This is a genomic window from Tranquillimonas rosea (assembly GCF_900111315.1).
Lineage (GTDB): Bacteria > Pseudomonadota > Alphaproteobacteria > Rhodobacterales > Rhodobacteraceae > Tranquillimonas > Tranquillimonas rosea.
This window is the reverse complement of sequence record NZ_FOGU01000004.1, coordinates 166047-385736: the sequence shown is the minus strand read 5'-3', so window position 1 is coordinate 385736 and position 219690 is coordinate 166047. Positions and strand designations below refer to the sequence as shown.

Below are 219690 nucleotides of genomic sequence, written 5' to 3'. Positions count from 1 at the left end.
GCGTTCTGCTTTCCCGGCTACGACGCGAAGGGGTCCGACCTGCCGCCGCCCAAGGTCTGCGCCGAGACCTGGCGCGATCCGATCCTCAAGGAGCTGGACACGATCCGGCTGACGATCCTGATCGGCGGCTATGCGCAGAAATGGCACCTGGGCACCAGGGGCGGCGTGACCGAGACCGTCGCCAGTTGGCGCGATCACGCGCCCGAGGTCTTTCCCTTGCCTCATCCGTCGTGGCGCAATACGGCGTGGCTGAAGAAGAACCCCTGGTTCGAAGCCGAACTCCTGCCCGTGCTGCGGGCCCGCGTCGCCGAGGTGCTGTCATGAGCGAAACCCCGATCGACACCGCGCATGCCGCGATGGAGGCCGACCGGTCGGACGAGACGGCGCGGCTGCGCTTCTACGAGCGGCTGGTGGACGCCGAACTGTTCCTTTTGCTGGCCGCCGAACCCGAGGGCGAGACGCTGGACCCCGAGACGTTCGACGTGGACGGTCAGTCCTTCGTCGCCGTGTTCGACATGCCGGACCGCCTGGCGGCCTTCGCCGAACGACCCGTGCCCTATGCCGCCCTGTCGGGCCGCGCTGTCGTGGAGATGCTGGCGGGGCAGGGCGCCGGTCTGGCGCTGAACCCCGACGCCGCGCCCTCGGCGATGCTGCTGGGACCGGACGCGGTGAGCTGGATGGCCGAGATGGTGGGAACGGGGCCGGAGCGCGTGGAGGCGCGGGTGTCGGAACTGACGCCGCCGGGCAACCTTCCCGAGGCGCTGTTCGGCTCGCTCGATACCAAGCTCTCCACCGCTGCCGGCCGCGCCCGGAGCGCCTACCTCGTCGGGGTGCGCTACGACGACGGCGGCAAGGGGCACCTGCTGGCCTTCATCGATGCGCTGCCCGGCGCCGGCCCGGCGCTTGCGCGGGCGGTCAACGAGGCGCTGGTCTTCTCGGGGCTCGAGGCCGGCGCTCTTGACGTGGCCTTCTTCGAGGGCACAGACGCGATCGCCGCGCGGCTCGCGCGGGTCGGACTGCGCTACGACCTGCCGCAGCCCGAGGCCGCCGCGTCGCCCGCGGCGCCGGGCAGCGATCCCGACGCGCCGCCGCGCCTGCGCTGAGCGCGCGCCTGGCGGCGCACATGATGTTTGCGCCGCCCTCCGGGCGCCGCGGTGCCTCCGGCGGGGATATTTCCGGACAGAAGAAGCGGTGTCAGTATCCCGCGTCGCGGTCCACGACATGATGGAGTGGCTCACCGCGTTCGGCGCGCGCGATATTTGCTGCGATGGCCCGGCTGGCGCTGGCGGGGCGGGTCTCGGACGCGATGTGGGGGGTGACGGTCACCTTCGGGTGCGCCCAGAACTGGTGCTCGGGCGGCAGGGGCTCGGTGCGGAAGACATCGAGCGTCGCGTGGGCGAGGCGTCCGCCGTCGAGCGCGTCGATCAGGGCCGCGTCGTCAATCAGCTGCCCACGGCCCGGATTGACGAGGACGGCCCCCTGCGGCAGGCGCGACAGGCGCGCCGCGTTCATCAGGCTGTCGGTCTCGTCGGTGAGCGGCAGGAGCAGGACGAGGATCTCGGACCGGGCGAGGACGGCGTCGAGCCCGCTGTCGCCGTGATGGCATGCGATCCCGTCGATGGTCTTGGGGCTGCGGCTCCATCCGGCGACGTCGAAGTTCAGCCCGGCGAGCGCACGGGCGCAGGCCGCGCCGAGTTGCCCGAGGCCGAGGACGCCGACCGCGCGGTCGCGGGCGAGCGGCGGGACGGACTTGGACCACGTGCCGTCCTGCGCGGCGAGGTTGGCGTCGATCCCGAGGTGGTGGCGCAGAACGTGGCCCGTCACCCATTCGACCATGCCCTCGGTCAGGCCGCTGTCGACCATCCGCGTGAGCGGGACGGTCAGCGTCTCGTTCCCGACAACGCCCTCGACGCCGGCCCAGAGGTTCAGCACGGCCTTGAGGTTGGGGAAGACGGAGAAATCCTTCACGTCGGAATTCGGCGCGTAGATGATGTAGTCGACCGCCTCGGGTTCGGCCTCGGTGACGAGCGCGGCGTCGCCGAGCCCGGCCTCGTCCAGGGCGCGGCGAAGGGGGGCCTCGTAGGCGGGCCAGAGCGGCGGGGATGCGAAGAGCAGGGTTGTGGTCATCGGCCTCTCGGTCTGTGGACATGTGCCGATTGTGCGAGCCCGAACGCGCCCATCAGCACGATCATCGCCGAACCGCCGTAACTGACCAGCGGCAGCGGCACGCCCACGACCGGGGCGAGGCCCATCACCATCGACATGTTGACGGCGAAGAAGAGAAAGAAGGTGGCACCGATCCCCAGCGTCAGCAGCGACCCGAAGCGGTCGCGGTTGTTGACCGCCGAGACGATGCAGAAGATCACGATCAGTGCGTAGAGCGACAGGAGCGAGACGGCGCCGACGAAGCCGAATTCCTCGGCCAGCGTGGTGAAGATGAAGTCGGTGTGCTTTTCGGGCAGGAAGTTTAGACGGCTCTGGGTGCCCTGCATGAAGCCGCGGCCCGTCCAGCCGCCCGAGCCGAGCGCGATCTTGGACTGGGTGATGTGATAGCCCGCGCCGAGCGGATCGGAGGCGGGGTCGAGGAAGGTGTCGATGCGGCGGAACTGGTAGTCCTTGAGAAGCTGCCAGTCGGTCCCGCGCGAGCTGAAGACCGCGCTGACGAGGCCGATGCCGCCGGCGATCACCACCGCGAAGTACCACAGCGAGACGCCGGCGAGGAACATCATCGCGCCGCCGCCGGCGACCAGCAGGATCGCGGTGCCGAGGTCGGGCTGGTTCAGCACGAGGAACGTCGGCATCATGATCAGGATCAGCGGCACCAGCACCCAAAGCGGGCGCGAGGTCTTCTTGACGTCGAGCCAGTCGTAGTAGGCGGCGAGGATCATCACCAGCGTGATCTTCATCAGCTCGGAGGGCTGCAGGCGCATGAAGCCAAGGTCGATCCAGCGCTGAGCGCCCATGCCCGTGACGCCGAAGAACTCGACATATACGAGCAGCAGCAGCGAGATCGTGTAGGCCAGGCCGGCCATGTTGCGCCAGAACCAGATCGGCACCATCGCCACGGCGAACATCAGCGCCAGGCCCAGGGCGAAGCGCTTCATCTGCGGTTCGGCCCATTGCGATATGTCGCCGCCGGCCACCGAGTAGAGCATCAGGAAACCGACCGACGCCACCGCCGTCAGCAGGATCACGAGCGGCCAGTTGAGATAGAGGACCTTGCGAAAGCCGGCCGGGACCGTCTTGACGTTGTATTCGAGGTAGCTCATGCGCGCGAGCGCTCCGGGCCGGCCATCTCGCGGCGGAGCGGCAGCTTGTCGTGCAGTTCCTTGATCATCTGGCGCTGCGAGGACGGGTAGGATTCGAGCGGGGGCAGCCCGCCGTGCAGGGCATAGAGCAGGATGTCGCGGGCCACCGGGGCCGCCGCCGACGAGCCGCCGCCGCCGTGTTCCACGACGACGCCCACGGCGACCTCGGGGGCCTCGTACGGGGCGTAGCAGACGAAGAGGGCGTGGTCGCGCTCTTCCCAGGGGACGTCCTCGTTGCGGACGACGACGCTGCGGACCTGGCTGGTACCGCTCTTGCCCGCCATGAGCTTGCCGTCGACATCGATCCGCGAGCGGTAGCCGGTGCCCCGGAGCGTGTTCGAGACGGCGTACATGCCGCCGCGCACGAGATCGAGGTTGGCCTGGTCGAAGCCCAGCGGTTCGCCGCCGCGGATCTCGGTCTCGACCCCGTCGACGGACTTGATCAGGCGCGGCTCGATCGCGGTGCCGGTGGACAGGCGGGCGCACATGACGGCCAATTGCAGCGGCGTGGCCAGCACGTAGCCCTGGCCGATGGCGGCGTTGAGCGAGTCGCCCACCCGCCACGACTGGCCATAGCTTTCCATCTTCCAATTCTTGTCGGGCATCACGCCCGAGGACACCGCCGACATCGGCAGGTCGAAGTGCTGGCCGAAGCCGAACTTTCGCGCGGTCTCGGCGATCCTGTCGATGCCCACCCGCTGCGCGAGTTCGTAATAGTAGACGTCGCAGCTCTGCTGCAGGCTTTCCTTGAGGTTGACGTGGCCGTGCCCGCCGCGTTTCCAGCAATGAAAGCGACGGCGCCCGAGCTTGGTGTAGCCGCCGCACCAGATCGTCTCGTCGGGGCGGATTTCGCCGGCTTCGAGTGCGGCCATCGTGACCATCATCTTGAAGGTGGAGCCCGGCGGATACGCGCCCTGGACCGCCTTGTTGGCGAGCGGCCGGTACTTGTTGCCGGTCAGCTCGCCGTAATCGGCGCTGGAGATGCCGCGCACGAACTTGTTCGGATCGAAGGAGGGCGCCGAGCCGATGGCCAGCAGGTCGCCGTTCTGCGGGTTCATCACTACCGCCGACGCCGAGAGACCAAGCTCCAGGCGGGCCTGGACGAAGTTCTGCAGCCCCTGGTCGACGGTCAGCTGCAGGTCGGCGCCGGGGATGCCCTCGTCGCGGCCGAGCTCGCGCATGACGCGGCCGGCGGCGTTCACCTCGATCCGCTTGCTGCCGGCCTCGCCGCGCAAGCGGTGTTCCTGCTTGGCCTCGACGCCGGTCTTGCCGATCTGGAACTTCGGGATCTGCAAGAGGGGGTCGGGATCGGGGTTCTTCTCGAGGTCATAGTCGCTGACGGGGCCGACATAGCCGACCACGTGGGCGAAGTCGGGGCCCAGGGGATAGTTGCGCGTCAGGCCGACATCGGGCGTGATGCCGGGCAGGGCGGGGGCGTTGACCGCGACGGTCGCGATGTCGTCCCAGGCGCGCTGGTCCGAAAGCGTCACCGGCACGAAGGGGCTGCGCCGCTCCATCTCACGCAGGGCGCGCTCGAGCTCGCCCTCGTCGAGATAGATCAGCTGCTTGAGCTTGGCGATGGTCTGGTCGACGTCGCCGGCATCCTCGCGGACGATCACGATGCGGTAGTTCTGCGCGTTCTCCGCCAAGATGCGACCGTTGCGGTCGTAGATGAGCCCGCGGGCAGGGGCGATGAGCCGCATGTTGATGCGGTTCTCTTCGGCGAGCAGGCGGAACTGGTCGGCCTGTTCCACCTGCATCTGCCGCATGCGCCAGCCCAGCATGCCGACCACACCGGCCTGAAGGCCGCCCACGACAAGCGCGCGGCGGCCGATGCGGCGGGCCGAGGTGGCGGTATCCTTTGGCGAGCGCTTCATAGGCGGTGTCCCAACGCGTCGACTTCACCCGGTGCGACCTTTCCCACGCCAAGCACGTGGCGCGAGACGAGCACCGCGATGGGGTAGCTGAGGATCGAGACGGTCATCTGCATGACATACAGCATGATTGGCGGCTGATCGAGAAAGGCTATGGCCATCAACAGACTGCGGGCAAGCGTCATCGCGGCGAGCACGCCGGCGACCATCGCCCATTCCAGGAGAAACGGAAGGTCCCTCGAGAACTGCTCGCGCGAGCGCAGGAATTCAAGGCCCAGCACCGTCAGCGCAGCCCATAGCCCCGGCGGACGCAGCAGCAGCAGGTCGGCGGCAAAGACGACGGCGGCGACCAGCAGCATCGGCACGTAGTCGGGGCGGCGCAGCACCCAGGCGAAACACAGCAGAACGATCAGGTCGGGGCCGGGCACGTTGCGCGCGCCGATGCGGAAGGGAAGAATCTGCACGAAGATCAGTAGCGCCGCGACCGCGGCGAACAGGCACTGGTAGACCAGGCGCTGGGTCGAGACGGCGTCACCCATCGGTGCCCTCCTCGGCCGCCATCTCGGCGGGACCGGGGGGCATGGTCGGGGCCACGAGCCCGCCGGCATCCTCGATCCGCTCCTTCTCGGGCGAGCGCAGCACGCGCAGGAACTCCAGCCGCTCGTAATCCGCGGCAAGGCGGACGCGCGGTCGGCGGTCGGGACCGATCACCACCTGTCCGACCAGCAGCCCGGCGGGAAACACCTTGCCGTCGCCCGAGCTGACGACCCTGTCGCCGGGGCGCAGCGCCTCGGGGGATTCCAGGAAGTCGAGTGGCGGCTGCGGGGAATTGTCGCCGGCCAGGATCGCACGCTGTCCCGAGGGCTGGATCATCACGGGGATCCGGCTGTTGCTGTCGGTCAGCAGGATCACCCGCGAGGAATTGCGTCCCACGCCCGAGATCCGGCCCACGAGACCCAGCCCGTCGGTCGTGGCCCAGCCGTCGCGGATGCCGTCGCGGCTGCCGACGTTGAGCAGGACCGACTGCCGGAAGGGCGAGCCCGAGTCGGCCAGGACCACGCCGGTCACGTAGGTGAGCGAAGGGTCGAGACGCACGTTGTTGAGGTCCAGGAGCTTGGCGTTCTCCTGTTCGAGCTGGAGCGCGGCTTCCTTCCACGCCTTCATCTGCTGAAGTTCGCGCCGCAGCTCCTGGTTCTGCTCGTAGATGCGGGCATAGCTCTGGAAGTCGCCGACCATGTCCGCGACCTTGGTGACCGGCATCAGCGCCCAGTCGAACGAGGGCACGACGCGGTCGATGATCGCGGCGCGGACACGCTCGGCCCGCGGGCTGTCGATCCGCCAGAGCACGAAGATCGCGAGCAGGCAGATCACGACCGTGCCCACCAGGACGCGCCTGACGGGACGGACATAGGTCTCGGTGGTGTTCCTGTCTCGTGCCATGCTGCCTCGCATCGCGCATTCCGGCCGCGAGGTCCGGCGGCGGTCAGCTGTCGTAGTCTATAACGTGGCGCAGCTGCTTTTCATACTCCAGCGCCTTGCCGGTCCCCAGAGCCACACAATTGAGCGACTCGTCGGCCACCGAAACGGCCAGGCCGGTCTGTTCGCGCAGGGCCAGGTCCAGATCGCCCAGAAGCGCGCCGCCGCCCGTCAGCATCACGCCGCGGTCGACGATGTCGGCGGCCAGATCCGGTGGCGTCGCCTCGAGCGCGATCATCACCGCCTCGCAGATCGCCTGCACCGGTTCCGAGAGCGCCTCGGCCACCTGGGCCTGGTTGATCTCGGTCTCCTTGGGCACGCCGTTGAGCAGGTCACGCCCCCGGATCTGCAGCGCCGCGCCGCGCCCGTCGTCGGGCATACGGCTGGTGCCTATCGAGGTCTTTATGCGCTCGGCTGTGGATTCGCCGATCAGCAGGTTCTGCTGGCGGCGCAGGTAGCTGACGATGGCCTCGTCCATCCGGTCGCCGCCGACCCGGACGCTGCGGGCATAGACGATGTCGCCCAGCGATAGGACCGCGACCTCGGTGGTGCCGCCGCCGATGTCGACGACCATGTTGCCGGTCGGATCGGTGATCGGCATGCCCGCCCCGATGGCGGCCGCGATCGGCTCGGCGATCAGGCCGGCGCGGCGGGCGCCGGCGGACAGCACGGACTGGCGGATGGCACGCTTTTCAACTGGGGTCGCGCCGTGGGGGACGCAGACGATGATCTTCGGCTTCGAAAAGGTGGTCCGCTTGTGCACTTTCCGGATGAAGTGCTTGATCATCTCCTCGGCCACGTCGAAGTCGGCGATCACGCCTTCGCGCATCGGCCGGATCGCCATGATCGAGCCGGGCGTCCGCCCCAGCATCAGCTTGGCGTCCTCACCCACGGCGAGCACCTGCTTGCGACCGTCCTTGACGTGGTATGCGACCACCGAGGGCTCATTGAGTATAATGCCCCGGCCCTTGACGTAGACAAGCGTGTTCGCCGTACCGAGGTCGATCGCCATGTCGGACGAAAACAGGCCTGCTAAACTCGCCATTGCGTAAATCCCCAATTCCCCTTTCGGGCGCCAGGCGACTCCATCCCCGCGACCGTGCGTCCTTATAGGGGCCTGCCCGAGCCGTTAAAAGGGCCGGAGCGGTGCAAAATCAGCGGTCTGCCGCTTTCCGGAGCGAGAAAAGGCAGGCGTGGCGCGGTGCTGTGCATCATCCGGGCCGGAGCGTTCGGGGTGATGCACGCCAAGGGTACGGCGCGGCGCGGTCCAGGCCCCGGGCGCGGCCTCGTGCCGGTGGATGAGTCGCCGTCAGAGCCGGCAGACGCCGCGCCGAGACTACGCCCAAAGGCGTATATGGCGCAGGAGTGTGGACAACGCGCGACGCCACGGAAAGCGGGTGGTGAAATGCGAGGCCCGGCGCAATATCCGGGCGAGGCGCGGCGAGCGGCGGGGGGACCGGCGGCGACCGATGTCAACGTGCGTCGCCTGTCGGAGCGGATTGGCCAAACTCAGTATTTGCAGCCTGCCGGATCAGCCGCATCGCACGTGCCCGTCTCGGGCCGGTCGGTCCGCAAGGTGAGGGCAGGGCGGGCACACCGACGCAACACCGTGCAGGCCGGAATGTCGCCGGCCTGTGGATAAGTCTCGGTAAAACTCAGATGTTGTCCGGTTGGGGCATACCCAAAACGTGGTAGCCGCCGTCGACGTGGATGATCTCGCCCGTCGTGCAGTTGCCGTGGTCCGAGGCAAGGTAGACAGCCGTGCCGCCAACCGACGCGAGCGTCGCGTTGTGGCGCATCGGTGCGTTGAGGTCGGTGTGCTTGAACGTCTTGCGGGCGCCCCCGATCGCGGCGCCGGCAAGGGTCTTCATCGGGCCGGGCGAGATGGCGTTCACCCGGATGCCGTCTGGGCCGAGATCGTTCGCGAGATAGCGCACCGAGCTTTCCAGCGCCGCCTTGGCCACGCCCATGACATTGTAGAACGGCGTGACCTTGTTCGACCCCTGGTAGGTCAGCGTCAGCAGCGTGCCGCCCTCGGGCATCAGCTCCGATGCACGGCGGGCGACGTCGATGAAGCTGTAGCAGCTGATCGACAGCGAATGTCGGAAGTTCGCCCGCGTCGTGTTGATGAAACGCCCCGTAAGCTCGGACCGGTCGGAATAGGCGATGGCGTGGACGACGAAGTCGAGCCTGCCCCATTCCTCGCCGAGCTTGGCAAAGGCCGCGTCCATCGACGCGTCATCGCTCACGTCGCACTCGACGAGAAGGTCGGAGCCAACGCTTTCGGCCAGCGGCTTGACCCGCTTCAGCAGTGACTCGTTCTGATAGGTGAAGGCCAGTTCCGCACCTTCCGCGGCCATCGCGCTGGCGATGCCCCAGGCGATCGAGCGGTCGTTCGCGACCCCCATGATCAGTCCGCGTTTTCCGGTCAGAAGGTCAGCCATCGGAACTCATCCATGATACCTGCTCAGCAGCATCGAGCCGTTCGTGCCGCCGAAGCCGAAGGAATTGGTCATCACCGTGTCGAGGCCGGCATCGTCGACCCGCTGGGTGGCGATTTCCTCTGGCACGAGCTCTGGGTCGAGCGTCTCCACGTTGATCGACGGCGCGATGAAATCGTCGCGCAGCATCAGCAGGCAGTAGATCGCCTCCTGCGCCCCGGCGGCGCCCTGGCTGTGACCGGTCATCGACTTGGTCGAGCTGACGGGGGGCGTGGTGCCCTCACCGAAGACGCGGCGCACGGCCTCGACCTCGCCCACGTCGCCGACGGGCGTCGACGTGCCGTGTGCGTTGATATACCCGACCTTTCGGTCGGTGGGTAGAGTCTGCAGGGCAAGATTCATCGCCCGCTCGCCACCTTCCCCTGACGGCGCCACCATGTCATGCCCGTCGGACGTCGCGGCATATCCCGTGACCTCGGCATAGATCGTGGCGCCGCGGGCCTTCGCGCGCTCGAGCTCTTCGAGAACCACCATCCCGCCGCCGCCCGAGATGACGAACCCGTCGCGGCCGGCGTCGAACGCACGGGACGCCTTCTCGGGGCTGTCGTTGTACTTCGAGGACATCGCGCCCATCGCGTCGAACAGGCACGACAACGTCCAGTCGAGCTCTTCTCCGCCGCCGGCGAACATCACGTCCTGCTTGCCCATCTGGATCTGCTCGGCCGCGTTGCCGATGCAGTGCAGCGAGGTAGAGCAGGCCGAGGTGATCGAGTAGTTGATTCCCTTGATCCGGAACGCGGTCGAGAGGTTCGCGCTGACGGTCGAGGACATGCCCCGCGGCACCATCAGCGGACCGACGCGCTTGGGCGAGCCCTTTTCCAGCACGATCTGGTGCGCGGCCAGCAGGTTCGAGGTGGACGGCCCGCCCGACCCCGCGACAAGCCCGGTGCGCGGGTGCGAGATCTCGGCCTCGTCGAGGCCGGAATCCGCGATCGCCTGCTGCATCGCGATATGGGCATAGGCGGCGCCCGGACCCATGAAGCGCAGGGCGCGCTTGTCGATATGCTCGGTCACGTCGATGTCGAGCGCGCCGCTGACCCGGCTGCGGAAGCCGTGTTCCGCCATCTCCTCGGATGCGGAGATGCCAGACTGGCCAGCCTTCAGCGCGGCCGTGACCTCTTGGGCGTTGTTTCCGATGGACGAGACGATTCCCAGTCCGGTGACGACGACGCGGCGCATATGCGCAGTCCCCCTTGCGACGCTCAAATCAGCCGGCGGTTGCGAGGCCGACTTTCATGTCCTTGATCTGGCAGACGGTCTCGCCGTCGGCCTCGACCCGCCCGTCGGCGACGCCCATCTTCAGGCGGCGCTCGATGACGCGGGTGAAATCCACGTGGTAGGTGACGCGGGTGCGGTCGGGACGCACCATGCCCGAGAGTTTCACCTCTCCGGCCCCCAAGGCGAAACCCTGGCCCTGCCAGCCGCGCCAGCCGAGGTTGAACCCGGTCAGCTGCCACAGCCCGTCTACCATCAGGCAGCCGGGCATCACCGGGTTGCCGGGGAAGTGGCAGGCGAAGAACCACAACTCGGGGTCGATATCGAGCTCGGCTACTATGTGGCCCTTGCCGTTTGCGCCCCGGTCACCGCTGACATCGGTGATCCGGTCCATCATCAGCATCGGCGGTTCGGGCAGCTGCGCATTGCCGGGTCCGAACAGTTCGCCCCGTGCACAGGCGAGAAGCGCGTCCTTGTCGAAGTGCGTCGGATAATCGGCCATCTGCGCGTTGTCGATCCTTCCTGAACCTAATCCGGGCGATCCCTAGCACCGGCGCGCGCCGACTGGCAAGTGCGGCTGTCGGCGATCGGCGGGGAAGAGATTGAAAACCGGGCCTCTTCGTATTTATATCAGGGACAGCGGCAAGAAGGCGAGCGATGACACCGGAAGCGATCGAACGTGGGACCGAATGGCTGGCGCGGGCCGAACTGCGCCCGACACGACAGCGCGTGTCGCTGGCGGCGCTGCTGGTCGGCGACGGACAGAACCGCCACGTGACGGCAGAGAGCCTCCACGTGGCCAGCCGCTCGGCGGGCGAAACCGTGTCGCTGGCGACGGTCTACAACACGCTCAGGGCGTTCTGCGACGCGGGTCTGATGCAGGAAGTGACCGTCGACGGGTCGAAGAGCTATTTCGACACCCGCATGGACGACCACCCACACTTCTTCTGGGAAGACACCGCGACCCTGACCGACGCGCCGGCGGACGAGCTGGAGATCAGCCGGCTGCCCGAGGCGCCGGAGGGGGCCGAGATCTCGGCCGTCGATGTCGTGATCCGGCTGCGCCGGCGCTGAACGCGCGGAGGGCAGGGGCACTGCCCGGCCGTTAGTTGCGGTCCTTTCGAGGCCGGTTTCAGAGGGTGTTGCAGACGTCTCCTCGGCGCGACGCCGATCCCGCCCGTTCCTGCGTCCGAGACGCGTGATCCGTAGCGACCATTCCACCGAATCCGGCTGATTGCGCCGGCACCGCGGGCGACGTGCGCTGGGGCCGCCTGCGGATTTTTCTGCGTCCCGGTCTCACCTGGCGCGCACCTGTGGAGAGGCGGGGGCCCGTCCGGCCGCCACTATCGTTCCTCTTGCAATGTAAAACGAACGTTTTACATCTCTGGTCGAGACCGCAGGAGACCGCGCCCATGGACACGACGACCAAACTGACCGCTGCTGCCGAGCAGCTCTTCGACCGGCACGGCTACATGGCCACCGGAATGGATCGACTGACCGAGGCCGCGGGCATGTCGAGCCGAACACTCTACAAGCACGCGGGCAGCAAGGCGCAACTCATGGCGCGGGTGCTGACCGAGCGTGACCGCCGCTTCATGGCCCGGATCGAGGTGCAGAGCGTCGACGCGCTCTTCGCCGCCCTGGAGGACTGGGTGCGGGTGGAGGGCACGCGCGGCTGTCTTTTCCTTCGCTCCAACGCCGAGACGGGCGGCGATACGCCCGAGATCGCCGAGGCCGTCGCGACCCACAAGGCGGCGTTCCACCGTCGGCTGGGTGATGTCATCGCCGCCGATCTGGGTCATGCCGATCCGGCACTGACCGAACAGGTGCTGGTCCTGTTCGAGGGCGCGACCCATGCCGCGGTCTACCGGGGCGCCGAGGCCGTGTCCGCAGCGCGCACGGCGGCAGCCATCCTGGTCGAGAGGGCGCGATCATGAGTCCCGCCCTTCGCATCGGGACCGTGGGCTTCTGCCTGATCGCGATCTGCTACGGGTTCGCGCGCTTCGCCTTCGGATTGTTCCTGCCGCAGATCGATGGCGATCTGGACCTCGGTCCATCGCTCAGCGGTATCATCTCTGGCGGTTCCTTCGCCGGATACTGCATCGCGATCGTCGCCTCGGCCGCATTGACCGAGCGGTTCGGCGCACGGGCGGTCACCGTCGGGGCCGCCGTCGTCGCTGGGGTCGGGATGGCGGGGATCGCGCTCGCGCCGTCGCCGCTTATCCTGGCCGCCGCCGTGGTGGTCGCCGGGTCGAGCACGGGGCTTGCCTCCCCGCCCATGGCCGCCGCAGTGGCAGCCGCGGTTCGCAAGAGTCGTCAGGATCTCACGAACACCGTCATCAATTCCGGGACGAGCGCGGGCGTGGCCCTCTCGGGACCGATCGCGCTGGCCATTGCCGGGCAGTGGCGGCTGGCCTTCGGCGCGTTCGCCGCCGTCGCGGTGGTGCTTGCGATCGCCGCGGCAGTTTCGCTGCCCGCTTCCCGCGGCGGCGAAGGGGCGGGCGGCCTGCCTCCCATGTCCGGGCCGGTGATGCGCCTGATTTCGGCGTCGTTCCTTATGGGGGCGGCGAGTACGGCGCTGTGGTCCTTCGGCGGTCAGCTCGTGTCGCAGCACCTGGGCTGGGGGCCGACCGGAACCGGTATCCTGTGGACCTGCATCGGCGCTGGCGGCATTGCCGGAGCCTGGGCCGGCACGCTTGTGACCCGGCTTGGTCTCGACCGCGTCCACCGGGCGTTCCTGGGGCTGATGGCCGCCAGCATCGTCGCGCTCGGCTCCGGCATCGCATCGCCGGCCCTCGCCCTTGTCAGCGGCGCGCTCTTCGGTGCGGCCTACGTGATGTTGACCGGGGTTTATCTCGTCTGGGGCATCCACGCGCTGCCGGCCCGTCCCGCAACCGGGCTCATGGTCGGTTTCCTCACGATCGCCGTGGGGCAGACCGCAGGCGCTCCGGTCTTCGGGCTTCTGATGGCAGGCCCCGGTGCAGAGCCGGCCGCGCTATGCTTTGCCGCCCTTGCGCTTTTGGCCGCGGGCTTCCGGGCACGGAGCGTGGTCACCGCGGCACCGGCGTAGAATCTCGGTGAACAACGTTCTTTCCCAAGGTCTATGGCTTACTGACGACCGGTGGCCACAATCTTGGAGAAGATACCGGCGTGATGGTTTCGAGGTCGGCCGAGCAGGACCTTCGTGCCATTCGCTGCCCTTGCGCGGTCTTCGTTGCGTCAGCGCAGCAGGGCGTCCATCGACATGGTGGTCCAGACCATGCGTCACGAGGCGTAGTCCAAGACGACGCAACTTGACGCCCCATGTTCTGCAGGGCTTCGTAAGGCAAGGATTTCGGGCGCCACCTTCCGCTGATCGTTCTTGAAGGCGGGTAAAGTTTACTTTGGTGACACGAGCGCCGACAGGAGAAGGATGCGCCGGTGACTGGCAAGCTCTCTACCGGCCGCTGGTCCGGTGCCCTGATGGTCCTCGTGATCTGCCTGATAGGGCTGTCATCTCCGGCTCAGGAGGTTCTGGACGACACTTCTGATTGGAGGCGCACGGCGGACCAGGCCGAGGAGCTACTCGGTCAGGAGGCCGCCGAAATTGCCCGTCTCGAAGAACTGCGCGACGCGCTCGCCGAGCAGAGGGCGGCCGCGCTGGAGCAGGCCGAGCGTGGATCGGTCCGGGCGCTCACGCTCGAGGCACAGCTCGACGAGCTGGGGCCACCACCGGAAGCGGGGAAGCGCGAGCCTGAGCCCCTGGCCGACCGGAGAGCCGAACTGCAGGCGGCTCTTTCAGAGGCCAACGCCCCGGTCATCGACGCCAGGGCCGCCTACAGGCGGGCGGATCTGCTCATCGACGAACTGGATGCGCGCCTGCGGGAGCAGAGCGCGGAGCGCCTGCTGACGCGGAGCCCATCACCGCTGCTGCCGAGCTCCTGGGAAAGCCTGAGGGCGGACATCGGGACGCTGCAAGACTCGCCGGTTGCCCCACGCGCCGCGCCGAGTTCGGGAGTGACTGGGGCCGCCTGGCCGCTGGGAGTGGCGATCTTCGGTGCCGCTGTTCTGATCATCTTCGCGGCGGAGCCGCTTGTGACGGGGGTGCTCGTGCGGGCGCGGCGCAAGGCCGGCAGCCGCCTGCGCCGCCGCCTCCTCGCGGCGCTGACGCTGGTGCTGCGACTGCTCATCCCGGCGACGGGGCTGCTGCTGATCTCCCTCGCGCCGACGTTCCTCATACTACGGTTTCCAGAGTCCCTTCCGATGGTCAGCGGCGTGGCCGGAGCGGTCTTCAGCCTCGCAGCGGCCCATGTGCTCGGTCATGTCCTCTTCGCCCCGCTGCGTCCGGACCTGCGGACGTTCAGCATCGGGGACGCGCTCGCGCGGCGCGGCTATGTCCTCAGCCTGCTTCTGGGCCTGCATCTCGCGCTCGAAGCGCTCCTGGAAGGAGCGGAAGAGCAGTATTCACTGTCCTCTGCGGGCGGCTCGGTCCTCGCGCTAATGGTTGTCCTGACCGGACTCTTTCCGATGGTCTGGCTGGGGACATTCCTGCGCGATCTTGGCGGGGAGGATTCGGACGGAGAGGTCGGCGCTGACCTCCGGATGCTCTTCGCCCGGCTCCTCCAGGCGACAGCCGTGCTGGCCGGGCTCTTCGCAGTCGCCGGGTACGTCGATCTGGCGCGCTACGCGCTCGAGCCCAGCGTTCAGACCGTGGCGCTGGTGGGAATCATGCTGTTTCTTCGGGCGCTCGTCACGGGCGTGCTGGCCGACCTTTTCGGTCCCGTGGCGCCGAACGAGGAAGAGGCGGCCGTCCTGATCCCGTTCTTCGTGAGCCTTTTGCTCATCCTCGCGGCCCTGCCGCTGTTGGCACTGATCTGGGGCGCCCGTAGGAGCGATCTGAGCGAGGCCTGGCGCCTCGTCTCGGCGGGAATCCAGATCGGTGAGGCGCAGCTCTCGCTGACGTCCGTGGCCCTGCTCGCGGGGGTGTTCTTCATCGGACTTCTGGTGACCCGCTGGCTCCAGCGCGTGCTGGGTCAGTCCATTCTGCGCCGCTCGCACATGGACCGTGGGGTGCGATCCTCGATCGTGACCGGCGTGGGCTACCTCGGCATCACGCTTGCTGCGGTGATCGCCCTGTCCACGGCGGGCATCAGCCTGGCGAGCCTCGCCGTGGTGTTCGGAGCCCTCTCGGTGGGCATCGGCTTCGGCTTGCAGAACATCGTCTCCAACTTCGTCTCCGGGATCATCCTGCTCATCGAACGGCCGGTGAAGGAAGGCGACTGGATCGAGGTCTCTGGCTACTCCGGCTACGTGCGCAAGATCGCCGTCCGGTCCACGCGGATCGAGACCTTCGACCGCTTCGACGTGATCGTGCCCAACTCCGACCTGATCGCCGGGGTGGTCAAGAACATGACGCTCACCTCGCACGAAGGGCGGCTGATCCTGCCGATCGGCGTCGCCTACGGCAGCGACGTGCAGCAGGTTCGCAAGATCCTTACCGAGGCGGCCGCACGGCGTCCCGAGGTTCTGCACCACCCGGAGCCGGTCGTGCTCTTCACCGGGCTCGGCGACAGCCAGCTCGAGTTCGAGCTGCGGTGCTTCCTGCGCGACATCGAGACGGTCCTCACAGTCCGCTCGGACCTGCTCTTCGACATCTACGCAAGCCTGACCGAAGCCGGGATCGAGATCCCCTTTCCGCAGCGCGGTGTCTCGCTCAAGGGGCTGGAAGAACTCACCGAAGCGGTCGGACAACTTGCGACACGGCCGCGACCAGCTAACGGGTCCTCTCGAGGGTAGTCGTTTCGGGAGCCCCCCGCGGGCGACCGGCCTCCGGTCGCGCCGACAGGCCGGTGCCGGAAGACCACGACGCGCCGGAAGGGCGGATCCTCGAGCTGGCGGTGATGCGCCTCGCACCGCGCTGACCACGGCCAAGATCCAGGAGCACTACGACACGATCTTCTGCGAATGCGCGGCGGATGGCTTCTGCGGGGCGGCCTTCCCGAACCTGCGACAGCGGTTCATCGACCTGCTGGAGGCCCTGACCGAAGAGCCGCTGGTCTTTGATCCGCCGCTGGTCGCGAACGACGCGTTGCGGGCGCGCTTCGGCCTGGTGGAGCGGATCGATCCGGCATTCTTCGCGAGCTTCGGCCTCTTCAACAACGCCGCGGCACGGGGCGGCCATGCGGCGGCCCTGCCGCAGGTCATCGAGGCCGCCGAGGCCCGCGATACCGATCGGCTGCCCGATCTGCTCCGGCGAGGTCCGGCGGAGCCGGAGGCGTAGATCGTCGCACCCGTCACGGCTGAGGATGTCATCGCCGCCGCCGACATGTTCCTCGCGCCGGCAATCGACCTGTTGCTCGCACGGGCCGCCCCGGCGGAGGAAGAGCGGGAGGCCCCGTCGACCCTCAGCGAGGATTGGGTCGATCTCGTGATCGGCGAGCTAGAGGCCAGTCTGGGTGCGGGCGACCCTCCAGGCCGAGGTGATCCGGGATCTCGTCCAGCTCACCCTCGTGCCACTGGCGGGAACCGATCGGGTGGCGCTCGAAATCTATGCCGACGAGTGCTTCTCCGAGAACCTGGCGCCGCGCGCAGCTTCGACCGCTGCGCCGGGGACATCGCCGCGGCCTTCCTAGATGCGCCCGGCACTGCGCCGGACATCGGCTGGTCCCGCGCGCCGTATTACACGATTCCCTTCGAGGAGACCGCCGACGCCCTCGCGCAGCCACCGGCGGAGGCGGATGCCGCGACGACGCCGGAGGCGGCAGAGTAGCGGGACGGGTGACACCCTCGATGGTCCTTCGCGCCGCGCGCCTCGACAGGGCAGGTCAGCGACCGGAGCAGCGACGAGGTGCTCGCGGGCGGGGCAGGGGGTGGTGGTCGCGACGACCACAGGCAAGCCTTCCGTCTATTTCACCCTCACGCCCGCCGGTGTGCCCACCGCCATCCACATCGGCTCGGTCGAGTGAAACCTCTCCGACGATGTCCTTCCGGCCACGGGCGGTTGGGATGTTCGGGTCCACCTGACGCGCAACGCCGCCCGCCGGGGCGAAAGCGCGGCGGTCACACTCTCTATCGGGATCGGCGGGGGCGCCCAGCCCTTTGCCGAACCTCTTCGACGGAGAGGCGGGCGGTCCGGATTGGTGGCATGTCGCGGGTCTGGCGCCGGACGGGCCACTCAATGTCCGCAGCGGTCCCTCCCCGTCGAGAGCCGCGTCTCTTGCCGGGTCCGGGGAAGCTACCTTCAGGTGTCCGGCGAGACCTTGCCCGAACGGGCCGTCGCCCGGAAGGTGGCCGTGAGCCCGGATTGCGTCTGGGTCGCCCCTCGCGGATAACCCACCGGAAGAACGTGACAATCAACGGCTGGGAAAGGGGCGCTGCCCCCTCCTGCGGCTGCGCCGCAATTCACCCCCGGGAAATTTGGACGGCAGAAGAAGGGGGGGTCAGAACCACTGGCCCGGCTCCATCAGGCCGAGGTCCATGAGCTGTTGCGATCGCCATTCGAAGGGCACGGAATTGTGCCAGGTGAAGCGATGGGCGGCGGCGCGGCTGCCGGGGTTGAGCCGCAGGGCCTTGGCCGTACGGAACGAGCAGATCGCCGCCGTGAGGTTGTGGTGCCATGGACAGGAATAGGTGTTGTATTCCGGCTCGTTGAAGGTGTGGTCCGATCCCAGCCGCAGGCCACGCCGTGTCCGGAAGAGGCCGATGCGGTCGATCTTGCGCTTGCGGCGGGGGATGTGCTCTTCGAAGCGCCAGCGCAGGCCGCCGAAGAAGTCGAGCTGGCGCTCGGCCGGGTGGCCGGGAGTGGCAGGATCGGGGCGGGCGAGGGCGTAGTATCCCGACCGGTCGAGATACGCATCCTCGAGCGAGACGGCGTCGGGCGCGGCGGCGAGGTCGCCGGCATAGAGGTCGATCACGTAGGTCAGCATCGCGTCCCGGCGTTCCTCGGCATGAAAGGCCAGCATCTCGCCCACGCTGCGGTTCTCGGCGAAGGGATGGAAGAGATACTCGGCATTGTAGCAGTAGTACATCCAGAGGCCGGGCAGCGCGTCCGAGACGGTCGCGACTGCGTGTTCCACGCTGCCGGGCGTCGTGGTGTCGTGGTCGATCCGGTGGACGTTCTCTTCCAGGGGACGCGGCAGGTCGAAGGCGGGGGGCGCGAAGAGCAGGATCGCGGCAAAGCCGATGGCAGCGTGGTGGCGCACTGTGCTGTCGATCTCGACCGGATCCTCGGCGAAGATCAGGGCCACGGGACCGCGCACCGTCCGTGCCCGGGGCGCGCGCAGGAAGTCGTCGAGAGAGGCGTGGCGCATGGGGCGGTCTCCGGGGTCGGGCGCGGCTCGGCCGGCAAGGTCCGGCAAATGCGGCGCGGCCGCAAGCGTTGCGGAACGGGCGCGCGCACGGTAGAAGCCGCGCTCGTTCCCACCCGGATGCGAGAGGCGCCGACATGGCCGAGGCGAAGAAGCTCTACATCAAGACCTATGGCTGTCAGATGAACGTCTATGACAGCGAGCGCATGGCCGAGGCCATGGGCGGGCAGGGCTACGTGCAGACGGACAGCCCCGACGATGCGGACATGATCCTGCTGAACACCTGCCACATCCGCGAGAAGGCGGCCGAGAAGGTCTATTCCGAGCTGGGGCGATTCAAGGGGCTGAAGGCCGCCAAGCCGGACCTCAAGATCGGCGTGGCCGGATGCGTCGCCCAGGCCGAGGGCGAGGAGATCGTGCGCCGTCAGCCGATGGTCGACATGGTGGTGGGACCGCAGAGCTATCACCGGCTGCCCGCGCTGGCCGAAGCCTCGGGCGGCGGGACCAAGGCGCTCGACACAGACTTTCCCGAGGAGGACAAGTTCGCCGCGCTGAAGTCGCGCCCCAAGACCGCGCGGGGGCCTACGGCCTTCCTGACGGTGCAGGAGGGCTGTGACAAGTTCTGCGCGTTCTGCGTCGTTCCCTATACCCGCGGTGCCGAGGTCAGCCGCCCGGCGGCGCAGGTGATGACCGAGGCGCGCGACCTCGTCGAGCGCGGCGTGCGCGAGATCACGCTGCTCGGGCAGAACGTGAACGCCTATCACGGACATGACGGCGGGTTGGCCGGGCTGATCCGGGATCTGGCCGGGATCGACGGGCTGGACCGCATCCGGTTCACCACCTCGCATCCCAACGACATGGACGACGACCTGATCGCCGCGCATGGCGAGGTCGAGAAGCTGATGCCCTATCTGCACCTCCCCGTGCAGGCGGGCAGCGACCGTGTGCTGAAGGCGATGAACCGCAAGCATACCGCCGAGAGCTATGTCCGCCTGATCGAGCGGCTGAGGGCCGCGCGGCCGGACCTGTTGCTGTCTGGGGATTTCATCGTCGGCTTTCCCGGCGAGACCGAAGAGGATTTCGCCGCGACCATGGCCCTGGTCGAGGAGGTCCGGTACGGACAATGCTATTCCTTCAAGTACTCGGCCCGGCCGGGCACGCCGGCGGCTGAGCGGGCGACGGTCCCCGCCGCCGAGGCGGACGACCGGCTGCAGCGGCTGCAGGCCCTGCTGAACCGGCAGCAGCGCGAGATCCAGGACGCGATGGTGGGGCAGGAGGTGAAGGTCCTGTTCGAGCGGGCGGGGCGGATGCCCGGCCAGATGACCGGCAAGTCCGAGTATCTCCACGCCGTGCACGTCACCGACCCAGAGATCGCCAAGGGTGACCTTCGCCGCGTGAGAATCGTCGAGAGCGCGCCGAACTCGCTGGCCGGCGAACTGGTCTGAGCCGCGGACTGCACCGCCGTTTCCGAACAACGTGACGGACCGGTCGGGATTGTTTCCGGCCGGCCCGCCTTTTTCGGCCGTTCGTTGTCAATTCAGGGACCGGCCGACACTCCCCGCCCCGCCGAGAGGCGTTTTGTGGAGAGTCGTAAGGAGCAGGCAGTGATACGCAGGATTTCGCAGGCGGTGCGGGCCATGCTGAGCGGCGGCGCCGCTGCCGCCGCGTTTTCGGTCCTCGCAGGTTCGGCGACAGCGCAGGAGACCGCCATTCCAGGTATTTGGGTATCGCCCGACGGGTGCGAGTACTGGGTCGCGGACGACGGCTGGGAGGGCTACATGAGTCCGCATCTCACCCGCGACGGCAAGCCGGTCTGCCGGCAACTCGACACCTGCGCGGTGATGGAGGGCGACCAACTGTTCGCCACCGACAGCGCCCGCGTGGGAGCGGAGGGGCGCCGGCGTCTGCAGCAATTCTTCCGTCAGGACGGGTCGGCCTCGTATGTCGTGGTGGGCCACACCGACAGTCGGGCGAGCGATGCCTACAACATGCGCCTGTCCCATGCGCGGGCGGCGGCGGTGGCCGAGATCGGACGGTCCGTCGGGGCTCGGATCACCGATGTCCGGGGCTACGGCGAACGGCAGCCGCGCGCCACGAATCAGACCGCGGCCGGGATGCAGCAGAACCGCCGCGTCGAAATCATCTGCGCGCGCTGAGGAGCCTGCCATGACACTCATCAAGTTCGGCGCCGCACTGGCGCTTGCGGGCGCTCTCGCGGCCTGCGACGGCACCAAGGTCGACCAGTCCATCGACCGGGGCCTCGATTCCAAGGACCTCAGCCAGCTCAAGGGCGGCATCTGGATCGATCCGAACGGCTGCGACCACTGGCGCATCGACGACGGGATCGAGGGGTATCAGGGCGTTCGCCTCGACCGCGACGGCAAGCCGGTCTGTTCGGGCGCCGGCGCGCCGAATACCGTCGTGGGGCCGTATCACAGCGGATCGCCCGTCGCGGACCCGATGTAGGACCGTTCCGCACGAGACATTGACGGGCCGGCCGGAACCACCGGGCCGGCCCTTCTCTTTAGGGGGCAAGGCACGTGATAATTCGGTGACGTGGCGCAGCAAACGCTTGCGCGCCTCGGGGCGAGTTGGCACGATCTTGTATCAGGCACTCTGGCAAGGAGCATTTCTTGGGCATAAGCGCTCTGACTCCCGCGACCCCTTCGGATGAGGTCCACGAGACCCTTCTGGAATTTCCCGACAACCGCTTGCTGATCGACCTATGTGGAGAATTCGATCGCAACCTGGCCCAGATCGAACATCAGCTGGCCGTGCAGATCATCCGTCGGGGCAACCTGTTGGCGGTGATCGGGGACGAGGCGAGCCGCGCGCAGGCCGCCAGCGTGCTTCAGCAACTCTATGCAAGGCTGGAATCCGGCCGGGACGTCGAATCCGGCGATATCGACGGCGAGATTCGGATGGGCGGCGCACCGGACAACACGGGCCTGCGCGACGGGGACCAGATGGAACTGTTCCAGGGCGGACGCATCGAGATCAAGACCCGCAAGAAGCCGGTCGAGCCGCGGACCGAGGCGCAGAAGGCCTATGTCCAGTCGCTCTTCCGCAACGAGATGGCCTTCGGCATCGGCCCGGCGGGGACCGGCAAGACCTATCTCGCGGTGGCTGTGGGCGTGTCGATGTTCCTGTCGGGGCAGGTCGAGAAGATCCTCCTGTCGCGCCCCGCCGTCGAGGCGGGCGAGCGGCTGGGCTTCCTGCCCGGTGACATGAAGGAGAAAGTCGATCCCTACATGCAGCCGCTCTACGACTCGCTGCATGATTTCCTTCCCGGCAAGCAGCTCGGCAAGCTGATGGAGGAAAAGAAGATCGAGATCGCGCCGCTCGCCTTCATGCGGGGGCGGACACTGTCGAACGCGTTCGTCGTGCTCGACGAGGCGCAGAACGCCAGCGCGATGCAGATGAAGATGTTCCTGACGCGCTTAGGCGAGGGCAGCCGCATGGTCGTCACCGGCGACCGCAGCCAGGTCGACCTGCCGCGCGGGATGCAGAGCGGTCTGTCCGACGCGGAACGGCTGCTGCGCGGGATCGACGCGATCTCGTTCAACTACTTCACGGCTCGTGACGTGGTCCGCCATCCGCTCGTCGCCAAAATCATCGAGGCATATGATTCGAACCAGTCCTGATCCAGTGTCCGACGCGCCCTTCGTCGACTGCGTGATCGAGGACGAGCGCTGGGAGGGTATCGACCTGCCGGCGCTTGCCTGCGAGGCGGCGGCGGCGGCATTCGCGCATCTGGACCTGCCGGGCGCGTGGGAGATCAGCGTGCTGGGCTGCGACGACGCCCGCATCGCGTCGCTCAACGAGACGTTCCGGGGCAAGGGAAAGGCCACCAACGTGCTGTCGTGGCCGTCGGAAGAGCGCGCGCCCGAGACCGCCGGCGCCGTGCCCGAGCCGCCCGAGCAAGATGGCGATCCGGAGCTGGGCGATATCGCGATCTCGTACGACACCTGCCTTGCCGAGGCGGACGCCGTTTGTATGCCGGTGGCGGATCACGTTAGACATCTTCTCGTGCACGCGATGCTCCATCTGCTCGGATATGACCACGAAACCGATGCGGATGCCGATCTCATGGAAAGATTGGAGGTCGAGGTACTTGCCACCCTCGGCCTTCCGGACCCATATTCGAAATGATGTGCCCGTGCGGGCGCGAAACTGATGGAAAGGTGCAATGACCGACGCCGAAGCGGGCGTGTCCCGTGGAACCGATGACGTCGAGGACGAGAGTAGCGACGACCCTTCGCAAAATCGCGGCTTCTTCGGTCGCATATTCGAAGCGTTTTCGCCGAACGATCCCAGCCAGCCGTTGATCTTTACAAACGGGCGCGATGCCGCGGCCTCGGGGATGCCCGGCCTGGCCAATCTGCGCAACATGCGGGTCGAGGACGTCGCGATCCCCCGGATCGAGATTGTCTCGGTGCCCGAAGAGATCGAGCGGGATGAACTCGTCCAGGTATTCCGTGACAGCGGTCTGACCCGCCTGCCGGTGTATCGCGAATCCCTCGACCACCCGATCGGGATGGTGCACCTCAAGGATTTCGCCCTGCAGCATGGCTTCAACGGCCATACTGCCGAGCTCGATCTTCCGACGATGCTGCGCCCGCTGATCTACGCCCCGCCGTCGATGCCGATCGGTGTTCTGATGCAGAAGATGCAGAACGACCGTATGCACATGGCGCTGGTGATCGACGAATACGGCGGTGTCGACGGGCTGGTCACGATCGAGGACCTGATCGAGCAGGTCGTGGGCGAGATCGAGGACGAGCACGATACCGACGAGGACAAGCACTTCACCGAGGAAAGCCCCGGCTGCTACCTGGCGTCGGCGCGGACCCCGCTGGAAGAGTTCGAGACCGAGATCGGCCTTCGCCTGGTGGATGCCGAGGACGAGGAAGAGATCGACACGCTCGGCGGGGCCGTCGTCATGCTGACGGGACGTCTTCCTGCCCGCGGCGAGGTGATCCCGCATCCCTCGGGCGCCGAGTTCGAGATCGTCGACGCCGATCCGCGCCGGATCAAGCGCGTCCGGGTGCGGTTGCCGAAGCCCGCGGATGAGTGACACGGCCGCTGTGCGGCCGGCACGCCGACTGGCGGGAGCGCGCTTCGCGGTCGCCATCGCGTGCGGGGCGGTCGCCGGGCTGGGGCAGGCGCCGTTCGGGTTGATCCCCTTGGCCATCGCGGCCTTCGCGGTGGCGCTCGGGCTTCTGCACCGGGCGGGCACCGTGCGCCGGGCGGCGTGGGTCGGGTTCGCCATCGGGACCGGCTATTTCGCCACCACCCTGCACTGGATCGTCGAGCCCTTCCTGGTGGACGTGCAGCGCCACGGCTGGATGGCGCCGTTCGGGCTGTTCTTTTCGGCCACCGGTTTCGCCCTGTTCTGGACGGCCGCCTTTGCCGCCGCGCGGGCGCTGGCACGCGGGGGCTGGCGTCTTTCGGCGGCGTGGGTCGTGGCCATGACGCTGGCCGAGGTCGCAAGGGCCAAGGTGCTGACCGGTTTTCCCTGGGCGATGCCCGGCTATGTCTGGAGCGACAGCGGCGCCCTGCCGCTGGCCGGGTGGATCGGGCCGTTCGGCGTGACGCTGATGACGCTGGTGCTGGCCGCGATCGTTCATGCCGCGGTCAACCGCGCGCCGTCGCCGGCTGTCGCCGCGGGTGCCGGCGCCGTCGCACTGGCCGCCGCATGGACCGCGCCGGTGGGATTAAGCCGCCTGGTCGCACCGGTGCCGCCTCAGCCCGCCGCCGACGCCCCGCTGATCCGTCTCGTGCAGCCCAACGCGCCGCAGGATGAGAAATGGGACCGAGAGCGCGCGCCGGTCTTCTTCCGGCGGCAGCTGGACTTCACCGCACAGCCGGGGAACCCCGAGCTTGTGATCTGGCCCGAGACGGCGATCCCGTATCTCGCCGAGGCCGGGCATCCCGCCTTCGAGCGTATCGCCGAGGCGGCCGGCGACCGGCCGGTCATCCTCGGTGCGCAGCGGACCGACGGGCGGCGCTATTTCAACAGCGCGTTCGTCCTGGGTCCGTCGGGGCGGATCACGGCGCGGTACGACAAGCATCACCTCGTCCCGTTCGGAGAATACGTGCCGCTCGGTTCGCTCGGCAGCTGGATCGGCCTGCCGAGCTTTGCCGCCGATGACGGGTTCGGCTTCTCGCCGGGGCCGGGCCCGCAGGTCCTGGACCTCGGCGGCGGGCTCGGCGACGTGCTGCCGCTGATCTGCTACGAGGCGATCTTTCCGCGCGACGTCGCGGGGGCGCCGCGCCGGGCGGACTGGATGCTGCAACTGACGAACGACGCGTGGTTCGGCACCTTTGCCGGCCCGCAGCAGCACTTGGCGCAGGCGCGCTTCCGTGCGGCCGAGCAGGGGCTGCCGATGCTGCGGGTGGCGAATACCGGCATTTCCGCCGTAATCGACGCCACCGGCGCGGTGTCCGACCAAATCCCGCTGGGAGAGGCCGGATACCGCGACGTGCGCCTGCCGCAGCCGCTGCCGCCCACGCCCTACGCCCGCAGCGGGGATTGGCCGCTCATCGCGCTGCTCCTGCTGGCGGCGGGCGGGCTGGCGCTGGTGCGCCGCCGCGCATGAGGGCGCTTGACCCCCGGCGCGTCGGGCGGCATGTCCCGCCTCCATGACCGAGGGCAGACACAACGACGGCGCGCCGTGGCGCAACTTCTACGGACGGCGCAAGGGCAAGGGGCTGCGGCCCGGCCAGAAGGAGGCGCTGGACACCGAGCTTCTGGATCTGTCTCCGGGGCCCGTGGACTGGGACGAGAACCCCGCGCGGACACCGCTGGACCTGCACGCGCTGTTCGGCGGAAAGCCCGTCTGGCTCGAGATCGGCTTTGGCGGGGGCGAGCACATGGTGCACCAGGCGGCGGCCAATCCCGACGCCGGCATCATCGGGTGCGAGCCCTACATCAACGGCGTCGCGATGCTGCTGTCCAAGATCCGCAAGGCCGACGTGGGCAACGTGGCGATCCATCCGGGCGATGTGCGGGACCTGTTCGACGTCCTGCCCGAGGGCTCGATCGACCGGGCGTTCCTGCTCTATCCCGATCCGTGGCCCAAGAAGAAGCACCACCGCCGCCGCTTCGTGACGCCCGAGCACCTCGAACCGCTGAGCCGCGTGCTGCGGCCCGGCGCCGAGCTGCGCGTGGCGACCGACATTCCCGACTATGTCCGACAGACCCTCGAACAGGTGCCGCGCCACGGATTCCGGTGGCTGGCCGAGGGCCCGGACGACTGGCGGCATCCCTGGGACGACTGGCTGTCCACTCGCTATGAACAGAAGGCGCTGCGCGAGGGCAGGGTGCCGCATTATCTTACGTTCCGTCGGATCTGAGCCTGCCAAATAGGCGAAAGGGTGCCCAAGGCGGCGCCGGTCACGTTTTCCAGACTGGCGCGCCGCAAGAACACGGTGCAAGCTCGTGTCATTGCTGCCAAAACCCTTTTTGATCCAGGTGTCACATGTCGACGCAACTCAGACGATTCCTGCCCTTGCTAGTGTTCGTCTTCTTCCTGCTTCCGATCGTCTCGGTTCTCTGAGACGGGATCGGATTGCCGCTTGCGCCGCGACGGCGCACGGCTAGTATCCGCCGGCATTTTTCTGACGGCGGAAAGGGATACAATGTCCGGCCACGGCACCCCCACACCGATGACCGCACATCCCGGAAAAGGCCTGTCGGGCACCGCAGAGGTGCCCGGCGACAAGTCGATCAGTCATCGTGCGCTGATCCTGGGCGCGCTGTCGGTGGGCGAGACGCGTATCACCGGCCTGCTCGAAGGCCAGGACGTCCTGGACACCGCCAAGGCGATGCGCGCCTTCGGGGCCGAGGTCGCCCAGACGGGCGAGGGCGCCTGGTCGGTGCACGGTGTCGGCGTCGGCGGCTTTGCGGAACCGGACGACGTGATCGATTGCGGAAACTCAGGCACCGGCGTGCGCCTGATCATGGGGGCGATGGCCACCAGCCCTGTCTCGGCCACCTTCACCGGCGACGCCTCGCTGCGCAGCCGGCCTATGGGACGCATCACCGATCCGTTGGCGCTGTTCGGGGCGCAATCCGCCGGTCGCTCCGGTGGTCGCCTGCCGCTCACGCTGACCGGCGCCGCCGATCCCGTTCCGGTGCGCTATGCCACGCCCGTCGCCTCGGCGCAGATCAAGTCGGCCGTGCTGCTGGCCGGGCTCAACGCGCCGGGCGAGACGGTGGTGACCGAGTGCGAGGCGACGCGCGATCATACCGAGCGGATGCTGGCGGGCTTCGGCGCCGAGGTGCGTGTGCGCGACACCGAAGAGGGCCGCGAGATCACGCTGGTCGGCCGGCCGGAGCTTGCCGCGCAGACGATCACCGTGCCACGCGACCCGTCCTCTGCCGCTTTTCCGGTCTGTGCCGCGCTGATCGTGCCGGGATCGGACGTGATGGTGCCGAATATCGGCCTGAACCCGACGCGCGCGGGGCTCTACGAGACGCTGCGCGAGATGGGCGCTCAGCTGGACTACGTGAACCCCCGCGAAGAGGGCGGCGAGCCGGTGGCGGACCTGCGCGCCCGCTATTCCCCCGATCTCCGGGGCATCGAGGTGCCGCCCGAGCGGGCCGCGAGCATGATCGACGAATACCCGATCCTCTCTGTCGTCGCGGCCTGTGCCGAGGGCGTGACCGAGATGCGCGGCGTCGCCGAGCTGCGCGTGAAAGAGAGCGACCGGATCGACGCGATGGCCGAGGGGTTGCGCGCCTGCGGCGTCACCGTCGAGGACGGCGCCGACTGGTGGCGCGTGACCGGCCGCGGAGCCGGGGGCGTGCCCGGCGGCGCGACCGTCGCGGCCCGGCTCGATCACCGGATCGCCATGTCGTTCCTCTGTCTCGGCATGGCCGCACGGCAGCCGGTGACAGTGGATGATGCGGGCCCGATCGCCACGTCGTTCCCGATCTTCGAGCCGCTGATGACCGGGCTGGGCGCCGCGCTGCACCGCGGGGAGGGCTGAGACGGGTTGCGCCGGGCGCGCGGGGCGGGCACGGTGCCGCCTCTGCAGCGCCGGACGAGGGTAACGACATGGGATTCACTGTTGCGATCGACGGGCCGGCTGCGGCGGGCAAAGGGACCATCTCCAAGGCCGTCGCGGCGCATTTCGGCTTTGCCCATCTCGATACGGGCCTGCTCTACCGTGCCACCGGACGGCGGATGCTCGACGGGCTGGAAGCGGTCGAGGCGGCCGAGGCGCTGACGGCCGAGGATCTCGAACGCGACGGGCTGCGCAGCGCCGAGGCCGCCCGCGCCGCCAGCCAGGTCGCCGCGATCCCCGAGGTCCGCAAGGCGCTGCTGGATTTCCAGCGGGCCTTCGCGCGGCGCTATGGCGGCGCGGTTCTGGACGGGCGCGACATCGGCACGGTGATCTGCCCCGAGGCCGAGGTGAAGCTGTTCGTCACCGCCTCGGACCCGGTGCGGGCGCAACGGCGCTTTGACGAACTGATCGCGAGCGGCGTCGAGACGACGTTCGACGAGGTGCTGGCCGATCTCAAGGATCGCGACCGGCGCGACTCTGCGCGGGCCTCTGCCCCGCTGAAGCCCGCCGAAGATGCACACTTGCTCGACACGACGGATCTCGGTATAGAGGCAGCCGTCGAAGCGGCGGTTACAGTCGTGAAGCAGAGACTTGAGCAGGGTCGGTGAATTCCGGCCCTGATTGCTTTGCATCTCAGCCGTCCCGAATGACCAACCCAAGACCGGCGGACACAACCGCCCGGCCAGTATAGCGACGAAAAAGGAAACGACACCTATATGTCCGCGAACGCATCCATGGAGGAGTTCGAAGCCCTCCTGAACGAAAGCTTCGAAATCGACACGCCGCAGGAAGGCACTGTCGTAAAAGGCCGGGTCCTCAACGTAGAGGCGGGCCAGGCCATCATCGACGTCGGCTACAAGATGGAAGGCCGCGTCGATCTCAAGGAATTCTCCAATCCCGGCGAGACGCCCGAGCTGCAGCCCGGCGACGAGGTCGAGGTCTATCTTCGGCAGGTCGAGAACGCCAAGGGCGAAGCCGTCATCAGCCGTGAGATGGCCCGCCGCGAAGAGGCGTGGGACCGCCTCGAGAAGGCCTATGCCGACGAGAACCGCGTCGAGGGCGCGATCTTCGGCCGCGTCAAGGGCGGCTTCACCGTCGATCTCGGCGGCGCCGTTGCGTTCCTGCCCGGCTCCCAGGTCGACGTGCGCCCCGTGCGCGACGCCGGTCCGCTCATGGGCCTCAAGCAGCCGTTCCAGATCCTCAAGATGGACCGCCGCCGCGGCAACATCGTCGTCTCGCGCCGTGCGATCCTGGAAGAGAGCCGCGCCGAACAGCGCGCCGAGGTCATCGCGAATCTCAGCGAAGGCCAGGCGGTCGACGGCGTCGTCAAGAACATCACCGAATACGGTGCGTTCGTCGACCTCGGCGGTGTGGACGGCCTGCTGCACGTCACCGACATGGCGTGGCGCCGCGTGAACCACCCCTCGGAGATCCTGTCGATCGGTGAGACCGTCAAGGTCCAGGTCATCAAGATCAACAAGGAGACCCACCGCATCAGCCTCGGCATGAAGCAGCTGCAGGCCGACCCGTGGGATACGGTCGAGCAGAAGTTCCCGATCGAGAGCGTGCACACCGGCCGCGTGACCAACATCACCGACTACGGCGCGTTCGTCGAGCTGGAGCCGGGCGTCGAGGGTCTGGTCCACGTCAGCGAGATGAGCTGGACCAAGAAGAACGTTCATCCGGGCAAGATCGTGTCGACCAGCCAGGAGGTCGAGGTCATGGTGCTCGAGATCGACACCGCGAAGCGTCGCGTGTCGCTCGGCCTCAAGCAGACCATGCGCAACCCTTGGGAGCAGTTCGCCGAATCCCATCCCGCGGGCACGCCCGTCGAGGGCGAGGTCAAGAACATCACCGAGTTCGGTCTGTTCATCGGTCTCGACCACGACATCGACGGCATGGTCCACCTCAGCGACATCAGCTGGGACCGCCGCGGCGAGGAAGCGATCCAGGACTTCCGCAAGGGCGACGTCGTGCAGGCGGTCGTGACCGAGGTCGACGTCGAGAAGGAGCGTATCTCGCTCTCGATCAAGGCGCTGGACGACAGCTTCACCGAGGCCGTTGGCGGCGTGAAGCGCGGCTCGATCATCACCGTCGAGGTGACGGCGATCGAGGACGGCGGCATCGAGGTGGATTACGAGGGCGCCAAGTCCTTCATCCGCCGCTCGGACCTGTCGCGCGACCGTGCCGAACAGCGCCCCGAGCGCTTCCAGGTGGGTGACAAGCTCGACGTGCGCGTCACCAACGTCGACCAGAAGACCCGTCGCCTGGGCCTGTCGATCAAGGCGCGCGAGATCGCCGAAGAGAAGGAAGCCGTCCAACAGTATGGCTCGTCCGACTCCGGTGCGTCGCTCGGCGACATCCTTGGCGCGGCGCTGAAGGGCGAGGAATAAGCCCCACGCGTAAAGCTGCGCCTTTGCCATCCGGCCCCCGCGGCATCCGCTGCGGGGGCTTTTTCATGGGCGCGGGGCCGCGAATCGACCCCGACCGGCGTGTCGCTGCGTGCGTGCGGCGGTGCGGCAATGCGCGGACCGGTGCCCAATCCCGGCCCATCGGGGCGCCCGCATGGCGGTTTCCCGCCCTGCACGCCGTCTAAGTGCCTCGCTCTTTGGGAAAAAACACGATAGTATCCTGTTTCAAGCGGCCGGGACGACGGCCGTGTGAGAACGTTTTAAGGGGGTGCCGTCGCATGATCCGGTCGGAACTGATCCAGAAGATCTCCGAAGAGAACCCCCATCTCTACCAACGCGATGTCGAGCGGATCGTGAACACGATCTTCGAAGAGATCATCTCGGCCATGGCGCGCGGCGACCGTGTCGAGCTGCGCGGCTTCGGCGCCTTTTCGGTCAAGAAACGCGACCCGCGCCTGGGGCGCAATCCCCGCACCGGAGAAGCGGTTCAGGTTGACGAGAAGCACGTTCCGTTCTTCAAGACGGGGAAACTCCTTCGCGACCGCCTGAACGAGGAATAAGACCCCATGCGTTATCTCCGTTATGCCTTCCTGGCCATCATTGCGATCGTGCTGATCACGGTTGCGCTGGCAAACCGCGGGCTGGTGACGCTTCGTGTCCTGCCGGAAAGCATGTCCGGCTTTCTGGGCTGGTCGTGGGAAATCTCCCTGCCGCTGTTCGTAGTCATCGTCGGCGGCATCATCGCGGGCCTGCTCATCGGCTTCGTGTGGGAATGGTTCCGCGAGCACAAGCATCGCGCGCTGGCCCGCCGCGAGCACCGCGAGAACGTCGAACTCAAGCGCGAGGTGAACCGCCTGAAGCAGCCGGGGGAATCCCGGCGCCGGGACGATGTCCTGGCGCTGCTTGAGGATGGCTCGACCCCGCATTAAGTCAGCGGGATGCTGACCGAGACGCGTATCAAGATCTGCGGGATCACCGAGACCCCGGACATTCCCGCCGCCATCCTTGCGGGGGCGTCGTACCTGGGGTTCGTCTTCTTCGAGAAGTCGCCGCGCAACCTCGCGCTGAACGACGCCGCCTTCATGGCCACCTCGGTGCCGGTCGGCATCGCCAAGGTGGGCCTGACGGTAGATGCCGACGACGCGCGGCTCGACGAGATCCTGGCCGAGGTGCCGCTGGACATGCTGCAGCTTCACGGCTCGGAAACTCCCGAACGGGTCGCGGCGGTGCGCGAGCGGTTCGGCCTGCCGGTGATGAAGGCGGTGGGCATCGCCCACGAGGACGACCTGTCGCGGCTGGACGAACATGCGCGCGCCGCCGACCAGCTTCTGATCGACGCGAAGGCGCCGAAGGATGCACCGCTGCCGGGCGGCAACGGTCTGAGCTTCGACTGGCGCCTGATCGCCGGACGCCGCTGGTCCGTGCCGTGGATGCTGGCTGGCGGGCTCAATGCCGATAACGTGGCCGAGGCGGTGCGCCTGACCGGGGCGACCCAGGTCGATGTCTCCTCTGGCGTCGAGAGCGCGCCGGGCGTAAAGGACGCCGACAGGATGACGGCGTTTTGTCGCGCGGCACGCGGCTGATTCAGGCGAAGGGCAAGGGCAATGGCGGACGATCTTCTCAACAGTTTCATGACCGGCCCCGACGAAAAGGGGCGGTTCGGCGATTTCGGCGGGCGCTTCGTCTCTGAGACACTGATGCCGCTGATCCTCGAGCTCGAGGAGCGCTATGAGTACGCCAAGACCGACCAGAGTTTCTGGGACGAGATGCACGATCTCTGGACGCACTATGTCGGCCGTCCGAGCCCTCTCTATCACTGTGCGCGCCTGACCGAGGAACTCGGCGGCGCCAAGATCTACATGAAGCGCGACGAACTGAACCACACCGGCGCGCACAAGATCAACAACGTGCTGGGACAGATCATCCTGGCCCGCCGCATGGGCAAGGACCGCATCATCGCCGAGACCGGGGCAGGGCAGCACGGCGTCGCCACGGCCACCGTCTGTGCCAAGTTCGGCCTGAAATGCGTGATCTACATGGGCGCGCATGACGTCGAACGGCAAAAGCCCAACGTCTTCCGCATGCGGCTTCTCGGAGCCGAGGTCGTGCCCGTCACCTCCGGCCGCGGCACGCTGAAGGACGCGATGAACGACGCGCTGCGCGACTGGGTGACGAATGTGCGCGACACGTTCTACTGCATCGGCACGGTCGCCGGGCCGCATCCGTATCCCGCGATGGTGCGCGACTTTCAGTCGATCATCGGCAAGGAAGCCAAGGAGCAGATGCACGAGGCCGAGGGGCGCCTGCCGGACACGATCATCGCCGCGATCGGGGGCGGCTCGAACGCGATGGGCCTGTTCTATCCCTTCCTCGACGACAAGGAGGTGCGCATCATCGGCGTCGAGGCCGGCGGCAAGGGCGTGAACGAGAAGATGGAGCACTGCGCCTCGTTGACGGGCGGCCGGCCGGGCGTGCTGCACGGCAACCGGACCTACCTGCTGCAGGACGACGACGGCCAGATCCTCGAAGGCTTCTCGATCTCGGCGGGGCTCGACTATCCGGGCATCGGACCGGAACATGCGTGGCTGCACGAGAGCAAGCGCGCCGAATACGTCTCGATCACCGATGCCGAGGCGCTTGAGGCGTTCAAGCTCTGCTGCGCGACCGAGGGCATCATCCCTGCGCTCGAACCGAGCCACGCGCTGGCCCATGTGATGAAGATCGCGCCCGAGCTGCCGTCGGACCACATCATCTGCATGAACATGTGCGGCCGGGGTGACAAGGACATCTTCACCGTCGCCGAGGCGCTTGGCGTGGACATCTCTGCGCCAGGCTGACGCACCCCGGGAACTCTCTGCGTTGCGGCACGGTTGCCTGCCCTACACTCAGTCGAATTGTAGGAGCAACCGATGACCCGCAGCCTTCCGATCGCCCTCGCAGCCCTTGCCGCCCTGGCCGCCTGTGACCAGGGCATGAACACGATGCAGCCTGCGCCGATGACCAGCGACGCCGAGCTTCAGCAGGGTGCCGACGTGGCCAGCAACCCGACCGGCGTTCTCGAAGACGAGGACGACGACGCGATCTGAGCGGGGCCTGCGCGGTGCCGTTCCGATTTTTTCAGGAACGATGCCGCGCAGTCTGTGTTCACGTTTCCGTAAAGCGTGTTCACCTGGAGGAAGTCATGATCCGTACCTTTGCCATCGCATCCGCTGCCGCGCTGTTCAGCACTGCCGCGATCGCGGCGCCGCTCGACAACCCGACCGCCACCGTCCCGGCGGAGATCGACGGCCTGCAACTGGCCTCGGCCCATGAGACCTCCGCCGAAGACTGCGAGGGCGCCGTCATCGATGGCGAGTGCACCGGCACGGCGACCGAGCCGATGGACGATGGCGCCGCCTCGCAGGGCGACATGAGCGGATCGGATGTCGATTCGACGGTCGATCCGGCAGTGCCGGACGACGTGGCCGGGGACGACACCGACGATGACGCGGGCGCCAACGTGGCCGACTCGCCGTCGGAAAACCTCGAGGAAGAGGACAACGGCGCGGATTGATCCGCCCTTGATGTCCTTGAGAGATGCAGGGCGGCCCGGTTCGGGTCGCCCTTTTTCGTGGTCAGCCGTCCGACGCGGCGCCGTCGCTTGCGGCGTAGTCGCGCAGGATGTCCATTGGCACGACCTCGGCCGCGCGGGCATGGGTGGCTTCCAGGTGCACGTTCGGCGCCACGCCCTCGTGGTGGGCCTGCAGGAAGCGCCCCGCGCACAGGCACCAGCGGTCGCCGGGCCGCAGGCCGGGGAAGCGGAATTCGGGCCGCGGCGTCGAGAGATCGTTCCCGAGATACTTGGAATAGGCGAGGAATTCGGCCGTCATGACCGCGCAGACGGTGTGGCTGCCCCGATCCTCGCTGCAGGTGTTGCAGTGGCCGTCCCGGAAGAAGCCGGTGACGGGCTCGTCCGAGCAGGGGGCGAGTTCCTCGCCCAATACGTTCAGCGATGCGTCCTTTTCCATGGCAGGTCTCCCTTCGTCTCACAGGCTAGGGGACGGCGGCCCGCGATCAACCGGTCCACTCGATCCATCGCCCGTGAAAATCGGCCCGGCCGAGCGAAACGATCTCTTCGCCGGGCCATGTGGTGAGGGTCATCGCGGCGCCCCGGCCGCCGTCGGCCTCCATGCCGAAACGGACGATCGGGCTGTCGCGGCTGGCGGTCGCCCCGGCTGCGTCCAGCGCCGCTGCGCAGGCGGCCTTGGTGGCCTCGGGAAAGTACTGCCAGGCGATCGTGTGAAAGACGAAGCGGCAGCGGCCTTCGGCGGAGCGGTCCAGCACGTCCGCCAGCCACGCCCCGGCGTCGCCGCGCGTGATCTCGGCGGGGTGCTCTGCCGCCGTGGCGATGGCGGCCTCGGTCAGCTTCAACCGGTGCGCTTGGTCGGGCCAGAGATACGCCAGAAGGCGCAGGCGGTCGGCGTCCGACGCCGGGTCCAGCGGATTGAGGTCGACGCCCGCCCGCCGCACGATGTGCGGCGCGGCGTCCGGCGGGTAGGGACCGCTCCAGTCCGGGGTCAGGATCGTCCGCGCATCGGCAGGGCCGAACTGCGCGCCGGGCAGGTCCAGCCGATAGCGATCGGCGCGCAGGTTCAGGCCACCGGACGTGCCCAGTTCGAACATCTCGATCGGTCGTCCGAACCGCTGCGCCACGAGATGCAGGGCCGGGATCACTGCTGCACTGCGCCGCACCTCGTTCGTCTGGGGCGGGCTTTCGAGCCAGGCGAGGATGACATCCGCCTCGTCCGCCATCGTCGACTCGACCGCGTGCCACAGCGCCGCGTCGTCCACGTTCGACGGGGGATAGACGGCGACCAGTTCGGACCGGCCGGACAGCTTCAGCGCGTGCAGCGCGCCGGCAAGGCGCAGTGCGACGCTGTCGGCGCGGTGGGATGGGTCTCCGCGCCAGTTCAGTACCCGGTCGGCGACCGCTCCGCCCGGCGTCAGGTGGGCGGCACAGAGGGCCAGCAGACGGCCATGGAAGGGAGAGCCCAGCTCCTCGCACGCCCGCGCCTGTTCCTCGAAGGCGGCGCGGACCCCGGTCACTTGAACCGGTCCACGAGTTTCTGCAACGGCGTGCGCTCGTCCTCTGCCTTTGGCTCCGGTTGTGGGTCAGGCTTGGCTGCCGGATCGGGCTTCGCGGCAGCGTCGGGCTTCGGGGAGTCCGCGGGCTTCTTCGTGCCGGTCGAGGGGCGCGGGGGCGCCATCCGCTGCGCGACGGCGTTCAGGAAGCGGCCGGTATCGCCCCGCGCGAGCTCGGGCGCGCCGTCGGCCACGCCGCGCAGCATGTCGTCCAGCCACTCTTCGTCGGCCTTGGCGAAATCGCGCAGCACATAGCCCGACACCGCGTCCTTGTGTCCGGGATGTCCGACGCCCATCCGCACCCGGTGATACTCGGCCCCGAGATGGGAATGGAGCGAGCGCAGGCCGTTGTGACCAGCGTGACCGCCGCCCGTCTTGCACTTGATCTTGCCGGGCGCGAGGTCGATTTCGTCGTGAAAGACGACCACGTCCGCCGGCGTCAGCTTGAAGAAGCGCATCGCCTCGCCGACGGATTGCCCCGACAGGTTCATGTAGGTGGACGGCTTCAGCAGCGTCACCTTCTCGTCGCCCAGGCGGCCTTCTGTCAGCTCGCCCTGGAACTTGCCCCGCCACGGCGCGAAGCCGTGGCTGTCGGCGATCGCGTCCACGGCCATGAAGCCGATGTTGTGCCGGTTGCGGGCGTATTTCCCGCCCGGATTGCCGAGACCGACGAATAGCCGCATGACATCTCCTTCGGCTTGAGATCGGCAACGTGATGCCGCACTCAGGGTGTGATTGCAAACTTGTGCGAGGGCAACAGGATGTATCTGACGATGAACCGCTTCAAGGTGCGGCTGGGCTGCGAGGAAGAGTTCGAGCAGGTCTGGGCGTCGCGCGACAGCCAGTTGAAATCGGTGCCGGGTTTCGTGGCCTTCCACCTTCTCAAGGGGCCCGAGGCCGAGGATCACCGGCTCTATGCCTCGCACACCGTCTGGACGAGCGAGGAGGCGTTTCGCGACTGGACCAAGTCCGAGGCGTTCCGCGCGGCCCATCGCGGGGCGGGCGACCATTCGCATATCTATCTCGGGCCGCCGGACCTCGAGATCTTCGAGAGCGTGCAGAAGCTCGAGGCCTGAGCGGCGTGGGACCGGCGCCGTGTCGGTCGCCTGAAACGAAAAGCGGGGCCCGAGGGCCCCGCGATGTTCCGTCACCTGAGTGCGGCAGCGATCACTCTTCGTGCTGCTCGCCGTCCGGGGGATACATCTCCTGGGTCGGCACCTCGTCGGGCGCGACCTCTTCACCGTCCTCATCGTCGTCGTCCTTCTGCGAGGCGAGACCCGAGGGCGCGGTGATGTTCGCGATCACGAAATCGCGGTCGATCGTTGGGCGCGTGCCGCTCGGCAGGGTGATTTGCGAGATGGTCAGCGTGTCACCGATCTGCATGTGGGCCACCGATGCCACCAGCTTGTCGGGGATGTCGCCGGCGGTGCAGCGCAGCTCGACCTCGGGGCGGACCATCGTCAGCACGCCGCCCTTCTTGATGCCGGGGGCTTCTTCTTCGCCCTCGACCTCGACGGGGATGTAGAGGCTGACACGGCTGGTGCGGCGCAGGCGCATGAAGTCGACATGCGTGGGCAGGTCGCGGACGACATCGCGCTGCACGTTGCGGCAGATGACGCGCACGTCGTCCTGGCCGTCGACCTTGAGGTTGAACAGGGTCGACAGGAAGCGGCCCGCCTTCAGGCGCTTGATCAGATCGTTGTAGGGCAGGTTGATCGGCTGCGGGTCGGTGCCGCCGCCGTACACGATGCCCGGAACGAGGTTTTCACGGCGTGCTTGACGGGCGGCCCCCTTGCCTGTCCCCGAGCGAGCCGTGGCGTGGATATCTGGAATCTCACCAGCCATGGTCGGTTACTCCTTGAAAATGACGGGCAGCCTCCAAGGGTGTCTGCCCATAGGCGGGCGCGGATATATCAGATTCCCGCGCTTGGAAAGGGACAATCGGCTCTTTCGCCGCGCGGGCGGCGCCCTCAGGGCGTCGTGGGCCGCAGCCAGAGCCGGCCATAGGCGGGCAGGGCGGTGCCGGGCTCGGCCACGGGCACGATCTCTTGGCTCAGGCAATCCTCGTAGGCACCGTGGGGGTGCAGCCCCAGTTCCTCGAACGGCAGGGGCTGCGGCGTCTCGGAAAAGTTGAAGATTGCGGTCAACGTCCGGTCGTCTGCGGGGCGGCGGACGGCGAACAGCGCCCGGTTCGACAGGTGCAGGACATGGGTCGGCACCGATCCGGCCAGCTGCGGGGTCGCCTTGCGGCGGGCCATGATGTGCCGCGTCCCGGCCAGGATGCGCCCGGCGGGCTCGTGCGCGGTCTCAGCCGCCTGGGCCAGCGCCCAGTCCATCGGCGGGCGCTGCATCCAGCGCCCGTCGCCGACGAGAAAGGGGTCGTCCTCGTAGCCGTGATCGTTCAGCAGCCCCAGCTCGTCGCCCATGTAGATCAGCGGCATCCCCCCGAAGGACGCGATCAGAGCGTGCCCCATCAGGATCCGGTTCACGGCCAGGTCGATCTGGTGGGGCGCCCCGCTTTCGAGCGCCGTCTCGAGCCCCGCGAGAGAAGCGAAGGTCCCGTTGGTGCGCCGGTCGCCAGTTTCCTCGTTGACCTGGAAATCGGCCCCGCGGGCAAAGCTGCCGGGGAAGGAGCCGTTGTAGAAGTCGGCGAGAAAGCGGCGATGGCCGGGGCCGGTCATGCCGCCGACGGCGTCGGTGTCGTCTTCGGTGATGGCCCAGCCGATATCGTCGTGGCAGCGGATATAGGTGGCCCAGGTCGCGTTCTTCACGCCCGCCGGAAAGTGCGTCGCCAGCACGTGCTGCATCAGCCGCGTGTCCCGCGCCGCGAGGGACGACCAGAACTGAACCATCAGGTTGTTGTGGTACGCGAGGTTCGATTCGCGCCCCGCGTGGCGGCCGGAGCCGAGATAGGGCACAAGGTCGGTCGGCCCCACGATCGCTTCGGCCTTGTGGATCATCGCCGGCGCCGCGACGCGGGTGGCCTGCACGATGGCCTGCAGGATGTCGTGCACCTCGGGCAGGTTCTGGCAGACCGTGCCGATCCGCTTCCACATGAAGGCGACGGCGTCCAGGCGCATGACCTCGGCGCCCTTGTTGGCAAGGTCGAGGATCACGTCGAGGATGGCGAGGAAGACCTCGGGATTTTCCCAGTTCAGGTCCCACTGGAACTCGTTGAACGTGGTCCAGACCCAGCGGTCCATGTCGGGATAGTAGGTGAAATTGCCGGGGGCCTGGTTGGGAAAGACCTCGACCAGCGTCTCCTCGTACTGGCGGGGCAGGGTGTCGGTCTCGAAGATGCGGTAGAAACCGCGGTAGAACGGGTCGCCCTCGCGCGCCTTGCGGGCCCATTCGTGCTCTTTCGCGGTGTGGTTCAGCACCATGTCGATGCAGGGCGAGATGCCGGCCTCGCGCAGGGCCCGCGTGGCGGTCTCGAACTGCGCCATGGTGCCGAGCGCGGGGTTGATCGCGCGATAGTCCCGCACTGCGTAGCCGCCGTCGCTGTCGCCGGGGCGCGGCTCGAGACACGGCATGAAGTGGGCGTAGGTCACGCCCAGATCCCTGAGATAGGGGATCTTCGCCGGCACGTCCTTCAGCGTCCCGGCGAAGCGGTCGATGTAGAAGACGTAGCCCACCATGTCCTGGCTCAGGAACCAGCCGGGGGTCAGGTCGCGCGACAGGTCCAGCGCGCGCAGGTCGGTGGGGCGGTCCTCCCACTTGTCCCAGAGAAGCGCGCGCAGCCGGTCCCTCAGCGCGGCGATGTCGGTGACCTCGCCGTAGAGCCGCGTCAGCGGCTCCATCAGGTCGGCCTCGGCCCGGCGCCAGCGCAGCTCGAACAGCGTGTCGTCGTCGACCGCGGCCTTGCGGGGCTTGCGCGTGTCTGACTGCGTTCGCGGGCTGGTCATGCTGTGTGGCTCCTGCGCTGGCGGGCCGAGGGCAGGCGCCTCAGCGCGCGGGCTTGTAGCTGTAGAAGGCGTCGTCGACCATCAGGATCGAGGGGTCGACCTCTTCGATGTGGCGTCGGCCGCAGAGCGCCATGCTGACGTCGAGCTCGTGGCGCAGGATCTCGAGCGCCTTGGTGACGCCGGCTTCGCCCATCGCGCCCAGCCCGTAGGTCCAGGCCCGGCCGCTCCACGTGGCATGGGCGCCGAGCGCCAGCGCCTTGAGCACGTCCTGTCCCGAGCGGATGCCGCCGTCGAAATGCACCTCCAGCCGATCGCCCACGGCCTTCACAACCTCGGGCAGCGCTCGGATCGAGCTGAGCGCGTGGTCGAGCTGCCGTCCGCCGTGGTTCGACACGACGATCGCGTCGACACCGGCATCGGCGGCGCGGCGGGCGTCCTCGGGGTCCATGATACCCTTCACGATGACCTTGCCGCCCCACATCTCCTTGAACTGCTTGATCCGCTCCCAGTCGAGGGACGGATCGAACGCCTCGGCCGTCCAGGACGACAGCGACGAGGGGTCGCTGACGCCCGAGGCATGTCCCACGATGTTGCCGAAGAAGCGCCGCTTGGTCTGCAGCATCTCAAGCCCCCAGGGCACCTTGGTCATCATGTTGGCGATCGACGAGGGCGTCAGTTTCGGCGGCGCGGACATGCCGTTCTTGATGTCCTTGTGCCGCTGGCCCTGAACCTGAAGGTCCACGGTGATCACGATGGCGGTGCAGCCGGCCTTGCGCGCCCGGTCGAACAGCCGCTGCATGAAGTCGTCGTCCTTCAGCGTGTAGACTTGGAACCAGAAGGGACGGGTGGTGTGGGCGGCCACGTCCTCGATCGAGCAGATCGACATGGTGGACAGCACGAAGGGCACGCCAAAGCGCTCGGCGGCGCGGGCGGCCTTGATCTCGCCGTCCGCACTCTGCATGCCGGTCAGGCCGACGGGGCCCAGTCCGACTGGCATCTCGACCTCTTCGCCGATCATCTTGGTGCGGGTCGAGCGTCCGGCCATGTCGACGGCGACGCGCTGGCGGAACCGGATCAGGTCGAAATCGGTGGTGTTCTCTCGAAAGGTCGTCTCGGACCAGCTGCCCGTCTCGGCGTAGTCGTAGAACATCTTCGGGACCCGGCGCTTGTACAGGCGGCGAAGGTCCTCGATCTCGGTAATGACGGGCATGAAAGGTCTCGTTTATTGCGAATTGGTCAAGTCATGTAACCAATCTGCCGCCGCGGCGGCAAGCGGGCCTCAGGCGCGGTGGGCGCCGTCGGCGAGACCCCGGACGAAGGCCAGCACCTCTTCCACCGGCTTGCCGGCCGCCAACTCGGCGACGATGGCACTGCCGACGACGCAGCCGTCCGCGACCCCGGCGATGGCGGCGCTCGAGTCGGGCGTGCGGATGCCGAAGCCAACAATCACGGGCAGGTCGGTCTGCGCCTTGATCCGCGCGACCTCCGGCGCGACGTCCTCCGCTTCGGCCGCGGCGGCGCCGGTGATGCCGGTGATCGAGACGTAGTAGACGAAGCCCGACGTGTTCTGCAGCACCTTCGGCAGGCGCTTGTCGTCGGTCGTCGGCGTGGCCAGGCGGATGAAGTCGATGCCCGCCCGCTGCGCGGGGATGCAGAGTTCGTCGTCCTCCTCGGGCGGCAGGTCGACGACGATCAGGCCGTCGATCCCGGCATCGCGCGCATCCGAAAGGAAACGCTCGACCCCGCGCGAGTAGATCGGGTTGTAGTAGCCCATCAGCACGATCGGCGTCTCGTCGTCGCCCTTGCGGAACTCGCGCACCATCTCGAGCGTGCGCTCCAGCGTCTGACCGGCGGCGAGCGCGCGCTGGCCGGCCTTCTGGATCGTCGGTCCGTCGGCCATCGGGTCGGTGAAGGGCTGGCCCAGCTCGATGATGTCGACGCCCGCCTCGGGCAGGCCCTTCATCACCGACAGCGCAGTTTCATAGTCGGGGTCGCCCGCCATGATGTACGAGACGAAGGCCTTGCGGCCCTCGGTCCTCAAAGTCTCGAAGCGGTCCTCGATGCGGCCCATCTCGCTCTCCTCGGTCGTTTCGTCCGTGATGCGTCACCGGGCGGGGATGTGCAACGCCGGAGCGCTCCCTATATCCCGTTGCATGAACTATGTGCTTGCCCTTTTCCTGCCGCCGCTGTCGATCCTGCTGACGGGTCGCATCTTCACGTCCATCATCGTCTTCCTGATCTGGATCCCGGCAATCCTGATCTCGGGCGGGCTGACCCACCCGATGTTCATCGTGCTGGCATGGATCCTGATCTACCAGACCCATGCCGACCGGCGCGAGCCCTAGGGACGCGCACCCTTGCCAAAGGGCCCCGCGGGGCATAGACCCCGCGCGGATCTGAAAGAGGGGACGTCATGGGCTTCAAGATGGGGATCGTCGGACTGCCGAACGTGGGCAAGTCGACGCTGTTCAACGCGCTGACCCGCACCGCAGCGGCGCAGGCCGCGAACTTTCCCTTCTGCACGATCGAGCCGAACGTGGGCGAAGTCGCCGTTCCGGACCCGCGGCTCGACACGCTGGCCGGGATCGCCAAGTCGAAACAGGTCATCCCGACACGGATGACCTTCGTCGACATTGCGGGCCTCGTGAAGGGCGCGAGCAAGGGTGAGGGGTTGGGCAACCAGTTCCTGGCGAACATCCGCGAATGCGACGCCATCGCCCACGTGCTGCGCTGCTTCGAGAACGAGGACGTCACCCATGTCGACGGCCGCGTCGATCCGGTGGCCGACGCCGAGACCATCGAGACCGAGCTGATGCTCGCCGACCTGGAGTCGATCGAGCGCCGCCTGCAGAACATCGGCCGCAAGGTGCGCGGCGGCGACCCCGAGGCGGTGCAGCAGAAGCGGCTGCTGAAGGACGCGCAGGTCGCGCTGGAAGCCGGCAAGCCGGCGCGCGTGGTCGAGGTGACCGAGGATGACGCCAAGGCCTGGCGCATGCTGCAGCTGATGACCTCCAAGCCGATCCTCTATGTCTGCAATGTCGGCGAGGGCGAGGCCGCGACCGGCAACGCCCAGACCGAGGCCGTCCGCGAGATGGCCGAGACGCAGGGCGCGGGCACCATCGTGATCTCGGCCCAGATCGAGGAGGAGATCTCGCAGCTCGATTCCGACGAGGCCGAGTTGTTCCTGGACGAAATGGGGCTGGAGGAGCCGGGGCTCGACCGGCTGATCAAGGCGGGCTACGCGCTTCTGGGCCTGCAGACCTATTTCACCGTCGGCCCGAAGGAGGCCCGCGCCTGGACGATTCCCGAGGGCACGCTGGCGCCGCAGGCCGCCGGTGTGATTCACGGCGATTTCGAGCGCGGCTTCATCCGCGCCGAGACGATCGCCTACGACGATTTCGTCACGCTCGGCGGCGAGCAGGGGGCGAAGGACGCGGGCAAGATGCGCTCGGAAGGGAAATCCTACGAGGTGAAGGAGGGCGACGTCCTCCACTTCCTGTTCAACGCCTGACGGCAGAGCGCGAACGCGGAGCGCCTGCGGCGCACGCGATGTGTCCGGCCCGCCCTACGGGCCGGCCGGACCGGCTGGGGCTCTGCCCCAGACCCCGGGATATTTCAGGACAGAAGAAGGCCGGTCGGGCTAGGCGCCGAGATGGGCCAGCTGGGCGCGGGCCGTTTCGAGGTCGGCCCTGAAGCGAGCTTCTTCGGTTGGGTGCTGGTCCTCGGGGCAGCGCAGCAGATACGAGGGATGCACGGTCAGGAGGACCGGGGTGCCGTCCGCGGTCTGTTCGAGGGTGCCGCGACGGGCGGTGATGTCGCGGCCCGTGCCGGTGAGCGCGGCGGCGGCCGTGGCGCCCATCGCCACGATGAGCTTCGGGCGGAGCAGGGCGCGCTCGTGCTCGAGCCACCATCGGCAGGCCTGCACCTCGCCCGCGTCGGGGCGCTGGTGGATGCGGCGCTTGCCGCGCGCCTGGAATTTGAAGTGCTTGACGGCGTTGGTCACGTAGGCCGTCGAACGGTCGAGTCCCGCGGCGCCGGCGATCCGGTCGAAGAGCCGGCCGGCGGGACCGGTGAAGGGGCGGCCTTCGAGATCCTCGCGGTCACCGGGCTGCTCTCCCACGATCATCAGCGGTGCGTCGGCCGGGCCCTCGCCGGGCACGGCGCGGGTGGCGGAGGCATGGAGCGGGCAGCGGGTGCAGGCGTCGAGCGCGTGGCTCAGGCCCGCGAGTGTGTCGGGGCGGTCTGGCGCGGGCGGGTCGGGCTGCCGGGTGGTTTGCAGGCGCGCGGCGCGGGCGGGTGGCGCGGTCGGCGCGGCGGCCTGCATCTCGCGCGCGCGGGCCGGGGCGCCGGCGACCAGGTCGGGGATGGCGGCGGCCTCGGGGAGGTTCTTCCAGTATTTCTTCGGCATCTCGGAGGTCATCGCCCGGATCTTGAGCCGCGCGGGGTTGAAGATGCTGCGGAAATAGGTGGTCCAGAGCGCCTCGGTCGCGTCGTCGGACAGGTTTGGACGGGGCTGTCCGTCGGTGATGCGCAGGGTGCCGTCCTCGAAACGGGCGGTGCAATGGGGCGTGGCGATGATCCAGTCCATGTCGCCGAAGCGCCGGGCGAAGAAGGGTGCGACGGGTTCGGTGGCGTGATGGGTCGGTTCGAACCAGGCGGCGAAGCGGCGGCGCGGCCCGTCCGGGTCGCCGATCTCGCGGAAGCGTACGAAAGCCTTCATCTTGTGCATGTCCCGGCGGACGGCCTTTTCCATGCGCCGGAGCGCGGTCACCTCGGGGTCGCCGCCATCCGCGATCAGGCCGGGCGTGGCGCGCAGGCGCCAGAGCAGGGTGTAGAGGCGCGCGAACCGCTGCGGGTCGGCGTGCCAGCACACGGTGTCGGCGAGGGTGACGAAGGCGCGCGGGACGGTCAGCGGGGCTGCGTCCGGCGGCGGTGCGGCAGGCGCGTCGGCGAAGAGGTCGGGCGCGTGGTCGCCGTGCTGCCACAGGATGTCCTCGGGCGGGATACCGACGGCAGCGAGGCGGCGGGCCGCGTCCCGCCAGGCGCGGGCTGTACCGTGGCGGGGCAGGGGGATTGTCGGCATCAGAAGAGCGACAGCTGTTCGGGCGGCGGGGCGAAGCGGGCGCGCAGGTCCGCGCTGTCGGTCAGGGCGCGCGGGGTCCAGTCGAGCGCGGTGACGAAGGCGCGGGCCCTGGCCATGGCGGCGCCCATCCGCAGCAGGTCGTCGTAGCGCAAGCTCCGGTGGCGCCGCGTCGAGAGGATGCGCTTGACCGTCCGGGTGCCGAAGCCGGGCACCCGGAGAAGCTCGGCGCGGCCCGCGCGGTTCACGTCGAGGGGGAAGTGTCCGCGATGGGCCAGCGCCCAGGCGAGCTTGGGGTCGAGCTCGAGATCCAGGTTGCCGTCCGGGCGGGCGGCGGTGATTTCGTCCAGGCCGAAGCCGTAGAACCGCAGGAGCCAGTCGGCCTGGTAGAGCCGGTGCTCGCGGGCGAGGGGCGGGCGGATCAGCGGCAGCTTGGCGGTGGCATCGGGGATCGGCGAGAAGGCGGAATAGTAGACTCGCTTGAGGTGATAGGCGCTGTAGAGGTTGGTCGCGTTGCCGAGGATCGTGGCGTCGGTGGCGCCATCGGCGCCCACGATCATCTGCGTGGACTGGCCGGCGGGGGCGAAGCGCGGCGGGCGACGACCGGTATGGGAGCGCTCGGTGCTGGCCTCCTTTGCCAGGCGCACGTCCGCCATCGCCCGGCGGATGCGGCCGGGATCCTTTTCCGGGGCGTAGGTCCGGACGCTGGAATCGGTGGGCAACTCCACGTTGATCGACAGGCGGTCGGCGTGGAGCCCCGCCTCTTCGATGAGTTCGGGGGCGGCGTCGGGAATCGTCTTGAGATGGATGTAGCCGCGGAAGCCGTGGGTGACCCGCAGCTCGCGCGCGATGCGGGCCATGTCGGCCATCGTGGCGTCCGGCGAGCGGATGATGCCGGAGGACAGGAACAATCCCTCGATATAATTGCGGCGATAGAACTCGAGCGTCAGGCGGACGACCTCGTCGACGCTGAACCGGGCGCGGGGGACGTTGGAACTGACCCGGTTCACGCAATAGGCGCAGTCGTAGATGCAGAAATTGGTCATCAGGATCTTGAGGAGGCTGATGCACCGCCCGTCGGGAGCGTAGGCATGGCAGACGCCGCTGCCTTCGGTCGAGCCGAGCCCCGCGCCATCGCGCGACGACCGTCGCGTGGTGCCAGAGGAGGCGCAGGACGCGTCGTATTTCGCCGCGTCGGAGAGGATCGCCAGTTTCTTGTCGAGGGACATCGGGGCCATGCGTTCTTGATATGTTCCTGCGTGTGCCCGTGCAAGATCGGACGGGGGGCCGCGACGATTGTGCGCAGGTGGGCGGAGGGGCGCTGCCCCTCTGGCGCCTGACGGCGCCATTCACCCCGAGATATTTTTTGGCAGAAGAAGTCGGGGTGGGGCGCAACCATTGCGGGCGGAGAGCGTTTGCCGGCGAGAGACGGAGGATGCGCCATGGCTGCACGGGCGATCTGGAAGGGGCAGATTCGGCTGTCGCTGGTATCGATACCGGTTGAGATCTACTCGGCGACGAAATCGGGCGCGCGGGTGAGCTTTCGCCAGATCCACGAGCCGAGCGGCAAGCGGGTGCGCTACGAGAAGACGGTTCCCGGAATCGGGCCGGTGGATGCGGACGAGATCGTCAAGGGCTACGAGACCGACGACGGATATGTCCTGATCGACCCCGACGAGATCGACGATATCAAGCTGGAGACAAAGAAGACGCTCGAGCTGGTGCAGTTCGTCGGGCAGGCCGAGATCCCGCCGCTTTATTACGACAAGCCGTATTACGTGGTCGCCTTGGACGACCTGGCCGAGGAGGCCTACCGCGTGGTGCGGGATGCGCTGCGTCGCGAGGGCAAGGTCGGCCTCGGCCAGCTGACGATGCGGGGCAAGGAATACCTCGCGGCGATCCGGCCCTGCGGCGACGGCCTGCTTCTGGAGACGCTGCGCTATGCCGACGAGATCCGGGACGCGGCGCCGATGTTCGCCGAGATCTCGGAAGAGGAGAGCGAGGGCGAGCTTCTGGACGTGGCCACCGACCTGATCGAGCGGAAGACCAAGCCGTTCGATGCCACGGCCTTTCACGATGCCTATGCCGACGCCTTGCGGGACCTGCTGGAGGCGAAGCGAAAGGATCGCAGTACCCGGACCGTGGAGCAGGACGAGGGCCCGACCGAGGGCGAGAACGTCGTCGACCTTATGGGCGCGCTGAAGAAGAGCCTCGACAGGACAGGAGGGGGCGACAAGGGCGGCAAGGCCAAGTCCAAGGGTGGCGGCAAGAGCGCGAAGGGCAAGAGCACCGGTGGGAAGAGCGGCGGGAAGAAAGCGTCGTGATGCCGGATCCGCTGGCGCTTTATACCGCAAAGCGGGATTTCGAGCGGACCTCGGAGCCGCAGGTCGACGCGGCGCCCGCGGTGGGGGCGGGGCTGACCTTCTGCGTCCAGAAGCATGACGCCTCGACGCTGCATTACGACCTGCGGCTGGAATGGGACGGCGTGCTGTGGTCCTGGGCGGTGACCAAGGGGCCGAGCGCCGATCCCTCGGACAAGCGGCTGGCGGTGCGGACCGAGGACCATCCGCTCGACTACGCCACGTTCGAGGGGACGATCCCTAAAAAGGAATACGGCGGCGGGACGGTCATGTTGTGGGACTTCGGCACGTGGGAGCCGCTGCATGACCCGGCAGAGGGGATCGCGTCGGGCAAGCTGCACCTCCGCCTTCACGGGGGCAAGATGACCGGGGGCTGGGCCCTGGTGCGGATGCGGGAGCAGGAGAAGAACTGGCTGTTGATCAAGGAGAAGGACGCCGCGGCCGGCGCGGCGGACAGTCTGACCAAGGGCACGGCGCGCAGCGTGAAGACCGGACGGAGCATGAAGGCCATCGCCGCCGGAGAGACGGCGGAGGATGTGCTGGAGCGGCCGGGAGAGGCGGGGCAGTCGGGGGCGCGACCGGCGTTCCGCGATGCGCAGCTTGCCACGCTGGTCGATGCGGCGCCCGAGGGGGATGGCTGGTGGCACGAGACGAAGCTCGACGGGTATCGCTGCCTTGTGGCGCTGGGGCGCGGCGGGCCGGCCTTCTATACCCGGAACGGCAAGGACTGGTCCGACCGCTTTGCCGATCTTGCGCCGGCGATGGGCGCGCTGAGTTGCGCGGATGCGCTCATCGACGGAGAGGTGATGGCGGCGGGGGCCGGGCGCTCGGCGTTCTCGGCGCTGCAGCGGGCGCTGTCCGAGGGCGGCGCGCTGGAATTCTTCGCCTTCGACCTGCTGGCGCTTGACGGTGTCGACCTGACCGGTGAGCCGCTGGTGGCGCGGCGGGCACAGCTGGAGAAGCTGTTCGCCGGGGCGCCGGAGGCCTTGCGGCTCACCGATTATGTCCGGGGGCAGGGCGCGGAGGTCCATGATGCGGCCTGCCGTGCCGGGGCCGAGGGGATCGTGTCGAAGAAGGTCGATGCGCCCTACAGGGGCGGGCGCGGGCGGACGTGGCGCAAGGTGAAGTGCACCCGCCGGCAGGAATTCGTCGTCGGGGGCTACACGCCGTCCGACAAGGCCGGGCGCCCCTTCGCCTCGCTCCTGATGGGGGCGTGGGAGGGTGACGACCTTGTCTATCGGGGCAGGGTCGGCACAGGGTTCGGGATGCGCGACTTCGAGGAACTGCCGGACCGGTGGTCCGAGCGCAAGACGCCGCCCTTCGCCGACGTGCCCGGCGAGATCGCGCGGGACGCGGTGTGGCTGACGCCCGCGCTGGTGGCGGAGGTCGAGTTCACCGAGCTGACCGCGGACGGCCATATCCGCCACGGCAGCTTCCAGGGGGTGCGGTCCGACAAGGCGGCCAAGGAGGTGCGGATGGAGACGCCGGAAAGCGCTACGGTCGAGGTGGCGGGGGTGGAGATCACCCATGCCGACCGTGTGATCTATCCCGACGCCGGGGTGACGAAGGCCGATCTGGCCCGATACGTGGCGTCGGCAGGTCCCCGCATGATCGAGATCGTCGGGCACAGGCCGCTGGCGCTGTTGCGGCATCCGCAGGGGATCGGCGAGGACGGGTTCTTTCAGAAGCACCCGGGCCGGGGATGGCCCGACGCGATGCAGCGTATCGAGATCGAGGAGAGCGACGGTGATACGGGCACCTACCTGTACGCCACCCGGACCGAGGCGCTGGTCGAGGCGGTGCAGATGGGCACGGTGGAGGTCCACATGTGGGGCGCGCGCACCGACCGGCTAGAGCGGCCGGATCGGCTGGTCTTCGACCTGGACCCCGACGAGGGGCTGGGCTGGGCCGACGTGCGGGCCACCGCCACGGACGTGCGCGACCGGCTGGACCGGCTGGGCCTGACGTCGGGCGCGCTGGTGACCGGCGGCAAGGGCGTCCATGTCTGGGTGCCGCTGCGGCGCGACAACGGGTGGGAGACGGTCAAGCTGTTCGCCAAGACGCTGGCGCACGTGATGGCCGAGGCCGCGCCCGACCGCTACACCGCGACGATGTCCAAGGCCAAGCGCAAGGGCCGCGTGTTCATCGACTGGCTGCGCAACGAGAGGGGCGCGACCGCGATCTGCCCCTATTCGCCGCGGGCAAGGGAGGGGGCGCCGGTCGCGGTGCCGGTGACCTGGGACCAGCTTGAAAAGCTGGATGCGCCGGGCGGGTTCACGCTTTCCGACGCCTCGGACTGGTGGCCCGAACGCTGCCCGTATCTCGATCTCCTGGACAGCAAGCAGGCGATCACCGACGCCACCGTCGAGAAGCTGGAGAAGATGCGCTAGCCGCGGCCGCGATAGGGCGGGACGCCCTGATCGGGAATCCAGACATCCGCGGGCATCGGCCCGGTCTGGTAGAACACGTCGATCGGAATTCCGCCGCGCGGATACCAGTAGCCGCCGATCCGCAGCCATGCCGGGTCCAGCGTGTCCACCAGGCGGCGGGCGATGCCGATGGTGCAATCCTCGTGAAAGGCGCCGTGGTTGCGGAACGAGGTCAGGTACAGCTTGAGCGACTTGCTTTCGACCAGCCAGTCGCCAGGCACGTAGTCGATCACCAGATGGGCGAAGTCCGGCTGCCCGGTCATCGGGCAGAGCGACGTGAATTCCGGCGCCGTGAAGCGCACGTTGTACCGATGGCCCGCCTGCGGGTTCGCAACGCGCTCGAGCACGGCCTCCTCGGGGCTCGCCGGAAGTCCGACGGACTGGCCGAGCTGGGTCAGGCCGTGGGTGGGAGTGTCGCCATGTGCCATGCGGTGCGCATAGCAGCCTCTCGCAAGGCGGTAAATCGCGGGCCGGCGCTCCCGGTGACGCTGCGTGTCGGGGGCAGTCGAACTTGGACAGGCCGGGTCGGTGCATGTCATAGACTTGGGACGCATATTTTTGGCGTTTCATACTCAAAGCTGCTTCGGCGGCGCGCGGCCCGGCGGACCCACCGGCGTTGCCGTCAGCGGGAGGCACAATGGGTGTTCAATCCGACAGTCATGCATTCGAGCGGCTCGCGCTGCTCGACACGAAAGAGGATCCGCGCTTCGACAACATCACCTCGCTCGCCGCGCGGCTGATGGATGTTCCGATCTCGCTCATCTCGATCATCGACGACGCCGGAGAGCGCCAGTTCTTCCGCTCGGCGAGGGGGTTGCCGGACTCGTTCGAGGGCCGCCGCGAGACGCCCCTGCGCTATTCCTTCTGCCGCCACGTGCGCGACAGTGACGTGCCGCTCGTGGCCGGGGACACGCGCGAAGCGCCGGAGCTGAAGGGCAACCCGGCAATCGAACAGCTCGGGCTCTACTCCTATCTCGGCGTGCCGATCCACGGCAGCGCAGGGGGGGCCATCGGCGCGCTCTGCTGCATCGGTCACGAGACCCGGACCTGGCGGGCGGACGAGGTGCAGACGATGCGGCAGCTTGGCGCCTGCGTCGACGATCTCGTCGCGCTGCGGATCGCGCTGGTCGACCGGCGCGCCGCGCAGGAGGCGGCCGAGGAGGCATCGCGCCGGCGGGCTACCTTCTTTTCCCATGTAAGCCACGAGATGAGGACGCCGCTGACGGGGATTCTCGGCGCGGCGCAGTTGCTTCCGACGGCCGCGGACAACCGCAAGACAGAGCTGACGGATGTCATCGTACGTTCGTCGCAGCGGCTGAGGTCGCTGCTCAACGATCTGCTGGACCTCGCCAAGATCGAAGCCGGGGGCATGGGCGTGCATGCCGAGGCCTTGGACATTGCCGCGCTCGCGCGAGAGGCGGTCGGGCTGCACCAGGCGGCGGCCGAGGGCAAGGGGCTGGATCTCGTGGTCGAGACCGCGCCGGCGGCGGAGCGTCCGATCCTGCTGGACCGCAAGCTTGCCGAGTCGATCCTGCACAACCTTCTGTCTAATGCGGTGAAGTTCACCGACGCGGGCAGCATCGTCGTCAATGTGGGCGTGGCGCCGGACGGGCGCCTGCGGCTGGTGGTCCGGGACACCGGCATCGGCATCGCTGCCGAGCACCAGGGCGCGATCTTCGAGGAATTCGAACAGGCCGACCCCGTCCGGGCGAGATCGCACGGGGGCACCGGGCTTGGAATGGCCCTCGTCAAGCGGTTCGCCGAGCTGATGGGTGGCGCGGTCCACCTCGAAAGCGCGCCGGACGCGGGCACCACTGTGACCGTTTTCCTGCCGCGCCAGGAGGCGTGAGCGGCGGCTGCCGCGACGTCATTTTCCGACCTAAGTAGTTAAGCACTCGCGAAAGTTCTGCGTAAAAGGGTTCAAGGTAGGGAGAACCAGCACTGGACCTTTCCATCGGAGGCCGCGTATTCGGAACGCTGTCGTAGAAGAACCACACTTGAGCCCGTTTGCCCGAGCATGACCGACCTGATCCAGAAGACTGTGCTGATCGTCGAGGACGACGTTCTGATTTCTCTTGACCTGACACAGATCGCGGAAGGTGCGGGCTGCCGGGTGATGGGGCCGTATACGAGCGCGGCGAAAGCGTATGAGGCGCTCAACGGCTCCAGCCCCGACATGGCGCTTGTCGACTTCGACCTCGGCGACCACACCAGCGCCGATCTTCTGGGCACGCTGCTCGATCGCGCTGTGCCCGTCACGATCCTCAGCGGCCATCCGCGCGAAGAGCTGCCCGCGCCGCTGCGGGGGCTCGACATCATGCAGAAGCCCGTCGTCCAGCGCGACCTGGAGCGGCGCCTGGCCGACGACGAGGCCGAGTAGACCGAGGCCGGCCGGGCTTCAGGCTTACCGCTTCTTGCGTTTCACGTTTCCACCGCGCTGCCCGCCGCGCCCGGCGGTCGAGCGGCCCTTGCTCTTGGTCGCCTCCTCGGTCGCCTTCTCGACGGCCTGCTGGCGGGCCAGAGGATCGTCCGCCACGGCAAGGTCGACCGCCTCGAGACGCTTCACCTCGTCGCGCAGCCGGGCGGCTTCCTCGAACTCGAGGTTTTCCGCCGCCTTGCGCATGTCTTCGCGCAGGCCTTCCAGCACGGCCTGCATGTTCGCGCCCGCCTGCGGCTTGTCGACGGTGGCGGTGACGCGGTTCATGTCCACGTCGCCCCGGTAGAGCCCGGCGAGGATGTCGTCGACGTTCTTCTTGATCGTCTCCGGCGTGATGCCGTGTTCCTCGTTGTAGGCGACCTGCTTTTCGCGGCGCCGGTTGGTCTCGGCCAGGGCGCGCTCCATCGAGCCCGTCATGCGGTCGGCATAGAGGATCACCTTGCCTTCGGAGTTCCGGGCCGCGCGGCCGATCGTCTGGATCAGCGAGGTCTCGGAGCGCAGGAACCCTTCCTTGTCGGCATCCAGGATCGCCACGAGCCCGCATTCGGGAATGTCGAGTCCCTCACGCAGCAGGTTGATCCCGACCAGCATGTCGAACGCGCCGAGGCGCAGGTCGCGCAGGATCTCGATCCGCTCGATCGTGTCGATATCCGAGTGCATGTAGCGCACGCGGATGCCCTGTTCGTGCATGTACTCGGTCAGGTCCTCGGCCATCCGCTTGGTCAGCGTGGTGACGAGGGTGCGGAAGCCCTTTTCGGCCATGCGCCGCGCCTCGTCTAGCAGGTCGTCGACCTGCATCTCGACGGGCCGGATCTCGACCTCGGGGTCCAGAAGGCCGGTCGGGCGAATGACCTGTTCGGTAAAGACGCCGCCGGTCTGTTCCAGCTCCCACGCGGCGGGCGTGGCCGAGACGAACACAGATTGCGGCCGCATCGCGTCCCATTCCTCGAACTTCAGCGGGCGGTTGTCCATGCACGAGGGCAGGCGGAAGCCGTGCTCGGCCAAGGTGAACTTGCGCCGGTAGTCGCCGCGGTACATGCCGCCGATCTGCGGCACGCTCACGTGGCTTTCGTCGGCAAAGACGATGGCGTTGTCGGGGATGAATTCGAACAGGGTCGGCGGCGGCTCGCCCGGCGCCCGGCCGGTGAGATAGCGCGAATAGTTCTCGATCCCGTTGCACGAGCCGGTGGCCTCCAGCATCTCGAGGTCGAAATTCGTCCGCTGCTCCAGCCGCTGCGCCTCCAGCAGCTTGCCCTCGTTCACCAGCTGGTCGAGCCGCTGGCGCAACTCCTTCTTGATCTGGTTGGCCGCCTGGTTGAGCGTCGGCCGCGGCGTGACGTAGTGCGAGTTGGCGTAGATCCGGATGCGCTCGAACGTGTCGGTCTTCTCGCCGGTCAGGGGGTCGAACTCCATGATCGCCTCCAGCTCCTCGCCGAAGAACGAAAGCCGCCACGCCCGGTCTTCGAGGTGCGCGGGCCAGACCTCGATCACGTCGCCCCTCACCCGGAAGGTGCCGCGCTGGAACGCCTGGTCGTTGCGGCGGTACTGCTGGGCGACGAGGTCGGCCATGACCTTGCGCTGCTCGTATTCGTGCCCGGCATGAAGATCGACCGTCATCGCCGAATACGTCTCGACCGATCCGATGCCGTAGATGCACGACACCGACGCCACGATGATCACGTCGTCGCGTTCGAGCAGGGCGCGGGTGGCCGAGTGGCGCATCCGGTCGATCTGCTCGTTGATCTGGGATTCCTTCTCGATATACGTGTCCGACCGCGGCACGTAGGCCTCGGGCTGGTAGTAGTCGTAGTAGCTGACGAAATACTCGACCGCATTCTCCGGAAAGAACTGCTTGAACTCGCCATAGAGCTGCGCCGCCAGCGTCTTGTTCGGCGCCAGGATGATGGCGGGGCGCTGGGTCTCTTCGATCACCTTGGCCATGGTGAAGGTCTTGCCGGTGCCCGTGGCGCCAAGCAGGACCTGGTCGCGGTCGCCGTCCTGCACACCCTGGCTCAGTTCGGCGATCGCGGTGGGCTGATCGCCCGCCGCGCCGTACTCGGTGTGCATCTTGAACCGGATACCGCCTTCCAGCTTGTCGCGCCCCTCCGCCTCGGGAGCGGGGGAGTGCAGAAGCTCGGGCATGTGTTCGGGAGAGTTGTTGTGCATCGGGCGCCTCCGTCAGCCGAGATGGACCTTACCGTGCCGGCTTCAAGAGTGCGAGGGCAGGCAGTACGGATTGTCGCGGCGCCCCTCCCGTCAGGCGAGAGCGTCCGACAACTCTGAGTTTATTTTTCCCTTGCAATCGGCCGTGAAATCGTGAGTTGATACGTGTGCACGACCCGTTCGCTGCCGGCCGTGTCGCAAGACCCCGATCCCCCCTCTCACCCGTGAAAACGGCCGGCAGCGTTCGCGGTCGCGCACTGCTTGCCACGCGGCCTCCGATCACCGATATAGGGCGGTGACCGTCCAAGGAGGTAGCCGATGCCAGCCCGTATCTATCGCCCCGCCAAGACCGCCATGTCCTCGGGCACCGCCAAGACCAAGAAGTGGGTGCTCGAGTTCGTTTCGGAAGAAGCGCGCGAGGTCGATCCTCTGATGGGCTGGACAAGTTCCAACGACACCCAGGCCCAGGTCCACATGACGTTCGAGACCAAGGAAGAGGCGCTGGAATACGCCGCCGAACACGGGATCGACGCCACGGTGATGGAACCCAAGTCGCGCAAGACTAACGTTCGCCCCCGCGGCTACGCCGAGAACTTCGCCCACAACCGCCGCGCCGCCTGGACGCATTGAGGCGGTAGGGCCCCCGCGCCCGCAAGGGGAGCATCTCCACGACATCCGATGCCGGTGCGGAACCGGGCCGCGTGACGGCCCGGCTGCGGGTCAAGGGCGTCAATCGCCGAGCAGGTCGTCTATCCGGATCGGAAATCGGCGGACGCGCTTGCCCGTGGCGTGCCAGATCGCGTTGCCGATGGCGCCGACGGTTCCGGTGATGCCGATCTCTCCGACACCTTTCACGCCGAGGGCGTTCACGTAGGGATCGTCCTCGTGGACCGAGATCACGTCCAGCCCGTGCACGTCGGCATTGACCGGGACGTGATACCCCGCGAGGTCCGCGTTCACGATGTGCCCCCGCGCGGGGTCGTGCCTGGCCTCTTCGTGAAGGGCGAAGGAAAGGCCCCAGATCATCCCGCCGTAGAGCTGGCTCTCGGCCAGCCGCGGGTTGATGATCCGGCCCGCCGCAAAGGCACCGACCAGCCGCGTCACCCGCATCTGGCACAGGTCGGGATCGACCTTCACCTCGGCGAACACCGCCCCGTGGGCGTTCATTGCATGCGCCTCGGCCGCCTCCGGCGCGCGCGAGGCCGAGCCGGCGCCGGAGACCTCGGCCCCGCCCGCGCGGGCGAGGATGTCGGCGAAAGCGTCGCTGCGGCTGTCGTCGCCCGCGACGTAGAGGCGGCCGTCACGGGCGGTGAAGCCGGCATTGCCCGCGCCGTGGAGGGGCGAGTCCGGGTCGGCCGCGGCGATCTCGCCCAGTTGCCGGATCACGTCGCCGCCTGCGGCATGCAGCGCGCTGCCCGCCGTAGCGGTGTGTCCCGAACCGCCCGCGACGCCGGCGTCGGGCAGGCCTGAGTGACCCGCGCGGAACTCTACTTGATCCAGCGGCAGGCCCAGGCTGTCGGCGGCGATCTGGGCGAGGGCGGTCCAGGCTCCCTGGCCCATGTCGGCGGCCGAGGTCTCGACCATTGCGGTGCCGTCGGCGCGGAGGGTGGCGTTCGCCTCGGCCATGAACATCGGGCAGGGGAAGAACGCCGTGCCCATGCCCCAGCCGACGCGCAGGCCGTCGGCATCGCGCATCTGTCCGGGCTGAAGCGGGCGGTCGGCCCAGCCGAACCGCTCGGCCCCTTGGGCGTAGCATTCGCGCAGCGCCTTCGACGAGAACGGCTTGCCGGTGCCGGGCTCGGTCTCGGCGTAGTTCCTCAGCCGGAACTCCAGCGGGTCCATCCCCAGCGTCTCGGCCATCTCGTCCATCGCACATTCCAGCGCGGCCGAGCCCGACGCCTCACCGGGCGCGCGCATCGGGCCCGGCGTGCCGACGTCGAGCCGCACCGCGCTGTGCGTCGAGCGGAGGGCACCCGCTGCATAGAGCCCCTGCGAGGCGTTCGCCGCCGGTTCGATGAAATCGTCGAAGGTCGAGGTTGCGGACAGCCCCGCGTGATCCAGCACCGTCAGGCGGCCCTCGGCGTCCGTCCCGAGGCGCAAGCGCTGGCGCGTCTGGCCGCGATGGCCTACGGGGCCGAACATCTGCTGGCGGGTCAGCATCATCTTGACCGGCCGCCCGGTCATCCGCGCGGCGAGGACGGCCAAGACGTAGGGTCCGGTCGGGATCGCCTTGGACCCGAAGCCGCCGCCAAGATAGGGGCTGCGCAAGGTCACGTTCTCGGCGGGGATGCCGAAGTAGTAGGCGATGCCGGCGCAGGTCATCGACAGGGCCTGGCTGGGCATGTCGAGCGACAGGCGGTCGCCGTCCCACGATGCGACGACGGCGTGCGTCTCCATCGCGTTGTGATATTGCGGCGCGGTCTCGTAGGTCACGTCGACGCTGTGTGCCGCCGCAGCGTGACCGGCCTCCGGATCGCCGTGCACGGTGTCGGCGGGCTTGCCGAAGGCGTCGGGGTCGAAGGTGTAGTGCGCGGCCTCGTCCAGCCCGGTGCGCGGCGTCGCGATCTCGTAGCGCGGGTTCAGCAGCCGCGCGCCCTCGGTCGCCGCTTCGAGCGTCTCGCCCAGGATCAGCGCGATGGGCTGGCCGGCATAGCGGACGGTGTCGTCCTGCAGCGCCTCGAAGCGGAACGAGAACATCGTCGGCTTGTCCGAAGGGTCGCCCTGCAGCGGCGGCCGGTTCTGCGGCGTAACCACATGGGTCACACCGGGATGCGCCTCGGCCGCGGCGGTGTCGAGCGCGGTGACCCGCCCCCGCGCGATGGTGGCCGGCACGTAGACGGCATGCAGCACGCTGTCGGGGCTGTTGTCCGCGGCGAAGGTCGCACCGCCGGTCACCTTTGCACGGCCGTCGCGGCGGGTGATGGGCTGCCCGGAGTTCGAGCCGAAGCGGACATGGGTATCGAGCGTGTCAGGCATGGGCGTGGTCCTCGGCTGAGTGTCCGAACGGAGAGGCGGGCAGGGCGGGCATCTCGGCCGGCGTGCCGGCGGCGGCCATACGCAGGCTCCGCGCGGTGGTGCGGCGGGCGAGATCGATCTTCCAGGCGTTGCCGCCCGAGGGCGCGGCCCCGGCAAGCGCGGCCTCGGCGGCCCGGTCGAACAGCGCGTCGTCCGGTGCCTGGCCTGCCAGCAGCGCCTCGGCCTCGGTTGCGCGCCACGGTTTCGCGGCGACGGCGCCGAGCGCCAGCCGCGCCTCTGCGATGCGACCGTCCTCCAGCCGCAGGGCGGCGGCGGCCGAGGTCATGGCAAAGGCATAGGAGGTCCGGTCCCGAACCTTCAGGTACCGCGCGTTGGCGGCAAAGCCGGTCGCCTCGGCCGGCAGACGCACGCCGATGATCAGCTCGCCCGGCGCCAGATCCGTCTCGCGATCGGGCGTGTCGCCGGGCAGCAGATGGAACGCCGCGACCGGGATCTCGCGGGCCCCCTCGGGCCCCTGCACCTCGACCACCGCGTCGAGCGCGGCGAGGGGGACGCAGAAATCTGACGGGTTCGTGGCGATACAGGCCTCGCTCCACCCCAGGATGGCCATGCCGTCGCCGGCCTGGGCGGCATCGCATCCGGTACCCGGAGCGCGGCGGTTGCAGGCGGCGGTCGGGTCCTGGAAATAGGCGCAGCGGGTCCGCTGCATCAGGTTGCCGCCCACCGTCGCCGCATTGCGCAACTGCCCCGAGGCCCCGGCCAGCAGCGCTTCGGCCACCATCGGGGCGTGGCGCGCGATCTGGGGATGGTCGGCAAGGTCGGAATTGCGGACCAGCGACCCGATGCGGATGGCGCCGTCGGGCAGCGTCTCGATCTCGGACAGGCCCGGCAGGCGGGTGATGTCGATGACCTTGTCCGGCTGCATCGCGCCGGTCTTCATCAGGTCGACGATGTTGGTGCCGCCGCCGAGCCAGACAGCGCCCGGTTCCCACGCCGCAAGCGCGTCCTCGATCGTGGCGGGCTGTATGAAGTCGAACCGTTTCATGCCGCGTCCTCCTTCTTCAGGGGCGTCATGCTGCGCGTCGCGTCCTGCACGGCGAGGGTGATGCCGTGGTAGGCGACGCAGCGGCAGATGTTGCCGCTCATGCCCTCGCGGATGCGCTCGGGGTCGTCGCCGGCGCGGCCCTCGGCGATCAGGCCGACCGCGCTCATGATCTGGCCGGGCGTGCAGTAGCCGCACTGAAAGGCATCGTTCTCGATGAAGGCCTCCTGCACGGGATGCAGGGTGCCGTCGGCGGCCAGCCCTTCGATCGTGGTGATCTCGGCGCCGTCCAGGGTGAGCGCGAGGGTCAGGCAGGAATTGACGCGCCGCCCGTTCACCAGGACGGTGCACGCACCGCACTGGCCGCGGTCGCAGCCCTTCTTGGTTCCGGGCAGGGCGAGCCTCTCGCGCAGGAGGTCGAGGAGCGTCACGCGCGGATCGTCGAGCGCGATGTCCCGGGCCTCGCCGTTGAGGGTCAGGCTGATGGAGGGTGACATGCGGTCCTCCCGTCCTTTGGCAATGTTTGGATTGGCGGGCACTCGCGCCCGGGCGGAGACGTCTCTACAGTCGTGACGGGCACCGGAGACGCCCGCAGAGTTAATATACGGAGGCATCCTCCGTTTAGCAAGAGAGGTAGTTGGTCCCGGTGGAAACCCGCAAGCGCAAGACCCGTTCCGACGCCCTGAAGAATCGCGAACGGCTGATCGAGGCTGCAAAGGACGTGCTGGGATCGGGCGGGCCGGATGCCAGCCTGGAGGCGGTCGCGCGCCGGGCCGGGGTGGGGATCGGCACGCTCTACCGGCACTTCCCGGATCGCGAGGCGCTGTTCCACGCGGTGTTCAGCCGCGAGCTGGAGCAGCTGGCGGACATGGCCGAGGCGCTGGACGATCGCGACGATCCGGTCGAAACGCTGCGCGGCTGGCTGCATGCCAACGTCGCGCTGGTCGAGACCAAGCGCGGCATGCTCGGGGCGCTGTCGGTGGTGATGACCGAAGAGTCGAAGCAGGCCTATGCCGAACTCTCGAACCGCATCAACGCGGCGCTGAACCGGCTGCTCTCGCGCGGTGTGCAACGTGGCCAGGTGCGCGACGGCGTCAGCGCCGAGGACGTGCTGCAGACGATGTATGCGCTCTGCTACGCGCGTCCTCCGGGGCAGGCGTGGCGGAGCAACGTGCTGCGGCTGCTCGACATCTTCGTCGACGGTCTGCGCTGCGACCGGGAGCCCCCACAGGCCGGGCGCGGCTAGTTCGTTTCCGGCGGCTTGGTGAGCGGGGTCGTCGTCCGTCCAGCAGGATCGCGTGCCTTGCCGCTGCCCGGCACCTCGTGGCGGAACGTGCCGAGCTGCTCGATCCGGTACCCTTGCGGATAACTCGGCCGCGGCATCTGCGTCAGCAGGCGCGGATGGCGACGCGGCGGCAGGCGGCGAAGCAGGGCGGCCCGCAGCCGCAACGCGGCCGGGACGGATCGTTGCAGCCAGCGTGGCGCCGCCGGGAAGCCCATGCTGCGCAAGAGCGGCGCGTCGAGCAGCGCGTGCACCACGGGCCGCCCGAGGGGGACGAGCCGGCGTGGCAGGTAGAAGCCGAGAAGCAGGTCGCGGGTGCGTTCCCCGATGCGGCGGTTGGTGTCGTCGAAACGAAAGCGCTCGGCCTCGTAGGCGGCGTTGAACCGCATCATCTCGTCGAGGTCCTCGCAGATGTCCCGGATGCCCATGCGCGCCCCGAGCCCCCGGTAGTAGAGGAACCACGCCCGGCGCTCGGTCCCGGTCATCGGGCGATGGCCGAACCGGTCGAGCCAGCGGATCGGCTCGCACACGAACGTCGAAAGGACATAGCGCATGTCGTCGTTCGCGATCCTGAACCGTCCGTGCATCGCGTTCATCCGGGCGATGGCCTGCGTGCCGCGGTCGCTGTCGAGGCCGTGCTCGATCGCTTCGGCGAGGATCAGCTCGGTGTCGTCGTAGCGCTTGCGCGTCCGCGTCTCGAACTCGCCGGTCCGGGCGAGCAGGCCGGAGATCGCGGGCACGGCATAGGTGCGGAACAGCGCGAATTCCAGCGCGCGTTCAATGTCCCAGGCGAAGACGTAGGCATAGAGCAGGCGCGCGATCTCTTCGTAATCCGCCTCGGGGTCCAGCGTCGCGAGCCTCTCCGCGACCGTGTCGCCGGGTGAGGGTTTCCATATCTGGGGCGGCGCGGGGGACATTCGGGCAGGGCTCCGGGCGTGGGACGGAGACAGGGTAGCACGGCGCCGGTGCTGTCCGGCGCCGAATTGTCGTGCGGGTATGTCAGTGCCGCTCGCGCCGGACCGACCGGATCTCCGACCGTGTAAGGCCGATGTCGTCGAGCAGGTAGTCCGGTAGGTCCTCGAGATGCCGGCAGTCGCGCCGGGTCCGGGCGAAGCGGCGGGCCCACGCCAAGGGGTCGCAGGAGGCCCGCGGCGCGGCGCCGCGGCGCATCAGGCCGTCGAAGAAGAGTGTCGTCATCATGTCCTTGTCCTCCTCTCAGGCGCGGCGGGCCTGGCGCGGGACGCTGTGCCAGACGTCCGACACCATTTCGGGCCCGATCTCGACGGTGACGCCGCCGGGGCCGGCGCGAAGGGTCGACAGGCGTGCGAGCGCGGTGCGCCGGTCGGGGTCGATGTCGAGCAGGTGGTTGAAGCTGACCCGGCGCAGATAGGCCTCCAGCCGGTCGCCGGTCGCGATGCGGAAGGGGCGCCGCCCACCACGCATCAGGTACGCGGCCACCACGACGGCACGCACGCCCCCGCGCGAGATGACGCAGCTGTCGGCGAGTTCGACCAGCAGCTTGCTCTGCCCCGCGCGCACCTGTTCGACCAGAAGGTCGCAGAGGTCTCCGGCGGCGCCGGGGCCGACATAGCCGTCGACGCTGAGGATGCCGACGTCACCGAGTTTTTCGATGTGGGTCTTCATGGGTCTTAGCCCTCCTCCGGGCCGAATTGATCTGGCCCGCCCGCGGGATGGCGGGACGGGCCTCGTCACTATTTCTTCGAGACTTCGCCCCGTGGGACGGTCACCGGCATGTCCCGCCGACGCGCTACGTATCGACGAGCTTCGTTGCGGCCACCGTTGTCGCCACAGTTGTATCGCCGGCCGGACGACGTTGTTTTTCGCGTGTCGCGCAGCACGTGGAGATTGCCTTCGTGCCCGGCGCTCCGCATGATTTCGTCATGTCCGGAACGGACGACCTGAGGATTTCAGTGCTGGGAGAGCTCAGTGTGTCGGACGCGTGCGGCGAGGTACCGCTGCCCGCGTCACGAAAGGCGCGCGCGTTGCTCGCCTTTCTCGTGACGACGGGCCGGCCGCACCGCCGCGAGCGCCTGTGCGAGATGTTCTGGGACATGCCCGACGATCCGAAGGCTGCGCTGCGGTGGGCCCTGAGCAAGCTGCGCAAGGTGGTGGACCGCGACGACCGGCCCCGCCTGATCGCGGACCGCGAGAGGGTGGGGGTCTACGGGGCCGGTCTGTCGGTCGACCTGCACGCCCTTCGCGCCCGGCTCAGGGAGGATCCCGACGCCATGGCGCTGGCCGAGCTCGAGGACGCGGCGGAGCGGCTGGGGGCGGTCGTGCTCGACGGTCTCGACACCGCGGGCGACAGCGCGTTCCGCTCGTGGCTGATGGCCGAGCGCGAGGATGTCGCCGCAGACCGCATCGAGGTGCTGCGTCGCCTTGCACGGCATCCCGGCGCCTCGCGCACGGCGGCCGAGAAATGGCGCCGGCTGCTGGACGAGGCCGATCCCGAGGGCGAGACGGCGCCGGATGCCCCTCCGGCAGCCCGGCCGGCATTCGAGGCGGCCGATCTGCGGGCGCACCTGCGCAACCAGCGGATCGGGTTCTGCACCACCGCCGACGGGACGAACATCGCCTACGCCACGGTCGGTCAGGGGGCGCCGCTGGTGAAGGCGGCGAACTGGTTGACCCATATCGAGCACGACTGGAAGACCCCGATCTGGGGCGCCTGCTTTGCCGAAATCGCCCGCGACCGGACCTTCGTGCGCTATGATGAGCGGGGCTGCGGCCTGTCGGACTGGCATGTCGACCGGCTGGATTTCGCGTCCTTCGTGGACGACCTCGAGGCCGTGGTCGACAAGCTGGGGCTTAAGCGTTTCCCGCTACTGGGTATCTCGCAGGGGGCCGCCGTCTGCATCGAATACGCGGTGCGGCATCCCGAGCGCGTGTCGGGCCTGATCCTGATCGGCGCCTATGCGGCCGGGTGGAGGCTGCACGCCACCGTCGAAGAGATCGCCCGGCGCGAGGCCGTGCGCCAGCTGACCGAACTTGGCTGGGGCACCGACAACGCCGCCTACCGGCACATCTTCTCGCAGACCTTCATGCCCGACGCTGCGCCCGACGACCTGTCCTGGTTCGATGCCTTCCAGCGGCTGACGACCTCGGCCTCGAACGCGGCGCGGTTCCAGGACGCGTTCGGAGACATCGACGTGCGGCACCGCCTGGCCGAGGTGCGCGCGCCGACGATCGTGCTGCACGCCGTGCGCGACCAACGCATCCCCGTCGACCAGGGCCGCACCATCGCCGCCGCGATCCCCGACGCGCGGTTCGTGCCGCTCGACAGCGCGAACCACGTCCTCGTGGACTACGAGCCGGCCTGGGCCGATTGCATGGCGCGGCTCCGCGATTTCCTGACCGAGGTGGCCATCTGACCTGGCCGGGCCGTGGCAGGGCGAGGGTCCGGGCATACCGGGCACCCAGGCCCAGACGCGGGGCGACAAGACATTCGGAGATCGCGAAGGGCAGGGCGCGGTCGGCGAGGGAAGCCGCGCCCCGCGCGTCAGTGTGTGAGAACCCGCGACAGGAAGCTGCGGGTCCGTTCGCGCTGGGGAGTGTCGAACACCTCTTTCGGCGCCCCCTGCTCGACGATTTCGCCCTCGTGGATGTAGATCACCCGGTCGGCGACCTCGCGGGCGAAGGTCATCTCGTGGGTCACGATCACCATCGTCATGCCCTCGCGGGCCAGTTCGCGCATCGCATCCAGCACTTCGCCGATCATCTCGGGGTCCAGCGCTGACGTCGGTTCGTCAAACAGCATCAGCCGCGGCTCCATCGCCAGGGCGCGGGCCAGGGCGACGCGCTGCTGCTGGCCGCCGGACAGCTGGCTGGGATACTTGTCCGCCTGGTCGGCGATGCCCACGCGGTCCAGAAGGCGCTGGGCGGTCTCGCCCGCCTCGTCGCGGCTGGCGTGTCGCACCTTGCGCGGGGCGAGGGTGATGTTGTCGCGCACGCTGAGATGCGGGAACAGATTGAACTGCTGGAACACCATCCCGACCTCGGTGCGGATCTGCTGGAGCGCTTTGCTGGCCTTGCCGTAGGGCTCCAGCACCTTGCCGTCGACTTCCAGCTTGCCGCTCTGGAACTCTTCCAGGCCGTTGATGCAGCGGATCAGGGTGGATTTGCCCGATCCGCTGGCCCCGATGATGACCACGACCTCGCCGGGGATGACCGACAGGTCGACATCCTTCAGGACGTGTAGCGAGCCGAAATGCTTGTTCAGCTTTTCCATGCGCACGATGGGTGCGGCGTCGTCCGGTTTCCGTTCGCTCATTGTCCAACCAGTCCCTTGCGTTCCAGCAGTCTCAGCAGCAGCGACAGCGTCAGCGTGATCGCCAGGTACAGCACGGCGACCATCAGGTAGACCTCGAGCGCGCGGAACGTGGTCGCAATGTAGATCTGGCCCTGCCGGACGAGTTCTCCGACGCCGATCACGGCGAAGAGCGACGTGTCCTTGATGCTGATGATGCCCTGGTTGCCCAGGGCCGGGATCATCCGCCGAAAGCCCTGCGGCCAGATCACGTAGCGGAATGTCTGCGACCGCGACAGGCCAAGCGACAGCCCCGCCTCGCGCTGGCCGCGCTCGATCGACTGCACGCCGCCGCGCACGATCTCCGAGATATAGGCGCCAGAGTTCACCGCGATGGCCGCGATGCCGGCGGTGAGGGCGTTGATCGGGCCGCCCAGAAGCTGCGGCAGGCCGTAGAAGATGAAGAGCACCTGCACCAGCACCGGCGTGCCGCGGAAGATCTCGATATAGGCGACGGCGGGCCAGCGGAACCACGGCGCCGGGCTGAGCCGGAGCAGGCCGAAGATCATGCCGATGACAAAACCGATGGCCAGCCCGCCGAACGAGATCAGCAGCGTGTAGGGGATCCCGGCCAGCAGGTGCGGGATGGACTGGAAGGCGGCCTGCCAGTCGAATTCGAAGGATGAGTTCAAGACAGGTCTCCGTCTCGGGTCGAAGCGTCTGACGAAAGACCTCCCCGAAGAGTTAACTCCGGGGAGGCAGGCTCATGCGGCGGCGACGGTCACGGGCGTGACCGTCCGCGGGGTCACCCGCTCACTCCGCGGCGCTTTCGGCGCTGTCGCTGCTGCTGCTGTCGCTGCTGCTGCCGAACCACTCGCTGTAGATCTCGTCGTAGGTTCCGTCCTCGCGCATGGCGGCCAGCGCCTCGTTCACAGGCTCGACCAGGTCGCTGCCCTTGGCGAAGGCGATGCCGTACTGCTGGCCCTCGTAGAGCGGACCCACGACCTTGACCTGGCCTTCGCCGCGGGTCTTGGCGAAGTAGCCGACATTCGGCGCGTCGTAGAACACGGCGTCGACGCTGCCGCCCATCAGGGCCAGGTACATGTCGCCCGAGCCCGGATAGGGCGTGATCGTGGCATCGTCGCCGAACTTCTCGGTCAGGAAGTCGAAGCTGGTCGAGCCGATCTTGGTCCCGATCGTCATGCCTTCGAGATCCTCGATCGTCTCGACCTCTTCGTTGTTGGCGCCGACGAGGATCTGCAGGCCGCTGTCATAGTACGGGTCCGAGAAATCGACGATCTCGGCGCGTTCGTCGGTGATGGTGATGCCGGCGATGGCGATGTCCATGTTGCCGGTCTGGACGGCCGGAATGATGCCGTTGAAGTCCATGGTGTTGATGTTCACCTCGAACCCGGCGCGGTCGGCCAGCTCACGGATCATGTCCATGTCGAAGCCGGTCATCTCGCCGGTTTCCTCGTCCATCATCTCGAACGGGACGAAGCTGGGGTCGGTGGCCACTTGCGCGGTCTCGGTCTGGGCGTGGGCCGCGCCGGCGAGTGCGACGCTTGCGCCGATCCATCCGGCGAGCGCGAGTTTTTGGAGCGGATAGGACATGGTTCCTCCCATTTTTCTGTAAAAACAGTATCTTAGAAGATTTGATTGGTTCTTAACGGTGACGCCCCGCTTGTCGAAGGTCAAGGCGAAAACCGGACAGCGCCCGCATCGTAGGCTCCGACGGCCGTTCAGGCGGGGCCGGAGACCGGGTGGACCGCCGTCTTTCGCACCGGCGGAGAGGCCGTCTCGGCGGCATGGATTCCAAGCAGCAGCAATCCCGGCCAGAGCATGTAGGCCTCGATCTCGAGGTTTTCTCCGAAGGACAGCAGGACGATCGTCATCATCACGCTCAGCGGCAGGCGCCCGCGCGGTCCGCGGGCCGCGTCGATCAGCGCCAACCCGGTCTGCCACACCAGCGGGACCAACAGCGCGAGCAGGCCGACCATGCCCTTCACGAACAGAAGGCCCCACCAGGTGTGATGGCTGCCGATCGGCATGTACTCGACCACGTGGGCGCCGGGATGGACCGTGCCGTGCCCGAACCAATAGGCCTCGTTCTCCCACCGCTCGCCCGCGATCCGCTGCAGCGTCGCCCGGACGCGCGTGCTGTCGGCGCGGGCGCCCTTGAAGGCGGAGATGCCGTCCCGGACGGCCTGCAGCAGGAACGGCCCGGCCATTGCCAACGACGCCGTCAGCGCGGCGACGGCCTGCCACGCCCATCCGCGCAGGATCAGCGGCATCATCCGCGGTCCGGCGGTGCAGGCGACGAGCCCCACCAGCCCCATACGCGACTTCGACAGCAGGATCATCGTCACCCCAGCCGCGACACCGATGCTGCGCCAGCGGATGTTGCGCTCTTCCAGCGCGAAGCAGACCTGCAGCACGCCCAGCAGTGCGGCGAAGGGCGACCAAGGCGCGTAGAACTGCCAGCGCGGCGTCCAGCTGGCCGGATCCCAGGTGAACAGGAAGACCGAGAAGTACTCGGGCCCCGGCCCGCCGATCGCCTTGAGCGGCGAGGTGAAGATCCGCTCGGGCAGGCCGGCATAGGGCGCGGCGAAAAGGATCGGCGTCAGGATCAACGTCCAGAGCCCGACGACGCATTGCCCGCGCACGAGGACCTCGCGCCGGATCGGAAGTACCGCGCCGGCCAGCGGAAACAGTGCCAGCAGCGCCCAGCCCTTGGCCCAGCCGATCGAGGACTTGATCGACTGTTTCAGCCCGAGCCCCCAGTCGACATGGCCCACCCACAGCGCCACCAGCATCACCGCCATGCCGGCGATCCAGGCCCAGACCACCGGCGGGACGGGGCCCACCGCGCGCAGGTCGGCCCGGATCGCGGGGCCGAGATAGAGCGACAGGATCGCCAGCCCGCCCAGCAGCCACGCCAGCACGGGGCCGACGACATAGAGGGCGCCGAAGGCGTAGAAGACCCAGGTGTAGCGCAGCGCGCGCGAGATCAGCGCCTCGGCGGGGTTCAGGTCATGTGTCATTCCGCGGGCACTCCGAAGGCGTCGGGCAGGATGTCGTCGGTGGCGGGCCGCTCGGCCAGCAGCCGGCCGATCAGAGGGCGCCGCATCCAGCCGAGCGTGAGCCCGATCAGAAGGAAGATCGTGGCCGCCGCTCCCGCCGCGATCGCCAGCTTGTCCTTCGGCGACGTGGGGATTTCAGGGTGCGAGGGGGTCTCCAGCACCTGAACCAGCGGGTAGGAGGCATAGAGATCGGTCTTCGAGGTCTGCGTGCGCGCCATGGCCGAGGCGAACACGGCCTCGGCGACGGAGAAGTCGCGTTGCAGATCCTCAAGCCGCGCGGCCGGTTCGATCAGCGCGACGTTGCGCGCCTCGACCGTTTTCAGCCGCGCCGCGAAGGCCGCGTGCTCTGCGGCAAGGCCGCTGCGCTCGACATCGAGCGTCACGAGTTCGCTCAGCAGCCCGGCGCGGCTGCCGACATGGCTGATGTCCAAGGTCTCGATCTCGGCGGGGGAGAGGCCGGTCAGGCGCTGTGCGCGGGCGGTCGCCTCGCTGCGCGCGGCGGCATGGGCGGCCGCGGCGGCCTGGACGGTGGGGTGCCGCTCGCCGAACTGTCCGCGCGCCTGGGCAAGAGCGGCGGCCTGGCGCGACATCTCGGCCGCCAGCGCCGCGAACTCGGCGTCGGCGTGCAGCTTGAGCGATGCCGCCGCGCGCTGCGCGTCGACCCGCAGCGACACTTCGAGCGCGCGGACCGCCTCGGTCGTCTCGTCGAGTTTCGCGGCCAGGTCCTGCACCTGCCGCGACAGGGCGTCGGCCTCGGCCACGAACTCGGTGTACTGAGCGGCCGAGATCAGGCCCGTCTCGCGTTGCAGGCGCGAGATCTCGGCGCGCGTGGCCAGCACCGACTCGCGGTATTCCTCGATCGCCGCGCGCCCGCCGTTCTCGCGCTGGGTCACCTCGTCGTCGCGCAGGGATTCGACCTCCTCGAAGAAGGCGGTGAGCAGCGCCTCGCCGCGGTTCCGGGCCTCCTCAGGCGAGCCGCCGGTCACCGAGACATGTATCAGCCCGGTCTGGTCGACGAGTTCGACGCGCGGGCTGCCGAAGGCCGACATCGGCACGTCGAGGCTGTCGGCCGCCCGCGCGCGGATACGGTCGGCGGCGATGAGCCGCTTGTAGGTCTCGGTGGGGCTGACCGAGCTGCTGGAGAAGGGCGAGTTGGCAAAGGACGACGCCTGTCCGATCCGGTCGAGATTGACCGAGGCCGACGCGCCCGAACCGGGCAGGATCAGCGACAGCGACGAGGTGTACCGCAGCGGCGCGGTGGCGAGGTAGCTGGCGATGGGCGTCCAGATGCAGACGGCGCCGAGCGCGAAGAGCCCGGCATAGCGCGGCAGGCGCCCCAGGTCGGACGGCCGGCCGCCTTTGAGCAGGCGCATGGCCGAGAGCTGGCGGAACGGGGTGCGGACAAGGGCCGGGACCGGCGGCACGGGAAGGCGGAACGGGATACGGGGCATGGGCGAAATCTCCTCGCCCCGTGTCTATCGCCTTGGCCCCGTCGCGGCGCGCGCGTGGCCGGGTAGGGCGCGCGTTCCGGAGGATCGGCCCGCTATCCGTTCGGATGGGTCAGAACAGGCCCTGCTCCTTGGCGATCATCGCGGCCTGCGTCCGGTTCGCCGCGCCGATCTTGCGGTACAGCGTCTTGACGTGAAGCTTAACCGTCGGCTCCCGGATGTCGAGATCGCGGGCGATCTCCTTGTTCGACTTGCCGAATGTCAGGCCTTCGAGCACCTGAAGCTCGCGTTGCGACAGCTTCTCGGTCAGCGGATGGGCGTCGTCGCCGCCGCGCAGGAAGTCGAGGGGCGCGTATTGCTCGCCCATCGCCATGAACCGCACGGCGTTGACCATCGAGCGGGCCGACAGCGTCTTGGGCAGGAACCCCGCGGCCCCGGCCGCCAGCGCCTGTTCCGCGACGTCGCGGTTCGCGGTGCCCGAGATGATCGCCACCGGCGGTGCGTCCGACCGCTCCAGCAGCCGGCTCAGGCCGTTCAGCCCGTCCATTCCCGGCATCGAGAAGTCCAGCAGCACCAGGTCGTAGGAGGTCAGCCCGAGCATGCGCTCGGCCTGTGCGAAGTCGGCGGCGGTGTCGGTCGTGAAGCCGCCTTCGCCGTCGAGATACAGAACGATCATGTCGCGGAGCAGATCGTGATCGTCGGCGATGAGAATACGCATGGCGTCTCCGTTTTCGCTCCGGGCACTGTTCCGTTCCGATGGCGTCGGGGCAATCCGTGCAAGCGCTTCTCGTGACATTTTTCTTTCCTGATCGGTCTTCTACCGACGGGCGACTCGTCGGCGCCCGGCAGATGAAGAGAACATTAACTTCGTGACGAAAACAGGGCGAAGCCGGCGAGGTGAGCTATCCGATGGGATAGAATGTGCGCCGAATGTCACGGCGGGAACACCCCGAGGGGCGGAGGGCGGCCTCGCCGGGATACGAAACGCGCTCCGTTCGCGTCCCGCCGCTCTCCGACCGCTGCGTTGAGCGGGGCGGTGCCGTGGCGCAAGTCTCTGGAAATTCCACGTTATTCCAGGACACACTCCATGACCATCGCCGCCGATCCCACGAGCTTCCGCGCCTTGCAGGCCGTTTCCCAGCCCCATGCCCAGCCCGAGACCGGGGGCCTCTCGTCGCATCCCCTTTTCGGGCTGCGGGTCGTCGACGGCACCGCCCGGCAGATGATCGACCGGCTGCTGACACCCGGTGCGCGGCGTCGCGTCGCGTTTCTCAACGCGCATTGCGTGAACGTGCTGGCCCGCGACGGGGCCTATGCCGATGCGCTAGCCACCGCCGACGCGGTCCTGCCCGACGGGATCGGCATCGAGCTGGCCGCGCGGATGACGGGGCGGCGCTTTGCCGAGAACCTCAACGGCACGGACTTCGTGCCCGAGCTGCTGCGCGACGCGGCGCGGCGCGGCCTGTCGGTGTTCCTGCTGGGCGGGCGCCCCGGCGTGGCGTCCGCTGCGGCGGACCGTCTGTGCCTGTCCATCCCCGGCCTGCGGGTTGCCGGCACGCGGGACGGCTATGACGGGATGGCGGACGAGGACGCCGCCATCGCCACGATCAACGCCTCCGGGGCGGACATCCTGCTGGTGGCGCTCGGCGTGCCGCAGCAGGACACGTGGCTGGCCCGTACCGCGCCGCGGCTCTGCCCGCGGCTGACGCTGGGGGTCGGCGCGTTGTTCGACTTCCTCGCCGGCCGTGTCCGCCGGGCGCCGGCACCGATCCGCGCCGCGCGCTGCGAATGGGCCTGGCGCCTGGCGATGGAGCCGCGCCGTATGGCGGGGCGGTACCTGTGGGGCAACCCGGTCTTCATGCTGCGCGCGGCATGTCACGCCTGGGCCGAGCGGGACGAGGTCGCGCTGGCGCGGCGTGGCATCGACGTGGCGCTGGCGGGGGGCGCGTTGCTGCTCCTGTCGCCGATCGTCCTGCTGCTCGTCGCGGCGATCCGGCTGGACAGTGCCGGGCCGGTCCTGTTCCGCCAGACCCGGATCGGGCGCGGCGGGCGTCCGTTCACCATGTTCAAGTTCCGTTCGATGCATGTCGACGCCGAGGCCCGCCGCGCCGCTCTTCTGGCGCAGTCGGACCGCGCGGGCGTGTGCTTCAAGTCCCGCAACGATCCGCGCGTCACGCGGGTGGGGCGCGTGTTGCGGCGGTTCTCGATCGACGAGCTGCCGCAGATCCTCAACGTGCTGCGCGGCGAGATGTCCATCGTCGGCCCGCGCCCTGCGCTGCCCGAAGAGGTCGCTGCTTATCCCGCGCGGGCGCATGGGCGGTTGTCGGTCAAGCCGGGCCTGACCGGTGTGTGGCAGGTATCGGGCCGGGCCGAGATCGGGTTCGACAAGATGATCGACATGGATATCGCCTATGCGCGCTCGCGCAGCATCTGGCTGGACCTGATGCTGATCGCCTGCACGTTTCGGGCCGTGCTGGGCGGGCGCGGTGCCTACTGAACAACGGCGGGCCGACCTATCCGTCCGGATAGGTCGGCTGCTCCGATGCCCCCCTGACGCGCGCGATGGCGGCGTGGCAAGGAAGGCGGGTCGAAACTTGCGAGGTGACATCATGTTCGCTGCACATCTCCTGCGCTCTGCCCTGGCCCTGGCGGCCTTCGCGGCAGGTCCCGTGGCTGCCCAGGACCTGCCCGCCCCCGAGGGTGAGCCGATCCTCACCGTGACCGGCGCCATCGGCGTCACCAACGACGGCGATGCCGCGGTGTTCGACCGCGCGATGCTGGAGGGGCTGGACCCCGTGCAGATCGTGACCGAAACCATCTGGACCGACGGCGTGCAGACCTTCACCGGCGTTCCGCTTGCGCGGCTGATAGAGGCGGTCGATGCCGAGGGCGCCATGCTGTCGGCCAAGGCGATCAACGACTACGCGGTCGAGATCCCCCGAAGCGACTGGGTCGAGGACGGGCCGATCTTGGCCTACCTGAACAACGGCACGCCGATGTCCGTACGGGACAAGGGGCCGCTCTGGGTGATCTACCCCTACGACGACAATCCCGATTATCAGACCGAGGTCGTCTATTCCCGCAGCATCTGGCAATTGAATCGGATCGAGGTCACGGATTAACCTTCGGCCCCCCGAGGGCGAGGAGGATCGATTGCCACCGTTGCACGCGTTTCGCGCGAAACTGCGCCGGCCCGCGCGGCCGGCCCTCTTGGTGGCCGGCATCGCGCTGGTCGCGGCGCTGGTGGCCTGGATGGCCGTTCTCGCCCTGCGCGAGATCGACGATCTGGGCACGGCGAACTCGGACAATGTCCAGTGGAGCCTCGCGCAGATGGATGTCGAGTATCTGCGCTTCCGCCTCGCCGTGGCGGATGCGCAGACCGGCACGGCCGACCTCGACACGGTGCGCCGCCGGTTCGATGTCTTCTACAGCCGCATGTCGACGCTCGCCGCCGGCGAGGTGTTCCTGCCGCTGCGGGGGCGGGCCGAGTTCGAGAGTGCGCGGCAGGACATCGCCGGCTTCCTCGAGGCCACGGTGTCGCTGATCGACGGCCCCGACGCCGAGCTGCGCGCGGCGCTGCCGGACATCGCCACCCAGGCGGCCGGGCATGCCGAGGACGTGCGCGACCTGTCGCTCGCCGGTCTGGCCGCCTTTGCCGAGCTGTCGGACGAGCGCCGGGGCGAGGTCATGGCGACCCTGGCGCGGATGGCGCTTCTGCTGGTCGTGCTGTTCTCGGGGCTGGCGCTGCTGGCGATCTGGCTGTTGCGTCTCAACCGGCTCAGCGAGAGACGGGCGCGTCAGGTCGAAGAAACCGGAAACCGGATGCGCTTGATCGTCGAGACCTCTCTTGACGGCATCATCGTTTCCGACGCCGACGGCCGCATCCTTGACCTCAACCAGTCGGCCCGACGCATCTTCGGCTATTCCGACGCCGAGGCGCGCGGAGCCGAGGCGCTGTCGCTGTTCTTCCCCGACGAGGATCCCGAGCGGGCGCGGGAAGGCGCCTTGCGCTTCATCGGGGCGCAGCGCCGCCCGAACCCCCACGAGCGCCAGTTCGAACTGGTGGGCCGGTCGCGGGACGGCCGCACCTTTCCGGTGGAGATCTCGGTCGACCGCGCCGAGGGGCCGGACGGGCCGATCTACGTGTCGTTCCTGCGGGACATCTCGCGCCGCAAGGCGGCCGAAGAGGGGCTGACCGAGGCGCGCGACCGTGCGCTGGCCGGCGAGAAGGCCAAGGCCGAGTTCCTCGCGGTGATGAGCCACGAGATGCGGACGCCGCTCAACGGTCTTCTCGGGTCGATCCAGATCCTGCGCGACACCGAGCTCGACGATCGGCAGAGCGGGTTGCTCGACACGATGCACTCGTCGGGCGACCTGCTGCTGGGCCTGGTGAACGATGTGCTGGACCTGTCGAAATACGAGGCGGGCAAGATGCGGCCCGAGGCGCGGGTCTTCGACCTGCAGCAGCTGTTCGACAGCGCCGTCGAGACGACCGCGCCCCTGGCCGCGGCCAACGACAACGTCGTCTCGGTCGAGTGGATCGGACCGCCGGCGGGCGATGTCGAGGGCGATCCGCGCAAGCTGCGGCAGATCCTTCTGAACCTGTTGGGCAACGCGTTGAAGTTCACCCATGGCGGGCGCGTCGACATCGAGGCCGAGATGCTGGGCCGGGACCGGCTGGAAATTCGGGTGATCGACACCGGCATCGGCATCGCCGAGGCGGATCTAGACCGGGTCTTCCAGGATTTCGAGCGGGCCGATTCCTCGTATGTGCGCCAGGCTGGCGGCACGGGGCTGGGACTCGGGATCGCCCGGCGGCTCGTCGGCATCCTCGGGGGAGAGATCGGGGCCGAGAGCGAGCCGGGCGAGGGGAGCCTGTTCTGGGTGCGCGTGCCGATCTCGCTCGCGGGGGCCGGGACCGCGGGCGTTCCGGCGGCCCGGACCGACGCGCCGCGCCCGGCCGTGCCGCTCTCGGTGCTGGTGGTCGAGGACAACGAGATCAATCGCCTCGTCGCGCGTGAGATGTTGCAGGCCGACGGCCACACGGTGACCGAGGCGGTGAACGGTCGGGCGGGCGTCGAATGGGCCGAGAGGCAGCGCTTCGACGTGATCCTGATGGACATATCGATGCCCGAGATGGACGGGCAGGAGGCCGCGCGCCGCATCCGCGCGGGCGGAGGGCCGTCGTCGCGAATCCCGATCGTCGCCGTGACGGCCCACGCGCTGCCAGAAGAGTTGGCGCGCTTCCGCGAGGCGGGGATGGAACTTTGCGTCTCCAAGCCGATCGACCGCACCGTTCTGTCCCGCGTCCTGGCCACGATCGGCGGCGGCGACGCAGACCCTGGCGCCGGTCCCGCGTCCGAGGCGGGCGGGCTGATCGACACGGAGGTCCTGTCGCAATTGCGGCAGGCGATGGGCGACGCGACCTTCCTGACCCTCAAGGAGAAGTTCCTGGCCGAGACCGAGGAGACGCTCGCAGGCTTCGGCGCCGGGATCGAGCCGGACGTGCTGGCGCGCGAGGCGCATAAATGCGCCGGCTCCTGCGCGGCGTTCGGCGTGGTCGAGATGCGGCAGGCGCTGCAGCGGATCGAGGCCGAGGCGAAGGCGAACCGGTGGCCCGAGGCAGAGCTTCGGGGCCTGCCCGCGCTCTGGGCTCGCAGCCGCGCGGCGCTGGAGGCCGTGGCACGCGATCCACAGGTCTGACACGTCGCAGCTTCGTGCACGAAAAGGGCCGCCGTGCAGCGACGCGCCGGCGGCCCTTCTTTGCGCCCTTGAAGGATCAGGGGATCAGGAACCCCGCGGTGACCACGCCCACGACCCGGCCGACTTCGGCGATGTTGGTCACGCCGCTGTCGTAGCAGGCGATCGAGTCGCCCGGCAGCAGGTAGGGGTCGTAATCGTCCCGGTCGGCGCGAGCGCGCATGTCCTCGATGCTGCGCTCGATCACCACCGAGATGCCGGTCACCGGATTGCGCGAGAACAGCGCCGCCGACCGCTTGGCGCTGGTGGCGCGGGCGCCGCCCACGCAGTTGGCGTCCACGACCGCCTGCATGAACCGGGTGCCATAGGGCACCTCGCGCACCGTCTGGCCGATGGCCGAGATCGCGTTGCCCGTGGCCGGCTGTGTCAGGTTCGACAGGTAGAGCGAAATCCCCGCCGGGCTGATCGGGCTGGGACGCATCAGCGCGTCCTGGAAGCAGTGGCGCGTCGGCACGTGGATCTCGTCCCCCGTCAGCAGCATCACGTCGTCGGCGGCGCGGCCCTGGATCATGCCCCGCAGGTCGAGCACGTAGTTCGTGCCGCCGCGGGTCAGGCGCACGCGGGCGAGGTCGGCGTCGGGCCGGACGCCGCCGGCATTGCGCACCGCGACCGACAGGTTGCGGCCCTCGGTCGAGGCCCCGAGCGCGGCCTGCCGCAGCGTGTCGATGCTGTCGCCGGGCACGCCGCCGATATCCACCGGCTGCGGCTCGAACACCGCGCCGGACACCGCCACGCGGGCGGGTGCGAAATCGGCCACCAGCAGCGACACCGCCGGGGTCACGCCGTAATAGCCGTCGGCGACCAGCGCGCGCCGGACATCCGCCGCGACCTGCGCGGTGGTGCGGCCCTGGGCCGGGATCGGCGCGAGGAAGGGCAGCTTGAGTGTCCCGTCGCGCGAGACGACGAACGATCCGGTGAACGTGTCGTCCTGCGGCACGCGCAGGTCCAGAAGGTCGCCCCGCGACAGAAGCTCGCCCCTGAGAGAGGCCGGCACCGCGCCCGACAGCTTGCCGCCCGCCGCGCCATCCTCGCCGCTGAGATAGCCCGCGTCCTGGGTACAGCGGGACAGGTTCATCGTGGCCGAGACCAGCGTCGGCGCAGCGGCGCCGCGGCCCTCGGGCGCGCGGTACTGGGCCTGGTAGGCGGCGCCGCGCGTCGCGGGTTCGATGTTCTGGGGATGCGGGGCGCGGGCGCAGCCGGCGCCGAGCAGGAGGGCGAGGGCGCTCACGGCGGAGGTCAGCTTGGACAGGGTCATGGCAGCGGATCTTTCGGGTGAAGGGGCAAACACTGGTCATCCTGATACCCGCCGGAGGTTGAGCCGGTCACGTCCGCGGCCGGATAACGCGTGTATCCGGAGGGATAGGTCCGGGCTCGAACGCGCCTCTCCGCTCGCCCTCGGCGCGCGCGACGGAAGCCGCCACGACGGGCTAGACCGATGCCACGCCACGTTCCGGCGTCACCAACGGATCGGACCATGACACTCACCCGCCGCCTCGGCCCCTTCACGCGAAACCTGCTGGCCTATGGCCTGTCCGAAGCCGCCGCCAAGGCGTCGCGCCTGGCCGTCGTCGTCGCCGTGGCGCGGACGATGGACGCCGGCGCGATCGGCGTCGCCGCGGCGGCGCTGGCGGCATCGGACATCCTCAAGGCGCTGACCGAGAACGGGGTCGGACAGCGGATCATCGTGGCCGCCGACCGCGACCTCGCCGCGGTCTGCCGCACCGCCCGTCGCATCTTCCATGCCTGGTGCCTCGGCCTTGTCGCGATCCAGCTCGGGCTTGGGGCGGCGCTGTGGTGGGCGAGCGGCGAGGCCGCGCTGTTCCTGCTGGTGGCGCTGCTGGCCGGCGAGTACCTGTTCATGCCCGGCGGGCTCGTGAACTGCGCGCTGGCGATGCGCGCGGGCAAGCTGCGCCAGACCGCCGCCATCGCCGCTGGTCAGGTCGTGGGCGCCAATGCGCTGACCGCGCTGCTCGCCGTGGTGATGCCGGGGCCGCTGGCGCTGGTGCTGCCTCGCCTTCTGGCCGCGCCGATCTGGCTGATCGCGATGCGGCGGCTGCACCCCTGGCAGCCCGACACCGCTGTCGCGCCCGCGCCGCTGACACCCTTCGTGCGCTACGGCGCCGCCGTGCTCGGGACCGAAGTGGTCAAGGCGCTGCGGTTGCAGGCCGACAAGCTGCTGGTCGGCGCCCTGCTGGGGGCCGAGGCGCTGGGGCTCTATTTCCTGGCGTTCAACGCGGGCCTCGGGCTGGCGACCTCGTTCTCGCAGGCTTTCGCGACCGCGCTGTTCCCGCATCTGTGCACCGCGACCGACCGCGCCGCCGCGCTGCGCCAGGCCATCCTCGTCAGCCTTGGCGTGCTGGTGCCCGCGGTGCTGCTCCAGGCGCTGATGGTGCCGCTCTATGTGCCGGTCCTGTTCGGCGACGCCTGGGAGGGGCTTACCCCCGTCGTCCGCATCCTGTGCCTGTCGGCGATCCCCGCGATCGTCTGGTCCGCCGCGGCCCAGTGGCTGCGGGCGCAGGACCGGCCGCAGGTCGAGTTCTCGGTCACCGTCGCGATGACCCTCGCGCTGCTGGCCAACACCGTCATCCTTGCCCCGCACGGCCTCGTGGCCATCGCCTGGGGATACCTCGCGATTTCCGCCGTGGCGCAGATCGGCGCCGCCCTTCCAACCCTGACACGTGCCTTTGCGCCGCTGCGCCCGAGGATTGCCTGACATGCCCCGCTACTCGATCATCGTCCCCTGCCGGAACGCCGAAGACACGCTGCCGCTGACGCTGCAGAGCCTCTGCGACCAGACATTCACCGACTGGGAGGCGCTTCTCGTCGACGACGGCTCGACCGACGCCACCCGCCTTCTGCTGGACGCGGCTGCTACGACCGACCCCCGCTTTCGCGTCATCGCCGGTCTCGGCGCGGGTCCGGCCGTCGCGCGGAACATGGCGATGACCGTCGCCCGCGGCGAGATCCTCGCGTTCTGCGACGCCGACGACATGTGGGCGCCGGAAAAGCTGGCCCGGCTCGACGTCGGTTTCGCTGACGGCGGCATCGCGGCGCTGTACTCACGGATCGCGTTCTTCGACGAGGGCGCCGTGCGCACCCTGTCGCGCATCCCGGAGGGGCCACTGACGGTGCCGCAGCTGCTGGGAGAGAACCCGGTCTGCACCATGTCCAACATCGCCGTCCGCACCGACGTGTTCGCCGAGACCGGCGGCTTCGACGAGACGATGGTCCACAATGAGGATCTCGAATGGCTGATCCGCCTGGTGGCAGCCGGTCACCGGACCGTCGGGGTGGGCGAGGTGCTGACCTTCTACCGCACCAGCCCAACGGGCCTGTCGGCCGATCTGGCCAGCATGCGGCGGGGGCGCGAGGCGGCGCTCGCCACCGCGCGGGCGCTGGGATACCGCCCCGCCCGCCGGCACGAGGCGATCCACCTGCGCTATCTCGCCCGTCGCGCGCTGCGGGTCGACGCGCCCGGGGCCGAGGCGCTGCGCTTCGTGCTCGCAGGGCTGCGTCACAGCCCCTCTGCCTATTTCTCCTGCCCCCGACGGGGCGTGCTCACCCTGGCCGGCGCCATAGCCGCGCCGTTTCTCCCCCGGCGGCTTCGCCGCTTCCTCTTCGCCTCCTGAAGGACCGGACCCATGCCCCAGGCAACCATCGTCGTCCCCGCCTACAACGTCGAACGGACGCTGCCCGCAACGCTCGCCAGCCTGCGCGCCCAGACCCACCGCGATTTCGAGATCGTCGTCGTCGACGACGGCTCGACCGACAGAACCGCCGCAATCGCCCGCGCGACGGGCGACCGCCGCGTCCGCCTTGTCCAGCAGCCGAACCGTGGGCTGGCCGGGGCGCGAAACACCGGCATCCAGAACGCCCGCGGAGTCTACGTCGGGTTCTGCGACGCCGACGACCTGTGGCGGCCGGGCAAGCTGGCAGCGCACGTGGCGCATCTCGAGGCCGCACCCCATGTCGGGCTGAGCTATTGCGGCTCGGAGTTGATCGACGAGGCGGGGCAGCCCCTGGGCCTGTCCCAGACTCCGCGCCTGCGCGACGTGACCGCGGCGCATGTCTTCAAGCGCAATCCGGTCGGCAACGGCTCGGCTCCTGTGATGCGCCGCGCCGCGCTGGACGCCATCGCCTGGCGGCCCGTGGCCGAGCCGCACCGCGATTGGTGGTTTGACGAGACCTTCCGGCAGTCCGAGGACATCGAGTGCTGGCTGCGGCTGGCGCTGACGACCGACTGGGAGATCGAGGGCGTGCCCGGTCTGCTCACCCGTTACCGTATCGCCGGCGGGGGGCTGTCGGCCGGGATCGCCGCGCAATTCGCCGCGTGGGAGCGGATGGTCGACAAGCTGCGTCCTGTGGCGCCCGGCTTCATGGAGCGCCACGAACCCGCCGCACGAGCCTATCAGCTGCGCTACCTCGCCCGACGGGCCGTCAGCGCGGGGCAGGGGCGCCAGGCGCTCGACCTCGGTCTGCGGTCGATGGCGCTGTCGCGCCGGCCGCTGATCGAAGAGCCGGTCAAGACCGGCACCACCCTCGCTGCCGCCGCCGCGCTGCACCTGTTCCGCAAACTGCCCCTCCGCGCCGCGACCCTGTCGCGGGCCGGCGCCTGATCCGAAGGACTTTCACCATGATCCGCATCGCTCATCTCGTCGACGACACCGGGGCCGGTGGCGTCACGCGCTATCTCGACTTTCTCGCCGCCGATCCCGTCATGGCCCGGAGGATGACGCATCGCATCGTCCCCGTCTCGCGCACGCGTCCTGCCGCCACCGCGATCAAGGCCGACCTGATCGTCTCGCACCTTACCGTCACGTGGCGCGGATTGCCGGGGCTGATGGCGCTGCGCGCGCGCCATGCCGGCACGCCGATCGTGCATGTCGAGCACAGCTATTGCGCCGGTTTCGTCGCGGCCAATGTCCGTGCCCGGCGGCGTTTCCACACGCTGCTGCGCACCGCCTACGCCCTGTTCGATCGGGTGGTCGCGGTGAGCGAGGCCCAGGCCGAGTGGCTGCGCCTGCGCGGGCTCGTCTCCGACGCCGCGCTGTCGGTGATCCCGCCCTGCGTCGAGCTGAAAGCGTTCCACGCGCTGCCGGCGCCCGAGGGATGCCGCACGATCGGCGCGATCGGCCGGTTCGACCGGCAGAAGGGCTTCGACCTGTTGATCCGAGCCTTCCGTGCGCTGCCCGAACCGACGCTCGTGCTGCGGATGATCGGCGACGGGGAAGAGCGGGCCCGGCTCGAGGCGCTGGCCGAGGGCGATCCTCGGATCCGGTTCGAGGGCTTCGCGTCCGATCCGGTCGCCGCGATGGCCGGATGCGACGCCGTCGCGATGCCCTCGCGCTGGGAGCCCTACGGTCTTGTCGCGCTCGAGGCCCGCGCCGCCGGCCGCCGCCTGCTGGTCAGCGGCGCCGACGGGTTGGCCGACCATGTGGGCTACGGGGCCACGCCGGTGCAGGGCGGCACGGTCGAGGCCTGGACCGAGGCGCTGCAGGCGGTGCGCCGCGGCGAGGCGGAGGTGACGTTCGGGGCCGTCGCGGATGGCGGGCGGCAGTGCCGGTCGGGTTGGGATGCGCTGGTGTCGACAACGCTGGGTGCGGTGTCCGAACCGGACGTCCTGCCCGGCGCGCTGCCGGCCTGACGGGGCGGTGATTGCGGGGAGCGCGCGGTCTGGCGTATGCTCGGTCAAAATGATGTCGTCGAGCAGCAGGACGGATCGCGCATGACCCCTCTCACCCCGGCCCCGCGGGTCGCCTTGGCGCTTGTCGCCCTCACCGTCCTGGCAGGCTGCGGCATGTCCGAACCTCAACAGGCCCCGCGGCACAGCGATGTCGAGTGCCTGCAGCGGGCGATGTATTTCGAATCCATCCGGTCGAGCCGGGACGGCATGGTCGCCGTGGGCAGCGTGGTGATGAACCGCGTCGGTTCGGACGAGTTTCCGGGGACCGTCTGCGGCGTGGTCAGCCAGGACCGGCAGTTCGCGCCCGGCGTGATGTCGCGCCGCATGACCAGCCGTGCGACCCCGCTGGTGCGGCAGACCGCCGTCGCCGTGCTGCGCGGCGAGCGGCACCCGATGGTGTCGGACGCGCGGTTCTTCCACGCAGCGACCTACCGGGCGCCCTATGACAACATGCACTACGTCGCCACGGCGGGCGGCAACGCCTTCTACGAAAAGCGCCCGTCCGAGCTGGTGACCCAGCCCTCGCCGGTTGCCCCGATGGAAGGCCTCACCGGCGGGTAGGTGCGTGGCGCCTACTGCTCGGCCGAGAGAAGCTCGGCCTGCTTCTGCCGGGGAAGGTGCAGACCCTGGGCTATGGCATCCGCGATCCGCTTGGCGGCGTGGCCGTCACCATAGACCTTGCGGGCCGCGGGGCTTGGGGGTGACCGGGACTGCGCCAGCGCCGTGGCCTCGCGCAGGATCCGGTCGGGATCGGTGCCCACGAGCTTGCAGATCCCGGCCTTCACGGCCTCGGGACGCTCGGTGACCTCGCGCATGACGAGGACCGGCTTGCCGAGCGCGGTCGCCTCTTCCTGGATGCCGCCGGAGTCGGAAATGATGAAGTCCGCCTGTCTCATCAGGTGGACGAATGGCACGTAGTCCATCGGATCGAGCAGATGGATGTTGTCGATGTCGCCCAGCATCCCGAGGACGGTGTCGCGCACGTTCGGGTTCAGGTGTACGGGATAGATGATCTGGTGCGTGGGGCAGGTCTCGGCAATCGCCCTCAGGCCCCGGCAGATGTTGCGGAACCCCTCGCCGAAGCTTTCCCGCCGGTGCCCGGTGACGAGAATCCACGGCGCCTCGGCGGGGATCCGGCGCGTCACGGACGACAGGTCCGCCTGCGCGTGTTCCAGCACCCAGAACAGGGCGTCGATGACGGTATTGCCCGTCACCACCATGCTGTCCGCGCCCACGCCCTCGCGCGCCAGGTTGGCGGCGGCGTGCCGGGTCGGCGGAAAGTGCAGGTCGGCGATGGATGAGATCAGGCGGCGATTCCCCTCTTCGGGGAAGGGGGCGCGCTTGTCATAGGTGCGCAGGCCGGCCTCGACATGGGCCACGGGGATCTGCAGGTGAAAGGCGGCCATCGCCCCGGCGAAGGCCGAGGACGTGTCGCCCTGGACCAAAGCGAGGTCCGGCGCGGCCTCTTCGAACACCGTGCCGAGCCCGCGCATCACGTCCGGCACGAGGCCATTGAGCGTCTGGCCCGGCCGCATCGCGTCGAGGTCGAACCGCGGGACGATGTCGAACACGCGGAGCACCTGGTCGAGCATCTGCCGATGCTGTGCGGTGGCGCAGACGCTGACGTCGAACTCGTCCGGCCTCGCGGCCATCTCCAGATAGACGGGCGCCATCTTGATCGCCTCGGGCCGGGTTCCGACGATGAGCAGGACGGATGTCATGGTGTGCCTCCGGAGGTGTCGAGCGTGTGGCGTTCCTCGAGGCTGGCATCGAGGAGGTACTTGAGACCCCAGTTGTTGACGCAGAACGGCAGGTATCCCCCGTCGATCGGATAGGCGGAGGGAAGCCCCCCGACCCATTCGGCGTCGTCGAGCGAGGACGCGCAGCACGCTCGCAACCGGTGCATCAACCGCCGGGAGATGCCCGAGTATCGCCCCGCGCCGTCCATCCGGTCGGCCTTGAAGCCCACATCGGCGAGCTGGGCGATCGCCGTCAGCGCGGTGAAGCCGGTCGAGGTGGTCAGGTCCGCGTTCACGAAGGCGCCCGGCACGCGGTCCGTGCGCCGGATTTCATCGTGCAGGGCGTCGACCGCGGGGCGCACCGCGTCGAGATAGCCGTGGCCGGGGGCGATCTCCTCGGCCTTCAGGAACCCTTCGATCGTGTAGACGAAGGGGTGAAGGAAGGCGACGCCGGGCCGCACGCCAGGGAACTCGCAGCCCTCGATATACCCGTCGGGGCGAAGCCGGGGCCGCAGCGCGGCGAGGCAGCGGTGCCCCGCATCGCGGATGGCGGGGGCGTCGAGCGTCACGCCGGCCTCCAGCAGGGCATACCCCACAAGCGCGTTGTGGCTGCCGAAGGCCGGGAAGGCGAGATGTCGGTCCCATGTGCCCGAGGCCGCCTGGGTCGCGACGAGGAACTCCGCGAGGCGGCGGGCCGGGGCCTCGTAGGGCACCTTGCGCCGTGCCATCGCGGTGAGGCCCTGGAGGATCGCGCCGCAATCGAAGATCACGATCTCTTCGGGCGCCGGGGCGGTGGTGCCGGGTGGCTCGATGTTGCAGCGGATCGCGCCGTTTCCGAGTTGCCGAGACACCAGCCACTCCGCCGCGCGGGAGGCGCGCCGGTCCTGTCCCAGCGCCAGTAGCGTTGGGATGCTGTAACCGGTGGTCTCGGGGTAGGGGCCGTCGTAGCGCCGCGTCCGGGCATTGTAGCTGGCCGGTATCCCGCCACAGCGCCAATAATCCTGCCCGCGCGCGATCCAGCCGATTCCGTTCCGTATGGTGGCGTCTACGCTCGCGGGGTCGGTGGTGGTCAGTATTTCGCCCAGCCGCAGGGGCCAGGCGCGGCGCTCGGCCAGCGTGCGCGCCGCAAGGTCGACGCGGCCGGAACTGGTGATGCGCCACAGCGTGCGCGCCAGCGATCCGTCTGCCGGGGTGCGCATTCGTCGCGTCGGGGCGTGGGGACGGATTTCGGCGTCGTGCATTCGGGTCTCTCCAGTTTCCCGCATCCGCGAGCGGTCAGGCGGCGGCCCGCACTTCGATGTTCTCGACAAGACGGTTGGCCAGGACCGACCACGAGGCCTTCGCCGCGACCTCGCTTCGCCCGCGCCGGCCCATGGCGCGTCGGGTCTCGGCGTCGGCGGCCAGCCGGGCGAGCGCGGTGGCCAGGGCGTCGATGTCCCGCGGCGGGACGAGCAGCCCGGTCTCGCCATGGCGCACGACCTCGCGCACCGAGGGGCGGTCCGCCCCCACGGCGGGAAGCGCGGCGGCGGCGTATTCCGTCAATTTCATCGGATTGCCGTAATCCAGCGTGTCCGGCAGCACGCCCACGTCGAAGGCGGCGAGGTAGGCCGGGATCTCGTCGGGCTGCACTGACCCGACCGAGGTGACGCGGTTGGCGATGCCCAGCTGGCCGGCGCGGTCGAGAACGGCGGACAGGTTCGGCCCCGTGCCGACCAGAAGCAGATGGGCATCCGCGCCGGTGGGCATGCGGCCGAGCGCCTCCACCAGCAGGTCGACGCGGTGCCAGTCCAGGAACGAACCGGCGAACCCGATCACACACCGCCCGCCCAGGCCGAGCCGGGCGCGGATGGCCGAGCCGTCGGCCCTGTCGAAGCGCGCCAGGTCGACGCCGTTGCGCACGATGCACAGCTTCTGCTCGGGCACGCCCTCTCCGACGAGGCGATCCCGCACGGAGCTTGAGGTCGCGATGACCCGCACGGCGCCGCTGGCCTGGGCCATCAGGATGCGGTGGGCGAGGGTTGGAAGGCCTGAGCCGATCTCTTCCTCTTCCGAACTTGGCGAGCAATCGTCGACGATCAGCGGCAGGCCGGACAGGCGGGCCGCGACTGCGCCCGAGGCGGCGCAGTTCATCTGCGTCTCGACGATCAGGTCCGCCCCGTGCCGCCGCGCTTCCGCCGCGACGCGCCGCCCGAACGTGCGGGAGTTCGAGTAGCGGCTCATATCGCGCAGAGTGAGGGCGAGGGGGCGCGGCATCAGCCGGCGCAGCACGCCGCGGTATCCCGCGACCATGAGGCCGGTGCCGGTCATGGCGGTGCCGGTGTCCGAACTGCTGGTGCGTTCGACCACGTGCACCTTGTGGCCGTTGGAGCGGAGGGCGCCGATGAGGTGCCGTGCGCGGACGATGTCGCCGCGCGTCGAGTCGAGCGACTCGCCCCATACCGGAATGCTCCAGGTAATTTTCATCCTCCCTTGCCCCCAAGAAAACGGGTGCCGGGACCGGGACGTCCGCGTGCCCATTTGCCGCAGCGCGTCCCTCCGGCGTCCTCCCACACCAAAGAAAAGCTGCTTGGAAATCGCACTCTGAAACTCGTTCGGAGAGCGTAGGTCGGCCGTGCCGCCACCAGCAATCTGCCACTTCGGAGGGGCGGCGCCATCGAAGGGAGAGGTGAGTCGGGTCTTAGGGGGAGCGGTCGGGGCGGCCTGTCGTCCTTTGGTCTACCCCGTGAGGCTTAACGTATCTTGCCAGGGCATCTCTGGGTGCGCTTGGAGGCGACCAAGGCGACGCAGAGTTTCGGGATCGACCGCCATCTTTCGGGCGTCGACGCGCCCACGCCCTTAGGCGACCGATGATCACCGAACCCCAGGCGCATTGTGGACGTGGCGGGCGCCCGCCACGTTAGCGCGAACCACGCTCGCAGCCTTGCGCTCCCTCTCCAGCCCAGGAGAGGGCCGTCACGATGGAGCGGGAGCGGGAGCGGTGCTCGGCGTGATCCATAGGGCGCGCAGGGCGTTGAGAATGACGGCAACGTCGATCGCCTCCTGCAGGAGCGCGCCCTGCACCGGCGTCAGGTATCCCAGCGCGGCGGCGATCATGCCCGCCACCGACAGGCCAAGCCCGGCCGCCACGCTCTGCAGGGCGATCCGCCGGCACCCCCGCGCGATCTCGAGCCCGGGGACGAGGCGGTGCAGATCGTCGACCAGCAGCACCACGTCCGCCGCCTCGGCCGATGCCGCCGCGCCGCGCGCACCCATGGCGACGCCGACATCGGCAGCGGCGAGGGCAGGGGCGTCGTTCACCCCGTCGCCGACCATCATCACCGGGCCGCGCGTGCGCTCGGTCAGGATCAGCAGGACCTTGCGGTCGGGCGTCAGCTCGGCGTGCACGGCGTCGAGGGCCAGGCCTTCGGTGATCTCGCGGGCCACCTCGCGCCGGTCGCCGGTGGCCAGCACGATCCGCGGAATGCCAAGCCGCCGGATGTTGGCCAGGAACTGCGCCGTCCCGCTGCGCAGGGTGTCGGCCATCACCAGCCGCCCGGCGAGGCGCCCGTCGACTGCCACGGCGACCACCGCGGTCCCGACCGCGGGCGGCGCCGGCGGGGAGTCCGGGGCCTGCGTCAGCCGGCGGGTCACGTAGGCGGTGCCGCCGATACTGACACTGCGCCCCGCGACCGTGCCACTCACCCCTTCGCCCGGCGAGTCGACCACGTCTTCGGGTGCGGGCAGCGGCAACCCCCGCTCTTGCGCGGCCGCGACGATGGCCTGCGCGACGGGGTGCTTAGACGCCTGATCCAGCGCGGCGGCGTGGTGCAGCAGGTCGTCCTCTGCCATGCCGCCGAAGCTCTCGATGGTCACGATCCGGGGCGTGCCGCCGGTCAGGGTGCCGGTCTTGTCCAGCACGAGCGTCGCGATCCCGGCCAGCGACTCGAGCGGTCGCGCGCCCTTGATCAGCACCCCGAAATGCGCCGCCCGCGACAGCCCGGCGGCCCAGGTCACCGGCACGGCGAGGATCAGCGGGCAGGGCGTCGCCACCACCAGCACCGCGACGGCGCGGATGGGGTCGCCCGCGCCCCACCACGCCAGCCCCGCGAGGAACAGTGTCGCCGCGAGGAAGAGAAGAGAGAAGCGATCGGCGAGGCGCGACATGGACGCCTTCGAGCGCTGGGCATCCTCGACGAGCCGGACGATTCCGGCATAGGTGCTCTCGCGCGCCGGCCGCGACGCACACAGGTCGAACATCTCGCCCGCGTTTGTCGCGCCGCTCATCACCTCGTCGCCCCGGTCGCGCCGGACGGGCATCGACTCGCCGGTCAGGGCCGACTGGTCGAGCAGTGCCGTGTCCGAGCCGAGCGTCCCGTCCACCGGCGCGACATCGCCCCGCCGGATCAGCAGGCGGTCGCCCGGCGCGATGTCGTCGAGCGGCACCTCTTCGAGCGCCCCGTTCCGGTGCCGTGTCGCGGTCCGGGGCACGCGCGACAGCAGCGCCCGCATCTCGCGTCGCGCCCGTCCCTCGGCGAAGGCTTCGAGGAAGGTTCCCCCCGAATACATCACGGCGACCACGGCCGCCGCGAGCGCCTCTCCGAAGGCGAGCGCCGCGGTCATCGACAGCGCCGCGACGATGTCCAGCCCGACCTCGCCGCGCCTGATGCTGCGGGCGATCTCGACCATGAGCGCGGCCAGCACCGGCAGGACGCCCACCCAGTAGCCGACCGGCGCCGCCGAGTCCTGCCCCGCGAAACGCAGACCGAGCCCGAGGCCGAGGCCGGCGAGCGCGATGGACAGCAGGGCGATGTTCACACCGTATCTCAAAGGACGCCCCCTGCCATCCCGACCCGGCCCGCGCCCGCCGGCCGGGTCCGTCGGGCAGTATAGCCGTGTCCGGGCGGGCTTTGGTATACGCCGCGATTGTCGTCCTGTCCGGCCCGGGCCGGAGCCGCAGGTGAGAGACAGTGCCGATCCGGGCACATGACCCCAACTGTCGCCCGATCAGTCTTTCGGAGCCCTGATGCAACGCTTCAATACTGTCGCGTATGAATCTGAAATGAATAAGTTTCAGTCTGGGCTGTTCAAACAGAAAAGGGGCGCCGACGGGCGCCCCTCCTTGTGCCACTGTCTGCGGTTGGGCGTTACATCTCCGTCTGTTCGAAGACGCCGCAGCCGATGCGGTCGCCGGCATCGCCGGCCGGCTGGCTCATGTAGTCGTCCTCGCCGTCATGCATGATGAAGGCGGCGCCGTCGTCGTCGAGGATGTGGTCGTCGAGATCGAGGCGCATGTTGAAATATTCGACATCGACGATGCCGTTTTCGCCGACCACGACATTCGGCAGATCGCCCGGATGCGGGCCGTTGGCCGACATCACGCCGTGCTCGGCATCGCCGGCAACGTGACCGCCGGCCGAGGTGAAGTCGTCCGCGCTGCAATCGCCGGTCTCGTGCAGGTGAACGCCATGGGTGCCGCTCGGCACGTTTTCCAGCGCCAGTTGGACGGTCACGGCGCCCGACGCGGTCTCGTGCAGCGACGCGGTGCCCAGCATGTTGCCGTCACGATCGCTGACCGAGGCCTCGACCGAGCGCATCTCCTGCTCGGCGGTTTCGGTGGAGGCGCCGTCGTCCTGGGCGATGGCGCCGGTCGCGGCCAGCCCGAAGCCGAGAGCTGCGGTGGCGAGAGGCTTGAACATGGTAGTGCTCCTTGCTCTGTGGATTGTCCCGAAAACACGTCCCGCCGATCCGTTGTTCCGCGCACCTTGCCTTTCGCGGCCGTGCGCGCGACAACGTGACCGCGGCGCAAGGCCCGGTCCCATAGCTCAACCGGATAGAGCAGCTGACTTCTAATCAGCAGGTTGGGGGTTCGAGTCCTCCTGGGATCGCCACGCTTGCCGCGCTTGCCAAGGGGGCATATGAGTGCGCAAAATGGCGGTTTTTCGTGCGCACCCGTGTCAAGAGAATTTTCTCAGACTCGCAAGAATTCGTTTACGTTATTGATATTACGTATTTTTCATCTGATTGCCGTTGCCAGCGGAATTATGGAGTCATCGGAGTGATGATCGAACCTTCGCTGACCGGATCGTCGGAGAGGCGCTACCCAAGCGCCGCGATCGCCTCGGCACGCAAGAAGACCGGCCCGAAATCCTGATCGCCTGGGGCGAAGCGGGCGACTTGGGATGCCTTGAGCAGGCTCTTCAGGGTGTTGCGATGGTGGCCCGTCTCATCGGACAGCGTCGTCAGCGTCACGAACCGTTCATGGAAGACCGCAATATCTCGGGCCGACAGCCAGTATTGCTGCCGTCCTGTCTTGGGGTTCGTTTGCTGAGCGGCCGGAGTGTGGCCCGCTTCGATCAATGAGATGAAATTTCCATGATCGCGCAGCCCGACGGAGCGGCCGAATTCTGCGGCGATCATCATCCCGGGCGGCCCTTTTTCGACGACGGTCTTTTGTCGGGACTGCGAGGCGCGAAGACTATCAACATCAGATTTTCTGACGACAAGTCCATGCAGGCCGCGCACCCCGGCCCGCGTCCCGAGGGCAAGGCGTTTGCTGTGAATGGCGTCGACCTGGTACCGCAAGCTCAGGCCGGTCCGATTGCGGGCGAGCAGAAGGGTCTCCCAGCGGTTGTCGTTTTTCGTAACCGGCAACGCCTCCTGGTAAAGGTCCGCGACAAATTTGGCTCCATCAGGAATTCGCCACGGACTCTTCACCTTGGCAACCCGCGTGCGCGGAACCAGGATATTTTCCCTTTCGAAGGCTTCCAGTTCCATTTTGGTCGCGCCGATGGCCTCGCGCATGGTGATCGACCCGACAAGGGTCGGGATTTCTGATAGAAGATCGGCGTATGTCCTTGCATCGAACAAGCGGCGACGCTGGGGGCGGTCATCATCGTCGGAAAGCGCACCGGCCTCGACCAGGAAGTGTTCAAGGACCCCGGGGCCAATGCCCGTCTCTTGTGATGCTGTGGTAAGTGAGTGCAGGCGGCGCTCTTCGACAACTTCCCCGAGAAGGTCTTTTCCACCAGCGATCGGCCAGTGATCAAGTATCAGGTCCCGTAGAAGACGCCTGTAGGGGCCGAACCCTTTTTCTTCGACGTATTCATGATTGAGACGCGAAAACAGCGCCCCGTAGGCTTTCCTGGGTTCGGCTTCACAGGCGCGCGCAATCCTTGCCAAGGTTTCACGCACGGCATGCTCACCCTGTTTGGCGATCTCGAAGCCTGCGGCATGGTGCGCGCCGGCAGGCAGATCATCCTCGGCAGCTTTGTCGTGAAGAATGGTCTGGCCCAGAAGGCGGCAGAACGTGGTTGCGGCAAACAGCGAACGCCCGGAGAACCAGGTGTCGTCCCGGCCATCCTGAAGACGACCGTCGAGCCAGATGTCATAGGGCGTGGGCGCCACCTCTGGCAGGTCATGCCTGCCTGCAAGGATCGCGCTTCCGATCTCGGACAGGCGCGATGCGATATCGTATCGCTCCCTCGGGTTATCGGACGTCCAGAGCTTTACCAGCAGGTGGTTGTGCCGCAGGCAGACGTTGGCCTCCCGCATCTGCCAATCGCCGCGCATCACCATGGCTGCGGTTGTCGGACCGTCCGATTGCATTGCGTCTTCACGCAGGCAGACGGGACACGCTCGCACCACCGGATTGCGAAGCGCGCGGGACACGAAGATCTCTCCGCAAAACATCAACCGCACGTTCCCTGCCCGAACTCCGGTCCAGGAAAGCATGTTTTCCAACTGTGTTGGATCGAGGTCGGCCCACACTGCGAGGGCGTCGAACGCCTCTGGGTCCTGGGCGAGGAGCCGCTTGAACGATGTCCCCATGTCGTTTGTGATCTCGACGACGTCTGTGTCCCAGGTCGCGGCGAGGCGGGAAAGATAAGAGAATACCGTCTCTCGCGGCGCTGGCGGAGGATTGGAAATCGGTAAAAGGGTCATGTTCCGAAAGATCGGTTCGGTGAATTCCGGGATGGCTTGCCTTGATGGGCGTCGGGAGTCTTCTGACTGAAATAGATACCAGCCGCACACGCCATCGCATAGCCCGTCTGCCGCCCCGGAAAGACGATACGTCGTCGGTTCAAGTCAGCAGCGTCTTGTATTGGCCCCAAGGGTAGCAAGGGGGCTTCACGAGCAGGTGCCATTCCCGATGCATCAATTCGGGTATGGCCGTCGACCACCAGTGTCGAGGCGGTCAACGGCTGTCTGTCACTCCGGCGCCGCCGCCGCCTTGATGGCTGATTCAATCCGCCCGTATGCGCGCAGTGCCTCATGCCTCGAATGATGGCCATCACAGTGCTGGTGACCGTAAATATCTGCGCGCGTATCTTCGATCGTGTAGCCGAGCGCGAGGAACGCCCGATGCGCCGCCTCGGACAGCTGCGCCGGGTGCCTTGGCGCGGTCATGACAGTGACACCGGCCATTTCCCGACCGACATGGATGTAGTGCCGATCGACGTAAACGCGGACACCAGACAGGCCATACTTTTCGACGAGCCAGAGCGTTACGTCGCAGATGTCCTGCTCCATCCCGAACCGATCGGGATAGACGCTCAGGCGGCGCTTGCGCGCCGCCTGAAGGGCACAGCGTGCCGCGGCTTCGGTCGGCATGACGGAACCGCACGAGGAACTCGCTGACGCGCGCGTCATGCCAGCGCGTCATGTCGGAAGCCGGCAGACCGCGTTCATGACCGATCCGATCGAGCGACGATGGCGTCTGGTCGGCCAGGACGCGCTGGATGTCCTGCAGCGCGCCCTCGACGGCATCGGCATCCGGTATCGGCTGCCCGAAGGCGCCGTGCAGGTCGCAGAGCGCGGCGAACCCGCTTGGATCGTCGAGCGCGTCGAGCAGGTCGCAGAGACTCGCGCCGTGACGGCGGAGGTGCTGCTCCGCCGCGTAGGCGGCGCCGAGACGCGCCTCCGCGGTGTCGAGGGTGTTCGTGTTGAGCATGATGATCTCCCTTTCATGCAGTGGCGGAAACGGTGCTGTGGTGCCTATTCTTCGGCTTCATGGTCCGTGCATCGCGGGAGATGGGTCGGGGGCAGCAGGGTTCTTTCGGATGAGCGCGGATTAGCGCAAAGGCTGGTCTTCGGTGCCGGCAACAACGAAATTGGTCGTTCTTCTGGACGAGGAAGAAGAAATCTGCCGGTCACGTGATTTTCTTTTCCGTTTCTTGCCCGCACCGCCGGGCGCAATTCGCGGCGGTGCGGTGGGCGATCTTATGCTGCGCGCTCGTCTGAGACTGGGACGACCCCCGCCGCGCTCAGTGCATCGTCCAGACCATCGGCGAGCAGGCAGATCTCCGGCACGATGGGATCGTTCGGCTCCAGCATCGCGAAGCAGCCAGCGTCGTTCCATTCCTCATCGTGAACATGATCCAGGAACAGCACACTACGCAGCTCGGCGAGCAGGCGTTGCACACGGCGCGTCATCCGACCAGGCTGGTCGAGGCCCTCGCGAATGGCATTGACCAGCCGCGCACCGCGCCGCCCCGCCAGCAGGACGGCCGCATGGCTGAGCGCTTCGTCGTGCCCGGATAGAAACGCCCGCAGCGCCATTTATCCGGTCGGAATGACGCGACTCTCCGCGCCTTGATTTAATTTCGTGTGAAACATGGATCCTCCTTTGGTTTCGTGGTCCCGGGTTTCGTCCCGGGGGTCAGGATGGGTCGGAGGTCCGTGTTCATTGCCCGCTGCGGTGTCTGGCGCCTGTTCAGAGAGAGGGCGCGAGACAGAGGCCGGGGGAATATGCGTTTCCTTTCGTCGGGTTGCCGCGCTGTCTGCGCCTTCGGATGCAAGGGACATTGGCCGAAGCTGTCGAGGGCGAAGCCTATTCCGCAAGATTTCCTGAGAAAGATACGTTCAGTCCGGCCGCCCGGTCCCGCGGAACAGGACCAGGCGCGCCATTAGACGCTTCCGAGGATATCGACTGACGACTCGAGACTACGCGGTTTTCCGCAGCTTCGCCTTGGCCATGTACCGAGTTGAAAAAAGGCATGGGACGCGCTGTGACAACGCTACTCTAAGCATCGAAAGGTATCAAAACTTTGAGGGAGCGATCGGCCCACAGCCGACATTGAGCGCAATCCAAAATGCTGCGCTCGCGTCCTGCACTGCGGACCTCCGCTCGGCTAAGCGCCAACTACATGCGCGCAGATGCTTGAAGAACCTCGATCAAACGCCGGAATTCGACGTCATCAGATGCGCCCTTCCAGAAATTTGCGAAACGGCAGACAACCTGAAGATTGCCGGGCTCATAGTGTCCGCTGCTATCGATGCGGTCCAAGGAAGCGAACATCGCAGAATCGCCGTTTGCTTCGTCCAACTCCAGCGTAAGGCCCGTCAGTTCGCAGCAGTATTCCTGCGCTTCCATGAGTTCCTTGATGTAGTCCTGAAGAGCTACTGCCGAGGCGAACCGGAGGTCCTTCTTCTTCAAGACACGTTCGACCTTTTGACCGTTTGCTGAATTCGCCGTGTTAACCGCAGTGTGGGCCATACGCTCGGCAGCGCCAGCAGCATCGAAGATTTCCGAAGCCCGTTGGTATGCGATCTTGTCTGCCTGCGACCCATACTTGATCGGGGCATAGCCCTTCTTGGCGCTTTCGTTGCGTTTCGACCAAAGGGGACTGGAGTGCCATCCGCTAAGGTCGTCTCCGCCGATCAGCGCCAATGTGTAGTCACGATACGAGGGGCTGAGAGATTGTAGCGTCGCTTCGGTAGACAAGAAGTCTTTCGCCTTGGGGTGAAGTTCATTCCACTTCAGTGGAATGCCTTTCTTCGACTGGTTCGACCAAGGCTCACAGGGCTTGTGGCAAATCACGACTTCGCGCCCGCGTGCGATGGGTTCTTTCTTCGATTCGAAGGAAGGCGCGTCATTCTTGGATGTAGTCCACCAAAGTTCGTCTCCGTCCTTGTGAACCCAAACATCGCCCGAAGTCTCTGCGACAGTGGTCATCAAGTTGAACCAGCGTGAGGCTGTCGCCTTCGTCGGTTTCTTTCCTGTCGCAGTGGTATCGTTAGCCATCCGGCTTGACACATAACCCTCGCGGTCATTCGCTTGCCAATACCTCTGGGCGTCGAGAGCATTCATGGTTGCGACTGTTCCACGCTCCCGACATACCGGCCACTCGTAGTTCTGACGACCGAAATTTGCGATGTAGACCTTCATCGAAACCTATTTTGCTCCATTGATTTTCTCCCTTAGTCTTACAGACTTGGATAGCCATCGCGAGAATGGCTCCAAGAGTATGACGGTATCACACTACCTGTGGCACCACTATCCTAAAGGGAAAGGCGGCCCACAGCCGACATTGTGGTGGCTCTCGGATGCTGCAACGCGGCTTTGTCGGAGCGGCCGTATGTGTTCAGCTTCTCAAATGGAAGAAACTTGGTGAGCCGGGTCAAGCATCGCGCCTCTGGGTGGTTGCATACGCGGCAAAACGCATGCCATGATAGAAATGCTGGACTTATTTCAGGAGGAGACGCAATAGAACAACAGCTTCGAGAACTTTTGGATCGGTTCCTTGAGATCCATGGGGTGCATGGGGTCGTGCCTGCGCCAATTCCACTTCAATTCAAAGCTGCCCCACATACGCGACCAGGCCCCTTACGACATGAACGCGGAGTGTACCTGTTCTTTCGAGATCAGGAGTGGCTAAGAATTGGTCAAACCGGGTACTCTCCACGGTTTACCAGTCAACACTACGGCACGAGGCGAGCAGGAAGCACTTTTGCGAGGGATATCTGGACTAATAGAAACGATTTTGGGTTCGATGGCGCTGAAGAGCAAGTAGGTGATTGGATATTTCAGAACATCGGGCGAGCGAACATTCGAATTCCGGATCAACATGGCGATGCCATGACCCTATTGCTCGAAGCGTTTCTACACGTCCACCTCAACCCACGTTTCGAGGGGCGCCGCTGAAGGTCGAGGGTTTAGGCCGGCTCGGCCCACTCCGGACGTTACCCAGACTCCCATCGCTGCCGGCTGGCTTCACCAGACCGGCCGTTCTCCCACGACGTTGCATTACTCGCGGGCGAGTGCCCGCAGTGCGGTGTCCCGGCCGTTCGCTGCGCGGGTTTACGCAAGATCCAAGCTGGCCATCGCGGCGACTGTTTCATCGTCAGCCGGATAGAATGCCTCGATCGTCACTTCAGACAAGGTGACATCGACAGCGGTCCCGAAGACTGTCGAAGTGCTGATGAATGACAGTGGTCCGTTGGTGCTCTTCAGTCGAAGGGGAACCGCGATACTGTGAGTTCTTACCGCCGTGCGCTTCTGCTTCGCGGGAGCGGGACACGGCATCGCGGCCAGTTCGGCCCCCAGAGCGGCAAGGCGAGCGTCAGCCGTCATCTTGAACCGCCCCGGGTTTGCCGGAGGCTCCAACTCTTGAGTAGACTGGAGCCATCATGAGCAAGACGACGAACAAGTTTTCCCCTGAGGTCCGCGAGCGAGCGGTTCGTGGAAGTCACCCCGACCGATGAAGGCGTCCGTGTGTTCCAAGGAGTTTGGTTCAACTCCGATGAACTTCAGGAGCTGCGAGAGAAACATGCTATCCGGGGCAAGGTGAGGGTCTTTGTCGATCCAGATGACATGAACCTCGCAACGGTCATCCTGCCCATGGTCAAGGAGCCCGTTGAAGTCCGACTTCAGATTACGGCCTTCGCCGATATGACTTTGCCGGAAATTCTGCGGCTCATGGCGGATATGCGACGCGAAGATCCTTCGACCACAGAGTTTCATGAAGACCAGGTCATGCGAACGCGATTGCACCGGCAAGAACGAAGTAGGGCGATCGGCGTCGAGCATAATCTCTCGCGGAGTTATTCGACCATCGATGAATGCAAGGCGATGGGGCGAGCAGCGTTCGCCGGGTCCCTGACCATTCGGCAGGAAACTGGACGGCTCCGAAAACCTCGCGCTGAACGTCGGATCGTGATTCACTGCGCCCGAGGGCGTAGGAGGCAGGCGATGACGGGACAGATGGGATTCTGGTCTATCACGGATCGGCTGGCGGAGATCTCGGCGCAGGGTGATCCGCTAGAGACACTCGCGGCGACAGTGGACTTCGAGATCTTCCGACCGGTCCTGGAGAAGGCCCTCGGCCGCCCGCCAAGCTGGAAGGGTGGCCGTCCGTCCTTCGATCCCGTTCTGAAGTTCCGGATGCTGGTCCTGCAATCGCTGCACGGGCTCTCGCTGGAGCAGACCGAATACCTGACGCGCGACCGGCTGTCCTGGATGCGGTTCTGCCAGCTCGGGCCGGAGAGCCGTGTGCCCGACGCCAATACGCTCTGGGACTTCCGAGAAGCACTGATCGCGGCTGGCGCGCTGGACGAATTGTTCGCACGCCTCGACCGCGCGATCACGGCGGCGGGCTACCTGCCGCGCGGGGGTCAGATCATCGATGCCAGCCTCATCGCGGCGCCGCGGCAGCGGAATACGGACGGCGAGAAGGCCCAGATCAAGGCGGGCAAGACGGCGGACGACATCTGGCCGGACAAGCCTGCGAAAGCGCGGCAGAAGGACGTCGATGGCCGTTGGACCGTCAAGTATTCCAAGGCGAAAGCACGCGCCGACGGCACGAAGCCAGTCGATATCGCGATCCCGGTCTACGGCTACAAGAGCCATATCTCCATCGACCGGATGCACGGGCTGATCCGCTGCCAGACGGTGACCGATGCTGCCTGCCACGATGGCGGACAACTCCGCGAGGGGCTGATCGCGCAGACCAACACGTCGAGGTCGGTCTGGGCCGACAGCGCCTACCGCTCGGCGGAGAATGAGGAGTGGCTGGAGGCGCGGGGCATGCTCAGCCGCATCCATCGCCGCAAGCCGAGAGGCCGGCCGATGCCGAAGCGCACCTGCCGTGTCAATGCCGCGAAATCCGCGGTCCGATCCAAGGTCGAGCACGTCTTCGCCCACCAGAAGGCGCGCATGGGCATGACCATAAGGACCATCGGGCTGGCCCGTGCGCGGGCGGCGATCACCATGGCGAACCTCGCCTACAACATGACCCGCTGGCGGTGGCTCAACAGCCGACCTGCGTCCGCCTGACGCGAATTACCCTCTGAGCCGCCGAAACGGGCCCTGGAACCGGCACATGGCCGTTCGTCAGGTCGGCATTCTGGCTATGGGCGGCTCGAACCGCCGCTGCGAGCCGGTATTCGGAGGTGTCCACGCTTTTAGTCGCAGTGCGCACGCTTTTGCCCTTGCCGACCGAGGTGGTTCCGATTTACCTCATATTTACAATGCCATACGAGAGGCGCGCCTTGCGCGAATCAGTCCGGTGCGCATTCATATGCCCCGTTGGCAGCGCTGCGACGGAGCCGCGGCCCGAGCAACGTGGGGCTGTCCCCCGATGCCGGCAGTCCGGGATGTCCAGACAAGCCAGCGCGGCTCGGCTGGCGGCGCCTTGCATGCACAGCTTCACAACAGTACAAGAAATCGTTTCGTTTTATACTTTGAAGGCAGCGAGTGATGGAGCGGAAGGCGACCGCGGTCTTTTTTGAAAGCCCCGAGTCTCGGGAAAACCCGAAGAAAACCGTGCACATCTTCGGCGTCATGCGCGGCGGTACCACGTCGGTTGCAGGTGTGGTCAACATGCTCGGCGTGCATCTTGGCGATACCGTGGGGAACAACCTGGAGGACCGTCGTTTCTACGGCCCCGAAAACCTACCGCTCATGCCGGGGCACATCGAAGAGAGCAATTCCGCGAGGGACGTGTGGGGCTGGAAATTCCCCCATTCTATCGAATACTTAGAAGACATACTTCCGCTGCTGCGAAACCCGCGCCTGATCCTCGTGACCCGAGACGCGGGCGCCGTGTATCTGGGGATGCAGCGGCGGAACGACTGGCCGCCGGAGCGTGCCGTCTTCATGTCCTTCAACCGGGCCAAGCGCAATTTCGAGTTCTTCAAGAGGCACCGGCTGCCGACCCTCATCGTCAGCTATGAAAAGCTGCTGCTCCATCCTCGCAGCACCGTTTGCGAGATCGCCGACTACCTGGCGGTCGACGTCGACGAGGAGACGATGAAGCATTGTCTCGAATGGGTCGAACCGGAGAGCTACAAGAAGACGGCGACCCATGCCGATCTGGCGAGGCTCGTCGGGCAGAAGCTCGACAAGTGATCGCCCTACCGCGCGGATCCGTCGGTCCCGTTCGCCGCTGACCTCCTGCGGCCCGTCTGCGCTCTCGTCCCGGTGGCGTCTGTCTGTGCACCCCGCCCACGAAGTCGCGCAATCGCGAGGCACCCCCGGTCCGGGCCGTCCGCGGGGATGCCGGGAACGGGGAGATGCGTTGCAGTTCGGGGCGGGGCCGAGTATCCGAGCGCCGATCGCAAGGACCCGGGTGCGATTCCCGGGTGGCTCTTCCGGCCGCCGATCCGCCGGACAACCGATAAGACCTGAGACGATAGCCGGTGCGCTGGAAATGACGCGGGCCGGAGAGGGACGAACAGTTCAATGACAATCAACGACTATCGGGCCCAATGGCTCGGCAATATCCGTGGCGACCTTCTGTCGGGGCTCGTGGTGGCCCTGGCGCTGATCCCCGAGGCCATCGCGTTCTCGATCATCGCAGGCGTCGATCCCAAGGTCGGGCTCTATGCCTCGTTCTCGATCGCGGTGATCACCGCCATCGCGGGCGGGCGGCCCGGCATGATTTCGGCCGCGACGGCGGCGACCGCCGTGCTGATGGTGACGCTCGTGCGGGATTACGGGCTGGAATACCTGCTGGCGACGACGGTTCTGGCCGGTCTGCTGCAGATCGCCGCCGGTTTCGCGCGGCTGGGGCAGCTGATGCGGTTCGTGTCGCGCTCGGTGATGACCGGGTTCGTGAACGCGCTGGCGATCCTGATCTTCATGGCGCAGATCCCCGAACTGGTGGGCGTGCCGTGGCTGACCTATCCGCTGGTCGCGGTGGCGCTGGGGATCATCTATCTCTTTCCCTACCTGACCCGAACGGTGCCGTCGCCTCTGGTGACGATCGTCGTGCTCACGGCCGTCGTGTCGCTGATGGGCTGGGAGGTGCGAACCGTGGGCGACATGGGCGCGCTGCCCGACTCGCTGCCGGTCTTCCTGATCCCGGACATTCCGCTGAACCTCGAGACGCTGACGATCATCCTGCCCTATTCGGTGGCGGTGGCGGTGGTCGGCCTGCTCGAAAGCCTGATGACCGAGAACATCGTCGACGACCTGACGGACACGCCCTCGGACCGGAACCAGGAGTGCATCGGCCAGGGCATCGCCAATACCGCCACCGGCTTCATCGGCGGCATGGCGGGCTGCGCCATGATCGGCCAGTCGATGATCAACGTGAAATCCGGCGGGCGTGGGCGGCTGTCGTGCTTTGCGGCCGGGGTGTTCCTGCTGTTCCTCGTGGTGGTGCTGGGTGACCTGGTGGCGCAGATCCCGATGGCGGCGCTCGTCGCGGTGATGATCATGGTGTCGATCGGCACGTTCTCGTGGTCGTCGATCAAGGATCTCAGGACGCATCCCCGGTCGTCCTCGGTGGTGATGCTCGCGACTGTCGTGGTGGTGGTCTACACCCACAACCTCGCCATCGGCGTGCTCGTCGGCGTGTTGCTGTCGGGGCTGTTCTTTGCGGCCAAGATCGCACAGCTCTTCCGCGTCACCTCGACCCTGTCCGACGACGGACGCGTGCGCACCTACCACGTCGAGGGGCAGCTCTTCTTCGCCTCGGCCGAGGACTTCATGGCGGCGTTCGACTTCAAGGAAGCGGCCGACCGCGTGGTCATCGACGTGAGCCGCGCGCATATCTGGGACATCTCTTCGGTTGCCGCGCTCGACATGGCCGTGCTCAAGTTCCGCAGAGACGGGTCAGAGGTCGAGATCGTCGGCATGAACGAGGCGTCCGAAACCATCGTCGACAGGCTTGCCGAGCATGACAAGCCTGGTGCGATGGACAAGCTGATGGCGCATTGAGGGAGGAGACGCCATGACCGAGAAACTCATCGCGCTGGTGGACGGCTCCACCTATTCGAAAAGCGTCTGCGACCATGCCGCGTGGATCGCTGAACGCACCGGCCTGTCGGTCGAGCTGATGCACGTGCTGGGCCGGCGCGAGGGCGGGGCGGGGTCGGACCTGTCCGGCTCCATCGCGCTCGGGGCGCGCAGTTCGCTCCTGCAGGAATTGTCGAGCCTGGACGAGCAGCGGGCCAAGCTGGTCGTCCACCGGGGCCGGGCGATCCTGGAGGACGCCAAGGTGCTGCTCGACGAGGCCGGGGTGAAGGCGACCGAACATCTCCGGCACGGCGATCTCGTCGAGGCCATCTCCGAGAAGGAGGCGGGCGCCGAGATGATCCTGATCGGCAAGCGCGGCGAGGCCGTCGATTTTGCCAAGGGGCATCTCGGCTCCAACCTCGAGCGGGTGATGCGCGTCGCGCGCAAGCCGCTGTTCGTCGCCTCGCGCGCCTTCCGCTCGATCAACCGTGTGCTCGTCGCCTATGACGGCAGCGCCAGTGCCATGCGCGCGGTCGACTATGTCGCGCGCAGCCGGATCTATGCGGGTCTGTCGGTCACGGTCGTGACGGCAGGCTCCGAGACCGAGAGCGTGAAGAAGGGGCTGGCCGACGCCAAGGCCATGCTGTCTGCAGCGGGGCTCGAGACCGAGACGCAGATCCTGTCCGGTCAGCCCGAAGAGGCGCTCGGCAAGCTCATCGAGGATGCCGGATTCGATCACATGGTGATGGGCGCCTCGGGCCACTCGCGGCTCCGGTCGCTGTTCGTGGGCTCGACCAGCCTCGAGATGATCCGGACCTGCAAGGTGCCGATCCTGCTGGTGCGCTAGGCGCCGGCCCGCGCCGCGCGAGATGACCCGCGCGGCGCCTGACGCCGGTGTCCCCTTTCGGGCGTCCGTCGGCTATCATCACGAACGAGGCGGGGTGGCACGCATAGGGGCGGGGCCGATGAGCACGGTGACGGAGAACTGGATCGATCGGTTCGAGGGGCTCAAGCGCCTGCCGCCAGACCTTCGCGCTGCGCTGGTGCAGGGCAGCGACATCGTCAGCGTGCCAGCGGGGACGCAAATATTCGCGCCCGGCCAGTCGGCGGACAACCTGCTGCTTCTGCTCGACGGCACCGTCCGGGTTCAGCAGCGCTCCAGCACCGGGCGCGAGGTCTTTCTATACCGCGTCCATGCGGGCGAGAGCTGCGTTCTGACCACCGCCTGCATGCTGGCCTTCGAGGAGTACGCCGCCGACGGCATCGCCGAGACCGACGTGCGCGCGGTGGCCATCCCCCGCGCAACCTTCGACGATCTGGCCGGTCGCTCGCCCGTGTTCCGCGCGTTCGTGTTCAAGGCCTATTCCCGCCGCATCACCGATCTCTTCACCCTGATCGACGACATCGTGTTTCAGCGCATGGACGTGCGCCTGGCCGCGCGCCTGCTGGAACTGGCGGATTCGGGCGGCGTCGTACACGCCACCCACCAGATGCTCGCGAGCGAACTGGGAACCGCGCGCGAGGTCGTCTCGCGCACCCTGTCCGAGTTCCATCGCCGGGGCTGGATCGAGCAGGCGCGCGGCGAGGTCCACCTGACGGGCCGCGAGGGGCTGGAGCGTCTGGCGAGATCTTCCGGCGCAGTGTGACGATGTCACCGTCCCGCCACGCCATCTCGTGAGAGAAGAGGTCATCGCAAATTCTCCATCGAGGAGTGAGAGAGATGACCGTGAACATGGGTAAGGTGGACCGGGGCGTGAGAGTGCTCGTGGCCGTCTTGTTGGTCGCGCTGGCCTTTGCCGTGCCGGCGCTGATGGCGGGGTAGCTGCACTGGCTCTTGCTTGTCGTGGCGGCAGTGCTGCTGGTGACGTCCCTACTCGGCAATTGCCCGGCCTATTCTGTCCTGGGCATCCGCACCTGCCGAACGCGCGTATGACGGCCCGGAGGCGGCGACATCCTCGCGCGGACCGCTGCCGCGGGCTATGACGGGAACGGAGGCGCCCGCCGTCTCGACAAGGATGGCCGGACCTGATCGGCCGGCTGCGCCCGTCCGTGATCGAACGAAGTAAAGGTTTCAGATGTCCGCACGTCTTGCCCGTTATCTGCCGATCCTCGACTGGGGTCGCGGGTACGGCCGGCATGCCCTGACGAACGATCTGATCGCGGCGGTGATCGTGACGATCATGCTGATCCCGCAATCGCTTGCCTACGCGCTCTTGGCGGGGTTGCCGCCGCAGGCGGGGCTCTATGCCTCGATCGTGCCGATCCTGCTCTACGCCGTTTTCGGGACGAGCCGCGCGCTGGCCGTGGGGCCGGTGGCGGTGGTCTCGTTGCTGACGGCGTCCGCGGTGGGGCAGGTGGCCGAGCAGGGAACGGCGGGTTATGCCGTGGCGGCGCTGACGCTGGCGCTGCTCTCGGGCGGGTTCCTGCTGCTGCTGGGTGTGCTGCGGCTGGGCTTCCTCGCCAACTTCCTCAGCCACCCGGTGATCGCGGGCTTCATCACCGCCTCGGGCGTGCTGATCGCCACGAGCCAGTTCAAGCACCTGCTTGGGGTTGATGCCGGGGGGCACACACTTATCGAGATGGTGCGCGAACTCGCCACGCATCTGGATGACACCAGCGGCCTCACGCTGCTGATCGGTGCCGGGGCGACCGCGTTCCTGTTCTGGGTTCGCAAGGGCCTGAAGCCGTTGCTGCGGCGGTTGGGGGCGGGGCCGTTGGTCGCTGACATCGCCACCAAGGCAGGGCCGGTCGCCGCGGTCGTCGTCACCACGCTGGCGGTGTTCGGTTTCGGGCTGGCCGATCAGGGGGTCGCCATCGTGGGCGATGTGCCTCAGAGCCTGCCGCCGCTGACGATGCCGGGGTTGGCGCCGGACCTGCTCCGGCAGCTGGTGCTGCCGGCGATCCTGATCTCGATCATCGGCTTCGTGGAGTCGATCTCGGTCGCGCAGACGCTGGCGGCCAAGAAGCGGCAGCGGATCGATCCGGACCAGGAACTGATCGGTCTCGGCGCCGCCAACCTCGGCGCCGCCTTCACCGGCGGCTATCCGGTCACGGGCGGCTTCGCGCGGTCCGTCGTCAACTTCGACGCGGGCGCCGAGACGCCAGCCGCGGGGGCCTTCACCGCCATCGGGCTGGCGATCGCGGCGCTGGCGCTGACGCCGCTGGTCTATTTCCTGCCGAAGGCGACGCTGGCGGCGACGATCATCGTGGCGGTGCTGAGCCTCATCGACCTGTCGATTCTGAAGAACACGTGGCGCTACTCGCGGTCGGACTTCGCGGCGGTGGCGGCGACGATCACGCTGACGCTGGCGCTCGGCGTCGAGATCGGCGTCGCCTCGGGTGTGATCCTTTCGATCGTGCTGCACCTCTACAAGACGTCGCAGCCGCACGTCGCCGAGGTCGGGCTGGTGCCCGGAACGCATCATTTCCGCAACATCCACCGCCACGACGTGACCACCGACCCGCGCATGCTGACCCTGCGGGTCGACGAGAGCCTCTATTTCGTCAACGCGCGCTTCCTCGAGGATCTGATCCAGCGCCGGGTCAGCGAGACGCGCGAGCTGCGCCATGTCGTCCTGATGTGCTCGGCGGTGAACGAGATCGACTATTCCGCGCTCGAAAGCCTCGAGGCGGTGAACCAGCGGCTGCGCGAGGTCGGGATCGGCCTGCACCTGTCCGAGGTGAAGGGCCCGGTGATGGACCGGCTGAAGACCACGCATTTCCTGAAGGACCTGAACGGCGAGGTGTTCCTCGCGCAGTACGATGCCTGGTGCCGGCTGACGGGAAAGGGCGAGGATGATCGTGCGTCGGCCGCCGAATGACACGGAACGCGGCGGCGTCCTCGAAGGTTCGCCCCGTGACAGACACCACCTTGCAAGGAGCCCAACATGGCCGAAGTCGAGAACTGGACTCCCGAGACGGTCAAGGCCGCGCTCGACGCCGGCGAAATCGTCCTGATCGACGTGCGGACGCCCCCTGAATACATGATGGAGCATATCGACGGCGCCTTCCTGATGCCGATGGCGTTCTTCCGCGCGCACGCGCTGCCGACCCAGGACGGCAAGCGCATCGTGCTGCATTGCGGCTCGGGCGCCCGGTCTGGAAAGGTGGCCGCCGCCGCGCTGGACGCCGGGGTCACGCCGCTGGCGCATATGGAGGGCGGCTTCGGCGCCTGGAAACAGGCGGGCCTGCCCTATACCGGCACCGAGATGGCCACCGGCGCGCCCGTCGCCGTGAACCGCGGCTAGGCATGGACTGGGACGCACGCTTTTCCAGTCCGGACTTCGTGTTCGGGACCGAGCCGGCGGCCTTTCTCCGTCGCCATGCGGGACGCTTCGCGGCGCCGTCGCGAATCCTCGCGGTCGCGGACGGCGAGGGGCGCAATTCCGTGTGGCTGGCCGAGCAGGGGCACGACGTCACCGCGTGGGACGGGTCGGCCAACGCCATCGCCAAGGCGTGCGGCCTTGCCGAGGCGCGTGGCGTGACGGTCGATTTCCACGTCGCCGACGCCGAGAGCTATCCGTGGCCCGAGGCGGCGTTCGACGCGGTCGTGGGGGTCTTCATCCAGTTCGCAGGGCCCGACCCGCGAGACGCGATGTTCGCGGGCATGATCCACGCCACCCGGCCCGGCGGCCACGTACTGCTGCACGGCTACACGCCGAAACAGCTGGAGTTCGGTACCGGCGGTCCGCCCCGTGTCGAGAACCTCTATACCGAGGAGATGCTGCGCGCAGCCTTCGCCCCGTATGGTGAGATCGAGGTGCTCGACAGCTACGAGGCCGACATTCGCGAAGGCGCAGGGCATGCGGGGCGTTCGGCCCTGATCGACCTCGTGCTGCGGCGCGAGGCGACGTGACGCGCTTCTTTAAACCTTAAGGTCGGGTTAAGCTCGGCCGACGAAATCCTGCCACAGAGCAGGACCGACACAAGGAGCAGGCAATGAGCAGACGGCTTTCGCGCCGCAACGTGCTGACGGCTGGGATCGGGGCGGCGGCCGGGCTGGCCGTGCCGACGCTGGCGGGCGCGGCCGAGGACGACCGGCGCAACGCGTCGAGCTTCCGGATGCACGACTGGCAGGACCACTTCGACAACCTCGGGGTTGCGACGATCGTGGCCGACACGACCTCGCGCGCGCTGCATTTCTGGAACGCCGACGGATCTGACTATCGCATCTATCCCACCTCGGTGCCGCGGTCCGACCAACTGACCAAGCGCGGCTATACCGAGATCGTGCGCAAGAAGGTCGGGCCGGACTGGACGCCGACGCAGTCGCAGAAGGAACGGTTCGGCTGGGAATACATGCCGCCGGGGCCGGACAATCCGCTGGGCACCCACGCGATGTATCTCGGCTGGCCGGCCTACCTGATCCACGGCACCCACGACACGCGCAAGATCGGGCGGCGGTCCTCGGACGGCTGCATCGGTCTCTACAACTTCGCCATCGAAGAGCTGTTCGGGCTCTGTCCCGTCGGCACGCAGGTCCGCGTGATCTGACCGGACCGCCTGCCGGTCGGCGCGCGAGGGTGCCGACCGCGCAGGAGCGTTCAACCGTCGCCGCAGAACGTGTCGTATAGCGCGGCCATGATCGCCCGGACCTCGGGGTCCTCGATGCGGTAATAGACCGTCTGGCCGGAGCGGCGCGTGCTCACCATGCCGGCGGCCCGCAGTTTCGCAAGATGCTGGCTCAGCGCCGATTGCCCCAGATCCAGCGTCTCCTGCAGCTTGCCGACCGAGCTTTCGCCCTCGGCCAGCCGGCAAAGGATCAGCAGGCGTCGCGGGTTGGCCAGCATGCCCAGCCGTTCGGCGACGTGATGGGCCTTTTCCTCCAGCGCTTCGATATTCCGCTCCGCCACGGGTGATGTCCTTGTATTAGCATTGACTAATTAAGTTGCGTCTAATATATGCCCCATGAACGCGGCATGTGCAACCCCGCCGGGGTCTGGAGAGGAAGATGGAGCTGTCCACCGTCACGCAATTCACGCCCTGGCTCTCGCTCGGCGGCGGCATCCTGATCGGCCTCAGCGCCGTGATGGTCATGGTCCTGTTCGGCCGGATTGCCGGCATTGCCGGGATCTCGAACGGCGTCATCGGCGCCGTCGTCCCGATGAGCGGGGCGCCGGGCGACCGGGGGTGGCGCGTCGCCTTCGTCGCGGGCCTCGTCGCCGCGCCGTTGGCGCTGTGGCTGATCTCGGGCACGCCGCCCGAGCAGACGGTGTCCGGCGCCCTGCCGCCGATGGCGCTGGCCGGCCTGCTGGTCGGACTTGGCACGGCGCTGGGGTCGGGGTGCACCTCCGGCCACGGTGTCTGCGGCCTGGCGCGGCTGTCGCCCCGGTCGCTGGCCGCCGTCGCAACCTTCATGGTCGCCGCGGGTCTCACCGTCTTCGTCCTGCGCCACATCGTCTGAAAGGTGACGTCAATGCGCCCTCTGTTCGGATTTCTCTCGGGCCTCGTGTTCGGTGTGGGATTGGTGGTCTCGGGCATGTCGAACCCGGCGAAGGTCCTGAACTTTCTCGACATTGCCGGGACATGGGACCCCAGCCTCGCCTTCGTCATGGCGGGGGCGGCGCTGACCACCTATGCCGGCTATCGCCTGGCCTGGCGGCGGTCCGCGCCGCTGCTGCACGTCGATTTCCAGCTGCCGACCGCACGCCAGATCGACGCCCCGCTTCTGACCGGCGCCGCGATCTTCGGCGTCGGCTGGGGCCTCGGGGGTTTCTGCCCCGGACCGGCCTGGACCGCGCTGCCTCTCATGGCGCCCGGCACGCTGGTCTTTCTGCCCGCGATGCTGATCGGCCTGTGGCTGGGATCGCACCTGCGCGGCGCCGGCTTTCCGACATTGAAAGGAGCGACACGATGACCGACAAGACCGCCCCGATCCGCCACTCGCCCTCGACCGGGCCGAACAGCCCGGACGTGTGGGGCATCTACGAACCCGACACGGGCTCGATCCAGTATGTCTGCGCCGATCTGGCGACAAGGCAGGCGGCGCTGATCGACGTGGTCTGGAATTTCGACCCGCAGAGCTATGCCACCAGCGAGGAGAGTCTCGAACAGGTGCTCGACCTCGTGACGCGCGAGGGGCTGGAGGTCGCGTGGATCCTCGACACACACCCCCACGCCGATCACTTCATGGCCTCGGCCCGCCTGAAGAACCGGCTGGGCGCGCCCACGGCCATCGGCGAAAAGGTCCGCGATATCGCGGGCCTGTGGCGCGACATCTATCACGCGCCCGATGCCTTCGATCCCGACCGGGACTTCGACCGGCTCTTCGCCGATGGCGAGACGTTCCGGCTGGGAGAGATGGATGTGCGGGTGATGCTCTCGCCTGGGCACACGCTGGGCTCGATCACCTATGTCTGCGGCGACGCGGCGTTCGTCCATGACACGCTGATGCATGTCGACGTGGGCACCGCGCGCTGCGACTTTCCCGGCGGGACGGCGGCGCAGCTGTGGCGGTCGATCGAGGACATCCTCGCGCTGCCGGCCGAGACGCGGTTGTTCGTCGGCCACGATTACGGCGCCGACGGGCGCGACGCGCCGGCCTGGGAGGCGGCCGTCGCGGAACATCGCGCGTCCAACCCGCATGTGAAGGAGGGCACGCGACGCGAAGACTGGATCGCCCTGCGCGAAGAACGGGACGCGACGCTGCCCTTGCCGGACCGGATGCTTGCCGCGCTACAGGTGAACCTCCGTGGCGGACGTCTGCCCGCGGCCGAGGCCGACGGACACCATTACCTCAAGCTGCCGGTCAACAAGTTCTGAGCCGCTCAGGACGCCTTCAGCAGGGCGTTCTGATCGACCAGGAAGCGCTCGGACAGCGGCAGGCTCGCCGCACCGAGCGCCCGCGCCTCCGGGCCGAGGGTGCCCGCCCGCAGCTCGGGCGGCGCCAGGCCCGAGGTGTCGAGCCGCGCCAGAACCTCTTGCGCCCGTTCGATCAGGCGGGCCCGCACGGCGATCGGCAGCCACCCGTCGATCAGCGCTGTGTCGAAGTCGATGACCGAGGCGGCGGCGACCGTGGCATGGGCCAGGCCGACGGCGGCGTCGTCCAGCCAGCGTGACACGACCGGGTTGTCGGCCTCCCACCCGTCGGGGGACTGCCACAGCGCGTTCGTCGACATCCCGGCGCGCAGCATGGCTTTCTCGAGCCCCGACAGCGACGCCACGTCGATCAGCTGCGCGAAGCCGCCCGTGCCGTCTGGCACCAGCATCGAGCCCACTGCGCCGGCGTTGCCCGTGGGGCCGGTATAGAGGCTGCCGTTCAGCACCACGCCGCCGCCGACGAAGAAGCCGATGTAGAAATACAGGAAATCACGTGGCTTCCTGCCGGAGCCGAAGATCAGCTCGGCCCCGCAGGCCGACGAGGCGTCGTTCTGAAGAAAGACCGGGAGGTCGCAGCGCGCGGCGATCTCGGACCGCACGTCGCTGTCGCGCCACGAGGCCATCGCGTCTTCGGGCACGCCGATGGCGCGGGCCCAGCTCCACAGATTGAACGGCATCGCGATGCCCAGCCCCGCCGCGCGCGCGCGCAGCGGCGGATCGAGAGAGGCGAGCAGCCGCTGCAGGGCGTCTTCGGCGAAGGCGACGGTGGCATCGGGTGTCGGGTAGGCGTGGATGCGATGCACCCGGCCCAGGATCTGCCCCAGGAAGTCGATCATCACCATCTCGACGCTGCGGCGACCGACCTTGAGCCCGAACGAGATCGCGCCCCGCGGCGCCAGGCGCATCGGGACCGAGGGCTGGCCGACCTTGCCGCGCAGGGGCGCGCACCGCTCGATCAGGCCCTCGCCCTCGAGCTTGCGCATGATGACCGAGACGGTCTGAGCCGACAGCCCGGTCATCCGGGCCAGCTCGGCCTTCGATTCCGGTCCGGCGGCACGGAGAATCGTCAGCACCAGGCGTTCGTTGTAAGCGCGCATCCCGGTCTGGTTCGACCCGCGGACGATGGCCTCGGTCGTGTGTCCGTCTGGGTCCGTCGAGTGCTGCACCACGATCTCCTCCGTGACGGAACTATGCGTCAGCGTGGGAGGTCGATCAATAATAATTCACTGAGATTTATTTATTGACAGAACGACCCGCTTTCGGCTTCGTTCTGGAAGAGAGGAGGCCCGCCGCGCCTTGCGGCCGGAACGCGACTGCGGGGCAAGGCGGCCTGCTTCTTGCACAATACGGGAGGAGTTAACGTGACTACCAAAGCCATTCTTCGCACGACGCTGGCCTGCGCCACGGCACTGGGGGCCTTCGCCGCGATGCCGGCGGCGGCGCAGGACGACGAGGTCAGCGCCTGTCTCATTACCAAGACCGACATCAACCCCTTCTTCGTCAAGATGAAGGAAGGCGCCACTGCCAAGGCCGAAGAGCTGGGCATCGACCTTTCGACCTTCGCCGGCCGCGTCGACGGCGACCACGAGACGCAGCAGCAGGCGATGGAAAGCTGCATCGCCTCGGGCGTCGACGGCATCCTGATCACCGCGTCCGACACCAAGGCGATCGTGCCGCTGGTCCGCCAGGCGCGTGACCAGGGCATCCTCGTCATCGCACTCGACACGCCGCTGCAACCCGCGGACGCCGCCGACGCGACATTCGCTACCGACAACTTCGAGGCCGGACGCCTGATCGGCGCCTGGGCGAAGGCCAAGCTGGGCGACGAGGCCGAGAATGCGAAGATCGCGTTCCTCGACCTCAACGAAAGCCAGCCGTCGGTCGGCGTACTGCGTGACCAGGGCTTCATGGAGGGCTTCGGCATCGACACCGCCGACGAGAACCAGTGGGGCGACGAGGACGACGACCGCATCGTCGGCCACGAGGCCACGCAGGGCAACGAAGAGGGTGGCCGCCGGGCGATGGAGAACCTTCTTCAGGTGAACCCGAACATCAACGTCGTCTACACCATCAACGAACCCGCCGCCGCCGGCGCCTACGAGGCGCTGAACGCCTTCGGCATGGCCGACCAGGTGATGATCACCTCGATCGATGGCGGTTGCCCCGGCGTCGAGAACGTCGAGCAGGGCATCATCGGCGCGACGGCGCAGCAGTATCCGCTGCAGATGGCGTCGCTAGGGATCGAGGCGATCGCGCAGTTCGCCGAGGACGGCAGCGTCCCCGAGCCGAGCGAGGGGCTGGATTTCTTCAACACCGGCGTGAACCTGGTGACCGACGACCCGGCCGAGGGCGTGCCCTCGATTTCGGTCGAAGAGGGGCTCGAGCGCTGCTGGGGCTGATCGCCCGCGATCGCACCTGTCCGGAGGCGGCGCCGCGCGCGCCGTCTCTGCCAAAGCCAGGAGGCTGACATGACTGATACGACCGGCGACGAGGGCCTGCCGCAGGACGACGACGGCGAGGTCGCCAAGTTCGAATACACCTCACGCGGACCCGTCGCGGTGGCGCAGCGGTTCTTGCACTCCTACCCGACGATGGTTCCGTTCATCGTCCTGCTGCTGTCCACGCTGGTGTTCGGCGTCATCGCCGACAACTTCTTCTCGGCGTTCAACCTGTCGCTCATCATGCAGCAGGTGGCCATCGTCGGCACGCTTGCGGCGGCCCAGAGCCTGATCATCCTGACCGCCGGCATCGACCTGTCGGTCGCCGCGGTGATGGTGATGATCTCGGTCATCATGGGCCAGCTGAGCGTCAATTTCGGAATCCCCACACCCATCGCGATCCTGCTAGGCATGGCCTGCGGTCTTGCCACCGGGGCGGTGAACGGCGCGCTCGTGACGCGCCTGCGCCTGCCGCCGTTCATCACCACGCTGGGCACCTGGAACGTCTTCCTGGCGCTGAACTACTACTTCTCGGGGCGCGAGACGATCCGCTCGCAGACGCTCGACGCCGAGGCGCCGCTGCTGAAACTCTTCGGCGTGCGGTTCGAGCTGGGCGGCGCTGTGCTGACCTGGGGCGTGGTGCTGATGATCGTGATCTTCGCCGTGCTCTGGTACCTGCTGCAGCACACCGCCTGGGGCCGCAAGGTCTATGCCGTGGGTGACGACAAGGAGGCCGCGGAACTGGCCGGGATCCAGGTGAACCGCATCCTGATGTCGGTCTATATGGTGGGCGGGTTCATCTGCGCGCTGGCCGCGTGGTCGTCCATCGGCCGGGTCGGGTCGGTGTCGCCCACGTCGTTCTTCGAGGCGAACCTGCAATCCATCACCGCGGTCGTGATCGGGGGTATCTCCCTGTTCGGCGGGCGCGGGTCGATCCTCGGGCCGCTTCTCGGGGCGATCATCGTCGGCGTGTTCAATTCGGGCCTTCGGCTCGCCGGGGTGGATGTGCTCTGGCAGCTGTTCGCGACCGGCTGGCTCATCATCATCGCGGTCGCCATCGACCAATGGATCAGAAAGGTGTCGGCATGACCCAGGAGCCCATCCTCACCGCGCGGGGCATCGTCAAGCGCTACGGCAGCGTCACCGCCCTGAACAACGCGGATTTCGACCTCTATCCAGGCGAGATCCTCGCCGTGATCGGGGACAACGGGGCCGGCAAGTCATCTCTGATCAAGGCGCTCTCGGGCGCCGTTCAGATCGACGACGGAGAGATGCGGCTGAACGGCGAGATCATCCGGTTCAACTCGCCGCTGGATGCACGGGATTCAGGGATCGAGACGGTCTATCAGACGCTCGCCCTGTCGCCGGCGCTGTCCATTGCGGACAACATGTTCGTCGGCCGCGAGATCCGGAAGAAGAACTTCATGGGCAAGTACTTCGGGATGCTCGACCACAAGGAAATGGAGCGTGTCGCCCGCCAGAAGCTGACCGAACTGGGCCTGATGACGGTGCAGAGCATCAACCAGGCGGTCGAGACCCTGTCGGGTGGCCAGCGGCAGGGCGTGGCCGTGGCGCGGGCCGCCGCGTTCGGCTCCAAGGTGGTGATCCTCGACGAGCCGACCGCAGCGCTCGGCGTGAAGGAGAGCCGTCGCGTGCTCGACCTCATCAAGCAGCTGCGCTCGCGCGGCATCCCGATCGTCCTGATCAGCCACAACATGCCCCACGTGTTCGAAGTGGCCGACCGTATCCACGTGCACCGGCTGGGCCGGCGGCTTTGCGTGATCGACCCCAAGACGAACACGATGAACGATGCCGTGGCGCTGATGACCGGAGCGAAGGAGCCCGAGTCGCAGGCCGCCTGAGCGGCGGACACATGGCCGACAAGGCCCGCGGCCGCCGGTCGCGGGCCTTTTTTTGTTCGCTGGCAGAGAGGGCGGCGTCACGTCGCAGCATGGCATCGCTTGAAATGGCGGGATGCCGCCTAGGTCGAGCGGTGCGGCGCCGGCGCGAGACGGGGCCACAACCTCCGGGCGAATGGCAGCCGATGGGGGGCAAGGTTTGGCGCGGCTTGTCGCGCAGTTCCCGGCCCCCGCGCGACTGGCCGTTTTCCCGCCCGTGGGGCTGCTAATGTTCATTCACCGCCATCGGACGACCGGTCCGATTTAATGTGCATGAATGAACAGAGGTTGTTACATGACAATCAAGTACGGCGTACTTGCCGTCCCGCTCGTGATGGTCGCGTTGACCGCGGGGGCGTCTGCCGCGGACATCGACACCAACGATGACGGCCTGTACTCCTTTCCCGAGATGGAGGCCGCGTTCCCCGATATGGGCGTAAATGCCTTCCTCGAAATCGATTCAGACGCCGATGGGCGGGTAGATGACGCCGAACTGGCGCAGGCGCTGGACTCCGGCCTTCTCGACCCGCCGCCCGAACGGACCGCCGCGAACTGAGACGCGGCGCCCTGTGGCAGGGGACGGTCGCCGGCGACTTACATTTTCGTGAATGATTTTCTGGAACGTTTTTTGACGTCTCGTTTTGGGTCGGCGAACGACGCAGCAATGCGTCTGACGCACGAAAGGAGCTTAACGATGAAACGCTTTGCCATTGTGACGGCCACCGCCGCGCTTACCGCGACCACCGCCCTCGCGCAGGTGCCGTTTTCCGCCGTCGACACCGACGACGACAACATGCTGAGCTTCGAGGAAGTCACCGCCGTCTACACCGATGTCAGCTCGGAGGACTTCGGCGAGATGGACGAGAACGGCGACGACATGATCGATCCGGTCGAAGCCAACACGCCTGTCTCGAACAACATCCTTTCGCAGGCCGAGGCGACCACGACGGGCATGAACGTCGACATCAACGCCGAAGGCAACCAGACGATGTACTACGACTTTGACGAGGCAACGGCGCGTTATCCCGATCTGTCGTCGGAGGATTTCCAAGAAATCGACCAGAACGGCGATGACCTGATCGACGCGACCGAAATCCGGACGCCCGAGGCGGCCGCGATCCTTAACCAGTAATCCGGTCTCGAGTAACGCGAAGGGGCCGCCGGTTTCCGGCGGCCCTTTTTTTCTTGCCTATACGCTGCCGCGCGACAGAGCGGCGACGCCCGTTCGAGCCACTTCGATCAGGCCGAGGGGGCGCATCAGATCGGCGAAGGCGTCGATCTTTTCCGGCGTGCCGGTAATCTCGAACACGAAGGACGACAGCGTCGAGTCGACCACGTTCGCGCGGAAGATCTCGGCCAGCCGCAGCGCCTCGATCCGCTTGTCGCCGTCACCCGCCACCTTGAACATCGCCAGCTCGCGCTCGACGCTCGGGCCTTCGACCGTCAGGTCGTGAACCTCGTGCACCGGCACGATCCGGCCGAGTTGCGCCTTGATCTGGTCGATCACGGCCGGGGTCCCGGTGGTGACGATGGTGATCCGGCTGAGATGGCCGGTGTGATCGACCTCGGCCACGGTCAGGCTGTCGATGTTGTAGCCGCGGCCCGAGAACAGGCCGATGACGCGCGCCAGGACGCCGGCCTCGTTGTCGACGGTCACGGCCAGGGTGTGCCGCTCGATCGCCTCGGCGTTGGGGTCTCGAAGGTCGTAGGCCGAATGCTTGCTCGACCCTTTCTTGATGTTGAGGGCTGACACTGTCCTCGCCTTTCCGGTTCCTTGATCTTCGTTCGATGCGGACGGGCCGGGGCCCGCCCGGCTAGACCAGCACCGCGCCGCCGGACTTGATCGAGTCCTGGGTCTGCGCGTTCTCGCCCAGCAGCATCTTGTTGTGCGGCTCGCCCGACGGGATCATCGGGAAGCAGTTCTCGTGCTTCTCGACCAGGCAGTCGAAGATCACCGGACCGTCGTGCTCGATCATCTCCATGATCGCGTCGTCCAGGTCGGCGGGATCGTCGCACAGGATGCCCTTGGCGCCGAAGGCCTCGGCCAGCTTGACGAAGTCGGGCAGGGCTTCGGACCACGAGTGCGAATAGCGCTCGCCATGCAGCAGCTCTTGCCACTGTCGGACCATGCCCAACCGTTCATTATTCATAATGAACTGTTTCACGGGCAGGCGGAACTGCACCGCGGTGCCCATCTCCTGCATGTTCATCAGCCACGAGGCCTCGCCGGCGACGTTGATCACCAGGCTGTCCGGATGCGCCATCTGCACGCCGATCGAGGCGGGGAAGCCGTAGCCCATCGTGCCCAGGCCGCCGCTCGTCATCCAGCGGTTCGGATCCTCGAAGCCCATGTACTGCGCCGCCCACATCTGGTGCTGGCCGACCTCTGTGGTGACGTAGCGATCACGATCCTTGGTCAGCGCCTCGAGCCGGGACAGGGCGTATTGCGGCCGAATGACCTTGCCCTCCTGCTTGAAGGCGAGGCAGTCGATCCCGCGCCACTCGTTGATGCGGTTCCACCATTTCGCCAGCGCTTCGGTGTTGGTCTTGCGACCCTGCGCCTTCCAGACGCGCAGCAGGTCCTCGAGGACATGGGCGACATCGCCGATGATCGGGATGTCGACATGGATCACCTTGTTGATCGACGAGGGGTCCACGTCGATATGCGCCTTGGTCGATCCCGGCGAGAAATCCTGCACGCGGCCGGTGATGCGGTCGTCGAAGCGGGCACCGATGTTGATCATCAGGTCGCAGTCATGCATCGCCATGTTGGCCTCGTAGAGACCGTGCATGCCCAGCATCCCCAGCCAGTTCTCTCCCGACGCGGGGTAGGCGCCCAGGCCCATCAGGGTCGAGGTGACGGGAAAGTTCGTCGCCTGCACCAGTTCGCGCAGCAGCTGGCTGGCCGCGGTGCCCGAGTTGATGACGCCGCCGCCGGTATAGAGGATCGGACGCTCGGCCTGCGAGATCGCCTCGGCCAGCTTGGCGATCTGGTCCATGTCGCCCTTGACCCTGGGGCTGTAATGCTGCGTCCGGGCCTTCTGCTTGGCGGTGTAGCTGCCGGTGGCGAACTGAACGTCCTTGGGGATGTCGACCAGCACCGGGCCGGGGCGGCCGTTGGTGGCGACGTGGAAGGCCTGGTGGATCGTGTCGCTCAGGGCCTCCGTGTCCTTCACCAGCCAGTTGTGCTTGGTGCACGGGCGCGTGATGCCCACGGTGTCCGCCTCCTGGAAGCCGTCGGTGCCGATCAGGAAGGTCGGCACCTGTCCGGTCAGGACGACGATCGGGATCGAATCCATCAGTGCGTCGGTGATGCCGGTGACGGCATTGGTCGCGCCGGGGCCCGACGTGACCAGCACGACGCCCGGCTTGCCGGTCGAGCGGGCATAGCCCTCGGCGGCGTGCACCGCCCCCTGTTCGTGCCGGACGAGCACGTGACGGATCTCGTTCTGCTGGAAGATCTCGTCATAGATCGGAAGCACGGCGCCGCCCGGATACCCGAACACCACCTCGACGCCCTGGTCCTTCAGCGCCTGCACCACCATCTTCGCGCCGGTCATCGCCTGGCTCATCACGTTTCTCCGCCTTGTCGTTCAGCGCACAAAAAAGCCCCCGAGGATCGATCCGGGGGCGCATGGACTACCAATATGGTTCCGTTACCGGTCCATGCGCCAATGTCCTACGAGTACGGGAAGGATCGTCATCAGAGGGCTCCGTGTCATGCCCCTGTCAATATGATCGGAGCGGCGGAGCGTCAACCACCTTCAAAGAGAAATGTGTCGCCACGCGGTGTTTGTTTGCAAGATTATTTCCGCATTTAGGGATCCGCCCCGGCGCGGGGCGGGTCCATGCTCATGCGGCCAGGACCGCGACTGACTCCCACGGTGCCATCCGGATGCGGTCCGACAGCGCCCCGCGCGGGCCGTGCGTGGCGATCAGGTCCTGCCCCGTGACGCGAAGGGCCGGCGGGAGGTCCGCCTCGACCGACGCGCCGGACATGTTCACGATCACCGCCAGCGTGGTGCCGTTGAGGCTACGGGTATAGGCCCAGAGCTTTTCGTGATCGGCCAGTTGCGCGTCGTAGCGGCCGTGGACGATCACCGGGTGGGCACGTCGCGCGGCGATGAGGCGCTTGTAATGGGCCAGCACGCCGTCCTCCGTCTCGCGCTCCTGCGCGACGTTCAGGTGGCGGTGGTTGGGATGCACCTCGATCCAGGGCGTGCCCGAGGTGAAGCCCGCCCGCGGCCCCGAGGTCCATTGCATCGGCGTCCGCGCGTTGTCGCGCGCATTCGCGTTGGCCCCACGGATGAAGTCGGCGTCCGTCATGCCCTGGCCGGTCCATTCGTGGAACAGGTTCAGCGTCTCGAGGTCGCGGAACTGGTCGATATGCGTGAAGGCGGCATTGGTCATGCCGATCTCTTCGCCCTGGTAGACGAAGGGCATGCCCTTCATGAAATGCAGCGCCGTCGCGATGGCCTTGGCCGAATTCACGCGGTGTTCGTCGTCGTCGCCATAGCGCGAGACGGCGCGCGGCAGGTCGTGGTTGTTCAGGAACAGGGCGTTCCAGCCGTCCTCGGCCAGCGTCTCCTGCCAGCGTGCGAAGACGGACTTGAACTCGGGCAGATGGAACGGCTTCGGCGCCCATTTGCCGTGCACGGCGTCCCAGCCCTGCACGATGTGTTCGAACTGGAACACCATGTCGAGCTCGCCCCGGTCGCGCCCGGTATAGAGCAGGGCGGTGTCGGTGGTGACGTTCCAGCTTTCACCGATGGTCAGCAGGTGCTCGCCCGCCAACGCCTCGCGCCGCATCTCCTGGATGTACTCGTGGAGGTAGGGGCCTTCCTCGATCTCGCCGGTGGTCAGGTCCTTGCCGATCAGGTCGATCACGTCCATCCGGAAGCCGGCGATGCCCTTGTCGACCCACCAGCGCATCATCCGGTAGACCTCGGCCCGCATCTCTGGGTTGCGCCAGTTCAGGTCGGGCTGGCCGGGCGAGAACAGGTGAAAATAGTACTGCCCGGTCTCGGGCGACAGGCTCCAGGCCGGGCCACCGAAAAAGGCCTGCCGGTCGTCGGGCGGTCCGCCGCCGGGCGCGGGATCGCGCCAGATGTAGAACTCGCGCAGCGGCGCGTCGGTCGACTTCGCCGCATTCAGGAACCAGTTGTGCTGGTCCGAGGTGTGGTTGACGACAAGGTCCATCACGATGCCGATGTCCCGCGCCTTGGCCTCGGCCAGCAGGCGGTCGAAATCCTCCATCGTGCCGAAGGTCGGCTCGATCCCGTAGTAATCCGCGATGTCGTAGCCGTTGTCGGCCATCGGAGACGTATAGACCGGCGACAGCCACAGCACCCCGATGCCGAGATCGGCGAGATGGTCGAGCTTGTCGATGATGCCGGGGATGTCGCCGATGCCGTCGCCGTCGCTGTCGGCGAAGCTACGGGGGTAGATCTGATACCCCACGCGATCGGTCCACCAGGGAGCGTCGGCCGTGCTGGTCGTCATCGTTGTGCCTCTTGGTCCGTGGTCCGGGGCACAATTTGCAGCGGTCCGGCGCGATGACAACCGCCCCGGCGGAGGTCGGGCTCAGCGCGTGCCGCGACTGTCGGGAAGGCTGATGCGCGCGACCTGTTCGGCGATCGGGTCGGTCGAGAGGGGGTGCGTCTCGCTGGAATAGGCGGCGGGGTCGCCCATCTCCTGCCAGCGGCCCCTGAAATAGACTTCGACCGGATCGAACTTGGCCTTGTAGCCCATCTTCGGGCTGCCCGGCACCCAGTAGCCCAGGTAGACATAGGGCAGGCCGGCCTCGCGCGCGATCTCGACGTGGTCGAGGATGACATGGGTGCCCAGGCTGTCGCCCGCGCGGGCGGGATCGTAGAACGAGTAGACCATGCTCAGCCCGTCATCGAGCACGTCGGTCAGACACACGGCGGCAAGGTCGTGGGTGCCGTCCTCATCCTCGGCCAGGTATTCGACCACGCGGCTGCGGATCGGCGTCTCCTCGATCATCGCGGCGAACTCGAAGATGTCCATGTCGGCCATCCCGCCATCCGCGTGGCGGCTGTCGAGGTATCGGCGGAAGAGCGCGTATTGCTCTTCGGTCGCCCAGGGTGCGGTGGCGTTGCGACGCAGGTGCGCGTTGCGGCGCAGCACCTTGCGCTGGGTGCGAGACGGCTTGAAGTCGGCCACCCGGATCCGCGCCGACAGGCAGGCCGAACATTCGGCGCACGAGGGGCGGTAGAGCACGTTCTGACTGCGCCGAAATCCCTGTTTCGACAGGGAATCGTTCAGCGTCTCGGCCGAGTCCCCCTGCAGGGCGGTGAAGAGCTTCCGCTCCATCCGACCCTCGAGATAGGGACAGGGCTGCGGGGCCGTCACATAGAACTGTGGCGCGATCGGTAGTGTGTGGCGCATGGGGCGCAGAACCTCTGAGTCCGTATGAGCGTAGCAACGGCCCCTCGTGTCGCCAAGCCCCGATGCGCACGGTCGGTCCCGCTCAGTGTGCGGCTGCGCGATTTAGGGCGGCGGTGCCGAGAACATGGTCGACGAGACCCTGCGCACGGGGCGTCGCGACCATCAGGCCCATCGAGATCAGCTGCAGCGGAAACACCGTCATCGCGATCGTGTAGCCCGCGGTGTGAAAGAACGCCGTGGACAGGTCGAAGCGCTTGCCGTCGCGGTCCCGCAGCTCGATCGCGGTCAGCCGCATCCCCGGAGTCGCCGAGCCGCGCGCGATCGTCAGCGTGCGATAGGCGAAGCCCACCACGAGGTAGAGCGCCGGGAAGTAGAACAGCGCGGTGAACAGCGTGAACGGCACCAGCACGAGGCTGATGAGCGCGATCAGGACCACGTCCACGACCCAGGCGAGAAACCGCTTGGTCGGCACGTCGGCATAGAAATCGGCCTGGGTGTCGGGGTCCGGAAGGCCCCAGTAGGTATCGGTCATCATGGTCATGGGCAGATGTCCCTCGGATGGCTCGGAATCAAGAGGCGGCGCGCCCGCCGGCGGGGCCGGGGGCGCGCTGCGTCGCGCTCGGTCAGGCGCCGGCGGGGTGATCCACCGCGTCACCGTTGCCGGACCGCTTGCCACGCTCGTCCATGAACTGGTCGAACTCGGCCTTGTCCTTGGCGGCCCTCAGACGTTCGAGGAAGGACTGGAACGCTTCCTGTTCTTCCTCGAGCCGGCGCAGCGTCTCGGTGCGGTAGGCGTCGAAGGCGGCGTTTCCGGTGGGCGTGAATGCCCGCGAGACATGGGTGCGGTGACGGGCCTTGCGGCAGCTTCCGGTGAACATGCGCTTGCTCCAGATCATGTAGGCGAGAAGGGCGAGGCCGATCGGCCAGAAGGCGATGAAGCCGAGGACCATCAGGGCGATCCAGGCGCCCTTGCCCCTGTCGTCCAGCCAGGCTTCGGACTTGGCCAGCCAATTCTGGCGCGTGAGATGCGGTACGTCGGCGGTCGTGCTCATTGTCGGTCGGTCCTCTATCCAATGTGTCGGGTCTATGTGAATGTCTTTCACATCCCATAGATCGGGACCGACCGGGCCGCCTTCAAGGGGTAATGTGAATGATTTTCACATACCCCGCGCCGCGGTGAACAGGGCCAGTTCCGCGCCGGTCAGCCGCAGCAGGTCGCCGGCCGGGATCGGGAACACGTGGCGCGGCGTGCCGGCCGCCGCCCAGACCACGTCGAACGTCGTCAGGAGAGGGTCGCAGAAGGTGCGGACCGGCGCCGTGTGGCCCAGGGGCGCGACGCCGCCGATGGCGAAGCCGGTCTGCGCGCGCACCAGCGTCGCGTCAGCCTTGCCCAGCGGTTCGCCGGCCGCCTGCGCAGCGAGCGTGTCGTCGACGCGGTTGCCGCCGGCGGTGAGGAACAGGATCGCCCGTTCGCTCTCTTCGCCGCGATAGATGATCGACTTGACGATCTGGTCCAGCCCGCAGTCGACCGCGTCGGCGGCCTGCTGCGCGGTGCGCGTCTCGCCCATCTCGACGATCTCGGCGTCGAGGCCCGCTTCGTCCAGCGCCGCGCGGACCCGCTTCAGGCTCTTGCTCATCACTGCCTCCTGCACGTTTCGGCAGAGCGTCGCGCGACGGCGGGCAGGGCGCAAGCGCTTGACCCGCGTGCGCCGCCGCCGCATCCCTGTCCCATGAGCTTTGCCGACCGCCTGACCCGCTGCCCCGCCGCCTACGACCCGCAGAAGGGCCGCGAGGCCGCCGATGCGTTCCGCGACCTCCCCGAGACGATGCAGGACCTGGTGGCCGGCGCCGCGGGCTCGTCGCCCTATCTCGCCAACGTCATAGGACAGGAGAGCGACTGGCTCGCCCCCGAGCTGGAGCGCGCGCCCGAGGACGCCGCACGGGCGCTGATCGACAGCCTGGCCACGTTGCCGGACCGCACGCTGGGCGACGAGCTGCGACGCGCCAAGCGCCGGCTCGCCGTGCTGGTGGCGCTGGCCGACCTGGGCGGGGTCTGGCCGCTGGAAGACGTGACGGGCACGCTGACCCGCTTTGCCGACGCGGCGGTGGACGCCGCCCTGAAATCCTGCGTCGCGGCCGAAATCGCCCGCGGCAAGCTGCCCGGCATGACCGAGGCCGACCGCGACCGCGCCGCCGGCATGACGGTGCTTGCGATGGGAAAGATGGGCGCCGGAGAGCTGAACTATTCCTCGGACATCGACCTGATCTGCCTGTTCGACGAAGAGGTCTACGACGAGGACGCCTATCTCGACGCCCGCAGCGCGCTGATCCGGGCGACGCGCAAGATGACCGCCCTGCTGTCCGAGACGACGGGCGAGGGCTATGTCTTTCGCACCGACCTGCGCCTGCGCCCCGATCCGGGCGTCACGCCGGTCTGCCTGTCGATGGACGCGGCCGAACGCTACTACGAAAGCCTCGGCCGCACGTGGGAGCGCGCCGCCTACGTCAAGGCGCGCGCCTGTGCGGGCGATATCGCGGCCGGGGAGCGGTTCCTCGAGGCGCTGACGCCGTTCGTCTGGCGCAAGCATCTGGATTTCTGGGCGATCCGCGACGCCCACGACATGCGGCTGAAGATCCGCTCGCACAAGGGGCTGGGCGGCCCCATCACCCTGCCGGGACACGACATGAAGCTGGGCCGGGGCGGTATCCGCGAGATCGAGTTCTTCACCCAGACCCGGCAGATCATCGCGGGCGGTCGCGACCCGTCGCTGCGCGTGCGCGGCACGGTCGAGGGGCTGTCGCGGCTGGCCGACGCGGGGTGGGTGCCCCGCGACGTGACCGACACGCTCAGCGCCGAGTACCGCGCGCACCGCGAAGTCGAGCACCGCCTGCAGATGGTGAACGACGCGCAGACCCACGACCTGCCGCAGGACGACGCGGGCTTCGACCGGCTGGCGGCGTTGATGGGGCGCGACGTGTCCGAGCTGAAGGCGGACCTGGCCGACCGGCTGGAGCGGGTGCGACAACTGACCGAGGATTTCTTCGACCCCGGCGCCCGGCCCGAGGACGAGCCCGACCTGACCGAGGGGCAGGCCGAGATCGTGGCGCGGTGGCGCAGCTATCCGGCGCTGCGCAGCGAGCGGGCTCAGGCGATCTTCGAGCGGGTGAAGCCCGTGCTCCTGGAAAAGCTCGACCAGACGGCCGATCCGGACCGGACGCTGGTGCATCTCGACGGGTTCCTCTCGGGCCTGCCCGCGGGGGTGCAGCTGTTCGCGCTTCTGGACGCGAATCCGACGCTGATCGACCTGCTGATCGACATTGCCGGGACCTCGCCTGCACTGGCGAGCTATCTCAGCCGAAATTCCGGCGTGTTCGACGCGGTGATCGGCGGGGCGTTCTTCGAGGAATGGCCGGGGCGCGAGGCGCTGACGGACGATCTCGCCCGGGCGCTCGCCGCGTCCCACGATTACGAGGCGCAGCTGGACGCCGCGCGCCGCTGGGCGAAGGAATGGCACTTCCGCATCGGCGTCCATCACCTGCGCGGGCTGATCGACGCCGCGACGGCGCGCACGCAATACGCCGACCTGGCCGAGGCGGTGCTGAACGGCGTATGGCCGGCGGTGGTCGACTCGTTCGCCGAGCGGCATGGGCCGCCGCCGGGCGATGGTGCGGCGGTGCTGGGCATGGGCTCGCTCGGGGCCGGGCGGCTGAACGCGACCTCGGACCTCGACCTGATCGTGATCTACGAGGAGGCCGGGGTCGAGTCGTCGGACGGGCCGAAGCCGCTGAACACCCGCGCCTATTACGCCCGTCTCACGCAGGCGCTGGTGACCGCGCTGTCGGCGCCGATGCCCGCGGGCAAGCTCTACGAGGTGGACATGCGGCTCAGGCCCTCGGGCAAGCAGGGGCCGGTGGCGACGGCGTTCTCGGCCTTCCGCCGCTACCAGGCGGAAGAGGCCTGGACGTGGGAGCACCTGGCCCTGACGCGGGCGCGGCCCGTCGCGGGGGCCGAAAAGCTGGGAGCCGAGATCGCGGCCTTCCGGCAGGAGCTCCTGGACCGTCCGCGCGACACCGCGCGGGTCATGGGCAACGTCGAGACGATGCGGACGCGGCTGGCCGAGGCGCAGCGCGGCGCGCCGGGGCCGCTGGAGGCCAAGGCGGGGCCGGGGCGGCTGCAGGACATCGAGCTGCTGTCCTCGGCCCTGGCGCTGCTGGCGCCGAGTCCCGAGGCCGCGCCGCCCGATCAGATCGCGGCCGGAGAGGCGGCAGGCCTCGTCACCGCGGACGAGGCCGCCACCCTGGCCGCCACGCACCGGCTGCTGAGCGCGGTACAGGCCGGCGCCAGGCTGTTGACCGGCGAGGGGATCGATCCCGATGCGCTGGTCGCGGGGGGCGAGGCGCTGCTTCTGCGCGAGACGGGGACGGACAGCGTCGGCGACCTGATCGCGCGGGTCGCCGAGGCTTCGGACGAGGCCGCCGGCATCATCGAGACCGTGCTTTCGAGGCACGGGGGCATGGAGGCACGCGATGCGGGGTGATCCCAACGACCACGACGACCCGAAGGGACTGATCCGCGACGCCTATGGCATCGAGGGGATCTCGGCGCCGGAATGTCGCTCGATCTTCCTGGACTGGGCGCTGTCGCTGCCGGACGACCGACCCCAGGGAGAGGCGATCGCCAAGCTGGTGGAGCGGTACGGCGCGCAGGCGCCCGACCACCCGATGACCGCGGTGCTGAGCGAGGGGCAGGAGGGCATCGCCGCCTCCGGTCGCCGGGGCGGCCGCGCGGGCCGCACCCGGCATTGAGGCGTCAGAGCGCCGCGGCCTCGCGGGCGAGTTCCTCGATCGCGGCCCAGTCGCGGGCGGCGACCTTGTCCTTCGGGGCCACCCACGAGCCGCCGACGCAGAGCACGTTCGGCAGGTCGAGATAGCTGCGGGCGTTCGCCAGGCTGACGCCGCCCGTGGGGCAGAAGCTGACCTGCGGGATCGGGGCGCCGATCGCCTTGAGCGCCGCCGCGCCGCCCGACGCCTCGGCCGGGAAGAACTTCTGCGTGGTATAGCCGCGATCCATCAGCGCCATCGCCTCGGTCGCGGTGGCCGCGCCGGGCAGGAGCGGCAGGTCGGCATCCTCGCAGGCGTCGACCAGCCGCGGGGTCGCGCCGGGCGAGACGCCGAAGGTCGCGCCGGCCTCCTTCGCGCGCGCGACGTCGTCGGGCGTCAGGAGCGTGCCGGCGCCGACCATGCCGCCCGCGACCCCGGACATCTCGCGGATCGCGTCGAGCGCGGCGTCGGTGCGCAGCGTCACCTCGAGCGCGGGCAGGCCGCCGGCGACCAGCGCCTCGGCCAGGGGGCGGGCGATCGAGGCGTCCTCGATCACCAGGACCGGGATCACCGGCGCGCGGCGGCAGAGGTCGGCGGTGCGGGCGGCGGCGTCTTGGGGCGTCATGTCGGTGTCCTGTCGTTGCGCGGGCCGCAGGCCGGGGCCTCCGGCGGGAGTATTTTCGCGAAGATGAAGCAGATGCGGTCAGACCACAACGCCGGCACCGTGGGTGGCGAGGCCGACATTGTTGCGGAACACCTCGAACAGCTCGCGCCCGACGCCGTGGCCGTTGTCCGACAGGTCGGCGGCGGCGGGAGTGCGGGCGGCGAGGTCGACATCCAGCACGTCGATCGTGCCCTGCGTGGCGTCGACACGCACCACGTCGCCGTCGCGAAGCCGAGAGAGCGGGCCGCCGTCGGCGGCCTCGGGCGAGACGTGGATCGCCGCGGGCACCTTGCCCGAGGCGCCGGACATCCGGCCGTCGGTGACCAGCGCCACCTTCAGGCCGCGGTCCTGCAGCACCGCGAGGGTCGGGGTCAGCGAGTGGAGTTCCGGCATGCCGTTGGCCCTGGGGCCCTGAAAGCGGACGACGACCACCGTGTCCTCGGTGAATTCGCCCGCCTTGAAGGCGTCCTTGACCTGCTGCTGGTCGGAGAAGACCCGCACCGGGGCCTCGATCACGTGTCGTTCGGCCGCGACGGCCGAGACCTTCATCACGCCGCGCCCGAGGTTGCCCTGCAGGTCGGCGAGGCCGCCGGTCTTCTGGAACGGGTCGGAGACCGGGCGGAGGATGCGGTCGTTCAGGGTCTCGCCCGCGCCCGGCTCCCAGACGATCTCGCCGTCGCGGAGCCGGGGCTCGCGGGTGTAGAGCGACAGGCCATCGCCGGCGACGGTCTTGACGTCGTCGTGCAGGAGCCCCGCCTCGAGCAGCTCGCCGATCATGTAGCCGAGCCCGCCGGCGGCGTGGAAATGGTTCACGTCGGCGAGCCCGTTGGGATAGACCTTGGCCATCTGCGGCGTGATCGCGGAGATGTCCGCGAAATCCTGGATGTCGAGCTGCACGCCGGCGGCGCGCGCCATCGCGGGCAGGTGGATGATCAGATTGGTCGAGCCACCGGTCGCCATCAACCCGACGATGCCGTTCACGAAGGCCTTTTCGTCGAGGACGTGACCCACGGGGCGGTAGTCGTTGCCGAGGGCCGTGATCTCGAGCGCGCGTTTGGCGCCGGCCTCGGTCAGGGCGTCGCGGAGCGGGGTGCCCGGGTTGACGAAGGAGGCGCCGGGCAGGTGCAGGCCCATGAACTCCATCAGCATCTGGTTGGAGTTCGCGGTGCCGTAGAAGGTGCAGGTGCCGGGGCCGTGATAGCTTTCCATCTCGGCGCGCATCAGGGCGTCGCGCCCGACCTCGCCGGCGGCGAATTGCTGGCGGACCTTGGATTTCTCGTCGTTCGGCAGGCCGCTGGTCATCGGGCCGGCGGGCAGGAAAACGCCGGGGATGTAGCCGAAGGTGGCCGCGGCGATCACGAGGCCGGGGACGATCTTGTCGCAGACGCCGAGATAGACGGCGCTGTCGAAGACGTTGTGGCTGAGCGCCACACCCGTCGCCAGCGCGATCACGTCGCGCGAGAACAGCGACAGTTCCATGCCGACCTGGCCCTGGGTGACGCCGTCGCACATCGCGGGGACGCCGCCGGCGACCTGGGCCGTGGCGCCGGTGGCGCGGGCGGCGGCGCGGATGCGGTCGGGGAAGCTCTCGAACGGCTGGTGGGCGCTGAGCATGTCGTTGTAGGCGGTGACGATGCCCAGGTTGGGTGTCTTCTCGGCGGCGAGCGCGTCCTTGTCGGCGCCCATCGCGGCATAGGCGTGGGCCTGGTTGCCGCAGGTGAGGTGCGCCCGGCGCGGGCCCTCGTCCGCGGCGCGGGCCATCCGGTCGAGATAGGTCGCGCGGCTGTCGCGCGAGCGTTCCCTGATGCGTTCGGTGACGTCGGTGAGCGTGGGGTGAACCGCCATGAAGGGTGCCTTCGCCTGCGTTTCGGTCCTGCGCATCGTAGCGTCGTTAGCGCTAACTGTCCAGTCCCGTGCGCGGCACGTCTCGGGGGGCGATTCCGGCGCCAGGCGCGGCCGCCGCGGCTTTTCAAGGGCGTCACTCCCCGCTAGGAGACCGGCATGACAGTCGCAGAACGCCCCGTGCTCCGCCTCAAGCCCAAGACCGATTCCCGCGCGATCCGCCACGGCGCGCCGTGGGTCTTCGCCGACGAGGTCGTGCTCGACCGCCGGACCCGCGCGCTGCCCGCGGGCACCATCGTCACGCTCGAGGACGCCGAACGCCGGGCGCTGGGGGTCGTCGCGATCAACACCGGCTCGAAGATCGTCGCGCGGATGCTCGACCGGGACCCGGATGCCGAGATCGGCCGCGACTGGATCGCGGTGCGGCTGGGGGCGGCGCTGGCGCTACGTGAGGCGCTCTACGATGCACCGTTCTACCGCCTCGTCCATGCCGAGGGGGACGGCCTGCCGGGGCTGGTGATCGACCGGTTCGGGGCGGCCGCGGTGATCCAGCCGAACGCCGCCTGGGCGGAATTGCTCCTGGATGACATCGTGGCGGTGCTGTCGGATCTGACGGGCGTGTCCTGCGTGGTCAAGAACGCCGCGGGCCGGGCGCGGGGGCTGGAAGGGCTGGACGACGTCTCGTCGGTGCTGACCGGAGAGGTTTCTGCGCCCGTTCCGGTGCCGATGAACGGGGCGACCTACATGGCCGACCTGACCGGGGGCCAGAAGACCGGCCTGTTCTACGACCAGCGGCCGAACCAGGCCTTTGCCGCGCGGCTGGCGCGGGGCGGGCGGATGCTGGACGTGTTCTCGCATGTGGGCGGGTTCGCGCTGGCGGCGCTGGCCGGCGGGGCCGAGAGTGCCCTGGCGGTGGATTCGTCGGCGCCGGCGCTCGCGCTCGCGCGGAAGGGGGCGGAGGCCGGCGGCGTGGGCGCGCGGTTCGAGACGCGGCAGGAGGATGCCTTTGCCGCGCTGGAGGCGATGGGGCGCGACGGAGAGCGGTTCGACCTCGTGGTCTGCGATCCGCCGGCCTTCGCGCCGTCGAAGCAGGCGCTGGACGCGGGGCTGCGCGCCTATGAGCGGGTTGCGCGGCTTGCAGCGCCACTGGTCGCGCCGGGCGGGTTCCTGATGCTGTGCTCATGCTCTCACGCCGCGGACCTGGGGCGGTTCCGCACCGCGTCGGTCCGGGGCATCGGCCGGGCCGGACGTCGGGGGCAGCTGATCCGCACGGGCTTTGCCGGGCCCGACCATCCGCAGCACCCGCAGCTGGCGGAGACGGGATATCTCAAGGCGCTGGCGTTCCGGCTGATGCCGTGAAGGTCCTGATCGATGCCAATGTCATGTTCCCGACGGTGCTGCGCGAGATCGTGCTGGGCGTCGCCGGGGAGGGGCTGTTCACGCCGCTCTGGTCGGCGCGGATCCTCGAGGAATGGGCGCGGGCGGCGGTGAAGCTGGGGCCCGGCGCGGAGGAGGTCGCGCGGGGCGAGATCGCTCTGTTGCGGGCGGCGTGGCCGCGGGCAGAGATCGTGCCGCGCGCGGGCGACGGCGCGCGGCTGTGGCTGCCGGACCCGGCGGACGTGCATGTCCTGGCCGCGGCGATCGCCGGGTCGGCGGACCTGATCCTGACGCTGAACGCGAAGGACTTCCCGCGCGGCGAGCTGGCCGCCGAGGGCATCGGGCGGCGCGATCCCGACGGGCTTCTGATGGAGCTGTGGCTCGTGGACGGGTCGGCGGTGGAGCGGGCGGTGATGCGGGTCCACGGCGAGGCGGAGCGGCTGTCGGGCGAGGCCGTCCCACTGCGCGCGCTGCTCAAGCGGGCGCGGCTGCCGCGGCTGGGCAAGGCGCTGGCGCGGGGCTAGGGGAGGCGCTTTGCCTTTTTGCGCTACCGCGCGGGGGGAGGGGGACGCTGTCCCCCTCTTGCGCTGACGCGCAATTCACCCCCTGGGATATTTCAGGACAGAAGAAGGGCGGTCAGCCGGTGGCGTCGAGTTTGTCCTGGGTCCTGGTGTCGAAGTCGGCCGCGTCGTGCCGCTCGCGCAGCTGCGTGGCCGGGTCGCCCTTGACGCGGTTGACCATGCGCCCGCGCTGCACTGCCGGGCGGGCGTCGATCGCGCGCGACCAGCGCTGGAGATGGGTGTAGGAGGCCACGTCGAGGAACTCGGCGGCCTCGTACTGGCGGCCGAGCGCCAGCTGGCCGTACCAGGCCCAGATCGCCATGTCGGCGATGGAATAGGGGCCGGCCATGAACTCCTTGTCGGCGAGATGGCGATCCAGCACATCGAGCTGGCGCTTTGTCTCCATCGCGAAGCGGTTGATCGGGTATTCCATCGGCTCGGGGGCATAGGCGTAGAAATGGCCGAAGCCGCCGCCGAGATAGGGTGCGCTGCCCATCTGCCAGAACAGCCAGCTGAGCTGCTCGGTCCGGGTCGCGGGGTCGGTGGCGAGGAAGGCGCCGAAGCGCTCGGCCAGGTAGAGCAGGATCGCGCCGGATTCGAAGACGCGCTGCGGCTCGGCGCCGGAGCGGTCGACGAGGGCGGGGATCTTGGAATTGGGGTTGATCTCGACGAAGCCCGAGCCGAACTGGTCGCCCTCGCCGATGTCGATGAGCCAGGCGTCGTAGTCCGCGCCCGCATGGCCGGCGGCGAGGAGTTCCTCGAACATCACTGTCACCTTCACGCCGTTGGGCGTGCCGAGCGAGTAGAGCTGGAACGGATGCTTGCCCACGGGCAGCTCGGCGTCGTGGGTCGGTCCCGCGATGGGGCGGTTGGTCTTGGAGAAGCGGCCGCCGCTGTCGGCCTCCCAGGTCCAGACGCGTGGCGGCGTATAGCTTTGGGCCATCGGTAAAACCTTCTCGATTGGGGTGTCGGGCGCAGGAAACAGGGCGCGGCGGGGAATGGCAATGGCCCTCAGGTCACCTGCCAGCGCGCCTCGCGTGCTTCGATGGCGGCGATGCGCTCGTCCGACTTGGGATGGCTCATCAGCCAGGCGGGCATGGCCCCGCCGCGGGCCCCCGTCAGGCGCTCGAGCTTGGAGAACAGGGATTTCTGCGGATCGGTGCCGATCCCTGCCTTGGTCAGCAGCGCCGAGGCGTAGGCGTCAGCCTCGTATTCGTCGTTGCGCGAGAGCCGGGCGGACACCAGCGACATCAGGCCATTGGCGATCATCACGCCGATCCCCGGCAGAAGCCGCGACAGCACCATCGCCAGCGCGGTGCGCATCGCGTTCTGGCCCGAGAAGTCGATCATCCGCCGCCGCGCGTGACCCAGGGCGACATGGCCCATCTCGTGCGCGATCACGCTCGCCATCTCCTCGGCGGTGACCTCGCCCGCGCGGTAGCGGTCGTAGAAGCCGCGGGTGATGAAGATCCGGCCGTCCGGCGCCGCCAGCCCGTTGACCGGCGCAACCTCGTAGATGTGCACGCGGATGCGGTCGATCTCGAGCGCGGCGGCCATCCTGTCGCACAGCGTCCGCAGCCGCATGTCCGCCAGCTCGGTCGACTTGGCGTCGAGCTCGCGCCGGGTGCGCCAGGCCGAGAAGTGGTACAGCGCGACGGCGTAGAGAGCGGCCAGAAGGATCGGGGTCAGCTTCAGCATGCCTCATGATATGGCACCGGCGGGGGCCGAGGCCAGCGATTCACCGAGGCGGCTTTGCCTTGGAAACGGCGACAATCACGGGAATGTGCGACGACCGTGTCCGAAATGCATCACCTGGGGGCGTTTCGCGAAGGATTTTTGAAACCCTCGCCGTGTTCGGGTGTTAGGATGCCAGCAAGAGGGATCGAAGATGTACGACAGGCCGACAAACAGTCCGCTCATCCAGAGTGCATTGAAGCGTGCGTTCCGTGCCGACACGTCGAAGGATACCGGTAGCTGGGACGACCGTTTCGACGAGCTTCTGGGCAAGCTGGACGCGGCGTACAGCGCCCCGCGGGCCGAGCGGAAGGAGGCTTGAGCCGCCTCAGCGGCCCAGTTCGCGCATCCCCCTCTGGACGCCCTCGAGCGTCATCGGAACCATCCTGTCCGGACCGACGATCTTCTGGATCATGCCGATCGAGGGCGTGAGCCGCCAGTACCGTTCGGGCACCGGGTTGATCCACAGCACCTCCGGCCATTGCGTGACGGCCCGGCGCAACCAAGTTTCCCCCGATTCCGGGTTCCAGTGTTCGTTTGCGCCGCCGGGCATGGCGATCTCGTAGGGTGACATCGACGCGTCGCCGACGAAGATGCACTTGTAGTCGCCACCGTAGGTATTGAGCAGCTCTCGGGTCGAGGTCTGCTCCGTCCAGCGCCGGCGATTGTCGGTCCACACGCCTTCGTAGAGGCAGTTGTGGAAGTAGTATGTCTCGAGATGCTTGAATTCGGCGCGGGCGGCGCTGAACAGCTCTTCGACCACACGGACATGCGGATCCATCGAGCCGCCGATATCGACGAACAGCAGGACCTTCACGGTGTTGCGCCGCTCGGGCCGTGTCTTGACGTCGAGATAGCCGTGCTCGGCCGTGGAGCGGATCGTGCTGTCGAGGTCCAGTTCCTCGTCGGCGCCGTCCCGCGCCCATTTGCGCAGCCGCTTCATCGCGACCTTGATATTGCGCGTGCCCAGTTCGACCTGGTCGTCGAGGTTGCGGAACTCGCGCCTGTCCCACACCTTGACCGCCCGGCGGTGGCGGCTTTCGTCCTGGCCGATGCGCACGCCCTCGGGGTTGTAGCCATGGGCGCCGAAGGGCGAGGTGCCGGCGGTGCCGATCCACTTGCTGCCGCCCTGATGGCGGGCCTCCTGTTCGTTCAGGCGCTCGCGCAGGGTCTCCATCAGCGCCTCGAAGCCGCCCATCGACTCGATCTCGGCCTTCTCGGCGTCGCTCAGGTGCTTTTCGGCCATCTTGCGCAGCCAGTCCTCGGGCAGATCCATCGCCTCGACCACCTGGTCGACGGTGATCTGCTCGAGCCCCGAGAATGCCTTGGCGAAGGCCTGGTCGAACCGGTCGATGTGGCGTTCGTCCTTCACCATCGCGCTGCGGGCGAGGTAGTAGAACCCCTCGACGTCGTAGGTCACGAGATCGGCGCGCATCGCCTCGAGAAAGGTGAGGTATTCCCGGATCGAGACCGGCACGCCGTGCCGACGCAGGGTGTCGAAGAAGGGCAGGAACACGGTCAGAGCACGCGCGAGGCCACGACGGTCAGGATCAGGCCGACGAGGAACCCCGCGATCCCGAAGGCCGCGGCATATTGCGCGATGTCGAGCCGGCTTCCCTTGCGCCGGCGCGCAAGAAATCCGCCCCAGAGAGCCGAGGCGAGACCGAGCAGAATAGCAATCATAGGGCAGGCGTTCCTTTACGGACTGGATTGAGGCCGGCGATCTCGCCGGCGCGGCGGCGGACCTCGTCGTCGCTGCCGAAACCGTAGCGCGCCAGCGCCAGGCTTTCGCGGCGCACCTCCTGGGCCTCGGCCGGGCGGCCGAGCATTTCGAGGCCCTCGACCTTGACCAGCATCAGCGACGCCAGGAGCGCGGCATTGCCGGCTTCGGCGACGGGGGTGCTGTTGGTGTCGACCAGGTCGATGGCGGCTTCCGGCTGGCCCGACGACAGGGCGAAGGCGGCAAGCTGCATCGCCACATGCGCCTGGTGCAGCCGCGTCTCGGGGCTTTGGGCATAGATCGTGCCGGCCTTGAGGAACGAGGACAGCGCGAGTTCCGGGTCGTCGGCGAGCGATAGCCGGCCCAGGGCGAACAGGCTGAAGGCCATCCGATTGTCGTTCCAGCCGTTCTGACGGGCGAGCGACACCGCCCGGCCGGCGGCGGCACGCCGCTTGCCCATGGTGGTGTCGGGACCGAGCGCTGTCTCGATCGCGCCGACCCAGTCGCGCGGTGTCTCGAGGTCCCGGCGCCCGGTCGGGCGGCGGTTCCCGGCGGGATTGATCCGGGCAAGGATGCCCGGCAGCCGCGCACGGACCTGCGAAGGGGACATGCCGGAGTGCAGTTCGGACGAATAGGTCGCCCGCAGGATCGTCATGTCGAAGCCGGTCAGCACGGTGTGGAAGTTGTCGTCGTTGAAGACGCTGTCGGTCAGCCGGTAGAGGTCATTCAGTGGCCCGAGAGCCTGGGCGACCTCTTCGTGCAGGCAGTCGCGCACCTCCTGCGGCGAGACGTCCCGCGGAATGAAGACGGCCATCCGCTCGCGCGTCTTCAGCGTGGTCCAATCCAGCTGGGGGCTGCGGCGGTTGTTCACGAACTCCTCCCAGCTCGACAGGCGGGGCACGACGAAGCAGGCGGCCTGGGGCACCGCGCGCTGAAGCTCGGCCCGCGACACGGACTGCACGGTGATCGAGGCCTGCCGCGAGGCCGGCACGCGGCGGATGTCGATCCCGGCCTCGCGCCGGAAACGGGTGACGAGGCGGTCGAGGTCGCCCGACAGGCTGGGTTGCGCGCGCCCGACCGCGCGGATCGTCACGGGCCCCTCGAAGCGGGTGAACACCGGCAGCTTGCGCCCGCTTTCGAGGGTAAAGCTGAGTTCCATGAAGTCCTGCACGATCTCGTGATTGCTCGCCGCGGGGCGGTGGGGCGCGCCCACCGTCGGCACCTTCATGGGCGGCAGGTCGCCGGTGAAGACCATCCGCCGCTCGGCGACGGGCGGCGCGGAACTGGGCGCACAGGCGGCGATGGCGCCTGCGACCAGAAGCGACAGGAGGATGCGGCGGGTCATGCCCGCGTATACTTCACGAAAGGCGTCAGCTTGCCAACACGGTCATAGAGCAGCCGCGCGGTGGTGTTGAAGTCCTGCGTCAGCCAGTAGACGCCGTCGGCACCGTAGGCGTCGGCGGCGCCGTAGACCGCCTCGATCAGCGCGCGGCCGACGCCCAACCCGCGATGCTCCGGCGCGGCGTAGAGATCCTGCAGGTAACAGGTCTCGGCGAGCTTCCACATGTGGCGGTGAAACAGGAAATGGGTCAGCCCGATGAGTTCGCCGTCGGTCTCGGCCACGAGGCCGTGGAAGTCGTGCGTATCGTCGCCGACGAGCCGCGAAAAGGCGGCGTCGTAGACGTCGGGCGAGACCTCGGTCTCGTAAAAGTGAAGATAGCCGCGCCAGAGCGCCTCCCATTCGGGGCGGTCCTCGGGGCGGACGGGTCGGATCGTCAGGCTCATGGCGGCCCCTTCGGGCAGTGTCTGGTTTCCTATCTGTCGCGCCGGGCCATGAAGGCGAGGCGCTCGAACAGGTGCACGTCCTGTTCGTTCTTCAGGAGAGCCCCGTGCAGGCGGGGCAGGGCAGAGGTGCCGTCGCCGCGCAGGTCCTCGGCGGTCAGGTCCTCGGCCAGCAGCAGCTTGAGCCAGTCGAGCACCTCCGAGGTCGAGGGTTTCTTCTTGAGGCCCTGCTGCTCGCGCAGCTCGTAGAACTGGGTCAGCGCCGTGGTCAGCAGCGCGTCCTTGATTCCCGGATGGTGCACCTCGACGATCCGCTTCATCGTCTCCATGTCCGGAAACCGGATGTAATGGAAGAAACAGCGACGCAGGAACGCGTCCGGCAGCTCTTTTTCGTTGTTTGACGTGATGATGACGATCGGGCGTTGCTGCGCGGTGACGGTCTCTCCGGTCTCGTAGACGTGGAATTCCATCCGGTCGAGTTCCTGCAGCAGGTCGTTGGGGAACTCGATATCCGCCTTGTCGATCTCGTCGATCAGCAGGACGGTCCGCTCCCCGGCCTCGAAGGCCTGCCACAGCTTGCCCTTGCGGATGTAGTTGCGCACGTCGTTGACGCGCTCGTCGCCCAGCTGGCTGTCGCGAAGCCGGCTGACTGCGTCGTATTCGTACAAGCCCTGCTGTGCCCGTGTGGTGGATTTCACATGCCACTCGAGCATCGGCAGTCCGAGCCCGGCGGCCACCTGGCGGGCCAGTTCCGTCTTGCCCGTGCCCGGCTCGCCCTTGACCAGAAGGGGCCGTTGCAGCGTCACCGCCGCGTTGACCGCGACCGTGAGGTCGTCGGTCGATACATACGACTCGGTTCCCGTGAATTTCATGGGAAAATCAACCCCCTGTCAAAAGACATTCATGCGGCGGGATCTGGCCCCTCCGCGCACCTAACCCGCCCTATTGCCTAGTGACAACAGCTATCCCTTGGGATAATGGAAGCGCGCGAGGGGAGATGTCCATGACTGATCACACGTCCGACACACTCGGAGGACGGGGAGAGGGGAAGAAGATGAAAGCCGAGATTTTTCTGCCCGATGATTACCGTCCCGCCGAGGACGAGCCGTTCATGAACGAACGGCAGGTCGAGTACTTTCGCCGCAAATTGATCGCCTGGCGAAACGACCTTCTCGACGAAAGCAAGACCACGATCGAGGGGTTGCAGGATGGCACCCGCAACATTCCCGACGTGGCCGACCGCGCGAGCGAAGAGACCGACCGCGCGCTTGAACTGCGCACCCGTGACCGTCAGCGCAAGCTCGTCGCCAAGATCGAGCAGGCGCTGCGCCGGATCGAAGAGGGCGAGTACGGCTATTGCGAAGCGACCGGAGAGCCGATCTCGCTGAAGCGGCTCGACGCGCGGCCCATCGCCACGCTGAGCCTCGAGGCGCAGGAAAAGCACGAGCGCCGCGAGAAGGTGCATCGCGACGACTGATCGCGTGCGCCGGCGCAGGATATCGGGGCATCGGGGTGCGCGGCATCCCGGTGCCCCGTTTTGTTTGGAGAGGGCATGCTGCAGGGTCGTGAAATAGCCGTCCTCGGGGCCGGTATCGGGGGGCTGGCGGTGGCGCAGGCGCTGGCGCAGCGCGGCGCCCGCGTGACGCTGTTGGAACAGGCGCCCGCGCTGACCGAGGTGGGCGCGGGGATCCAGATATCGCCCAACGGGGTGGCGGTTCTGGACGGGCTGGGTCTGGGCGCCGCGGCCCGCCGCGCCGGGGTCGAGAGCCGGGCGGTCGTCCTTCGTCACGGGCCCTCGGGGCGCTCCGTCGCGCGGATGGAGTTCGCCAAGCATCCCCAGCCGCGTCCCTACCTTATGATGCACCGCGCCGACCTGATCGGCGTGCTCGAACAGGGCGCGCGGCAGGCGGGCGTGGACATCTGCCTGGACCAGCGCATCAGGTCGGTCGAGGCCGCCGGTCCCGGTGTGCGGCTGACCCAGCAGGACGGCAAGATGACCGTGCCGTTCCTCGTCGGGGCGGACGGGCTGCGGTCGCGGACGCGGGCGCTGTTGAACGGGGCCGATGCGCCGCGCTTCACCGGGCAGGTCGCCTGGCGCGCGGTGATCGGCGCGGGCGGCGAGGCCTCGGCGGTCTCGACCGTCGAGATGGGGCCGGGGCGCCATCTCGTGCGCTACCCGATACGGGGCGGCGTCCAGATGAACATCGTCGGCATCCGCGAGCAGGAGACCTGGTCCGAAGAAGGCTGGAAGCACGTCGACGACCCCGACAACCTACGGGCCGCCTTCGCAGGCTTCTCGCCGCGCGTGCGCAAGCTGCTGGACCGGGTGGAGACGGTGAACATCTGGGGCCTGTTCCGTCATCCGGTGGCCCCGCACTGGCACGGCGGCCAGGTGGCTCTGGTGGGGGACGCGGCGCATCCGACGCTGCCGTTTCTCGCCCAGGGCGCGAACCTGGCGCTCGAGGATGCCTGGATGCTGGCGGCCTGTCTGGATGCGCTGCCCGAGGACGAGGCGCTGGCCGCCTACCAGCAGCGGCGGGTGCCGCGCGTCTCGCGGGCCATCGCTGCGGCCGAGGCGAACGCGCGGAACTATCACCACGCCAACCCGCTGAAGGTGGCCGTCGGCCATACCGGGCTGCGGATGCTAAGCCGGGCCGCGCCGGGATTGCTGTTGTCGAAGTTCGACTGGCTCTACGGCCACGACGTGACCGCAGAGCCGGTCCCTCAGGCCGCCTGAAGCGCGGCGATGATGCCGCCGAAATCGTCGGCCTTGAGCGATGCGCCGCCTACCAGCGCGCCGTCGACGTCGGGCACGGCAAAGATCTCGGCCGCGTTCGACGGCTTGACCGACCCGCCGTAGAGCAGGCGGATGCCGGCGCCCGTGTCGTCTCCGAAGCGCTTCTGCAGCGCCTGGCGGAGAAAGCCGTGCACTTCCTCGATCTCCTCGTTGGTGGGAACCTTGCCGGTACCGATCGCCCAGACCGGCTCATAGGCGACGACCAGTTGCTCGCCGTCGATACCATCGGGGACCGAGCCCTGAAGCTGACCGCCGACCACGTCGATCGTCGAGCCGCCCTCGCGCTGTTCCAGCGTCTCTCCCACACAGACGATCACTCGCATCCCCGCGGCAAGCGCCGCCTGGGCCTTGGCACGGACGATATCGTCGGTCTCGCCGTGATCGGCACGGCGCTCGGAGTGGCCGACGATGACGTGTCGCGCACCGGCCTCGGCCAGCATCGGCGCGGCGATGTCGCCGGTGTGGGCGCCTTTCTCTTCCTGGTGGCAGTCCTGTGCGCCGACCTGCACCGGCGTTCCCGCCGTGCGTTGCGCCATCGGCGAGATCAGCGTGGCGGGCGGGCAGATCAGGACGTCGCAGCCGGGATCGGGATGCGCGGCCAGAAGCGCGTCGATCTGCGCGAAATCGGCCAGCGCGCCGTTCATCTTCCAGTTTCCGGCGGCGAGTTTGCGGCGAGGGGCCATCGGCGGTGTCTCCCAGTCATGTGGCTTCGGACCACACATAGCGACCGGAGCCCGCAGGGAAAACCGCCGGTGGCGTCGGGGATCAGCTGTCGCGCTCGGCGGCGAGCTCTTCCACGTCCTTGAACTTGATCGACTCGCCGCAGCCGCAGGCGTCGGCGACGTTCGGATTGCGGAACCTGAACGACGATTCCAGCAGCGACGTCTCGTAGTCGATCTCGGTGCCGAACAGGAACATCTGCGCCATCGGCGCGATCATCACGCGCGCGCCGTCCTGTTCGACGACCTCGTCGTTCGCGTCCACCTCGGTCACGTAGTCCATGGTGTATTCCATGCCCGCGCAACCGCCCTTCTTGACGCCAATCCTCAGGCCCTGGTGGCCGTCGCGTTCCATCAGCTTGGTGATCTGGTGCACGGCGGCGGGTGTCATTGTCACCGCCTGCTTGCCGGGAATACCGAACATGAACCGTCCTTTCACTTTGTCCTTTGAAACTAAGGCTTCGGCGGCTTCGGCTCAAGGGGGGCCGCCCGCCAGCGTGATCAGCGCGCCGGTGGCAAAGGCGGCGGCCAGCGCCCACCCGACCGAGGCGAGCGTGCCGATGATGACGTATTCCGCGATCCGGCGATCGTCCTTCGAGGCATTGAAGCGCAGGATCGATTTCGCCGCGATCAGGAAGGCGACGCCGGTGGGATAGCCGGCCAGCACCAGCAGATAGGTCAGCCCGCGTTCCAGCTGGCCGATCAGCAGCCCGCCGTTCTGCAACCCGCCCGACAGGATCGCCGCCCGCTTCCAGTAGGGGGTGTAGGGTGCAAGCAGCTTGTCCACGGCAAAGCCCCCCGTCCGCACGGCGACGATGAAGCCGGCGACGTACAGCATTGCAAGCGGCACGAGGTCCGCGACCTTCGCCGGCAGCAGGTCGGGCCACAGGCCGTCCTTCCAGAGTGTCGGCGCCGCCACGGCGATCGCGCCGATGGTGATCAGGTGCGCCCCCTGATCGATGAGAAAGGGGCGGATCGTGTCTTCGACGGCCAGCTTCACCCGGTCGATCCCCAGATGAGCCACCGCCAGCAGCACGACGGGCAGTGCGACGACCTGTCCCAGCGCGGCCAGGCTTGCCGCCAGCACGATGGCCGCGTGGGCGAGCTGGACGAGAGGGCGCCTCTTTTCGCGGATCATGCCGTCGCTCTGCAGCATGAAATCGGCCAGGACATGAGCGAAGAGCAGGGCGGCGGCGGTCTGGTACATGCGGGCTCGGTCTCAGGGCGTGGGGCCTGTTCTGGCGATTACAGGCGTGGTGGTCCAATTACAGGGCGCAGAGCCTGTAATCTAATTAACAGGTCTAGGGACCTGATGGTTGCAGGGCTGCCAAGCGCCCTCGACCTGCTCCAGCGCCTCGGCCACCGCCCAGAACGCCGCGGCGTCCAGCCTGTCGGCCACGCTCTGCTGGCGGATGCCGAGATCGTCGGCGATGGCGGCCTGTGTCGGTGCCACGGGCCTCAGCGACCGGGTCAGCGCCTCGCCCTGCGCGGCGGTCCATCCTTGGGCAATGGCGTCGAGCAGGACGGTGACGGCCTCCAGCAGCGGGCCATGACCGGGTGCCGCCAGCGCCAAGCGTCGCCCGCGGCCCATCGCGTCCAGCGCTGCGCCCGCGGCGTGGAAGGCGGGGCCGTCGGCGTCCGACAGGGTCTCGTCGCCCAACCTCTCGACCGCGCCGATGCCGACGGCCAGCCGCAGGTCGATGTCCAGCTCGGCCGCCCGGAGGCTGGCCAGCACGAAGAGCGCGCTGCGCAGGGACAGGTCCGGCCGTGCGAGGTAGACCTGCCAGCCGTCGCCCCGGAACCGCGTCGGTCGCAGCGGGGCGCCATGCCACGCCGACAGGGTCTCGGCGGCGGCGGACAGTGTTTCGAACCCGCGCGCGAGCACGTCCGGGCCCGCCTGCCGCGAGCGCACGAAATCCCCGGTGAGAACCGCCCGTTCCATCGCCTGCCGTCCTTCTTTGCCTCGCCGCGAGTGTCGCAGGTGCGGCCGCCGCAAGGCAAGCGCCTCAGCGTGCGGGCAGCACGCGGGCGGGGTTGCCGGCGACGCGCGCGCCGGCGGGCACGTCGTGGGTGACGACCGCCCCTGCGCCGACGATCGCGTCGTCGCCCACGGTCACGCCCGGCAGGATCAGCGCGGCGGCGCCGATCCAGACATTGCGGCCGATGGTCACCGGCCGCCCGTTCTCCAGCCCCGCGTCGCGGCTTTCGGCATCGCGGGGGTGGTCGGCGGCGAGAAGCTGGACGTTCGGGCCGACCTGAACGTTGTCCCCGATGCGGATCGGGCAGACATCCAGCATCACGCAGCCGAAGTTGAAGAAGCAGTCGGCGCCGATTTCGATATGGCAGCCGTAATCGACATAGACCGGCGCCCGGACGGCGCTGCCGGGGCCCAGGGCGCCGAAGAGCTCTGCCAGGATCGGATCGCGGGCCTCTGCCTCGCCGACGATCGTGCTGTTGTAGCGGCGCATGAGATCTTGCGCGCGGGCCCGCATCGCGGCCAGCTCGGGGTCGCCGGGACGATAGAGCGCACCCGACAGCATCTTTTCGAGTTCGGTCATCCCGCGCTCCGAAGTGTGGTCGAAACCAAAAAGGGGACGGCGCGGCGCCGTCCCCGAAACTGGGTCACAAGGTATCGTGAATATCAACCGCTATCCAAATCGCGCGGACCGCGCGATGCGCGCCGTCTCCGCGTGCAGGTGTCTAGCGGGTCATCATGACGGCCATGCGTCTTGCGGATGAAGGTCGCACGACAGCGCCGTTTACATGAAGCCGAGCTCGAGCCGCGCCTCGTCGGTCATCATGTCCATGCCCCACGGCGGATCCCACGTGATCTCGACGTCGACGGTCTTCACGCCCGGCAGCGGCTCGATCGCGTCGGCGACCCAGCCCGGCATCTCGCCGGCGACGGGGCAGCCGGGTGCCGTCAGCGTCATGATGACCTGCACCGCGTTCTCGCTGTCGATATCGATCGTGTAGACCAGCCCGAGATCGTAGATGTTCACTGGGATCTCGGGGTCGTAGACCGAGCGGCAGGCCTCGACCACGTTGTCGTAGAGCGGATGCTCGGTGCTCGACGGTTTGATCAGCGGCGCGCCCTCGAGCTGTTCGGTGGTGTCGGTCATCGCGGATCCATCCTTCATTTCCGACCTGATACATAAGGATTGCGCGCGGACGCGTCCAGTGCCGCCGTCGCGCTAGGCCAGTTCGTCCATGCGGCTTTGGGGCAGGTAGGGCAGGGGGGCGTGCAGCTCGAACTCCCGCGCCGAGGCGACGATCTCTTCGCGAAGCTGACAGCCGAGGAACCAGGCCGAGTTCGGGTCCGGCGCCGGGAACTGAAAGCGCACGAGCTGGCCGAACGCGTCCTGAGAGATGACGAGCGTCTTGATCTTGTCCGAGGGTTCCACCTCGTCGAAGCGGCCGGCAAGCTCGGCGAACCGCTCGCGCATGCGGGGGATGTCGGCGGTGTTGGCGAGCGTGATCTCGATCGGCACCACCATCGCGTTGTCCTCGAGCGACCAGTTGACGAAGAACTCGGTCACGAAGCGTTCGACGGGCACCACGATGCGGTTGCTGTTCCACTTCTTCAGCTGGACATAGGTGAAGTGGATGCGCTCGACCGTGCACCACGCGCCGTCGAAGACGATCTGGTCGCCGATCCGGGCCGACCGGTTCATCGCAATCTGGAGCGAGGCGAGGATGTTGCCCAGCACCCGCCGCGCGGCGAAACCGATCACCAGCGTCAGCGCACCGGCCGAGGCCAGCAGCGAGAAGCCCACGGTCCGGTAGATGTCCAGCGCCGCCAGCACGACGCCCACGCCCACGGCAAGGCCGATCACGATGATGATCCGGCGCGCGGCACTGACCGACGTGGCAAAGGATCGCAGCCGGTTGTTGTCGGGGTCTGCCAGCGCCTCGGAGTCGAAGGTGACGAGCCGCTCTAGGATGGCGTCGATGACGTGCAGCGCGAAGATCAGGAACGCGATGATATAGCCGATCACCGTCAGTGGCGGGATGATGACGGCGAAGGGGTTGGACACCACGAACAGGTTCAGCATCACGAGGCGGATGATCAGCATCGACACCGCGATCACCGACGGCCACCGAAGCGCGTGCAGAGCGACCGTCGACCAGCGGCCGCGCGCCCGCCGCGCGAGCATGGCGAAGAAGCGGCGCGTCAGCCATCCGGCGCCGAGCGCCACGGCCAGCACGAGCGGCGTGAGGATTACCTCCCACCAGTGCAGCCCCCAGAAGGCCGGCCCGCGCAGCACCTCGGGCAGCGCCTCTTCCAGGTCCGAGGGGCCGTAGCGGGCGTAAAGGACGGGGATGCGCGTGACCGTGCGTTGCGAGAACACCCAGACCGGCTCGCCGTCCGAAGGCTTCACCCGGTTCAGCCGGATCGCCGCCTCGCGGTTTCCCAGGTCCAGCACGCCGAGCAACAGGCTGCGCTGCGGCTCGCCCGCCATCGCGGTGGACGAGGCGGCGTTGGCGTTCAGCGCGTCCGGACGCTCCAGCAGCGACCGCCACGAGATCAGGGCCTTGCGGTCGAGGATGTCGCGCAACTGGCGGGCAAGCTCGGGGCCGTTCTCGGCCTGCTCGTTCTCGGGCAGGCCGGTCAGGTCCAGAAGATGCGCCGCTTCCTCGTAGGCTTCGGCGTCCGTCAGGTCGAGAAAGCTCTCGACCGCGCCCTGCGGCGTGCGCCTCTCGATCCGCGAGGGCAACTCGGGAAGGCCGGAATTGAACGACTCCACCTCGAACCACGCCCCCGGCGCGTCCTGCGCCGAGGCGGGGACGGCAAGAAGGCACAGAGCGATCAATAGGCCGGCGAGATGTCGCATACCGCCTAGTAACGGCGTCGTGAGGTCCGGGTTCCCGACTATTTCGTCGCGCTGCCGGCCGAGCGTCCGCGACGGCGCACGGGGGCCGGGCGCGCGCGCTTCTCGATCCCGTCATAGAGCAGCCCCGCGACGTTCTTGCCGCTGGCCTTCTCGATGCCCTCGAGGCCGGGCGACGAGTTCACCTCCAGCACCTTGGGGCCGTCGCTGCCACGCAGGAGGTCGACGCCCGCAAGGCCCAGCTTGAAGGCGCGGGCGGCGCGTATCGCGGTGTCGCGCTCGTCCTTGGTGATCCGTACCGCCACCGCCGAGCCGCCGCGATGCAGGTTCGACCGGAACTCGCCCGCCGGGGCTGAACGCTTCATCGACGCGACGACGCGGCCGCCCATGACGAGACAGCGGATGTCCTCGCCCGCGGCCTCCTTGACGAAATCCTGCACCAGGAAGTTCGCGCGCAGTCCGCGGAAGGCGTCGATCACCGATTGCGCGGCCTTTTTCGTCTCGGCCATGACCACGCCCTTGCCCTGGGTGGACTCCAGGAGCTTCACGATCAGCGGCGCCGTCCCGACCAGACCGATCAGGTTGTCGGTGTCCTTGGGCGAGGCGGCGAAGGCGGTGGTCGGCATGCCGATGCGGTGACGGGCGAGGATCTGGTGGGCATAGAGCTTGTCGCGACTGGCCGCGATCCCTTCGGAGCCGTTGACGCAGTGGGTGCCGATCGTCTCGAACTGCCGGATCACCGCCGTGCCGTAGGGCGTGATCGACGCGCCGATGCGCGGCACCACGGCGTCGTAGCGGGGCAGGCGCTGGCCGTCGTAGTGTACCTCGGGCGCCAGCGAGTTGATCGTCATGTAGCAGCGCGTGGTGTCGATCACCTCGATCGTGTGACCGCGCTTCTCGCCCTCCTGCACCAGCCGGCGGGTCGAATAGCTGTGGGGCTCGCGGCTGAGGACGGCGATCCGCAACGCGCGCTCGGGCGCAACCTCGCGCACGCGGGCGGAGTGATAGACGTCATAGCTGAGTTCCGGCTGGCAGAAGCTTTCGCCCGGCGCGATCACCATGTCCTCGGGGAACGCCTGCCGGCCCAGCAGCATGCGATAGGCCATCTGCCCGCGGTCGGTGAGCGTCAACTCCACCGGCCAGCGGCGCTCGCCGACCTTCAACTCGCTTTCGATGACATAGCGCAGCTCGGTGTCGCCGTTCGACGAGGTCACCTCGCGCCGGTCCGTGATCGGGGCCGAACAGGGGATCGCCAGGTCGCCGCGGTTCGGGATCGGGTGCACCAGGAACCGCACGCGGGGCCGGTTGGCCGGGCCGAACGGCTCGATCTCGTAGGCGTGCAGCGCCGAGGTCCGGGCCCCGGTATCGACCTTTGCCTTCAGCGCCGGCAGGCCGAGTTTCGGCAATCCGACCCATTCCTCCCAGCCGAGTCGAAACTCGTCAGCCATGTCATCTCTCCGTCCGGATTTGAGCGCGATGGTTTGCACAGAACGCGTCCCGGTGCAAAGCGCTTAAGGTTTCGGTCACTTCGTTGCACGTTGGCGCACAAGGGCGGGAACGCGTTCGGTGCCGGGTGGTTTCGCCGGCATCCGGGCACGGTGCCCGGCCATGTTCCACTGGAGGATGAGATGAAGGATCTCAATGCACTGTTCACGCATTTCGTGCGCGATATCTACTATGCCGAACGTCAGATCCTGAAGACCCTGCCCAAGATGGCGCGCAAGGCGCAGTCGCCCGACCTGCGCGAGGCGTTCGAGATGCACCACGAAGAGACCGAGGGCCAGATCGAGCGTCTGGAGCAGGTCTTCGAACTTCTCGACCTGAAGCCGCGCGGCGTCACCTGCGAGGCGATCGACGGCATCCTCGCCGAGGGCAAGGAGATCATGGAAGAGACGGACTCGCCGGATGCCCGCGACGCCGGCATGATCGCGGCCGCGCAGGCGGTCGAGCATTACGAGATCACCCGCTACGGCACGATGATCTCATGGGCGCGGCAGCTGGGTCTGACCGACGCCGCCGAGCTTCTGCAGAGCACGCTCGAGCAGGAATACGCGGCGGATGACAAGCTGTCCAAGCTTGCCGAGGGCGCGCTGAACAAGGAAGCCGCCTGAGGCTCGTGCGGCGCGGGCTGGTGCCTTCCCGCGGCCCGCGTCGCATCGAATTGCCAATTCCCGGCGCGGGCGCTATCCGACGTCCGTGACCAACCGTTTCTCGTTCTCCCTTAAGGCCACCGACGGCCGCGCGCGCACCGGCACCATCTCGACCCCGCGGGGCGAGGTGCGGACGCCGGCATTCATGCCCGTCGGCACCGCCGCGACCGTCAAGGCGATGCTGCCCGAAAGCGTGCGCGACACCGGCGCCGACATCCTGCTGGGCAATACCTATCACCTGATGCTGCGCCCCACGGCCGAGCGGATCGCCCGGCTTGGCGGGTTGCACGATTTCATGAACTGGCAGCGGCCGATCCTGACGGACTCGGGCGGGTTCCAGGTGATGAGCCTGGCCGACCTGCGCAAGCTCGACGAGCGCGGCGTCACCTTCAAGAGCCACATCGACGGCTCGCGCCACGAGCTGACGCCCGAGCGCTCGATGGAAATCCAGCGGCTTTTGGGCTCGGACATCGTGATGTGCTTCGACGAATGCCCCTCGCTGCCCGCCGACGAGAGCCGCGTGGCCGACTCGATGCGCCTGTCGATGCGGTGGGCCGAGCGGTCAAGGGCGGCCTTCGGTGACCGGCCGGGCCATGCGCTGTTCGGGATCCAGCAGGGCGGGGTGACGCCGGAGCTGCGCGAGGAAAGCGCGAAGGCCCTGACCGACATCGGGTTCGACGGCTACGCGGTGGGCGGTCTCGCCGTGGGCGAGGGGCAGGAGGCGATGTTCGGCGTGCTGGACTATGCGCCCGAGATGCTGCCCCATGACAAGCCGCGCTACCTGATGGGGGTGGGCAAGCCCGACGACATCGTCGGCGCGGTCGCCCGCGGCATCGACATGATGGACTGCGTGCTGCCCTCGCGCTCGGGGCGGACCGGGCAGGCGTGGACGCGCCGCGGGCAGGTCAACATCAAGAACGCCCGCCACCAGGACGATCCGCGCCCCCTCGACGAGTCCTGCGGCTGCCCCGCCTGTCGCAGCTATTCGCGCGCCTACCTGCATCACGTCTTCCGCGCGGGCGAGATGATCTCGGGCATGCTGCTGACATGGCACAACCTGCACTATTACCAGGATCTGATGCAGGGTCTCCGCGACGCCATCGCCGCGGGGCGGCTGGAGGCGTTCACCGACGAGTTCCACGCGCTGCGGGCCGAGGGCGACATAGAGCGGCTCTGACGGCAGGGACGCACGATGATGAAAGTTGTTTCCGGCACACCGCTTGGCTAGCGTGCCGCCGGGGCCGAAGGACGACGACGGGGACCGATGAAACCGCAGAAGCACCCTCAGGAAGAAGATCGCCTCGCCACGCTGACGGCCTACGGCGTGCTGGACTCGGCGCGCGATCCCGAGTTCGACGAGATCGTCGATCTCGCCGCCGCGATTTGCGAGACGCCCGTTGCCATCGTGAACCTGATCGACAGCGACCGGGGCTGGTTCAAGGCCGAGACGGGCATGAGCGTGCCCGAGGTGCCGCGCGACCATGCCTTCTGCTCGCATGCCATCCTCGAGGACGGCGTCGTCGAGATCCCCGATACCCGGCAGGATGCGCGCACCGCCGACAATCCGCTGACGATCGACGGCAGCCCGGTGCGGTTCTATGCCGGTGCGCCGCTGGTCGCGCCGAACGGCCTGCCGCTCGGCTCGCTCTGCGTGCTCGACACGCGGCCCCGCCGGCTGACCGACCTGCAATTGCGGACCCTGCGCGCGCTCGCCCAGCTGGGGATGCAGCAGATGGAGCTGCGCCTGCGGCTCGAGCGCGAGAAGGTGCTGCGGCAGGAGGTCGATCACCGGGTGAAGAACTCGCTGCAATCCGTCGTGGCGCTGACCCGCATCCAGGGGCGCCGGGCGGAGTCGGAAGAGACCCGCGCCGCGCTGGCGCAGGTCCGCGGTCGTATCGAGGTCATCACCGCACTGCATGAACAGCTCTATCGCACGGATGCCGGCGACCGGATCGACCTGTCGGAGTTCGCCGGCAACGTTGCGCGGTTCCTGTCCGGCTTCCGGCCCGAGAACGTGTCCATCTCGCTCGACGTTCCCCGCATGTTCGTCACATCGAGCCAAGCCAGCGCGATAGGCGTCATCGTGAACGAATGTGCGGCCAACGCCTTTCGCCACGGGTTTCCGGACGGGCGCGCCGGCCGGGTGACGATCACCGCCCGGCCCGATGGCGACGGCATGGTCCTGGTGTGCGAGGATGACGGTATCGGCCTGTCCGACAACGGCACCAAGAGCGCGACGGGCGGGCTGGGGATGCAGGTGATCTCGGCCTCCGCCGATCAGCTGGGCGGGCCGCACAGGGTCGAGAATGGCGACCCCGGCGTGCGCATCATCGTGCCGTTCACGCCGGTGCCGTGACATCGTGCGGGTGGCCGTGCGAACGCCCTTGCCCCATATGAATGGGGAGGGCACACTGCCCGGCAACCCGCGGGCGGCCGTGGTTGAACGCAGAAGGCGCGCACCCCAAATACCATTGCCGAGACCGGAGAGGATCAAACGGTTGCCGCATTTCGGGACCAGCGTCCTCTTGCCAACAAAGGATAAAGCATGACCGAGCAACTCAGCCATTCCTACCCAGTCCTGCCGTTGCGGGACATCGTGGTCTTTCCGCACATGGTTGTGCCGCTGTTCGTCGGCCGCGAAAAGTCCGTGAAGGCGCTGGAAGAGGTTATGGCGGACGACAAGCAGATCCTGCTGTCGAGCCAGATCGACCCCAGCGTCGACGATCCCAGCGCAGACGGCATCTACAAGGCCGGCGTGCTGGCCAATGTGCTTCAGCTGCTCAAGCTGCCCGACGGCACGGTGAAGGTGCTGGTCGAGGGCAAGGCGCGCGTCCGCATCACCGAATTCGTCGAGAACGCCGAGTTCTTCGAAGCCCACGCCGAGACGCTCGACGAGGAGACCGGTGACGAATCCACCGTCGAGGCGCTGGTGCGCTCGGTCGCCGAAGAGTTCGAGCGGTACGCCAAGGTCAAGAAGAACATCCCCGAAGAGGCACTCTCTTCGGTGTCCGAGACCCGCGAAAGCGCCAAGCTGGCCGACCTCGTCGCCGGTCACCTGGGCGTCGAAGTCGAGCAGAAGCAGGAGCTTCTGGAGACGCTGAGCGTCGCCGACCGGCTGGAGAAGGTCTATGGCCTGATGCAGGGCGAGATGTCGGTCCTGCAGGTCGAGAAGAAGATCAAGACCCGCGTCAAGTCGCAGATGGAGCGGACCCAGCGCGAGTACTATCTGAATGAGCAGATGAAGGCCATTCAGAAGGAGCTGGGCGACGGCGAGGACGGCCAGAACGAGGTCGCCGAGCTCGAGCAGCGCATCGCCGACACCAAGCTGTCCGACGAGGCGCGCGAGAAGGCCGATGCCGAGGTCAAGAAGCTCAAGAACATGAGCCCGATGTCCGCCGAGGCGACGGTCGTGCGCAACTACCTAGACTGGATGCTGTCGATCCCGTGGGGCAACAAGTCCCGCACAAAGAAGGATCTGGGCCGCGCCGAGAAGGTTCTCGACGACGACCACTACGGCCTCGAGAAGGTGAAGGAGCGGATCGTCGAGTATCTTGCGACGCAACAGCGCTCGAAGAAGCTGAAGGGTCCGATCCTGTGCCTCGTCGGCCCGCCGGGCGTGGGCAAGACGTCGCTGGGCAAGTCGGTCGCCCGCGCCACGGGGCGCGAGTTCATCCGCATCTCGCTGGGTGGCGTCCGCGACGAGTCCGAGATCCGCGGCCACCGTCGGACCTATATCGGCTCGATGCCGGGCAAGATCATCCAGTCGCTGAAGAAGGCCAAGACGACCAACCCGCTTATCCTGCTCGACGAAATCGACAAGATGGGCCAGGACTTCCGCGGCGACCCGGCCTCGGCCATGCTCGAGGTGCTGGATCCCGAGCAGAACGGAACCTTCGTCGACCACTATCTCGAGGTGGAATACGACCTGTCGAACGTGATGTTCCTGACCACGGCGAACTCCTACAACATGCCGGAGCCGCTGCTGGACCGGATGGAGATCATTCCGCTGGCCGGGTACACCGAGGACGAGAAGCGCGAGATCGCCAAGCAGCACCTGCTGGACAAGCAGGTCAAGAACCACGGCCTCAAGAAGGGCGAGTTCGAGCTGACCGACGACGCGCTGAACGAGATGATCCGGACCTACACCCGCGAGGCCGGCGTGCGTAACCTCGAGCGTGAGATCGCCAAGGTCGCACGGAAGGCGGTCACGAAGATCATCAAGAAGGAGACCGACAAGGTCACGGTCACGGCCGAGAACCTCGACGATTTCCTCGGCGTGCGGAAGTTCCGCTATGGTCTGGCCGAGGAAAAGGACCAGGTCGGCGTGGTCACGGGTCTGGCCTACACCCAGGTCGGCGGCGAACTGCTGCAGATCGAGGCGCTGAAGCTGCCCGGCAAGGGCCGGATGAAGACGACCGGCAAGCTGGGCGACGTGATGAAGGAGTCGATCGACGCGGCAAGCTCTTACGTGCGGTCGATCGCGCCGCAGATCGGAGTCAAGCCGCCGAAGTTCGACACGATGGACATCCACGTCCACGTCCCTGAGGGCGCCACGCCCAAGGACGGCCCGTCGGCCGGCCTGGCAATGGTCACGTCGATCGTGTCGGTCCTGACGGGCATCCCGGTCAAGCGCGATGTCGCCATGACGGGCGAGGTCACGCTGCGCGGCAACGCGCTGCAGATCGGCGGCCTCAAGGAAAAGCTGCTGGCGGCTCTGCGCGGCGGGCTCAAGACCGTCCTGATCCCGCAGGAGAACGCCAAGGACCTGGCCGAGATCCCCGACAACGTGAAGGAGGGGCTCGAGATCATCCCGGTCAGCCACGTGTCCGACGTGCTCAAGCACGCGCTGGTGCGGCAGCCCGAGCCGATCGAGTGGGACGAGGCGGCCGAGGAAGAGGCCGAAGCGGCCCGCGCGCAGCAACAGCGCCGCGAGGAAGGCCCCAGCGCGACCACGCACTGACGGCCCCTACAAATCGAATAGGGAAAGGGCGCCCCTTCGGGGGCGCCCTTTTCGTGTGTCTCCTCCTGTGTCGCCCCGAGGGCATCCCGCGCCACCGATTGAACCCATCCGGCTGCGGCGCTAGGTCTGGGCAATCGTCAGGCGGCCGCCCCGCATGCCCGGAGCCAGCAGGCGCCGCCCCTCACCGCCAACGGAGATCGTGCGTGACGCTTCCACCTGTCTGGCCGGCGCTGGCGCCGCTGGTGCTGCTATCGCTGTCGAACGTGTTCATGACCTTCGCCTGGTATGGCCACCTGAAGTTTCCGCACGCGCCGCTCTGGGCTGTGGTCGCGATCAGCTGGTGCATTGCGCTTGTCGAATATTGTCTCGCGGTTCCTGCCAACCGGATCGGCCACGCGGTCTGGTCCGCGGCCGAGCTGAAGACGATGCAGGAGGTCATCACCCTGATCGTCTTCGCCGGTTTTTCGGCGCTCTATCTCGGCGAGCGCCTCACATGGAGCCACGCGCTCGGCTTCGCCCTGATCGCGAGCGGCGCCGGCGTGGTGTTTCTCAAGCCGCTCGGTTGAGCGCCGTCACCCGCGCTCGCCCCAGGTCGACAGGAAGGCCCGGACGACCGTTGCGCTGTTGCCGGCGGCGAGGTCCATGAAGGTCTCCATCTCGTTGTCCTCGTCGCCGCCCCCGGCCAGGTCGGAGAGGGAGCGGAAGGCGATGAACGGCACCTCGTTGACATAGGCGACCTGCGCCACCGCGGCGCTTTCCATGTCGAGCACGCGGGCATCGAACGTGTCGAACGCCCAGGTTCGCAGGTCGGCGTTGTCCACGAAGGCCGCGCCCGACACGCCGTTGCCGCCCACGACGATCCGGGGCGTGTCGGACAGGCACTCCGTCTCTGCGCTGCACTCGTCCAGCGTCAGGCTGCCGGCCACGACCTCGGCCACCGACAGCATCGCGTCATCCGCGGGAAACCAGAAGCGGGTTTCGGGCGTGTCGCTGCGGGCGGAGATGACCGTCTGGTTGCGGGTATGGATCATGCCGAAGGGGGCGAAGTCAGAGGTCATCCACGGCGGAATGCTGAAACCGTCTTCCGTCTCGCGCGCCATGATCGTGTCGAGGTACTGGCCCCACTGCGCGGCGACGACCACGTCCCCGATGTTCAGATCTGGGTCGACGCCACCCGCGATCCCGGAGAACACGATCCCCTCGATGTCGAAGGCGTCGAGTGTCATCTGCGTCGTCATCGCCGCGTTGACCATGCTGACGCCCGACAAGACGAGCACCACGTCCTGACCCGCGATCTCTCCGGTCACGAAGCGCTTGCCGTTGATGACGTGGTCTTCAGGGTCGGCCAATCCCTCTTCCAGCGCGGTCCATTCCGGCTGGAACGCGGACATGACGGCGAGGCGGGGCGTATCGTCCAGCGTCTGTGCCGCGGCGGAGAAGGGCAAAGCGGTGGCGAGTGCGACGAGGGCCAGGCGGTGCGGCATCGGATGTCTCCTTTGGTGTCCGCTGCCACGCTAGGCCGGTCGCGGGCGGATGAGAACCGATGCCCGCCGCCGCAGGGCAGGACGCGCCGCGCGGATCGCGGGGCTGCCGGGATTTTGGGCACGCGCCCCGGCCGCCCGTGACAGCCGGGCGGGAACGTCCTAGCGTGCGGACCGACCGAGCGAAGACAATCCCGAGGCAGACATGGTTTCCAGTACGAGTCGCCCGAAACGACCGCCCGCGGGGCCGCCGGACGAGGGGCCTGCGACGCGCGACGCCGCATCGACGACGGTCGTGACCGCGCCGACCCCGATGGTGAGCGCGCCCGAGCTGAAGAAGAAGGACCTGATCGACCGCGTGGTGGCGGCGTCGGGCGTGAAGAAGCGCGACGCCAAGCCGGCGGTCGAGGCCACGCTGGCGGTGCTGGGCGAGGCGCTGTCCGAGGGGCGCGACCTCAACCTGCCGCCGCTTGGCAAGACGAAGATCAACAACGTCAAGGACAAGGCGAACGCCCGGGTGCTGAATCTGCGCCTTCGCCGACCGACACGGATGATACACGAGACCGACGGCAAAGAGACCGCTCCGGAGAGCGACAAAAGCACCACTTCGCCCCTTGCGGACCGCGGCGAGGACGGCTAATAGAACCGCCGTCGGGCGATTAGCTCAGTGGTAGAGCGCTTCGTTCACATCGAAGATGTCAGAAGTTCGAATCTTCTATCGCCCACCATACCAAGGCCCCGGGGATGCCCCGGGGCCTTCGTTTTTTTGGGGGCCGTCCGGCGCGCTCCCTGACCTCGTCACGCCCCCCTTGCCGCAAAACGAAACGGCCCCGCAGGGGCTGCCTGCGGGGCCGTCGAAAGAGGTGTCCTGCCCGGCGAGGGGCGGGGAAGTGTCAGCCCTTTTGTTCGGTCGACTGCGCCTTGCCCGTGGGTGCGGCGCTGCCGTTCGGGGTCGGCGTCTGCTGGCCGCCCTGGGCCCTGCCGGTCGTGGCGCTCTGGCCCGACTGCTGGGTCTGTTGCGAACTGTTCAGGGGGTCGTCGCGCCGCTGCACGGAGCCCTCGAAATGGGCGCCGCTCTCGATCGCGATGGTCTTGTGGATGATGTCGCCCTCGACACGCGCGGTGGAGGTCAGGCGTACCTTGAGGCCGCGGACACGGCCCACGACGCGGCCGTTCACGACGACGTCGTCGGCCATGACCTCACCCTTGACAGTGGCGTTCTCGCCGACGGTCAGCAGGTGTGCGCGGATGTCGCCCTCGATCGTGCCCTCGATCTGGATGTCGCCCGTGGTCTTGAGATTGCCCTTGACCGTCAGGTCGGACGACAGGACCGATGCCGGCGGCTTGGCCTTCGGCTGCGACGAAGGCTGGAACTCGGTCGAGGTCTTGGCAGCGGAGGTGGTGTCGGTGGCGGACCGGTCCTCTGTCGCCTCGCCGCCCTGTTTCGGGCCGGGCTCGTTGATCTTGCTCTTAGAAAACATCTCTCGCAGCCTTGATGTAAGTCATCGGATTCACGGGCTTTCCGTTGACGCGGACCTCATAGTGAAGATGAGTGCCTGTCGAACGTCCTGAATTGCCCATATCACCGATGCGCTCGCCGCGCGAGACCCTTTGCCCGACCTTGACGCGAATCTGGGACTGGTGTGCGTAACGTGTCTCGATTCCGAATTCGTGCTGGATCTTCACCAGCCGGCCATAGCCCGACATCCAGCCCGCATGGGTGACCACACCGTCGGCGGTGGCGTAGATCGGCGTGCCGTGCGGCGCGGCGAAGTCGGTGCCCTCGTGCATCCGGCCCCAGCGCTTGCCGAAGCCGCTGGTGAAGCGGAACGAACTCTTCAGCGGGATCGAGAACGGCGCCTTCTGCGCGGCGATCCGGTAGAGGTTCATCTCGTCCAGACGCTCGAGGATCGAGTTGGCGCGCATGCCGTCGGCGTCGGGGCCTTCGCCCTTGGTCGAGAGCGACAGCGGAGTCAGCGGGCCGCCCTGTCCGGAATAGCCGCGGCGCACGGTCGAGATCAGCTGGTCGGGATCGAGGCCGGCACTTTCGAACATCTTGTCGAGCGGCTTGACCGACACGGTCACCGCGTCTTCGAGCTGGCTGAAGATGCGGTCGTTGCGCTCCTGCTTGAGCCGGGCCTCGAGGATCATCTTCTCGGCGAAGGCCTCGGCATCCTCGGCCTCGGCGGCGAGCGCGTCGCGCTGGCCCGCGGTGTCGGACAGCGCCGCCGTCATGAAGTCGAGCGTCGTCTCGAGTTGGGCGACGTCGCGCTTGTCGTCCTCGGCCGCCTCGCCGTCCAGCTCGGCCCGCAGAGAGGCGACCTTGGTCTGGGCGGCGTCGCGATCCTTGATGACCTTGCGCAACGTGTCCTGTGCGGCGGCGACGCCGGTCTCGGCCTCGCGCCGGCGGGTTTCCGAGGCGAGAAGCGCGGTCTGCATCTCCGAGACCTGGCCGAGCGCCGCATTGAACCGCGAGATCGCGTCGCGGGCGTTCTCGGCGTTGGCGTCGCGTTCCTTCGCCAGCGCATTCAGGCGCTGTTCGTATGTCTGCTGCTCACGTGCCGCCTGTTCGCGAAGAGAGCCCGAGCCGATGGTGTCCATCATCACGATGGCCGATGCCACGATCGTCCAGCCGACGACGAGGGCACTGCCCGAGATGGCGACCAGTTGCGTGGTGGGGGAGAGTCGGACGAACCGCGTTTCGGTGTCCGACTTGAGAAATAGCCGCTGTTCCGGGAAGGCGCGCTCGACGAACGCTCCCAACTTGCTCGCTTTCGGTGATGTCACGTCCCTGATGCCCCGTAGGTTGCCCTTGTCCTCAAGCTGGCCCGGTTTCCCCCTCCCGGGCCTTAACCGGATGGGTACCGGCAGCGTGTCTCACAAGCAACAAGTTTAGCCAGCGTGACGAAGCGTGAGCGGGATCAGGACTTTGTTTGGCAATTTTTCGCCGATAATTTCGGCCGCGACTCACGGTTTCGGGGGCATATCCTCGGCAAGGGGCCAGTAGAAATCGGGCGGCAGACCGGCCTCGGCGCGCTTTTCGGTGTTGAACGGCGGCTTCAGCGCACCGTGGAAATAGCGGCGGACAAGCTCGTGGAAGAACGGTTTTGGGTCGCGGTCCTCGCGGCCGCACAGGAAGTGGAACCACTTCGAGCCGTAGGCGACGTGGCTGACCTCTTCGGAATAGATCGTCTCGAGCGCGGCGACGGCATCCGCATCGCCCGCCTTGCGGAAGATCTCGATCATGCCCGGCGTCACGTCGAGCCCGCGCGCTTCGAGCACCATCGGCACCACGGCGAGGCGGCCCATGATGTCATCGGCGGTCTCCTCGGCCGCGCGCCAAATTCCGGCATGGGCGGGCAGGGCGCCGTAATGGCTGCCCATCGCCTCCAGGCAATCGGCCATCAGGTTGAAGTGCTTGGACTCGTCGTCGGCGGCCTGCACCCAGTCGTCGAAGTACCCCGCCGGCAGCGGCATGCCGCTGAACCGCGCGATCACGTCCCAGTGCAGGTCGACGGCGTTCAGCTCGATATGGGCGACGGCGTGCAGGATGGCCTTGCGCCCCTCGGGCGTGCCCGGCCGGCGCCGCGGTACCTCGCGCGGGTCCAGCAGCTCGGGCCGGTCGGGACGGGCCGGGCGCAGCGGCGGCGTGGCGGTGCCGACGGCGATCCCGGTCGCGTCTTCCTCGCGCGAAGCGCGCCACGCGGCAGCGTACTGGCGCGACAGCGCGGTCTTGGCGCGGGCGTCGGCGGTGGTCAGCACCTCGGTGGCCATCTGGGCCAGTGTCGTCGCGCTCGTCCCGGTCATGTCATGCCTCCGCTGCCTGTCGGCGGCGTCTCTATCGCGTGGGGCGCAGGGCGCAAGCGGTGGCTCAGAGCGCCTTCGCCTCCGACAGCACCTCTTCGGCGTGGTCTTGCACCTTCACCTTGGGCCAGACCTTCGCCACGACGCCCTCGCGGTCGATCAGGAAGGTCGTCCGCTCGATCCCCATGAAGGTCTTGCCGTACATCTTCTTCTCGGCCCAGACGCCGTAGCGCTCGCAGACATCGCCCTCGGCATCGGACAAGAGCGCGATCCCCAGCCCGTGCTTGTCGCGGAACTTGTCGTGCTTGGCGACCGTGTCCTTCGACACGCCCAGAACGGTCACGTCCGCCGCCTCGAAGGCGTCGGCGTGCTCGGTGAAGGCGACGGCTTCCTTCGTGCAGCCCGAGGTGTCGTCGCGCGGATAGAAATACAGCACGACCTTGCGTCCCTTCAGTTCTGACAGGGTGATCTCGCCGCCGCCATCGCGGGGCAGGGTGAAGTCGGGGGCGGTCTGGCCGGCGTCGATCATCGCGCGTGGCTCCTGTGTGGTGGCGGCGAGTCGCCGGCGGCGGGTTTGCGGCCGGCTCGCGGAGAAGTAGGTTGCGCGACAGCCGCCGGCCAGAGATCCGTTCAGAATGACAGCGCCCGACAAGCCGAAAAGACGACGCCGCCGTGCCGCGCTGCGTGCCCTCGTGCGCCTGACGGTGGTGCTGGTGGTCGTCGTGCTGCTGATCGGCGTAGCGGCTCTGGCGGTGACGGACCGCCGCCTGCCGCTGCCCGACTGGGTCGTGGCGCGGATCGAGACGCGCATCAACGACCGCCTGCCCCGGACCGAGATCGACATCGGCGGCATCGACTTCGCCATCCCGCGCGACCGTCGCCCCGGCGTGCGGCTGCGCGACGTGACGGTGCGCGACGGCGGCGGGGCGCCGATCGCCGTGCTCGACCGGATGGGCGCTGTGATGGATCCCGGCGCCCTGCTGCGGGGCGAGCTCGCGCCGCGCCGGCTGCGGCTGGCCGGGGCGGTGGTGACGCTGCGGCGCGACCAGAACGGCGGGCTGATGCTGACGCTCGGTGGCGGCGGGGTGGAGTTCGCCGGCCTGTCGGGCCTGCTCGGCGGGCTCGAGCGCACGGTCGCCCGGCCGCCCTTGGACCGGCTCGAAACGGTGCAGGTCGACGATCTGACCGTGGCGCTCGAGGACGCGCGGTCGGGGCGGGTCTGGCAGGTCTCGGGCGGCACGATGCGGCTGGAGCAGGACGAGGCTGCCATCGAGGCCACCGTCGCGGCCGAGATCTTCAACGGCAGCGACCAGATGGCGCAGGCGCAGATCTCGATGCGGTCGGTCAAGGCCGACGGCCGCGCCAGCCTGAACGTGCGCCTCGAAGGCGCGCCGGCCGAGGACATCGCCCTGCAAACGCCCGCGCTGTCGTTCCTGCGGGTTCTAGACGCGCCGATCTCGGGCGCGCTGCGGGGCACACTCGACGAAAGCGGCGCCCCGCAGAGCCTTGCCGGTACGCTCGAGATCGGCAGCGGTCAGGTTCAGCCGAACGACCGCACCGATCCGTTGCTGTTCGAGAGCGGCCGCGTCTATTTCGAGTTCGACCCCGCCCGCGACCGGTTCGACATCAGCGAACTGCGCGCGGTGACGGACTCTGCCCGCGTCGCGGCCTCGGGGCACGCCTATCTGCGGGACAAGGGGCCCGGCGGCTGGCCACGGGCGCTGGTTTCGCAGATCTCGCTCTCCGAGCTGCACCTGGAGCAGCCGGGCGTCTTTGCCCGACCGCTCGACTTCACCGGTGGGACGATCGACGCGCGGCTGCGGCTCGATCCGATGCGGCTGGATGTCGGGCAGGCGGTACTGGAGGCGCCGTACGGCCTGGTCCGCGCGACCGGCCGGGCCGAAGCGCAGCCCGACGGCTGGAACCTGGCCACCGATGTTTCGGCCCCGCGCCTGTCCCTCGACCGGGCGCTGTCGCTCTGGCCGCAGCCGCTGGCGCCGGGCACCCGCGGCTGGCTGGACGAGAACGTCACGGCCGGGGAACTGACGGACCTCAACCTCGCACTGCGGCTGGCACCGGACCAGCGGCCCCGCGTGGGGGCCAGCTTCGGATTCACCGACACCGACCTGCGGGTGCTGGAGGAGCTGCCGCCCGTGACCGGCGCGGCGGGCTTCGCGAGCCTCGTGGACGATCGCTTCGCGCTCGACGTCGAAGCCGGCACGATGACCGCCGACATGGGCGGCGAGCTGGAACTGGGCGGATCGTCCTTCGTCGTGGCCGACACCCGCCCCAAGCCGTCGCGCGCCGCGGTCGAGGTGCAGGCCGAGGGCGCGGTGACGGCGGTGCTGTCGCTGTTGACCCGGCCGCCGGTCAACCTGTTCGCGGATGGTGCGCGCAGCCCCGACCTGGCCGAGGGCCGGGCGGACCTGACGGCACGGCTGGGCGTGAACCTGGGGCCGCGCGGCACCCCGCGTGACCTCACCTATGACGCCACCGGCCAGCTGACCGGGCTGCGCTCCGACGACCTGCTGCCCGGCCGCACCCTGACGGCGGACCGCCTGAACGTCACGCTGTCGCAGGAGGCGGTGACGATCGCCGGCGATGCCGAGCTTGACGGCGTGCCCGCCACCGCCCGCTGGCAGCAGGGGCTGACGCCAGAGACGCGCGGCGGCAGCACGGTTAAGGGGCAGGTGGCGCTGAGCCAGCAGACGCTGGACGCCTTCGGCATCGGCCTGCCGCCTGGCACCGTGTCCGGCCGGGGCAATGGCAGCTTCACCGTGACGCTGGCAGAGGACACGGCGCCACGGATGACGCTGACCTCGGACCTCGCCGGTCTGGGCCTGTCGGTCCCGGCTCTGAACTGGTCGCTGCCGCAAGGGGGGACCGGAACGCTTGACCTCGCCGCCCGGCTCGGCGCCTCGCCCGAGGTCGAGCGCCTGTCGCTCGACGCGCCGGGGCTGGAGGCACAGGGCAGCATCACGCTGGACGGCGGACAGCTGGACGCGGCACGCTTTTCGCAGGTGGCAGTCGGTGGCTGGTTCAACGCCCCGGTCACTCTGTCCGGGCGCGGCGCGGGACGCCCGCCGGCAATCGCGGTGAACGGCGGCACGCTGGACATGCGGCAGGCCGGATTTGGCGGCGGGGGTGGCGGTTCGGGCGGCGGTCAAGGCAGCGCCCGCGGGCCCATAGACATCGCGCTGGACCGGCTGGTGCTGACGGAGGGTATCGCGCTGACGCAGGTGCAGGGCCGGCTGGATGCCGGCCGGGCGGTGGCCGGACAGCTGACCGGGCGGGTCAACGGTGGCCCGCCGCTGAGCGTCGACCTGTCGGGCGGGGCGAACGGCGTGTCGTTGCGGCTGCGCGCCGACGATGCCGGCGCGGTGATCAGCGCCGCGGGGTTTCTCGAACAGGGGCGCGAGGGGCAGATGGAGGTCGTGCTGAACCCGACCGGCGCGCCGGGCACCTACGAGGGCAGCGCGCGCATCACCGATACGCGGATCGTCGGCGCCCCCACGCTGGCCGAGCTGCTGGGCGCGATCAGCGTGGTCGGGCTGGTCGAGCAGATGCAGGGGCAGGGGCTGGTGTTCGAGGACGTGCAGGCGCGCTTCCGGCTGTCGCCCGGACAGATCGTGCTCTATTCCTCCAGCGCGGTGGGCGCGTCGCTCGGGCTGTCGCTGGACGGCACGTTCGATCTTGCCAATCGGCGGATGGACATGCAGGGGGTTGTCTCGCCCATCTACCTGCTGAACCAGATCGGCTCGATCTTCACGCGGCGGGGCGAAGGGCTCTTCGGGTTCAATTTCCGTCTGACCGGTCCGGTCAGCGGGCCGCGGGTTCAGGTGAACCCGCTGTCGATCCTGACACCCGGGATGTTCCGGGAGATCTTCCGCCGCGCCCCGCCCGAGGCGCCGGCCAACTGAGGGGACCGATGCGTCTCAGCGACTTCGATTTCGACCTGCCGGACGACCTGATCGCCACCCGTCCCGCGCGGCCGCGCACCTCGGCGCGGCTGCTGGTGGCCGAGGGCGACGGCATCACCGACTCGCGCGTGAGCGCGCTGGATCAGTGGCTGCGGCCGGGCGACCGGCTGGTGCTGAACGACACCAAGGTGATCCCGGCCCGCCTGTCCGGCCAGCGCCACCGTGGCGAGAGCGCGGCGCGGATCGAGTCGACGCTGCTGGAACCGCGGGCCGACGGCACCTGGCGCGCGCTGCTGAAGCCCTTGAAGAAGGTGCGCGACGGCGAAGAGATCGTCTTTTCCCCCGACCTGTCGGCACGGGTCGAGGGCCGCGACGATGGCGCGGCTGTGCTGTCGTTCAACCTGCGGGGGCAAGATTTCGACGCGGCGCTCGACGCCGCCGGCCAGATGCCGTTGCCGCCCTACATCGCGGCCCGCCGGGCTGCCGACGAGTCCGACCGCGAGGATTACCAGACGGTCTGGGCCCGCCACGCGGGCGCGGTCGCGGCGCCGACCGCATCGCTGCATTTCGACGACTCGCTTCTGTCCACGCTGCGCGAGCGCGGCGTCACATTCTCGTACGTGACGCTACATGTCGGCGCGGGGACGTTCCTGCCGGTCAAGGCCGACGACATCTCCGAGCATCGGATGCATGCGGAATGGGGCGAGATCACGCAGTCCACCGCCGACGAGATTTCCGCAACCCGTGCCGCCGGCGGCCGTGTCATCCCCGTGGGCACCACGGCCCTGCGCCTGATCGAGACGGCCGCCCGAGAAGGGGCGATCCGCGCCTGGCAGGGCGAGACCGACATCTTCATCACGCCGGGCTTCCGCTTCCAGGTGACGGAGGGGCTGATGACCAACTTTCACCTGCCGCGCTCGACCCTGCTGATGCTCGTCTCGGCGCTGATGGGGCCCGAGCGGATCCGCCGGATCTACGAGCACGCCGTAACCGAGCGTTATCGTTTCTTCTCTTACGGTGACGCCTCGATTCTGCTACCGCACCGCTAGTCGGAACTGCGGCGGTTTGCCGCGACCGACTGGGCGTTCGCCCCCGGTTTTTTGGTGCGGTCCGGATGGACCGGAGGAACGATGTTTAAGGTGCTGGCCGGCGCTTGGGCGCTGCTATTGGGTATCGGTCTGCTGATGGTCGGCAACGGCCTTCAGGGAACGCTTCTCGGTGTCCGCGGCGATATCGAGGGGTTCGCGACCTGGGAAATGTCGGTCGTCATGTCGGCCTACTTCGTCGGGTTCCTCGGGGGCTCGCGCCTGGCGCCCGAGATGATCCGGCGTGTCGGGCACGTGCGGGTCTTTGCCGCGCTCGGCTCGTTCATCTCGGCCATCCTCATCCTCTTTCCCGTCATCACCGAGGCTTGGGCCTGGACCCTTCTGCGCGTCGTGATCGGATTCTGCTTCTCGGGCGTCTACGTCACGGCGGAATCCTGGCTCAACAACGCTTCGACGAACGAGACGCGCGGGCAGGCGTTGTCGCTCTACATGATCGTACAGATGGCGGGGATCGTGTCGGCGCAGGGGATCCTGGTGCTGGGCGACCCGTCGGGTTTCGTGCTCTTCATCGTGCCCTCGGTGCTGGTGTCCATCTCGTTCCTCCCGATCCTGTTGTCGATCGTGCCGACGCCCTCGTTCGAGACGACCAAGCCGATGAGCCTGGGGCAGCTCTATCGCTCGTCGCCCCTCGGCATGCTGGGGATGCTGTTGATGGGCGGCGTGAACTCGGCGCAGTTCGGCATGGCCGCGGTCTATGGCACGGAGGCTGGGCTGCAGGTGGCCGAGATCTCGCTGTTCGTCTCGTCGATCTTCGTCGGCGGGCTGGCGCTGCAATACCCGATCGGCTGGTTCTCCGACCGGATGGACCGCCGCGTGCTGATCGCCATCGTCGCGCTGCTGGGCACCTGCGGCGCCGGGGTCGGGGCGCTTGGCGGCGGGTCGCTTCCGACGCTGCTGGCGGCCGGCGTGCTGGTGGGCGGCATGGCGAACCCGCTCTACGCGCTGCTGATCGCCTATACCAACGACTATCTCTCGCCCGAGGATATGCCCGCCGCGTCGGGCGGGCTGGTCTTTGCCAACGGTCTGGGCGCAATCGCGGGCCCGCTGATCATGGGCTACCTGATGGGGCTGGTCGGTCCCGTCGGGTTCTGGCTGTTCGTCGCCACGCTGATGTTCGGCGTCTCGGCCTATGCCGTGTTCCGCATGACGCGCCGTCCCGCCCCCGCCGCTGACGCGACGATGGAATATCTCGGCGTGCTGCCCACAAGCTCTCCGGTGGCCGTCACCGCCGCCCAGGAATGGGCCGTCGAACAGACCGAGGAGGAGGCCGCGACGGGCCGCGATTCATCGGCAACAATGCGCGGCGGGGACGCGTCCGAGGCACTGTGAGCCTTGTTTGCCGCGCGGTTCTTTGCAACGCTGAAGCAGCGGGGGAGAACCAGGGAGGCTCGGATCAATGACTGATGCCGACGACATATTGCGGTTCTGGCTCGACGAGGTCGGGCCCAAGGGCTGGTACAAGGGCGAAGAACTGGACACGCCGGTGCGGGACCGGTTCGAGGGCGCCTGGAAGAAGGCGACCGAGGGGGCATTCTCCCTCTGGCTGACCTATCCCAGTGGCACACTTGCATATATCATCCTGACCGATCAGTTCCCGCGCAACATGTTCCGGGGCACGGCGAAGGCGTTCTCGACGGACCGCATCGCGCTCGCGGCGGCGAAGATGGCGATCTCCAAGGGCTGGGACAAGAAGATCGACGAACCGGCGCGGCAGTTCTTCTATCTTCCGCTGATGCACTCGGAAAACCTGTGCGACCAGGACCGCTGCGTGCGGCTGATGCTGACGCGGATGCCCGAAACCGGGGCCGAGAACCTGCTGCACGCCAAGGCTCACCGGGAAGTGATCCGCCGCTTCGGCCGCTTCCCGTTCCGCAACGAAGCGCTGTCGCGGCCCGGCCGGCCCGGTGAAGCGTCGTTCCTCGACGAAGGCGGCTATGGCGCGACGGTCCGGGCGCTCAGGGCTGATCATCCGGCCCCGGCGGCCTAGCTGTAGGCGATCAGCCGGCCGCAGATCAGCGCGGCCGGCCACAAGGCGAGCGACAGGAGCGCGACCATCCGCCGGCGTGCCATCGGCAGGCGGGCGAGACCGGGATGCAGCGCCGCGTTCAGGACGGCCACCGCGATCAGCACGATCTTGATCCGGAAGAAGGTGTTGTCGACGTAATCGGTCGCCTGCGTCGCGAACAGCAGCGCCCCGCACGTCGCCGCCAGCACGAACCCGCTCGCCGCGACCGGCCGCAAGAGCCGCACCGTCGCCACCGGGTCCGGGTGTCCGTGGCGGCGCAGGCAGCGCAGGTCCATCGGAACAACCGCCCCGATCAGCAGCGCGAGACCGAAGATGTGCCCGGCATTCACCAGCGGATAGACCCACCGCGACGCCTTGAGGAACTCGGCTGTCGCGGTCGCCTCCAGCGCGGCGGCGAGCCCGGTCAGAGCCGCTCCGGGTAGAGCGCGTAGGTCTCGCCGTCGATCACGATGGCCTCGGCCTTCATCAGCCGCTCGTCCGGATTGCCGGACCGTTCGCCCAGTAGCGTCAACTCGGCGCCCGGCGCCAGCATTTCGTCGTTCAGTCCGGCGCGCTCGTTGCGCCACGGCTGACCGACCTCGGCGGTCCACGTCTCGCCGTCGGCGTCGATGCTGAGCACGCCATGGGGATTGCCCAGGTCCGCGGCGGTGACCACGCCGGTCAGCTCGAACTGGCCGCCATCGGTCCAGCGCCATCCGTGATGCGCCGTGGCGGGCAGGGCGGTCAGCGTTGCAACCGCGGTGGCAAGAAGGGTGCGTCGGGTCATGGACATCGGTTGGCTCCCGTCTGGTCTGCTTTCAACCTAAAGGCCACCGCCCGGGCGATGCAGTGACAATCCCGTGTTTGGCAGAGAGCTGCGCAGCTTGCACCGGCCCGAGGCAGGGCCTATGGGCAGCGCATGGTTCATTCCGCGCCCGCCGCAGACGCGGCCCCGAGCCGCGTGTCCGCCTGGGTGCGAATCCTCGGGCTGTTCGTGATCGGCCTGTTCGCCGCGGCGCAGTTCGCGAAGATCTCGGTCGCGCTGCCGCAGCTCGATGCGCTGTATCCCGACGCGAGCGGGCGCATGGCCTATGCCGTGGCCGCGAACGGCGTGGCGGGGATCGTGCTGGGTGTCCTCGGCGGGGCGCTGGTCGCCAGCGTGGGCGCGCGGCGGGTGCTGTGCCTTGCTCTGGTAGGCGCAGGGGCACTGTCGCTGGCCGAGGCGCTGGTGCCGTCCTTTGCCGTGTTCATGGTGCTGCGGCTGCTCGAAGGGGTCACCCATCTGCTGATCGTCGTGGCGGCGCCGACGCTGATGGCGGCCAGCGCCCCCCCGCGCATCCGCCCCGTCGCGATGGGGCTTTGGGGCACGTTCATGGGAGTCGGCTTTGCCGTCACGGCGCTTGTCGGCGTGCCGGTGCTGGAGGCGGGCGGCGTGCCGGTGTTCTTCGTCGCTCACGGGCTGGGCATGCTGGCGCTGGCCGCTGTCGTGGCGCCGCTGATGCCGTCGCTGCCCCGGGGCGGGCGGATGCCCGGCCTGACGGCGGCGCACCGGGCCACCTACGGACGGCTGCCGCGGATCACGCCGGCGTTGGGGTTCCTGTGGTACACGCTGAACTTCGTCGCGCTGGTGACCTTCCTTCCGCCGCTGCTGGGGCCCGGCGCGGCGGTGATACTGCCGCTGGTGGCACTGATCGGCACCTTCGGGGCCGGCGAGCTGTCGCGCCGGATCGCGCCGCTGACGGTGGGCCGGGCTGGCTTTGCCCTGACGGCGCTGCTGATGCCCGCGATCTGGCTGGTGCCCGAGACCGCGCAGCTGCCGGTGGCGGCGGCGGCCTTCGTCACGATGGGTCTGATCCCCGGCGCGACCTTCGCCGCCGTGCCCGCGCTGAACCCCGAGCCGGCCGATCAGGCCGGGGCGAACGGCGCGATCGCGCAGCTGGGCAATGTCGGCTCGACCATCGGGACGCCGCTGTTCTCGGTGGCGCTCATCGCCGGTCCGATGGGCCTGTCGCTGGTCAGCGCGCTGCTTTGCGTCGCCGGGATTTTCGTCTGGTCGCTGCTATCGCGGAAAGTTGCGGCTATTTCGTAAAGAACTGGTAAATGTTCTCTCATTGTTCCAAAAGGGCGATTGCGGATTTGCGGTGTCGCCTTATGTGCCGCCTGTTGGCCGTCCGGCCCATCTGAGACGAGGTCTGCCATGCCCGAGCTGAAGAAGATCGAAGTGCGCGGCGCGCGCGAACACAACCTCAAGAGCATCGACGTGGACATTCCCCGCGACGAGCTGGTTGTGATCACCGGGCTTTCGGGCTCGGGCAAGTCGTCGCTCGCCTTCGACACGATCTACGCCGAGGGCCAGCGCCGCTATGTCGAAAGCCTGTCGGCCTATGCCCGACAGTTCCTCGACATGATGGAAAAGCCCGACGTCGATCACATCTCGGGCCTCAGCCCGGCGATCTCGATCGAGCAGAAGACGACGTCGAAGAACCCGCGCTCGACCGTCGGCACGGTGACCGAGATCTACGACTATCTCCGCCTGCTCTTCGCGCGGGCGGGGACGCCCTACAGCCCCGCCACCGGCCTGCCGATCGAGGCGCAGCAGGTGCAGGACATGGTCGACCGGGTGATGGGCTATGAAGAGGGCACGCGCGGCTACCTGCTGGCCCCGATGATCCGCGACCGGAAGGGCGAGTATCGCAAGGAATTCCTAGAGCTGCGCAAGCAGGGCTTCCAGCGCGTGAAGGTCGACGGCGAATTCTACGAGTTGGACGAGCCGCCGGTGCTGGACAAGAAGTACCGCCACGACATCGACGTGGTGGTCGACCGGATCGTCGTACGCGAGGGGGTTGAGACGCGCCTCGCCGACAGCTTCCGCACCGCGCTGGACCTCGCCGACGGGATCGCCGTGCTCGAGACCGCGCCGCGCGACGGCGAGGGCGAGCCCGAGCGGATCACCTTTTCCGAGAACTTCGCCTGTCCCGTCAGCGGCTTCACCATTCCCGAGATCGAACCGCGGCTGTTCTCGTTCAACGCGCCCTTCGGGGCCTGCCCGGTCTGCGACGGCCTGGGGGTCGAGCTGTTCTTCGACCATCGGCTCGTCGTGCCCGACGCGAACCTCAAGATCACCGACGGCGCCATCGCGCCGTGGCGCAAGGGGAAGTCGCCCTATTTCACCCAGACGATCGAGGCGATCGCCAAGCATTACGACGTCGACATGAACGCCCGCTGGACGGATCTGCCCGAGCATGTGCGCCAGGTCTTTCTCTACGGCACCGGCGACGAGGAAATCGCCTTCCGCTATGACGAGGGCGGTCGCGTCTACAACGTGACCCGTCCGTTCGAGGGCGTGATCCCGAACATGGAGCGGCGGTATCGCGAAACGGATTCGGCCTGGATCCGTGAAGAGTTCGAGCGCTATCAGAACAACCGTCCCTGCGGCGCCTGCGGCGGTCACCGCCTGCGGCCCGAGGCGCTGGCGGTTAAGATCGGCGGTCTGCATATCGGCGAAGTCGTCGAGCAGGCGATCAAGGAGGCCTACAAGTGGACGCTGGGCGTCCCCGACCAGTTGTCCGAGCAGAAGAACGAGATCGCCCGCGCCATCCTGAAGGAGATCCGCGAGCGGCTGGGCTTCCTGAACAACGTCGGCCTGGAATACCTCACGATGAGCCGCAACGCCGGCACCCTGTCGGGCGGTGAGTCCCAGCGTATCCGCCTGGCCAGCCAGATCGGCAGCGGGCTGACCGGGGTGCTGTATGTCCTCGACGAGCCGTCCATCGGGCTGCACCAGCGCGACAACGACCGGTTGCTGACCACGCTGAAGAACCTTCGCGACCAGGGCAACACGGTGATCGTAGTCGAGCATGACGAAGAGGCCATACGCGAGGCGGATTACGTCTTCGACATAGGTCCCGGTGCGGGCGTGCATGGCGGGCACGTGGTCGCCCACGGAACGCCCGAGGAGATCACCCAGAACCCCGACAGCGTCACCGGCGACTACCTTGCCGGCCGGCGCGAGATCGCGGTCCCGACAGAGCGCCGCAAGGGGAACAAGAAGGCCGTCCGGGTCGTCGAGGCGAGCGGGAACAACCTGCACGACGTGACGGTCGATTTCCCCCTGGGCAAGTTCGTCTGCGTGACCGGCGTGTCCGGTGGCGGCAAGTCGACCCTGACGATCGAGACCCTGTTCAAGGCGGCCGCGATGCGTCTGAACGGCGCTCGGCACACACCGGCGCCGTGCAAGACGATCAAGGGGCTGGAGCACCTCGACAAGGTGATCGACATCGACCAGCGCCCCATCGGGCGCACGCCACGGTCGAACCCGGCCACCTATACCGGCGCTTTCACCCCGATCCGCGACTGGTTCGCCGGGCTGCCCGAGGCCAAGGCGCGCGGCTACAAGCCGGGGCGCTTCTCGTTCAACGTCAAGGGTGGCCGGTGCGAGGCGTGCCAGGGCGATGGCGTCATCAAGATCGAGATGCACTTCCTGCCCGATGTCTACGTCACCTGCGAGACGTGCAAGGGCGCGCGCTATAACCGGGAAACTCTGGAAATAACATGGCGTGGCAAGAGCATAGCGGACGTTCTTGATATGACGGTCGAAGACGCGCAGGAGTTCTTTCAGGCGGTGCCGTCGATCCGCGAGAAGATGGATGCGCTGATGCGCGTCGGGCTTGGCTATATCAAGGTCGGCCAGCAGGCGACCACCCTCTCGGGCGGCGAGGCGCAGCGCGTGAAGCTGTCCAAGGAGCTGGCGAAACGGTCGACGGGCCGGACGCTCTACATCCTCGACGAGCCCACGACCGGTCTGCATTTCGAGGACGTGAAGAAGCTGCTCGAAGTGCTGCACGAGCTGGTGGAAGCCGGGAACACCGTCGTCGTGATCGAGCACAACCTCGATGTCATCAAGACCGCCGACTGGCTGGTGGATATCGGCCCCGAAGGCGGGGACGGCGGCGGCGAAGTGGTCGCGACCGGCACACCCGAGCAGGTGGCGGAAGAGGCGCGCAGTCACACCGGGCGGTACCTCAAGCCGATGCTCGAGGCGCGGAAGGTGGCGGCGGAGTGACCGCCGCCACGGCGCGGCCTAGTTGAACACGGCGTTGGCCAGCCGGATGATGTCGATGATCTTCTGCGTGTCGGGATCGACGCGGTAGATACGGTCGCCGGATCCCCAATAGGCATAGCGGTCGCCGGGCCGGTTCAGGCCGTAGCGGTCGTAATCGCGGATCACGACGTAATCGCCGCGAAACACGTCGCCGGCGCGGTACCGGTCGCGGCGGTCGTCGTCGCGGTACATCTTCTTGGCCTGACCCGGCGGCACGCAGGAGGGCGACTTCTTGGCGAGACCGGGCGGGCAGCCCTGCGGCTGCGCAAGGGCGGCTGTCGGCGCGGTCAGTATTGCCGCGGCTGTCAGGACGGCGGTGATGGCTTTCATGGCGGTCTCTCCGTGGTGATCACTTTGGGTGATAACGCATATACGTGCCGCCGGCTCCGATCCGTCGCCGGGGCAGCGTTGTCCCGCCGATCCGCTAGAAGGCTCGGTTCGCCTCGTCGGTCGCCTGTTCCAGCACCTCGAGCGTGTCCCGGTCGACGCGGTAGATCTCGTTTTCGATCTCGTAATAGACCCAGCCGTCGCGGACCGGTGGGAGGCCATAATAGCGCGTGTTGAACACCATCGGATATTGGCCCGGCTCGAGCTTATGCCCGACCTCGACCGGGGGCGAAGAGACGGGCGCCGTCACCCACTTGCCCGCGCTGCCACGGTTCAGCCCGCCGTCGCCAGGCGTGATGCACTTGGCCCCGTCGGGACAGGCGAGGGCGCTGGCGGGCAGAAGAAGGGTCAGGAGGGCGGTGCGGAACATCTGATCAAACGCGATGAACGCAACAGGGGTTCCCTTGGGTCAGGCGTCCAGTTCGATCCAGACGGGCACGTGGTCCGACGGTTTCTCACGGCCGCGCAGCTCGGCCTCGATCCAGCAGTCCTGCATCAGGTCAGCGGCCTGCGGCGTCAGCAGCATGTGGTCGATGCGGATGCCGTCGTTCTTGTTCCAGGCTCCGGCCTGGTAGTCCCAGAACGAATAATGCCCCGGTCCCAGCCGCCGTGCGCGGAACGCCTCGGTATAGCCGAGGTTCAGCACCCGCCGGAACGCCGCGCGGCTTTCGGGCAGGGCCAGGGCGTCCTTGCGCCATGACTCGGGGGTGGCCGCGTCCTCGTCCTGGGGGATCACGTTGTAGTCGCCCGCAAGGATCGCCGGCTCTTCCAGCGTGAGGATCTCCTTGGCGCGGGTGCGCAGCCGCTCCATCCAGGCCAGCTTGTAGTCGTATTTCGGGCCGGGTGCGGGGTTGCCGTTCGGCAGGTAGAGCCCGCAGACGCGGACCGCGCGGTCGCCCATCACCGTCGCCTCGATCCAGCGCGCCTGTTCGTCGCTCTCGTCGCCGGACAGGCCGTGGCTCACGTCCTCGAGCGGCAGCTTCGACAGAACCGCCACGCCGTTGAAGCCTTTCTGGCCGTGCGTTTCGACGATGTATCCCTTGTCCTCGAAATGCTCGCGGGGAAAGTTCTCGTCGACCGATTTGATCTCTTGCAGCAGGACGACATCGGGCTGCGCCGTGTCGAGCCAGTCCGACAGCGCGGAGATCCGCGCCTTGATGCCGTTGATGTTGAAGGTGGCGATCTTCATGTTCGGCTCCCGGAACTGCGGCGTGGCCCCAGATGTACAAGATCCACCGGTGAGCGAAAGCGATTGTCGCCTCGACCGGCCGGCGCGTTGGCCTAGCTGGAGGGGCATGACCGAAGATACGCGCTCGCGCTTTTCCGTCGCGCACACGCATTTGTTTCCGGGCGCTGCGCTGCGTCGGCTCGAAGGCCGGGGCGAGGGGCCCTGCACCCTGTCCCTGTCCGACGGTGTCGAGCCGACGGCCACGCTCGAGGGGCATGTGCTGCGGGTCGCAGGTTACACCACCGCGGCGGGCACCCGGATCGGCGAACAGGCCTGGGCGCTCGACGACGAGGCGGACGGGTTCCGCGTGACCGGCCGGCTCGACCCGGCCTGAGCGTCAGTGATCGCGCGGCCGCGGCGGGGCGGGGATCACGTCCATCGCGGCGTCGATGCGCAGACCGGCCGTGTCGCGCGGCGGGCGCTCGACCTCGGATGTCCAGTCGATGTGATCGGTGTCCGGAGGTTCCGGCGGGGTCGGGGCGATGTCACCGCGGCGCCGCGCGGAATCTGGGCGAAAATATGCCATTTTATGTCTCCGTAATGCAAAAGCTCTTGATAAATCGGACGACACTTCGATCGCCCGACTCAGAGTATGACACGGAAGACAAGAATCACCGAGGCAGGATGTCCTGACCCCGGCGCGGCGGAAGATCGAAAAGTTGGTATATGTCCTGAGAGTTACACTGCGTTTCTGGATGGGAAACGCAGTGTCGTGCAGTCTTACATCGCGAAGGACGTGCCGCAGCCGCAGGATGAGCTGGCGTTCGGGTTCTCGATCACGAAGCGTGCGCCGATCAGTTCCTCGGTGAAATCGATCGTCGCATCCGCCAGGAAGGGGAGCGAGATCTCGTCGATCAGCACCTTCTGGCCGTCCTTTTCAAGGACGATGTCGTCATCCGCCGGTTCGTCCAGCCGGATGTCGTATTGAAAGCCTGAACATCCGCCGCCTTCGACGGCCACGCGCAGCGCCTTGGGCGGCTGGGCCTCGGCGTTGATCTCGGCCAGTCGGGCATAGGCGCGGTCGGTTACTCTCGGCGGGACGTTCATGGCTACGCTCGCAATCGGGGATCGTACTCAGCCAGATTTAGGGCTCTCGGGCACCGCACGCAAGGTCGGGGCTATTCCACAAGGCCGAAGCCCCCCTCCAGCAGCGGCCCGGTGACGTCAACCGGCGCGGGGTCCGAGGCGGAAACGGGTTCCGCCTCGTCGCTCCATTCCTCGAGCCGGTAGATGTAGGCGACGTAGACGTAGAAGAACGCGAACGACACCAGCAGGATCAGCAGCCCGGTGACCGACGAACGGACGAACAGCTTGCCGTTCTCGACGGAGATCTCGGTGCTGAGCGCTTCGGGTTTCGTCGCGACGAGGCGCGACGACGTGGCGATCTGAAACCCGGCCAGCGCCACGCCGCAGAGCGTCAGCGTGACCACCATCCACAGCGTGACGGTGTCTGCGGTGTGCTGGTTCTGGAAATTGACCCGGCGCACCTGGAATTCGTTCAGTTGCCCCTGCAGGACGAGCTTGTCGTAGCAGGCCAGCACGTCCGTCCGCGCCGCGCCGGGCGAGGCCGGCATCGGGTCCAGCCGGTCCGAGAGGCAGGATTCGATGGTGAAATCCTCGTAGAGAAAGTCGAACCGGTCCTGGTTCGGCCCGATCCACAGGATCGCGCCGAGAAACCCCAGGAGAAGCCCGGCGAAAGCCGCGGCGGCCAGCCGCCACACCGGCGACAGGCTCATTGCACGGCGCCCCGTATCTCACCGCAGCGGCATCCCGTCCCGGCGGCCACGGGGCGAACGTGGAACCCACGGCAGAAGCCTTCGGGCGTCTGGCAGAGGATGCGGAACCGTGGCGGCGCCGGAACCACGACGGGTTCGGGGGCGGGCGCTTCGTCGGTGTCCGCTGCCGGTTCTTCGGTGACCGGGGAGTCCGCCGCCACCCTTTGCGGGGTCGTGACGGTCGTGATCGCGCGGGACGGCGGCGCCGGTGTGGCCCCCGTGGGCGCATTGCCCCCGTTGGAGATGTCTGGCGCGGCGGGGCTGGCGCTGCCTGTGTCGTTCGCGCTGAACGGTTCACTCACCATCCGGTCGAGTCCGCCGGCGAAGCGTCCGAACAGATCGCCGAGAGATTGCGCCGGCGCCGGGCCAGCGCCCATGACAAAGAGGATCGCGGTCGCGAGTATCGCCCGCGCACCGAGACCGGTCATCGGACAACGCCCGGCGCTTCACCGCAGCGGCAGGCCGTGCCCGCGGCGATCGGGCGGGTCGTCACGCCGCGGCAATAGCCGCTGCCCGTCTGGCACACGAGATCGTAGCGCCGTGCGCCGCGCTTGAGCGAGCCGAGCATCTGGTTCGCCCGTGGCGGCCGCGCACGGGGCGTCGGGTCGGGCGCCGGCGGGACGGAATAGGGCAGCGTCGTGGTTCCCCGGTCGGGAGAGGCGAGCGTCCGCGAGGGCGGCCCGGTCTGCGGCGCCGGCAGATCCGGCCGAAGAAGGCGCGGCATCTCGGTGACGCTCTGGGCATCGGTCACGGTCGGAAGGGCGATGGCGCAAACGGCCACCAGGGTGCGGAACGGGGTCATGATAACCCTCCGGGCTGAAATGGATCGGATGAAATACAATCATTAATTACAAGCACAACTTTATCGCGAATATCCGCTTTCCGCAATTCCGGTTATCCTCTGGTCCCGTCCGGGGCGGGTTCGCTGTTTTCCGCGGGGGTCAAGCGGGCTATAGGGCGCGCGGGACAGGACAAAGTGAGGCCGCCATGGTGCAGCCCTATGCCTCGCGTCCGGAGGAGAGCCGCGGCAGGCTTTTCCCCGAGGACGAGAGCACATTCCGCTCGTGCTTCCAGCGCGACCGCGACCGGATCATCCATGCCAGCGCATTCCGCCGGCTGAAGCACAAGACGCAGGTCTTCATCGAGCATGAAGGCGACTATTTCCGCACGCGGCTGACCCACTCGATCGAGGTGGCGCAGGTCGCGCGGACGATCGCCGGTGTGCTGGGCCTGAACATCGAACTGACCGAGGCCGTCGCGCTGGCGCACGATCTGGGCCATCCGCCCTTCGGCCATACCGGCGAGGATGCGCTGCAAGAACTGATGGCCCCCCACGGCGGGTTCGATCACAACGCGCAGGCGATCCGCATCGTCACGTCACTGGAGCGTCACTATGCCGATTTCGACGGGCTCAACCTGACTTGGGAGACGCTGGAAGGCATCGCCAAGCACAACGGTCCGGTTACGGGCGACGTGCATTACGCGCTGGCGGAATACGACGCGCGGCACGACCTGGAACTGCACACCCACGCCAGCGCCGAGGCGCAGATCGCGGCCCTCTCGGACGACATCGCCTACAATCACCACGACCTGCACGACGGTCTCAGGGCCGAGCTGTTCTCGACCGACGAATTGGCCGAACTGCCGATCCTCGACGCCTGCTTCGGCGAGGTCGATCGCACGTATCCCGATCTGAACTACTATCGCCGTCGGCACGAGGCGCTGCGGCGGTTCTTCGGCGTTCTGGTCGAGGACGTGATCGGCCAGGCGCAGTCAAGGCTCGACGCCCTCGCGCCGCAAAGCGCGTCGGACGTGCGCGAGGCGGGGCGGCCGGTGGTGCGGTTCTCGGACGGGCTCTGGGCCGACCTGCAGAAGATCCGCACCTTCCTGTTCTACCGCATGTACCGCGCGCCCTCGGTCGTCGCGATGCGGGCGGAGGTCACGAAATGCGTCCGCGAGCTGTTCCCGATGTACATGGAGCGGCCCGACCTGCTGCCGAAGCAGTGGCGCAAGGATGTCGACGCGGTCGAGGGCGAGACCGAGCTGGCGCGGATCGTGGCCGATTACATCTCGGGCATGACCGACCGGTTCGCGATACAGAGCCACGCGCGCCTTGTCCTCGGGCTCGAGCCGCAGGAGGGGCCGGCGGGGCTGCGATAGAGGTCAGGCGCCCTCGGGCTCCTGCAGCGTGATCTCTCCGGCATCGGCCATGTCGCGGATTGCGGTGACGATGGCGCGCTGCGCGTCCTCGATCTCCTTCGCGGGCTGCTCGCGCAGATCGGCGGCCTCTTCACGGATGGTCTGGGCCAGACGCTTCGACAGGTTGTCGAGCAGGAAGTCGATCACCGGCCCGCTGGTGGCATCGGCGGCGGCGACGACCTTTTTCAGCATGTCCTGGTCGACGTTGCGCAGGGCGTTCGGCACGTCGCGCATGTCGAGGCGTGCGGGAATGTCCTGGAAGGTGAAGATCGCGCGGCGCACCTCCTCGGCGAAATCCTTGTCCTCTTCGTCGAGCCCTTCGAGCACGTCCTCGCGCGTCACGCGCGGGCTGACGTTCAGGATCGCGCCCACACGCTTGACGGCGGGCGAGGGGAAGGCGCGGGGCGGTTCGGCCTGCAGCAGGGCGGCTAGCGACACGCCGATCTTGCGCACCGTGTCCGGGTCGATGTCCGATGTCAGGGACATGGCATAGGTCAGCCGCCGTGCCTGCGCGCCGGGCAGCCGTTCAAGAAGGGCGGCGGCCTTGGCGACCTTGAGCTTTGACAGGATCACCGCGCCGATTTCGGGCCCCTCGGTCTGGAGCAGAGGCAGCAGCTTCTCGACCTCCATCTCGGCGATGACCTCCCACGGGTCGTCGGCCCAGATCAGCCCGGCCTGACGGCGCAGCCGCGCGGCGATGTCGGGGCTGATGGCGCCTTCGAGCGCTTCGAGCGCGCCTTCTAGGCCGCCGGGAAACGCCATGCCGATGGAATCGAGTTCGTCCGCGAATTCCTCGATCACGGCGTGCAGGGTCGTCCGGTCGATATAGCGCATCTGGCTCATCTGCGTCGTGAGCTCGGCCTGAAGCGCGTCGGGCAGTTCGGTGAGGGGCAGCGTTATGCCATCGGCAAGCAGCAGGCGCACGACGATCGCGGCCTTCTGGCGCCGTGTGAGGGCTGGCCCGCCGCCGGGGATGCCGGGCGGCAGGGGCGCGGTTTCCATCGGTGCGAGCGCTGTCGACATGGCCCCCTCTGAGAACGGTTGCGCGTTACCGAGGGGATAGCGGGGCGGCAGTTAAGAAGACCCTTACGGCCGCTCCGCCCATGGACGCGCCGCGTCAGCTGGTGGTCTGATCCACGCAGGCGCCTTCGGAGGCGTCGTAGACCATGCCGTCGGCGCAGGTCATCGTCGCGGTGTCCTCGTGCCCGCTCCAGCAGGCCGCATAGGCCGAAAGCGGTGTCAGCGCGAGCAGCGCGGCGGCAAGGATTGTTCGCGTCATGCTATCGTCTCCCTGTTGCGTACAACCGAGAGGGTAACATGACGCAACGGAAAGTCACGCGGCGACCGACCGGGGCCGATCGCCGCAGGCGGATCAGCTCTCGCCGAAGACGCGGGTGAAGATCGTGTCGACGTGCTTGGTATGATAGCCGAGGTCGAACTTCTCCTCGATCTGGGCGGGGCTGAGCGCCGCCGTCACGTCGGGATCGCCCAGAAGCTCGGTCTTGAAGTCCTTGCCGTCCTCCCAGACCTTCATCGCGTTGCGCTGCACCAGCGCATAGGCGTCCTCGCGGCTGACGCCCGCCTGGGTCAGCGCCAGCAGGACGCGCTGCGACATCACCAGCCCGCGGAACTTGTGCATGTTGTCCAGCATGTGCTGCGGATAGACGACCAGCTTGTCGACGACCTGCGTCAGCCGCGCCAGCGCGAAGTCCAGCGTCACCGTCGCATCCGGCCCGATGTTCCGCTCGACCGACGAATGCGAGATGTCACGCTCGTGCCAGAGCGCCACGTTCTCCATCGCCGGGACGACGGCCATGCGCACCAGTCGCGCGAGGCCTGTGAGGTTCTCGCTCAGAACCGGGTTGCGCTTGTGCGGCATCGCCGACGAGCCCTTCTGCCCCTTCGAGAAGAACTCTTCGGCCTCCAGCACCTCGGTCCGCTGCATGTGGCGGATCTCGGTCGCGATGTTCTCGATCGACGAGGCGACCACGCCGAGGGCGGCGAAAAACGCGGCGTGGCGGTCGCGCGGGATCACCTGCGTGCTGATCGGCTCGGGCTTGAGGCCCAGCTTGGCGCAGACATGCTCCTCGACGCTGGGGTCGATGTTGGCGAAGGTCCCGACGGCGCCAGAGATCGCACCCGTCGCGATCTCGTCCCGCGCGGCCAGGAGGCGCTGCTTGTTGCGGTCCATCTCGGCGTAGAAGCGGGCGAAGGTCAGGCCCATCGTCGTCGGCTCGGCGTGGATGCCGTGCGACCGGCCGATGCGGACCGTCTCCTTGTGCTCGAACGCGCGCCGCCTCAGCGCCGCGAGCAGGGCGTCGACATCGGCCAGGAGGATGTCTGCGGCCCGGGTGAGCTGGATGTTGAAACAGGTGTCGAGCACGTCGGACGAGGTCATCCCCTGGTGCACGAAGCGGGCGGCGTCGCTGCCCACGATCTCGGACAGATGCGTCAGGAAGGCGATGACGTCGTGCTTGGTGACGGCCTCGATCTCGTCGATGCGCGCGACGTCGAACTCGGCGTCCTTGGCCGTCCAGACGGCGGCGGCGTTGTCCTTGGGGATGACGCCGAGCGCGGCCTGCGCGTCGCAGGCATGGGCCTCGATCTCGAACCAGATGCGGAACTTCTGCTCGGGTGACCAGATGGCGACCATGTCGGGACGGGAATAACGAGGAATCATCGGGGTCTCGGCGCCTTACCTTGGGGGAGTTGCGCCGCCTGATAGACCGGGGCGGGCGCCGTCACAAGGCGGGGGCGATGCAGGCGGCATTGTGCGGCGGCGCGGCACGCCCTATCTCTCGACTGTGTGCCGTTCAAGGAGTGTCCAGTGATCCGTTTCCTCGCCGCCGCCATGGTTTCCGCTCTGCCCGTCGCGGCAGCGGCCCAGAGCTTCACGCCGCTCGGCACCTCAGAGATCTCCAGCACGCTGAACGGCGCGACCGTGCTCTATGACAGCGCGACCCAGCGGTTCCTGAGCCAGGGCCGTCTGCTCTACAACAACGGGGGCGAGAACTGGGGCCGCTGGAAGGCCGAAGAGGGGCAGTATTGCTCGCAATGGCCGCCCGCCGACGGCTGGACCTGCTATGACGTCGAGCGCAACGGCGCGGCGATCCGGTTCACCGGACCTGACGGCCGCTCGCGAGAGGGTCGCCTGGCGGAATGAGCCCCGGCCTCGCGGATTTCGCGGGGCGCTGGCGCCTGACCCGCCGGATCGAGGACCGGGCCGCGGGCACCGTGGCCACCTTCGCCGGTCGGGCCGACTTCACGCCCGACGGCGCCGGGCTGCGCTATGACGAGTGGGGGACGCTCTCGATGCCGGGCCGGGCGCCGATGCGGGCCGAGCGGCGGTATCTCTGGCGGGCGGATCCGCAGGGGATCGCGGTGCTCTTCGCCGACGGCCGCCCGTTCCATGTCTTCGACCCGGCGGGCGCCGCCACAGCGCGGCATCCCTGCGATCCCGACATCTATGACGTCCGCTACGACTTCGCGGCATGGCCCGCGTGGCAGGCCGTCTGGCACGTCACCGGCCCGCGCAAGGACTACACCCTGACCAGCCTGTACCGCCCCGCCGAGAGCGCGGTCGATTGACCCGGCCTGCCGGGGTGATAAACCCGGCGGCGGACAAAGGAAGGCCCCGATGAACCTTTTCACCGACATCCACCGGCTCGTGATCGAGGCGCTCGATACCCTGACCGAGGACGGCGCGCTGCCCGAGGGACTGGCGTACGACAATGTCACGGTCGAGCCGCCGCGCGACCCTGCGCATGGCGACATGGCGACGAACGCCGCGATGGTGCTGGCCAAGCCGGCGGGCCGCAAGCCGCGCGACATCGCCGAGGCGCTGGCCGGGCACCTGGCCACCGACGAGCGGATCGCGCTGGCCGAGGTCGCCGGTCCGGGCTTTCTCAACCTGCGCCTGTCAGAGTCCGTCTGGCAGGGCGTGGTGCAGGAGGTGCTGGCCGAGGATGCCGGATACGGCCGGGCGGACATGGGGCAGGGCCGTCGCGTCAACGTCGAGTACGTCTCGGCCAACCCGACGGGCCCGCTGCACGTGGGCCACACGCGGGGCGCCGTGTTCGGCGACGCCCTGGCGAGCCTTCTGGACTTTGCCGGCTGGACCGTCACACGCGAGTATTACATCAACGACGGCGGCGGGCAGGTCGACGTGCTCGCCCGGTCCGTCTACCTGCGCTATCTCGAGGCGCACGGGCAGGAGGTCGCGTTCGAGGACGGGACCTATCCCGGCGACTACCTGATAGAGGTCGGCGCGCGTCTGAAGGAGCTGCACGGCGACGCCTTCGTCGGCCAGCCGGAATCCGTCTGGATGGAAGAGGTCCGCACCTTCGCCGTCGAGGCGATGATGGACCTGATCCGCACCGATCTGGCAGTGCTCGGCGTCGAGATGGACAGCTTCTTCTCGGAAAAGTCGCTGTATGGCACCGGGCGGATCGAGGCGGCGATCGAGGATCTCGATGGCAAAGGCCTGATCTATCGCGGCACGCTGGAGCCGCCCAAAGGCAAGATGCCCGAGGACTGGGAACCGCGCGAGCAGATGCTGTTCCGCTCGACCGCCCACGGCGACGACGTCGACCGCCCGATCCGCAAGTCGGACGAGAGCTGGACCTATTTCGCCCCCGACATCGCCTATCACTACGATAAGGTGAGCCGGGGCTACGACGAGCTGATCGACGTCTTCGGCGCCGACCACGGCGGCTACGTCAAGCGGATGAAGGCGGCCGTCGCGGCGCTGTCCGAGGGTGCCGTGCCGCTCGACGTCAAGCTGTGCCAGCTGGTCAAGCTCTACAAGGACGGCGAGCCGTTCAAGATGTCCAAACGGGCGGGCACCTTCATCACCCTGCGCGACGTGGTCGACGAGGTCGGGCCCGACGTGACCCGCTTCGTCATGCTGACACGGAAGAACGACGCGCCGCTGGACTTCGATTTCGACAAGGTGCTGGAGCAGTCGCGCGACAACCCGGTCTTCTACGTCCAGTACGCCCACGCGCGGATCCGCTCGGTGATGCGCAAGGCCGAGGCCGCCGGCATCGCCCTGGACGAGCCGCCCCGCCTCGAGGACGACGCCGAGCTGGCGGTGGCCAAGAAGCTGGCCGAATGGCCGCGCCTCGTCGAGATCGCGGCCCGTAGCCACGAGCCGCACAGGATCGCATTCTACCTCTACGAGCTGGCCGGCGATTTCCACGCGCTCTGGAACAAGGGCAACGAGTCGCCGCATCTGCGTTTTCATCGGGACGATGCGCCCGAGGCCTCCGCCGGCAAAATCGCTCTGGCCCGTGCCGTCGCGATTGTCATTTCCGCCGGTCTTGGTATCCTCGGCGTGACCCCGGTCGAGGAAATGCGCTGATCCAAACTGGCGTCCGCCGGGGTCCGTGGCGAAGGCAGGACAATTCCGGCACGCATGCCCCGGGGCAGGGGCAAGGCCGGACACGGGCAGCGAGGCAGTAGCAATGACCGACTATTCGATGGATCCACCCGGTCCCGAGGGGCACGAGGCCGGCTTCGGCGTCGGCCGCGCGGTGCAGTGGGTCGGCGGCTTGGCGTCGATCGCGCTGATCGCCGGTCTGGGCGTCTGGGGATACAAGCTGATCCTGCGGGACGTCTCGGGGGTGCCGGTCGTGCGCGCGCTGGAAGGGCCCGCGCGGGTCGCGCCGGACGATCCCGGCGGCGAACGTGCCGACCACCAGGGGCTGGCCGTCAACGCCGTCGCGGCCGAGGGCAATTCCGAGCGTCTCGCGGACCGGCTGACGCTGGCCCCCGATCCGATGAACCTCGACGAAGAGGATCGCCCGGTGGCCGAGCTTGCGGACGACACCGAACCCGCGGCCGAGCCCGCCGCCGACACCCCGGCAGAGACCCGGCCCGACACCGTGATGGCCGAAGCCGAGCCGGTCGAGGACAAGAAGCCGGAAACCCCCGAAGAGGTCGCGCTGGCGATCGCCAAGAAGTTGTCGCAGGGCGCCAAGCCCCTGGATCCGCCCGAAGAAAGCACCCGCCAGCTTGCCGAGATGGATTCCGAGGGCGTGCGCATCTCGCCCCGTCCCAGCCCGCGCCCGGCGGTGGCCGTGTCGCGCGACGTGCAGGACGTGACCCAGGTCGCCGCGCGTCCCGCAGCACCGGTCGCCAACGAGGTCGCCGTCTCCGAGATCGCGCCGGGCACCCGCCTGGTGCAGCTCGGCGCGTTCGAGAGCGCCGAGGTCGCGCGCGAGCAGTGGCAGGTCATCGGCGGCCGGTTCGAAGAGTTCTTCGACGACAAGAAGCGCGTCGTCCAGAAGGCCGAGTCCGGCGGGCAGACCTTCTATCGCCTGCGCGCCACCGGCTTTGCCGACCTCGCCGATGCCCGCCGCTTCTGCGCCGCGCTGGTGGCCGAACGGGCCGACTGCATCCCCGTCGTGGCGCGCTGATCCCTTGGGCCAGGGCGCCTATATCCTCGGCTGCGCGGGCCCGCGGCTGGAGCGTGACGAGGCCGCGTTCTTTGCCGAGGCGGCGCCGTGGGGCTTTATCCTGTTCGCGCGCAACATCGAAACGCCCGATCAGGTGCGGGGGCTCTGCGCCGATCTCCGCGACACCGTGGGCCGCGACGCGCCCATCCTGATCGACCAGGAGGGCGGCCGCGTGCAACGCCTCAGGCCGCCGCACTGGCGCCAGTGGCTTGCGCCGCGCGACCATGTCGACGCCGCCGGCGACGCGGCGGAACGGGCGATGTGGCTGCGGGGCCGGCTGATCGCCGACGAGCTGCGCGGGGTCGGGGTCGACGTGAACTGCGCCCCCTGCGCCGACGTGGCGCGGGCCATCACCCATCCTTTTCTTGCCGACCGTTGCTATGGTGACACGCCCGAGACGGTCGCCACGCTGGCCCGCGCCATCGCCGAGGGGCAGGCTGCCGGTGGCGTCCAGTCGGTGCTCAAGCACATCCCCGGCCACGGCCGCGGTGAGGTCGACAGCCACCTGGGCCTGCCGGTCGTCTCGGCCGACCGCACGGACCTGGACGCCGATTTCGCGCCGTTTCGCGAGCTGGCCGACCTGCCCATGGCAATGACCGCGCATATCGTCTTCTCGGCCATCGACCCCGACCGCCCGGTGACCCAATCGCCCGAAGGCATCTCCGCGATCCGCGAGACGATCGGTTTCGCCGGTCTGCTGATGACCGACGACGTCTCGATGCAGGCGCTCGGCGGCTCGATTGCCGACCGCGCCGGGTCGAGCCTGAAGGCTGGCTGCGACGTGGTCCTGCATTGCAACGGCGACCGGGCCGAGATGGAGGACGTCGTCACCGCCTCGGGCGCCATGGGCCCCGCTGCGCAGGAGCGGGCGGATGCAGTGATCGCGGCACGGCCCAACCCGCAGGACGCCGACACCGCCGCGCTGGCGGACGAGCTGGCGGGTCTCCTCCGGAGCCGCACGGATGCCTGAGGACGCCGTTCACCTCGACGAGATCGCCGCGCGGCGGGCCGCCGAGGCGCTGATCGTCGATGTCGACGGCTACGAGGGGCCGCTGGACGTGCTGCTGCAGCTGAGCCGCACCCAGAAGGTCGACCTGCGCCAGATCTCGGTGCTGCAACTGGCCGAGCAGTACCTGCAATTCGTGGACGAGGCCAAGGCGCTGCGGATCGAGCTGGCAGCGGATTACCTTGTCATGGCGGCGTGGCTGGCCTTCCTGAAATCGCGCCTGCTGTTGCCGCCGGACCCGCAGGACGAGGGGCCCTCGGGCGAGGACCTTGCCGCGCATCTGGCCTTCCAGCTCGAGCGGCTTCAGGCCATGCGGGACGTGGCGGCGCGGCTCATGGCGCGGGACCAGAAGGGCCGCGACTTCTTTCCCCGTGGCCAGACCCAGATGGTCGAGCGGGTGCGTCGTGTGCGCTATACCGCGACGCTTCTGGACCTGACCCAGGCCTATGCCCGCATCCGCACGCGGGACGAATTCCGCCCCTATGTCATGGACCGCGACAAGGTGATGACGATGGAAGAGGCGCTGGACCGGTTGCGCCCCCTGGTCGGATTCGCCGGAGAGTGGACCGACCTGTCGAGCTACATGCCCGACGGCTGGGACGACGACCCGGTCAAGCGCCGCTCGGCCACCGCGTCGCATTTCGCCGCGACGCTGGAACTCGTGAAGGCCGGTCATATCGAACTGCGCCAGGGCGAGACCTTCGCGCCGATCGAGCTGCGGGCGCGCGAGGCCGTCGGTGACTGACAACGACCAGGGCGACGACGCGCCGCGCGACAGCCTGTTCGAGGCCCCGCTCGAGGCCGAGCAGGAGCGCATGGTCGAGGCGATCCTGTTCGCCACGGCCGAACCGATCTCGATCCCCGAACTCAACGCACGGCTGCCGCACGGCTGCGACGCGGAACGCGCGCTCGACGCGCTTCGGCGCCGGTACGAGGGGCGCGGTGTCGCCGTCGTGCGCGTGGGCGAAGCCTGGGCGATCCGCACCGCGCCGGACCTCGGTTATCTCATGCAGAAGGAAACGGTCGAGACGCGCAAGCTGTCGCGCGCCGCGATCGAGATGCTGGCGATCATCGCCTATCACCAGCCCGTCACCCGGGCCGAGATCGAGGAGATCCGCGGCGTCAGTGTCAGCCGCGGCACCATCGACCAGTTGCTCGAGATGGAGTGGATCCGGTTCGGCCGTCGCAAGATGACGCCGGGCCGCCCGGTGACCTTCGTGGTGACGCAGGATTTCCTCGACCATTTCGGGCTGGAGACGGCCCGCGATCTGCCGGGCCTGCGCGACCTGCGGGCGTCCGGCCTGCTGGAAAGCCGCCCGCCCCCCGACCGCGACACCGGCGGCGACGAGGACGACGAGGGGGACGACCAGAACGAGATGTTCGAGGACTAGCCACCGCTTGCGGCGCGCTCCGCCGGTTGCCATTGTGGCCCGCAACGCAGGCTGTAAGTCAGGATAGGGACGTTCGATGAACAGGATCGTCGGCATGATCGGCCGCCGCCTCATGCGGCAGATGATCAACAAGGGCGTCGATGCGGGGATCGACAAGACGCTTGGCGCCAAGAAGGACAAGCGTGACATGTCCCGGTCCGAGCGCGAGCAGTTGCAGGCCTCGAAGACCAACTCGAAGCGGGCCAAGAAGGGCTTGCGGGTGCTGCGCAAGATCGGCCGCTTCTAGGTCGTGCAGACGAAAACGGGCGGCCCGCGGCCGCCCGTCAAAGGGATGTGCAATTCGCCTTAGCGCAGGATCTCGACGATCTTACGGTCTTCCGCCGTCACGATGACGGGCTGGCCGTTCACGTTGACATAGGCGAACTGCTCGCTCTCCGGGATTGGCTCCAGTTCGACCGACTCCGGCACGCCCGCGCCGACCACGGCCTCGCCCTGCAGGTACACCGGCTCGACCGGGTTCTCGCGGACATAGGTGACGGTACGCTCTTCCGGCGTCGCGGCGGCACCGCTCATGGCGCCGGCGACGGCGCCCGCGGCGATCGCGGCCGGCCCGCCGAGGATGGCGCCCGCAGCGGCGCCGGCGGTGCCGACGATACCAGCGGCGGTTATCTCGTTGCCGCCTTCCTCGACGGTCACGGTCTCGACCTCGATCTCGGTGCGGTTGGGGTAGACGGCGACCGGCTCGGCTTCATCGGCCATCGTCGTCTGCAGGTAGTCGCCATACGCCCAGCCGGTGCTGCCGTCGTATGAGACCTCGCACCAGTTCGCTTCCTCGATGCAGCGCGTGACGTTGACCTCGTCCTCGGCGGCGATGACGCCGATGATCTCGGACTGCACACCGGGGCCCGACCGCAGGTTCAGGTCGGTCGCGGCCGTCGCGGTCACGTCGGCGAGCGCGGGCGCCGTGCCCACGGCGAGAACGGCGGCGGCGAGAGCGGCGGTGCTGGTCTTGGTGGTACGCATGTCGAACTCCTTACTTTCTGACACGCCTTGGGCGGTGCCCGTCGGCTGATGTGCTCGAGTAACGGCGCGGAGGGTGCGTTCCGTTCCAGGCGACTTTCAGGAAACCGGAATTCAGGGCGGAATCTGGCGATCCGATGGCGGATAACTGCCGCAGCGTGAGAGCTTGATTTCAAAGACTCACGTCTCGGGAACCGGCGACACGGCGCTCGGTTAGGCCCTTTCGGCCTCGCGAAATTGCTTGGCGAGCTTCAGGCCCTGACCCTGATAGTTCGATGCGATTTCCCGTCCGTAAAGCTGCTCTGGCAGCTCTTCCATCGCCTCGTAGACGAGCCGGCCGACGACCTGCCCGTGCTCCAGCGCGAAGGGCGCTTCGTGGCAACGTACCTCGAGCACGCCGCGCGCGCCCAGTCCCCCGGCAGCCGCATGGCCGAAGCCCGGATCGAAAAAGCCCGCATAGTGGACCCTGAACTCGCCCACCATCGCCAGGTACGGCGCCATCTCGGCGGCGTAGGCGGGCGGGATCGTGACGGCCTCGCGACTGACGAGGATGTAGAAGGCGCCGGGGTCCAGGATGATGCGCCCGCGGTCTGTGCGGATTTCATCCCAGAACTCGTCGATCGGATAGGCGCCCAGGCGGTCGAGGTCGATCACGCCGGTATGGGGCTTGGCGCGGTACCCGACCAGTCCGCCCGCATCGGGCCTGAGATCGACCGAAAAGCCCAGCCCCTCGTCGATCACCGCCGCCCCGTCCACCAGAGGCTCGCGCGCGTGCAGCGCCGTCAGAGCGGCGTCGTCGAGCACGGCGTCGCCACGGCGCAGGCGCAGCTGGTTCAGCCGCATGCCGGGCCGCACGAGGACCGAGAACGAACGAGGGCAGATCTCGGCATAGAGCGGGCCGTCATAGCCTTCGGGGATGCGGTCGAACTCGGTCCCGTCATCGGTGACGAGGCGGGTCAGCAGATCAAGCCGCCCCGTCGAGCTCTTGGCATTGGCGACGGCCTCGATCCCGGCGGGCAGGGCGAGGCGCTCCATCAGCGGGACGAGATAGACGCAGCCCTTTTCGAGCACAGCGCCCCGGCTGAGGTCGACGGTGTGCATCTCGAAATCCGCCAGACGGTCGGCGACACTCGAGCCAGAGCCGGCGAGGAACGAGGCGCGGACCCGGTGGGCGACGTGGCCCAGCCGCAGGTCCAGGGACGCGGGCTGCACCTGCTCTTGCGGAATCGGCTCGGCGGCGTGGATCGCACCGTCGGCGATGAGGCGGCGCAGCGTCTGCGCGGGCAGGACGCCGGTCACGCCGGGACTCCGATCGTGCAGATGTCGGAATTGGTCGGGCTAGCAGGACTCGAACCTGCGACCTTCCGTCCCCCAGACGGACGCGCTACCAGGCTGCGCCATAGCCCGACTGACGCGCCTTGTAACGGTTTGACGCGCGAGGGCAAGAGGGGATCGCCGCAGATTCCGACCATTGTGACGTCAGGTCCGCTCGCCGGCGCCGGGGCGGGATTTCAGCGCAACGAGCCGGTCGTAGACGGGCTGCAGCGCGGCCCGGTGCTGCGCGAGAATGTCGGCTGGGCTCTGCCGAAGGCGGGTGATCGCGGGCGTCTCGATCGCGGCCTGGTCGTCCTGCGGATCGGTTGCGGGAACATCGGCGTGAAAGCCCGTGCCGGTCGCGGCCGCGTCGCCGAAATCCAGCCCGTACTGCGCGGCCGCGTCCTCTTCGGCAGGTTGGGGCGGCAGCGGCGGCGTCGCTTCGGTGGTGCCCGGCGCGTGGTTGATCGCGGCGGGCTCTTCCGGGGGCAGGTCGCCGGGCGGGGGAGTCTCGCGCTGGACGCGTTCGTGCGAGAAGGTGGCGGGCGCCTCGTCCTCGGCCGCCGGCTCGTCTGCGGGGGCAGGGGCCTGCGCGGCGGCGGGGGCATACGCCGGTTCTTCGGGCTCTGCTGCCGCGGTCGTGCGGCGAGAGGGCGCGTCGAACGCGGTGAAAGGCACGACGGTGCCGCCGCCGGCGAGCGCGTCGGGGGACGGCGGCGTGGCGTTCTCAGCCGGGCTGACAACGCCCGCGTCGGGATCGTAGACATCGCCGCCTTCCAGCGGCGGGGACATCGACGCGACATGACGCACGCCCTGTTCGCGCAGCAGCTTCTGCGCGCCGCGAATCGTCAGGCCGTCCTCGTGCAGAAGCTTCCTGATCCCGCCCAGCAGCGCCATGTCGGCCGGGCGATAGTATCGCCGTCCGCCGGCCCGCTTGACCGGCTTGACCTGCGTGAAGCGGCTTTCCCAGAAGCGCAGGACATGCGTGGGCACGTCCAGCCACTCGGCCACTTCCGAAATGGTGCGGAAGGCGTCCTTGGACTTTTCCATGAAAGATTACCGTTTGTTGCCCGCGGCGACGCGTTCCTTCATCAGGTGCGAGGGCCGAAAGCTCAAGACCCGGCGGGGCGAGATCGGGACCTCTTCGCCGGTTTTCGGATTGCGCCCGACGCGCGCCGCCTTGGAGCGGACGGTGAACGTGCCGAAGGACGAGATCTTGACCGTCTCGCCCCGCACGAGCGCGTCCGACATGTGCGTCAGCACCGATTCCACCAGTTGCGCGGATTCGTTCCGGCTCAGACCGACCTCGCGAAACACAGCCTCGCTCAGGTCCATTCGCGTGAGAGTCTTGTCGCCCATGTGATCTGTCCCCCGCACATTGGTTGCGTGAGCATGCGCACACCGCGATTATGAGTCAATGTCAACGGCTTGGCCGGTATCCCGAACGTTCGACCTCAGGCCGGTCGCCGCCTACCACCTCAGGACGACAGAGCCCCAGGCCAGCCCGCCGCCGATCGCCTCGGTCACGACGACGTCGCCGCGCTTGATCTTGCCGTCGGCGCAGCCGACCGACAGGGCCAGGGGGATAGAGGCGGCGGAGGTGTTGCCGTGGTCCTGGACGGTGACAACCACCTTGTCCATGCCCAGCCCCATCTTTGACGCCGTCGCCTTGATGATGCGCAGGTTGGCCTGGTGCGGCACGATCCAGTCCACCTCGCCTGGCTCGAGCCCGGCCCGTTCGAGCGAGGTGTGCGCGGTCCGCGCGAGCTTGTCGACGGCGTGGCGGAAGACCTCCTTGCCCTGCATCCGCAGGTGGCCGGTCGTCTGGGTCGACACGCCGCCGTCGACGTAGAGGATCTCGCGGTGCCGCCCGTCGGAGTTCAGGTCGGTCGCCAGGATGCCACGGTCGTCCGACGTGCCCTCGCCGGTCGCGCCCTCGATCACCACGGCGCCGGCGCCGTCGCCGAAGAGGACGCAGGTGGCGCGGTCCTCGAAGTCGAGGATCTTCGAGAAGGTCTCGGCGCCGATGACGAGCACGCGTTCGGCCTGTCCCGACACGATCAGCGCGTTGGCGTTGGCCAGCGCATAGACGAAGCCCGCGCACACGGCTTGCAGGTCGAACGCGAAGCCGTGGGTCATGCCCAGGGCCTCCTGAACCATCGTCGCGGCGGAGGGGAAGGTGAGGTCGGGAGTCGAGGTGGCCACGATCACCGCGTCGAGATCGCCGGGCTCCAGCCCGCCATCGGCGAGCGCGGCGCGCGCGGCATGGGTGGCCATGTGCGACGTCGTTTCGCCCTCGGCAGCGAAGTGCCGGCGTTCGATGCCTGTCCGCGACCGGATCCATTCGTCCGAGGTTTCGAGCGAATCCTCGAAATAGGCGTTCGGCACGACCCGCTCGGGCAGATAATGCCCGATCCCGCGGACGACGGCGCGTTTTGTCATTGTTGTAACCGTTCGTCTTGCTCGGTCGTCCCGATATCCTGAAGAAGGGATTGCCCCGATGCAACCCGCGCCGCCAGACGTTCGGTGAACCGGCCCTTCGCCAGCGTGAAGGCCAGCTTGATCGCCGCCGAGACGCCGGTGTCGTCGGACGAGCCGTGGCTCTTCACGACGGTGCCGTTCAGTCCCAGGAACACGCCGCCATTGACCCGCCGCGGATCGATCCGCTTCTGCAGGCGCTTCATCGATGTCAGCGAGAGCAGGGCCGCGATCCGCGACAGCGGCGAATAGGCGAAGGCTTCTTTCAGCAGGTCGCGGATCAGCGTCGCCGTGCCTTCGCCGGTCTTGAGCGCGACATTGCCGGTGAAGCCGTCAGTCACGATGACGTCCACCCGGTCCGAGGGGATGTCGCCGCCCTCGACGAAGCCGACGAAGTCGAACTGCCCGTCTGGCGCCGCGGCTCCGATCATGTCGTGGGCGACCTTCAGCTCGGCCCGGCCCTTGTGCTCTTCGGTTCCGACGTTGAGCAGGCCGACGCGCGGCTGCTCCAGCCCCAGGCCGTTCCGGGCATAGGACACACCCATCAGCGCGAATTGCAGCAGGTCGTCCTGATCGGCGCGGATATCGGCGCCGACATCGAGCATCACGTTGAAGCCGTGGGAATTGCGCGACGGCCAGAGGCAGGCGATGGCGGGGCGGTTGACGCCCTCGAGCTTCTTCAGCCGCACCATCGACAGCGCCATCAGCGCGCCGGTATTGCCGCAGCTTACCGCGACCTCAGCCTCGCCGTTGCGCACGGATTCGATCGTCGACCACATGGAGGTGTCGCGACCGTGCCGCATGACATGCGCCGGCTTGTCGCCCATCGCCACCACGCCCTGCACGTCGCGGATCACGCAGCGATCCGTCAGCTTGCGCTTGGCGATCAGCGGGGCGAGCTGGTCCTCGGGGCCGTGCAGGATGAACCCGATCTCGGGGTTCTTTTCCGCAGACTTCGCAAGGCCGGCAACGACCGCCTTCGGTCCATTGTCACCGCCCATCGCGTCGACCGAGATGGTGATCCGGCCCTCAAGTGCGGAGTCCGCGTCGGAAGACATGGGCATGGTGGGCCGGAGCGGTCCTTGTCTGGTGATCAGGCGGCGTCGTCGTCCAGGTCGGTCTCGTCAGCTTGCGCGACGACTTCGCGGTCGGCGTAGTGGCCGCAGGCGCCGCAGACGTGGTGCGGGCGCTTGAGCTCGCCGCAGTTCGGGCATTCGGCCGGGTTGTCCGGCGTCAGCGAGTCGTGGGCGCGGCGCATGTTACGGCGCGAACGGGTGACTTTATTCTGAGGGACAGCCATGTCTCAACCTCGGTGTTACAGGGGCCGTGGCCCGGTTCGTCTGAAGTGGTTCGGCGGGGCCTTACGCCCTTCGGCAGGGCATATCAACCCGGGCGCGGTCCGAGCGGCGCAAAATAGCGATTCCAAGTGCTGTTGCAAGAGGATTCGGGTCAGGTTTCCGGCTCGCCGCCGCCGTTCTTATCGTCCAGCTTGTCGCGCAGGCCCGCCAGGCCAGCGAACGGCTTGGTGTCCTCGTCGCGCAGCGGCTCTGTGTCCGGCGGGCCGGCGATTTTCTCGCCCAGTTCGGCCTCCGGGGCGCGCGGGAAGGGCGGCAGCGCGAGCGACAGTTCCTCGGCCATCACCGCGCCCAGGTCGATCGGGTCGGTCAGCGGTTCGGGTGCGGTGTCCTCGGGCATCTCGACCTCGCCTTCCTCGGTCTCGTCGAGGATGCGTTGCGTCGTGAACAGACGCTCGACCGGCTCGTCGATGCGTGTCGTCACCGGTTCCAGCGTGACCACGCACTCCTGCACGACCGTGGCGCCCAGCGTGCCCACGAAGCGCCAGTCGTCGCGCCCCGTCGGTGCGAGCCGGCCGTCGAGCCGCAGTTTGCGGATCGACCGGATGCCGAGATCCTGCGCGAGGGCGGTCCGCGCCTCGGCGTCGGGCGCGACGGCGATGTCCCGCGCGGCCCGCGCCGAAAGATCGCCGAGTGCGACCGAATGGGACCAGGGAAGTCGTTGCGGTGCCATGCGGTTCACTCCATTCTTGAATGTCGGACGGCGCTTCGGGTAATCGACCTACGTGGCAGCTGCGCACGAGGCAAGGGGACAGCAATGACGGCGAACTTCCGAACCGCAGGTCTGGCGACCGCCCTGGCTGCGGGTCTCTTGCTGTCGGGGTGCAGTGCCACCTATCGCAACCACGGCTATGTGCCCCCCGATTCCGCGCTGCAGGACGTGCAGGTCGGACAGTCCACCCAGGCCGAGGTCGCGCAGGCCGTGGGCCGCCCCACGGCGGCCGGCGTCCTGGACGCCGGCGGATGGTACTACGTGCAGAGCCGGTTCCGTCATTTCGCCTACCGCGCGCCTGAAGAGATCGACCGCGAGGTCGTCGCGATCTCGTTCAACGACGGTGGCGTCGTCACCAATGTCGAGCGGTTCGGGCTGCAAGAGGGCAACGTGGTGCCGATCTCGCGCCGGGTGACCGAGAGCAACGTGCAGGGCATCGGCTTCCTGCAGCAGCTCTTCGGCAACCTCGGCAACTTCAACCCGGCCGGCTTCTTCGGCGAGGACGCCACTCCGTAGGGTCCGCGCGGCTCAGGCCGAAGCGGGTTCGAAGTCGAGCGCGACACCATTTATGCAATAGCGCAGGCCCGTCGGCCGTGGGCCGTCGGGAAAGACGTGGCCCAGATGCGCGTCGCAGCGGTTGCAGTGCACCTCGGTGCGCGTCATGAACCAGCCCTTGTCGACGCTCTCGCCCACCATCTCCTGATCGGCGGGCTGGTAGAACGACGGCCAGCCGGTACCGCTGTCGAACTTGTGCGCCTTGTCGAAGAGCACCGCGCCGCAGCAGGTGCAGGTGAACTGGCCGGGGCCCTCGGGGAAGTCCTCGTGGGTGAAGGCGCGTTCGGTGCCGTGGTGCCGCGTGACCTTGTAGGCAAGCTCGCTCAGCTCTGCGCGCCATTCGTCGTCCGATTTGACGACCTTGTCGCTGACCGTCTGGTCCATCTCGCTGCGTCCTTTCGATCGGTGTCGCCGGGGCGACGTGTCTTGTCTGCGCATGTGCCGCGTTGCATATCTAGGCAGGATGCCGGGCCCTCCAAGGCCGGGCAGGCGGCAGGGGGCGACAGGGATGTCGATACTCGTCAGGGGACGCTATGCCGCGCGTCGGGCCGAGGGCGACGCGGACATCGCCGCGGCGCAGGCCCTGCGCCATGCCGCGTTCATCGCCGGAACCGGCGCCAGGGCCCGCGAGGACGGGCGCGAGGCCGACGAATTCGACGCGCACTGCACCCACATCCTGATCGAAGAGCGTGCGACGGGCCGGCTGGTCTGCTGCTTTCGCCTGCTACCCCTGCACGACGGGGCCGAGATCGGCCGCAGCTACGCCGCGCAGCATTACGAGTTGTCCGCGCTCGCCGCCTATCCCGGCCCGATGGTCGAGATGGGGCGGTTCTGCGTCGCGCCGGGAAACGAGCACGATCCCGACATCCTGCGCGTCGCGTGGGCCGCGCTCACCCGTTGCGTGGACCGGGACGGCGTCGAGATGCTGTTCGGCTGTTCCTCGTTCCGGGGGACCGACGCCGCGGCCTATTCCGACGCCTTCGCCATGTTGCGGGACCGGCACTTGGCACCCAAACGCTGGCTGCCGCGCGTCAAGGCGCCCGAGGTGCTGCGGTTCGCGCGGCAGACACTTCGCGCGCCCGATCCCAGGCGGGCGATGCGGACGATGCCGCCGCTTCTGCGCACCTATCTGCTGATGGGCGGGTGGGTCAGCGATCACGCGGTGGTGGACCGCGATCTGAATACGCTGCACGTCTTCACCGGGCTCGAGATCGGGGGCATCCCGCCGGCCCGCGCGCGGGTGCTGCGGCTGGCAGCCGGATAGGAGGCGCACATGGAGCGGATCGAAGGCAACCTTGTCGAGATGGCCGAGGAGGGCCGTTTCGACGTCATCGTCCACGGCTGCAACTGCTTTCACGAGATGGGCGCAGGCATCGCCAAGCCGATCGCCGCGCGCTTTCCCGAGGCGCTGGACGCCGACCGGCAGACCGAGCACGGCGCGCGCGACAAGCTGGGCACGATCTCGGTCGGCCGGGTGGTCCGCAGCGATGTCGCGCTGAGCGTGGTCAACGCCTATACCCAGTTCCATTGGAAGGGCCGCGGTCCGCTGGTCGACTACGACGCCGTCACGGGCTGTTTCGCCGCCGTCGCAGGGCGGTTCCCCGAAGCGCGCATCGGCTATCCGATGATCGGTGCGGGAATGGCCGGCGGCGACTGGGACGAGATCGCGCGCCGCATCGATGCCGAGCTTTCGGGCCTGTCGCACTGGCTGGTCGTGCTGCCGGGAGACTAGAGGGCGGAAAACCGGTGCAGCGGGGCGACTGTGCCGTTGACGCCGACTCCTGCGGGCCATAGCTCGCTGCCCATGGCACGCGCACCCCTACTTCAGCTCAATGACATCTCGCTCACCTTCGGTGGCGATCCCCTGTTCTCCGACCTCGACCTCGTGGTCCAGCCCGGCGACCGTGTGGCCCTCGTGGGCCGCAACGGCTCGGGCAAGTCGACCCTGATGAGGGTGATGGCCGGCCTGGTCGAGCCGGACACCGGCGAAAGGGTCCTCCCCGTCGGGGTCACGACCGGTTACATGGAACAGGACCCCGCGATGGGCGGCTTCGCCACGCTCGGCGATTTCGCCGCGAGCGAGATGGACCCCGCGGAGGCCTATCGCGTCGAGATGGTTGCCGAGGGGCTGAAGTTCGATCCCTCCACCGAAATCTCCAAGGCGTCGGGCGGAGAGCGGCGCCGCGCGGCGCTGGCCAAGCTCTTGGCCGAGGCGCCGGAGCTGATGCTGCTGGACGAGCCGACCAACCACCTCGACATCGAGGCGATCGCCTGGCTCGAGAACGAGCTCAAGCAGACGCGGGCGGGATACGTGCTGATCAGCCACGACCGCGCCTTCCTGACGGCACTGACGCGGGCGACGCTCTGGATCGACCGGGGGCAGGTGCGGCGCAACGAGGAAGGCTTCGAGCGGTTCGAGGACTGGCGCGAGAAGGTCTGGGAGGAAGAGGACCAGCAGCGGCACAAGCTGGACCGCAAGATCAAGTCCGAGGCCCGCTGGGCCGTCGAGGGCATCAGCGCGCGACGCAAGCGCAACCAGGGCCGCCTGCGGAACCTCCAGCAGATGCGCCAGGAGCGCGCGCAGATGATCCGCCGCCAGGGCACCGCCGACATGGCCTTCGATTCGGGCGGGAAGAGCGGCAAGCGCGTGATCGAGGCCAAGGGCATCGCCAAGAGCTATGGCGACAAGAGCATCCTGCATCCCTTCGACCTGCGGGTCCTGCGCGGTGACCGGGTAGCGTTCGTTGGGCCGAACGGCGTGGGCAAGACCACGCTTCTGAACATGCTGACCGGCCGGACCGAGCCGGACGAGGGCGAGGTCGTGCTGGGCACGAACCTGGACATCGCGGTCTTCGACCAGAACCGCGCGCAGCTCGACCCCGAGATGAGCCTGTGGGAAAGCCTGACCGGCAGCCCCGAGATGCGCGTCGCCGGAGAGGCCGACCAGGTGATGGTGCGCGGCCAGCCCCGGCACGTCGTCGGCTATCTCAAGGACTTCCTGTTCACGGATGCGCAGGCCCGCGCGCCGGTGAAGTCGCTGTCGGGCGGCGAGAAGGCCCGACTGTTGCTCGCCAAGATCATGGCGCAGCCGTCGAACCTGCTGGTCCTGGACGAGCCGACCAACGACCTCGACATCGAGACGCTGGACCTGCTGCAGGATATCCTCGGCGATTACGAGGGCACGGTGCTGCTGGTCAGCCACGACCGTGACTTCCTCGACCGCGTCGCGACGCAGACCGTCGCGATGGAGGGTGACGGCCGGGCCACCGTCTATCCCGGCGGATGGAGCGACTACCGCGAACAGCGCCCCGCCGATGCGGGTGTCGAGCGGTCGCGCAGCGAGAAGTCCGGGCCCAAGGCCCAGGACAAGCCGCAGAAGGCCGCGAACGGGGCGGGGGGCCTCAGTTATACCGAGGCACACCGGCTGAAGGTGCTGCCCGAGGAGATCTCGCGCCTGGAGGCCGAGATCGGCAAGCTCGAGGCCCTTCTGGCGGACCCCGCACTCTACAGCCGCGAGCCGGTGAAATTCCGCAAGGCGACCGAGGCGCTGGAGACTCGGCAGGCCGCCCTGGGACGCGCCGAAGAGGAGTGGCTGACGCTCGAGGATAAGGCAGGAAACTGACCGGTTCCAGAAATCGTGATCGCCAGGCCCGTTGCCCGGATTTTTCGGCTAAAATCAGCCGATAAGGGTCTTTCGATCTGCGGATTGAAGCGCAATTTCGTGATCCGTTCGACAGCCCCTATGGAACTACGGGCCGCGATACTATCTTCCCGCCAAGACCAGGGCGCGGAGAACGCCCCGGTTAGGACCGAGTGGTACATGGAGACACCAATGAAAATCGCAACTTATTCCCTTATTGCAGTCGTTGCCGGCACGCCCGTCTTCGCTGGCGGCATGACGCCCGCGCCGGCCGACCCCGTCGTTCAGCCCAGCCAGCCCGCGCCGGTCGTTCCCGTGACCGGCGACTGGACCGGTGCCTATGTCGGTGCCGAGCTCGGCTATGGTGACATCACCGCCGAGAATGACGGTGGCGACGCCGACGGCGATGGCGTCATCGGCGGTCTGACCGCTGGTTACGACCGTGACTTCGGCAACTTCGTCCTCGGCGCCGGCGTCGACTACGACTTCGCCGACATCGACCTCGAGGCGGACGGCACCGAGGTCGGCTCGCTCGACAGCGTTGCCCGCCTGAAGGTCCGCGGCGGCTATGACCTGGGTTCGACCCTGATCTACGCCACCGGTGGTGCCGCCTATGCCGACGCCGAGATCGGCGGCGAGGACTACTCGGACACCGGCTACTTCGTCGGCCTTGGCGCCGACTACAAGGTGACCGACAGCGTCACCGTGGGCGGTGAAGTCCTGTATCACCAGTTCGACGACTTCGACGACACCGGCACGGACGTCGAAGCCACTACCGCGCAAGCGCGCGTGACGTACCGCTTCTGATCCGCCACTCACGGACCAGCAAAGGGGGGTGTGCCGCAAACCGGCGCATCCCTCTTTTTTTGGTCGCACGGACCGGACGCCCGCCGTCGTAGCGACCCCAGCCCCTCGTGTCCCGTGGTGTCGAGACCGGTTTCCAATCCCGGCGCTTCTTGCTAGGTCGCCCGGGCCGAACCGTCAGCGGGCGAGTGATGACCCAGATCCGACTCACCAACAGCGCGACGCGCCGCAAGGCGCCGTTCCGTCCGATCGATCCCGACAATGTGCGGATGTATCTCTGCGGGCCGACCGTCTATGACCGCGCACATCTGGGCAACGCCCGCCCGGTCATCGTCTTCGACGTGCTCTACCGCCTGCTGCGCCATGTCTACGGCGCCGACCACGTCGTCTATGCGCGGAACTTCACGGATGTCGACGACAAGATCAACGCCAAGGCCGCCGAGACCGGCCGGCCGATCGGCGACATCACGTCCGAGACGATCCGCTGGTATCACGAGGACATGGATGCGCTCGGCGCGCTTCGGCCCGATCACGAACCGCGCGCGACCGCGTGGATCGACGAGATGATCGGCATGATCCAGGGGCTGATCGACCGGGGCCACGCCTATGCCGCCGACGGGCACGTCCTGTTCTCGGTGGGGTCCTATTCCGCCTATGGCAACCTCTCGGGTCGCTCGGTCGAGGACATGATCGCCGGCGCGAGGGTCGAGGTCGCGCCCTACAAGCGCGACCCGATGGACTTCGTCCTGTGGAAGCCCTCGGACGAAAACCAGCCCGGATGGGACAGCCCATGGGGCCTGGGACGTCCCGGCTGGCACATCGAGTGCTCGGCGATGACGCGGGCGCTGTTCGGCGAGAGTTTCGACATCCACGGCGGCGGCAACGACCTGCTGTTCCCGCACCACGAGAACGAACTGGCCCAGAGCCGCTGCGCCCATCCCGAGGGCCATTTCGCCGAGGTTTGGCTGCACAATGAGATGCTGCAGGTCGAGGGCAAGAAGATGGCCAAGTCGCTTGGCAACTTCTTCACCGTCCGCGACCTGCTGGACCGTGAAATCCCGGGCGAGGTGATCCGCTTCGTGTTCCTGTCGACCCATTACCGCCGGCCGATGGACTGGACCGACGCCAAGGCGCGCGAGGCGGAGACGGTGCTACGCAAGTGGTACGATCTCGTCGCGGACGCGCCCGCGGACGGCGCCGTCGCGCCCGCCGTGATCGAGGCGCTGGCCGACGACTTGAACACCGCCGGCGCGATCTCGGAACTGCACCGGCTGGCGCAGGCGGGCGAGGCGACGACCCTGCGGGCGACGCTGCGCTTCCTCGGCCTGATGGGCGATGGCGTGCCGGGCTGGACCGCCGCAGCGGAGGCGGACGACGCGTCCGCCGCCCTGATCGAGGCGCTGCTGGCCGAACGGGCCGAGGCGCGCAAGGCGAAGGACTTTGCCCGCGCGGACGCCCTGCGCGACGGCTTTGCCGCCGCCGGCGTGCTGGTGAAGGACACGCCACAGGGCGCGGAGTGGCAGCTGGGCCCGGATTTCGATCCGGCGAAGCTCGACGAGTTGAAACGGTGAGGGTGGGGCCGCCGGCCGGGCAGGGGGGCTGTCCGCCCCCCTCGGCTCTGGCGGGCCTCACCCCCCGAGGATATTTCCGGAACCAAAGAGGCGGGGCGACATGGAACGGCTGACGCTGTTCGACACGACACTGCGCGACGGCCAGCAGACCCAGGGTGTGCAGTTCTCGACGCCCGAGAAGATGCAGATCGCGGCGCTGCTGGATTCCCTCGGGGTCGACTATATCGAGGGCGGTTGGCCGGGCGCGAACCCGACCGACAGCGCCTTCTTCGAGGCCCGGCCGCAGACCCGCGCGACGCTGACCGCCTTCGGCATGACGAAGCGGGCGGGGCGGTCGGCGGAGAACGACGACGTTCTGGCGGGCGTTCTGAACGCCGGCACGCCCGCGGTGTGCCTGGTGGGCAAGACGCACGATTTCCACGTCGAGCGCGCTCTGGGGATCACGCTGGAGGAGAATGTCGAGAACATCCGCGCCTCGGTGGCGCACGCGGTGGCCGAGGGGCGCGAGGCGCTGTTCGACGCCGAGCATTTCTTCGACGGATGGAAGGCGAACCGCAGCTATGCGCTGGACTGCCTGCGGTCGGCGCGGGATGCCGGCGCGCGCTGGATCGTCCTGTGCGACACCAATGGCGGCACGCTGCCGGTGGAGATCGGGGAAATCGTCCGCGCGGTGATCGCCGAGGGCATCCCCGGCGACCGGCTGGGGATCCACACACATGACGACACCGGCAACGCCGTCGGCGGCACGCTGGCCGCCGTCGATGCCGGGGCGCGGCAGATCCAGGGAACGCTGAACGGCCTGGGCGAGCGCTGCGGAAATGCGAATCTCACGACGCTGATCCCGACGCTGCTGCTGAAGGAGCCCTATGCCTCGAGCTACGAGATCGGGGTGACGCCGGAGGGGCTGCGGGGGCTGACCAAGGCGAGCCGGACGCTGGACGACATCCTCAACCGCGTGCCCCTGCGCAGCGCGCCCTATGTCGGGGCCTCGGCCTTTGCGCACAAGGCGGGGCTGCATGCCAGCGCCATCGCGAAGGACCCCTCGACCTACGAGCACATTTCGCCGGACGTGGTGGGCAACGTGCGCATCGTGCCGATGTCGAATCAGGCCGGCCAGTCCAACCTGATCGCCCGGCTGCAGGGGATGGGCGTGCCGGTCGAGAAGGGCGACCCCGCCCTGGCGGCCATTCTGGAGACCGTGAAGGCGCGCGAGGAGCAGGGCTATTCCTACGACACCGCGCAGGCCAGTTTCGAGCTGATCGCCCGCGAGGCGCTGGGGCAGCTGCCGCGCTTCTTCGAGGTCAAGCGATACCGCGTCACGATCGAACGGCGGAAGAACAAGTACAACCAGACCGTGTCGTTGTCCGAGGCGGTGGTGGTGACCAAGATCGGCGACCGCAAGATGCTGTCGGTCAGCGAGTCGATGGACGAGACCGGCAGCGACCGCGGGCCGGTCAACGCGTTGTCCAAGGCGCTGGCCAAGGACCTGGGCCCGTACCAGGCGGCGATCGACGACATGCGGCTGGTGGACTTCAAGGTGCGCATCACCCAGGGCGGGACCGAGGCGGTCACGCGCGTCGTCATCGACAGCGAGGACGGCACCGGCCGGCGCTGGTCGACGGTCGGCGTGTCGCCGAACCTCGTGGATGCTTCGTTCGAGGCGCTGCTTGACGCGATCAACTGGAAACTTCTGCGCGACGCGACACCTGTCTGACCATGGATGCCTTCTTTAACCTCCACGACGGCCTGCCGCGCGAGGGGCCGGGCGACCGGGAAAGCCTGGACTGGGCGCTTTCGCGGGCCGCGATCCCGCGCGACGCGGCCATTCTCGACGCGGGTTGCGGCCCCGGCGCGGACATCGCGGGATTGCTGGACCACGCGCCCGAGGGGCGGGTCCTGGCGCTCGACACCCACGCGCCGTTCATCGCGGCGGTGGAGCGCGGTTTTGGCGACGATCCCAGGGTGACGGCCCGCTGCGGTGACATGCTGGCGGCGACCGGACCGTTCGACCTGATCTGGTGCGCCGGCGCGATCTACGGGCCCGGCGTCGAGGCCGCGCTGTCGGCCTGGGCGCCGCAGATGCGCGCGGGCGGCACGATCGCCTTTTCGCAGTTGATCTGGCGGGTGCCCGAGCCGCCGGACGCGGTGCGCCGCACCTTCGCCGAGGTGCCGCGCATCGGCGAGCTGACCGACCTCGTGGCGCAGGTCGAGCGGGCGGGCTGGCGCGTGCAGGCCGAGCGCGTCCTTCCGGACGCCGCCTGGGAGACCTATTATCGTCCGCTCGAGACGCGGGTGCAGCAGAAGCGGCTGGGGGCCTCGCCCGAACTGCGGGACGCGATTGCCGCGACGGAGGCCGAGATCGCGCTGTGGCGGCGGCACCGCGACAGCTTTGGCTACGCTCAGATCGTGGCGGCCGCGCCATGAGCCTGCAGAGTTGCGCCGAACTGGTCGAACGCGGCGATCCCGACCGCTTTCTCGCCGCGATGGCCGCCCCGCCGGCGGCGCGGGCGGTGCTGTTTCCGCTCTATGCCTTCAACATCGAGGTGACACGCGCGCCGTGGATGGTGTCCGAGCCGATGCTGGGCGAGATGCGTCTGCAATGGTGGCGCGACGCGCTGGACGAGATCGGGCGCGGGGGGCTGGTGCGCCAGCACGAGGTGACCATCCCGCTGGCCCACGTGCTCGACGCCGAGGGGGCGGAGCTGCTCGATCGGCTGATCGTGGCGCGGCGCCAGGATATCGAGGGCGGGCCGTTCGAGAGCGCCGAAGCGCTGACGGACTACATCGAGGAGACGGCGGCCGGCCTGACCTGGACGGCGGCGCGGGCGCTCGGCGCAGGGCCCGAGAGCGAGGAGCCTGTGCGGGCGCGGGGCCATGCGGCGGGGCTGGCGCGGTTCCTTCTGGCGCTGCCGGAGCTCGAGGCGCGGGGCCGTCGGCCGATGGCGCAGCTGGCCGAGGCGGACGTGGCGGCGCTGGTCGGCGCCGCCCGGTCGCGACTGGCGCGGGCCGGGCGGCCGGCGCGGACGGCGCGGGCCGCGGTGCTGGAGACTTGGCGGGCCGGGCCGCTGCTGAAGCGGGCGGCGGACGATCCCACGGCCGCGCTGCAGGGTGTCCTGCCGCAATCGGAGTTCGCGCGGCGCGCAGGGCTGATGCGGCACGCGTTCCTCGGGCGCTGAGGCGGGGAACGCGGCGTCCTTCGAGGACGTTTCGGGAAGGACACCCCGGATCAAGGAGCGGACAGATGTTCCATACTGACACGATCGCCGAGATCGCCCACGACATTCCCAACCTCTACGCCTTTCGCATCACCGGCGAGGTCGGCCGCGACGACATGAAGGCGATGTCCGAGTTCATGCTCGGCGCGTTCAAGGCGCATGACACGGTGGACATGTGCCTGGTGTTCGAGACCGACGCCGGATCGAAGGCCGACGCCAGCCTCTCGGACGAGGCCGTCAAGGCGCAGGCCAAGTCGCTGAGGCACGTGCGGAACTACGTCGTGGCCGGTGCGCCGGACAAGGCCGCCTCGATGGTCGAGACGATGGGCAAGGTGCTGCCGGTCGAGGCGAAGAGCTTCGCCACCGAGGCCGAGGCGTTCGCCTGGCTGCGCCAGCAGGCGCACGCGGCCTGAGAGATCACCACGAGCGCGGGCGCAGGGCGAGCCACAGCAGCGCCCCGCCCGCCAACGCCAGGAACGGCGCCATCGCGATGTTGACGGCGGCCCATCCCTGTTCCGCCGTCCCGCCCGAGCAGTTCATCAGCCCGCCCGACGCCAGCGAGGCCAGGGTCACGCAGCCGAACACGATCATGTCGTTCAGGCCCTGGACGCGGCCGCGCTCTTCGGGGCGGTGGGCGCCGGCCAGCATCGACGTTGCGCCGATGAAGCCGAAGTTCCACCCCAGCCCCAGTAGCACCAGCGCGACGAAGAAATATGCCACGTCGACGCCCGCAAGCGCCACGCCGCCCGCCGCCGCCAGCAGGACAAGGCCGGTGGCCATGATGCGCTCGACACCGAAGCGGGCGATCAGGTGTCCGGTGAAGAAAGAGGGCGCGAACATTGCCAGCACGTGGCCCGTGACGATGTCGGCGGCGGTGCCCTGGGTGAAGCCGCAGCCGACCACGGCGAGCGGCGTCGAGGTCATCACCAGGTTCATCAGCGCGTAGGAGACCATCGCACAGATGATCGCCACGGCGACGCGGGGCGTCCTGAGCAGCTCGATCCTCGTGCGGCCGCGCGGCGCGTCCTCGGACGGGACCGGGGGGCGGGGGATGTCGAGCAGCAGGAAGAGCAGCGCGCCCACCGCGTTGATGCCGATCACGGTGAGATAGGTCCCGAGGAACGGCACGACCATCGCGTCCGATGTCAGCTTCACCAGTTGCGGCCCGATCACGGCCGAGACCAGACCGCCCGCCATGACGTAGGAGATCGCCTTGGGGCGGAACGCATCCGAGGCTGTGTCCGCCGCCGCGAAGCGGTAGAAGCCCTGGGCCGACATGTAGAGGCCGGTGAAGAGCGAGCCGAGCAGGAACAGCGGGAACGAGGCGGTCATCAGCCCGACCGCGCCGATCGCCGCGCCGACCGCGCCGCCCGTGGCGCCGAGGAAGAACCCCGTGCGGCGGCCGAAGCGCTGCATCACCGCCGAGAGCGGCTGCGCCGACAGCATCGACCCCAGCACGATCAGCGAGATTGGCAGTGTGGCGAAACAGGCATTGGTCGCCAGCGTCTGGCCGGCGAGGCCGCCGATCACGAAGATCATCGGCATCTGCGCGCCGAGCAGCGCCTGTGCTGCCGTCAGGACGGCCACGTTGCGGACCGCGCGGCTGTCGCGGCGGGGGTAGGTGCTGTCGGTCATGCGGGATCGTTAGCGCCGCCGGCGGGCGAAGGGAAGGGGCGCGGGCTGGGACCGATGAGATGCGCGAAGCTGCCAGCGACACGCCCCGCCCGCAGACCCATGGGCGGCAGCGCCGTGCCCTCGGCGTCCGCCGCCTCGAAGAGTGGCGGACCGGATTCCGAGACGATGGAGGCATAGTGAAACTCGTGCGCGGCCCAGGTGCCCGCGAAGGGGCCGGCGGCGGCGCGCAGCGTGCGGTAGCCGAGATGCAGCTTGCGGTGGGCGAAGCTGGTCCCAAGCGGCAGGAGGCCCGCCATGGTGTGCCGGTGGCCGTGGGCGTCGATCAGGCTTTCGCCGAGGGTCATGTAGCCGCCGCATTCGCCGTAGATGTCGGTGTGCTGCGCGGCGTGCCGCAGGCTGTCCATGAATCCGCGCGCGGCGGCGAGGCGACCCGCGTGCAGTTCGGGGTAGCCGCCGGGCAGGAAGACGAGATCGGCCGGCGGGACGGTCTCGTCCGCGAGGGGAGAGAACGGACGGATCTCGGCCCCGGCGGCGCGCCAGGCGTTCAGCTGGTGGGGATAGGCGAAGGCGAAGGCGTCGTCCCGCGCCACGGCGATGCGCTGCGCCGGGGGCGGGATGACGGGCGGTTCGGCGGCGGGAAGGGGGACGGCGAGATCCGACAGCGCGTCGAGATCGATGCCCTCGGCCACGATGCCGGCGGCGCGGTCGAGGAACGTCGCGAGATCGTCGCGCTCCCCGGCCTGGACGAGCCCGAGATGGCGCGATGGATGGGCGATGTCGCCGGCGCGGGGCACCATGCCCAGCACCTTTATCCCCGTGGGCGCGAGCGCGGCCCGCAGCATGGCGGCGTGGCGGGGCGAGCCGACGCGGTTCAGGACCACGCCCGCGACGCGGACCCGGGCATCGTGCGCGGCGAAGCCCTCCACGAGCGGGGCGATCGACTGCGCCATCCGGGCGGCGTCGACCACGAGGACGACGGGCAGATCCAGCTGCCGCGCGAGGTCCGCCGTCGCGCCGGCCCCGTCCGGCGGCGCCCCGTCGAACAGGCCCATCGCGCCCTCGATCACCAGAAGCCCGTCGCCCGCCGCGAGCCCCGCCAGCGTCGCGGGCGGCATCGCCCAGGCGTCGAGATTGGGACAGGCCGCGCCGCTGGCGGCCTCGTGGAAGCGCGGGTCGATGTAGTCGGGGCCGGACTTCGCCCCGCGCACCGTCACGCCCCGGTCGCGGAAAGCCCGCAGGAGGCCGAGCGTCACCGTGGTCTTGCCGCTGCCCGAGGCCGGCGCGGCGACGATCAGGCCGGGCATGTCCGCCGGACCGGCAGTTTCCGGAATGCGCGCCTGTGGCGCACGTCCCCAATTTGCGCCGCTCTCCGGCCGTCGCGATGCCGCCCGCGCGGGCCGGGGGCCCGCGCGGGCGGGGCCTCCGGCGGGGATATTTTGGGGCAGAAGAATGGAACGGGCGCGCGGGGCATCAGGCGCTTTCGGCGGGTCGGCCGCGGCCGAGCGGGTCGGTGTCGCGGGGGGCGGTGCCGGCCAGCATCGCCTGCCAGTCGAGCGCCTGGCGCATCAGCACGGCGCGGCCCACGCAGATCACCGCCGGGGGTTCGAGCCCGGCGGCGTCGATGTCGTCCGTGCAGCGCGCCAGGGTCGTCTCGACCACCTGCTGCCCGGCGAGGGTGGCGCCGGTGACGACGGCTACCGGTTCGTCTTCGGGACGGCCGGCGGCGCGGAGGGCGCCGGTGATCCGGGCGATGTGCTTCATGCCCATGTAGATCACGATGACCTGGCTGCCGCGGGCGATCGCCGCCCAGTCGAGGCTGCCCGGGGTTTCGCCGGACTGGTCATGCCCGGTGACGAAGGTGACCGACTGGTTCACGTCGCGATGGGTCACGGGGATGCCGGCATAGGCCAGACCGCCGATCCCGGCGGTGATGCCGGGGATGATGCGGATCGGCACGCCGTGCTGGACAAGGGTCTGGGATTCCTCGCCGCCGCGGCCGAAGACGAAGGGGTCGCCCCCCTTGAGGCGGAGCACGCGGTTGCCCTCGCGCGCGAGGTCGACCAGCCGGAGCGAGATGTCGCGCTGCTGGGCCGAGGGCTTGCCGCCGCGCTTGCCGGCGTAGATTTTCTCGGCGCCCGGCTTGCACCAGTCAAGGATCTCGGGCGCGACGAGCGCGTCGTAGACGACCGCGTCCGCCTGGCGGAGCGCGTTCAACGCATGCAGCGTCAGAAGGCCGGGATCGCCCGGCCCCGCCCCGCAGAGCCAGACCCAGCCGGGCGGAAAGTCCGGCAGTACGCCGGGGGGAAGGAGCGACTCGGTCATGGCGACCTTATGGCGCGGCCGGCCGCAGGCTGCAAATCCGACGGTCCGGATTGGCGGCGATGGGCGGGGGGGCTAGAGTCCCCAGCATGGCCCGCGATGCCCCTCCCGATCTGCGCCGTGGCTGGACCACGGGCGCCTGCGCGACCGCCGCCGTCAAGGCGGCGCTGACGCGGCTGTGGGCGGGGGAATTTCCCGAGACGGTGTCGATCGTGCTGCCGCGAGGGGAGGCGCCGGTCTTTGCGCTCGCCCACCGGGCGGCGGGCGAGGATTGGGCCGAGGCGGGGATCGTGAAGGATGCGGGCGATGATCCGGACGTGACCCATGGCTGCATGGTCGTGGCGCGAGTGGCGCCGTCGCGGGGCGGCGTAGTGTTTCGGGCGGGGCCCGGGGTCGGCACGATCACCCGCGCGGGCCTGCCGCTGCCGCCGGGCGAACCCGCGATCAACCCGGTGCCGCGGCAGATGATGGCCGCCGAGGTCTCCGCGCTGGCCGCGGAGCTGGGGCAGGCGGGCGACGTCAAGATCACGGTGTCGATCCCCGGCGGCGCGGAGATCGCCGCGAAGACCTGGAACCCGCGGCTTGGAATCGAGGGCGGCCTTTCGGTCCTGGGCACGACCGGTGTGGTGCGGCCGTTCTCCTGTGCGGCCTGGATCGCCTCGATCCATCGTGGCATCGACGTCGCCCGTGCCGCGGGCGCGGTGCATGTCGCCGGCGCCACGGGCGCGCAGAGCGAGCGGGCGGTGCAGGCCCTGCACGGGCTGCCGGACCACGCGATGCTCGACATGGGGGATTTCGTCGGCGGGCTGGTGAAGTACCTCGTCCGCCACCCGGTGCCGCGCCTGACCGTCGCGGGCGGGCTCGGGAAGCTGACCAAGCTGGGACAGGGCGCGCGGGATCTGCATTCGGCGCGGTCACAGGTGGATTTCGCGCGGCTGGCGCGTGACGCCGGACGGCCTGAGATCGCGGAGGCGGAGACGGTGCTGGAGGCCCATGAGCGCGTCGGCCCGGACCTGGCGGAGGTGATCGCGGGGGGCGCGCTGCGCGAGCTGGACCGGATGGTGGGCGAGAGCGGAATCCGCGTCGACGTGGTGGCCTGCGACCGCGCCGGGCGGATCGTGGCGCGCGCGGAATGATGCGGCTGTTGCTCCTTGCGGGGACGGCGGAGGCGCGGCAGCTGGCCGCCGCGCTCGGCAGCGAGCGCCGGGTGAGCGTCATCGCCTCGCTGGCCGGCGCCACCCGCTCGCCCCGGCCCCTTGGGGTCGCCACGCGGATCGGCGGCTTCGGCGGGGCCGAGGGGTTCGCCGACTGGTTGAAGCGCGAGAGAATCGATGCGGTGATGGACGCCACCCACCCGTTCGCCGCCCGGATCAGCCACCGCACGGCGGAGGTCTGCGATGCGCTGGGGCTGAGCTACGTGCAGTTCCTGCGACCGCCCTGGATGCCGGTGGACGGCGACCGCTGGCATTTCCTGAACGACGAGAGCGATGCCGCGCGGTTCATTCCCGCCGGCGCGCGGGTCTTCCTGGCGACCGGGCGGCAGGGGCTGGAGCGCTTTGCCAACCTCGAGGGGCGGGAGCTGGTGTGCCGGCAGATCGATACGCCGGACCGGGCCTTTCCCTTCCCGAACGGGCATTTCATGGTCGGCGCGCCGCCCTTCGATGTGGAGGACGAGGAGGTGCTGTTCCGGCGGCTGGGAATCGACTGGCTGGTGGCGAAGAATGCCGGCGGCTCGGCCAGCCGGGCGAAGCTGGACGCCGCGCGGCATCTCCACCTGCCAGTGGCGATGATCCGGCGCCCACTTCAGCCCGAGGGGCCGAAGCTGCAGACCGTGGCCGCGGCGCTCGGCTGGGTGCGGCGGCGGCTGTGACGGACGAGCGGATCATAGAGACGCCGGCCTGCGTGGCCGAGGGCGCGGCGTGGCTGGCCGCGCGCGAGCCGCGCTTTGCCACGGCACTGGCGGCGACGGGGCCGCTGCCCCTGCGACGGCGCCGGGACGGGTTCGCGGCGCTGCTCGACGCGATCGTCAGCCAGCAGCTCAGCGTCGCGGCGGCGAACACGATCTGGCGGCGGCTGAAGGCGGCGGGGCTGACGGGGCCGCGCAAGATCATGTGGGCCAGCGACGACGAGCTCAGGGCCTGCGGGCTGTCGCGGCAGAAGATCCGTTATGCCCGCGAACTGGCGGCGGCGCGGATCGACTATCGCGCGCTGCGGGAGGCGCCGAGCGAGGAGGTGATCGAGCGGCTGGTCAAGGTGCCGGGGATCGGCCGCTGGACGGCGGAGATCTACGCGATGTTCTCGCTGGGGCGGGCGGACGTGTTCGCGCCGGCGGACCTGGCGCTGCAGGAATCGGCGCGGGTGCTGTTCAAGCTGCCGGCCCGCCCGCGCGAGCGGGACTTCCGCGCGATGGCCGAGGCCTGGTCACCATGGCGGGGCGTTGCGGCGCGGGCGCTGTGGGCCTACTACCGGGTGGCGAAGGACAGGGAAGGCATTCGATGACACGCGTACTGGACTACAAGCGCCGCGGCCCCGAGGTCGGACAGGCGACGTCGCTGGTGATCCTGCTGCATGGCTACGGCGCCGACGGCAACGACCTTCTGGGTCTGGCCGATCCGCTGGGAGAGCACTTGCCGGGCACCGCCTTCGTTGCCCCGGACGCGCCGGAGCAATGCGTCGCGAACCCCATGGGATTCCAGTGGTTTCCGATCCCCTGGATCGACGGCTCCGATCCCGTGGCGGCGGAAGAGGGGATGATGGCCGCGGCGGGCGACCTCGACGCCTTTCTCGACCAGATCGCCGCGGACGAGGAGGTGCCGTCGGAGCGGACGATCCTGCTGGGCTTTTCCCAGGGGACGATGATGGCGCTGCACGTGGCGCCGAAGCGGCGCGCGCCCTATGCCGGGATCGTCGGCGTGTCGGGCCGGCTGCTGCGGCCCGAGGAGCTGGAGGAGACGGTGCGCGTGCGCCCGTCGGTGCTGCTGATGCACGGCGACCAGGACGAAGTCGTGCCGCCCGAGTCGATGCCCGAGGCGGCGCAGGCGCTGCAGGATGCGGGCTTCGACGTCTATGCCCACGTGATGCAGGGCACGGGCCACGGCATCGCGCCCGACGGGCTGAGCCTGGCGCTGGCCTTCATGCGCGAACGGCTAGGGCTGGAGAGCGCCGGCTAGGGACCCTGGCCGGGGAGGGGGCTGTCCGCCCCCGCTTGCCTACGGCAAGCCCCCCGAGGATATTTTCCGGACCAAAGAGGCCGCGTCTCAGTGGCGCGGAAACCAGAGCCGGGGTTCGGCCATCTCGAGTGAATTGCCCGACGGGTCGCGGAAATAGATCGAGCGGGCACCGTTCGGCCAGTGGAAGTCGGCCTCGATGCCGTGGCCGGCGGCGGTGAGGCGCGCCGCCCAGGCCTCGATCTGCTCGCCCGAGGCGGAAAAGCACAGATGGCCCGCACCGCGGGCGCCGTGGGGCGGCACCGGGAGGTCGGGGTTCGAGGGCGGCTGTTCCGTGGCATCGGGATCAAAGACCAGCAAGATCGCCTGGCCCAGACGGTAGAAGACATGGCGGCCCTCGACGCGCAGCACTTCCTCGAGACCGAGGAGGCCACCGTAGAAATCCTGCGCCGCGGCGAGGTCGTCGACATAGAGCGCGGCCTCGAGAAGGTCGCCGGGGGGCGGGGGCGTTGCATCTTTCATCGATGTCAGTCTAGCCTCTCGGGGCCCCCTGTCAGCCCCGAGCGTGGTGCTGTCATACCGATGTGACAGAATCGGCCTAAGGCTCGCGGCAAATCATGGGGCTTGTTTGGCGGCGAGCGCCAGATATAGTTTCATCGAGTGCTGGGGCGGGTCGTCCCGCTCTGGTGCCACCGAGGGGCAGACAGGGCGGGAACGGAGTCACTCATGGACGGCGAATTCAGGACGAGTTTCGTTCGTGAACCAAACAACCTCAAACACCATCCGGCATTGGTGCTGAACGCCGATTACCGGCCGCTGTCGTATTACCCCCTGTCGCTCTGGCCCTGGCAGGAGGCGATCAAGGCGGCGTGGCTGGACCGGGTGGACATCGTCGCCGAGTACGACACCCTCGTCCGCTCGCCCACGACGGAAATCCGAATACCCTCGGTGGTGGTGCTGAAGGATTTCGTCAAACCGCAGAAGCGCGTGGCCTTCACGCGCTTCAATTTGTTTCTGAGGGACGAATTCTGCTGCCAGTACTGCGGCAGCAAGGGCGACCTGACCTTCGATCACGTGGTGCCGCGCGCCCGTGGGGGCATCACCAGCTGGGAGAACGTCGTCGCCGCATGTTCGCGGTGCAATCTCGCCAAGGGCTCGAAGAGCCTCAAGAAGGTGGGCATGTCGCTGCGCAAGCCGCCGCGGCAGCCGGGGGCGGAAGAGCTGAAGAACATGGGCCGGCGGTTCCCTCCGAACCACCTGCACGAGACCTGGCTCGACTTTCTCTACTGGGATGCGGAACTCGAGGCGTGAGACCGCGACCGAGGTTTGTCCTCTGCCGCCACGATGCTAGACACGTGGCGGCGCCGCCTCTATACGCACGGCGGTAAGCCGATAGCGCTAACGGCGGCGGCAGGCAGGACGAAAGCGAGGATCTCCATGGTGTCACGCGTCATTCCCGTCGATCGGTTCGACCTTGTGATCTTCGGAGGCACGGGAGATCTGGCGCGGCGCAAGATCCTTCCGGGCCTGTTCCGCCGCTTCATGGCCGGCCAGATGCCCGAGGGCAGCCGGATCATCGGCGCGGCGCGCTCCGAGCTCGACGACCAGGCCTATCGCGACATGGCCCGCGAGGCGCTGGAGGAGTTCATCGACAAGGACCGCCGCCCGAAGGAGTGCGTCGACGCCTTCATCGAGCAGATCCATTATGTCGCGATCGACGCGACCGGGACCGGCGGCTGGTCGGAGCTCGCCCAGACGATGAGCAGCGACACCGTGCGTGCCTTCTACTTCTCGGTCGCGCCGAGCCTGTTCGGCGCCCTGGCCGAACGCCTGCACGAACACAACATCGCCGATTCGCAGAGCCGGATCGTGGTGGAAAAACCGTTCGGCCGCGATCTCGAGACCGCGCGCACTCTGAACCGAACCCTGGCGCAGCATTTCGACGAGACTCAGATCTACCGCATCGACCATTATCTCGGGAAGGAGACGGTTCAGAACCTGATGGCCGTGCGGTTCGGCAATGTCCTGTTCGAGCCGCTCTGGAACAGCCAGTATGTCGACCACATCCAGATCACCGTGGCCGAGACCGTCGGCGTCGGTGGCCGCGGCGCCTATTACGACAAGTCCGGCGCGATGCGGGACATGGTGCAGAACCACCTGATGCAGCTTCTGTGCCTGATCGCCATGGAGCCGCCGTCGCGCTTCGACCCGGACGCGGTGCGCGACGAGAAGCTCAAGGTGATCCGCGCGCTTGAACCCGTCGCGCCGCACGACATCGTCCGCGGGCAGTACGACGCGTTCAACGGCGCGCCCTCCTACCGCGAGGACGTGGAGGACCCCCAGAGCCTGACCGAGAGCTTCATCGCGATGAAGCTGCACGTCTCGAACTGGCGGTGGGCGGGCACGCCGTTCTACCTGCGCACGGGCAAGAAGCTGCGCGCCCGCACGTCGGAGATCGCCGTGGTGTTCAAGGACGCGCCGCATTCGATCTTCGGTCAGGCCGAGAAGGCGCACCGCAACATCCTGACGATCCGGCTGCAGCCCAACGAGGGGATGACCCTGGGCGTGACGATCAAGGAACCGGGGCCGGGCGGGATGCGTCTGATCGACGTGCCGCTGGACATGAGCTTTGCCGACGCGCTCGGTCCCGAGGCGGGCGAGGTGCCGGACGCCTACGAGCGGCTGATCATGGACGTGATCCGCGGCAACCAGACCCTCTTCATGCGGGGCGACGAGGTCGAGGCCGCGTGGGCCTGGACCGACCCGATCATCGAGGGCTGGGAGGCCCGGGGCGACGCACCGAAACCCTATGAGCCGGGCACCTCCGGTCCCGAGGACGCGCAGATCCTCATCCACCGCGAAGGACGCCGCTGGCGCGAGATCAAGGAATAGGCGGGGGCGCGCTCCCGCGGAAAGGCCCGAGAATGGAGTTCGTCGAATACGCCGACCGCGAGATGATGATGGTGACGCTGGCCGACCGGCTGTCGTCCGAGTTGAAGTCGTACCTGCTTCACCAGGACCACGCCTCGCTCGCGGTGCCCGGCGGGACCACGCCGGGGCCGATCTTCGACACGCTGTCGGGCGCCGCGCTGGACTGGAGCCGCATCCACGTGATGCTGACCGATGAACGCTGGGTGCCGGAGGATCACGAGCGGTCGAACACGCGCCTCCTGCGGCAGCGCCTCCTGACGGGCCGTGCGGAAGAGGCGCAGTACGTGCCGCTCTACGAGCCGACCGAGACCCCAGAGGACGCGATGGAGACGCTCGCCGCGCGGATCGGTCCGGAATTGCCGCTCTCGCTGCTGCTCCTCGGCATGGGCGACGACATGCACACGGCCTCGCTGTTTCCCGGCGCCGACCGGTTGGACGACGCGCTGAGATCCGATGCGCCGCCGGTGATGGCGATGCGGGGCGGGGGTGCGCCCGAACCCCGCGTCACACTGACCGGCCCGGTGCTGCGTGGCGCGATGTCGACCCACGTGCTCATCACCGGACCTTCCAAGCGCGAGGCGCTGGAGCGCGCGCGCCACCTGAAACCGTCCGAGGCGCCCGTGGCGGCGATCCTCGGGGATGCGACCGTGCACTGGGCGGAGTGAAAGCCGACATGAACTGGACCGACCTGCAAAAGACGGCCGCCGCCGTCGCCGACCGCCCGATCCTGGACCTCTTCGATGCCGAAAGGGCCGAGAGCTTCTCGGTCGAGGCCGGAGATCTCCTGTTCGACTATTCCAAGACGAACCTCGATGCCGAGACTAGGCAGGGCCTGCTCGACATGGCCGAGGCGGCAGATTGGACGGGCCGCCGCGACGCGATGTTCGACGGCGCGCCGATCAACGAGACCGAGGGCAGGGCGGTCCTGCACACCGCGCTGCGCAATCTCGACGCGCGACCGGTGACGGTCGACGGTACCGATGTGATGCCCGAGGTGCTGGGCACGCTGGGCCGCATGGAAGGCTTCGCGCAGGCGGTGCGAGAGGGCGACTATACCGGACAGGGCGGCCGGATCACCGACGTGGTGAATATCGGCATCGGCGGCTCGGATCTCGGACCCGCGATGGCGGTGCAGGCGCTGAGCCCCTACCAGGACGGACCGCGCTGCCATTTCGTGTCGAATGTCGACGGCGCGCAGATCGCCGACACGCTGCGCGGACTCGATCCCGAAACGACGCTGGTGATCGTCGCGTCCAAGACCTTCACGACGATCGAGACGATGACGAACGCCGCCACCGCCAAGGCCTGGATGGGCGAGCAGGTGCGCGACCCCGCGGGCCAGTTCGCTGCGCTCTCCTCGGCGCTCGACAAGACCAACCAGTGGGGCATCGACGAAAGCCGCGTCTTCGGCTTCGCCGACTGGGTGGGCGGCCGCTACTCGGTCTGGGGCCCGATCGGGCTGTCGCTGATGATCGCGGTCGGACCCGAGGCGTTCCGCGCGTTCCTGTCGGGTGGACAGGCGATGGACACGCATTTCCGATCGGCCGAACCCCTCGACAACATGCCGCTGATGCTGGCCCTGGTCGGGATCTGGCACAATCAGGGCTGCGGTCACGCCACCCGCGCCGTGCTCCCCTACGAGCAGCGTCTGGCGCGCCTGCCGGCCTATCTTCAGCAGCTCGAGATGGAATCGAACGGCAAGCGCGTCGCGATGGACGGGCAGGAGCTGCCCGTGGACAGCGGGCCGGTCGTCTGGGGCGAGCCGGGCACGAACGGCCAGCACGCCTTCTACCAGCTGATCCACCAAGGGACCCGTGTCGTGCCCTGTGAATTCATGGTCGGCGCGGAAAGCCACGAACCCGACCTTGCGCATCAGCATCGCCTACTCGTCGCGAATGCCCTGGCGCAGGCCGAGGCGCTTCTGCGGGGGCGCAGCCTCGACGAGGCGCGCGCGCTCCTCGAAGGCAAGTTCGAAGGCGAGGAACTGGAGCGGCAGGCGCGGCACCGCGTCTTTCCGGGCAATCGCCCGTCGACGATGCTGGTCTATCCGCAACTCACGCCGTTCGTCCTTGGCCAGATCGTCGCGCTCTACGAGCACCGCGTCTTCGTCGAGGGCGCGCTGCTGGGCCTCAATTCCTTCGATCAGTGGGGCGTCGAACTGGGCAAGGAACTGGCCAAGGCGCTGGAGCCAGTGCTGGCAGGGGAGGTCTCCGCAGAGGACAAGGACGCCTCCACCCGCCGTCTTGTCGACCATGTCCGCGCCCGCCGCGACTGAGGTCGCGGGGGCTCTGCCCCCGCACCCCCGGGATATTTCGAGACAGAAGAATACCTCTCGGCTTTCCCTTCTTCTGCCCAGAAATATCCCGGGGGAGGCCTGCCGCAGGCAGGCCGGGGGCAGAGCCACCACGGATCGGATCGCCCCGGCGATCCGATCCCGTCAGGGAATGTCGAACCCCGCGGGCGCCAGTTCGAACCCCTCGAAACGGAAGGCGGGCGAGACGGTGCAGCCGACCAGCGCCCATCCGTCTCCGGCGCGGGCGGCCTGCCAGTGGCCTTCGGGCACGATCGCCTGGGGAACCTGGTCGGACAGGACGTCCGGGCCAAGGCGGTGCAGGTCGACCGGGCCGCGCGAGTCGGCCGCGATCCTGAGCTCGAGCGGCGTGCCGGCGTAGAAGTGCCAGATCTCGGTGGCGTCGACGCGGTGCCAGTGGCTGGCTTCGCCGGCCTTCAGCAGGAAATAGATGCAGCTGCCCGCCGGGCGTGCGCCGTCGCCGCCGCCGGCCCAAGTCTGCCTGAAATGGCCGCCTTCGGGATGGGTCTCGAGGCCAAGCCGTGCGATCAGCGCGTCTGCCGTGTCGTCGGTCACCATGAATCTCCTATCTGTCTCTAGCGTCGCCTGTCAGTGCCGGGCCGTGTGGGAGCAGGGCAGGCGGAAAGGGCACGAAGACTTGTCGGGATCTGCAAGTGTTTATCGAGAAGCTTCCGAGAGTGGCGAAATCCCGCTGGAACGAATGCGCCGGGGGTGATCGTTCCCGTGACAAGAAGCAAGGAGGATTTACCATGACCGATTACAGATTCCTCTCCGCCGCAGCACTGGGCCTGGGCCTTGCGACAGCGCCGATGGCCGTCGCGGACCAGCACGAGAACGGCAACGGCGATCAGGCGCAGCAGTCCGACCAGCAGACGGCGGCGGCCTCCGCCGACGCGCAGGGCGGCCCGCTCGATCCGAGTTCGCTGATCCGCACGCGCGACATCACCGACGGGCCGATCTACACCACGAACGAGGCCGATGACGAGTTCGACTGGGATACCGATACCGTGCTCGAAGAGGTCGGTGCCGAGTGGAACCAGATCGGCGAGATCGAGGATATCGTCCTGGATCGCAGCGGTCAGATGGTCGGCATCGTCGCCGAGGTCGGTGGATTCATCGACATCACGGACAAGCACGTGCTGCTGCGCGTGGAAGACGTGAAGCTCGTCTCGGCCGAGGACGGCAGCTATGCCTATGTCACGCACCGCAACGAGGAAAACCTCGAGGATATGGAGAACGTCGACGAAGGCTTCTGGAACTGATCACGCGTCCGGCGCCAAGACGGAGCGGATAAGGGGGCCAGACGGCCCCCTTTTTCATGTCAGCGCAGGATCGAGCGGCCGGCGTATTCGGCGGTGGCGCCGAGCAGTTCCTCGATCCGGATCAGCTGGTTGTACTTGGCAAGCCGGTCCGACCGGGCAAGCGAGCCGGTCTTGATCTGGCCGCAATTCGTCGCCACCGCGAGATCGGCGATGGTCGCGTCCTCGGTCTCGCCCGAGCGGTGCGACATCACGTTGGTGAACCGGGCGCGGTGCGCCATGTCGACGGCCTTGAGCGTCTCCGAAAGGGTGCCGATCTGGTTGACCTTAACCAGCATCGAGTTGCCGCATCCCTTCTCGATGCCGTCCTTCAGGCGCTTGGGATTGGTCACGAACAGGTCGTCGCCCACCAGCTGCACCCGGTCGCCGAGGCGGTCGGTCAGCATCTTCCAGCCGTCCCAATCGTCCTCGGAGCAGCCGTCCTCGATCGACAGGATCGGGTAGTCGTCGCAGAGCTTCGCCAGCGTTTCGATGTTCTCTTCGGGCGTCAGGGACTGGCCCTCGCCGCGGAACTCGTACTTGCCGTTCTCGAAATACTCCGTCGCGGCGCAGTCGAGGGCGAGCATGATGTCGGTGCCGGGGGTGTAGCCGGCCTTTTCGACGGACTTGAGGATGAAATCCAGCGCCTCGCGGGTCGAGCCGAGCTCGGGCGCGAAGCCGCCCTCGTCGCCCAGGCCGGTGGACATGCCGGCGGCCTTCAGCTCGGCCTTGAGGGTGTGGAACACCTCCGAGCCCATGCGGACAGCCTCGCGGATGGTGTCCGCGGCGACCGGCATGATCATGAATTCCTGGATGTCGATCGGGTTGTCGGCGTGTTCGCCGCCGTTGATGATGTTCATCATCGGCACCGGCAGGGTCCGCGCCGAGGTGCCACCGACATAGCGGAAAAGCGGCTGGCCGACATATTCGGCGGCGGCCTTGGCGGTGGCGAGCGAGACGCCGAGGATGGCGTTCGCGCCCAGGCGGCCCTTGTTGTCGGTGCCGTCCATTTCGATCATGGCGGCGTCGAGCGCTTCCTGTTCGGTCGCGTCCATGCCGACGAGGCCTTCGGCCAGCTCTCCGTTGACCGAGGCGACAGCGTCGAGCACGCCCTTGCCCTTGTAGCGCGCCTTGTCGCCGTCCCGGCGCTCGACGGCCTCGTGGGCGCCGGTGGAGGCGCCCGAGGGCACCGCCGCGCGGCCCATCGTGCCGTCTTCGAGGATGACGTCGACCTCGACCGTGGGGTTGCCGCGGCTGTCGAGGATTTCGCGGCCGACGATGTCGATGATGGTGCTCATATGGGTGTCCCTCAGTGTCCCGTGTCCGGCTCGTCCCCGTTCTAGGGGAGCGGCGCGGCCGAGGAAAGGCCCCTGCGCCGGGCCCGGAGCGCCTGGCGTTCGCGCACCAGGGTATAGAGGCCCGAGCCGATGATCAGCGCCGCCCCCGCGAGGGTCAGCGCGTCGGGGCGCTCGGCGAAGAAGGTCATCCCGAGGATCAGCGCGAAGAGCAGGCGGGCATAGCGAAACGGCGTGACCACGGCGACTTCGCCGACGCGCATGGCGGCGGTGATCGCGTAGTACCCCGACAGCCCGACGACCGAGGCGCAGGCGAGCGCGGCGAGGTTGCCGGCCGAGGGCGCTGTGCCGCCCCCGGTGATCGCCAGCAGGACCGCGCCGGTGGGGACGATGGCGATGAAGCCGTAGGCAGCCAGCACAGTGGTGCTGATCCGCGAGGGCACGCGGCGCGTGGCGAGGTCCCGCAGGGCGAGGCCGAACACCGCGATCACGGCGAGGATCGAGGCGGGCTCGAACCCCGCGAGACCGGGCCGCACCACCATCAGCACGCCGGCGAAGCCCGCCGCGATCGCCGTCCAGCGACGCCAGCCCACGGGCTCGCCCAGGAACAGGGCGGCGCCCAGCGTCACGGCCAGCGGCGTCGCCTGCAGGATGGCAGAGGTCGAGGCGAGCGGCAGCAGCGAGATGGCGGTGACGAAGCCCGCGGTGCAGACGATCTCGCCCAAGTGCCGCAGCAGGACGGGCGGCGCGATGGCGTCGCGGCTGAGGACGCGCGCGCCCTGCGCCCGCGCCATGATGGAGAAGGCGATGCCGCCGATCGTGCCGAGGATCATCAGGATCTGGCCGATCGGCAGGTCGGACGAGACGGCCTTGATGATCGCGTCCTCCACGGCAAAACCGGCCATGGCGGCGACCATCAGGACGATGCCGCGCAAGTTCTCCATTTCCTGTTCCTTCGATGCGGCCCGCGGACGCGGGCGCTAGTCGTCGTCGTCGCGCGTCCGGGGCACGCCGTAGAGTTCCAGCCGGTGCCCCTTGAGATCGTATCCCAGTCGGGCGGCGATCCGTTCCTGGAGCGCCTCAATCTCGCGGTCGACGAACTCGATCACGTCGCCGGACTGCATGTCGATCAGGTGGTCGTGATGGTCACGCTCGGCATCTTCCCAGCGGGCGCGGCCGTCGCCGAATTCGCGCCGCTCGAGGATGCCGGATTCCTCGAACAGCTTCACCGTGCGATAGACCGTGGCGATCGAGATCCGCGGGTCGGCCGCGGCCGCGCGGGCATAGAGCGCCTCGACATCCGGGTGATCGTCGCTGTCCTCGAGGACCTGCGCGATCGTGCGGCGCTGCTCGGTCAGGCGCAGCCCCTTGGCTTCGCAGCGCGCGATGATGCTTTCGGACATGGAGGGCCCCGTCGGCGGTCGTGATCGTGGTGCCGACGGGTTTAGCCAATCGCGGCGGCTTGCTCCACCCGTTTCGCGAGCTCAGAGGGTGATGCGGCCCTCCATCACCTGCACGGCGCGGCCCGTGATCGTGACCGCGCCCTCCGCGACGCGGACGCCGATCCGGCTGGGCCGGCCCATCTCGACCCCTTGCGCGATGTCGAGCGTCAGCTCGCCGCCCTCGCGCTGCGCCAGGTAGGCGCCGAGCGCGGCGGCCGCGCTGCCGGTCGCCGGATCCTCGGGGATGTTGTCGAGCGGCGCGAACATGCGCGCGCGCACTGCCTCGCCGTCGCGGACATAGGCGAGGATCGCGAAGTCGAAGTCCGAAGGGTAGAGCTGCGCGGCCCGCCGGAAGGCATCGGTCACCGGCAGGCACGCCGCCAAGGTCTCGGCGCTGTCCAGCTCGGCCAGCACGAAGGGCAGCCCGACCGAAGCCACTGCCGGCGCATGCCGGTCGGTGCGGATCGCACCTTCGGGCAGGCCCAGGCAAGCGGCGATGTCCTCGGGCGCGGGCTCAAAGAGGATCTCCAACGGCGCATGGGTGACGAAGTCGGCCGCGCCGTCGCGGACGCGGCAGGTGATCGGCCCGACGCCGAGTTCGAGCACCTGCTCGCCGCCATGGCCCAGGTCGTCCAGCGCGATGGCGGTGCCGATTGTCGGATGCCCTGCGAAGGGGATTTCAGTGGTGGGCGTGAAGATCCGGACCTTGGCCGTATGGCCGGGCTCGTCGGCCGGGTAGACGAAGGTCGTCTCGGAAAAGTTGAACTCGCGCGCGATGCGCTGCAGCCGGTCCTCGGCAAGCCCGCTGGCGTCGGGGATGACGGCCAGCGGGTTGCCGCCGAACGGCATGTCGGTGAACACGTCGTAGACGAAATATCGGGTCATCTCAGTAAAGCGGCGTCTTTCCAAGGCTGGTGTGGATCGCGTTCACGTCCTCCTCGGACATCTTCAGCGCCTGGGCGAGGGCGTGCAGGTGTTCGGCCTCGGCCCGGTTGTTGGGTTCGATCGCCATGACGCTGGCGGTGTAGATGTCGCGCTCCTGTCCGGCGGGGACCTGACTGGCCAGGGCCTGCGGATCGACGGGTGCTTCCAGCGCGGTCTCGAGGAAGGCGCGGTCGGTGTCGTCGTTCTCCTCGATCATCCTGTCGAGGATGCGGCGCTCTTCGGTGTCGATGTTGCCGTCGGCCTTCGCGGCCATCACCATGGCGCGGATGATGAGCCCGGCCTCGGCCTCGTCATCCGGCACAGCGTCGCCCATCCGGGTGCGGGCCAGCAAACCTTCGATCTTGGTGCCCGACGCCGCGCCGCCCGATGCGGCCGCCAGCCCGCCCAGCAGGCCCGAGATGCCGCCGCCGGTCCCGGCGCCGCCGCTGCCCGAGAGACCCAGCTTGCGCATCGCGCCGGCGATCGGGTCGTTGGGGTCGCCCTTGCCCGACTGCGCGTCGCTGAGGCGGCGCTTCAGCCCCTCGACGCCGCCGGAGTTGCGGACCGTCTGGACCCCTTTCACCGCTGCGAAGGCGAGGCCGAGCTTGAGGGCCATGGATTTCAGGGACATCTTGGAAACTCCTTTTCCGTCGTCAGACGAGATCGGGCGCGCGGCCCACGCGGTTGGCCAGGCGCCCGACCGTCAGGCCCTGGATGATGATCGAAAACACCACGACAATATAACACGCGGTGAGGATCAGTGGTTTCCATTCGCTGTCTGGCAGACTCAGTGCCAGCGCGACCGAGATGCCGCCCTTGAGACCTCCCCAGGTCATCACCGGGATGATCCCGGCTTCGGTTTCGCGGAACGGCTTGAGCAGCATCACCGGTAGCGACACCGCGGCCAGTCGCGCCGTCAGCGCCAGCGGGATCGCCATCAGTCCGGCGACCAGCGCGCTGACGTCGAAGGCGATCACGAAAACCTCCAGCCCGATCAGCAGGAACAGCACCGCGTTGAGGATCTCGTCGACCAGCTTCCAGAACGCCTCGACGTAGTCGCGGGTCTCGGCCGTCATGCCCCGCGCGGTGCCGACATGTCCGATCAGCAGGCCCGCGCAGACCGCCATAATCGGCCCCGAGACATGCAGGAACACCGCCAGCTCGTAGCCGCCGAAGGCCAGCGCCAACGTCAGCAGCACTTCGAGCGGGTAGTCGTCGATGCGCCGCATCAGGCGGAAGGTCAGCCACCCCAGCACCAGCCCCAGCACCGCACCGCCGATCGCCTCCTGCACGAAGAGACGCGCCGCGCCCGCCAGCCCCGAGGCGTGGCTCTCGTCGCCGGGAAAGGCGATGCCCACGAGGACGAGAAAGACGACATAACCGACGCCGTCGTTGAACAGGCTCTCGCCCGCGATCTTGGTTTCGAGCGTCTTGGGCAGGCTCGCCTCGCGCAGGACGCCCAGCACGGCGACCGGATCGGTAGGCGAGATCAGCGCGCCGAACACCAGCGCCACCAGGATCGGCGCCCCCGCGATCCACGAGAACCCGACGCCGGCGATCACGGTGGACAGCCCGACGCCCAGCGTCGCCATCAGAAGGACGGGACGCCATTCCTTGCGGAGATCCCCGAGATCGACGTGCAGCGCGCCCGCGAACAGCAGAAGCCCCAGCATCCCTTCGAGCAGCGCGTCGGAGAAATCGATCCCCGTCACCATCTCGCGCACCCGCGTGGCGATGCCGAGGCCGGGGATCAGCAATTCCAGCCCCAGGACGCACAGAGACGCCGCCAGCGACACGATCAGGATGCCGATCGCAGAGGGCAGGCGCAGGACCAGGTAGTTGATCGACCCGAACACCGCGGCAAGCACGATCAGTAGGGCCGAAATCTGCAGCAATGTCATGGACGTCTCCCGCTGGTTGCGAGGTCAGCTAGCACGGCGACCGACCACGGCAAAGCGCGACGGCGCCCGAGCGCGACCTGCGACACTGCCCCCGCTTTACGAATGGTGCGGGCGGGGCCTAACGTTGACCGAACCAGACGGGAGACAGTGCCGATGCTCCATGCCACCGCCCGGTCGATCGCCCTCGTTTTCTGCCTGTCTCCGGCCGTGGCCTGGGGCCAATCGGAGACCACAACGATCTCGCACGGTGTCTCGGCGTTCGGCGAGCTGAAGTATCCGCCCGATTTCCCGCATTTCGACTACGTCAATCCCGACGCGCCAAAGGGTGGCGAGATGAGTTTTCGCGGGGTGGGGGCTTCGCGCACCTTCGACAGCCTCAATCCCTTCATCCTGGCGGGCGAGCCGGCGCAGGGGCTCGAGCGGATCCACGACACGCTGATGGCGCGGGCGCTGGACGAACCCGACGCGGTCTATGGCCTGCTGGCCGAAAGCGTCGAGTATCCCGCGGATCGCGGCTGGGTGATCTTCACCCTTCGCCCCGACGCGCAGTTCTCGGACGGCCACCCGGTGACCGCCGAGGACGTCGTCTTCACCATCGAGACGCTCAAGTCCGAGGGCTCGCCGCTCTACCGCATCCAGCTCGAGGACGTGACCGGCGCCGAGGCCCTGTCCGAACGGCGGGTGCGGATCGACTTCCGCGATGGCGCGGCGACGCGCGACCTGCCGATGGAGGTTGCCCAGGTCGCGATCCTGCCCGCGCATTACTACGGGGATGTCGACTTCGCCCGCTCGACCCTCGATCCGCCGGTGGGATCGGGGCCCTACGAGATCGCCGATGTCCGGCCCGGGCGGTCGATCACCTATTGCCGCACGCCGGATTACTGGGGCGCGGAGGTGCCGGTGAATGTCGGCAAGGACAATTTCGACTGCCTCCGCTACGAGTATTTCGCCGACCACACCGCCGCATTCGAGGCGCTGAAGGCCGGGGAATACCTGCTGCACGAGGAATATTTCTCGGCGCAATGGGCCACCGGCTACGATTTCCCGGCGCTCAATCGCGGCTGGGTCAAGCAGGTGGAACTGCCCGATCAACGGCCGTCCGGTGCGCAGGGCTTCTACATGAACATGCGCCGGGCCAAGCTGCAGGACGTGCGCGTCCGACAGGCGATCGCCGCTTTGTTCAATTTCGAATGGACCAACCAGACCCTGTTCTACGGTCTCTACGAACGGACCGACAGTTTCTGGGAGAATTCCGCGCTCGAGGCGACCGGCATCCCCGAGGGCCGCGAGCTGGAAATCCTCGAGGAATTCCGCGGCCGGCTTCCCCCCGAGATCTTCACCGAGCCGCCGGTCAGCCCGCCGGAAGGCAGCCTGTCGCAGATCGACCGCTCTTCCGTGCGCCGTGCGGGCGCGCTCCTAGACGAAGCGGGCTGGAAAGTGGGCGAGGACGGCCTGCGCCGAAACGACGCCGGAGACGTGCTGCGGATCGAGTTCGTCTCGGATTCGCCGTCCTTCGAGCGCGTGGTGCTGCCCTATGTCGACAACCTGCGTCGCGTCGGGATCGACGCCCGCTACGTGCAGGTCGACCCCGCCCAGATGGAAGAGCGACAGAAGACGTTCGACTACGACATCACCGGCGCGCGCCTGGTGTCGACCCTCACGCCCTCGACCGAGCTGCGCACCTTCTTCGGCTCGCAGAGCGCCGACCAGCCGGGCACCTACAACCTTTCAGGCATCTCGGACCCGGTGGTGGACGCGCTGATCGCGCGGGCCGTGCAGGCCGACAACCGCGAAGGGATGGTCGCCGCGGTGCATGCCCTCGACCGGGTGCTTCGGTCCAAGCACCTGTGGGTGCCGAACTGGTACAAGGGCACGCACTGGCTCGCCTACTGGGACGTGTTCGACCGGCCCGAGACGAAACCGCCCTACGATCGCGGCGTCGATTTCTGGTGGCTGGATGACGAGAAATACGAGGCGATGGAGCGGGGCGGGCTGCTTCGCTGAAGCGCCGCCCGGCCGAGCCATGTCAGCCTTCGGGCGTGCCGATCATGTCGCGGGCACCGCCGGCGTCGTCGCCGCCGAGTGAGCGGTTCGCGACCCAGATGATCGCCGCGCTCAGGAGAAACATGCCGAAAATGGAAGCCAGCATCAGAAGGTAAATTGTTATTGCACTCATGGTATTCCGTCCGTTTGTTCGCTCTTGCAACGTGGTGGATCGGACTATCGTTCCCCGCCGCCTCGATTTTCGATAAACGGTGATTGCGGCGCCATCGCAAGGCACAAATTCGGTCGGCCCGGTCTAATTTTTCGGGCGTGTCCGATCCGTATCAGCGGGAGTGCTTTCCGTCGCGGCATGGGGAAATTCCATAGGAAGGCGCGGCGAAATCGGCGCTCAATCCGCGACCACTCCGGATTTCGCGCGACACATCGCGCACGGCGTCATTCAAGGGATCGGGAAACGGCGTGGAGCGGGTGAAGGGAATCGAACCCTCGTCGTCAGCTTGGGAAGCTGCTGCTCTACCATTGAGCTACACCCGCCGCGCCGATCCAGATAGAGGCTTCGTGCCCCGTCCGTCAAGCGCCGATCGGCGCCTCAGGCCCGGCGCCGCCGACGCCGCCCGCCGCCCTCGGCCCCGGTATTGAACGACACCTTCGGCAGCGGAACGATCGCCGACAGTTCCGGGAACGGGTCGCTCGCATGGGGCAGGGCGTTCGCGGCCACGAAATGCTCCTGGAACCGCGGCTCGACCGCCGTCTCGATCTTGCGGATGCGGCGCACCTCGGCCTCTATCTCGGCCCGCGCGGCCCGGTTCAGAAGCGCGATCCGCGCCCCGGTGCCCGCGGCGTTGCCGGCGCTCGTCACTTTCTCGAGCCGGGTGTCCGGGATCATCCCCAGCACCATCGCGTGCAACGGCGAGATATGCGCCCCGAACGCCCCCGCCAGCACCACCCGGTCGACCCGGTCGACACCGCGCGCGTCCATCAGCAGCCGGGCCCCGGCATAGAGCGCGGATTTCGCCAGCTGGATCGCGCGGATGTCGTTCTGGGTGACGGCGACGCGCGGGCTTTCGCCGTCCCCCTCGTGCAGCACGTAGCTCTGCGTGCGGCCTTCGGGCACGCACCGGGCGCTGCCGGTCTGCTCGGCCGACCCGATCAGGCCCGACGGGTCCAAAAGCCCGGCCATTCGCATCTCGGCCACCGCCTCGATGATGCCCGACCCGCAGATCCCGGTGATCCCCGTCGCTCCCACGGCCTCGGCGAATCCCGGCGCGTCGGACCACAGATCGCAGCCGATCACGCGGAACTTCGGCTCCAAGGTCTCGCGGTCGATCCGCACCGCCTCGATCGCGCCCGGCGCGGCGCGCTGTCCGGCCGAGATCTGCGCCCCCTCGAAGGCCGGCCCGGTGGGCGACGAGCAGGCGAGCACGCCCTGCCGGTCGCCCAGCAGGATCTCGGCGTTGGTGCCCACGTCCACCACCAGCACGAGGTCCTCGGACGCGCCCGGCGCCTCGGACAGCGCCACCGCCGCGGCGTCGGCGCCCACATGGCCCGCGATGCAGGGCAGGAGATACGCCCGCGCCGCCGCGTTCATGCCGTCGAGCCCCAGCTCGGCCACCCCGCAGCGCACCGCGTCGGACGTCGCCAGCGCAAAGGGCGCCTGTCCCAGTTCAACCGGGTCGATCCCGAGGAAAAGGTGGTGCATCACCGGGTTGCAGACGATCACCGTCTCGACCACCGCCCGCGGCGCGACCCCTGCTTCGGCGGCGACCGACGCGGCGAGCTCTCCCATCGCCCGGCGCACGGCGTCCGTCAACTCGCGGTCGCCGCCCGGGTTCATCATCGCATAGCTCACCCGGCTCATCAGGTCCTCGCCGAACCGGATCTGCGGGTTCATCACCCCGGCCGAGGCCATTACCCGCCCGTCGTCCAGGGCGCACAGATGCGCCGCGATCGTCGTCGAGCCCAGGTCGATGGCCAGCCCGAACAGCCCCGCCTCGTAGAGGCCCGGCCACAGGTCCAGGATCTCCGCCGGCCCCGCGTCGGCCTGGTGCAGCGCGACGGTCACCTGCCGGTTCCCGTCCCGCAGCGCTGGCTGCAGCTTGCGCAGGACGGGCAGGGCGGCGACGGTCTCGGTGACGCCCCATTGCTCGGCCAGCGCGGTCTTCAGTCGTTCGAGGTCGCCCGTGGGGGCGTGCATGTCCGGTTCCGCCACGGTGACGAAAAGCGGACGCGTGGCGGGGTCCATGCGGATCGTGCGCTCGGCGGCGTCCTTGCGCACGATCTGCCGGTGCACCTGGCTTTCGGGCGGAACGTCGATGACGACGTCGTCCTCGATCGTCGCCTGGCAGCCCAGCCGGCGGCCGGCCTTGAGCCCGCGCTTCTCGTCGTAGCGCTGCTCGACGGCGTTCCAGGGCGACAGCGCGTCCTCCGCCACGCTGAGCCCGTGCTTGGAATGCTGGCCATAGGATGGCGCCACCTGGCATTTCGAGCAGATGCCACGTCCCCCGCAGACGGAATCGAGGTCCACGCCCAGCCGCCGCGCCGCGCTGAGGACCGGTGTGCCGCGCGGCACCCGCCCGCGCTTGCCCGAGGGGGTGAAGATCACGAAGGGGTCGTCGGACATGGCGGGGTCTCCGGGGGGCGCTACGCCTCGGAACCTAGCGCCCGCCGGCGCCGCGCATCGGCCTCTGCGCGGCATTTCGGTGTCGGCAACCGCCTCTCAGCCGCGAAAGCCGGTGGCGACCACGAATTTCTCGGCCGAATCCTGGCGGCTCGCGGGCGGCTTGACGTTGGCCACCTTGTCGAAGCGGCGCTTCAGCGTCGCCTGCATCTCGGTCTCCGCGCCCCCCGCCAGGACCTTGGCCACGAAGGTGCCGCCGGGTTCCAGCACGTCGAAGGCGAACTCTGCCGCAGCCTCGCAGAGCGCGACAATCCGCAGGTGGTCGGTCTGCTTGTGGCCCGAGGCGCTGGCGGCCATGTCCGACATCACCACGTCGGCAGAGCCGCCCAGCCACTCCTTCACCCGCAGGTCGGCATCGTCCTCCATGAAGTCCAGCTGGTGGATCTCCGCCCCCTGCACCGGTTCGACCTCCTGCAGGTCGATGCCCAGCACACGGCCCTGGGCCTTGCCGCCCTTCTCGCCCAGGGCGTTCACGCGCGTCACGGCCACCTGGCACCAGCCGCCGGGGGCGCACCCCAGGTCGACCACCCGCGCGCCGGGCACGAGAAAGCGGTACTTGTCGTCGAGTTCGAGGATCTTGTAGGCCGCGCGCCCGCGGTACCCCTCGGCCTTCGCGCGCTGGACGTACGGATCGTTCAGCTGGCGCTGCAGCCAGCGGGTCGAGCTGGGCTTGCGCCCGCGCGCGGTCTTGACCTTCACGGTCAGCTCGCGCTGGCCCCGGCCGCTGGTGTTCTTCTTCTTCCGGTCGCTCATCGCACAACCCTTGCTCGGGGGCGGCAGCGGCCCCTCGGACTTCTTCTGCCTGAAAATATCCTCGCCGAAGGCGCCGTCCGCAAGGCCGGTTCCGTCCGCGACCACGCAATCGCGCCCTTTGGCCGT

221 protein-coding genes, 4 tRNA genes, 1 pseudogene and 1 other annotated feature (2 of these 227 running past the window's edge) are annotated in these 219690 nt (G+C 68.2%); of the genes and pseudogenes, 113 read left to right on the top strand and 113 right to left on the bottom strand.

The window, feature by feature from the left end; genetic code table 11:
• Window positions 1-324, top strand: partial view of a uracil-DNA glycosylase family protein gene (locus tag BMZ25_RS09130; protein WP_092692400.1) — the 3' portion only. The gene continues 261 nt to the left of window position 1, outside the view; the window shows 324 of its 585 coding nt (coding positions 262-585); its start codon lies off the left edge, out of view; the stop codon is at window positions 322-324.
• Window positions 321-1103 carry an SseB family protein gene (locus BMZ25_RS09125; protein ID WP_092692396.1) on the top strand — a complete coding sequence of 261 codons (783 nt, stop codon included), beginning with the start codon at window positions 321-323 and terminating at the stop codon, window positions 1101-1103. Before BMZ25_RS09130 ends, BMZ25_RS09125 begins: the two co-directional genes overlap by 4 nt.
• Before the next feature lie 91 nt (window positions 1104-1194).
• Here BMZ25_RS09125 and BMZ25_RS09120 read toward each other — a convergent pair whose 3' ends face one another.
• From BMZ25_RS09120 to fabA, 9 genes are all read right to left on the bottom strand, one after another.
• The gene (locus tag BMZ25_RS09120; RefSeq protein WP_092692391.1) at window positions 1195-2127 is read right to left on the bottom strand and encodes a 2-hydroxyacid dehydrogenase; all 933 of its coding nucleotides are present in this window, start codon (window positions 2125-2127) and stop codon (window positions 1195-1197) included.
• Window positions 2124-3269: a rod shape-determining protein RodA gene (gene rodA, locus BMZ25_RS09115; RefSeq protein ID WP_092692388.1), complete on the bottom strand. Its 1146-nt coding sequence runs from the start codon at window positions 3267-3269 to the stop codon at window positions 2124-2126. Before rodA ends, BMZ25_RS09120 begins: the two co-directional genes overlap by 4 nt.
• Window positions 3266-5185: a penicillin-binding protein 2 gene (mrdA, locus tag BMZ25_RS09110; protein ID WP_092692385.1), complete on the bottom strand. Its 1920-nt coding sequence runs from the start codon at window positions 5183-5185 to the stop codon at window positions 3266-3268. The genes rodA and mrdA overlap by 4 nt, the downstream gene beginning before the upstream one ends.
• Window positions 5182-5721 carry a hypothetical protein gene (locus BMZ25_RS09105; RefSeq protein WP_092692382.1) on the bottom strand — a complete coding sequence of 180 codons (540 nt, stop codon included), beginning with the start codon at window positions 5719-5721 and terminating at the stop codon, window positions 5182-5184. The genes mrdA and BMZ25_RS09105 overlap by 4 nt, the downstream gene beginning before the upstream one ends.
• On the bottom strand, window positions 5714-6622 hold the full coding sequence (mreC, locus tag BMZ25_RS09100) for a rod shape-determining protein MreC (protein ID WP_092692502.1): 909 nt from the start codon (window positions 6620-6622) through the stop codon (window positions 5714-5716). Before mreC ends, BMZ25_RS09105 begins: the two co-directional genes overlap by 8 nt.
• 43 nt (window positions 6623-6665) lie before the next feature.
• Window positions 6666-7703 carry a rod shape-determining protein gene (locus BMZ25_RS09095; protein WP_092692374.1) on the bottom strand — a complete coding sequence of 346 codons (1038 nt, stop codon included), beginning with the start codon at window positions 7701-7703 and terminating at the stop codon, window positions 6666-6668.
• Window positions 7704-8313: 610 nt separating this feature from the next.
• Window positions 8314-9102 carry an enoyl-ACP reductase FabI gene (locus BMZ25_RS09090; protein WP_092692365.1) on the bottom strand — a complete coding sequence of 263 codons (789 nt, stop codon included), beginning with the start codon at window positions 9100-9102 and terminating at the stop codon, window positions 8314-8316.
• Window positions 9103-9108: 6 nt separating this feature from the next.
• Entirely contained in the window at window positions 9109-10338 is a 1230-nt protein-coding gene (gene fabB / locus BMZ25_RS09085) for a beta-ketoacyl-ACP synthase I (protein ID WP_092692362.1), read from the bottom strand.
• 28 nt (window positions 10339-10366) lie between these two features.
• On the bottom strand, window positions 10367-10876 hold the full coding sequence (gene fabA / locus BMZ25_RS09080) for a bifunctional 3-hydroxydecanoyl-ACP dehydratase/trans-2-decenoyl-ACP isomerase (protein WP_092692359.1): 510 nt from the start codon (window positions 10874-10876) through the stop codon (window positions 10367-10369).
• A gap of 155 nt (window positions 10877-11031) precedes the next feature.
• Between fabA and irr the strand changes: the two genes are divergently transcribed.
• The 6 genes from irr (at window position 11032) to BMZ25_RS20825 (ending at window position 16985) form a co-directional block, all read left to right on the top strand.
• Complete coding sequence (gene irr, locus BMZ25_RS09075; protein ID WP_092692356.1) at window positions 11032-11448, top strand: Fur family transcriptional regulator Irr; 417 nt, start codon at window positions 11032-11034, stop codon at window positions 11446-11448.
• 338 nt (window positions 11449-11786) lie between these two features.
• Entirely contained in the window at window positions 11787-12311 is a 525-nt protein-coding gene (locus BMZ25_RS09070) for a TetR/AcrR family transcriptional regulator (RefSeq protein WP_092692351.1), read from the top strand.
• The gene (locus BMZ25_RS09065; protein ID WP_092692348.1) at window positions 12308-13444 is read left to right on the top strand and encodes an MFS transporter; all 1137 of its coding nucleotides are present in this window, start codon (window positions 12308-12310) and stop codon (window positions 13442-13444) included. Before BMZ25_RS09070 ends, BMZ25_RS09065 begins: the two co-directional genes overlap by 4 nt.
• 350 nt (window positions 13445-13794) lie before the next feature.
• Window positions 13795-16149: a DUF3772 domain-containing protein gene (locus BMZ25_RS09060; RefSeq protein ID WP_092692344.1), complete on the top strand. Its 2355-nt coding sequence runs from the start codon at window positions 13795-13797 to the stop codon at window positions 16147-16149.
• Window positions 16106-16633 carry a hypothetical protein gene (locus BMZ25_RS09055; protein ID WP_092692339.1) on the top strand — a complete coding sequence of 176 codons (528 nt, stop codon included), beginning with the start codon at window positions 16106-16108 and terminating at the stop codon, window positions 16631-16633. Before BMZ25_RS09060 ends, BMZ25_RS09055 begins: the two co-directional genes overlap by 44 nt.
• A 175-nt stretch (window positions 16634-16808) precedes the next feature.
• Window positions 16809-16985 (top strand): hypothetical protein, encoded by a 177-nt coding sequence (locus BMZ25_RS20825; protein WP_177190428.1) that lies wholly within the window; start codon window positions 16809-16811, stop codon window positions 16983-16985.
• A gap of 807 nt (window positions 16986-17792) precedes the next feature.
• Here the strand turns inward: BMZ25_RS20825 and BMZ25_RS09045 are convergent.
• Window positions 17793-18662: a hypothetical protein gene (locus BMZ25_RS09045; protein ID WP_092692330.1), complete on the bottom strand. Its 870-nt coding sequence runs from the start codon at window positions 18660-18662 to the stop codon at window positions 17793-17795.
• A 134-nt stretch (window positions 18663-18796) separates the two neighbouring features.
• Between BMZ25_RS09045 and miaB the strand changes: the two genes are divergently transcribed.
• The 17 genes from miaB to BMZ25_RS20815 all read left to right on the top strand — a co-directional run bounded on the left by miaB (window position 18797) and on the right by BMZ25_RS20815 (window position 33698).
• Window positions 18797-20104, top strand: a complete 1308-nt coding sequence (miaB, locus tag BMZ25_RS09040; protein WP_092692327.1) for a tRNA (N6-isopentenyl adenosine(37)-C2)-methylthiotransferase MiaB — start codon at window positions 18797-18799, stop codon at window positions 20102-20104.
• A 159-nt stretch (window positions 20105-20263) separates the two neighbouring features.
• Complete coding sequence (locus BMZ25_RS21350; protein ID WP_328586844.1) at window positions 20264-20815, top strand: OmpA family protein; 552 nt, start codon at window positions 20264-20266, stop codon at window positions 20813-20815.
• Between the two features lie 10 nt (window positions 20816-20825).
• Window positions 20826-21125, top strand: a complete 300-nt coding sequence (locus tag BMZ25_RS09030; RefSeq protein ID WP_092692320.1) for a hypothetical protein — start codon at window positions 20826-20828, stop codon at window positions 21123-21125.
• Window positions 21126-21292: 167 nt separating this feature from the next.
• Entirely contained in the window at window positions 21293-22303 is a 1011-nt protein-coding gene (locus BMZ25_RS09025; RefSeq protein WP_177190427.1) for a PhoH family protein, read from the top strand.
• A 4-nt stretch (window positions 22304-22307) separates the two neighbouring features.
• Window positions 22308-22811 (top strand): rRNA maturation RNase YbeY, encoded by a 504-nt coding sequence (ybeY, locus tag BMZ25_RS09020; RefSeq protein ID WP_408033430.1) that lies wholly within the window; start codon window positions 22308-22310, stop codon window positions 22809-22811.
• Between the two features lie 37 nt (window positions 22812-22848).
• Entirely contained in the window at window positions 22849-23736 is an 888-nt protein-coding gene (locus BMZ25_RS09015) for a hemolysin family protein (protein ID WP_092692311.1), read from the top strand.
• Window positions 23729-25261: an apolipoprotein N-acyltransferase gene (gene lnt / locus BMZ25_RS09010; protein ID WP_092692308.1), complete on the top strand. Its 1533-nt coding sequence runs from the start codon at window positions 23729-23731 to the stop codon at window positions 25259-25261. The genes BMZ25_RS09015 and lnt overlap by 8 nt, the downstream gene beginning before the upstream one ends.
• A gap of 43 nt (window positions 25262-25304) precedes the next feature.
• Complete coding sequence (gene trmB / locus BMZ25_RS09005) at window positions 25305-26018, top strand: tRNA (guanine(46)-N(7))-methyltransferase TrmB (RefSeq protein ID WP_092692302.1); 714 nt, start codon at window positions 25305-25307, stop codon at window positions 26016-26018.
• A gap of 285 nt (window positions 26019-26303) precedes the next feature.
• Window positions 26304-27656, top strand: a complete 1353-nt coding sequence (gene aroA, locus BMZ25_RS09000; RefSeq protein WP_092692298.1) for a 3-phosphoshikimate 1-carboxyvinyltransferase — start codon at window positions 26304-26306, stop codon at window positions 27654-27656.
• A 68-nt stretch (window positions 27657-27724) separates the two neighbouring features.
• Window positions 27725-28342, top strand: coding sequence for a (d)CMP kinase (locus BMZ25_RS08995; RefSeq protein ID WP_092692293.1), 618 nt, complete (start codon window positions 27725-27727; stop codon window positions 28340-28342).
• A gap of 108 nt (window positions 28343-28450) precedes the next feature.
• Window positions 28451-30127 (top strand): 30S ribosomal protein S1, encoded by a 1677-nt coding sequence (gene rpsA, locus BMZ25_RS08990; protein WP_092692290.1) that lies wholly within the window; start codon window positions 28451-28453, stop codon window positions 30125-30127.
• Window positions 30128-30423: 296 nt separating this feature from the next.
• A complete protein-coding gene (gene ihfB / locus BMZ25_RS08985) occupies window positions 30424-30705 on the top strand; it encodes an integration host factor subunit beta (protein WP_092692285.1) in 282 nt (93 codons plus the stop codon).
• A gap of 6 nt (window positions 30706-30711) precedes the next feature.
• The gene (locus BMZ25_RS08980; protein WP_092692279.1) at window positions 30712-31074 is read left to right on the top strand and encodes a LapA family protein; all 363 of its coding nucleotides are present in this window, start codon (window positions 30712-30714) and stop codon (window positions 31072-31074) included.
• 9 nt (window positions 31075-31083) lie between these two features.
• The gene (locus BMZ25_RS08975) at window positions 31084-31728 is read left to right on the top strand and encodes a phosphoribosylanthranilate isomerase (protein WP_092692273.1); all 645 of its coding nucleotides are present in this window, start codon (window positions 31084-31086) and stop codon (window positions 31726-31728) included.
• Between the two features lie 21 nt (window positions 31729-31749).
• Window positions 31750-32982, top strand: a complete 1233-nt coding sequence (gene trpB / locus BMZ25_RS08970; protein ID WP_092692270.1) for a tryptophan synthase subunit beta — start codon at window positions 31750-31752, stop codon at window positions 32980-32982.
• Between the two features lie 72 nt (window positions 32983-33054).
• Complete coding sequence (locus BMZ25_RS20820) at window positions 33055-33231, top strand: hypothetical protein (protein ID WP_177190426.1); 177 nt, start codon at window positions 33055-33057, stop codon at window positions 33229-33231.
• A gap of 95 nt (window positions 33232-33326) precedes the next feature.
• Entirely contained in the window at window positions 33327-33698 is a 372-nt protein-coding gene (locus BMZ25_RS20815; protein ID WP_092692267.1) for a hypothetical protein, read from the top strand.
• 61 nt (window positions 33699-33759) lie between these two features.
• Here BMZ25_RS20815 and BMZ25_RS08960 read toward each other — a convergent pair whose 3' ends face one another.
• From BMZ25_RS08960 to pth, 3 genes are read right to left on the bottom strand one after another with little or no spacing between them, the layout of a single operon-like run.
• The gene (locus tag BMZ25_RS08960; protein ID WP_092692265.1) at window positions 33760-34152 is read right to left on the bottom strand and encodes a DUF2237 family protein; all 393 of its coding nucleotides are present in this window, start codon (window positions 34150-34152) and stop codon (window positions 33760-33762) included.
• A gap of 46 nt (window positions 34153-34198) precedes the next feature.
• Entirely contained in the window at window positions 34199-35230 is a 1032-nt protein-coding gene (locus BMZ25_RS08955) for a DUF2332 domain-containing protein (protein ID WP_092692262.1), read from the bottom strand.
• Window positions 35227-35949 (bottom strand): aminoacyl-tRNA hydrolase, encoded by a 723-nt coding sequence (gene pth / locus BMZ25_RS08950; protein ID WP_092692258.1) that lies wholly within the window; start codon window positions 35947-35949, stop codon window positions 35227-35229. The genes BMZ25_RS08955 and pth overlap by 4 nt, the downstream gene beginning before the upstream one ends.
• Window positions 35950-36027: 78 nt before the next feature.
• Between pth and BMZ25_RS08945 the strand changes: the two genes are divergently transcribed.
• Window positions 36028-36342: a heme-degrading protein HmuQ gene (locus BMZ25_RS08945; protein ID WP_092692253.1), complete on the top strand. Its 315-nt coding sequence runs from the start codon at window positions 36028-36030 to the stop codon at window positions 36340-36342.
• Window positions 36343-36433: 91 nt separating this feature from the next.
• Here BMZ25_RS08945 and BMZ25_RS08940 read toward each other — a convergent pair whose 3' ends face one another.
• The 4 genes from BMZ25_RS08940 to trpA form a co-directional block, all read right to left on the bottom strand.
• Window positions 36434-37111, bottom strand: coding sequence for a 50S ribosomal protein L25/general stress protein Ctc (locus BMZ25_RS08940; protein ID WP_092692249.1), 678 nt, complete (start codon window positions 37109-37111; stop codon window positions 36434-36436).
• 125 nt (window positions 37112-37236) lie between these two features.
• Window positions 37237-39171 (bottom strand): amylosucrase, encoded by a 1935-nt coding sequence (locus BMZ25_RS08935; protein WP_092692245.1) that lies wholly within the window; start codon window positions 39169-39171, stop codon window positions 37237-37239.
• A 40-nt stretch (window positions 39172-39211) separates the two neighbouring features.
• Entirely contained in the window at window positions 39212-40381 is a 1170-nt protein-coding gene (locus tag BMZ25_RS08930; protein ID WP_092692242.1) for an alpha-hydroxy acid oxidase, read from the bottom strand.
• Window positions 40382-40450: 69 nt separating this feature from the next.
• The gene (gene trpA, locus BMZ25_RS08925) at window positions 40451-41242 is read right to left on the bottom strand and encodes a tryptophan synthase subunit alpha (RefSeq protein ID WP_092692239.1); all 792 of its coding nucleotides are present in this window, start codon (window positions 41240-41242) and stop codon (window positions 40451-40453) included.
• Window positions 41243-41324: 82 nt separating this feature from the next.
• On the opposite strand from trpA, the gene BMZ25_RS08920 reads away from it, so the two are divergent.
• Window positions 41325-41516, top strand: a complete 192-nt coding sequence (locus BMZ25_RS08920; RefSeq protein WP_092692236.1) for a hypothetical protein — start codon at window positions 41325-41327, stop codon at window positions 41514-41516.
• Window positions 41517-41584: 68 nt separating this feature from the next.
• Window positions 41585-42682, top strand: a complete 1098-nt coding sequence (gene ychF / locus BMZ25_RS08915) for a redox-regulated ATPase YchF (RefSeq protein WP_092692231.1) — start codon at window positions 41585-41587, stop codon at window positions 42680-42682.
• A 129-nt stretch (window positions 42683-42811) separates the two neighbouring features.
• Here ychF and BMZ25_RS08910 read toward each other — a convergent pair whose 3' ends face one another.
• Window positions 42812-44254: a UdgX family uracil-DNA binding protein gene (locus BMZ25_RS08910; RefSeq protein ID WP_092692228.1), complete on the bottom strand. Its 1443-nt coding sequence runs from the start codon at window positions 44252-44254 to the stop codon at window positions 42812-42814.
• On the bottom strand, window positions 44254-45489 hold the full coding sequence (locus BMZ25_RS08905) for a putative DNA modification/repair radical SAM protein (protein WP_092692224.1): 1236 nt from the start codon (window positions 45487-45489) through the stop codon (window positions 44254-44256). The genes BMZ25_RS08910 and BMZ25_RS08905 overlap by 1 nt, the downstream gene beginning before the upstream one ends.
• A 204-nt stretch (window positions 45490-45693) precedes the next feature.
• Between BMZ25_RS08905 and ku the strand changes: the two genes are divergently transcribed.
• Together ku and ligD are read left to right on the top strand one after the other, a co-directional pair.
• Complete coding sequence (gene ku / locus BMZ25_RS08900) at window positions 45694-46575, top strand: non-homologous end joining protein Ku (RefSeq protein ID WP_092692219.1); 882 nt, start codon at window positions 45694-45696, stop codon at window positions 46573-46575.
• A complete protein-coding gene (gene ligD, locus BMZ25_RS08895) occupies window positions 46575-49001 on the top strand; it encodes a DNA ligase D (protein WP_092692216.1) in 2427 nt (808 codons plus the stop codon). Before ku ends, ligD begins: the two co-directional genes overlap by 1 nt.
• Here ligD and queF read toward each other — a convergent pair.
• Entirely contained in the window at window positions 48998-49468 is a 471-nt protein-coding gene (gene queF, locus BMZ25_RS08890) for a preQ(1) synthase (RefSeq protein WP_092692213.1), read from the bottom strand. The two genes, ligD and queF, sit on opposite strands and share 4 nt — an antisense overlap.
• Before the next feature lie 209 nt (window positions 49469-49677).
• On the opposite strand from queF, the gene BMZ25_RS08885 reads away from it, so the two are divergent.
• Window positions 49678-50889, top strand: a complete 1212-nt coding sequence (locus BMZ25_RS08885) for a GAF domain-containing sensor histidine kinase (RefSeq protein ID WP_092692209.1) — start codon at window positions 49678-49680, stop codon at window positions 50887-50889.
• A 168-nt stretch (window positions 50890-51057) separates the two neighbouring features.
• Window positions 51058-51420, top strand: coding sequence for a response regulator (locus BMZ25_RS08880; protein ID WP_092692206.1), 363 nt, complete (start codon window positions 51058-51060; stop codon window positions 51418-51420).
• Between the two features lie 24 nt (window positions 51421-51444).
• On the opposite strand, the gene uvrB is transcribed toward BMZ25_RS08880, so the two are convergent.
• Window positions 51445-53643: an excinuclease ABC subunit UvrB gene (uvrB, locus tag BMZ25_RS08875; RefSeq protein ID WP_092692204.1), complete on the bottom strand. Its 2199-nt coding sequence runs from the start codon at window positions 53641-53643 to the stop codon at window positions 51445-51447.
• A 315-nt stretch (window positions 53644-53958) separates the two neighbouring features.
• Between uvrB and BMZ25_RS08870 the strand changes: the two genes are divergently transcribed.
• A complete protein-coding gene (locus BMZ25_RS08870; RefSeq protein WP_092692201.1) occupies window positions 53959-54270 on the top strand; it encodes an ETC complex I subunit in 312 nt (103 codons plus the stop codon).
• A 99-nt stretch (window positions 54271-54369) separates the two neighbouring features.
• On the opposite strand, the gene BMZ25_RS08865 is transcribed toward BMZ25_RS08870, so the two are convergent.
• Genes BMZ25_RS08865 through BMZ25_RS08855 form a run of 3 tightly spaced genes read right to left on the bottom strand, consistent with a single transcriptional unit; the run spans window position 54370 to window position 58155 of the window.
• Window positions 54370-56616, bottom strand: coding sequence for a xanthine dehydrogenase family protein molybdopterin-binding subunit (locus tag BMZ25_RS08865; protein ID WP_092692199.1), 2247 nt, complete (start codon window positions 56614-56616; stop codon window positions 54370-54372).
• Window positions 56609-57661 carry an FAD binding domain-containing protein gene (locus BMZ25_RS08860; protein ID WP_092692196.1) on the bottom strand — a complete coding sequence of 351 codons (1053 nt, stop codon included), beginning with the start codon at window positions 57659-57661 and terminating at the stop codon, window positions 56609-56611. Before BMZ25_RS08860 ends, BMZ25_RS08865 begins: the two co-directional genes overlap by 8 nt.
• Window positions 57658-58155 (bottom strand): (2Fe-2S)-binding protein, encoded by a 498-nt coding sequence (locus BMZ25_RS08855; protein ID WP_092692189.1) that lies wholly within the window; start codon window positions 58153-58155, stop codon window positions 57658-57660. The genes BMZ25_RS08860 and BMZ25_RS08855 overlap by 4 nt, the downstream gene beginning before the upstream one ends.
• Window positions 58156-58304: 149 nt before the next feature.
• Between BMZ25_RS08855 and BMZ25_RS08850 the strand changes: the two genes are divergently transcribed.
• Window positions 58305-58904, top strand: coding sequence for a TetR/AcrR family transcriptional regulator (locus BMZ25_RS08850; RefSeq protein ID WP_218142531.1), 600 nt, complete (start codon window positions 58305-58307; stop codon window positions 58902-58904).
• On the opposite strand, the gene BMZ25_RS08845 is transcribed toward BMZ25_RS08850, so the two are convergent.
• The 3 genes from BMZ25_RS08845 to BMZ25_RS08835 all read right to left on the bottom strand — a co-directional run bounded on the left by BMZ25_RS08845 (window position 58901) and on the right by BMZ25_RS08835 (window position 60584).
• Window positions 58901-59857 (bottom strand): oxygenase MpaB family protein, encoded by a 957-nt coding sequence (locus tag BMZ25_RS08845; RefSeq protein ID WP_092692177.1) that lies wholly within the window; start codon window positions 59855-59857, stop codon window positions 58901-58903. The genes BMZ25_RS08850 and BMZ25_RS08845 overlap by 4 nt on opposite strands.
• 82 nt (window positions 59858-59939) lie before the next feature.
• Window positions 59940-60140, bottom strand: a complete 201-nt coding sequence (locus tag BMZ25_RS08840; protein WP_092692168.1) for a YjiS-like domain-containing protein — start codon at window positions 60138-60140, stop codon at window positions 59940-59942.
• A 15-nt stretch (window positions 60141-60155) separates the two neighbouring features.
• Entirely contained in the window at window positions 60156-60584 is a 429-nt protein-coding gene (locus tag BMZ25_RS08835; RefSeq protein WP_092692163.1) for a hypothetical protein, read from the bottom strand.
• Between the two features lie 257 nt (window positions 60585-60841).
• Here BMZ25_RS08835 and BMZ25_RS08830 point away from each other — a divergent pair, with 257 nt between their 5' ends.
• Window positions 60842-62332, top strand: a complete 1491-nt coding sequence (locus BMZ25_RS08830) for a bifunctional AfsR/SARP family transcriptional regulator/alpha/beta hydrolase (protein ID WP_092692495.1) — start codon at window positions 60842-60844, stop codon at window positions 62330-62332.
• Between the two features lie 128 nt (window positions 62333-62460).
• Here BMZ25_RS08830 and BMZ25_RS08825 read toward each other — a convergent pair whose 3' ends face one another.
• The 6 genes from BMZ25_RS08825 to BMZ25_RS08800 all read right to left on the bottom strand — a co-directional run bounded on the left by BMZ25_RS08825 (window position 62461) and on the right by BMZ25_RS08800 (window position 68456).
• Entirely contained in the window at window positions 62461-63231 is a 771-nt protein-coding gene (locus tag BMZ25_RS08825) for an amino acid ABC transporter ATP-binding protein (protein WP_092692158.1), read from the bottom strand.
• Window positions 63228-63899: an amino acid ABC transporter permease gene (locus BMZ25_RS08820; RefSeq protein ID WP_092692153.1), complete on the bottom strand. Its 672-nt coding sequence runs from the start codon at window positions 63897-63899 to the stop codon at window positions 63228-63230. Before BMZ25_RS08820 ends, BMZ25_RS08825 begins: the two co-directional genes overlap by 4 nt.
• A 121-nt stretch (window positions 63900-64020) precedes the next feature.
• On the bottom strand, window positions 64021-64821 hold the full coding sequence (locus BMZ25_RS08815; protein WP_092692150.1) for a transporter substrate-binding domain-containing protein: 801 nt from the start codon (window positions 64819-64821) through the stop codon (window positions 64021-64023).
• 128 nt (window positions 64822-64949) lie between these two features.
• On the bottom strand, window positions 64950-66251 hold the full coding sequence (locus BMZ25_RS08810; RefSeq protein ID WP_092692146.1) for a capsular biosynthesis protein: 1302 nt from the start codon (window positions 66249-66251) through the stop codon (window positions 64950-64952).
• Window positions 66248-67741 carry a GumC domain-containing protein gene (locus tag BMZ25_RS08805; protein WP_092692140.1) on the bottom strand — a complete coding sequence of 498 codons (1494 nt, stop codon included), beginning with the start codon at window positions 67739-67741 and terminating at the stop codon, window positions 66248-66250. The genes BMZ25_RS08810 and BMZ25_RS08805 overlap by 4 nt, the downstream gene beginning before the upstream one ends.
• 109 nt (window positions 67742-67850) lie before the next feature.
• Window positions 67851-68456: a response regulator transcription factor gene (locus BMZ25_RS08800; RefSeq protein ID WP_092692137.1), complete on the bottom strand. Its 606-nt coding sequence runs from the start codon at window positions 68454-68456 to the stop codon at window positions 67851-67853.
• 369 nt (window positions 68457-68825) lie between these two features.
• Between BMZ25_RS08800 and BMZ25_RS08795 the strand changes: the two genes are divergently transcribed.
• The 3 genes from BMZ25_RS08795 to BMZ25_RS08785 all read left to right on the top strand — a co-directional run bounded on the left by BMZ25_RS08795 (window position 68826) and on the right by BMZ25_RS08785 (window position 73441).
• Window positions 68826-70235, top strand: coding sequence for a WecB/TagA/CpsF family glycosyltransferase (locus BMZ25_RS08795; RefSeq protein WP_092692134.1), 1410 nt, complete (start codon window positions 68826-68828; stop codon window positions 70233-70235).
• Between the two features lie 112 nt (window positions 70236-70347).
• Window positions 70348-70860 (top strand): putative pterin-binding protein, encoded by a 513-nt coding sequence (locus tag BMZ25_RS08790; protein WP_092692132.1) that lies wholly within the window; start codon window positions 70348-70350, stop codon window positions 70858-70860.
• Between the two features lie 31 nt (window positions 70861-70891).
• The gene (locus BMZ25_RS08785) at window positions 70892-73441 is read left to right on the top strand and encodes a hybrid sensor histidine kinase/response regulator (RefSeq protein ID WP_143071509.1); all 2550 of its coding nucleotides are present in this window, start codon (window positions 70892-70894) and stop codon (window positions 73439-73441) included.
• Between the two features lie 76 nt (window positions 73442-73517).
• Here the strand turns inward: BMZ25_RS08785 and BMZ25_RS08780 are convergent, their stop codons facing one another.
• Entirely contained in the window at window positions 73518-74753 is a 1236-nt protein-coding gene (locus BMZ25_RS08780) for a polysaccharide biosynthesis/export family protein (RefSeq protein WP_092692124.1), read from the bottom strand.
• A gap of 219 nt (window positions 74754-74972) precedes the next feature.
• Here BMZ25_RS08780 and BMZ25_RS08775 point away from each other — a divergent pair, with 219 nt between their 5' ends.
• From BMZ25_RS08775 to BMZ25_RS08755, 5 genes are all read left to right on the top strand, one after another.
• On the top strand, window positions 74973-76211 hold the full coding sequence (locus BMZ25_RS08775; protein WP_092692120.1) for an oligosaccharide flippase family protein: 1239 nt from the start codon (window positions 74973-74975) through the stop codon (window positions 76209-76211).
• A gap of 1 nt (window position 76212) precedes the next feature.
• Window positions 76213-77127: a glycosyltransferase family 2 protein gene (locus BMZ25_RS08770; protein WP_092692117.1), complete on the top strand. Its 915-nt coding sequence runs from the start codon at window positions 76213-76215 to the stop codon at window positions 77125-77127.
• 12 nt (window positions 77128-77139) lie between these two features.
• Window positions 77140-78114 (top strand): glycosyltransferase family 2 protein, encoded by a 975-nt coding sequence (locus BMZ25_RS08765; RefSeq protein ID WP_092692110.1) that lies wholly within the window; start codon window positions 77140-77142, stop codon window positions 78112-78114.
• A gap of 17 nt (window positions 78115-78131) precedes the next feature.
• Window positions 78132-79142 carry a glycosyltransferase family 4 protein gene (locus tag BMZ25_RS08760; protein WP_092692106.1) on the top strand — a complete coding sequence of 337 codons (1011 nt, stop codon included), beginning with the start codon at window positions 78132-78134 and terminating at the stop codon, window positions 79140-79142.
• Between the two features lie 81 nt (window positions 79143-79223).
• Entirely contained in the window at window positions 79224-79742 is a 519-nt protein-coding gene (locus BMZ25_RS08755; RefSeq protein WP_092692492.1) for a cell wall hydrolase, read from the top strand.
• A gap of 11 nt (window positions 79743-79753) precedes the next feature.
• Here BMZ25_RS08755 and wecB read toward each other — a convergent pair whose 3' ends face one another.
• The 5 genes from wecB to BMZ25_RS08730 all read right to left on the bottom strand — a co-directional run bounded on the left by wecB (window position 79754) and on the right by BMZ25_RS08730 (window position 86595).
• Entirely contained in the window at window positions 79754-80902 is a 1149-nt protein-coding gene (gene wecB, locus BMZ25_RS08750) for a non-hydrolyzing UDP-N-acetylglucosamine 2-epimerase (RefSeq protein WP_092692103.1), read from the bottom strand.
• Complete coding sequence (locus tag BMZ25_RS08745) at window positions 80899-82161, bottom strand: prenyltransferase/squalene oxidase repeat-containing protein (protein ID WP_143071508.1); 1263 nt, start codon at window positions 82159-82161, stop codon at window positions 80899-80901. Before BMZ25_RS08745 ends, wecB begins: the two co-directional genes overlap by 4 nt.
• 34 nt (window positions 82162-82195) lie before the next feature.
• A complete protein-coding gene (locus BMZ25_RS08740; protein WP_177190425.1) occupies window positions 82196-83383 on the bottom strand; it encodes a glycosyltransferase family 4 protein in 1188 nt (395 codons plus the stop codon).
• 489 nt (window positions 83384-83872) lie between these two features.
• Complete coding sequence (locus BMZ25_RS08735) at window positions 83873-85726, bottom strand: heavy metal translocating P-type ATPase (RefSeq protein WP_092692092.1); 1854 nt, start codon at window positions 85724-85726, stop codon at window positions 83873-83875.
• Between the two features lie 317 nt (window positions 85727-86043).
• Window positions 86044-86595 (bottom strand): superoxide dismutase family protein, encoded by a 552-nt coding sequence (locus BMZ25_RS08730; RefSeq protein ID WP_177190424.1) that lies wholly within the window; start codon window positions 86593-86595, stop codon window positions 86044-86046.
• 115 nt (window positions 86596-86710) lie between these two features.
• On the opposite strand from BMZ25_RS08730, the gene BMZ25_RS08725 reads away from it, so the two are divergent.
• Window positions 86711-86787: transfer RNA gene (locus BMZ25_RS08725), tRNA-Arg, on the top strand.
• 208 nt (window positions 86788-86995) lie between these two features.
• Here the strand turns inward: BMZ25_RS08725 and BMZ25_RS08720 are convergent.
• Together BMZ25_RS08720 and BMZ25_RS08715 are read right to left on the bottom strand one after the other, a co-directional pair.
• Window positions 86996-88840, bottom strand: a complete 1845-nt coding sequence (locus BMZ25_RS08720; protein WP_092692087.1) for a TniQ family protein — start codon at window positions 88838-88840, stop codon at window positions 86996-86998.
• 267 nt (window positions 88841-89107) lie between these two features.
• Window positions 89108-89509 carry a hypothetical protein gene (locus BMZ25_RS08715; RefSeq protein WP_143071507.1) on the bottom strand — a complete coding sequence of 134 codons (402 nt, stop codon included), beginning with the start codon at window positions 89507-89509 and terminating at the stop codon, window positions 89108-89110.
• A gap of 76 nt (window positions 89510-89585) precedes the next feature.
• Here BMZ25_RS08715 and BMZ25_RS20440 point away from each other — a divergent pair, with 76 nt between their 5' ends.
• On the top strand, window positions 89586-90056 hold the full coding sequence (locus BMZ25_RS20440; RefSeq protein ID WP_143071506.1) for a hypothetical protein: 471 nt from the start codon (window positions 89586-89588) through the stop codon (window positions 90054-90056).
• 62 nt (window positions 90057-90118) lie between these two features.
• Here BMZ25_RS20440 and BMZ25_RS08710 read toward each other — a convergent pair whose 3' ends face one another.
• Together BMZ25_RS08710 and BMZ25_RS08705 are read right to left on the bottom strand one after the other, a co-directional pair.
• Window positions 90119-90457, bottom strand: coding sequence for a hypothetical protein (locus tag BMZ25_RS08710; protein ID WP_092692077.1), 339 nt, complete (start codon window positions 90455-90457; stop codon window positions 90119-90121).
• 583 nt (window positions 90458-91040) lie between these two features.
• Window positions 91041-92066 (bottom strand): hypothetical protein, encoded by a 1026-nt coding sequence (locus tag BMZ25_RS08705; protein ID WP_092692075.1) that lies wholly within the window; start codon window positions 92064-92066, stop codon window positions 91041-91043.
• Between the two features lie 1803 nt (window positions 92067-93869).
• Between BMZ25_RS08705 and BMZ25_RS08695 the strand changes: the two genes are divergently transcribed.
• The 10 genes and pseudogenes from BMZ25_RS08695 (at window position 93870) to BMZ25_RS08650 (ending at window position 103352) form a co-directional block, all read left to right on the top strand.
• Window positions 93870-94952, top strand: coding sequence for an IS5 family transposase (locus BMZ25_RS08695; protein WP_092692069.1), 1083 nt, complete (start codon window positions 93870-93872; stop codon window positions 94950-94952).
• A gap of 423 nt (window positions 94953-95375) precedes the next feature.
• Window positions 95376-96026 carry a sulfotransferase family protein gene (locus tag BMZ25_RS08690; protein ID WP_092692066.1) on the top strand — a complete coding sequence of 217 codons (651 nt, stop codon included), beginning with the start codon at window positions 95376-95378 and terminating at the stop codon, window positions 96024-96026.
• Window positions 96027-96235: 209 nt separating this feature from the next.
• Window positions 96236-96293 (top strand) — a sequence feature (sul1 is cis-regulatory element that is thought to sense ions involved in sulfur or methionine metabolism; They are found in Alphaproteobacteria).
• A gap of 66 nt (window positions 96294-96359) precedes the next feature.
• Window positions 96360-97841 (top strand): SulP family inorganic anion transporter, encoded by a 1482-nt coding sequence (locus tag BMZ25_RS08685; RefSeq protein ID WP_092692063.1) that lies wholly within the window; start codon window positions 96360-96362, stop codon window positions 97839-97841.
• Between the two features lie 13 nt (window positions 97842-97854).
• Window positions 97855-98706 carry a universal stress protein gene (locus tag BMZ25_RS08680; RefSeq protein ID WP_092692060.1) on the top strand — a complete coding sequence of 284 codons (852 nt, stop codon included), beginning with the start codon at window positions 97855-97857 and terminating at the stop codon, window positions 98704-98706.
• 118 nt (window positions 98707-98824) lie between these two features.
• Window positions 98825-99505, top strand: coding sequence for a Crp/Fnr family transcriptional regulator (locus BMZ25_RS08675; protein WP_092692058.1), 681 nt, complete (start codon window positions 98825-98827; stop codon window positions 99503-99505).
• Between the two features lie 74 nt (window positions 99506-99579).
• Window positions 99580-99792 (top strand): annotated as a pseudogene (locus tag BMZ25_RS08670) (YgaP-like transmembrane domain).
• 142 nt (window positions 99793-99934) lie between these two features.
• Window positions 99935-101680 carry a SulP family inorganic anion transporter gene (locus BMZ25_RS08665; RefSeq protein WP_092692055.1) on the top strand — a complete coding sequence of 582 codons (1746 nt, stop codon included), beginning with the start codon at window positions 99935-99937 and terminating at the stop codon, window positions 101678-101680.
• A gap of 66 nt (window positions 101681-101746) precedes the next feature.
• On the top strand, window positions 101747-102106 hold the full coding sequence (locus tag BMZ25_RS08660; protein WP_092692049.1) for a rhodanese-like domain-containing protein: 360 nt from the start codon (window positions 101747-101749) through the stop codon (window positions 102104-102106).
• A 2-nt stretch (window positions 102107-102108) separates the two neighbouring features.
• On the top strand, window positions 102109-102714 hold the full coding sequence (locus BMZ25_RS08655) for a class I SAM-dependent methyltransferase (RefSeq protein ID WP_092692045.1): 606 nt from the start codon (window positions 102109-102111) through the stop codon (window positions 102712-102714).
• A gap of 83 nt (window positions 102715-102797) precedes the next feature.
• Window positions 102798-103352 (top strand): L,D-transpeptidase, encoded by a 555-nt coding sequence (locus BMZ25_RS08650; RefSeq protein ID WP_092692042.1) that lies wholly within the window; start codon window positions 102798-102800, stop codon window positions 103350-103352.
• Window positions 103353-103402: 50 nt separating this feature from the next.
• Here the strand turns inward: BMZ25_RS08650 and BMZ25_RS08645 are convergent, their stop codons facing one another.
• Window positions 103403-103711: an ArsR/SmtB family transcription factor gene (locus BMZ25_RS08645; protein WP_235859826.1), complete on the bottom strand. Its 309-nt coding sequence runs from the start codon at window positions 103709-103711 to the stop codon at window positions 103403-103405.
• 98 nt (window positions 103712-103809) lie between these two features.
• Between BMZ25_RS08645 and BMZ25_RS08640 the strand changes: the two genes are divergently transcribed.
• From BMZ25_RS08640 to BMZ25_RS08630, 3 genes are read left to right on the top strand one after another with little or no spacing between them, the layout of a single operon-like run.
• The gene (locus BMZ25_RS08640) at window positions 103810-104262 is read left to right on the top strand and encodes a YeeE/YedE family protein (RefSeq protein ID WP_092692039.1); all 453 of its coding nucleotides are present in this window, start codon (window positions 103810-103812) and stop codon (window positions 104260-104262) included.
• 12 nt (window positions 104263-104274) lie between these two features.
• The gene (locus tag BMZ25_RS08635) at window positions 104275-104715 is read left to right on the top strand and encodes a DUF6691 family protein (RefSeq protein WP_092692036.1); all 441 of its coding nucleotides are present in this window, start codon (window positions 104275-104277) and stop codon (window positions 104713-104715) included.
• Window positions 104712-105620 carry an MBL fold metallo-hydrolase gene (locus tag BMZ25_RS08630; protein WP_092692032.1) on the top strand — a complete coding sequence of 303 codons (909 nt, stop codon included), beginning with the start codon at window positions 104712-104714 and terminating at the stop codon, window positions 105618-105620. The genes BMZ25_RS08635 and BMZ25_RS08630 overlap by 4 nt, the downstream gene beginning before the upstream one ends.
• A 5-nt stretch (window positions 105621-105625) precedes the next feature.
• On the opposite strand, the gene BMZ25_RS08625 is transcribed toward BMZ25_RS08630, so the two are convergent.
• Window positions 105626-106774 carry an ROK family transcriptional regulator gene (locus BMZ25_RS08625; RefSeq protein WP_092692482.1) on the bottom strand — a complete coding sequence of 383 codons (1149 nt, stop codon included), beginning with the start codon at window positions 106772-106774 and terminating at the stop codon, window positions 105626-105628.
• A gap of 330 nt (window positions 106775-107104) precedes the next feature.
• On the opposite strand from BMZ25_RS08625, the gene BMZ25_RS08620 reads away from it, so the two are divergent.
• The 5 genes from BMZ25_RS08620 (at window position 107105) to BMZ25_RS08600 (ending at window position 111145) form a co-directional block, all read left to right on the top strand.
• Window positions 107105-108076, top strand: coding sequence for a sugar ABC transporter substrate-binding protein (locus tag BMZ25_RS08620; protein ID WP_092692479.1), 972 nt, complete (start codon window positions 107105-107107; stop codon window positions 108074-108076).
• A gap of 69 nt (window positions 108077-108145) precedes the next feature.
• Entirely contained in the window at window positions 108146-109204 is a 1059-nt protein-coding gene (locus tag BMZ25_RS08615) for an ABC transporter permease (RefSeq protein WP_092692027.1), read from the top strand.
• Window positions 109201-109977: an ATP-binding cassette domain-containing protein gene (locus BMZ25_RS08610; RefSeq protein WP_218142525.1), complete on the top strand. Its 777-nt coding sequence runs from the start codon at window positions 109201-109203 to the stop codon at window positions 109975-109977. Before BMZ25_RS08615 ends, BMZ25_RS08610 begins: the two co-directional genes overlap by 4 nt.
• 331 nt (window positions 109978-110308) lie before the next feature.
• The gene (locus BMZ25_RS08605; RefSeq protein ID WP_092692021.1) at window positions 110309-110569 is read left to right on the top strand and encodes an EF-hand domain-containing protein; all 261 of its coding nucleotides are present in this window, start codon (window positions 110309-110311) and stop codon (window positions 110567-110569) included.
• A gap of 138 nt (window positions 110570-110707) precedes the next feature.
• Window positions 110708-111145, top strand: coding sequence for an EF-hand domain-containing protein (locus tag BMZ25_RS08600; protein WP_092692015.1), 438 nt, complete (start codon window positions 110708-110710; stop codon window positions 111143-111145).
• Window positions 111146-111202: 57 nt separating this feature from the next.
• Here the strand turns inward: BMZ25_RS08600 and ilvN are convergent, their stop codons facing one another.
• The 7 genes from ilvN to BMZ25_RS08565 all read right to left on the bottom strand — a co-directional run bounded on the left by ilvN (window position 111203) and on the right by BMZ25_RS08565 (window position 118061).
• A complete protein-coding gene (ilvN, locus tag BMZ25_RS08595) occupies window positions 111203-111766 on the bottom strand; it encodes an acetolactate synthase small subunit (RefSeq protein ID WP_092692009.1) in 564 nt (187 codons plus the stop codon).
• A 61-nt stretch (window positions 111767-111827) separates the two neighbouring features.
• Window positions 111828-113585 (bottom strand): acetolactate synthase 3 large subunit, encoded by a 1758-nt coding sequence (locus tag BMZ25_RS08590; RefSeq protein WP_092692006.1) that lies wholly within the window; start codon window positions 113583-113585, stop codon window positions 111828-111830.
• Window positions 113586-113865: 280 nt separating this feature from the next.
• Complete coding sequence (locus BMZ25_RS08585; RefSeq protein WP_092692002.1) at window positions 113866-115515, bottom strand: alpha-glucosidase; 1650 nt, start codon at window positions 115513-115515, stop codon at window positions 113866-113868.
• Window positions 115516-115596: 81 nt separating this feature from the next.
• The gene (locus BMZ25_RS08580; RefSeq protein ID WP_092691997.1) at window positions 115597-116424 is read right to left on the bottom strand and encodes an arginyltransferase; all 828 of its coding nucleotides are present in this window, start codon (window positions 116422-116424) and stop codon (window positions 115597-115599) included.
• Window positions 116425-116506: 82 nt separating this feature from the next.
• Window positions 116507-116956: an RDD family protein gene (locus tag BMZ25_RS08575; protein WP_092692476.1), complete on the bottom strand. Its 450-nt coding sequence runs from the start codon at window positions 116954-116956 to the stop codon at window positions 116507-116509.
• Window positions 116957-117047: 91 nt separating this feature from the next.
• The gene (locus BMZ25_RS08570) at window positions 117048-117476 is read right to left on the bottom strand and encodes a DUF2852 domain-containing protein (protein ID WP_092691994.1); all 429 of its coding nucleotides are present in this window, start codon (window positions 117474-117476) and stop codon (window positions 117048-117050) included.
• Between the two features lie 105 nt (window positions 117477-117581).
• Window positions 117582-118061 carry a YbaK/EbsC family protein gene (locus BMZ25_RS08565; RefSeq protein ID WP_092691988.1) on the bottom strand — a complete coding sequence of 160 codons (480 nt, stop codon included), beginning with the start codon at window positions 118059-118061 and terminating at the stop codon, window positions 117582-117584.
• Between the two features lie 93 nt (window positions 118062-118154).
• Between BMZ25_RS08565 and BMZ25_RS08560 the strand changes: the two genes are divergently transcribed.
• Entirely contained in the window at window positions 118155-120962 is a 2808-nt protein-coding gene (locus BMZ25_RS08560; RefSeq protein ID WP_092691980.1) for a [protein-PII] uridylyltransferase family protein, read from the top strand.
• Window positions 120952-121230 carry a hypothetical protein gene (locus tag BMZ25_RS08555; protein WP_092691974.1) on the top strand — a complete coding sequence of 93 codons (279 nt, stop codon included), beginning with the start codon at window positions 120952-120954 and terminating at the stop codon, window positions 121228-121230. Before BMZ25_RS08560 ends, BMZ25_RS08555 begins: the two co-directional genes overlap by 11 nt.
• A 4-nt stretch (window positions 121231-121234) precedes the next feature.
• On the opposite strand, the gene eda is transcribed toward BMZ25_RS08555, so the two are convergent.
• Together eda and edd are read right to left on the bottom strand one after the other, a co-directional pair.
• Entirely contained in the window at window positions 121235-121870 is a 636-nt protein-coding gene (gene eda / locus BMZ25_RS08550) for a bifunctional 4-hydroxy-2-oxoglutarate aldolase/2-dehydro-3-deoxy-phosphogluconate aldolase (protein ID WP_092691971.1), read from the bottom strand.
• Between the two features lie 78 nt (window positions 121871-121948).
• Window positions 121949-123754, bottom strand: a complete 1806-nt coding sequence (gene edd, locus BMZ25_RS08545; RefSeq protein ID WP_092692472.1) for a phosphogluconate dehydratase — start codon at window positions 123752-123754, stop codon at window positions 121949-121951.
• Between the two features lie 156 nt (window positions 123755-123910).
• Here edd and BMZ25_RS08540 point away from each other — a divergent pair, with 156 nt between their 5' ends.
• The gene (locus BMZ25_RS08540; protein ID WP_092691964.1) at window positions 123911-125110 is read left to right on the top strand and encodes an RSP_2647 family RNA methyltransferase; all 1200 of its coding nucleotides are present in this window, start codon (window positions 123911-123913) and stop codon (window positions 125108-125110) included.
• A complete protein-coding gene (locus tag BMZ25_RS08535; RefSeq protein ID WP_092691962.1) occupies window positions 125107-125652 on the top strand; it encodes an RSP_2648 family PIN domain-containing protein in 546 nt (181 codons plus the stop codon). Before BMZ25_RS08540 ends, BMZ25_RS08535 begins: the two co-directional genes overlap by 4 nt.
• Window positions 125653-125764: 112 nt before the next feature.
• On the opposite strand, the gene yghU is transcribed toward BMZ25_RS08535, so the two are convergent.
• Both yghU and BMZ25_RS08525 read right to left on the bottom strand, forming a co-directional pair.
• The gene (gene yghU, locus BMZ25_RS08530; protein WP_092691959.1) at window positions 125765-126631 is read right to left on the bottom strand and encodes a glutathione-dependent disulfide-bond oxidoreductase; all 867 of its coding nucleotides are present in this window, start codon (window positions 126629-126631) and stop codon (window positions 125765-125767) included.
• A 68-nt stretch (window positions 126632-126699) separates the two neighbouring features.
• Window positions 126700-127386, bottom strand: coding sequence for a M48 family metallopeptidase (locus BMZ25_RS08525; protein ID WP_092691956.1), 687 nt, complete (start codon window positions 127384-127386; stop codon window positions 126700-126702).
• A 190-nt stretch (window positions 127387-127576) separates the two neighbouring features.
• Between BMZ25_RS08525 and BMZ25_RS20805 the strand changes: the two genes are divergently transcribed.
• Window positions 127577-127744, top strand: coding sequence for a hypothetical protein (locus tag BMZ25_RS20805; RefSeq protein ID WP_177190423.1), 168 nt, complete (start codon window positions 127577-127579; stop codon window positions 127742-127744).
• A 6-nt stretch (window positions 127745-127750) separates the two neighbouring features.
• Here the strand turns inward: BMZ25_RS20805 and BMZ25_RS08520 are convergent, their stop codons facing one another.
• The 5 genes from BMZ25_RS08520 to BMZ25_RS08500 are packed head-to-tail and all read right to left on the bottom strand — an operon-like array spanning window position 127751 to window position 131796.
• Window positions 127751-128938 carry a vWA domain-containing protein gene (locus tag BMZ25_RS08520; RefSeq protein WP_092691950.1) on the bottom strand — a complete coding sequence of 396 codons (1188 nt, stop codon included), beginning with the start codon at window positions 128936-128938 and terminating at the stop codon, window positions 127751-127753.
• Between the two features lie 2 nt (window positions 128939-128940).
• Entirely contained in the window at window positions 128941-129105 is a 165-nt protein-coding gene (locus BMZ25_RS20800) for a hypothetical protein (protein ID WP_092691948.1), read from the bottom strand.
• Window positions 129102-130487, bottom strand: coding sequence for a DUF2927 domain-containing protein (locus tag BMZ25_RS08510; protein ID WP_092691945.1), 1386 nt, complete (start codon window positions 130485-130487; stop codon window positions 129102-129104). The genes BMZ25_RS20800 and BMZ25_RS08510 overlap by 4 nt, the downstream gene beginning before the upstream one ends.
• Window positions 130484-130927 (bottom strand): GNAT family N-acetyltransferase, encoded by a 444-nt coding sequence (locus BMZ25_RS08505; protein WP_092691938.1) that lies wholly within the window; start codon window positions 130925-130927, stop codon window positions 130484-130486. The genes BMZ25_RS08510 and BMZ25_RS08505 overlap by 4 nt, the downstream gene beginning before the upstream one ends.
• 29 nt (window positions 130928-130956) lie before the next feature.
• On the bottom strand, window positions 130957-131796 hold the full coding sequence (locus BMZ25_RS08500) for an AAA family ATPase (protein WP_092691935.1): 840 nt from the start codon (window positions 131794-131796) through the stop codon (window positions 130957-130959).
• Window positions 131797-131978: 182 nt separating this feature from the next.
• Between BMZ25_RS08500 and dksA the strand changes: the two genes are divergently transcribed.
• Window positions 131979-132401, top strand: coding sequence for an RNA polymerase-binding protein DksA (dksA, locus tag BMZ25_RS08495; RefSeq protein ID WP_408033428.1), 423 nt, complete (start codon window positions 131979-131981; stop codon window positions 132399-132401).
• Window positions 132402-132476: 75 nt separating this feature from the next.
• Complete coding sequence (locus tag BMZ25_RS08490; protein ID WP_092691930.1) at window positions 132477-133661, top strand: FAD-dependent monooxygenase; 1185 nt, start codon at window positions 132477-132479, stop codon at window positions 133659-133661.
• Here the strand turns inward: BMZ25_RS08490 and tpiA are convergent.
• The 8 genes from tpiA to rimK form a co-directional block, all read right to left on the bottom strand.
• Complete coding sequence (tpiA, locus tag BMZ25_RS08485; RefSeq protein WP_092691927.1) at window positions 133649-134404, bottom strand: triose-phosphate isomerase; 756 nt, start codon at window positions 134402-134404, stop codon at window positions 133649-133651. The two genes, BMZ25_RS08490 and tpiA, sit on opposite strands and share 13 nt — an antisense overlap.
• 82 nt (window positions 134405-134486) lie before the next feature.
• Complete coding sequence (locus BMZ25_RS08480) at window positions 134487-134864, bottom strand: HesB/IscA family protein (protein WP_092691924.1); 378 nt, start codon at window positions 134862-134864, stop codon at window positions 134487-134489.
• Between the two features lie 51 nt (window positions 134865-134915).
• The gene (locus tag BMZ25_RS08475) at window positions 134916-135647 is read right to left on the bottom strand and encodes a DUF3307 domain-containing protein (protein ID WP_092691921.1); all 732 of its coding nucleotides are present in this window, start codon (window positions 135645-135647) and stop codon (window positions 134916-134918) included.
• Between the two features lie 81 nt (window positions 135648-135728).
• On the bottom strand, window positions 135729-136382 hold the full coding sequence (locus tag BMZ25_RS08470) for a hypothetical protein (protein WP_092691918.1): 654 nt from the start codon (window positions 136380-136382) through the stop codon (window positions 135729-135731).
• Between the two features lie 64 nt (window positions 136383-136446).
• Window positions 136447-136998, bottom strand: coding sequence for a sugar O-acetyltransferase (locus BMZ25_RS08465; RefSeq protein WP_092691915.1), 552 nt, complete (start codon window positions 136996-136998; stop codon window positions 136447-136449).
• A 201-nt stretch (window positions 136999-137199) separates the two neighbouring features.
• Complete coding sequence (locus BMZ25_RS08460; RefSeq protein WP_092691912.1) at window positions 137200-137562, bottom strand: SUF system Fe-S cluster assembly protein; 363 nt, start codon at window positions 137560-137562, stop codon at window positions 137200-137202.
• Between the two features lie 72 nt (window positions 137563-137634).
• Window positions 137635-139275, bottom strand: coding sequence for a mechanosensitive ion channel family protein (locus BMZ25_RS08455; protein WP_092691908.1), 1641 nt, complete (start codon window positions 139273-139275; stop codon window positions 137635-137637).
• A 38-nt stretch (window positions 139276-139313) separates the two neighbouring features.
• On the bottom strand, window positions 139314-140720 hold the full coding sequence (rimK, locus tag BMZ25_RS08450) for a 30S ribosomal protein S6--L-glutamate ligase (RefSeq protein ID WP_092691904.1): 1407 nt from the start codon (window positions 140718-140720) through the stop codon (window positions 139314-139316).
• A 180-nt stretch (window positions 140721-140900) separates the two neighbouring features.
• Here rimK and BMZ25_RS08445 point away from each other — a divergent pair, with 180 nt between their 5' ends.
• The 5 genes from BMZ25_RS08445 to BMZ25_RS08425 all read left to right on the top strand — a co-directional run bounded on the left by BMZ25_RS08445 (window position 140901) and on the right by BMZ25_RS08425 (window position 146948).
• On the top strand, window positions 140901-141383 hold the full coding sequence (locus tag BMZ25_RS08445) for a YciE/YciF ferroxidase family protein (protein ID WP_092691900.1): 483 nt from the start codon (window positions 140901-140903) through the stop codon (window positions 141381-141383).
• An 85-nt stretch (window positions 141384-141468) separates the two neighbouring features.
• Window positions 141469-142599 (top strand): tRNA guanosine(34) transglycosylase Tgt, encoded by a 1131-nt coding sequence (tgt, locus tag BMZ25_RS08440; protein ID WP_092691897.1) that lies wholly within the window; start codon window positions 141469-141471, stop codon window positions 142597-142599.
• A gap of 87 nt (window positions 142600-142686) precedes the next feature.
• Window positions 142687-143778, top strand: a complete 1092-nt coding sequence (locus BMZ25_RS08435) for a histidine kinase dimerization/phosphoacceptor domain -containing protein (RefSeq protein ID WP_092691894.1) — start codon at window positions 142687-142689, stop codon at window positions 143776-143778.
• Window positions 143779-143967: 189 nt separating this feature from the next.
• A complete protein-coding gene (gene lon, locus BMZ25_RS08430; protein ID WP_092691888.1) occupies window positions 143968-146382 on the top strand; it encodes an endopeptidase La in 2415 nt (804 codons plus the stop codon).
• A gap of 203 nt (window positions 146383-146585) precedes the next feature.
• Window positions 146586-146948, top strand: coding sequence for a DMT family protein (locus tag BMZ25_RS08425; protein ID WP_218142524.1), 363 nt, complete (start codon window positions 146586-146588; stop codon window positions 146946-146948).
• A 6-nt stretch (window positions 146949-146954) separates the two neighbouring features.
• Here BMZ25_RS08425 and BMZ25_RS08420 read toward each other — a convergent pair whose 3' ends face one another.
• Window positions 146955-147866: a 5'-methylthioadenosine/S-adenosylhomocysteine nucleosidase gene (locus BMZ25_RS08420; RefSeq protein ID WP_092691881.1), complete on the bottom strand. Its 912-nt coding sequence runs from the start codon at window positions 147864-147866 to the stop codon at window positions 146955-146957.
• Between the two features lie 292 nt (window positions 147867-148158).
• Here BMZ25_RS08420 and BMZ25_RS08415 point away from each other — a divergent pair, with 292 nt between their 5' ends.
• Window positions 148159-148503, top strand: coding sequence for an HU family DNA-binding protein (locus tag BMZ25_RS08415; protein ID WP_235859825.1), 345 nt, complete (start codon window positions 148159-148161; stop codon window positions 148501-148503).
• 13 nt (window positions 148504-148516) lie between these two features.
• Window positions 148517-148591 (top strand) — tRNA-Val (locus tag BMZ25_RS08410).
• A gap of 165 nt (window positions 148592-148756) precedes the next feature.
• Here BMZ25_RS08410 and BMZ25_RS08405 read toward each other — a convergent pair.
• The 4 genes from BMZ25_RS08405 to bcp form a co-directional block, all read right to left on the bottom strand.
• Window positions 148757-149344 carry a bactofilin family protein gene (locus BMZ25_RS08405; protein WP_092691873.1) on the bottom strand — a complete coding sequence of 196 codons (588 nt, stop codon included), beginning with the start codon at window positions 149342-149344 and terminating at the stop codon, window positions 148757-148759.
• Window positions 149334-150626, bottom strand: coding sequence for a M23 family metallopeptidase (locus tag BMZ25_RS08400; protein ID WP_235859824.1), 1293 nt, complete (start codon window positions 150624-150626; stop codon window positions 149334-149336). Before BMZ25_RS08400 ends, BMZ25_RS08405 begins: the two co-directional genes overlap by 11 nt.
• Before the next feature lie 204 nt (window positions 150627-150830).
• The gene (locus tag BMZ25_RS08395; protein WP_092691867.1) at window positions 150831-151670 is read right to left on the bottom strand and encodes a ferritin-like domain-containing protein; all 840 of its coding nucleotides are present in this window, start codon (window positions 151668-151670) and stop codon (window positions 150831-150833) included.
• Window positions 151671-151734: 64 nt separating this feature from the next.
• On the bottom strand, window positions 151735-152196 hold the full coding sequence (gene bcp / locus BMZ25_RS08390) for a thioredoxin-dependent thiol peroxidase (protein ID WP_092691862.1): 462 nt from the start codon (window positions 152194-152196) through the stop codon (window positions 151735-151737).
• A gap of 106 nt (window positions 152197-152302) precedes the next feature.
• Here bcp and BMZ25_RS08385 point away from each other — a divergent pair, with 106 nt between their 5' ends.
• From BMZ25_RS08385 to BMZ25_RS08370, 4 genes are all read left to right on the top strand, one after another.
• On the top strand, window positions 152303-155587 hold the full coding sequence (locus BMZ25_RS08385) for a YhdP family protein (RefSeq protein ID WP_143071505.1): 3285 nt from the start codon (window positions 152303-152305) through the stop codon (window positions 155585-155587).
• Between the two features lie 8 nt (window positions 155588-155595).
• Entirely contained in the window at window positions 155596-156636 is a 1041-nt protein-coding gene (gene queA, locus BMZ25_RS08380) for a tRNA preQ1(34) S-adenosylmethionine ribosyltransferase-isomerase QueA (RefSeq protein WP_092691859.1), read from the top strand.
• 81 nt (window positions 156637-156717) lie between these two features.
• Complete coding sequence (locus tag BMZ25_RS08375; RefSeq protein WP_092691855.1) at window positions 156718-158022, top strand: MFS transporter; 1305 nt, start codon at window positions 156718-156720, stop codon at window positions 158020-158022.
• Between the two features lie 67 nt (window positions 158023-158089).
• Window positions 158090-158680: a DUF924 family protein gene (locus BMZ25_RS08370; RefSeq protein ID WP_092691852.1), complete on the top strand. Its 591-nt coding sequence runs from the start codon at window positions 158090-158092 to the stop codon at window positions 158678-158680.
• Here the strand turns inward: BMZ25_RS08370 and BMZ25_RS08365 are convergent.
• Together BMZ25_RS08365 and BMZ25_RS08360 are read right to left on the bottom strand one after the other, a co-directional pair.
• Entirely contained in the window at window positions 158677-159048 is a 372-nt protein-coding gene (locus tag BMZ25_RS08365; protein WP_235859823.1) for a hypothetical protein, read from the bottom strand. The two genes, BMZ25_RS08370 and BMZ25_RS08365, sit on opposite strands and share 4 nt — an antisense overlap.
• Before the next feature lie 74 nt (window positions 159049-159122).
• Entirely contained in the window at window positions 159123-159485 is a 363-nt protein-coding gene (locus BMZ25_RS08360; RefSeq protein WP_235859822.1) for a DUF6152 family protein, read from the bottom strand.
• A 132-nt stretch (window positions 159486-159617) separates the two neighbouring features.
• On the opposite strand from BMZ25_RS08360, the gene BMZ25_RS08355 reads away from it, so the two are divergent.
• Complete coding sequence (locus tag BMZ25_RS08355) at window positions 159618-160787, top strand: MFS transporter (protein WP_092691843.1); 1170 nt, start codon at window positions 159618-159620, stop codon at window positions 160785-160787.
• A 108-nt stretch (window positions 160788-160895) separates the two neighbouring features.
• Window positions 160896-163760 (top strand): excinuclease ABC subunit UvrA, encoded by a 2865-nt coding sequence (gene uvrA, locus BMZ25_RS08350; RefSeq protein ID WP_092691837.1) that lies wholly within the window; start codon window positions 160896-160898, stop codon window positions 163758-163760.
• A gap of 18 nt (window positions 163761-163778) precedes the next feature.
• On the opposite strand, the gene BMZ25_RS08345 is transcribed toward uvrA, so the two are convergent.
• From BMZ25_RS08345 to xth, 3 genes are all read right to left on the bottom strand, one after another.
• Window positions 163779-164129, bottom strand: a complete 351-nt coding sequence (locus tag BMZ25_RS08345) for a hypothetical protein (RefSeq protein WP_092691834.1) — start codon at window positions 164127-164129, stop codon at window positions 163779-163781.
• A gap of 94 nt (window positions 164130-164223) precedes the next feature.
• Window positions 164224-164556 carry a hypothetical protein gene (locus BMZ25_RS08340; RefSeq protein ID WP_092691830.1) on the bottom strand — a complete coding sequence of 111 codons (333 nt, stop codon included), beginning with the start codon at window positions 164554-164556 and terminating at the stop codon, window positions 164224-164226.
• Window positions 164557-164595: 39 nt separating this feature from the next.
• Window positions 164596-165375, bottom strand: a complete 780-nt coding sequence (gene xth, locus BMZ25_RS08335; RefSeq protein ID WP_092691828.1) for an exodeoxyribonuclease III — start codon at window positions 165373-165375, stop codon at window positions 164596-164598.
• 106 nt (window positions 165376-165481) lie between these two features.
• On the opposite strand from xth, the gene BMZ25_RS08330 reads away from it, so the two are divergent.
• Window positions 165482-165748 carry a hypothetical protein gene (locus BMZ25_RS08330; RefSeq protein ID WP_092691823.1) on the top strand — a complete coding sequence of 89 codons (267 nt, stop codon included), beginning with the start codon at window positions 165482-165484 and terminating at the stop codon, window positions 165746-165748.
• 3 nt (window positions 165749-165751) lie between these two features.
• On the opposite strand, the gene BMZ25_RS08325 is transcribed toward BMZ25_RS08330, so the two are convergent.
• The 5 genes from BMZ25_RS08325 to BMZ25_RS08305 form a co-directional block, all read right to left on the bottom strand.
• On the bottom strand, window positions 165752-165940 hold the full coding sequence (locus tag BMZ25_RS08325) for a hypothetical protein (protein ID WP_092691820.1): 189 nt from the start codon (window positions 165938-165940) through the stop codon (window positions 165752-165754).
• Between the two features lie 194 nt (window positions 165941-166134).
• Window positions 166135-166461, bottom strand: a complete 327-nt coding sequence (locus BMZ25_RS08320) for a HesB/IscA family protein (RefSeq protein ID WP_092691815.1) — start codon at window positions 166459-166461, stop codon at window positions 166135-166137.
• A 71-nt stretch (window positions 166462-166532) separates the two neighbouring features.
• A complete protein-coding gene (locus BMZ25_RS08315) occupies window positions 166533-167150 on the bottom strand; it encodes a hypothetical protein (RefSeq protein ID WP_092691810.1) in 618 nt (205 codons plus the stop codon).
• Window positions 167147-167617 carry a hypothetical protein gene (locus BMZ25_RS08310; RefSeq protein ID WP_092691805.1) on the bottom strand — a complete coding sequence of 157 codons (471 nt, stop codon included), beginning with the start codon at window positions 167615-167617 and terminating at the stop codon, window positions 167147-167149. The genes BMZ25_RS08315 and BMZ25_RS08310 overlap by 4 nt, the downstream gene beginning before the upstream one ends.
• Complete coding sequence (locus tag BMZ25_RS08305) at window positions 167614-167991, bottom strand: hypothetical protein (RefSeq protein ID WP_092691802.1); 378 nt, start codon at window positions 167989-167991, stop codon at window positions 167614-167616. The genes BMZ25_RS08310 and BMZ25_RS08305 overlap by 4 nt, the downstream gene beginning before the upstream one ends.
• 185 nt (window positions 167992-168176) lie before the next feature.
• Here BMZ25_RS08305 and BMZ25_RS08300 point away from each other — a divergent pair, with 185 nt between their 5' ends.
• Window positions 168177-169349: a deoxyguanosinetriphosphate triphosphohydrolase gene (locus BMZ25_RS08300; protein WP_092691796.1), complete on the top strand. Its 1173-nt coding sequence runs from the start codon at window positions 168177-168179 to the stop codon at window positions 169347-169349.
• Between the two features lie 3 nt (window positions 169350-169352).
• Here the strand turns inward: BMZ25_RS08300 and BMZ25_RS08295 are convergent, their stop codons facing one another.
• The 3 genes from BMZ25_RS08295 to purB all read right to left on the bottom strand — a co-directional run bounded on the left by BMZ25_RS08295 (window position 169353) and on the right by purB (window position 172068).
• On the bottom strand, window positions 169353-170411 hold the full coding sequence (locus tag BMZ25_RS08295; protein ID WP_092691791.1) for a flagellar motor switch protein FliG: 1059 nt from the start codon (window positions 170409-170411) through the stop codon (window positions 169353-169355).
• A gap of 94 nt (window positions 170412-170505) precedes the next feature.
• Window positions 170506-170667, bottom strand: a complete 162-nt coding sequence (locus tag BMZ25_RS20435; RefSeq protein WP_143071504.1) for a chitin-binding domain-containing protein — start codon at window positions 170665-170667, stop codon at window positions 170506-170508.
• Between the two features lie 93 nt (window positions 170668-170760).
• Window positions 170761-172068 (bottom strand): adenylosuccinate lyase, encoded by a 1308-nt coding sequence (gene purB / locus BMZ25_RS08290; RefSeq protein ID WP_092691788.1) that lies wholly within the window; start codon window positions 172066-172068, stop codon window positions 170761-170763.
• A 147-nt stretch (window positions 172069-172215) separates the two neighbouring features.
• Here purB and BMZ25_RS08285 point away from each other — a divergent pair, with 147 nt between their 5' ends.
• The 8 genes from BMZ25_RS08285 to BMZ25_RS08250 all read left to right on the top strand — a co-directional run bounded on the left by BMZ25_RS08285 (window position 172216) and on the right by BMZ25_RS08250 (window position 178529).
• Window positions 172216-172551 carry a hypothetical protein gene (locus tag BMZ25_RS08285; RefSeq protein WP_092691785.1) on the top strand — a complete coding sequence of 112 codons (336 nt, stop codon included), beginning with the start codon at window positions 172216-172218 and terminating at the stop codon, window positions 172549-172551.
• A complete protein-coding gene (locus BMZ25_RS08280) occupies window positions 172548-172976 on the top strand; it encodes a DUF6314 family protein (RefSeq protein ID WP_092691781.1) in 429 nt (142 codons plus the stop codon). The genes BMZ25_RS08285 and BMZ25_RS08280 overlap by 4 nt, the downstream gene beginning before the upstream one ends.
• Before the next feature lie 49 nt (window positions 172977-173025).
• Entirely contained in the window at window positions 173026-174750 is a 1725-nt protein-coding gene (gene argS / locus BMZ25_RS08275) for an arginine--tRNA ligase (RefSeq protein ID WP_092691776.1), read from the top strand.
• A 103-nt stretch (window positions 174751-174853) separates the two neighbouring features.
• Window positions 174854-175807 carry an SPOR domain-containing protein gene (locus BMZ25_RS08270; protein ID WP_092691773.1) on the top strand — a complete coding sequence of 318 codons (954 nt, stop codon included), beginning with the start codon at window positions 174854-174856 and terminating at the stop codon, window positions 175805-175807.
• 4 nt (window positions 175808-175811) lie between these two features.
• Complete coding sequence (locus tag BMZ25_RS08265; protein WP_235859821.1) at window positions 175812-176816, top strand: glycoside hydrolase family 3 N-terminal domain-containing protein; 1005 nt, start codon at window positions 175812-175814, stop codon at window positions 176814-176816.
• A complete protein-coding gene (locus BMZ25_RS08260; protein WP_092691767.1) occupies window positions 176809-177597 on the top strand; it encodes a segregation and condensation protein A in 789 nt (262 codons plus the stop codon). The genes BMZ25_RS08265 and BMZ25_RS08260 overlap by 8 nt, the downstream gene beginning before the upstream one ends.
• 70 nt (window positions 177598-177667) lie before the next feature.
• Window positions 177668-178243 carry an SMC-Scp complex subunit ScpB gene (scpB, locus tag BMZ25_RS08255; RefSeq protein WP_092692463.1) on the top strand — a complete coding sequence of 192 codons (576 nt, stop codon included), beginning with the start codon at window positions 177668-177670 and terminating at the stop codon, window positions 178241-178243.
• A gap of 76 nt (window positions 178244-178319) precedes the next feature.
• Window positions 178320-178529, top strand: coding sequence for a hypothetical protein (locus BMZ25_RS08250; RefSeq protein ID WP_092691765.1), 210 nt, complete (start codon window positions 178320-178322; stop codon window positions 178527-178529).
• 59 nt (window positions 178530-178588) lie between these two features.
• Here BMZ25_RS08250 and BMZ25_RS08245 read toward each other — a convergent pair whose 3' ends face one another.
• The 9 genes from BMZ25_RS08245 to BMZ25_RS08205 all read right to left on the bottom strand — a co-directional run bounded on the left by BMZ25_RS08245 (window position 178589) and on the right by BMZ25_RS08205 (window position 185083).
• Window positions 178589-179266 carry a DUF1236 domain-containing protein gene (locus BMZ25_RS08245; RefSeq protein ID WP_092691762.1) on the bottom strand — a complete coding sequence of 226 codons (678 nt, stop codon included), beginning with the start codon at window positions 179264-179266 and terminating at the stop codon, window positions 178589-178591.
• Window positions 179267-179476: 210 nt separating this feature from the next.
• A complete protein-coding gene (locus tag BMZ25_RS08240) occupies window positions 179477-180562 on the bottom strand; it encodes a 2'-deoxycytidine 5'-triphosphate deaminase (RefSeq protein WP_092691759.1) in 1086 nt (361 codons plus the stop codon).
• Between the two features lie 31 nt (window positions 180563-180593).
• A tRNA-Pro gene (locus tag BMZ25_RS08235) sits at window positions 180594-180670 on the bottom strand.
• Window positions 180671-180742: 72 nt separating this feature from the next.
• Window positions 180743-181627 (bottom strand): MerR family transcriptional regulator, encoded by an 885-nt coding sequence (locus tag BMZ25_RS21145; RefSeq protein WP_092691756.1) that lies wholly within the window; start codon window positions 181625-181627, stop codon window positions 180743-180745.
• Between the two features lie 6 nt (window positions 181628-181633).
• Entirely contained in the window at window positions 181634-181936 is a 303-nt protein-coding gene (ihfA, locus tag BMZ25_RS08225; RefSeq protein WP_092691754.1) for an integration host factor subunit alpha, read from the bottom strand.
• Between the two features lie 111 nt (window positions 181937-182047).
• Complete coding sequence (locus BMZ25_RS08220) at window positions 182048-183019, bottom strand: beta-ketoacyl-ACP synthase III (RefSeq protein ID WP_092691752.1); 972 nt, start codon at window positions 183017-183019, stop codon at window positions 182048-182050.
• On the bottom strand, window positions 183016-184113 hold the full coding sequence (gene plsX / locus BMZ25_RS08215) for a phosphate acyltransferase PlsX (protein WP_092691749.1): 1098 nt from the start codon (window positions 184111-184113) through the stop codon (window positions 183016-183018). The genes BMZ25_RS08220 and plsX overlap by 4 nt, the downstream gene beginning before the upstream one ends.
• Before the next feature lie 35 nt (window positions 184114-184148).
• Window positions 184149-184355, bottom strand: a complete 207-nt coding sequence (rpmF, locus tag BMZ25_RS08210; RefSeq protein WP_092691747.1) for a 50S ribosomal protein L32 — start codon at window positions 184353-184355, stop codon at window positions 184149-184151.
• 149 nt (window positions 184356-184504) lie between these two features.
• Window positions 184505-185083 (bottom strand): YceD family protein, encoded by a 579-nt coding sequence (locus BMZ25_RS08205; protein WP_092691745.1) that lies wholly within the window; start codon window positions 185081-185083, stop codon window positions 184505-184507.
• An 84-nt stretch (window positions 185084-185167) separates the two neighbouring features.
• Between BMZ25_RS08205 and BMZ25_RS08200 the strand changes: the two genes are divergently transcribed.
• A complete protein-coding gene (locus BMZ25_RS08200) occupies window positions 185168-185638 on the top strand; it encodes an outer membrane protein assembly factor BamE (RefSeq protein ID WP_092691742.1) in 471 nt (156 codons plus the stop codon).
• Between the two features lie 12 nt (window positions 185639-185650).
• Here the strand turns inward: BMZ25_RS08200 and msrB are convergent, their stop codons facing one another.
• Window positions 185651-186061, bottom strand: coding sequence for a peptide-methionine (R)-S-oxide reductase MsrB (msrB, locus tag BMZ25_RS08195; RefSeq protein ID WP_092691739.1), 411 nt, complete (start codon window positions 186059-186061; stop codon window positions 185651-185653).
• Between the two features lie 124 nt (window positions 186062-186185).
• Here msrB and BMZ25_RS08190 point away from each other — a divergent pair, with 124 nt between their 5' ends.
• From BMZ25_RS08190 to BMZ25_RS08150, 9 genes are all read left to right on the top strand, one after another.
• Window positions 186186-186941 carry a GNAT family N-acetyltransferase gene (locus BMZ25_RS08190; RefSeq protein ID WP_092691735.1) on the top strand — a complete coding sequence of 252 codons (756 nt, stop codon included), beginning with the start codon at window positions 186186-186188 and terminating at the stop codon, window positions 186939-186941.
• A 9-nt stretch (window positions 186942-186950) separates the two neighbouring features.
• Complete coding sequence (locus BMZ25_RS08185; protein ID WP_092691732.1) at window positions 186951-187409, top strand: macro domain-containing protein; 459 nt, start codon at window positions 186951-186953, stop codon at window positions 187407-187409.
• Between the two features lie 72 nt (window positions 187410-187481).
• Window positions 187482-189299 carry an ABC-F family ATP-binding cassette domain-containing protein gene (locus tag BMZ25_RS08180; RefSeq protein ID WP_092691729.1) on the top strand — a complete coding sequence of 606 codons (1818 nt, stop codon included), beginning with the start codon at window positions 187482-187484 and terminating at the stop codon, window positions 189297-189299.
• A gap of 210 nt (window positions 189300-189509) precedes the next feature.
• Entirely contained in the window at window positions 189510-190124 is a 615-nt protein-coding gene (locus tag BMZ25_RS08175) for an outer membrane protein (RefSeq protein WP_092691727.1), read from the top strand.
• A 188-nt stretch (window positions 190125-190312) separates the two neighbouring features.
• Window positions 190313-191692 (top strand): cysteine--tRNA ligase, encoded by a 1380-nt coding sequence (cysS, locus tag BMZ25_RS08170; protein ID WP_092691720.1) that lies wholly within the window; start codon window positions 190313-190315, stop codon window positions 191690-191692.
• A 100-nt stretch (window positions 191693-191792) separates the two neighbouring features.
• On the top strand, window positions 191793-193406 hold the full coding sequence (gene cimA / locus BMZ25_RS08165) for a citramalate synthase (protein WP_092691717.1): 1614 nt from the start codon (window positions 191793-191795) through the stop codon (window positions 193404-193406).
• Window positions 193407-193408: 2 nt separating this feature from the next.
• On the top strand, window positions 193409-194116 hold the full coding sequence (locus tag BMZ25_RS08160; protein ID WP_092691714.1) for a class I SAM-dependent methyltransferase: 708 nt from the start codon (window positions 193409-193411) through the stop codon (window positions 194114-194116).
• On the top strand, window positions 194113-194868 hold the full coding sequence (locus tag BMZ25_RS08155) for a squalene/phytoene synthase family protein (RefSeq protein ID WP_092691712.1): 756 nt from the start codon (window positions 194113-194115) through the stop codon (window positions 194866-194868). The genes BMZ25_RS08160 and BMZ25_RS08155 overlap by 4 nt, the downstream gene beginning before the upstream one ends.
• Window positions 194869-194933: 65 nt before the next feature.
• The gene (locus BMZ25_RS08150) at window positions 194934-195320 is read left to right on the top strand and encodes a SpoIIAA family protein (RefSeq protein WP_092691709.1); all 387 of its coding nucleotides are present in this window, start codon (window positions 194934-194936) and stop codon (window positions 195318-195320) included.
• Window positions 195321-195324: 4 nt separating this feature from the next.
• On the opposite strand, the gene BMZ25_RS08145 is transcribed toward BMZ25_RS08150, so the two are convergent.
• The 3 genes from BMZ25_RS08145 to cobA all read right to left on the bottom strand — a co-directional run bounded on the left by BMZ25_RS08145 (window position 195325) and on the right by cobA (window position 198864).
• Window positions 195325-196542, bottom strand: coding sequence for an MFS transporter (locus BMZ25_RS08145; protein WP_092691707.1), 1218 nt, complete (start codon window positions 196540-196542; stop codon window positions 195325-195327).
• Complete coding sequence (locus BMZ25_RS08140; RefSeq protein ID WP_092691706.1) at window positions 196539-197846, bottom strand: cobyrinic acid a,c-diamide synthase CobB; 1308 nt, start codon at window positions 197844-197846, stop codon at window positions 196539-196541. The genes BMZ25_RS08145 and BMZ25_RS08140 overlap by 4 nt, the downstream gene beginning before the upstream one ends.
• A 166-nt stretch (window positions 197847-198012) precedes the next feature.
• Window positions 198013-198864: a uroporphyrinogen-III C-methyltransferase gene (gene cobA, locus BMZ25_RS08135; RefSeq protein WP_092691703.1), complete on the bottom strand. Its 852-nt coding sequence runs from the start codon at window positions 198862-198864 to the stop codon at window positions 198013-198015.
• A gap of 86 nt (window positions 198865-198950) precedes the next feature.
• Here cobA and BMZ25_RS08130 point away from each other — a divergent pair, with 86 nt between their 5' ends.
• Genes BMZ25_RS08130 through BMZ25_RS08115 form a run of 4 tightly spaced genes read left to right on the top strand, consistent with a single transcriptional unit; the run spans window position 198951 to window position 202031 of the window.
• Window positions 198951-199997, top strand: coding sequence for a cobalt-precorrin-5B (C(1))-methyltransferase (locus BMZ25_RS08130; RefSeq protein WP_092691701.1), 1047 nt, complete (start codon window positions 198951-198953; stop codon window positions 199995-199997).
• On the top strand, window positions 199994-200731 hold the full coding sequence (locus BMZ25_RS08125) for a cobalt-precorrin-6A reductase (RefSeq protein ID WP_328586842.1): 738 nt from the start codon (window positions 199994-199996) through the stop codon (window positions 200729-200731). Before BMZ25_RS08130 ends, BMZ25_RS08125 begins: the two co-directional genes overlap by 4 nt.
• The gene (locus tag BMZ25_RS08120) at window positions 200728-201360 is read left to right on the top strand and encodes a DNA-3-methyladenine glycosylase family protein (protein WP_092691699.1); all 633 of its coding nucleotides are present in this window, start codon (window positions 200728-200730) and stop codon (window positions 201358-201360) included. The genes BMZ25_RS08125 and BMZ25_RS08120 overlap by 4 nt, the downstream gene beginning before the upstream one ends.
• Window positions 201357-202031 (top strand): alpha/beta hydrolase, encoded by a 675-nt coding sequence (locus BMZ25_RS08115; protein WP_092691696.1) that lies wholly within the window; start codon window positions 201357-201359, stop codon window positions 202029-202031. The genes BMZ25_RS08120 and BMZ25_RS08115 overlap by 4 nt, the downstream gene beginning before the upstream one ends.
• A gap of 87 nt (window positions 202032-202118) precedes the next feature.
• Here the strand turns inward: BMZ25_RS08115 and BMZ25_RS08110 are convergent, their stop codons facing one another.
• Complete coding sequence (locus tag BMZ25_RS08110; RefSeq protein ID WP_092691693.1) at window positions 202119-202550, bottom strand: VOC family protein; 432 nt, start codon at window positions 202548-202550, stop codon at window positions 202119-202121.
• A gap of 204 nt (window positions 202551-202754) precedes the next feature.
• Here BMZ25_RS08110 and BMZ25_RS08105 point away from each other — a divergent pair, with 204 nt between their 5' ends.
• The 4 genes from BMZ25_RS08105 (at window position 202755) to pgi (ending at window position 207234) form a co-directional block, all read left to right on the top strand.
• Window positions 202755-203339: an HNH endonuclease gene (locus BMZ25_RS08105; protein WP_092691688.1), complete on the top strand. Its 585-nt coding sequence runs from the start codon at window positions 202755-202757 to the stop codon at window positions 203337-203339.
• Window positions 203340-203465: 126 nt separating this feature from the next.
• Window positions 203466-204920, top strand: a complete 1455-nt coding sequence (zwf, locus tag BMZ25_RS08100) for a glucose-6-phosphate dehydrogenase (RefSeq protein WP_092691682.1) — start codon at window positions 203466-203468, stop codon at window positions 204918-204920.
• 32 nt (window positions 204921-204952) lie between these two features.
• Window positions 204953-205624: a 6-phosphogluconolactonase gene (gene pgl, locus BMZ25_RS08095; protein ID WP_092691677.1), complete on the top strand. Its 672-nt coding sequence runs from the start codon at window positions 204953-204955 to the stop codon at window positions 205622-205624.
• A gap of 8 nt (window positions 205625-205632) precedes the next feature.
• A complete protein-coding gene (pgi, locus tag BMZ25_RS08090) occupies window positions 205633-207234 on the top strand; it encodes a glucose-6-phosphate isomerase (protein ID WP_092691672.1) in 1602 nt (533 codons plus the stop codon).
• A 162-nt stretch (window positions 207235-207396) separates the two neighbouring features.
• Here the strand turns inward: pgi and BMZ25_RS08085 are convergent, their stop codons facing one another.
• Window positions 207397-207828, bottom strand: coding sequence for a cupin domain-containing protein (locus BMZ25_RS08085; protein ID WP_092691666.1), 432 nt, complete (start codon window positions 207826-207828; stop codon window positions 207397-207399).
• A gap of 191 nt (window positions 207829-208019) precedes the next feature.
• Between BMZ25_RS08085 and BMZ25_RS08080 the strand changes: the two genes are divergently transcribed.
• Complete coding sequence (locus BMZ25_RS08080) at window positions 208020-208532, top strand: PRC-barrel domain-containing protein (RefSeq protein ID WP_235859820.1); 513 nt, start codon at window positions 208020-208022, stop codon at window positions 208530-208532.
• Window positions 208533-208591: 59 nt separating this feature from the next.
• On the opposite strand, the gene eno is transcribed toward BMZ25_RS08080, so the two are convergent.
• From eno to BMZ25_RS08050, 6 genes are all read right to left on the bottom strand, one after another.
• Entirely contained in the window at window positions 208592-209866 is a 1275-nt protein-coding gene (gene eno / locus BMZ25_RS08075) for a phosphopyruvate hydratase (protein ID WP_092691660.1), read from the bottom strand.
• A gap of 41 nt (window positions 209867-209907) precedes the next feature.
• Entirely contained in the window at window positions 209908-210807 is a 900-nt protein-coding gene (locus tag BMZ25_RS08070) for a DMT family transporter (RefSeq protein WP_092691657.1), read from the bottom strand.
• 36 nt (window positions 210808-210843) lie between these two features.
• On the bottom strand, window positions 210844-211266 hold the full coding sequence (locus BMZ25_RS08065) for a Fur family transcriptional regulator (protein ID WP_092691652.1): 423 nt from the start codon (window positions 211264-211266) through the stop codon (window positions 210844-210846).
• A gap of 81 nt (window positions 211267-211347) precedes the next feature.
• Window positions 211348-212190, bottom strand: a complete 843-nt coding sequence (locus BMZ25_RS08060) for a PhzF family phenazine biosynthesis protein (RefSeq protein ID WP_092691647.1) — start codon at window positions 212188-212190, stop codon at window positions 211348-211350.
• A gap of 1 nt (window position 212191) precedes the next feature.
• On the bottom strand, window positions 212192-212860 hold the full coding sequence (locus BMZ25_RS08055; RefSeq protein WP_092691644.1) for a DUF533 domain-containing protein: 669 nt from the start codon (window positions 212858-212860) through the stop codon (window positions 212192-212194).
• Window positions 212861-212882: 22 nt separating this feature from the next.
• A complete protein-coding gene (locus BMZ25_RS08050; protein WP_092691643.1) occupies window positions 212883-214130 on the bottom strand; it encodes a cation:proton antiporter in 1248 nt (415 codons plus the stop codon).
• 153 nt (window positions 214131-214283) lie between these two features.
• On the opposite strand from BMZ25_RS08050, the gene BMZ25_RS08045 reads away from it, so the two are divergent.
• A complete protein-coding gene (locus BMZ25_RS08045; protein ID WP_092691640.1) occupies window positions 214284-216134 on the top strand; it encodes an extracellular solute-binding protein in 1851 nt (616 codons plus the stop codon).
• A 22-nt stretch (window positions 216135-216156) separates the two neighbouring features.
• On the opposite strand, the gene BMZ25_RS20790 is transcribed toward BMZ25_RS08045, so the two are convergent.
• The 5 genes from BMZ25_RS20790 to BMZ25_RS08025 all read right to left on the bottom strand — a co-directional run.
• Entirely contained in the window at window positions 216157-216306 is a 150-nt protein-coding gene (locus tag BMZ25_RS20790; protein ID WP_177190422.1) for a hypothetical protein, read from the bottom strand.
• A 288-nt stretch (window positions 216307-216594) separates the two neighbouring features.
• A tRNA-Gly gene (locus BMZ25_RS08040) sits at window positions 216595-216668 on the bottom strand.
• A 55-nt stretch (window positions 216669-216723) separates the two neighbouring features.
• Window positions 216724-218754: an ASKHA domain-containing protein gene (locus BMZ25_RS08035; protein WP_092691637.1), complete on the bottom strand. Its 2031-nt coding sequence runs from the start codon at window positions 218752-218754 to the stop codon at window positions 216724-216726.
• Window positions 218755-218850: 96 nt separating this feature from the next.
• Window positions 218851-219564 carry an RlmE family RNA methyltransferase gene (locus tag BMZ25_RS08030; protein ID WP_092692451.1) on the bottom strand — a complete coding sequence of 238 codons (714 nt, stop codon included), beginning with the start codon at window positions 219562-219564 and terminating at the stop codon, window positions 218851-218853.
• Between the two features lie 125 nt (window positions 219565-219689).
• A protein-coding gene (locus tag BMZ25_RS08025; RefSeq protein WP_092691636.1) for a Ppx/GppA phosphatase family protein crosses the window boundary here: on the bottom strand, window position 219690 shows a 1-nt sliver of it. The gene runs 1115 nt beyond the window's last position; just 1 of its 1116 coding nucleotides falls inside the window; the start codon falls outside the window, past its right edge; only part of the stop codon is in view: it crosses the right edge, with 1 base visible at window position 219690.

Bases quoted from the DNA above. Each gene is read 5' to 3' on its own strand.
- BMZ25_RS08795 (WP_092692134.1), top strand. From the start codon at position 68,826: ATGACCATCGCCGCCGATCCCACGAGCTTCCGCGCCTTGCAGGCCGTT.
- BMZ25_RS08505 (WP_092691938.1), bottom strand. From the start codon at position 130,927: ATGAGCCTGACGATCCGACCCGTCCGCCCCGAGGACCGCCCCGAATGG.
- BMZ25_RS08575 (WP_092692476.1), bottom strand. From the start codon at position 116,956: ATGACCGATACCTACTGGGGCCTTCCGGACCCCGACACCCAGGCCGAT.
- BMZ25_RS08780 (WP_092692124.1), bottom strand. From the start codon at position 74,753: ATGACCCTGTCCAAGCTGACCTCCGCCGTGAGCGCCCTCGCCCTCCTG.
- BMZ25_RS08690 (WP_092692066.1), top strand. From the start codon at position 95,376: ATGGAGCGGAAGGCGACCGCGGTCTTTTTTGAAAGCCCCGAGTCTCGG.
- BMZ25_RS08295 (WP_092691791.1), bottom strand. From the start codon at position 170,411: ATGTCGACAGCGCTCGCACCGATGGAAACCGCGCCCCTGCCGCCCGGC.
- BMZ25_RS08945 (WP_092692253.1), top strand. From the start codon at position 36,028: ATGTATCTGACGATGAACCGCTTCAAGGTGCGGCTGGGCTGCGAGGAA.
- BMZ25_RS09065 (WP_092692348.1), top strand. From the start codon at position 12,308: ATGAGTCCCGCCCTTCGCATCGGGACCGTGGGCTTCTGCCTGATCGCG.
- edd (WP_092692472.1), bottom strand. From the start codon at position 123,754: ATGGCGGTTCACCCCACGCTCACCGACGTCACCGAACGCATCAGGGAA.
- BMZ25_RS08080 (WP_235859820.1), top strand. From the start codon at position 208,020: ATGACCGATTACAGATTCCTCTCCGCCGCAGCACTGGGCCTGGGCCTT.
- BMZ25_RS08460 (WP_092691912.1), bottom strand. From the start codon at position 137,562: ATGACCGACACCACCGAACAGCTCGAGGGCGCGCCGCTGATCAAACCG.
- rimK (WP_092691904.1), bottom strand. From the start codon at position 140,720: ATGGCTGACGAGTTTCGACTCGGCTGGGAGGAATGGGTCGGATTGCCG.
- BMZ25_RS20805 (WP_177190423.1), top strand. From the start codon at position 127,577: ATGTACGACAGGCCGACAAACAGTCCGCTCATCCAGAGTGCATTGAAG.
- ihfB (WP_092692285.1), top strand. From the start codon at position 30,424: ATGATCCGGTCGGAACTGATCCAGAAGATCTCCGAAGAGAACCCCCAT.
- BMZ25_RS08035 (WP_092691637.1), bottom strand. From the start codon at position 218,754: ATGTCCGACGACCCCTTCGTGATCTTCACCCCCTCGGGCAAGCGCGGG.
- BMZ25_RS08105 (WP_092691688.1), top strand. From the start codon at position 202,755: ATGGACGGCGAATTCAGGACGAGTTTCGTTCGTGAACCAAACAACCTC.
- queF (WP_092692213.1), bottom strand. From the start codon at position 49,468: ATGGCACATGGCGACACTCCCACCCACGGCCTGACCCAGCTCGGCCAG.
- miaB (WP_092692327.1), top strand. From the start codon at position 18,797: ATGGCCGAGGCGAAGAAGCTCTACATCAAGACCTATGGCTGTCAGATG.
- BMZ25_RS08065 (WP_092691652.1), bottom strand. From the start codon at position 211,266: ATGTCCGAAAGCATCATCGCGCGCTGCGAAGCCAAGGGGCTGCGCCTG.
- BMZ25_RS08975 (WP_092692273.1), top strand. From the start codon at position 31,084: ATGCTGACCGAGACGCGTATCAAGATCTGCGGGATCACCGAGACCCCG.
- rpsA (WP_092692290.1), top strand. From the start codon at position 28,451: ATGTCCGCGAACGCATCCATGGAGGAGTTCGAAGCCCTCCTGAACGAA.
- BMZ25_RS09105 (WP_092692382.1), bottom strand. From the start codon at position 5,721: ATGGGTGACGCCGTCTCGACCCAGCGCCTGGTCTACCAGTGCCTGTTC.
- msrB (WP_092691739.1), bottom strand. From the start codon at position 186,061: ATGGACCAGACGGTCAGCGACAAGGTCGTCAAATCGGACGACGAATGG.
- wecB (WP_092692103.1), bottom strand. From the start codon at position 80,902: ATGACATCCGTCCTGCTCATCGTCGGAACCCGGCCCGAGGCGATCAAG.
- cobA (WP_092691703.1), bottom strand. From the start codon at position 198,864: ATGACCGAGTCGCTCCTTCCCCCCGGCGTACTGCCGGACTTTCCGCCC.
- BMZ25_RS08470 (WP_092691918.1), bottom strand. From the start codon at position 136,382: ATGGAACGGGCGGTTCTCACCGGGGATTTCGTGCGCTCGCGGCAGGCG.
- BMZ25_RS08145 (WP_092691707.1), bottom strand. From the start codon at position 196,542: ATGACCGACAGCACCTACCCCCGCCGCGACAGCCGCGCGGTCCGCAAC.
- BMZ25_RS08730 (WP_177190424.1), bottom strand. From the start codon at position 86,595: ATGTTCAAGCCTCTCGCCACCGCAGCTCTCGGCTTCGGGCTGGCCGCG.
- BMZ25_RS08695 (WP_092692069.1), top strand. From the start codon at position 93,870: ATGACGGGACAGATGGGATTCTGGTCTATCACGGATCGGCTGGCGGAG.
- lon (WP_092691888.1), top strand. From the start codon at position 143,968: ATGACCGAGCAACTCAGCCATTCCTACCCAGTCCTGCCGTTGCGGGAC.
- BMZ25_RS08790 (WP_092692132.1), top strand. From the start codon at position 70,348: ATGTTCGCTGCACATCTCCTGCGCTCTGCCCTGGCCCTGGCGGCCTTC.
- BMZ25_RS08555 (WP_092691974.1), top strand. From the start codon at position 120,952: ATGCGGGGTGATCCCAACGACCACGACGACCCGAAGGGACTGATCCGC.
- fabA (WP_092692359.1), bottom strand. From the start codon at position 10,876: ATGGCCGATTATCCGACGCACTTCGACAAGGACGCGCTTCTCGCCTGT.
- cysS (WP_092691720.1), top strand. From the start codon at position 190,313: ATGACCCAGATCCGACTCACCAACAGCGCGACGCGCCGCAAGGCGCCG.
- BMZ25_RS09070 (WP_092692351.1), top strand. From the start codon at position 11,787: ATGGACACGACGACCAAACTGACCGCTGCTGCCGAGCAGCTCTTCGAC.
- lnt (WP_092692308.1), top strand. From the start codon at position 23,729: ATGAGTGACACGGCCGCTGTGCGGCCGGCACGCCGACTGGCGGGAGCG.
- BMZ25_RS08600 (WP_092692015.1), top strand. From the start codon at position 110,708: ATGAAACGCTTTGCCATTGTGACGGCCACCGCCGCGCTTACCGCGACC.
- BMZ25_RS08940 (WP_092692249.1), bottom strand. From the start codon at position 37,111: ATGGCTGGTGAGATTCCAGATATCCACGCCACGGCTCGCTCGGGGACA.
- BMZ25_RS08860 (WP_092692196.1), bottom strand. From the start codon at position 57,661: ATGAAACGGTTCGACTTCATACAGCCCGCCACGATCGAGGACGCGCTT.
- bcp (WP_092691862.1), bottom strand. From the start codon at position 152,196: ATGATCGACGCCGGCCAGACCGCCCCCGACTTCACCCTGCCCCGCGAT.
- argS (WP_092691776.1), top strand. From the start codon at position 173,026: ATGAACCTTTTCACCGACATCCACCGGCTCGTGATCGAGGCGCTCGAT.
- BMZ25_RS08870 (WP_092692201.1), top strand. From the start codon at position 53,959: ATGCCAGCCCGTATCTATCGCCCCGCCAAGACCGCCATGTCCTCGGGC.
- BMZ25_RS08150 (WP_092691709.1), top strand. From the start codon at position 194,934: ATGTTCCATACTGACACGATCGCCGAGATCGCCCACGACATTCCCAAC.
- BMZ25_RS08435 (WP_092691894.1), top strand. From the start codon at position 142,687: ATGAAACCGCAGAAGCACCCTCAGGAAGAAGATCGCCTCGCCACGCTG.
- BMZ25_RS08680 (WP_092692060.1), top strand. From the start codon at position 97,855: ATGACCGAGAAACTCATCGCGCTGGTGGACGGCTCCACCTATTCGAAA.
- eno (WP_092691660.1), bottom strand. From the start codon at position 209,866: ATGAGCACCATCATCGACATCGTCGGCCGCGAAATCCTCGACAGCCGC.
- BMZ25_RS08565 (WP_092691988.1), bottom strand. From the start codon at position 118,061: ATGAGCAAGAGCCTGAAGCGGGTCCGCGCGGCGCTGGACGAAGCGGGC.
- BMZ25_RS20790 (WP_177190422.1), bottom strand. From the start codon at position 216,306: ATGAGTGCAATAACAATTTACCTTCTGATGCTGGCTTCCATTTTCGGC.
- BMZ25_RS08935 (WP_092692245.1), bottom strand. From the start codon at position 39,171: ATGACCAGCCCGCGAACGCAGTCAGACACGCGCAAGCCCCGCAAGGCC.
- dksA (WP_408033428.1), top strand. From the start codon at position 131,979: ATGAAAGCCGAGATTTTTCTGCCCGATGATTACCGTCCCGCCGAGGAC.
- BMZ25_RS09095 (WP_092692374.1), bottom strand. From the start codon at position 7,703: ATGGCGAGTTTAGCAGGCCTGTTTTCGTCCGACATGGCGATCGACCTC.
- BMZ25_RS08070 (WP_092691657.1), bottom strand. From the start codon at position 210,807: ATGGAGAACTTGCGCGGCATCGTCCTGATGGTCGCCGCCATGGCCGGT.
- BMZ25_RS08630 (WP_092692032.1), top strand. From the start codon at position 104,712: ATGACCGACAAGACCGCCCCGATCCGCCACTCGCCCTCGACCGGGCCG.
- BMZ25_RS08845 (WP_092692177.1), bottom strand. From the start codon at position 59,857: ATGTCCCCCGCGCCGCCCCAGATATGGAAACCCTCACCCGGCGACACG.
- BMZ25_RS08590 (WP_092692006.1), bottom strand. From the start codon at position 113,585: ATGAGCCAGGCGATGACCGGCGCGAAGATGGTGGTGCAGGCGCTGAAG.
- BMZ25_RS08280 (WP_092691781.1), top strand. From the start codon at position 172,548: ATGAGCCCCGGCCTCGCGGATTTCGCGGGGCGCTGGCGCCTGACCCGC.
- BMZ25_RS08715 (WP_143071507.1), bottom strand. From the start codon at position 89,509: ATGCCGACCGAAGCCGCGGCACGCTGTGCCCTTCAGGCGGCGCGCAAG.
- BMZ25_RS08560 (WP_092691980.1), top strand. From the start codon at position 118,155: ATGAGCTTTGCCGACCGCCTGACCCGCTGCCCCGCCGCCTACGACCCG.
- BMZ25_RS08055 (WP_092691644.1), bottom strand. From the start codon at position 212,860: ATGTCCCTGAAATCCATGGCCCTCAAGCTCGGCCTCGCCTTCGCAGCG.
- BMZ25_RS08370 (WP_092691852.1), top strand. From the start codon at position 158,090: ATGACTGATGCCGACGACATATTGCGGTTCTGGCTCGACGAGGTCGGG.
- BMZ25_RS08405 (WP_092691873.1), bottom strand. From the start codon at position 149,344: ATGTTTTCTAAGAGCAAGATCAACGAGCCCGGCCCGAAACAGGGCGGC.
- yghU (WP_092691959.1), bottom strand. From the start codon at position 126,631: ATGGCCCAAAGCTATACGCCGCCACGCGTCTGGACCTGGGAGGCCGAC.
- purB (WP_092691788.1), bottom strand. From the start codon at position 172,068: ATGATTCCTCGTTATTCCCGTCCCGACATGGTCGCCATCTGGTCACCC.
- BMZ25_RS08910 (WP_092692228.1), bottom strand. From the start codon at position 44,254: ATGCCGACAATCCCCCTGCCCCGCCACGGTACAGCCCGCGCCTGGCGG.
- BMZ25_RS08475 (WP_092691921.1), bottom strand. From the start codon at position 135,647: ATGTACCAGACCGCCGCCGCCCTGCTCTTCGCTCATGTCCTGGCCGAT.
- cimA (WP_092691717.1), top strand. From the start codon at position 191,793: ATGGAACGGCTGACGCTGTTCGACACGACACTGCGCGACGGCCAGCAG.
- trmB (WP_092692302.1), top strand. From the start codon at position 25,305: ATGACCGAGGGCAGACACAACGACGGCGCGCCGTGGCGCAACTTCTAC.
- BMZ25_RS08995 (WP_092692293.1), top strand. From the start codon at position 27,725: ATGGGATTCACTGTTGCGATCGACGGGCCGGCTGCGGCGGGCAAAGGG.
- fabB (WP_092692362.1), bottom strand. From the start codon at position 10,338: ATGCGCCGCGTCGTCGTCACCGGACTGGGAATCGTCTCGTCCATCGGA.
- BMZ25_RS20800 (WP_092691948.1), bottom strand. From the start codon at position 129,105: ATGATTGCTATTCTGCTCGGTCTCGCCTCGGCTCTCTGGGGCGGATTT.
- xth (WP_092691828.1), bottom strand. From the start codon at position 165,375: ATGAAGATCGCCACCTTCAACATCAACGGCATCAAGGCGCGGATCTCC.
- BMZ25_RS08660 (WP_092692049.1), top strand. From the start codon at position 101,747: ATGGCCGAAGTCGAGAACTGGACTCCCGAGACGGTCAAGGCCGCGCTC.
- BMZ25_RS08825 (WP_092692158.1), bottom strand. From the start codon at position 63,231: ATGAGCGAACGGAAACCGGACGACGCCGCACCCATCGTGCGCATGGAA.
- BMZ25_RS08325 (WP_092691820.1), bottom strand. From the start codon at position 165,940: ATGGCATATTTTCGCCCAGATTCCGCGCGGCGCCGCGGTGACATCGCC.
- ihfA (WP_092691754.1), bottom strand. From the start codon at position 181,936: ATGGGCGACAAGACTCTCACGCGAATGGACCTGAGCGAGGCTGTGTTT.
- uvrA (WP_092691837.1), top strand. From the start codon at position 160,896: ATGCCCGAGCTGAAGAAGATCGAAGTGCGCGGCGCGCGCGAACACAAC.
- zwf (WP_092691682.1), top strand. From the start codon at position 203,466: ATGGTGTCACGCGTCATTCCCGTCGATCGGTTCGACCTTGTGATCTTC.
- aroA (WP_092692298.1), top strand. From the start codon at position 26,304: ATGTCCGGCCACGGCACCCCCACACCGATGACCGCACATCCCGGAAAA.
- BMZ25_RS08720 (WP_092692087.1), bottom strand. From the start codon at position 88,840: ATGACCCTTTTACCGATTTCCAATCCTCCGCCAGCGCCGCGAGAGACG.
- BMZ25_RS08140 (WP_092691706.1), bottom strand. From the start codon at position 197,846: ATGCCCGGCCTGATCGTCGCCGCGCCGGCCTCGGGCAGCGGCAAGACC.
- BMZ25_RS08455 (WP_092691908.1), bottom strand. From the start codon at position 139,275: ATGCGACATCTCGCCGGCCTATTGATCGCTCTGTGCCTTCTTGCCGTC.
- BMZ25_RS08200 (WP_092691742.1), top strand. From the start codon at position 185,168: ATGACGGCGAACTTCCGAACCGCAGGTCTGGCGACCGCCCTGGCTGCG.
- pth (WP_092692258.1), bottom strand. From the start codon at position 35,949: ATGCGGCTATTCGTCGGTCTCGGCAATCCGGGCGGGAAATACGCCCGC.
- BMZ25_RS08880 (WP_092692206.1), top strand. From the start codon at position 51,058: ATGACCGACCTGATCCAGAAGACTGTGCTGATCGTCGAGGACGACGTT.
- BMZ25_RS08580 (WP_092691997.1), bottom strand. From the start codon at position 116,424: ATGCGCCACACACTACCGATCGCGCCACAGTTCTATGTGACGGCCCCG.
- BMZ25_RS08220 (WP_092691752.1), bottom strand. From the start codon at position 183,019: ATGACAAAACGCGCCGTCGTCCGCGGGATCGGGCATTATCTGCCCGAG.
- BMZ25_RS08540 (WP_092691964.1), top strand. From the start codon at position 123,911: ATGACAGTCGCAGAACGCCCCGTGCTCCGCCTCAAGCCCAAGACCGAT.
- BMZ25_RS09090 (WP_092692365.1), bottom strand. From the start codon at position 9,102: ATGGCTGACCTTCTGACCGGAAAACGCGGACTGATCATGGGGGTCGCG.
- eda (WP_092691971.1), bottom strand. From the start codon at position 121,870: ATGACGCCCCAAGACGCCGCCGCCCGCACCGCCGACCTCTGCCGCCGC.
- BMZ25_RS08640 (WP_092692039.1), top strand. From the start codon at position 103,810: ATGGAGCTGTCCACCGTCACGCAATTCACGCCCTGGCTCTCGCTCGGC.
- BMZ25_RS08830 (WP_092692495.1), top strand. From the start codon at position 60,842: ATGTCCGGAACGGACGACCTGAGGATTTCAGTGCTGGGAGAGCTCAGT.
- uvrB (WP_092692204.1), bottom strand. From the start codon at position 53,643: ATGCACAACAACTCTCCCGAACACATGCCCGAGCTTCTGCACTCCCCC.
- BMZ25_RS08500 (WP_092691935.1), bottom strand. From the start codon at position 131,796: ATGAAATTCACGGGAACCGAGTCGTATGTATCGACCGACGACCTCACG.
- BMZ25_RS08755 (WP_092692492.1), top strand. From the start codon at position 79,224: ATGACCCCTCTCACCCCGGCCCCGCGGGTCGCCTTGGCGCTTGTCGCC.
- BMZ25_RS08050 (WP_092691643.1), bottom strand. From the start codon at position 214,130: ATGACATTGCTGCAGATTTCGGCCCTACTGATCGTGCTTGCCGCGGTG.
- BMZ25_RS08345 (WP_092691834.1), bottom strand. From the start codon at position 164,129: ATGAAAGCCATCACCGCCGTCCTGACAGCCGCGGCAATACTGACCGCG.
- BMZ25_RS08085 (WP_092691666.1), bottom strand. From the start codon at position 207,828: ATGGTGACCGACGACACGGCAGACGCGCTGATCGCACGGCTTGGCCTC.
- BMZ25_RS08245 (WP_092691762.1), bottom strand. From the start codon at position 179,266: ATGCGTACCACCAAGACCAGCACCGCCGCTCTCGCCGCCGCCGTTCTC.
- BMZ25_RS08620 (WP_092692479.1), top strand. From the start codon at position 107,105: ATGCCGGCGGCGGCGCAGGACGACGAGGTCAGCGCCTGTCTCATTACC.
- BMZ25_RS08810 (WP_092692146.1), bottom strand. From the start codon at position 66,251: ATGACACATGACCTGAACCCCGCCGAGGCGCTGATCTCGCGCGCGCTG.
- BMZ25_RS08760 (WP_092692106.1), top strand. From the start codon at position 78,132: ATGATCCGCATCGCTCATCTCGTCGACGACACCGGGGCCGGTGGCGTC.
- BMZ25_RS08465 (WP_092691915.1), bottom strand. From the start codon at position 136,998: ATGACCGAACTCGAAAAGATGCTGTCGGGTGCGCTCTATCGTCCCGGC.
- BMZ25_RS09045 (WP_092692330.1), bottom strand. From the start codon at position 18,662: ATGCGCCACGCCTCTCTCGACGACTTCCTGCGCGCGCCCCGGGCACGG.
- BMZ25_RS08920 (WP_092692236.1), top strand. From the start codon at position 41,325: ATGAACTATGTGCTTGCCCTTTTCCTGCCGCCGCTGTCGATCCTGCTG.
- BMZ25_RS08490 (WP_092691930.1), top strand. From the start codon at position 132,477: ATGCTGCAGGGTCGTGAAATAGCCGTCCTCGGGGCCGGTATCGGGGGG.
- BMZ25_RS08030 (WP_092692451.1), bottom strand. From the start codon at position 219,564: ATGAGCGACCGGAAGAAGAAGAACACCAGCGGCCGGGGCCAGCGCGAG.
- BMZ25_RS08635 (WP_092692036.1), top strand. From the start codon at position 104,275: ATGCGCCCTCTGTTCGGATTTCTCTCGGGCCTCGTGTTCGGTGTGGGA.
- BMZ25_RS20435 (WP_143071504.1), bottom strand. From the start codon at position 170,667: ATGACGCGAACAATCCTTGCCGCCGCGCTGCTCGCGCTGACACCGCTT.
- mrdA (WP_092692385.1), bottom strand. From the start codon at position 5,185: ATGAAGCGCTCGCCAAAGGATACCGCCACCTCGGCCCGCCGCATCGGC.
- BMZ25_RS20820 (WP_177190426.1), top strand. From the start codon at position 33,055: ATGACCCGCAGCCTTCCGATCGCCCTCGCAGCCCTTGCCGCCCTGGCC.
- BMZ25_RS08205 (WP_092691745.1), bottom strand. From the start codon at position 185,083: ATGGCACCGCAACGACTTCCCTGGTCCCATTCGGTCGCACTCGGCGAT.
- BMZ25_RS08800 (WP_092692137.1), bottom strand. From the start codon at position 68,456: ATGCGTATTCTCATCGCCGACGATCACGATCTGCTCCGCGACATGATC.
- BMZ25_RS08310 (WP_092691805.1), bottom strand. From the start codon at position 167,617: ATGACCGGTCTCGGTGCGCGGGCGATACTCGCGACCGCGATCCTCTTT.
- BMZ25_RS08315 (WP_092691810.1), bottom strand. From the start codon at position 167,150: ATGAGCCTGTCGCCGGTGTGGCGGCTGGCCGCCGCGGCTTTCGCCGGG.
- BMZ25_RS08180 (WP_092691729.1), top strand. From the start codon at position 187,482: ATGGCACGCGCACCCCTACTTCAGCTCAATGACATCTCGCTCACCTTC.
- BMZ25_RS08060 (WP_092691647.1), bottom strand. From the start codon at position 212,190: ATGACCCGATATTTCGTCTACGACGTGTTCACCGACATGCCGTTCGGC.
- BMZ25_RS08385 (WP_143071505.1), top strand. From the start codon at position 152,303: ATGACAGCGCCCGACAAGCCGAAAAGACGACGCCGCCGTGCCGCGCTG.
- BMZ25_RS08480 (WP_092691924.1), bottom strand. From the start codon at position 134,864: ATGTTCGGTATTCCCGGCAAGCAGGCGGTGACAATGACACCCGCCGCC.
- BMZ25_RS08805 (WP_092692140.1), bottom strand. From the start codon at position 67,741: ATGCCCCGTATCCCGTTCCGCCTTCCCGTGCCGCCGGTCCCGGCCCTT.
- BMZ25_RS08980 (WP_092692279.1), top strand. From the start codon at position 30,712: ATGCGTTATCTCCGTTATGCCTTCCTGGCCATCATTGCGATCGTGCTG.
- BMZ25_RS08710 (WP_092692077.1), bottom strand. From the start codon at position 90,457: ATGGCGCTGCGGGCGTTTCTATCCGGGCACGACGAAGCGCTCAGCCAT.
- BMZ25_RS09030 (WP_092692320.1), top strand. From the start codon at position 20,826: ATGACACTCATCAAGTTCGGCGCCGCACTGGCGCTTGCGGGCGCTCTC.
- BMZ25_RS08250 (WP_092691765.1), top strand. From the start codon at position 178,320: ATGAACAGGATCGTCGGCATGATCGGCCGCCGCCTCATGCGGCAGATG.
- mreC (WP_092692502.1), bottom strand. From the start codon at position 6,622: ATGGCACGAGACAGGAACACCACCGAGACCTATGTCCGTCCCGTCAGG.
- BMZ25_RS08615 (WP_092692027.1), top strand. From the start codon at position 108,146: ATGACTGATACGACCGGCGACGAGGGCCTGCCGCAGGACGACGACGGC.
- BMZ25_RS08330 (WP_092691823.1), top strand. From the start codon at position 165,482: ATGACCGAAGATACGCGCTCGCGCTTTTCCGTCGCGCACACGCATTTG.
- ku (WP_092692219.1), top strand. From the start codon at position 45,694: ATGGCTGCACGGGCGATCTGGAAGGGGCAGATTCGGCTGTCGCTGGTA.
- BMZ25_RS09015 (WP_092692311.1), top strand. From the start codon at position 22,849: ATGACCGACGCCGAAGCGGGCGTGTCCCGTGGAACCGATGACGTCGAG.
- BMZ25_RS08685 (WP_092692063.1), top strand. From the start codon at position 96,360: ATGACAATCAACGACTATCGGGCCCAATGGCTCGGCAATATCCGTGGC.
- scpB (WP_092692463.1), top strand. From the start codon at position 177,668: ATGGTCGAGGCGATCCTGTTCGCCACGGCCGAACCGATCTCGATCCCC.
- BMZ25_RS08185 (WP_092691732.1), top strand. From the start codon at position 186,951: ATGGAGCGGATCGAAGGCAACCTTGTCGAGATGGCCGAGGAGGGCCGT.
- BMZ25_RS08605 (WP_092692021.1), top strand. From the start codon at position 110,309: ATGACAATCAAGTACGGCGTACTTGCCGTCCCGCTCGTGATGGTCGCG.
- BMZ25_RS08570 (WP_092691994.1), bottom strand. From the start codon at position 117,476: ATGAGCACGACCGCCGACGTACCGCATCTCACGCGCCAGAATTGGCTG.
- BMZ25_RS20815 (WP_092692267.1), top strand. From the start codon at position 33,327: ATGATCCGTACCTTTGCCATCGCATCCGCTGCCGCGCTGTTCAGCACT.
- BMZ25_RS20440 (WP_143071506.1), top strand. From the start codon at position 89,586: ATGACCGATCCGATCGAGCGACGATGGCGTCTGGTCGGCCAGGACGCG.
- BMZ25_RS08765 (WP_092692110.1), top strand. From the start codon at position 77,140: ATGCCCCAGGCAACCATCGTCGTCCCCGCCTACAACGTCGAACGGACG.
- BMZ25_RS08190 (WP_092691735.1), top strand. From the start codon at position 186,186: ATGTCGATACTCGTCAGGGGACGCTATGCCGCGCGTCGGGCCGAGGGC.
- BMZ25_RS09120 (WP_092692391.1), bottom strand. From the start codon at position 2,127: ATGACCACAACCCTGCTCTTCGCATCCCCGCCGCTCTGGCCCGCCTAC.
- BMZ25_RS08115 (WP_092691696.1), top strand. From the start codon at position 201,357: ATGACACGCGTACTGGACTACAAGCGCCGCGGCCCCGAGGTCGGACAG.
- BMZ25_RS08155 (WP_092691712.1), top strand. From the start codon at position 194,113: ATGAGCCTGCAGAGTTGCGCCGAACTGGTCGAACGCGGCGATCCCGAC.
- BMZ25_RS08905 (WP_092692224.1), bottom strand. From the start codon at position 45,489: ATGGCCCCGATGTCCCTCGACAAGAAACTGGCGATCCTCTCCGACGCG.
- queA (WP_092691859.1), top strand. From the start codon at position 155,596: ATGCGTCTCAGCGACTTCGATTTCGACCTGCCGGACGACCTGATCGCC.
- BMZ25_RS08375 (WP_092691855.1), top strand. From the start codon at position 156,718: ATGTTTAAGGTGCTGGCCGGCGCTTGGGCGCTGCTATTGGGTATCGGT.
- BMZ25_RS08305 (WP_092691802.1), bottom strand. From the start codon at position 167,991: ATGACCCCGTTCCGCACCCTGGTGGCCGTTTGCGCCATCGCCCTTCCG.
- ychF (WP_092692231.1), top strand. From the start codon at position 41,585: ATGGGCTTCAAGATGGGGATCGTCGGACTGCCGAACGTGGGCAAGTCG.
- BMZ25_RS09125 (WP_092692396.1), top strand. From the start codon at position 321: ATGAGCGAAACCCCGATCGACACCGCGCATGCCGCGATGGAGGCCGAC.
- BMZ25_RS08855 (WP_092692189.1), bottom strand. From the start codon at position 58,155: ATGTCACCCTCCATCAGCCTGACCCTCAACGGCGAGGCCCGGGACATC.
- pgl (WP_092691677.1), top strand. From the start codon at position 204,953: ATGGAGTTCGTCGAATACGCCGACCGCGAGATGATGATGGTGACGCTG.
- pgi (WP_092691672.1), top strand. From the start codon at position 205,633: ATGAACTGGACCGACCTGCAAAAGACGGCCGCCGCCGTCGCCGACCGC.
- BMZ25_RS08835 (WP_092692163.1), bottom strand. From the start codon at position 60,584: ATGAAGACCCACATCGAAAAACTCGGTGACGTCGGCATCCTCAGCGTC.
- BMZ25_RS08665 (WP_092692055.1), top strand. From the start codon at position 99,935: ATGTCCGCACGTCTTGCCCGTTATCTGCCGATCCTCGACTGGGGTCGC.
- BMZ25_RS08340 (WP_092691830.1), bottom strand. From the start codon at position 164,556: ATGTTCCGCACCGCCCTCCTGACCCTTCTTCTGCCCGCCAGCGCCCTC.
- BMZ25_RS08130 (WP_092691701.1), top strand. From the start codon at position 198,951: ATGGCCCGCGATGCCCCTCCCGATCTGCGCCGTGGCTGGACCACGGGC.
- BMZ25_RS08930 (WP_092692242.1), bottom strand. From the start codon at position 40,381: ATGCCCGTCATTACCGAGATCGAGGACCTTCGCCGCCTGTACAAGCGC.
- BMZ25_RS08705 (WP_092692075.1), bottom strand. From the start codon at position 92,066: ATGAAGGTCTACATCGCAAATTTCGGTCGTCAGAACTACGAGTGGCCG.
- BMZ25_RS08445 (WP_092691900.1), top strand. From the start codon at position 140,901: ATGAAGGATCTCAATGCACTGTTCACGCATTTCGTGCGCGATATCTAC.
- BMZ25_RS08125 (WP_328586842.1), top strand. From the start codon at position 199,994: ATGATGCGGCTGTTGCTCCTTGCGGGGACGGCGGAGGCGCGGCAGCTG.
- trpB (WP_092692270.1), top strand. From the start codon at position 31,750: ATGGCGGACGATCTTCTCAACAGTTTCATGACCGGCCCCGACGAAAAG.
- BMZ25_RS08815 (WP_092692150.1), bottom strand. From the start codon at position 64,821: ATGTCCTATCCGCTCCAAAAACTCGCGCTCGCCGGATGGATCGGCGCA.
- BMZ25_RS21145 (WP_092691756.1), bottom strand. From the start codon at position 181,627: ATGGAAAAGTCCAAGGACGCCTTCCGCACCATTTCGGAAGTGGCCGAG.
- BMZ25_RS08110 (WP_092691693.1), bottom strand. From the start codon at position 202,550: ATGAAAGATGCAACGCCCCCGCCCCCCGGCGACCTTCTCGAGGCCGCG.
- BMZ25_RS08525 (WP_092691956.1), bottom strand. From the start codon at position 127,386: ATGCTGAAGCTGACCCCGATCCTTCTGGCCGCTCTCTACGCCGTCGCG.
- BMZ25_RS08175 (WP_092691727.1), top strand. From the start codon at position 189,510: ATGAAAATCGCAACTTATTCCCTTATTGCAGTCGTTGCCGGCACGCCC.
- BMZ25_RS08885 (WP_092692209.1), top strand. From the start codon at position 49,678: ATGGGTGTTCAATCCGACAGTCATGCATTCGAGCGGCTCGCGCTGCTC.
- BMZ25_RS08360 (WP_235859822.1), bottom strand. From the start codon at position 159,485: ATGACCCGACGCACCCTTCTTGCCACCGCGGTTGCAACGCTGACCGCC.
- BMZ25_RS08320 (WP_092691815.1), bottom strand. From the start codon at position 166,461: ATGAACGTCCCGCCGAGAGTAACCGACCGCGCCTATGCCCGACTGGCC.
- BMZ25_RS08675 (WP_092692058.1), top strand. From the start codon at position 98,825: ATGAGCACGGTGACGGAGAACTGGATCGATCGGTTCGAGGGGCTCAAG.
- BMZ25_RS08655 (WP_092692045.1), top strand. From the start codon at position 102,109: ATGGACTGGGACGCACGCTTTTCCAGTCCGGACTTCGTGTTCGGGACC.
- BMZ25_RS08960 (WP_092692265.1), bottom strand. From the start codon at position 34,152: ATGGAAAAGGACGCATCGCTGAACGTATTGGGCGAGGAACTCGCCCCC.
- BMZ25_RS08260 (WP_092691767.1), top strand. From the start codon at position 176,809: ATGCCTGAGGACGCCGTTCACCTCGACGAGATCGCCGCGCGGCGGGCC.
- BMZ25_RS08160 (WP_092691714.1), top strand. From the start codon at position 193,409: ATGGATGCCTTCTTTAACCTCCACGACGGCCTGCCGCGCGAGGGGCCG.
- BMZ25_RS08650 (WP_092692042.1), top strand. From the start codon at position 102,798: ATGAGCAGACGGCTTTCGCGCCGCAACGTGCTGACGGCTGGGATCGGG.
- BMZ25_RS08775 (WP_092692120.1), top strand. From the start codon at position 74,973: ATGACACTCACCCGCCGCCTCGGCCCCTTCACGCGAAACCTGCTGGCC.
- BMZ25_RS08770 (WP_092692117.1), top strand. From the start codon at position 76,213: ATGCCCCGCTACTCGATCATCGTCCCCTGCCGGAACGCCGAAGACACG.
- BMZ25_RS08585 (WP_092692002.1), bottom strand. From the start codon at position 115,515: ATGACGACCAGCACGGCCGACGCTCCCTGGTGGACCGATCGCGTGGGG.
- BMZ25_RS08045 (WP_092691640.1), top strand. From the start codon at position 214,284: ATGCTCCATGCCACCGCCCGGTCGATCGCCCTCGTTTTCTGCCTGTCT.
- irr (WP_092692356.1), top strand. From the start codon at position 11,032: ATGACACCGGAAGCGATCGAACGTGGGACCGAATGGCTGGCGCGGGCC.
- BMZ25_RS08865 (WP_092692199.1), bottom strand. From the start codon at position 56,616: ATGCCTGACACGCTCGATACCCATGTCCGCTTCGGCTCGAACTCCGGG.
- BMZ25_RS08420 (WP_092691881.1), bottom strand. From the start codon at position 147,866: ATGCCGCACCGCCTGGCCCTCGTCGCACTCGCCACCGCTTTGCCCTTC.
- BMZ25_RS08300 (WP_092691796.1), top strand. From the start codon at position 168,177: ATGGTGCAGCCCTATGCCTCGCGTCCGGAGGAGAGCCGCGGCAGGCTT.
- BMZ25_RS08745 (WP_143071508.1), bottom strand. From the start codon at position 82,161: ATGCACGACGCCGAAATCCGTCCCCACGCCCCGACGCGACGAATGCGC.
- BMZ25_RS08395 (WP_092691867.1), bottom strand. From the start codon at position 151,670: ATGACCGGGACGAGCGCGACGACACTGGCCCAGATGGCCACCGAGGTG.
- rpmF (WP_092691747.1), bottom strand. From the start codon at position 184,355: ATGGCTGTCCCTCAGAATAAAGTCACCCGTTCGCGCCGTAACATGCGC.
- trpA (WP_092692239.1), bottom strand. From the start codon at position 41,242: ATGGGCCGCATCGAGGACCGCTTCGAGACTTTGAGGACCGAGGGCCGC.
- BMZ25_RS08610 (WP_218142525.1), top strand. From the start codon at position 109,201: ATGACCCAGGAGCCCATCCTCACCGCGCGGGGCATCGTCAAGCGCTAC.
- BMZ25_RS08355 (WP_092691843.1), top strand. From the start codon at position 159,618: ATGGTTCATTCCGCGCCCGCCGCAGACGCGGCCCCGAGCCGCGTGTCC.
- BMZ25_RS08270 (WP_092691773.1), top strand. From the start codon at position 174,854: ATGACCGACTATTCGATGGATCCACCCGGTCCCGAGGGGCACGAGGCC.
- BMZ25_RS08510 (WP_092691945.1), bottom strand. From the start codon at position 130,487: ATGACCCGCCGCATCCTCCTGTCGCTTCTGGTCGCAGGCGCCATCGCC.
- plsX (WP_092691749.1), bottom strand. From the start codon at position 184,113: ATGTCTTCCGACGCGGACTCCGCACTTGAGGGCCGGATCACCATCTCG.
- rodA (WP_092692388.1), bottom strand. From the start codon at position 3,269: ATGAGCTACCTCGAATACAACGTCAAGACGGTCCCGGCCGGCTTTCGC.
- ligD (WP_092692216.1), top strand. From the start codon at position 46,575: ATGCCGGATCCGCTGGCGCTTTATACCGCAAAGCGGGATTTCGAGCGG.
- BMZ25_RS08625 (WP_092692482.1), bottom strand. From the start codon at position 106,774: ATGCGCGCTTACAACGAACGCCTGGTGCTGACGATTCTCCGTGCCGCC.
- BMZ25_RS08840 (WP_092692168.1), bottom strand. From the start codon at position 60,140: ATGATGACGACACTCTTCTTCGACGGCCTGATGCGCCGCGGCGCCGCG.
- tpiA (WP_092691927.1), bottom strand. From the start codon at position 134,404: ATGGCCCCTCGCCGCAAACTCGCCGCCGGAAACTGGAAGATGAACGGC.
- BMZ25_RS08740 (WP_177190425.1), bottom strand. From the start codon at position 83,383: ATGAAAATTACCTGGAGCATTCCGGTATGGGGCGAGTCGCTCGACTCG.